General features: G+C 71.2%; 232 protein-coding genes, 3 tRNA genes, 1 other RNA gene, 15 pseudogenes and 1 riboswitch (2 of these 252 only partly in view). Of the genes and pseudogenes, 157 read left to right on the top strand and 94 right to left on the bottom strand.

What is annotated here, in order from left to right; translation table 11 throughout:
• Positions 1 to 1295 carry the 3' portion of a sensor domain-containing protein gene (locus tag H0S67_RS17860; RefSeq protein WP_180934130.1) on the top strand. The gene continues 394 nt to the left of window position 1, outside the view, so the window shows 1295 of its 1689 coding nt (coding positions 395–1689); its start codon lies beyond the left edge, outside the window; the stop codon is at positions 1293 to 1295.
• Here H0S67_RS17860 and H0S67_RS17855 read toward each other — a convergent pair.
• Positions 1277 to 3751 carry a sensor domain-containing protein gene (locus H0S67_RS17855; protein ID WP_180934129.1) on the bottom strand — a complete coding sequence of 825 codons (2475 nt, stop codon included), beginning with the start codon at positions 3749 to 3751 and terminating at the stop codon, positions 1277 to 1279. The two genes, H0S67_RS17860 and H0S67_RS17855, sit on opposite strands and share 19 nt — an antisense overlap.
• Positions 3752 to 3906: 155 nt before the next feature.
• Here H0S67_RS17855 and H0S67_RS17850 point away from each other — a divergent pair, with 155 nt between their 5' ends.
• Entirely contained in the window at positions 3907 to 4698 is a 792-nt protein-coding gene (locus H0S67_RS17850; RefSeq protein WP_180934128.1) for a GGDEF domain-containing protein, read from the top strand.
• On the opposite strand, the gene H0S67_RS17845 is transcribed toward H0S67_RS17850, so the two are convergent.
• The gene (locus tag H0S67_RS17845; protein ID WP_180934127.1) at positions 4677 to 6227 is read right to left on the bottom strand and encodes an EAL domain-containing protein; all 1551 of its coding nucleotides are present in this window, start codon (positions 6225 to 6227) and stop codon (positions 4677 to 4679) included. The genes H0S67_RS17850 and H0S67_RS17845 overlap by 22 nt on opposite strands.
• Before the next feature lie 206 nt (positions 6228 to 6433).
• Between H0S67_RS17845 and H0S67_RS17840 the strand changes: the two genes are divergently transcribed.
• Positions 6434 to 7861: a serine/threonine-protein kinase gene (locus H0S67_RS17840; RefSeq protein WP_180934126.1), complete on the top strand. Its 1428-nt coding sequence runs from the start codon at positions 6434 to 6436 to the stop codon at positions 7859 to 7861.
• Here H0S67_RS17840 and H0S67_RS17835 read toward each other — a convergent pair whose 3' ends face one another.
• On the bottom strand, positions 7862 to 8944 hold the full coding sequence (locus H0S67_RS17835; RefSeq protein ID WP_180934125.1) for an RsbRD N-terminal domain-containing protein: 1083 nt from the start codon (positions 8942 to 8944) through the stop codon (positions 7862 to 7864). It lies immediately after the preceding gene.
• An 89-nt stretch (positions 8945 to 9033) separates the two neighbouring features.
• On the opposite strand from H0S67_RS17835, the pseudogene H0S67_RS26890 reads away from it, so the two are divergent.
• A pseudogene (locus H0S67_RS26890) lies at positions 9034 to 9165 on the top strand (FAD-binding protein); the annotation flags it as partial.
• Between the two features lie 212 nt (positions 9166 to 9377).
• Entirely contained in the window at positions 9378 to 10700 is a 1323-nt protein-coding gene (locus H0S67_RS17830; RefSeq protein ID WP_246354853.1) for an FAD-binding dehydrogenase, read from the top strand.
• A gap of 15 nt (positions 10701 to 10715) precedes the next feature.
• Here H0S67_RS17830 and H0S67_RS17825 read toward each other — a convergent pair whose 3' ends face one another.
• Positions 10716 to 11042 (bottom strand): DMT family transporter, encoded by a 327-nt coding sequence (locus H0S67_RS17825; RefSeq protein ID WP_180936992.1) that lies wholly within the window; start codon positions 11040 to 11042, stop codon positions 10716 to 10718.
• 75 nt (positions 11043 to 11117) lie between these two features.
• Between H0S67_RS17825 and H0S67_RS17820 the strand changes: the two genes are divergently transcribed.
• Complete coding sequence (locus H0S67_RS17820; RefSeq protein WP_180934124.1) at positions 11118 to 11672, top strand: TetR/AcrR family transcriptional regulator; 555 nt, start codon at positions 11118 to 11120, stop codon at positions 11670 to 11672.
• A 3-nt stretch (positions 11673 to 11675) separates the two neighbouring features.
• On the opposite strand, the gene H0S67_RS17815 is transcribed toward H0S67_RS17820, so the two are convergent.
• From H0S67_RS17815 to H0S67_RS17805, 3 genes are read right to left on the bottom strand one after another with little or no spacing between them, the layout of a single operon-like run.
• The gene (locus tag H0S67_RS17815; RefSeq protein WP_180934123.1) at positions 11676 to 12656 is read right to left on the bottom strand and encodes an NAD(P)-dependent alcohol dehydrogenase; all 981 of its coding nucleotides are present in this window, start codon (positions 12654 to 12656) and stop codon (positions 11676 to 11678) included.
• Positions 12657 to 12694: 38 nt separating this feature from the next.
• Complete coding sequence (gene argF, locus H0S67_RS17810; protein WP_180934122.1) at positions 12695 to 13696, bottom strand: ornithine carbamoyltransferase; 1002 nt, start codon at positions 13694 to 13696, stop codon at positions 12695 to 12697.
• Between the two features lies 1 nt (position 13697).
• Positions 13698 to 14921, bottom strand: coding sequence for an arginine deiminase (locus H0S67_RS17805; RefSeq protein ID WP_180934121.1), 1224 nt, complete (start codon positions 14919 to 14921; stop codon positions 13698 to 13700).
• Positions 14922 to 15027: 106 nt separating this feature from the next.
• Between H0S67_RS17805 and H0S67_RS17800 the strand changes: the two genes are divergently transcribed.
• A complete protein-coding gene (locus H0S67_RS17800) occupies positions 15028 to 16557 on the top strand; it encodes a YfcC family protein (RefSeq protein WP_180934120.1) in 1530 nt (509 codons plus the stop codon).
• A gap of 3 nt (positions 16558 to 16560) precedes the next feature.
• On the opposite strand, the gene H0S67_RS17795 is transcribed toward H0S67_RS17800, so the two are convergent.
• The gene (locus H0S67_RS17795) at positions 16561 to 16926 is read right to left on the bottom strand and encodes a YidH family protein (protein WP_180934119.1); all 366 of its coding nucleotides are present in this window, start codon (positions 16924 to 16926) and stop codon (positions 16561 to 16563) included.
• Positions 16927 to 16959: 33 nt separating this feature from the next.
• Between H0S67_RS17795 and H0S67_RS17790 the strand changes: the two genes are divergently transcribed.
• From H0S67_RS17790 to H0S67_RS17760, 8 genes and pseudogenes are all read left to right on the top strand, one after another.
• On the top strand, positions 16960 to 17766 hold the full coding sequence (locus H0S67_RS17790) for a thioesterase family protein (protein ID WP_180934118.1): 807 nt from the start codon (positions 16960 to 16962) through the stop codon (positions 17764 to 17766).
• Positions 17759 to 18157, top strand: coding sequence for a (deoxy)nucleoside triphosphate pyrophosphohydrolase (locus H0S67_RS17785; RefSeq protein WP_246354852.1), 399 nt, complete (start codon positions 17759 to 17761; stop codon positions 18155 to 18157). The genes H0S67_RS17790 and H0S67_RS17785 overlap by 8 nt, the downstream gene beginning before the upstream one ends.
• Positions 18157 to 18456 (top strand): hypothetical protein, encoded by a 300-nt coding sequence (locus tag H0S67_RS17780; RefSeq protein WP_180934117.1) that lies wholly within the window; start codon positions 18157 to 18159, stop codon positions 18454 to 18456. Before H0S67_RS17785 ends, H0S67_RS17780 begins: the two co-directional genes overlap by 1 nt.
• A 10-nt stretch (positions 18457 to 18466) precedes the next feature.
• Positions 18467 to 19366, top strand: coding sequence for an N-acetyl-1-D-myo-inositol-2-amino-2-deoxy-alpha-D-glucopyranoside deacetylase (gene mshB / locus H0S67_RS17775; protein ID WP_180934116.1), 900 nt, complete (start codon positions 18467 to 18469; stop codon positions 19364 to 19366).
• Entirely contained in the window at positions 19366 to 19746 is a 381-nt protein-coding gene (locus tag H0S67_RS17770) for a hypothetical protein (protein WP_180934115.1), read from the top strand. Before mshB ends, H0S67_RS17770 begins: the two co-directional genes overlap by 1 nt.
• Positions 19715 to 20317: pseudogene (locus tag H0S67_RS28395) on the top strand (peptidoglycan binding domain-containing protein); the annotation flags it as partial. The gene H0S67_RS17770 and the pseudogene H0S67_RS28395, both read left to right, overlap by 32 nt.
• A gap of 659 nt (positions 20318 to 20976) precedes the next feature.
• Positions 20977 to 21081: pseudogene (locus tag H0S67_RS28390) on the top strand (VanW family protein); the annotation flags it as partial.
• An 87-nt stretch (positions 21082 to 21168) separates the two neighbouring features.
• A complete protein-coding gene (locus H0S67_RS17760) occupies positions 21169 to 21405 on the top strand; it encodes a hypothetical protein (RefSeq protein ID WP_180934113.1) in 237 nt (78 codons plus the stop codon).
• Here the strand turns inward: H0S67_RS17760 and H0S67_RS17755 are convergent.
• On the bottom strand, positions 21372 to 22532 hold the full coding sequence (locus H0S67_RS17755; RefSeq protein ID WP_180934112.1) for a sulfite oxidase: 1161 nt from the start codon (positions 22530 to 22532) through the stop codon (positions 21372 to 21374). The two genes, H0S67_RS17760 and H0S67_RS17755, sit on opposite strands and share 34 nt — an antisense overlap.
• 26 nt (positions 22533 to 22558) lie before the next feature.
• Positions 22559 to 23875 carry an aspartate--tRNA(Asn) ligase gene (aspS, locus tag H0S67_RS17750; RefSeq protein ID WP_180934111.1) on the bottom strand — a complete coding sequence of 439 codons (1317 nt, stop codon included), beginning with the start codon at positions 23873 to 23875 and terminating at the stop codon, positions 22559 to 22561.
• Between aspS and H0S67_RS27550 the strand changes: the two are divergent.
• Positions 23874 to 25114 (top strand): annotated as a pseudogene (locus tag H0S67_RS27550) (DUF389 domain-containing protein). The gene aspS and the pseudogene H0S67_RS27550 overlap by 2 nt on opposite strands.
• Here the strand turns inward: H0S67_RS27550 and H0S67_RS17740 are convergent.
• Complete coding sequence (locus H0S67_RS17740) at positions 25090 to 26031, bottom strand: GNAT family N-acetyltransferase (RefSeq protein WP_180934110.1); 942 nt, start codon at positions 26029 to 26031, stop codon at positions 25090 to 25092. The pseudogene H0S67_RS27550 and the gene H0S67_RS17740 sit on opposite strands and share 25 nt — an antisense overlap.
• Positions 26032 to 26097: 66 nt before the next feature.
• On the opposite strand from H0S67_RS17740, the pseudogene fdxA reads away from it, so the two are divergent.
• Positions 26098 to 26423, top strand: a pseudogene (gene fdxA / locus H0S67_RS17735) (ferredoxin).
• A gap of 104 nt (positions 26424 to 26527) precedes the next feature.
• A complete protein-coding gene (locus H0S67_RS27545) occupies positions 26528 to 27232 on the top strand; it encodes an aminotransferase class I/II-fold pyridoxal phosphate-dependent enzyme (protein WP_343050166.1) in 705 nt (234 codons plus the stop codon).
• A 388-nt stretch (positions 27233 to 27620) separates the two neighbouring features.
• Here H0S67_RS27545 and H0S67_RS17725 read toward each other — a convergent pair whose 3' ends face one another.
• The 5 genes from H0S67_RS17725 to dapD are packed head-to-tail and all read right to left on the bottom strand — an operon-like array spanning position 27621 to position 31172.
• Positions 27621 to 28766 (bottom strand): hypothetical protein, encoded by a 1146-nt coding sequence (locus H0S67_RS17725; RefSeq protein WP_180934109.1) that lies wholly within the window; start codon positions 28764 to 28766, stop codon positions 27621 to 27623.
• Entirely contained in the window at positions 28766 to 29218 is a 453-nt protein-coding gene (locus tag H0S67_RS17720; RefSeq protein WP_180934108.1) for a helix-turn-helix domain-containing protein, read from the bottom strand. The genes H0S67_RS17725 and H0S67_RS17720 overlap by 1 nt, the downstream gene beginning before the upstream one ends.
• Positions 29219 to 29232: 14 nt before the next feature.
• On the bottom strand, positions 29233 to 29529 hold the full coding sequence (locus tag H0S67_RS23810) for a VldE C-terminal domain-containing protein (protein WP_219635320.1): 297 nt from the start codon (positions 29527 to 29529) through the stop codon (positions 29233 to 29235).
• Positions 29526 to 30218, bottom strand: coding sequence for a hypothetical protein (locus tag H0S67_RS25800; protein ID WP_219635319.1), 693 nt, complete (start codon positions 30216 to 30218; stop codon positions 29526 to 29528). Before H0S67_RS25800 ends, H0S67_RS23810 begins: the two co-directional genes overlap by 4 nt.
• A gap of 3 nt (positions 30219 to 30221) precedes the next feature.
• A complete protein-coding gene (gene dapD, locus H0S67_RS17710; RefSeq protein WP_246354851.1) occupies positions 30222 to 31172 on the bottom strand; it encodes a 2,3,4,5-tetrahydropyridine-2,6-dicarboxylate N-succinyltransferase in 951 nt (316 codons plus the stop codon).
• Between the two features lie 280 nt (positions 31173 to 31452).
• Between dapD and ileS the strand changes: the two genes are divergently transcribed.
• Entirely contained in the window at positions 31453 to 34713 is a 3261-nt protein-coding gene (ileS, locus tag H0S67_RS17705) for an isoleucine--tRNA ligase (RefSeq protein ID WP_180934106.1), read from the top strand.
• Positions 34714 to 34725: 12 nt separating this feature from the next.
• On the opposite strand, the gene H0S67_RS17700 is transcribed toward ileS, so the two are convergent.
• Positions 34726 to 35379, bottom strand: coding sequence for a calcium-binding protein (locus H0S67_RS17700; protein WP_180934105.1), 654 nt, complete (start codon positions 35377 to 35379; stop codon positions 34726 to 34728).
• A 148-nt stretch (positions 35380 to 35527) separates the two neighbouring features.
• On the opposite strand from H0S67_RS17700, the pseudogene dapE reads away from it, so the two are divergent.
• The 8 genes and pseudogenes from dapE (at position 35528) to H0S67_RS17670 (ending at position 38713) form a co-directional block, all read left to right on the top strand.
• Positions 35528 to 36615 (top strand): annotated as a pseudogene (gene dapE, locus H0S67_RS17695) (succinyl-diaminopimelate desuccinylase).
• Positions 36612 to 37346, top strand: a complete 735-nt coding sequence (locus H0S67_RS17690) for an LOG family protein (RefSeq protein WP_219635318.1) — start codon at positions 36612 to 36614, stop codon at positions 37344 to 37346. The pseudogene dapE and the gene H0S67_RS17690 overlap by 4 nt, the downstream one beginning before the upstream one ends.
• Entirely contained in the window at positions 37343 to 37636 is a 294-nt protein-coding gene (locus tag H0S67_RS17685; protein ID WP_180934103.1) for a DivIVA domain-containing protein, read from the top strand. Before H0S67_RS17690 ends, H0S67_RS17685 begins: the two co-directional genes overlap by 4 nt.
• Before the next feature lie 15 nt (positions 37637 to 37651).
• The gene (locus H0S67_RS25795) at positions 37652 to 37921 is read left to right on the top strand and encodes a hypothetical protein (RefSeq protein ID WP_246354850.1); all 270 of its coding nucleotides are present in this window, start codon (positions 37652 to 37654) and stop codon (positions 37919 to 37921) included.
• Entirely contained in the window at positions 37906 to 38076 is a 171-nt protein-coding gene (locus H0S67_RS25790) for a hypothetical protein (RefSeq protein WP_246354849.1), read from the top strand. Before H0S67_RS25795 ends, H0S67_RS25790 begins: the two co-directional genes overlap by 16 nt.
• Positions 38077 to 38101: 25 nt before the next feature.
• A complete protein-coding gene (locus tag H0S67_RS17675; protein WP_180934102.1) occupies positions 38102 to 38458 on the top strand; it encodes a M14 family zinc carboxypeptidase in 357 nt (118 codons plus the stop codon).
• Positions 38434 to 38499 (top strand): annotated as a pseudogene (locus tag H0S67_RS28385) (hypothetical protein); the annotation flags it as partial. The gene H0S67_RS17675 and the pseudogene H0S67_RS28385, both read left to right, overlap by 25 nt.
• 76 nt (positions 38500 to 38575) lie before the next feature.
• The gene (locus H0S67_RS17670; RefSeq protein ID WP_180934101.1) at positions 38576 to 38713 is read left to right on the top strand and encodes a hypothetical protein; all 138 of its coding nucleotides are present in this window, start codon (positions 38576 to 38578) and stop codon (positions 38711 to 38713) included.
• Positions 38714 to 38847: 134 nt separating this feature from the next.
• Here H0S67_RS17670 and H0S67_RS17665 read toward each other — a convergent pair whose 3' ends face one another.
• Together H0S67_RS17665 and H0S67_RS17660 are read right to left on the bottom strand one after the other, a co-directional pair.
• Positions 38848 to 39657, bottom strand: a complete 810-nt coding sequence (locus tag H0S67_RS17665; protein ID WP_180934100.1) for an enoyl-CoA hydratase/isomerase family protein — start codon at positions 39655 to 39657, stop codon at positions 38848 to 38850.
• Positions 39658 to 39686: 29 nt separating this feature from the next.
• Positions 39687 to 40463, bottom strand: coding sequence for a PaaX family transcriptional regulator (locus tag H0S67_RS17660; RefSeq protein WP_180934099.1), 777 nt, complete (start codon positions 40461 to 40463; stop codon positions 39687 to 39689).
• A 165-nt stretch (positions 40464 to 40628) separates the two neighbouring features.
• Between H0S67_RS17660 and H0S67_RS17655 the strand changes: the two genes are divergently transcribed.
• The 3 genes from H0S67_RS17655 to H0S67_RS17645 are packed head-to-tail and all read left to right on the top strand — an operon-like array spanning position 40629 to position 42700.
• Entirely contained in the window at positions 40629 to 40796 is a 168-nt protein-coding gene (locus tag H0S67_RS17655) for a DUF3117 domain-containing protein (RefSeq protein ID WP_082574674.1), read from the top strand.
• A gap of 15 nt (positions 40797 to 40811) precedes the next feature.
• Positions 40812 to 42365 carry a leucyl aminopeptidase family protein gene (locus tag H0S67_RS17650; protein WP_180934098.1) on the top strand — a complete coding sequence of 518 codons (1554 nt, stop codon included), beginning with the start codon at positions 40812 to 40814 and terminating at the stop codon, positions 42363 to 42365.
• On the top strand, positions 42362 to 42700 hold the full coding sequence (locus H0S67_RS17645) for a hypothetical protein (protein WP_180934097.1): 339 nt from the start codon (positions 42362 to 42364) through the stop codon (positions 42698 to 42700). Before H0S67_RS17650 ends, H0S67_RS17645 begins: the two co-directional genes overlap by 4 nt.
• A gap of 10 nt (positions 42701 to 42710) precedes the next feature.
• Here the strand turns inward: H0S67_RS17645 and H0S67_RS17640 are convergent, their stop codons facing one another.
• Positions 42711 to 43349, bottom strand: a complete 639-nt coding sequence (locus tag H0S67_RS17640; RefSeq protein ID WP_425489943.1) for an O-methyltransferase — start codon at positions 43347 to 43349, stop codon at positions 42711 to 42713.
• Positions 43350 to 43631: 282 nt separating this feature from the next.
• On the opposite strand from H0S67_RS17640, the gene sigE reads away from it, so the two are divergent.
• Genes sigE through H0S67_RS17625 form a run of 3 tightly spaced genes read left to right on the top strand, consistent with a single transcriptional unit; the run spans position 43632 to position 46128 of the window.
• Positions 43632 to 44243, top strand: coding sequence for an RNA polymerase sigma factor SigE (gene sigE, locus H0S67_RS17635; protein ID WP_246354848.1), 612 nt, complete (start codon positions 43632 to 43634; stop codon positions 44241 to 44243).
• A 20-nt stretch (positions 44244 to 44263) separates the two neighbouring features.
• A complete protein-coding gene (locus tag H0S67_RS23805; RefSeq protein WP_219635317.1) occupies positions 44264 to 44731 on the top strand; it encodes an anti-sigma factor in 468 nt (155 codons plus the stop codon).
• A 35-nt stretch (positions 44732 to 44766) separates the two neighbouring features.
• Complete coding sequence (locus H0S67_RS17625; protein WP_180934095.1) at positions 44767 to 46128, top strand: S1C family serine protease; 1362 nt, start codon at positions 44767 to 44769, stop codon at positions 46126 to 46128.
• On the opposite strand, the gene H0S67_RS17620 is transcribed toward H0S67_RS17625, so the two are convergent.
• Entirely contained in the window at positions 46129 to 46368 is a 240-nt protein-coding gene (locus tag H0S67_RS17620; protein WP_180934094.1) for a helix-turn-helix domain-containing protein, read from the bottom strand.
• A 98-nt stretch (positions 46369 to 46466) separates the two neighbouring features.
• On the opposite strand from H0S67_RS17620, the gene H0S67_RS17615 reads away from it, so the two are divergent.
• The gene (locus H0S67_RS17615; RefSeq protein ID WP_180934093.1) at positions 46467 to 47120 is read left to right on the top strand and encodes a CpaB family protein; all 654 of its coding nucleotides are present in this window, start codon (positions 46467 to 46469) and stop codon (positions 47118 to 47120) included.
• Here the strand turns inward: H0S67_RS17615 and H0S67_RS17610 are convergent.
• On the bottom strand, positions 47098 to 47520 hold the full coding sequence (locus H0S67_RS17610) for a hypothetical protein (RefSeq protein WP_180934092.1): 423 nt from the start codon (positions 47518 to 47520) through the stop codon (positions 47098 to 47100). The two genes, H0S67_RS17615 and H0S67_RS17610, sit on opposite strands and share 23 nt — an antisense overlap.
• A gap of 14 nt (positions 47521 to 47534) precedes the next feature.
• Here H0S67_RS17610 and H0S67_RS17605 point away from each other — a divergent pair, with 14 nt between their 5' ends.
• On the top strand, positions 47535 to 48389 hold the full coding sequence (locus H0S67_RS17605; protein ID WP_180934091.1) for a CpaE/TadZ family protein: 855 nt from the start codon (positions 47535 to 47537) through the stop codon (positions 48387 to 48389).
• Here H0S67_RS17605 and H0S67_RS25785 read toward each other — a convergent pair.
• Genes H0S67_RS25785 through H0S67_RS17595 form a run of 4 tightly spaced genes read right to left on the bottom strand, consistent with a single transcriptional unit; the run spans position 48352 to position 50051 of the window.
• A complete protein-coding gene (locus H0S67_RS25785; RefSeq protein ID WP_246354847.1) occupies positions 48352 to 48912 on the bottom strand; it encodes a hypothetical protein in 561 nt (186 codons plus the stop codon). The genes H0S67_RS17605 and H0S67_RS25785 overlap by 38 nt on opposite strands.
• Complete coding sequence (locus H0S67_RS25780; RefSeq protein WP_246354846.1) at positions 48858 to 49169, bottom strand: hypothetical protein; 312 nt, start codon at positions 49167 to 49169, stop codon at positions 48858 to 48860. The genes H0S67_RS25785 and H0S67_RS25780 overlap by 55 nt, the downstream gene beginning before the upstream one ends.
• Positions 49097 to 49678: a hypothetical protein gene (locus H0S67_RS25775; RefSeq protein ID WP_246354845.1), complete on the bottom strand. Its 582-nt coding sequence runs from the start codon at positions 49676 to 49678 to the stop codon at positions 49097 to 49099. Before H0S67_RS25775 ends, H0S67_RS25780 begins: the two co-directional genes overlap by 73 nt.
• Before the next feature lies 1 nt (position 49679).
• The gene (locus H0S67_RS17595) at positions 49680 to 50051 is read right to left on the bottom strand and encodes a hypothetical protein (protein ID WP_180934090.1); all 372 of its coding nucleotides are present in this window, start codon (positions 50049 to 50051) and stop codon (positions 49680 to 49682) included.
• Between the two features lie 135 nt (positions 50052 to 50186).
• Between H0S67_RS17595 and H0S67_RS26885 the strand changes: the two are divergent.
• From H0S67_RS26885 to pruA, 5 genes and pseudogenes are all read left to right on the top strand, one after another.
• Positions 50187 to 50465, top strand: a pseudogene (locus H0S67_RS26885) (wax ester/triacylglycerol synthase domain-containing protein); the annotation flags it as partial.
• Between the two features lie 76 nt (positions 50466 to 50541).
• A pseudogene (locus H0S67_RS26880) lies at positions 50542 to 50934 on the top strand (wax ester/triacylglycerol synthase domain-containing protein); the annotation flags it as partial.
• A 460-nt stretch (positions 50935 to 51394) separates the two neighbouring features.
• Positions 51395 to 51661 carry a WS/DGAT domain-containing protein gene (locus H0S67_RS25765; RefSeq protein ID WP_246355406.1) on the top strand — a complete coding sequence of 89 codons (267 nt, stop codon included), beginning with the start codon at positions 51395 to 51397 and terminating at the stop codon, positions 51659 to 51661.
• Entirely contained in the window at positions 51658 to 52014 is a 357-nt protein-coding gene (locus H0S67_RS28380) for a DUF6912 family protein (protein ID WP_425489942.1), read from the top strand. Before H0S67_RS25765 ends, H0S67_RS28380 begins: the two co-directional genes overlap by 4 nt.
• A gap of 140 nt (positions 52015 to 52154) precedes the next feature.
• Positions 52155 to 53738 carry an L-glutamate gamma-semialdehyde dehydrogenase gene (pruA, locus tag H0S67_RS17580; RefSeq protein ID WP_343050512.1) on the top strand — a complete coding sequence of 528 codons (1584 nt, stop codon included), beginning with the start codon at positions 52155 to 52157 and terminating at the stop codon, positions 53736 to 53738.
• A gap of 67 nt (positions 53739 to 53805) precedes the next feature.
• On the opposite strand, the gene H0S67_RS17575 is transcribed toward pruA, so the two are convergent.
• A complete protein-coding gene (locus H0S67_RS17575) occupies positions 53806 to 54879 on the bottom strand; it encodes an alkene reductase (RefSeq protein WP_180934089.1) in 1074 nt (357 codons plus the stop codon).
• Between the two features lie 122 nt (positions 54880 to 55001).
• Between H0S67_RS17575 and H0S67_RS17570 the strand changes: the two genes are divergently transcribed.
• Entirely contained in the window at positions 55002 to 55172 is a 171-nt protein-coding gene (locus H0S67_RS17570; protein WP_180934088.1) for a hypothetical protein, read from the top strand.
• Here the strand turns inward: H0S67_RS17570 and H0S67_RS17565 are convergent.
• Entirely contained in the window at positions 55157 to 55639 is a 483-nt protein-coding gene (locus H0S67_RS17565; protein WP_180934087.1) for a DUF2505 domain-containing protein, read from the bottom strand. The genes H0S67_RS17570 and H0S67_RS17565 overlap by 16 nt on opposite strands.
• Positions 55640 to 55682: 43 nt before the next feature.
• Between H0S67_RS17565 and H0S67_RS17560 the strand changes: the two genes are divergently transcribed.
• From H0S67_RS17560 to H0S67_RS17525, 9 genes are all read left to right on the top strand, one after another.
• Positions 55683 to 56486 (top strand): tryptophan 2,3-dioxygenase, encoded by an 804-nt coding sequence (locus H0S67_RS17560; RefSeq protein ID WP_180934086.1) that lies wholly within the window; start codon positions 55683 to 55685, stop codon positions 56484 to 56486.
• A 55-nt stretch (positions 56487 to 56541) separates the two neighbouring features.
• On the top strand, positions 56542 to 61437 hold the full coding sequence (locus H0S67_RS17555; protein WP_180934085.1) for an NAD-glutamate dehydrogenase: 4896 nt from the start codon (positions 56542 to 56544) through the stop codon (positions 61435 to 61437).
• A gap of 83 nt (positions 61438 to 61520) precedes the next feature.
• Entirely contained in the window at positions 61521 to 62081 is a 561-nt protein-coding gene (locus H0S67_RS17550; RefSeq protein WP_246354844.1) for a SigE family RNA polymerase sigma factor, read from the top strand.
• Positions 62078 to 63142: a hypothetical protein gene (locus tag H0S67_RS17545; RefSeq protein ID WP_180934084.1), complete on the top strand. Its 1065-nt coding sequence runs from the start codon at positions 62078 to 62080 to the stop codon at positions 63140 to 63142. Before H0S67_RS17550 ends, H0S67_RS17545 begins: the two co-directional genes overlap by 4 nt.
• A 57-nt stretch (positions 63143 to 63199) precedes the next feature.
• Positions 63200 to 64411 (top strand): ABC transporter ATP-binding protein, encoded by a 1212-nt coding sequence (locus H0S67_RS17540; RefSeq protein WP_246354843.1) that lies wholly within the window; start codon positions 63200 to 63202, stop codon positions 64409 to 64411.
• Positions 64324 to 64983 (top strand): ATP-binding cassette domain-containing protein, encoded by a 660-nt coding sequence (locus tag H0S67_RS25760; protein WP_246354842.1) that lies wholly within the window; start codon positions 64324 to 64326, stop codon positions 64981 to 64983. The genes H0S67_RS17540 and H0S67_RS25760 overlap by 88 nt, the downstream gene beginning before the upstream one ends.
• Positions 64980 to 66809 (top strand): ABC transporter ATP-binding protein, encoded by a 1830-nt coding sequence (locus H0S67_RS17535; protein WP_180934083.1) that lies wholly within the window; start codon positions 64980 to 64982, stop codon positions 66807 to 66809. Before H0S67_RS25760 ends, H0S67_RS17535 begins: the two co-directional genes overlap by 4 nt.
• A gap of 16 nt (positions 66810 to 66825) precedes the next feature.
• On the top strand, positions 66826 to 68217 hold the full coding sequence (locus tag H0S67_RS17530) for an amidase (protein ID WP_180934082.1): 1392 nt from the start codon (positions 66826 to 66828) through the stop codon (positions 68215 to 68217).
• A gap of 1 nt (position 68218) precedes the next feature.
• Positions 68219 to 69112 carry an SDR family NAD(P)-dependent oxidoreductase gene (locus tag H0S67_RS17525; RefSeq protein WP_180934081.1) on the top strand — a complete coding sequence of 298 codons (894 nt, stop codon included), beginning with the start codon at positions 68219 to 68221 and terminating at the stop codon, positions 69110 to 69112.
• Here the strand turns inward: H0S67_RS17525 and ku are convergent.
• Positions 69084 to 70871, bottom strand: a complete 1788-nt coding sequence (gene ku, locus H0S67_RS25755) for a non-homologous end joining protein Ku (protein WP_180934080.1) — start codon at positions 70869 to 70871, stop codon at positions 69084 to 69086. The two genes, H0S67_RS17525 and ku, sit on opposite strands and share 29 nt — an antisense overlap.
• Before the next feature lie 52 nt (positions 70872 to 70923).
• Between ku and ligD (H0S67_RS17515) the strand changes: the two genes are divergently transcribed.
• The 6 genes from ligD (H0S67_RS17515) to H0S67_RS17490 all read left to right on the top strand — a co-directional run bounded on the left by ligD (H0S67_RS17515) (position 70924) and on the right by H0S67_RS17490 (position 76323).
• The gene (gene ligD, locus H0S67_RS17515) at positions 70924 to 71850 is read left to right on the top strand and encodes a non-homologous end-joining DNA ligase (RefSeq protein WP_180934079.1); all 927 of its coding nucleotides are present in this window, start codon (positions 70924 to 70926) and stop codon (positions 71848 to 71850) included.
• Positions 71851 to 71898: 48 nt separating this feature from the next.
• On the top strand, positions 71899 to 72600 hold the full coding sequence (locus tag H0S67_RS17510; protein WP_180934078.1) for a L,D-transpeptidase family protein: 702 nt from the start codon (positions 71899 to 71901) through the stop codon (positions 72598 to 72600).
• Positions 72597 to 73523, top strand: coding sequence for a non-homologous end-joining DNA ligase (gene ligD, locus H0S67_RS17505; protein WP_180934077.1), 927 nt, complete (start codon positions 72597 to 72599; stop codon positions 73521 to 73523). Before H0S67_RS17510 ends, ligD (H0S67_RS17505) begins: the two co-directional genes overlap by 4 nt.
• A 304-nt stretch (positions 73524 to 73827) precedes the next feature.
• Positions 73828 to 74352, top strand: coding sequence for a S26 family signal peptidase (locus tag H0S67_RS17500; protein ID WP_180934076.1), 525 nt, complete (start codon positions 73828 to 73830; stop codon positions 74350 to 74352).
• A 68-nt stretch (positions 74353 to 74420) separates the two neighbouring features.
• Positions 74421 to 75119 carry a response regulator transcription factor gene (locus H0S67_RS17495; RefSeq protein ID WP_246354841.1) on the top strand — a complete coding sequence of 233 codons (699 nt, stop codon included), beginning with the start codon at positions 74421 to 74423 and terminating at the stop codon, positions 75117 to 75119.
• On the top strand, positions 75112 to 76323 hold the full coding sequence (locus H0S67_RS17490; RefSeq protein WP_180934074.1) for a histidine kinase dimerization/phospho-acceptor domain-containing protein: 1212 nt from the start codon (positions 75112 to 75114) through the stop codon (positions 76321 to 76323). Before H0S67_RS17495 ends, H0S67_RS17490 begins: the two co-directional genes overlap by 8 nt.
• A 10-nt stretch (positions 76324 to 76333) precedes the next feature.
• On the opposite strand, the gene H0S67_RS17485 is transcribed toward H0S67_RS17490, so the two are convergent.
• The 3 genes from H0S67_RS17485 to H0S67_RS17475 form a co-directional block, all read right to left on the bottom strand.
• Positions 76334 to 77809 (bottom strand): exopolysaccharide biosynthesis polyprenyl glycosylphosphotransferase, encoded by a 1476-nt coding sequence (locus H0S67_RS17485; RefSeq protein WP_180934073.1) that lies wholly within the window; start codon positions 77807 to 77809, stop codon positions 76334 to 76336.
• Positions 77810 to 77964: 155 nt separating this feature from the next.
• Entirely contained in the window at positions 77965 to 78648 is a 684-nt protein-coding gene (locus H0S67_RS17480) for a response regulator transcription factor (RefSeq protein ID WP_180934072.1), read from the bottom strand.
• Entirely contained in the window at positions 78645 to 80021 is a 1377-nt protein-coding gene (locus tag H0S67_RS17475; protein WP_180934071.1) for a sensor histidine kinase, read from the bottom strand. Before H0S67_RS17475 ends, H0S67_RS17480 begins: the two co-directional genes overlap by 4 nt.
• Before the next feature lie 620 nt (positions 80022 to 80641).
• Here H0S67_RS17475 and H0S67_RS17470 point away from each other — a divergent pair.
• Both H0S67_RS17470 and H0S67_RS17465 read left to right on the top strand, forming a co-directional pair.
• A complete protein-coding gene (locus H0S67_RS17470; RefSeq protein WP_180934070.1) occupies positions 80642 to 81355 on the top strand; it encodes a helix-turn-helix transcriptional regulator in 714 nt (237 codons plus the stop codon).
• 37 nt (positions 81356 to 81392) lie between these two features.
• Positions 81393 to 82190, top strand: coding sequence for an HAD-IIA family hydrolase (locus H0S67_RS17465; RefSeq protein WP_180934069.1), 798 nt, complete (start codon positions 81393 to 81395; stop codon positions 82188 to 82190).
• Between the two features lie 17 nt (positions 82191 to 82207).
• Here H0S67_RS17465 and H0S67_RS17460 read toward each other — a convergent pair whose 3' ends face one another.
• The gene (locus H0S67_RS17460; RefSeq protein ID WP_246354840.1) at positions 82208 to 83287 is read right to left on the bottom strand and encodes an AGE family epimerase/isomerase; all 1080 of its coding nucleotides are present in this window, start codon (positions 83285 to 83287) and stop codon (positions 82208 to 82210) included.
• Between the two features lie 298 nt (positions 83288 to 83585).
• Here H0S67_RS17460 and H0S67_RS17455 point away from each other — a divergent pair, with 298 nt between their 5' ends.
• Complete coding sequence (locus H0S67_RS17455) at positions 83586 to 84995, top strand: cytochrome P450 (protein ID WP_180934068.1); 1410 nt, start codon at positions 83586 to 83588, stop codon at positions 84993 to 84995.
• Between the two features lie 29 nt (positions 84996 to 85024).
• Here the strand turns inward: H0S67_RS17455 and H0S67_RS17450 are convergent, their stop codons facing one another.
• The gene (locus tag H0S67_RS17450; RefSeq protein ID WP_180934067.1) at positions 85025 to 85681 is read right to left on the bottom strand and encodes a maleylpyruvate isomerase N-terminal domain-containing protein; all 657 of its coding nucleotides are present in this window, start codon (positions 85679 to 85681) and stop codon (positions 85025 to 85027) included.
• Between the two features lie 224 nt (positions 85682 to 85905).
• On the opposite strand from H0S67_RS17450, the gene H0S67_RS17445 reads away from it, so the two are divergent.
• From H0S67_RS17445 to H0S67_RS17420, 6 genes are all read left to right on the top strand, one after another.
• Positions 85906 to 86268 (top strand): hypothetical protein, encoded by a 363-nt coding sequence (locus H0S67_RS17445; protein WP_180934066.1) that lies wholly within the window; start codon positions 85906 to 85908, stop codon positions 86266 to 86268.
• Positions 86269 to 86477: 209 nt separating this feature from the next.
• Positions 86478 to 86720, top strand: coding sequence for a hypothetical protein (locus tag H0S67_RS25750; protein WP_246354839.1), 243 nt, complete (start codon positions 86478 to 86480; stop codon positions 86718 to 86720).
• 792 nt (positions 86721 to 87512) lie between these two features.
• Positions 87513 to 87731, top strand: a complete 219-nt coding sequence (locus H0S67_RS17435; RefSeq protein ID WP_180934065.1) for a hypothetical protein — start codon at positions 87513 to 87515, stop codon at positions 87729 to 87731.
• Positions 87732 to 87850: 119 nt separating this feature from the next.
• Positions 87851 to 88126, top strand: a complete 276-nt coding sequence (locus H0S67_RS17430; protein WP_180934064.1) for a hypothetical protein — start codon at positions 87851 to 87853, stop codon at positions 88124 to 88126.
• Between the two features lie 649 nt (positions 88127 to 88775).
• On the top strand, positions 88776 to 89798 hold the full coding sequence (locus H0S67_RS17425) for an RNA polymerase subunit sigma-70 (RefSeq protein ID WP_246354838.1): 1023 nt from the start codon (positions 88776 to 88778) through the stop codon (positions 89796 to 89798).
• A gap of 137 nt (positions 89799 to 89935) precedes the next feature.
• The gene (locus H0S67_RS17420) at positions 89936 to 90397 is read left to right on the top strand and encodes an RraA family protein (RefSeq protein WP_219635316.1); all 462 of its coding nucleotides are present in this window, start codon (positions 89936 to 89938) and stop codon (positions 90395 to 90397) included.
• A gap of 102 nt (positions 90398 to 90499) precedes the next feature.
• Here the strand turns inward: H0S67_RS17420 and H0S67_RS17415 are convergent, their stop codons facing one another.
• Complete coding sequence (locus H0S67_RS17415) at positions 90500 to 90739, bottom strand: hypothetical protein (protein ID WP_180934063.1); 240 nt, start codon at positions 90737 to 90739, stop codon at positions 90500 to 90502.
• A 376-nt stretch (positions 90740 to 91115) separates the two neighbouring features.
• On the opposite strand from H0S67_RS17415, the gene H0S67_RS17410 reads away from it, so the two are divergent.
• The gene (locus tag H0S67_RS17410) at positions 91116 to 91445 is read left to right on the top strand and encodes a hypothetical protein (RefSeq protein WP_180934062.1); all 330 of its coding nucleotides are present in this window, start codon (positions 91116 to 91118) and stop codon (positions 91443 to 91445) included.
• Between the two features lie 199 nt (positions 91446 to 91644).
• On the opposite strand, the gene H0S67_RS17405 is transcribed toward H0S67_RS17410, so the two are convergent.
• Positions 91645 to 91830: a hypothetical protein gene (locus H0S67_RS17405; RefSeq protein WP_180934061.1), complete on the bottom strand. Its 186-nt coding sequence runs from the start codon at positions 91828 to 91830 to the stop codon at positions 91645 to 91647.
• A gap of 104 nt (positions 91831 to 91934) precedes the next feature.
• The gene (locus H0S67_RS17400) at positions 91935 to 93416 is read right to left on the bottom strand and encodes a hypothetical protein (protein WP_180934060.1); all 1482 of its coding nucleotides are present in this window, start codon (positions 93414 to 93416) and stop codon (positions 91935 to 91937) included.
• 106 nt (positions 93417 to 93522) lie between these two features.
• On the opposite strand from H0S67_RS17400, the gene H0S67_RS17395 reads away from it, so the two are divergent.
• From H0S67_RS17395 to H0S67_RS17385, 3 genes are all read left to right on the top strand, one after another.
• Positions 93523 to 94797, top strand: coding sequence for an MFS transporter (locus tag H0S67_RS17395; protein WP_180934059.1), 1275 nt, complete (start codon positions 93523 to 93525; stop codon positions 94795 to 94797).
• A 100-nt stretch (positions 94798 to 94897) separates the two neighbouring features.
• Complete coding sequence (locus tag H0S67_RS17390; protein WP_180934058.1) at positions 94898 to 97402, top strand: MMPL family transporter; 2505 nt, start codon at positions 94898 to 94900, stop codon at positions 97400 to 97402.
• 43 nt (positions 97403 to 97445) lie between these two features.
• Positions 97446 to 98270: a DUF4185 domain-containing protein gene (locus tag H0S67_RS17385; protein WP_180934057.1), complete on the top strand. Its 825-nt coding sequence runs from the start codon at positions 97446 to 97448 to the stop codon at positions 98268 to 98270.
• A 3-nt stretch (positions 98271 to 98273) separates the two neighbouring features.
• Here the strand turns inward: H0S67_RS17385 and H0S67_RS17380 are convergent, their stop codons facing one another.
• The 3 genes from H0S67_RS17380 to H0S67_RS17370 form a co-directional block, all read right to left on the bottom strand.
• A complete protein-coding gene (locus tag H0S67_RS17380) occupies positions 98274 to 98861 on the bottom strand; it encodes a DivIVA domain-containing protein (protein ID WP_180934056.1) in 588 nt (195 codons plus the stop codon).
• Positions 98862 to 98877: 16 nt separating this feature from the next.
• The gene (locus H0S67_RS17375) at positions 98878 to 99279 is read right to left on the bottom strand and encodes a group I truncated hemoglobin (protein ID WP_281368881.1); all 402 of its coding nucleotides are present in this window, start codon (positions 99277 to 99279) and stop codon (positions 98878 to 98880) included.
• Between the two features lie 102 nt (positions 99280 to 99381).
• Complete coding sequence (locus H0S67_RS17370) at positions 99382 to 99906, bottom strand: 2'-5' RNA ligase family protein (protein WP_180934054.1); 525 nt, start codon at positions 99904 to 99906, stop codon at positions 99382 to 99384.
• Between the two features lie 155 nt (positions 99907 to 100061).
• Here H0S67_RS17370 and H0S67_RS17365 point away from each other — a divergent pair, with 155 nt between their 5' ends.
• The 7 genes from H0S67_RS17365 to H0S67_RS17335 all read left to right on the top strand — a co-directional run bounded on the left by H0S67_RS17365 (position 100062) and on the right by H0S67_RS17335 (position 105623).
• Positions 100062 to 100403 (top strand): hypothetical protein, encoded by a 342-nt coding sequence (locus H0S67_RS17365; RefSeq protein ID WP_180934053.1) that lies wholly within the window; start codon positions 100062 to 100064, stop codon positions 100401 to 100403.
• The gene (locus H0S67_RS17360) at positions 100360 to 101805 is read left to right on the top strand and encodes a recombinase family protein (protein WP_180934052.1); all 1446 of its coding nucleotides are present in this window, start codon (positions 100360 to 100362) and stop codon (positions 101803 to 101805) included. Before H0S67_RS17365 ends, H0S67_RS17360 begins: the two co-directional genes overlap by 44 nt.
• Positions 101806 to 101969: 164 nt before the next feature.
• A complete protein-coding gene (locus tag H0S67_RS17355) occupies positions 101970 to 102146 on the top strand; it encodes a hypothetical protein (protein WP_180934051.1) in 177 nt (58 codons plus the stop codon).
• On the top strand, positions 102143 to 104320 hold the full coding sequence (locus H0S67_RS17350; RefSeq protein ID WP_180934050.1) for a bifunctional DNA primase/polymerase: 2178 nt from the start codon (positions 102143 to 102145) through the stop codon (positions 104318 to 104320). The genes H0S67_RS17355 and H0S67_RS17350 overlap by 4 nt, the downstream gene beginning before the upstream one ends.
• Positions 104321 to 104489: 169 nt before the next feature.
• A complete protein-coding gene (locus H0S67_RS17345) occupies positions 104490 to 104789 on the top strand; it encodes a hypothetical protein (RefSeq protein ID WP_180934049.1) in 300 nt (99 codons plus the stop codon).
• Positions 104790 to 104846: 57 nt separating this feature from the next.
• On the top strand, positions 104847 to 105059 hold the full coding sequence (locus H0S67_RS17340; RefSeq protein WP_180934048.1) for a hypothetical protein: 213 nt from the start codon (positions 104847 to 104849) through the stop codon (positions 105057 to 105059).
• 126 nt (positions 105060 to 105185) lie between these two features.
• Positions 105186 to 105623, top strand: coding sequence for a hypothetical protein (locus tag H0S67_RS17335; RefSeq protein WP_180934047.1), 438 nt, complete (start codon positions 105186 to 105188; stop codon positions 105621 to 105623).
• Between the two features lie 1461 nt (positions 105624 to 107084).
• Here H0S67_RS17335 and H0S67_RS17330 read toward each other — a convergent pair.
• The gene (locus tag H0S67_RS17330; protein WP_180934046.1) at positions 107085 to 108809 is read right to left on the bottom strand and encodes a hypothetical protein; all 1725 of its coding nucleotides are present in this window, start codon (positions 108807 to 108809) and stop codon (positions 107085 to 107087) included.
• Positions 108806 to 109036 (bottom strand): hypothetical protein, encoded by a 231-nt coding sequence (locus tag H0S67_RS17325; protein ID WP_180934045.1) that lies wholly within the window; start codon positions 109034 to 109036, stop codon positions 108806 to 108808. The genes H0S67_RS17330 and H0S67_RS17325 overlap by 4 nt, the downstream gene beginning before the upstream one ends.
• Positions 109037 to 109893: 857 nt before the next feature.
• On the opposite strand from H0S67_RS17325, the gene H0S67_RS17320 reads away from it, so the two are divergent.
• Positions 109894 to 110514, top strand: coding sequence for a sacsin N-terminal ATP-binding-like domain-containing protein (locus H0S67_RS17320; protein WP_180934044.1), 621 nt, complete (start codon positions 109894 to 109896; stop codon positions 110512 to 110514).
• A gap of 308 nt (positions 110515 to 110822) precedes the next feature.
• Positions 110823 to 111242: a hypothetical protein gene (locus H0S67_RS17315; RefSeq protein WP_180934043.1), complete on the top strand. Its 420-nt coding sequence runs from the start codon at positions 110823 to 110825 to the stop codon at positions 111240 to 111242.
• Between the two features lie 1087 nt (positions 111243 to 112329).
• On the opposite strand, the gene H0S67_RS26875 is transcribed toward H0S67_RS17315, so the two are convergent.
• Entirely contained in the window at positions 112330 to 112458 is a 129-nt protein-coding gene (locus H0S67_RS26875; RefSeq protein WP_281368880.1) for a hypothetical protein, read from the bottom strand.
• Positions 112459 to 113052: 594 nt separating this feature from the next.
• Here H0S67_RS26875 and H0S67_RS17310 point away from each other — a divergent pair.
• Positions 113053 to 115080, top strand: a complete 2028-nt coding sequence (locus H0S67_RS17310) for a protein NO VEIN domain-containing protein (protein WP_180934042.1) — start codon at positions 113053 to 113055, stop codon at positions 115078 to 115080.
• Positions 115081 to 115321: 241 nt separating this feature from the next.
• Positions 115322 to 116896, top strand: a complete 1575-nt coding sequence (locus tag H0S67_RS17305; RefSeq protein ID WP_180934041.1) for a ParB N-terminal domain-containing protein — start codon at positions 115322 to 115324, stop codon at positions 116894 to 116896.
• Between the two features lie 834 nt (positions 116897 to 117730).
• On the opposite strand, the gene H0S67_RS28375 is transcribed toward H0S67_RS17305, so the two are convergent.
• Both H0S67_RS28375 and H0S67_RS17300 read right to left on the bottom strand, forming a co-directional pair.
• The gene (locus tag H0S67_RS28375) at positions 117731 to 117958 is read right to left on the bottom strand and encodes a zinc finger domain-containing protein (RefSeq protein WP_425489831.1); all 228 of its coding nucleotides are present in this window, start codon (positions 117956 to 117958) and stop codon (positions 117731 to 117733) included.
• Positions 117955 to 118305, bottom strand: a complete 351-nt coding sequence (locus H0S67_RS17300) for a hypothetical protein (RefSeq protein WP_180934040.1) — start codon at positions 118303 to 118305, stop codon at positions 117955 to 117957. Before H0S67_RS17300 ends, H0S67_RS28375 begins: the two co-directional genes overlap by 4 nt.
• A gap of 170 nt (positions 118306 to 118475) precedes the next feature.
• Between H0S67_RS17300 and H0S67_RS17295 the strand changes: the two genes are divergently transcribed.
• The 3 genes from H0S67_RS17295 (at position 118476) to H0S67_RS17290 (ending at position 120767) form a co-directional block, all read left to right on the top strand.
• Positions 118476 to 119186 (top strand): GIY-YIG nuclease family protein, encoded by a 711-nt coding sequence (locus H0S67_RS17295; RefSeq protein WP_180934039.1) that lies wholly within the window; start codon positions 118476 to 118478, stop codon positions 119184 to 119186.
• A complete protein-coding gene (locus tag H0S67_RS28595) occupies positions 119183 to 119302 on the top strand; it encodes a GIY-YIG nuclease family protein (RefSeq protein ID WP_484549372.1) in 120 nt (39 codons plus the stop codon). Before H0S67_RS17295 ends, H0S67_RS28595 begins: the two co-directional genes overlap by 4 nt.
• Before the next feature lie 403 nt (positions 119303 to 119705).
• Positions 119706 to 120767: a lipase family protein gene (locus tag H0S67_RS17290; protein ID WP_180934038.1), complete on the top strand. Its 1062-nt coding sequence runs from the start codon at positions 119706 to 119708 to the stop codon at positions 120765 to 120767.
• A 727-nt stretch (positions 120768 to 121494) separates the two neighbouring features.
• Here the strand turns inward: H0S67_RS17290 and H0S67_RS17285 are convergent.
• Positions 121495 to 122769 (bottom strand): site-specific integrase, encoded by a 1275-nt coding sequence (locus H0S67_RS17285; RefSeq protein ID WP_180934037.1) that lies wholly within the window; start codon positions 122767 to 122769, stop codon positions 121495 to 121497.
• Between the two features lie 88 nt (positions 122770 to 122857).
• On the bottom strand, positions 122858 to 124303 hold the full coding sequence (locus H0S67_RS17280; protein WP_180934036.1) for a site-specific integrase: 1446 nt from the start codon (positions 124301 to 124303) through the stop codon (positions 122858 to 122860).
• Between the two features lie 310 nt (positions 124304 to 124613).
• Between H0S67_RS17280 and dcm the strand changes: the two genes are divergently transcribed.
• Both dcm and H0S67_RS28370 read left to right on the top strand, forming a co-directional pair.
• Entirely contained in the window at positions 124614 to 125012 is a 399-nt protein-coding gene (gene dcm / locus H0S67_RS17275) for a DNA (cytosine-5-)-methyltransferase (protein WP_180934035.1), read from the top strand.
• Positions 125013 to 125683: 671 nt separating this feature from the next.
• A pseudogene (locus tag H0S67_RS28370) lies at positions 125684 to 125779 on the top strand (hypothetical protein); the annotation flags it as partial.
• A gap of 210 nt (positions 125780 to 125989) precedes the next feature.
• On the opposite strand, the gene H0S67_RS25745 reads toward H0S67_RS28370, so the two are convergent.
• Entirely contained in the window at positions 125990 to 127216 is a 1227-nt protein-coding gene (locus H0S67_RS25745; RefSeq protein WP_180934034.1) for a hypothetical protein, read from the bottom strand.
• Positions 127217 to 127530: 314 nt separating this feature from the next.
• Positions 127531 to 127962 (bottom strand): hypothetical protein, encoded by a 432-nt coding sequence (locus H0S67_RS17260; RefSeq protein WP_180934033.1) that lies wholly within the window; start codon positions 127960 to 127962, stop codon positions 127531 to 127533.
• Positions 127963 to 128037: 75 nt separating this feature from the next.
• Here H0S67_RS17260 and H0S67_RS17255 point away from each other — a divergent pair, with 75 nt between their 5' ends.
• A complete protein-coding gene (locus H0S67_RS17255; RefSeq protein ID WP_180934032.1) occupies positions 128038 to 128460 on the top strand; it encodes a very short patch repair endonuclease in 423 nt (140 codons plus the stop codon).
• A 160-nt stretch (positions 128461 to 128620) separates the two neighbouring features.
• Here the strand turns inward: H0S67_RS17255 and H0S67_RS17250 are convergent, their stop codons facing one another.
• Positions 128621 to 129046, bottom strand: coding sequence for an HNH endonuclease (locus tag H0S67_RS17250; protein WP_180934031.1), 426 nt, complete (start codon positions 129044 to 129046; stop codon positions 128621 to 128623).
• Between the two features lie 1076 nt (positions 129047 to 130122).
• Here H0S67_RS17250 and H0S67_RS17245 point away from each other — a divergent pair.
• Complete coding sequence (locus tag H0S67_RS17245; protein ID WP_180934030.1) at positions 130123 to 130482, top strand: hypothetical protein; 360 nt, start codon at positions 130123 to 130125, stop codon at positions 130480 to 130482.
• Here the strand turns inward: H0S67_RS17245 and H0S67_RS17240 are convergent.
• The 6 genes and pseudogenes from H0S67_RS17240 to H0S67_RS17220 form a co-directional block, all read right to left on the bottom strand.
• Entirely contained in the window at positions 130395 to 130925 is a 531-nt protein-coding gene (locus H0S67_RS17240) for a PDDEXK family nuclease (protein WP_246354837.1), read from the bottom strand. The genes H0S67_RS17245 and H0S67_RS17240 overlap by 88 nt on opposite strands.
• A gap of 37 nt (positions 130926 to 130962) precedes the next feature.
• A complete protein-coding gene (locus H0S67_RS17235; protein ID WP_180934029.1) occupies positions 130963 to 131628 on the bottom strand; it encodes a hypothetical protein in 666 nt (221 codons plus the stop codon).
• 212 nt (positions 131629 to 131840) lie between these two features.
• Positions 131841 to 132632, bottom strand: a complete 792-nt coding sequence (locus H0S67_RS17230; protein ID WP_343050159.1) for a DNA cytosine methyltransferase — start codon at positions 132630 to 132632, stop codon at positions 131841 to 131843.
• Positions 132633 to 132703: 71 nt separating this feature from the next.
• Positions 132704 to 133018, bottom strand: a pseudogene (locus H0S67_RS27540) (DNA cytosine methyltransferase); the annotation flags it as partial.
• Between the two features lie 78 nt (positions 133019 to 133096).
• Positions 133097 to 134350 carry an SIR2 family NAD-dependent protein deacylase gene (locus H0S67_RS17225; RefSeq protein WP_180934028.1) on the bottom strand — a complete coding sequence of 418 codons (1254 nt, stop codon included), beginning with the start codon at positions 134348 to 134350 and terminating at the stop codon, positions 133097 to 133099.
• Positions 134351 to 134767: 417 nt separating this feature from the next.
• On the bottom strand, positions 134768 to 134914 hold the full coding sequence (locus H0S67_RS17220; RefSeq protein WP_180934027.1) for a hypothetical protein: 147 nt from the start codon (positions 134912 to 134914) through the stop codon (positions 134768 to 134770).
• A 20-nt stretch (positions 134915 to 134934) separates the two neighbouring features.
• On the opposite strand from H0S67_RS17220, the gene H0S67_RS17215 reads away from it, so the two are divergent.
• The 9 genes from H0S67_RS17215 to prfB all read left to right on the top strand — a co-directional run bounded on the left by H0S67_RS17215 (position 134935) and on the right by prfB (position 140974).
• Positions 134935 to 135948 carry a TadA family conjugal transfer-associated ATPase gene (locus tag H0S67_RS17215; RefSeq protein ID WP_343050511.1) on the top strand — a complete coding sequence of 338 codons (1014 nt, stop codon included), beginning with the start codon at positions 134935 to 134937 and terminating at the stop codon, positions 135946 to 135948.
• Positions 135948 to 136802, top strand: coding sequence for a type II secretion system F family protein (locus H0S67_RS17210; RefSeq protein ID WP_180934026.1), 855 nt, complete (start codon positions 135948 to 135950; stop codon positions 136800 to 136802). Before H0S67_RS17215 ends, H0S67_RS17210 begins: the two co-directional genes overlap by 1 nt.
• Positions 136799 to 137740, top strand: a complete 942-nt coding sequence (locus tag H0S67_RS17205; protein ID WP_180934025.1) for a type II secretion system F family protein — start codon at positions 136799 to 136801, stop codon at positions 137738 to 137740. The genes H0S67_RS17210 and H0S67_RS17205 overlap by 4 nt, the downstream gene beginning before the upstream one ends.
• A 28-nt stretch (positions 137741 to 137768) precedes the next feature.
• Positions 137769 to 137975 carry a hypothetical protein gene (locus H0S67_RS17200; RefSeq protein ID WP_180934024.1) on the top strand — a complete coding sequence of 69 codons (207 nt, stop codon included), beginning with the start codon at positions 137769 to 137771 and terminating at the stop codon, positions 137973 to 137975.
• Between the two features lie 62 nt (positions 137976 to 138037).
• The gene (locus H0S67_RS17195) at positions 138038 to 138388 is read left to right on the top strand and encodes a TadE family protein (RefSeq protein ID WP_246354835.1); all 351 of its coding nucleotides are present in this window, start codon (positions 138038 to 138040) and stop codon (positions 138386 to 138388) included.
• A complete protein-coding gene (locus H0S67_RS17190; protein WP_180934022.1) occupies positions 138385 to 138840 on the top strand; it encodes a hypothetical protein in 456 nt (151 codons plus the stop codon). Before H0S67_RS17195 ends, H0S67_RS17190 begins: the two co-directional genes overlap by 4 nt.
• Positions 138837 to 139298: a Tad domain-containing protein gene (locus H0S67_RS17185; protein ID WP_246354834.1), complete on the top strand. Its 462-nt coding sequence runs from the start codon at positions 138837 to 138839 to the stop codon at positions 139296 to 139298. Before H0S67_RS17190 ends, H0S67_RS17185 begins: the two co-directional genes overlap by 4 nt.
• A 41-nt stretch (positions 139299 to 139339) precedes the next feature.
• The gene (locus H0S67_RS17180; protein ID WP_180934021.1) at positions 139340 to 139801 is read left to right on the top strand and encodes a CAP domain-containing protein; all 462 of its coding nucleotides are present in this window, start codon (positions 139340 to 139342) and stop codon (positions 139799 to 139801) included.
• 54 nt (positions 139802 to 139855) lie between these two features.
• On the top strand, positions 139856 to 140974 hold the full coding sequence (gene prfB, locus H0S67_RS17175) for a peptide chain release factor 2 (protein WP_180934020.1): 1119 nt from the start codon (positions 139856 to 139858) through the stop codon (positions 140972 to 140974).
• 13 nt (positions 140975 to 140987) lie between these two features.
• Here prfB and H0S67_RS17170 read toward each other — a convergent pair whose 3' ends face one another.
• The 3 genes from H0S67_RS17170 to H0S67_RS17160 form a co-directional block, all read right to left on the bottom strand.
• The gene (locus H0S67_RS17170) at positions 140988 to 142235 is read right to left on the bottom strand and encodes a hypothetical protein (RefSeq protein WP_180934019.1); all 1248 of its coding nucleotides are present in this window, start codon (positions 142233 to 142235) and stop codon (positions 140988 to 140990) included.
• Between the two features lie 164 nt (positions 142236 to 142399).
• The gene (locus tag H0S67_RS17165) at positions 142400 to 143410 is read right to left on the bottom strand and encodes a calcium-binding protein (protein WP_180934018.1); all 1011 of its coding nucleotides are present in this window, start codon (positions 143408 to 143410) and stop codon (positions 142400 to 142402) included.
• 30 nt (positions 143411 to 143440) lie between these two features.
• Entirely contained in the window at positions 143441 to 144061 is a 621-nt protein-coding gene (locus H0S67_RS17160) for a hypothetical protein (protein ID WP_180934017.1), read from the bottom strand.
• Positions 144062 to 144146: 85 nt separating this feature from the next.
• Here H0S67_RS17160 and ftsE point away from each other — a divergent pair, with 85 nt between their 5' ends.
• The 7 genes from ftsE to ssrA all read left to right on the top strand — a co-directional run bounded on the left by ftsE (position 144147) and on the right by ssrA (position 150149).
• Positions 144147 to 144836 (top strand): cell division ATP-binding protein FtsE, encoded by a 690-nt coding sequence (gene ftsE / locus H0S67_RS17155; RefSeq protein WP_180934016.1) that lies wholly within the window; start codon positions 144147 to 144149, stop codon positions 144834 to 144836.
• Positions 144837 to 144879: 43 nt separating this feature from the next.
• The gene (ftsX, locus tag H0S67_RS17150) at positions 144880 to 145791 is read left to right on the top strand and encodes a permease-like cell division protein FtsX (protein WP_180934015.1); all 912 of its coding nucleotides are present in this window, start codon (positions 144880 to 144882) and stop codon (positions 145789 to 145791) included.
• 112 nt (positions 145792 to 145903) lie between these two features.
• Entirely contained in the window at positions 145904 to 147103 is a 1200-nt protein-coding gene (locus H0S67_RS17145; protein ID WP_180934014.1) for a M23 family metallopeptidase, read from the top strand.
• Positions 147104 to 147167: 64 nt separating this feature from the next.
• On the top strand, positions 147168 to 147644 hold the full coding sequence (gene smpB, locus H0S67_RS17140; protein ID WP_180934013.1) for an SsrA-binding protein SmpB: 477 nt from the start codon (positions 147168 to 147170) through the stop codon (positions 147642 to 147644).
• Positions 147641 to 148516: an amidohydrolase family protein gene (locus H0S67_RS17135; protein WP_180934012.1), complete on the top strand. Its 876-nt coding sequence runs from the start codon at positions 147641 to 147643 to the stop codon at positions 148514 to 148516. The genes smpB and H0S67_RS17135 overlap by 4 nt, the downstream gene beginning before the upstream one ends.
• Positions 148517 to 148665: 149 nt before the next feature.
• Entirely contained in the window at positions 148666 to 149724 is a 1059-nt protein-coding gene (locus H0S67_RS17130; RefSeq protein ID WP_180934011.1) for a hypothetical protein, read from the top strand.
• Between the two features lie 54 nt (positions 149725 to 149778).
• Positions 149779 to 150149: a transfer-messenger RNA gene (ssrA, locus tag H0S67_RS17125) on the top strand.
• Between the two features lie 77 nt (positions 150150 to 150226).
• Here the strand turns inward: ssrA and H0S67_RS17120 are convergent.
• The 3 genes from H0S67_RS17120 to H0S67_RS17110 are packed head-to-tail and all read right to left on the bottom strand — an operon-like array spanning position 150227 to position 152345.
• A complete protein-coding gene (locus H0S67_RS17120; protein WP_180934010.1) occupies positions 150227 to 150625 on the bottom strand; it encodes a sensor histidine kinase in 399 nt (132 codons plus the stop codon).
• Positions 150526 to 151662: a histidine kinase dimerization/phospho-acceptor domain-containing protein gene (locus tag H0S67_RS17115; RefSeq protein WP_180934009.1), complete on the bottom strand. Its 1137-nt coding sequence runs from the start codon at positions 151660 to 151662 to the stop codon at positions 150526 to 150528. Before H0S67_RS17115 ends, H0S67_RS17120 begins: the two co-directional genes overlap by 100 nt.
• A 2-nt stretch (positions 151663 to 151664) precedes the next feature.
• Positions 151665 to 152345 (bottom strand): response regulator transcription factor, encoded by a 681-nt coding sequence (locus H0S67_RS17110; protein WP_180934008.1) that lies wholly within the window; start codon positions 152343 to 152345, stop codon positions 151665 to 151667.
• A gap of 293 nt (positions 152346 to 152638) precedes the next feature.
• Between H0S67_RS17110 and H0S67_RS25740 the strand changes: the two genes are divergently transcribed.
• The 6 genes and pseudogenes from H0S67_RS25740 to H0S67_RS17085 all read left to right on the top strand — a co-directional run bounded on the left by H0S67_RS25740 (position 152639) and on the right by H0S67_RS17085 (position 156164).
• Positions 152639 to 152920, top strand: coding sequence for a hypothetical protein (locus H0S67_RS25740; protein WP_180934007.1), 282 nt, complete (start codon positions 152639 to 152641; stop codon positions 152918 to 152920).
• A 38-nt stretch (positions 152921 to 152958) separates the two neighbouring features.
• Positions 152959 to 153270, top strand: a pseudogene (locus H0S67_RS28365) (FAD:protein FMN transferase); the annotation flags it as partial.
• A gap of 193 nt (positions 153271 to 153463) precedes the next feature.
• Positions 153464 to 153958 (top strand): FAD:protein FMN transferase, encoded by a 495-nt coding sequence (locus H0S67_RS23780; RefSeq protein ID WP_219635315.1) that lies wholly within the window; start codon positions 153464 to 153466, stop codon positions 153956 to 153958.
• Positions 153959 to 154374: 416 nt separating this feature from the next.
• Positions 154375 to 154656, top strand: coding sequence for a hypothetical protein (locus H0S67_RS17095; protein WP_180934006.1), 282 nt, complete (start codon positions 154375 to 154377; stop codon positions 154654 to 154656).
• A gap of 27 nt (positions 154657 to 154683) precedes the next feature.
• Positions 154684 to 155955, top strand: a complete 1272-nt coding sequence (locus H0S67_RS17090; RefSeq protein ID WP_425489830.1) for an NADH-ubiquinone oxidoreductase-F iron-sulfur binding region domain-containing protein — start codon at positions 154684 to 154686, stop codon at positions 155953 to 155955.
• The gene (locus tag H0S67_RS17085; protein ID WP_180934004.1) at positions 155955 to 156164 is read left to right on the top strand and encodes a ferredoxin; all 210 of its coding nucleotides are present in this window, start codon (positions 155955 to 155957) and stop codon (positions 156162 to 156164) included. The genes H0S67_RS17090 and H0S67_RS17085 overlap by 1 nt, the downstream gene beginning before the upstream one ends.
• Positions 156165 to 156202: 38 nt before the next feature.
• Here H0S67_RS17085 and H0S67_RS17080 read toward each other — a convergent pair whose 3' ends face one another.
• Genes H0S67_RS17080 through H0S67_RS17070 form a run of 3 tightly spaced genes read right to left on the bottom strand, consistent with a single transcriptional unit; the run spans position 156203 to position 157592 of the window.
• On the bottom strand, positions 156203 to 156445 hold the full coding sequence (locus tag H0S67_RS17080; RefSeq protein WP_180934003.1) for a hypothetical protein: 243 nt from the start codon (positions 156443 to 156445) through the stop codon (positions 156203 to 156205).
• 5 nt (positions 156446 to 156450) lie between these two features.
• Entirely contained in the window at positions 156451 to 157359 is a 909-nt protein-coding gene (locus tag H0S67_RS17075; protein ID WP_180934002.1) for a lytic transglycosylase domain-containing protein, read from the bottom strand.
• A complete protein-coding gene (locus H0S67_RS17070; RefSeq protein ID WP_180934001.1) occupies positions 157329 to 157592 on the bottom strand; it encodes a hypothetical protein in 264 nt (87 codons plus the stop codon). Before H0S67_RS17070 ends, H0S67_RS17075 begins: the two co-directional genes overlap by 31 nt.
• Before the next feature lie 168 nt (positions 157593 to 157760).
• On the opposite strand from H0S67_RS17070, the gene H0S67_RS17065 reads away from it, so the two are divergent.
• Positions 157761 to 158048 (top strand): DUF1905 domain-containing protein, encoded by a 288-nt coding sequence (locus H0S67_RS17065; protein WP_180934000.1) that lies wholly within the window; start codon positions 157761 to 157763, stop codon positions 158046 to 158048.
• Position 158049: 1 nt separating this feature from the next.
• Positions 158050 to 159165 carry a DNA glycosylase AlkZ-like family protein gene (locus H0S67_RS17060; RefSeq protein WP_180933999.1) on the top strand — a complete coding sequence of 372 codons (1116 nt, stop codon included), beginning with the start codon at positions 158050 to 158052 and terminating at the stop codon, positions 159163 to 159165.
• 32 nt (positions 159166 to 159197) lie between these two features.
• On the opposite strand, the gene H0S67_RS17055 is transcribed toward H0S67_RS17060, so the two are convergent.
• From H0S67_RS17055 to H0S67_RS17045, 4 genes are read right to left on the bottom strand one after another with little or no spacing between them, the layout of a single operon-like run.
• Complete coding sequence (locus H0S67_RS17055; RefSeq protein ID WP_180933998.1) at positions 159198 to 159668, bottom strand: hypothetical protein; 471 nt, start codon at positions 159666 to 159668, stop codon at positions 159198 to 159200.
• Between the two features lie 17 nt (positions 159669 to 159685).
• Complete coding sequence (locus tag H0S67_RS17050; protein ID WP_180933997.1) at positions 159686 to 160537, bottom strand: universal stress protein; 852 nt, start codon at positions 160535 to 160537, stop codon at positions 159686 to 159688.
• A gap of 6 nt (positions 160538 to 160543) precedes the next feature.
• Positions 160544 to 160873, bottom strand: a complete 330-nt coding sequence (locus tag H0S67_RS25735) for a hypothetical protein (protein WP_246354833.1) — start codon at positions 160871 to 160873, stop codon at positions 160544 to 160546.
• Positions 160861 to 162207, bottom strand: a complete 1347-nt coding sequence (locus H0S67_RS17045) for an APC family permease (RefSeq protein ID WP_246354832.1) — start codon at positions 162205 to 162207, stop codon at positions 160861 to 160863. Before H0S67_RS17045 ends, H0S67_RS25735 begins: the two co-directional genes overlap by 13 nt.
• Positions 162208 to 162369: 162 nt before the next feature.
• On the opposite strand from H0S67_RS17045, the gene H0S67_RS17040 reads away from it, so the two are divergent.
• The 5 genes from H0S67_RS17040 to H0S67_RS17020 all read left to right on the top strand — a co-directional run bounded on the left by H0S67_RS17040 (position 162370) and on the right by H0S67_RS17020 (position 166259).
• Positions 162370 to 162963: a DUF1269 domain-containing protein gene (locus H0S67_RS17040; protein WP_219635314.1), complete on the top strand. Its 594-nt coding sequence runs from the start codon at positions 162370 to 162372 to the stop codon at positions 162961 to 162963.
• A 37-nt stretch (positions 162964 to 163000) separates the two neighbouring features.
• Positions 163001 to 163426 carry an HIT family protein gene (locus H0S67_RS17035; protein WP_180933996.1) on the top strand — a complete coding sequence of 142 codons (426 nt, stop codon included), beginning with the start codon at positions 163001 to 163003 and terminating at the stop codon, positions 163424 to 163426.
• Between the two features lie 79 nt (positions 163427 to 163505).
• The gene (locus tag H0S67_RS17030; protein ID WP_180933995.1) at positions 163506 to 164273 is read left to right on the top strand and encodes an SDR family NAD(P)-dependent oxidoreductase; all 768 of its coding nucleotides are present in this window, start codon (positions 163506 to 163508) and stop codon (positions 164271 to 164273) included.
• 169 nt (positions 164274 to 164442) lie between these two features.
• A riboswitch (cyclic di-AMP (ydaO/yuaA leader) is annotated at positions 164443 to 164603 on the top strand.
• Between the two features lie 2 nt (positions 164604 to 164605).
• Entirely contained in the window at positions 164606 to 165127 is a 522-nt protein-coding gene (locus tag H0S67_RS17025; protein ID WP_180933994.1) for a C40 family peptidase, read from the top strand.
• A gap of 115 nt (positions 165128 to 165242) precedes the next feature.
• Positions 165243 to 166259, top strand: a complete 1017-nt coding sequence (locus tag H0S67_RS17020; RefSeq protein ID WP_180933993.1) for a DUF3048 domain-containing protein — start codon at positions 165243 to 165245, stop codon at positions 166257 to 166259.
• A gap of 18 nt (positions 166260 to 166277) precedes the next feature.
• Here H0S67_RS17020 and H0S67_RS17015 read toward each other — a convergent pair whose 3' ends face one another.
• On the bottom strand, positions 166278 to 166853 hold the full coding sequence (locus H0S67_RS17015) for a TetR/AcrR family transcriptional regulator (RefSeq protein WP_180933992.1): 576 nt from the start codon (positions 166851 to 166853) through the stop codon (positions 166278 to 166280).
• A gap of 234 nt (positions 166854 to 167087) precedes the next feature.
• Here H0S67_RS17015 and H0S67_RS17010 point away from each other — a divergent pair, with 234 nt between their 5' ends.
• The 5 genes from H0S67_RS17010 to H0S67_RS16990 all read left to right on the top strand — a co-directional run bounded on the left by H0S67_RS17010 (position 167088) and on the right by H0S67_RS16990 (position 171023).
• Entirely contained in the window at positions 167088 to 167612 is a 525-nt protein-coding gene (locus H0S67_RS17010; RefSeq protein ID WP_180933991.1) for a hypothetical protein, read from the top strand.
• Between the two features lie 88 nt (positions 167613 to 167700).
• Complete coding sequence (locus H0S67_RS17005; protein ID WP_180933990.1) at positions 167701 to 168258, top strand: YqgE/AlgH family protein; 558 nt, start codon at positions 167701 to 167703, stop codon at positions 168256 to 168258.
• A gap of 27 nt (positions 168259 to 168285) precedes the next feature.
• Complete coding sequence (locus H0S67_RS17000; RefSeq protein ID WP_180933989.1) at positions 168286 to 168549, top strand: DUF3039 domain-containing protein; 264 nt, start codon at positions 168286 to 168288, stop codon at positions 168547 to 168549.
• Positions 168546 to 170351, top strand: coding sequence for a DEAD/DEAH box helicase (locus H0S67_RS16995; protein ID WP_180933988.1), 1806 nt, complete (start codon positions 168546 to 168548; stop codon positions 170349 to 170351). The genes H0S67_RS17000 and H0S67_RS16995 overlap by 4 nt, the downstream gene beginning before the upstream one ends.
• A gap of 30 nt (positions 170352 to 170381) precedes the next feature.
• Positions 170382 to 171023 (top strand): IclR family transcriptional regulator, encoded by a 642-nt coding sequence (locus tag H0S67_RS16990; protein ID WP_180933987.1) that lies wholly within the window; start codon positions 170382 to 170384, stop codon positions 171021 to 171023.
• A gap of 3 nt (positions 171024 to 171026) precedes the next feature.
• Here H0S67_RS16990 and H0S67_RS16985 read toward each other — a convergent pair whose 3' ends face one another.
• The gene (locus tag H0S67_RS16985; RefSeq protein WP_219635313.1) at positions 171027 to 171500 is read right to left on the bottom strand and encodes an Lrp/AsnC family transcriptional regulator; all 474 of its coding nucleotides are present in this window, start codon (positions 171498 to 171500) and stop codon (positions 171027 to 171029) included.
• Positions 171501 to 171580: 80 nt separating this feature from the next.
• Between H0S67_RS16985 and hppD the strand changes: the two genes are divergently transcribed.
• Positions 171581 to 172807 carry a 4-hydroxyphenylpyruvate dioxygenase gene (gene hppD, locus H0S67_RS16980; protein ID WP_180933986.1) on the top strand — a complete coding sequence of 409 codons (1227 nt, stop codon included), beginning with the start codon at positions 171581 to 171583 and terminating at the stop codon, positions 172805 to 172807.
• Between the two features lie 84 nt (positions 172808 to 172891).
• Here the strand turns inward: hppD and H0S67_RS16975 are convergent, their stop codons facing one another.
• Positions 172892 to 174133, bottom strand: a complete 1242-nt coding sequence (locus tag H0S67_RS16975; RefSeq protein WP_246354831.1) for an MFS transporter — start codon at positions 174131 to 174133, stop codon at positions 172892 to 172894.
• A complete protein-coding gene (locus H0S67_RS16970; RefSeq protein WP_246354830.1) occupies positions 174130 to 174576 on the bottom strand; it encodes a MarR family winged helix-turn-helix transcriptional regulator in 447 nt (148 codons plus the stop codon). The genes H0S67_RS16975 and H0S67_RS16970 overlap by 4 nt, the downstream gene beginning before the upstream one ends.
• Before the next feature lie 95 nt (positions 174577 to 174671).
• On the opposite strand from H0S67_RS16970, the gene H0S67_RS16965 reads away from it, so the two are divergent.
• The 4 genes from H0S67_RS16965 to H0S67_RS16955 all read left to right on the top strand — a co-directional run bounded on the left by H0S67_RS16965 (position 174672) and on the right by H0S67_RS16955 (position 178379).
• Positions 174672 to 175205, top strand: coding sequence for a DUF1697 domain-containing protein (locus tag H0S67_RS16965; RefSeq protein WP_180933985.1), 534 nt, complete (start codon positions 174672 to 174674; stop codon positions 175203 to 175205).
• 112 nt (positions 175206 to 175317) lie between these two features.
• A complete protein-coding gene (locus H0S67_RS25730; RefSeq protein WP_246354829.1) occupies positions 175318 to 176037 on the top strand; it encodes a metallophosphoesterase family protein in 720 nt (239 codons plus the stop codon).
• Positions 175986 to 177170: a bifunctional metallophosphatase/5'-nucleotidase gene (locus H0S67_RS27535; RefSeq protein ID WP_343050510.1), complete on the top strand. Its 1185-nt coding sequence runs from the start codon at positions 175986 to 175988 to the stop codon at positions 177168 to 177170. The genes H0S67_RS25730 and H0S67_RS27535 overlap by 52 nt, the downstream gene beginning before the upstream one ends.
• A 195-nt stretch (positions 177171 to 177365) precedes the next feature.
• Positions 177366 to 178379 (top strand): type IV toxin-antitoxin system AbiEi family antitoxin domain-containing protein, encoded by a 1014-nt coding sequence (locus H0S67_RS16955; RefSeq protein WP_180933984.1) that lies wholly within the window; start codon positions 177366 to 177368, stop codon positions 178377 to 178379.
• Positions 178380 to 178470: 91 nt separating this feature from the next.
• Here the strand turns inward: H0S67_RS16955 and H0S67_RS26870 are convergent, their stop codons facing one another.
• From H0S67_RS26870 to H0S67_RS16940, 4 genes are all read right to left on the bottom strand, one after another.
• Complete coding sequence (locus H0S67_RS26870) at positions 178471 to 178923, bottom strand: enoyl-CoA hydratase-related protein (protein WP_281368879.1); 453 nt, start codon at positions 178921 to 178923, stop codon at positions 178471 to 178473.
• Entirely contained in the window at positions 178836 to 179240 is a 405-nt protein-coding gene (locus H0S67_RS26865) for an enoyl-CoA hydratase/isomerase family protein (RefSeq protein ID WP_281368878.1), read from the bottom strand. Before H0S67_RS26865 ends, H0S67_RS26870 begins: the two co-directional genes overlap by 88 nt.
• Complete coding sequence (locus H0S67_RS16945; protein ID WP_180933983.1) at positions 179233 to 179808, bottom strand: isochorismatase family protein; 576 nt, start codon at positions 179806 to 179808, stop codon at positions 179233 to 179235. Before H0S67_RS16945 ends, H0S67_RS26865 begins: the two co-directional genes overlap by 8 nt.
• Before the next feature lie 84 nt (positions 179809 to 179892).
• Complete coding sequence (locus tag H0S67_RS16940; protein ID WP_246355399.1) at positions 179893 to 181137, bottom strand: nicotinate phosphoribosyltransferase; 1245 nt, start codon at positions 181135 to 181137, stop codon at positions 179893 to 179895.
• A gap of 123 nt (positions 181138 to 181260) precedes the next feature.
• On the opposite strand from H0S67_RS16940, the gene clpS reads away from it, so the two are divergent.
• The 9 genes from clpS (at position 181261) to H0S67_RS16895 (ending at position 187369) form a co-directional block, all read left to right on the top strand.
• A complete protein-coding gene (clpS, locus tag H0S67_RS16935) occupies positions 181261 to 181557 on the top strand; it encodes an ATP-dependent Clp protease adapter ClpS (protein WP_180933981.1) in 297 nt (98 codons plus the stop codon).
• Positions 181554 to 182141 carry a DUF2017 domain-containing protein gene (locus tag H0S67_RS16930; protein ID WP_180933980.1) on the top strand — a complete coding sequence of 196 codons (588 nt, stop codon included), beginning with the start codon at positions 181554 to 181556 and terminating at the stop codon, positions 182139 to 182141. Before clpS ends, H0S67_RS16930 begins: the two co-directional genes overlap by 4 nt.
• A gap of 57 nt (positions 182142 to 182198) precedes the next feature.
• Positions 182199 to 182627 (top strand): M67 family metallopeptidase, encoded by a 429-nt coding sequence (locus H0S67_RS16925; RefSeq protein ID WP_246354828.1) that lies wholly within the window; start codon positions 182199 to 182201, stop codon positions 182625 to 182627.
• A 19-nt stretch (positions 182628 to 182646) separates the two neighbouring features.
• Complete coding sequence (locus H0S67_RS16920) at positions 182647 to 182925, top strand: MoaD/ThiS family protein (protein ID WP_180933978.1); 279 nt, start codon at positions 182647 to 182649, stop codon at positions 182923 to 182925.
• Positions 182926 to 182993: 68 nt separating this feature from the next.
• Positions 182994 to 183560, top strand: a complete 567-nt coding sequence (locus H0S67_RS16915; protein WP_180933977.1) for an NYN domain-containing protein — start codon at positions 182994 to 182996, stop codon at positions 183558 to 183560.
• Between the two features lie 76 nt (positions 183561 to 183636).
• The gene (locus H0S67_RS16910; protein WP_180933976.1) at positions 183637 to 184584 is read left to right on the top strand and encodes a PLP-dependent cysteine synthase family protein; all 948 of its coding nucleotides are present in this window, start codon (positions 183637 to 183639) and stop codon (positions 184582 to 184584) included.
• 91 nt (positions 184585 to 184675) lie between these two features.
• Positions 184676 to 185653 (top strand): ribose-phosphate diphosphokinase, encoded by a 978-nt coding sequence (locus tag H0S67_RS16905; RefSeq protein WP_180933975.1) that lies wholly within the window; start codon positions 184676 to 184678, stop codon positions 185651 to 185653.
• Positions 185654 to 185765: 112 nt separating this feature from the next.
• A complete protein-coding gene (gene murI / locus H0S67_RS16900; RefSeq protein WP_246354827.1) occupies positions 185766 to 186605 on the top strand; it encodes a glutamate racemase in 840 nt (279 codons plus the stop codon).
• Positions 186602 to 187369: an MBL fold metallo-hydrolase gene (locus H0S67_RS16895; RefSeq protein WP_180933974.1), complete on the top strand. Its 768-nt coding sequence runs from the start codon at positions 186602 to 186604 to the stop codon at positions 187367 to 187369. The genes murI and H0S67_RS16895 overlap by 4 nt, the downstream gene beginning before the upstream one ends.
• Positions 187370 to 187378: 9 nt before the next feature.
• Here the strand turns inward: H0S67_RS16895 and H0S67_RS16890 are convergent, their stop codons facing one another.
• Positions 187379 to 188044: a response regulator gene (locus H0S67_RS16890; protein WP_219635312.1), complete on the bottom strand. Its 666-nt coding sequence runs from the start codon at positions 188042 to 188044 to the stop codon at positions 187379 to 187381.
• Positions 188041 to 189204 (bottom strand): sensor histidine kinase, encoded by a 1164-nt coding sequence (locus tag H0S67_RS16885; protein ID WP_180933972.1) that lies wholly within the window; start codon positions 189202 to 189204, stop codon positions 188041 to 188043. The genes H0S67_RS16890 and H0S67_RS16885 overlap by 4 nt, the downstream gene beginning before the upstream one ends.
• 131 nt (positions 189205 to 189335) lie before the next feature.
• On the opposite strand from H0S67_RS16885, the gene H0S67_RS16880 reads away from it, so the two are divergent.
• From H0S67_RS16880 to rdgB, 4 genes are all read left to right on the top strand, one after another.
• Positions 189336 to 190250 carry an ABC transporter ATP-binding protein gene (locus H0S67_RS16880; RefSeq protein WP_180933971.1) on the top strand — a complete coding sequence of 305 codons (915 nt, stop codon included), beginning with the start codon at positions 189336 to 189338 and terminating at the stop codon, positions 190248 to 190250.
• Positions 190247 to 191059 (top strand): ABC transporter permease subunit, encoded by an 813-nt coding sequence (locus H0S67_RS16875; protein ID WP_180933970.1) that lies wholly within the window; start codon positions 190247 to 190249, stop codon positions 191057 to 191059. The genes H0S67_RS16880 and H0S67_RS16875 overlap by 4 nt, the downstream gene beginning before the upstream one ends.
• A gap of 110 nt (positions 191060 to 191169) precedes the next feature.
• Complete coding sequence (gene rph, locus H0S67_RS16870) at positions 191170 to 191892, top strand: ribonuclease PH (protein ID WP_180933969.1); 723 nt, start codon at positions 191170 to 191172, stop codon at positions 191890 to 191892.
• Entirely contained in the window at positions 191889 to 192515 is a 627-nt protein-coding gene (gene rdgB / locus H0S67_RS16865; protein WP_180933968.1) for an RdgB/HAM1 family non-canonical purine NTP pyrophosphatase, read from the top strand. Before rph ends, rdgB begins: the two co-directional genes overlap by 4 nt.
• Before the next feature lie 4 nt (positions 192516 to 192519).
• Here rdgB and H0S67_RS16860 read toward each other — a convergent pair whose 3' ends face one another.
• The 3 genes from H0S67_RS16860 to bcp all read right to left on the bottom strand — a co-directional run bounded on the left by H0S67_RS16860 (position 192520) and on the right by bcp (position 193725).
• On the bottom strand, positions 192520 to 193110 hold the full coding sequence (locus H0S67_RS16860; protein WP_180933967.1) for a TMEM175 family protein: 591 nt from the start codon (positions 193108 to 193110) through the stop codon (positions 192520 to 192522).
• Between the two features lie 60 nt (positions 193111 to 193170).
• Positions 193171 to 193244, bottom strand: a tRNA-Leu gene (locus H0S67_RS16855).
• A gap of 7 nt (positions 193245 to 193251) precedes the next feature.
• Positions 193252 to 193725: a thioredoxin-dependent thiol peroxidase gene (bcp, locus tag H0S67_RS16850; RefSeq protein WP_180933966.1), complete on the bottom strand. Its 474-nt coding sequence runs from the start codon at positions 193723 to 193725 to the stop codon at positions 193252 to 193254.
• A 58-nt stretch (positions 193726 to 193783) separates the two neighbouring features.
• Here bcp and H0S67_RS16845 point away from each other — a divergent pair, with 58 nt between their 5' ends.
• The 3 genes from H0S67_RS16845 to H0S67_RS16835 are packed head-to-tail and all read left to right on the top strand — an operon-like array spanning position 193784 to position 196850.
• Positions 193784 to 194032, top strand: a complete 249-nt coding sequence (locus H0S67_RS16845; protein WP_246354826.1) for a DUF3618 domain-containing protein — start codon at positions 193784 to 193786, stop codon at positions 194030 to 194032.
• Positions 194033 to 194084: 52 nt separating this feature from the next.
• Complete coding sequence (locus tag H0S67_RS16840) at positions 194085 to 194399, top strand: GroES family chaperonin (protein ID WP_180933965.1); 315 nt, start codon at positions 194085 to 194087, stop codon at positions 194397 to 194399.
• A gap of 48 nt (positions 194400 to 194447) precedes the next feature.
• A complete protein-coding gene (locus H0S67_RS16835) occupies positions 194448 to 196850 on the top strand; it encodes a penicillin acylase family protein (RefSeq protein ID WP_180933964.1) in 2403 nt (800 codons plus the stop codon).
• A gap of 6 nt (positions 196851 to 196856) precedes the next feature.
• Here H0S67_RS16835 and H0S67_RS16830 read toward each other — a convergent pair whose 3' ends face one another.
• A complete protein-coding gene (locus H0S67_RS16830) occupies positions 196857 to 197396 on the bottom strand; it encodes a DUF5994 family protein (protein WP_180933963.1) in 540 nt (179 codons plus the stop codon).
• Positions 197397 to 197526: 130 nt separating this feature from the next.
• On the opposite strand from H0S67_RS16830, the gene H0S67_RS16825 reads away from it, so the two are divergent.
• From H0S67_RS16825 to H0S67_RS16800, 7 genes and pseudogenes are all read left to right on the top strand, one after another.
• Complete coding sequence (locus H0S67_RS16825) at positions 197527 to 197976, top strand: SRPBCC family protein (RefSeq protein ID WP_180933962.1); 450 nt, start codon at positions 197527 to 197529, stop codon at positions 197974 to 197976.
• Between the two features lie 9 nt (positions 197977 to 197985).
• Positions 197986 to 199578: a phytoene desaturase family protein gene (locus tag H0S67_RS26860; RefSeq protein ID WP_180933961.1), complete on the top strand. Its 1593-nt coding sequence runs from the start codon at positions 197986 to 197988 to the stop codon at positions 199576 to 199578.
• Between the two features lie 57 nt (positions 199579 to 199635).
• Positions 199636 to 200796 (top strand): YihY/virulence factor BrkB family protein, encoded by a 1161-nt coding sequence (locus tag H0S67_RS16815; RefSeq protein ID WP_180933960.1) that lies wholly within the window; start codon positions 199636 to 199638, stop codon positions 200794 to 200796.
• Positions 200793 to 201233: an FAD-dependent oxidoreductase gene (locus H0S67_RS28360; RefSeq protein ID WP_425489828.1), complete on the top strand. Its 441-nt coding sequence runs from the start codon at positions 200793 to 200795 to the stop codon at positions 201231 to 201233. The genes H0S67_RS16815 and H0S67_RS28360 overlap by 4 nt, the downstream gene beginning before the upstream one ends.
• A gap of 1 nt (position 201234) precedes the next feature.
• Entirely contained in the window at positions 201235 to 202284 is a 1050-nt protein-coding gene (locus H0S67_RS16810; protein ID WP_425489941.1) for an FAD-dependent oxidoreductase, read from the top strand.
• Positions 202285 to 202401: 117 nt separating this feature from the next.
• Positions 202402 to 203791, top strand: a pseudogene (gndA, locus tag H0S67_RS16805) (NADP-dependent phosphogluconate dehydrogenase).
• Positions 203792 to 204457: an RsmD family RNA methyltransferase gene (locus tag H0S67_RS16800; RefSeq protein ID WP_246354825.1), complete on the top strand. Its 666-nt coding sequence runs from the start codon at positions 203792 to 203794 to the stop codon at positions 204455 to 204457.
• Here the strand turns inward: H0S67_RS16800 and H0S67_RS16795 are convergent.
• From H0S67_RS16795 to H0S67_RS16770, 6 genes are all read right to left on the bottom strand, one after another.
• The gene (locus tag H0S67_RS16795; RefSeq protein WP_180933959.1) at positions 204454 to 204657 is read right to left on the bottom strand and encodes a CDGSH iron-sulfur domain-containing protein; all 204 of its coding nucleotides are present in this window, start codon (positions 204655 to 204657) and stop codon (positions 204454 to 204456) included. The two genes, H0S67_RS16800 and H0S67_RS16795, sit on opposite strands and share 4 nt — an antisense overlap.
• Positions 204654 to 205607, bottom strand: coding sequence for an iron-containing redox enzyme family protein (locus H0S67_RS16790; protein WP_180933958.1), 954 nt, complete (start codon positions 205605 to 205607; stop codon positions 204654 to 204656). The genes H0S67_RS16795 and H0S67_RS16790 overlap by 4 nt, the downstream gene beginning before the upstream one ends.
• Before the next feature lie 164 nt (positions 205608 to 205771).
• On the bottom strand, positions 205772 to 208009 hold the full coding sequence (locus H0S67_RS16785) for a PAS domain S-box protein (protein ID WP_180933957.1): 2238 nt from the start codon (positions 208007 to 208009) through the stop codon (positions 205772 to 205774).
• A gap of 165 nt (positions 208010 to 208174) precedes the next feature.
• A complete protein-coding gene (locus H0S67_RS16780) occupies positions 208175 to 208828 on the bottom strand; it encodes a hypothetical protein (protein WP_180933956.1) in 654 nt (217 codons plus the stop codon).
• Positions 208829 to 209041: 213 nt separating this feature from the next.
• Positions 209042 to 209117: transfer RNA gene (locus H0S67_RS16775), tRNA-Lys, on the bottom strand.
• A 61-nt stretch (positions 209118 to 209178) separates the two neighbouring features.
• Positions 209179 to 210750 (bottom strand): phytoene desaturase family protein, encoded by a 1572-nt coding sequence (locus H0S67_RS16770; RefSeq protein WP_180933955.1) that lies wholly within the window; start codon positions 210748 to 210750, stop codon positions 209179 to 209181.
• Positions 210751 to 210893: 143 nt separating this feature from the next.
• Between H0S67_RS16770 and H0S67_RS16765 the strand changes: the two genes are divergently transcribed.
• The 4 genes from H0S67_RS16765 to H0S67_RS25710 all read left to right on the top strand — a co-directional run bounded on the left by H0S67_RS16765 (position 210894) and on the right by H0S67_RS25710 (position 216739).
• Positions 210894 to 212915, top strand: a complete 2022-nt coding sequence (locus H0S67_RS16765) for an ATP-binding protein (protein WP_180933954.1) — start codon at positions 210894 to 210896, stop codon at positions 212913 to 212915.
• 83 nt (positions 212916 to 212998) lie between these two features.
• Positions 212999 to 213943, top strand: a complete 945-nt coding sequence (locus H0S67_RS16760) for a pirin family protein (RefSeq protein WP_180933953.1) — start codon at positions 212999 to 213001, stop codon at positions 213941 to 213943.
• A 40-nt stretch (positions 213944 to 213983) separates the two neighbouring features.
• Positions 213984 to 215495, top strand: coding sequence for a DEAD/DEAH box helicase family protein (locus H0S67_RS25715; protein WP_246354824.1), 1512 nt, complete (start codon positions 213984 to 213986; stop codon positions 215493 to 215495).
• Positions 215492 to 216739, top strand: a complete 1248-nt coding sequence (locus H0S67_RS25710) for a hypothetical protein (RefSeq protein ID WP_246354823.1) — start codon at positions 215492 to 215494, stop codon at positions 216737 to 216739. The genes H0S67_RS25715 and H0S67_RS25710 overlap by 4 nt, the downstream gene beginning before the upstream one ends.
• A gap of 12 nt (positions 216740 to 216751) precedes the next feature.
• On the opposite strand, the gene H0S67_RS16750 is transcribed toward H0S67_RS25710, so the two are convergent.
• From H0S67_RS16750 to orn, 4 genes and pseudogenes are all read right to left on the bottom strand, one after another.
• Positions 216752 to 217336, bottom strand: a complete 585-nt coding sequence (locus H0S67_RS16750) for a GNAT family N-acetyltransferase (RefSeq protein WP_246354822.1) — start codon at positions 217334 to 217336, stop codon at positions 216752 to 216754.
• A 92-nt stretch (positions 217337 to 217428) separates the two neighbouring features.
• Positions 217429 to 217635: pseudogene (locus H0S67_RS25705) on the bottom strand (MarR family transcriptional regulator); the annotation flags it as partial.
• A gap of 90 nt (positions 217636 to 217725) precedes the next feature.
• Positions 217726 to 217801: transfer RNA gene (locus tag H0S67_RS16745), tRNA-His, on the bottom strand.
• 41 nt (positions 217802 to 217842) lie between these two features.
• Positions 217843 to 218456 (bottom strand): annotated as a pseudogene (gene orn / locus H0S67_RS16740) (oligoribonuclease).
• Positions 218457 to 218560: 104 nt separating this feature from the next.
• On the opposite strand from orn, the gene H0S67_RS16735 reads away from it, so the two are divergent.
• Genes H0S67_RS16735 through H0S67_RS16720 form a run of 4 tightly spaced genes read left to right on the top strand, consistent with a single transcriptional unit; the run spans position 218561 to position 221117 of the window.
• The gene (locus H0S67_RS16735; RefSeq protein WP_180933952.1) at positions 218561 to 219058 is read left to right on the top strand and encodes a MauE/DoxX family redox-associated membrane protein; all 498 of its coding nucleotides are present in this window, start codon (positions 218561 to 218563) and stop codon (positions 219056 to 219058) included.
• Positions 219036 to 219764: a DsbA family protein gene (locus H0S67_RS16730; protein WP_180933951.1), complete on the top strand. Its 729-nt coding sequence runs from the start codon at positions 219036 to 219038 to the stop codon at positions 219762 to 219764. The genes H0S67_RS16735 and H0S67_RS16730 overlap by 23 nt, the downstream gene beginning before the upstream one ends.
• Positions 219765 to 219802: 38 nt before the next feature.
• Complete coding sequence (locus H0S67_RS16725) at positions 219803 to 220066, top strand: transcriptional regulator (RefSeq protein WP_180933950.1); 264 nt, start codon at positions 219803 to 219805, stop codon at positions 220064 to 220066.
• Between the two features lie 13 nt (positions 220067 to 220079).
• Positions 220080 to 221117, top strand: coding sequence for an adenosine deaminase (locus H0S67_RS16720; protein ID WP_180933949.1), 1038 nt, complete (start codon positions 220080 to 220082; stop codon positions 221115 to 221117).
• Positions 221118 to 221256: 139 nt separating this feature from the next.
• Here H0S67_RS16720 and H0S67_RS16715 read toward each other — a convergent pair whose 3' ends face one another.
• On the bottom strand, positions 221257 to 221375 hold the 3' end of the coding sequence (locus H0S67_RS16715) for a glycosyltransferase family 2 protein (protein ID WP_180933948.1). The gene runs 604 nt beyond the window's last position; the window shows 119 of its 723 coding nt (coding positions 605–723); its start codon lies beyond the right edge, outside the window; the stop codon is at positions 221257 to 221259.

Below are 221375 nucleotides of genomic sequence, written 5' to 3'. Positions count from 1 at the left end.
CGCTGGAGGCCGCACGGGCCAACGTCGAGCAGACCCCGAGCCCGGGGGCCGGTTTCTACGAGGCGCTCGGTCGCCGCACCTGGGACACCGCCCTCGTGCTCGACGCCGATCTCGGGGTCGTCTACGTCGCGCCGTCGGTGGTCAAGCTGCTCGGCTACGAGCCGGCCGAAGCCGTGCGCGTCGCGAGCTGGGAGCACGTGCACCCGGCCGACGCACCGCGGGTCGCGGATGCCCTGGAGCGGGTGCTGGCCCAGCCGTGGCGCACCGAGCGGTTCGTGCTGCGCCTGCGTCATCACGACGGCCGGTGGTGCTGGCTGGAGGAGACGATCACCAACTGCCTCGAGGACCCCGACATCCGGGGCCTGGTCGCCCACCTGCGCGACATCAGCGAGCAGGTCAGGACCGAGGAGGCGCTGCAGCTCTCCGAGGCGCTGCACCGGGCGCTGGTGGAGACCGCTCAGGAGGGCATCCTGGCGATGGCTCCCGACGGCACGACCTCGTTCGCCAACGAGCGCATGGCCCAGATCCTCGGCATCCCGCTCGCCTCCCTGTACGGCGCGGAGACGCTCGCCCTGCTCGGCCTGACCCGGTGGGAGTCAGACACCGGCCGCTTCGAGACGGCGTACACGCACCCCGACGGGCGCGACCGCATCCTCGAAGTGAACCGCTGCCCGCTGACCAGCACGACCCCGGAGCCGCTCGGGTCGCTGGTGACGGTGTCCGACGTGACCGAGGCCCGCCTCGTCGAGCTCACGCTGCGGCGCCAGGCGCTGCACGACTCGCTGACCGGGCTGCCCAACCGCTACCTCTTCCTGGACCGCCTCGAGACGGCCGCCGCGCGCCACGTGCGCACGCGGGGCCGCGGCACCGCGGTGCTGTACCTCGACCTCGACCACTTCAAGCCCATCAACGACGGGCACGGGCACCAGGTCGGCGACGAGCTGCTCCAGGAGGTCGCGGGGCGGCTGGCGGCGGCGGTCCGCGCCACGGACACCGTCGGCCGGCTCGGAGGCGACGAGTTCGCCATCGTCTGCGAGGACACCGACGAGCAGGGCGCCGTGCTGATCGCCGCCAAGATCCTCGGCGAGCTCCGGCGGCCGATCGCGCAGGGCAGCGGGGAGCACCACATCGGCGTCAGCATCGGGATCGCGGTCTCACCGCCCCACGACTTCGAGGACCTCGTACGCCGTGCCGACGGCGCGATGTACCGCGCCAAGAACCTCGGCGGCGGCCGGATCGCGGTGGCCCGGCCCGAGGACGTCCCCGGGCCCGAGGATCACGCGCTGACGTCGTAGGTCCGGCTCAGGGCTCCGGACCGGTGCGCCTCGGCCGGGTGGACGGCCGGGCTCCAGAGCCAGCCCTGGGCCGCGTCGCAACCGAGCCCCCGCAGCAGCTCCGCGTCGGCCGCCTTCTCGACGCCCTCGGCCACGACGGTGACGCCGACCGCCCGGGCCAGCTCGATGATCGAGGCCGCGATGGCCCGCGCGCTCGCGTCGTCGGTGAGCTCGGCGACGAAGCTGCGGTCGATCTTGAGCACCGTCAGGGGCAGGTCGCGCAGGTAGGCCAGCGAGCTGTGGCCGGTGCCGAAGTCGTCGACCGCCACCCCGAAGCCGCGCTGGCGCAGCCGGGTGAGCAGGGCGACGGCGTACGTCGCGTCGGTCATGATCGCGCTCTCGGTGACCTCGATCAGGACGTCGGCGGGGGTCAGCCCGGCGGCCTCGACGTTCCAGGTGATCCAGTCCTCGAGGCCGGGGTCGCTCAGGGTCCGGGCCGAGACGTTGACCGCGACGTAGGCGTCCGCTGGCATGGCCGCGGCCCGGCGCAGGGCCGTGGTGTCGTGGGCTGCGAGGCGCAGCGCCCAGCGGTCGAGGCGGGCCGCGAGGCCCACGTCCTCGGCGACCGCCACGAAGCGGTCCGGCGGCACCGGCCCGTGCAGCCGGTGCGTCCACCTGGCCAGCGCCTCCGCGCCGAGCACCTGGCCGGTCGCGAGGTCGATCACCGGCTGGTAGTGCAGCTCGAGCTCGTTGGCGAGCAGCGCCCGGCGCAGGTCGCTGCCGAGCTCGAAGCGCTCCTCCGCCTGGGCTGCGAGGGCGGCGTCGAAGACCCGGATGCGGCTCCGGCCGGCGACCTTCGCGGCGTACATGGCGGTGTCGGCGTGGCTCAGCAGTGCGTCCGCAGACTCCGAGGACGAGAGGGCGACGCCGATCGAGGCCGAGAGCATGGCCTCGCCGCCGGCCACCTGGAAGGGCTGGTCGAGCGACTGCAGCAGGTCGAGGGCCACCGCGCGGGCGTCGTGCTCGTCGACGTCCTCGCAGACGACGAGGAACTCGTCACCGCCGAAGCGGGCCACGGTGTCGGCCGCCCGGGCGCTGGACCGCAGCCTTGCCGCGACCCCGATCAGCAGCTCGTCCCCGGCGGCGTGCCCGCGGGCGTCGTTGATGATCTTGAAGCGGTCGAGGTCGACGAACATGACCGCCGTGCCCCGGGTCTGCAGCGTCAGGGCGTGCTGGAGCCGGTCCAGCAGCAGGGCCCGGTTGGGCAGGCCGGTGAGGGTGTCGTGGAGAGCCGCTCGGCGCAGCTCGTCCTCGAGCCGCCGCGCGTCGGTGATGTCGGAGACCATCGCCAGCGACCCGTCGATCGCGCCGTCGGCGTCGTCGAGGGGCGACTCCGACACCGACAGGATCCGCTCCCGGCCGTCGGGGTGGTCGTAGGTCACCTCGTAGCGCTCCGAGGTGCCGGGGCCACCGGTGCCGGTCCGGGTCCGGGTGACCCGCCGCTGGCCGGAGTGGAGCACGTCGATCAGCGAGCGGCCCAGGACCTGTCCCTCGGTCAGGCCGAGGATCTCGACCATCCGGGAGTTGACGTAGACGCTGCGGCCGTCGGGGGCGGTGACCCAGAGCCCCTCCTCGGCGTTGTCCGCGATGGCCCGGTAGCGGGACTCCGAGGCGCGCAGGGCGGCCTCGGCGCGGACCCGGTCGGTGATGTCGCGGAGGTTGCACACGATGCCGCCGACGGCGGTGTCGAGCAGGTTGCTCGCGGTCTCCTCCATCCAGTGCCAGACACCCGCGGCGTCGCGCACCCGGAGCGTGATCGTCTCCGCACCACCGTGGGCGACGACCCGGGCGAACATCGCCAGCGTCTCGGGGACGTCGTCCTCGTGGACGAAGTCGGCGCCGGGGGAGTAGATGACGTCCTCGGTCGCATAGCCGAGCATGCCGGTCAGCGCCGGCGAGGCGTAGAGCAGCCGCCCCTCGGCGTCGGTCACGATCGCCAGGTCGGAGGCCCGCTGTGCCAGGGCGAGGAAGAAGTCCTCCTGCTGCTGGCGGCGCCGCTCGAGGCCGCGCAGGCTGCTCAGGTCCTGGACGAACGCCGCTGCCCCCAGCGGCCGGCCGTCCTCGTCACGCAGCAGGGCAGCGTCGACGAGCACGGGCACCGGCCTGCCGGCCGGGCCGCACAGGATGCGCTCGGTCTGGAGGCTGTCGATCTCGCCGCGCAGCAGGGCGGCGAGGTGGGCGTCGGCATCGCCGCTGTCGGACCGGTGGTTCAGGCTCCGGACCGGCATCCCGACCAGCTCGGAGCCGGGACGGTCGACGAGCCGGCAGTACGCGTCGTTCACCTCGGTGAGCACGCCGTCGAGGTCGCAGAACGACTGCGGCATCGACGTCTGGTCGAAGCGCCTGCGGAAGCGGGTGGGGTCGGTCTCGAGCGGGCGCGCGTCGTCGGTCCCGAGCCCCGCCTCGTCCGGCGTCATGGCGTGCCTCCTTCACCGGTGCTCCGAGCGGCTCCGGCGAGTGCTCGGACTCTACCCGCGGGGAGCCGCGACCATGCCCGGAACGCGCATATCTCGGCGCGGGTCACCCGCGGGCTGTCACAGTGGTGGTCACCATGAGCGGGGAGAGGGAGCGCATGTCCGACGGCGTGGGGGGCGACGCCGTCGCGCTGGCAGCTGCCCGGGCGCTGCTGCGCGTGGACACCCGTGCGGAGGCGGCCGCCGTGCTGCACGCCGCGGTCCGCGACCTCGGCGGCCGGGTCGTCGAGGCCGACTCGGGTGGTGTCACCGCACTGCCGACCGACGTCTCGCTGGGCGTCGGCGAGCCCTGCGTGGTGCAGCCGGCCGACCCGTCCGAGGCGACCCTGCTGCGGCTGCGCCGCCAGCTCCCGCCCCTGCTGGACGACGCCCAGGCGGCCGCCACCCGGTGCGACCGTTACCTGCGGCAGGCGACCCGGGCCCGGACCGACGCCCTCACGGGCCTCGCGGGCCGGGGTGAGATCGACTCGCGGCTGGACCAGGCGACCTCCGACGACGTCGTGTGCCTGATGGACCTCGACGGCTTCAAGGCCGTCAACGACACGCGCGGGCACGCCGCCGGCGACCTGGCGCTGCGTCGTTTCGGCGAGCTGCTGCGGGCGAGTGTCCGCGACGTCGACTTCGTCGGGAGGTACGGCGGGGACGAGTTCCTGCTGGTCTTCGCCGGCACCCCGCTCGCGATCGCGGAGCAGCGGATGGGCGAGCTCGTGCAGACCTGGGCGACCGACGGCCCCGGGGTGGGCGTCTCGATCGGGGTGGCGCAGGTGGACCACCGCGGCTCGGTCGCCGCCACGGCCGCCGCGGACCGGGCGCTCTACCGGGCCAAGCGGGCCGGGGGAGGCGGGGTGCGCGTGGCCACGCCGGACGACTACGAGGCGCCGCAGTCCTGAACCGACCCGACCCGGTCGAGCGGCAGCGCCCGGCTCCACAGGTGGCCCTGCGCGCTGGCGCAGCCGAGCCGCCGGAGCAGCGCCAGCTGGCTCTCGGTCTCGACGCCCTCGGCCACCGTCTCGAGGCCGAGCCGACGGGCCAGGTCGATGATCGACTCGGTGATGAGGAGGTCCTCCCCGTCGGTGACGATGTCGGCGATGAACGAGCGGTCGATCTTGACCTGCGTGACCGGGAGCTCGCGCAGGAAGCTCAGCGAGGAGTAGCCGGTCCCGAAGTCGTCCAGCGCCACCCCGGCGCCCAGGGCCCGCAGCCCCTCCAGCGACCGGCGGGCCGTCGCGACGTCCTGCATCAGCGCCGTCTCGGTGATCTCGAGGACCAGGGCGTGCGCGGGCAGGCCCTCGGTGAGCAGCACGTCGTGCACCGTGCCGACCAGGTCCGGGTCGGCCAGCGTCCGCGCCGAGAGGTTGACCGAGACTCGTGCGTCCCGGGGGATCCGGCCCTCGGCGCGAGCGGCGGTGGTGTCGCGGCAGGCGCGGGTCAGCACCCAGCGGTCCAGCTCCGGGACGAAGCCGGCGTGCTCGGCCACCGGCACGAACACGCCCGGCGGGACGTCGCCACGCGCCGGGTGGTGCCAGCGGGCGAGCGCCTCGAAACCGGTCAGTCGGCTTCCGGCGACGTCGACGATCGGCTGGTAGTGCACGTCGAGCAGGCCCCGGGCGAGCGCCTCGCGCAGGTCGTCGGCCAGGGAGAGCCGGTCGCGCGAAAGCTCGGTCTCGAGCTCGCGCCGGTCGCTGATGTGGCGGGCGACGACCGAGGCGCCCGTGAGGGCGCCGGCGCCGTCGTGGACCGGGCAGACCGTGATCGAGACGTCGACCGTCCGCCCGTCCTTGGCCCGGCGCACCGTCTCGAGCCCCCGTACGGACTCACCACGGACCAGCACGGCCACGATGGGGGCGTACTCGTCGCGGCCGGGCGGGTGCAGGATGCTCACGTGCCGTCCGCTGACCTCCTCGGCGGTGTAGCCGTAGAGCTGCTGGGCCCCCCGGTTCCACGACGTGATCAGGCCGCCGCTGTCGGTGGAGAAGACCGCGTCGGGGGTCGCGTCGACGATGGCGGAGAGCAGCCGGGCCGACTCCTCGACCCGCCGCAGCTCACCGGCGAGCCGGAAGTGCCGGAGGGTGCGCAGCACGGCGCGGCGTGCGTTGGCCGACGCGAGGTTCCCGTGCACCAGGACGTCGTCGGCCAGGGCCAGGCCGGGGTGCTCGAGGTCGTGGTGCTCGGCGAGCGCCAGCAGGGCGGCGTCGGGCGCGTGGTCTCGCAGCTGGTCCCAGGTCTTCTCGGCGTCCGCCCCCGGGAGGTCGAGGTCGACGACGACGCAGTCGAAGGCGCGCGTGGTCAGCACGTCGAGCGCCGAGCGCAGGCTCGGCGCTCGTTGCAGCGTCCACGAGCCGGGCGACTCGTCGGACGCCTCGGTCAGCGCGCTGATCTTCCCGAGACCGGCGTCCACCAGCAGCACTGATGTCGGCACGGCGGAAGAGCGCTGAACGGCGCCGTTCAGCAAGATCCCTCCACCCTCCAAGTGTGGGGCACAGTCTGCCGGGTCGTCCGGGGCCGTGTGCGGGTTTTGGGTGAGTTGGTCGCCCGGCGCGTCTACCGTCACAGAGCAAGGGACGCGTGGACCCGGCCGTGTCGGGTAACGGACACGGTGGGGCCACCAACGTCGAGAGGAGCCGCATGCCACCGGAGGTCATCGCCGGCCGCTACCGCGTCGAGCGCGAAGTCGGGCGCGGCGGGATGGGGAGCGTCTGGCTGTGCCGCGACGAGCTCCTCGGCCGCGTCGTGGCGGTCAAGCGGGTCGGTGCCCTGCCGGGCGAGTCGACCCCCGACCTGGCCCGGGCGATGCGCGAGGCGCGGTCCTCGGCCGCCCTCAACCACCCCCACGTCGTGGCGGTCTACGACGCGGTCGAGGAAGACGGCCATCTCTGGCTGGTGATGGAGTACGTCCCCGGTCGCACCCTCGCGGAGATCATGGCTGCGGAGGGCCCGCTGGCCCCCGAGCGCGTGGCGTGGATCGGTGCCCAGGTGGCCGACGGGCTCGCGGCCGCCCACCGCCGCGGAACCGTGCACCGCGACGTCAAGCCGGCCAACATCCTGGTCACCGACGACGACCACGCCAAGATCTCCGACTTCGGCATCGCCCACACCCGTGGCGACGCCCAGCTGACCGCCTCGGGGCTCGTCTCGGGGACCCCGGCGTACCTCTCCCCGGAGGTGGTCCGCGGTGACGAGGCGACGCCGGCCGCCGACGTCTGGGGGCTCGGGGCGACGCTCTACAGCGCCGTCGAGGGCAACCCGCCGTACCCTCCGCAGGCCAACACCCTGGCGACCCTCACGATGATCGCGTCCCAGCGACCGCCCGCACCCGTGCGCGCCGGCATCCTGGCCGAGCCGCTCGGTCGGATGCTGGACCCGGATCCGGAGTCGCGCTGGAGCATGGCCGATGCGGAGCACGCGTTGCGACGCCTGCACCAGCGGCACGCCGAGGTGGGCACCCGCGAGGAGACCCGGACCCCGACGCGCCCGGCCGTGGCGACCCCGGCGCCGGGACCGTCCCGGGGGCGGCGCAGGCGGCCGCTGCTCGTGGCCCTCGTCGTGGCGCTGCTCGTGCTCGTCGCCGGCGTCGGCTACCTGTGGTGGAGCTCCACGGCCGACCAGCCGTCCGCGAGCCCCGGGCCGTCGTCGCACGGCACGCCGAGCAGGAGTCCGCGGTCGACCCCCTCGTCGGGCTCGCCGACGCCGACACCCTCGTCGACGCCGACGACGTCGTCGCCGTCGACCGGGGTCCAGACCCCCGTGAACGGCGGTCCGGCGGGGTTCGTGAGCGGCTACTACTCGCTGCTGCCCGCCAACACCCCGCGGGCGTGGTCGATGCTGTCCAGCGACTACCAGAGGCAGGTCGGCGGCTACGACAAGTACAAGGGCTTCTGGGACACCATCCGGGCGGTCCGCGTGACCGGGACCAGCCCGGCCGGCCCGCACGCGGTGGACGTGTCCCTGACCTACACCAGGAGCGACGGGAGCACGGCCAGCGAGGTGCGTCGCCTCTTCCTCGAGGGCACCGGGGGTGACTACCTCGTCACCGGCGACCAGGTCGTCGGCTGATCACCCTGCCGGTCGGACCGTGGCCGCGACCTCCAGCACGAAGCGGTCCCAGGGACGGCGCGGATCCCGGCCGGTGAGGTGCACCAGGCGCCGGAGCCGGTGGCGCATCGTCTGCGGGTGCACGTCGAGCAGCTCCGCCGCCGCCGTCGCCGAGCCGGAGGCCTGGAAGGCCTCGAGCCCGGCGAGGAGGTGGGCCTGGTCCCGCACGCGGCTCAGCACCAGCGTGGCCAGGCGCACCGGGTCGGCGTCGCGGTGGGCGGCGAGCAGCGCCACCACCTGCGCGTCGGCCTCGTCGAGGACCGCCCGGTCGGCGAAGGCGCGGCCGGGGGCTGTCGTGGCCGCCAGCTCGGCGAGGCGGTGCGCGCGGGGGACGTCGCCGGGGTCGGTGGCCTCGACCAGGCAGCCCGGTCCGGCCCCGGTGGACCCGGCAGGGGCCAGCACCGCGACGGTCGTGCCGTCCCGCTCGCGGGCGAGGACGGCCTCCTCCGGCGCCACCGCCGCCGCGGTGACGAGCACTCGCGGCCGGGCCGGCAGGGTGACGTCGAGCTCGCGGCAGCGGTCCTGCAGCGCGGTGCGGGTCGCCTGGCGCCCGCTGAGCAGGTCGTCGAGCAGGTCGCCCAGCGCGCGCTCACGGTCCCCGCTGACCCGCTCGGTGGCCGCCGAGTGACCGGCGTACAGCGCCTCGGACAGGGTGTCGATGCTGGCCATCCACAGCCGCGCCAGCGCGAGCGCGTCGTCCACCGTGAGCCGGTCACCGCCGAGCTCGGCCACGAGGTCGGTGATGCGGGTGCCGGCGACCCGGTAGGCGCGCAGGATGACCGGCAGCGGCCGGCCGTCGAGCGCCCGGGCGGCGCCGATGCCCCGGAACCGCTGCACGTCGGCCGGGGCCAGCTCGCCGCCCTCGACCCAGAGCTCGAGGATGCGGGAGGTGGCCCACGCCGCGATCGCGGAGACCTCCTCGACCTGCGCCGGCGAGAGGGTGCGGTAGGCCGGGATCTGCTCGCGGATCGTGGCCACCACGTCGGGCACCACCCGGTCGAGGTCGTCCCGGACCAGCTGGTGGACCCGCTGCCGTTCGCGCATCCGGACATTGTCATCACCTGACAACCCCGGCGCTACCAGGGTGAGCGAATGTCTTGACCGGGACACGGCCCGGTCAAGACGATGCCGACATGGAGCCGCACACCCCTGGGGACACCGATGTCATCGTCGTGGGCGCCGGCCTGGCCGGCCTGACCGCCGCCGCCGAGGTCGCCGACGCCGGGCGGCGGGCGGTGCTCGTCGACCAGGAGGGCGAGCAGTCCCTCGGTGGCCAGGCGTTCTGGAGCCTGGGCGGACTCTTCCTCGTCAACAGCCCCGAGCAGCGTCGGATGGACATCAAGGACTCCCACGAGCTCGCCCTCCAGGACTGGATGGGCAGCGCGCAGTTCGACCGCGAGGAGGACCACTGGCCGCGGCAGTGGGCCGAGGCGTACGTCGACTTCGCGGGGGCGAGAAGCGCTCCTGGCTGCGGGCGATGGGGCACCGGGTGTTCCCGGTCGTCGGCTGGGCCGAGCGGGGCGACGGCCGCGCCGAGGGGCACGGCAACTCGGTGCCGCGCTTCCACATCACGTGGGGGACCGGCCCGGGAGTCGTGGCGCCGTTCGAGCGTCGGGTGCGCGAGCACGTGGACGCCGGCCGGATCCGGTTCGCCTTCCGCCACCGGGTCGACGAGCTCGTCCTCGAGGGCGGCGCGGTCGTCGGCGTGCGCGGGGCGACCCTGGAGCCGAGCGGCGTCGACCGGGGCCGGCCGAGCAGCCGCGTCGAGACCGGCGACTTCGAGCTCCGCGGCCAGGCCGTGATCGTCACCAGCGGCGGGATCGGCGGCAACCACGACCTGGTCCGCAGGTCCTGGCCCGAGCGGCTCGGCACCCCGCCGGCCACCATGGTCTCCGGCGTGCCCGCCCACGTGGACGGGCGGATGCTCGGCATCAGCGAGGCCGCCGGGGCACGGATCATCAACCCGGACCGGATGTGGCACTACGTCGAGGGCCTGCGCAACTGGGACCCGATCTGGGACAACCACGGGATCCGGATCCTGCCCGGTCCGTCCTCGCTGTGGCTGGACGCGACCGGCAAGCGCCTGCCCGCGCCGTACTTCCCGGGCTTCGACACCCTCGGCACCCTGCGGCACCTGCGTACGACGGGCCACGACTACTCGTGGTTCGTGCTCACCCAGAAGATCATCGAGAAGGAGTTCGCGCTGTCGGGCTCCGAGCAGAACCCCGACCTGACCGGCAAGGACGTCAAGCTGCTGCTCTCGCGGGTGAAGGCGGGCGCGCCGGGGCCGGTCGAGGCGTTCAAGCGGCACGGTGCCGACTTCGTCGTGGCCGACACCCTGGCCGAGCTGGTCGCGGGGATGAACCGCGTGGGGGAGCCCGGCCTGATCGAGGAGGCCCCGCTGCGGCGGCTGATCGAGCAGCGGGACCGGGAGCTGGACAACACCTACTCCAAGGACGCCCAGGTCACCGCGATCCGCGGTGCCCGCAACTACCGCGGGGACAAGCTGATCCGGGTCGCCACCCCGCACCGGCTGCTCGACCCCAAGGCCGGACCGCTGATCGCCGTGCGCCTCAACATCCTGACCCGCAAGACCCTCGGTGGCCTGGAGACCGACCTGTCCGGGCGCTGCCTGACGGCGGGCGGCGACCCCCTTCCCGGCCTGTACGCCGCCGGCGAGGTCAACGGCTTCGGCGGCGGGGGGATGCACGGCTACAACGCGCTCGAGGGCACGTTCCTCGGCGGCTGCCTCTTCTCGGGGCGTACGGCGGGACGGGCTGCGGCCGCGGCCTGCCTGTGAGGTGGGCTCGCGCGCTCAGTGCGCGTGGGCCAGGTTCAGCCCGATCACGCCGAGCACGATCAGGGCCAGGGACGACGCCTTGAGCCAGCCCATCGACTCGCCGAGGAAGAAGTAGCCGACTGCCGCCACGACCGCGGTGCCCACGCCGGCCCACACGGCGTACGCGACCGAGACGGGCAGGGTGCGGACCACGACCGCGAGCAGCCAGATCGACGCGGCGTAGCCGGCCAGGACGAGCGCGCTCCAGCCGAGCTGGGTGAACCCCTGCGCCCTGGGGAGCAGGGCGGTCGCACCCACCTCGATCCCGATCGCCGTCATCAGCAACATCACTGCGCCGTACATCTCGAACACGCCCTCACGTCGGTCATGTAGCACTCGCTACACCTGCGCAAATGTAGCACTCGCTACGCTTGATCCGTGAACCGTCGTGAGGAGCTGCTGGACCAGGTCACCGACCACGTGCTGGAGCACGGGCTGATCGGTCTGACCCTGCGTCCGGTGGCGGCCGCGATCGGCACCAGCGACCGGATGCTCATCTACCACTTCGACAGCCGCGACGCGCTGGTCTCCGAGGTGGTCGCCCGGGCGACCGAGCGGGCGATGGCGGTGGTGAAGGGCCTACCCGCCGCGAGGGACGTCCGGGCTGCCGTCAACCAGCTCTGGGCGGCGTACCTGGGCGAGCCGCTCAACGGGTGCCTGGACATCTACTGCCAGGCCGCTGCCACCGGGCTGATCGGCCACGAGCCCTACCTCAGCGACGCTCGCGAGAGCAACCAGCGCTGGGGTGCCACGCTGTGCGACTACTTCATCCGCAGCGGCGCGCCGCCCGCCCGGGTGGACCGCATCGTGACCCTCGTGGACTCGGCGCTCTACGGGTTCCACCTCGACCTCACCACCGACCGGCCCGAGGAGCTCGCGCGCGGGGTCGACGACCTCGCCCGGGCGGCCCAGACCATCGCCGGGGACGACTGATCGTCAGTCACCGGAGACGGTGACCACGATCTTGCCGCGCGCCTGCCCGGCATCGAGGCGGGCGATCGCCCGGGCGGTCTCCTCGAACGGGTACGGCCCGTCGACGACCGAGCGCAGCTGTCCGGCGTCGGCGAGCTCGCCGAGGGTCTCGAGGTCGCGGCCGTTCTCGCGGGCGACGTACATGGCCAGCCGGTGGTGCACGAAGGGGGAGAGGGCGGTGGCGCCGAGCTGCCGGTGCATGCCGCCGGTCCACCGTCCGCCGGACTCGCCGCCGACGAACACCAGGGTCCCGCGGGGGGTGAGCAGCCGCCGGAGCGTCGCGACCGGTCGGTTGCCGGCGATGTCGAGCACCAGGTCCCAGCGGCGCCCGTCCGCCCCGGGCTCGGTCCGCGTGTAGTCGATGACGTCGTCCGCGCCGAGGGACCGGACCAGGTCGGCCTTGGCCCCGCTGCAGACCGCGTCGACGCGGCCGGCGCCCAGGGCTCGCGCCAGCTGGACGGCGTACGTGCCGACCCCTCCGGAGGCGCCGATCACCAGCACGGACTGGCCGGCCTTGATCCGGCCGATGTCGCGCAGCCCCTGCAGGGCGGTCGGTGCCGACACGGGCACGGCGGCCGCCTGCGCGAAGTCCAGGCTGGCCGGCTTCCGGGCGAGCCTGGCCACCGGGACCACGGCGAGCTCGGCCAGGGCTCCGGCCGCGGTGCCGTAGACCTCATCGCCGGGGGCGAACCCCGTGACCCCCTCGCCGACGGCCTCGACGACGCCGGCGAGGGCCCGGCCGGGGACGTGCTTCCGTGGAGCGCGCAGCCCGGTGCCGAGCCGCACCGCCAGGGGCAGCCCGGTCATCAGGTGCCGTGTGCCGAGGTCGATGCTCGCCGCCCGCACCCGGACGAGCACCTCGTCCTTGCCGGGCTCGGGGGCGGGGGTGTCCCGGAGCGTGAGGGTGTCCTCGCCGCCGTACCGGTCCTGCCAGATCGTCTTCATGTCCCCCGCCTCCGGGTCAGGTCATCAGTCCCTCCGGCTCAGTCGCCGAGGGTCGCCACCATCACGGCCTTGATCGTGTGCACCCGGTTCTCGGCCTGGTCGAAGACGATCGAGGCCGGGCCCTCGAACACCTCGTCGGTCACCTCGAGCGCGCCCAGCCCGGTCTTCGCGAAGATCTCCTCGCCGACGGCCGTGTGTCGGTCGTGGAAGGCCGGCAGGCAGTGCATGAACTTCACGGCCGGGTTGCCGGTCAGACCCAGCACCTCGGCGTTGACCTGGTACGGGCGCAGCAGCTCGATGCGCTCGTCCCCCACCGCGGCCGGCTCGCCCATCGACACCCAGACGTCGGTGTAGACGAAGTCGACGCCCTCGACCCCCGACGCGACGTCCTCGGTCTGCACGAACCGCGCGCCGGTGCCCTGCGCGATCGCGGCCGCCTGCTTGGCGACGTCGTCGGTCGGCCACAGCGAGTGCGGCGCGACGATGCGTACGTCCATCCCCATCATCGCGCCGGTGACCAGCAGCGAGTTGCCGACGTTGTTGCGGGCGTCGCCGAGGTAGGCGAAGGAGATCTCCCCGTCGGGCTTGTCGGAGTGCTCCCGCATGGTGAGCATGTCGCAGAGCGTCTGGGTCGGGTGCCACTCGTCGGTCAGCCCGTTCCACACCGGCACCCCGGCGTACGCCGCGAGCGTCTCGACGTTCGTCTGGGCCGAGCCGCGGTACTCGATGGCGTCGTACATCCGCCCCAGCACCCGCGCGGTGTCCTTCATCGACTCCTTGTGCCCGATGTGCGCGCCGGACGGGTCGAGGTAGGTCACGTGCGCGCCCTGGTCGAAGGCCGCCACCTCGAAGGCGCAGCGGGTGCGGGTCGAGGCCTTCTCGAAGATCAGCGCGATGGTCTTGCCGGTCAGCCGGGGCCGCTCCGAGCCGGTGTACTTCGCGCGCTTGAGCTCCTCGGCCAGCCCCAGCAGGAAGGTCCACTCCTGCGGGGTGAAGTCGAGCTCCTTGACGAAGCTGCGGTTGCGCAGGTTGAAGGCCATCTCAGAGGCCCTCGCGCTCGATCGGGCACGTCATGCAGCGTGGGCCGCCCCGGCCCCGCCCCAGCTCGTTGCCCTGGATGGTGATGACCTCCACGCCGTTCTTGCGCAGGTGGGTGTTGGTGGTGACGTTGCGCTCGTAGGCCACGACCACGCCGGGACGCACCGTCAGCACGTTGCACCCGTCGTCCCACTGCTCGCGCTCGGCCGACTTCACGTCCTGGGTGGCCGTCAGCACCCGGATCGAGTCGAGGCCGAGGGCCGCCGCGATCGCCTGGTGCATCTGCTCGGCCGGGTGGACGGTCACCTTGAGCTCCTTCTCGGTGTCGCCAGGCTCGATCGTGTACGACGGCAGCAGCCCGAGCCCGGCGTACTTGGTGAACGTCTCGCCGTCGACCATCGTCATGACGGTGTCGAGGTGCATGAACGCGCGGCGCTGGGGGAGCGCGAGGGCGACGATGCGGCTGGCGGCGCCCTGGGCGAAGAGGCTCTTGGCGAGCCGCTCGACCCCCTGGGGCGTCGTCCGCTCGCTCATCCCGACCAGCACCGCGCCGCGGCCGATGACCAGCATGTCGCCGCCCTCGGCCGTGGCCGGGCCGCTCGCCGATCCCGGCGTCCAGACCTCGAAGCCGCCGTCAGCGAAGAGCGGGTGCCAGCGGTAGATCGCCTCGTAGTGGATGGTCTCGCGCATCCGCGCCTTCATCCGCATCGAGTTGATCGCAACGCCGCCGTAGATCCAGGCGGAGGTGTCCCGGGTGAAGAGGTGGTTGGGCAGCGGGGGCAGGAAGAGGTCGTCGAGGTCGAGCGCCTGCACGACCACCGACCGCGGCTCCTCGGTGTACTCGAGCAGCTCGCGCTTGGTCATCCCGCCGATCAGGTGGCGCACCAGGGTCTCGTCGTCGAAGGCCGCGAAGGTGTTGTGCAGCGCGTCCGTGGCCATCGGCCCGTAGAGGCGTTCGTCGAACGAGCTGTCCAGGATCTGGCGGCGGGCCTCGGGGATCGCCACGGTCTCGCGCAGCAGCTCGTCGAGCAGGTGCACCTTCACCCCGACGTCGCGCAGGGTCTCGGCGAAGGCGTCGTGCTCCTGCTTCGCGTGCTTGACCCACAGCACGTCGTCGAAGAGGTAGGCGTCCTTGTTGGTGGGCGTGAGCCGCTTCAGCTCGAGGTCGGGGCGGTGCAGGATCGCCTGCCGCAGCCGGCCGACCTCGGAGTCCACGTGGAGGGTCATGCTCCACTGTGGCGTGGCCCGCGGGCGCGGGCCGAGGGCACAAGGTCATGCGGGCCGCAGACCTTGGCCCGGGTCGGCGACGGGCCCCGAGTGGTTGGGTTTGCCCATGGCCATCCAGGATCAGGCGGTGCCGAAGCCCGCCCCGGAGCGGAAGCAGCGCCGCTTCACCTTCCCCAGCGCCTTCACGGTCCTCTTCGGGGTCACGGTCCTGGTCTGGGTGCTCGCCTTCGTCGTCCCCACCGGGCGCTACCGGGTCAGCGACAAGACCGGCGGCCCGCTGCCCGGGAGCTACCACCATGTCGACGCGGGGCTCTCGTTCACCGACCGGCTGATGGAGCTGTTCCTGGCGCCGGTCAACGGCCTGTACGGCGTGAAGTCGGCCGCCACCGGGTTCATCGGCCCCTACGAGTCGGGCGAGCTGTTCGGCGCCGCCGGTGTGTTCTTCTTCGTGATCGCGATCGGCATCTTCATCACCATGTCGATGAGCACCGGCGCGATCGACAACGGCATCGCCCACGTGGCCAAGCGCTTCAGCGGACGCGGCGCGATGGTCATCGTCATGCTGATGCTGCTCTTCTCGATCGGCGGCACCACCGAGGGGATGGCCGAGGAGACGCTGGGGTTCTACGCCCTCGTGGTGCCGCTGATGCTCAGCCTCGGCTACGACCGGATGGTCGCCGCGGGCACGATCCTGATCGGCGCCGGGATCGGGGTGCTCGCCTCCACCGTGAACCCGTTCGCGACCGGCGTCGCCTCCGACGCCGCGGGCATCTCGATCGGCGACGGCATCGGCTACCGCTTCCTGATGTACGTCGTGCTGGTGCCGGTGGGCATGTGGTTCGTGCTGCGCTACGCGCGGAAGGTCAAGGCCGACCCCGCCCGCTCGCTGGTGGGTGCCCAGGAGGGTGACGCGGAGATCGCCGCGGCCGGTATGGGGGAGCTCTCCCCGATCACCGGGCGCCAGAAGGCGGTCCTGGCCGTGGTGGCGTTCACGTTCGCGTTCATGATCTTCACCATCGTCCCGTGGGCGCAGGTGATCGAGGGGCCGGACGCCGCGAGCTACACCTGGCAGTTCGACTGGTACTTCCCCGAGCTCGGCGCGCTCTTCGTCGTGATGTCGATCGTGGTCGGGCTGATCGGCGGCCTGGGGGAGAAGGGGCTGACCGACACCCTGGTCCGCGGCGCCGGCGACTTCATCGGCGTCGGCCTGATCATCGTGCTGGCCCGCGGGATCACCGTGATCATGAACAACTCGGTGATCACCGACACGGTGCTGCACTCCATGGAGAACGCCGTCAACAACACCTCGGCCGGTGTCTTCGGTGCGCTGATGTTCCTGATCAACCTGCCGCTGGCGTTCCTGGTGCCGTCGACCTCCGGCCACGCGGCCCTGGCGATGCCGATCCTGGCGCCCCTGGCCGACTTCGCCGGGGTGTCCCGGGCGATGGTCGTGACGGCGTACCAGTCCGCCTCGGGGGTCATCAACCTGATCACGCCCACCTCGGCGGTGGTCATGGGTGGCCTGGCCCTGGCCAAGGTCCGCTACGACCTGTACCTGCGGTTCATCGCACCCCTGATCGTGATCCTGCTGGTCGCCTGCACGGCGTTCTCGGCGGTCGGGGCGGCGCTGTCCTGACCGCTAGCCCGGGCTGGCCGCGAGCGCCACGGCGAGCAGCACGGCGACCAGGACGACGGCGACGGTCACCCACAGGCCGAGCCCGAAGGACGGCAGTGGCGCGCGCTCGCGCATCGCCCGCTCCACCCGCGCCCAGCGCAGGTAGGAGAGCGCGCACATCAACCCTGCGAAGAGCACGAGCACGACCACCACGGCCGTGCGCAGCAGCTCCGAGCTCGGCACGCCCAGCGAGTGCAGCGCCACCGCGCCGGCCAGCACCGCCAGCGCGGTGCGGACCCAGGCCAGGAAGGTGCGCTCGTTGGCCAGGCTGAAGCGCGGGTCCGGCTCCTCGCCCGCGCCGTAGACCCATCGAGGGTGACGCTCGGTCATGGGCACATCGTGCCCCACCCGTAGGGTCGGCGCATGGGTCACGAGTTCGACAGCCAGATCGAGGTCGAGGGGAAGGGTGAGGGCGTCTTCTCCGCGGACCTCTCCGCCGGCTGGGTGGTGGGCGGCGGTGTCAACGGCGGCTACCTCCTCGCCGTCATGGGCAACGCGCTGCGGGCCAGCCTGCCGGGCAAGCCGGACCCCCTCGCGGTCAGCGCCCACTACCTCTCGGCGTCGGTGCCCGGCCCGGCGACCGTGGCCGTGGACGTACGCCGCGACGGTGGCAGCGTCGCGACCGCGGCGGCCGACCTCCGCCAGGGCGAGGCGACCCGGATCACCGCCCTCGCGACGTACGGCGACCTCGGCCGGCTCGGCGACGACGTGCGGACCACCGCCGAGGAGCCCGACATGCCGCCACCGGACGAGTGCGTGCCCAACACCATGGCGCCGCCGGAGGTGCGGGCGATCGCCCCGCTGATGGACCGCTTCGACATGCGCTTCCACCCCGACCACGTCGGGTGGGCGGTCGGCCGGCCGAGCGGGAACGGCGTGCTGAGCGCGTGGTTCCGACTGGCCGACGGGCGCGACCCGGACCCGATCTCGCTGCTGATGGTCGTCGACGCGCTGCCCCCGGTGACCTTCGAGCTCGGGATGCCCGGCTGGGCACCGACCCTCGAGCTGACCGCGCACGTGCGGGCCCGTCCGGCGCCGGGCTGGCTCAAGGTCCGCCACGAGACCCGCAACATGGCCGGCGGCATGTTCGAGGAGGACTGCGAGGTGTGGGACTCCACCGGCCGGCTCGTCGCCCAGAGCCGCCAGCTCGCTCGGCAGCCCCGTGGCTGACGCCGTGCGGGTGCGGAGCGTCGTCGGAGCGGCGGTCGTGCGCGACGGGCGGGTGCTCACCGCGCGGCGCACGCGTCCGGCCACCGCGGCGGGGCGTTGGGAGTTCCCCGGCGGCAAGGTCGAGGACTCGGAGTCGCCCGAGGCCGCGCTGGTCCGGGAGATCCGCGAGGAGCTGGGCTGCTCGGTCGTCGTGGAGCGGTGGCTCGGGGGCACGGTCGCGATCGGCGCCACGCACGAGCTGACCGTGGCGGTGGTCCGGATCGTCGAGGGCGAGCCGGTCCCGCACGAGCACGACGCCGTGCGCTGGCTCGGCGCGGACGAGCTCGACACCGTCGACTGGCTCGACCCCGACCGGCCGTTCCTCCCCGAGGTCCGCGGGATACTGGCCTGATGCGCGGCATCTTCTTCGACGAGGACGACGCCCGGTTCGTCGTGGACCGGCTGGTCGCCGACGGCTTCGACGCCACCGTGGTGCGAGAGCGCCTGGCCGGCGAGGACGACGACGAGGACCAGCCCTGGGCGGTCCTGACCGACGCCCCCTCGGTCGTGCTCGAGCTGCTGGTCGACCGCTACGACGGGTGGCTGGACGAGGGCCACGAGCCGGCGCCGGGGGAGCCGGGCGGGCCGGCCGCGCCGCCGCTCGACCTGCCCACCGGCCCGACCCGGATCAAGCGACCGGACGCTCACTAGGATCGACGTCATGACCGCTGACCAGCGCCTGCTGCTCGTCCACGCCCATCCCGACGACGAGTCGATCAACCAGGGCGCGACCATGGCGAAGTACGTCGCCGAGGGGCGCGGCGTCACCCTGGTGACCTGCACCGCGGGCGAGCTCGGCGAGATCCTCGTGCCCGAGCTCGAGCACCTGAGCCCCGACGAGCTGGCCGAGCACCGCCGCGGCGAGCTCGAGGCCGCGATGAAGGAGCTCGGGGTCACCGACCACCGCTTCCTCGGCGGGTTCGGCACCTACCGCGACTCCGGCATGAAGTGGCACGAGGACGGCCACGCGGTGGCCGCCGACGACGTGCACGAGAACGCCTTCTGGCACGCCGACCTCACCGAGGCCGCCACCCGCCTTGTCGAGGTCATCCGCGAGGTCCGGCCGCAGGTGCTGGTGACCTACGACCAGTTCGGCGGCTACGGCCACCCCGACCACATCCAGGCCCACCGGGTCGCGATGTACGCCGCCCAGCTCGCCGCGGTGCCGTCGTACCGCCCCGAGCTGGGGGAGGCGTGGGACGTCGCCAAGATCTACTGGGGCGCGATGGCCGAGAGCCGCATGCGTGCCGGGCTGCGACTGCTGCGCGAGTCCGGCGACACCACCACCTTCGAGGGCATGGACCCCGACGGGCCGATGCCGTTCTTCGTGGTCGCCGACAAGGACCTCACGGCCGCGGTCGACGCGCAGGACGACGTCGAGAAGAAGATGAACGCGATGCGTGCGCACGCCACCCAGATCACCACCGACGGACCGTTCTTCGCGCTGTCCAATAACGTGGGCAGCACCGCCTGGGGCATCGAGTACTTCCGCATCGCCAAGGGCACGCCGGGGCCCGTCGGCGAGGACGGGCTCGAGACAGACCTCTTCGCCGGGCTCTGATGCGCACCCTGGCCCGCGCGGCGACGGCCCTGGCGCTGCTCGTCGTCGGGGCGGGGACGGCGCTGGCCACCGTCGCGGTGCACGAGCTCGCGTGGGGGCTGCCGCTGGCCGTGGCGGCCACGGTCGCGGCGCTGGTCGCGCTTCCGCCCGGCTGGTGGTCGCGCCTGCCGTTCGCCCTCGGCTGGACCGGCTTCGTCGGCTGGGTGGTCGACCCGCGGCCGGAGGGGGACTACGCGATCAGCTCGGACTGGCGCGGCTACCTGGTGGTGGGAATGGCGCTGGTGCTGCTCGTGATCGGCATCGCGACGCTGCCGCGGCCACGCCCGCGAACCTCGGCGGGACCGGCGCGTGAGCCCGGAACGGCCCCGGCGCGTCCCTAGAATCGGGCCCGTGAGCGAGCGGGAGAGGGCCGGTGGACGGGTCGTCGTGGTCCTCGTCCTGGTGCTGGCGATCCTGCTCGGCGGTGGCTACGCCGCGGCCTACTACGCCGCCGGCGACAAGCTGCCCAGGGGCACCACCGTCGGCGGGGTCGACGTCGGCGACCGCACCGCGGCGAGGGCGGCGTGGGTGCTGCGCCAGGGGCTGCGGGACCGCGCGCACCGGCCGATCACGGTCACGGTCGGTGGCCGCACCGAGCGGGTCACCCCGCGCGAGGCGGGGCTTGCCGTCGACTACCGCGCCTCGGTCGACCGGGCGGTGCAGCAGCAGAGCTGGCGGCTCTCGAGCATGTGGGACCACTACGCCGGGGGTGAGCAGCTCGACCCCGTGGTCACGGTGGACGAGGTCCGGATGGACGCCCTGGTCGCGCGCCTCGACGCGGAGGACGGCACGCCGCCCCGCGACGGTGCCATCGCCTTCCACCGCGACGGCCCCCGGATCAGGGCTCCTCGGCTCGGAGAGCAGCTCGATGCCGCCGAGACCGGCGCGGCCCTGGAGTCGGCGTACCTCCAGGACGACCCGCGCGCGGACCTGACCCTGCACCAGGTGGACCCGGACATCGACGCCGGTGACCTCGCGAAGGCGATGACCGACTTCGCCAACCCGGCCATGTCCGGCTCCGTGCGGCTGCTCTTCGGCAGGACCCCCGTGAGGCTGCAGCCGAGCGACTACGCCCCGGCGATCGCCCTGCGGGCCAAGCACGGCACGCTCGTGCCGCACCTCTACGAGTCCGTGCTCCGCAGGCTCGTCGGCGACGCCGTCGCGGCCGACGGCGCGCCGGTGGACGCCACCGTCGCCCTGGTCGACGGCAGGCCGCAGGTGGTGCCGGCGCAGCGCGGGGTCACCTACCACCAGGCCGACGTCGACGACGCCTTCCTCAGGCTGATCACCCGCGACCTCGGGAAGCGGTCGTTGACGGTCCGGTCCAGGGTCGCCGATGCCCGGTTCACCACCCGCGACGCCCGCAGGCTGCAGATCCGGGACAAGGTGTCGAGCTTCACGACCTACATCCCGTCAACCGCCCGCCGCGACACCGACCTCGCTCGCGCCGCCGAGGCCGTCGACGGCACGGTGCTGAAGCCGGGGGAGACCTTCTCGCTCGACGGCACGGTCGGGAGCGGACCAGCACCGACGACGGTGCCTCGCAGCTGGCGACGCCGCTCTTCAACGCGATGTTCTTCGCCGGGCTCGAGGACGTCGAGCACACGGCGCACTCGTCGTACGTCGACGGCTACCCGGTCGGCCGGGACGCCACCGCGGTCCGGGGCTCGGTGGACCTGCGCTTCCGCAACGACACGCCGTACGGCGTCCTCGTACACGCCCACGTCACGCCCAGCACGCCGTCGCAGCAGGGCGCCGTCACCGTGAGCATGTGGTCGACCAAGCGCTGGGACATCACCTCCAGCACCTCCGACCGCTACCGGCTCCGACCGCCGCGGACGCTCACCCTCACCACCGGCGACTGCCGGCCCAGCACCGGCCACGAGGGCTTCGACGTCGACGTCACCCGGCACTTCCGCAGGCCCGGCCGGACCGTCCTCGACCACGACGAGGTGTTCCACACCCGCTACCTGCCGACGGACACGGTCGTCTGCCGGTAGCTACAGGGTCGTGCCCTCCACGGTGCGCTCCGGCGCACCTGGGCCACACGACCGCTGCCGTGGACGGTCACCGGGCGACGCACCACCGCGGCGAACAGGTAGCCGTCGTCGTTCAGTGCCGCCTCGGCCGGCTGACGACGTCCGCGGCTGTCGGTGGCGCGGCTGAGCAGCACGTGCTCGCCGGCCCGGTCCGGGGTCCAGGGGTGCTCCCACTCGACCCAGCTCGACGGCTCGTTGGAGCCGGTCAGCGTCGCCTCGTCCCAGGTCTCGCCGCCGTCCGTGCTGACCTCGACCACGCTGATCGTCGACTCGCCCGACCAGGCGCGCCCGCGCAGCACGGTCATCCGTCCGGCCTCGAGCCGGCCGGCCACGTCGACGGTGCTCTTGGGCGGCATCCGGTCCAGCACGGCGCCGGAGCCGGACCAGCCCTCGCCGTGCATGCGGTACCACCGGGTGTTCCACGGCGAGTCGACCACGCTGGTGGTGACCCGCAGCTCGCCGAGCCACTTGATGCTCGCGATGCCGACCCAGCCCGGGACGACCAGCCGGACCGGGAAGCCGTGGTCGGCGGGCAGCGGCTCGTCGTTCATCGCCCACGCGATCAGGGTGTCGTCGAGCGCCTTGGCCAGCGGCAGCGGACGGCGCACGCGACCGTGGTCGACGCCGTCCTCCACGTAGGGCTCGTCGAGCCCGACCGGCATCACCTGGACGGCGTCGGGCCGCAGGCCGGCGTGGCGCAGCACGGTCGACAGCGGCACGCCGGTCCAGCGAGCCACGCCGATCGCCCCGAGACCCCACTGGGTCCCGGGACGGTGGCTGCCCTGCTGGTCGGCGAAGAGCCGACGACCGTTGCCGGTGCACTCCAGGGCCCGTTCGTAGGTGGTGCTGGTGAACGCCTGCAGGTCGGCCAGCGAGTAGGCCCGGTCGGCGAGCACGCCGTCGCCCGAGACCAGGAGCCGCCAGGTGGCCACGTCGATCTCGGGCGCGCTGGTGTGGTTGCGCACGAAGAAACGGTCGGTCGGGGTCAGGTGGGGGACATCGGCGTCCCACCGGCTCTCGACGTCCGTGCCGTGGTGCACGAACCAGTCACCGCCGTCGACAGGACGGCCCAAGGAGTCACGCAGCATGTTGTAACCATACGAATAAACTGGAGTTAGGCGAATTGGCGCGCCGTCTGACGCCTCCAGCATGCACCGTCAGGGGCCAGGCGGTTGAGGTCGCGCGGAAAGAGCGTCACCTCGCGGATGTTGGCCGCCTGCACCAGCCGGGCGGTCCAGCGCTCCAGCCCGATCGCGAAGCCCCCGTGCGGTGGCATGCCGTGCTCGAAGGCCTGGAGGTACGACGCGTACGCCGCGGGGTCCTCGCCCCGAGCGCGGATCGCCTCGTCGTACGACGTGGGCCGGTGCAGGCGCTGGCCGCCGGTGACCAGCTCGAGCCCCCGGAAGAGCAGGTCGAAGCTGTTGGACCAGCGCGCGTCGTCGGGCTGCGCGTGCGTGTAGAACGGCCGCTTGGCCATCGGGTAGCCCTCGACCGCGACGAAGTCGCTGCCGTGCTCGGCGAGCGCCCAGGCGCCCAGCGCCCGCTCGTGCTCGGGGGCGAGGTCGGGCTCGTCCTCGGGCGCCCCCACCAGCGCGAGCGCGTCGCGGAAGTGGATGACCGGGATCTCCTCGGGCACCACCGGCACCTCGGCGCCGGAGAGCTCGACGGCGTGTGGCGCGCGCTCGTGGACCGCCGACACCATGCCGGCCAGCACGTCACGCAGCACCCGCAGCACGTCGCGGTGGTCGTCGATGAAGCCGAGCTCGGCGTCGAGGGAGACGTACTCCGCCAGGTGTCGGACCGTGTCGTGCGGCTCGGCGCGGAAGACCGGACCCACCTCGTAGACGCGCTCGAAGACGCCCACCATCTGCTGCTTGTAGAACTGCGGGCTCTGGGCGAGGTAGGCCGGGCGGCCGAAGTAGTCGACCTCGAAGACGTTGGCGCCGGACTCGGTCGCCGAGGCCACGAACTTGGGCGTGTGGATCTCGGTGAAGCCGGCGCGGTCCAGGGTGTCGCGGAAGCCGCTCAGCGACGCGGCGGCCAGCTCCCACTTCACCCGCTGGGCCGGGTGCCGCCAGGTGACGGGGGCGTGGTCGAGCAACGTGGGGAGCGAGGCGTTCATGGCCGGGCGCCACAGCTCGACCGGTGGGGTCGCGGCCGGCTCCGTGAGCGCGGTGATCACCGGCTCGGTCACCTCGATGCCGCCCGGGGCCTGGGGGTTCGCCGTGGCGATCCCCGTGACCTCGACCGTGGTCTCCTCGGGCGGGACCTGCTGCCCGTCCTTGACGACCACCTGGGCCAGGCCGGTCCGGTCCCGCAGGACCAGGAAGGTCAGCGCCGCGAGCTCGCGGCGACGGTGGACCCAGCCCTGCAGCCGGACGGTCTGTCCGGGGGTGGCGTGGGGGAGCTCGGTGCTCAGGGTTCGTCTCATGGTCTTCACCTCCAGTAGCTGTGGCAGCCCTGGAGGTGTGGGCGGGGGCAAGATCGCGGTGCCACCACACCTTCGCCGACGGCTCTGCCAGGCAGAGGTTCGGCCTCTCGTCGGTACGCCGTACGCGCGGGTCCCGCTTCCCTGCCGGACAGGGCGAGGGTTGTCAGGCCTCACGGGATCCAGCCAGATCGTAGGACCGGGGCGACCCGGAGGGAAATCGGAATCGCCGTACGCTGTCGCCGTGCTCGTCCACTTCCGCCTCACCGTGCCCGACGACCTCTCGGACCGGGTCCGCGACCTGCTCGTCGAGGGGGAGTGCATCACCAACGTCACCGTGGAGAGCGGGATCTGCGTCGACCCCGAGGGCGACCTCATCGAGTGCGACGTCGCGCGCGAGAAGGCGGGCACCGTCCTGCACCAGCTCAACGAGCTCGGGCTCGACGACCGCGGCGGCATCGTCATCACCTCGCCGCTCTCGACGCCGTTCGCCGAGGCGTCCCGCCTCGAAGCGCTGGCGCCCGGTCATCCCGACGACGCCGTGATCTGGGAGTCGGTCGAGGCCAAGGCCGACGACGGCGCCCAGCCCACGGTCTCGTACCTCGTCTTCCTGGTGCTGGCCGTCATCCTTGCCGCCATCGCCGTCGTGACCGACTCCGCGATCCTCGTCGTCGGGGCGATGGTCGTGGGCCCGGAGTTCAGCGCGGTGGCGGCGGTGTCGGTCGGGATCGTGTTCGCCCGGTGGGGCCTGGTCGGGCGGAGCCTGCAGCTGCTCGTGCTCAGCTTCGCCTTCGCGGTGGCGGTGGTGGCGGTGCTCGCCTGGCTGGTCGGCCTGACCAGTGCGCTGGACGGGGAGATGCTCACCCAGCCGCGGCCGAACACCGGCTTCATCTGGCACCCCGACATGTGGTCCTTCATCGTGGCGCTGGTCGCCGGGCGGCGGGCGTCCTGGCGCTGGCGATCGAGAAGACCGCCACCATGGTCGGCGTCTTCATCAGCGTCACCACCGTGCCGGCCGCCGGCAACCTCGCCCTCGGGATCGGCCTGTGGCAGCCCTCGGAGATCCTCGGGTCGCTCGAGCAGCTCGGCGTCAACATCGCCGGCATGGTCGTGGCCGGCGTCGTCGTCCTCGCGGTGATGCGGACCAGCTGGACCTGGGTCACCACCCAGTCCGAACGCCTCTTCGGCCGGCGTGCGCCGCGACGCGTCTTCCAGCCTCAGCGGGAGACCGGCTCCAGGTAGCGGCAGGTGTGGTGGGGCGAGAAGCCCAGCCCCTCGTAGAGCGCCAGCGCCGGCTCGTTGTCGACCTCGACGTGCAGCCAGGCGGTGGTCGCACCGCGCTCGCCGCCCCAGTCCAGAAGCTCGGCGACCACCGCGGTGCCCAGCCCCCGGCGGCGCATGGCCTCGTCGACGGCCAGCCCGTGGAGGCCGAGCCAGTCGCCGTCGAGGGTCGCCCGGCCGGCCGCGGCGCCGTCCCCCACCTCGACCAGGACCCGGTCGCCCTCCTCGACCACCCGAGCCTCGCCCGCGCTGCGGGCCGAGCGGCCGGCCGAGCGGGAGGCGGACCGGGCGGCGCGCAGGGCCCGGGCCAGGGAGGCGATGAGGAAGTGGGCGTCGCCGCCCGGGACCGGGGTCCAGCCCACGGCCGACAGCGCCTCGTCGATCGCAGAGCCGCGCTCCACCTGGGCGAGCACGCGCCGGCCGCGGCCCTCGTAGAACGCCTCGATCCGGCCCACCGCCGCGTCCAGGTCGACGCCGGGGTCGCCCATGGCCAGGCAGGAGTTGGCCCGCTTGAGCAGCCGGCCCACCGGCGCCGGGTCGGTGCGCAGCACCCACTCGCCGAGGGGCTCGGTCTCGAGGCCGGCCCAGAGCGTGAGCGCGTGCTGCTCGGCCGCCCGCGCACCGACCCGGTGGCGCACCGAGGGGCGTGGTGGCACCGGCTTGCCGGACACGATGTCCGCGAGCCGGATCTCCACCGGGTCGCCGGACTCCGGGGCGATCACGCACCGGCCGTCGCCCCAGGCCGTGCAGATCCCGAGCACGTCGGTCATCGCCGGACCACCCGACGGGCCGGTCTCGCCCGGCAGGATCCGGCGTACGACGACCCGGCTGCCGACCACGTGCGGGCCCAAGCGGTGGGCTTCTGGGGAGGCTGGCACGTCGGGATACTAGGCTGTCTCTCGTCCGAACAGTTGTGCTGTCCCGTGCTCCCTCAGGAGGATCTGGTGACCTACGTCATCGCCCAGCCGTGCGTCGATCTCAAGGACCGGGCGTGCGTCGACGAATGTCCTGTCGACTGCATCTACGAGGGCAAGCGGATGCTCTACATCCACCCGACGAGTGCGTCGACTGCGGCGCCTGCGAGCCGGTCTGCCCGGTCGAGGCGATCTTCTACGAGGACGACACCCCGGAGGAGTGGAAGGAGTACTACACGGCGAACGTGGGCTTCTTCGACGACCTCGGCTCTCCCGGTGGCGCGGCCAAGATGGGTGAGATCGACAAGGACCACCCGTTCGTCGCGGCCCTGCCGCCGCAGAACCAGGACTCCTGAGCCCGCGGCCGAGCCGGCCGAAGGTCTCGAGCCGGCTCCCCGACTTTCCTTGGGACCACCTCACGGCTCACGCGGCGACCGCCCGGGCACACCCGGGCGGCGTCGTGGACCTGTCGGTCGGCACCCCGGTCGACCCGACGCCCGCGGTCGTGCAGCACGCGCTGTGCGAGGCCGCGGACTCGCCGGGCTACCCGACCACGATCGGCCGGGTGGACACGCGTCAGGCCTGCCTCGACTGGCTCTCGCGCCGCCACGGCGTGGTCGGCCTCGGCCTCGACGCGGTGCTGCCGGTCGTCGGCTCCAAGGAGCTGATCGCCTCGCTGGCCGGGCACCTCGGCATCGGGTCCGGAGACCTGGTCGCCTACCCGGAGCTCGCCTACCCGACGTACGAGGTCGGTGCGGTGCTCGCCGGTGCGCGCGCCGTCGCGACCGACTCGCTGACCTCACTCGGCCCGGAGACGCCGGCGCTGCTGTGGCTGAACTCGCCGTCGAACCCGACCGGCCGGGTGCTGCCGCCCGCCCACCTGCGCAAGGTCGTGGACTGGTGCCGTGAGCGCGGCACGATCCTGTCTCCGACGAGTGCTACATCGAGTGCGCCTGGGACGAGGACCCGGTCTCGGTGCTGCACCCGTCGATCTCCGGCGGGTCGACCGAGGGATCCTGACGGTCCACTCGCTCTCGAAGCGGTCCAACCTCGCCGGCTACCGGTGCGCCTTCGTCGCGGGCGACCCCGCGCGTGGTCGGCGAGCTGCTCGCGGTGCGCAAGAACCTCGGGCTGCAGATGCCCGCGCCCCAGCAGGCCGCGATGATCGCCGCGTTGGACGACGACGCCCACGTGCTGGAGCAGCACGCCCGCTACGCCGCGCGGCGGGCCCGGCTGCGCGAGGCCCTCGAGTCCGCGGGGTTCCGCATCGACCACTCCGAGGCCTCGCTCTACCTGTGGGCGTCGCGGCAGACCCGGAGGGCGACGAGGACTGCTGGGACACCGTCTCCTGGCTGGCCGACGCGGCATCCTCGCCGCCCCGGGCACCTTCTACGGTGCGGCGGGTGCGCACCACGTGCGGATCGCCTTCACCGCCACCGACGAGCGGATCGACGCCGCCGTGGAGCGCCTGGCCGGCTGAGCCCGCCGTTGCGCTGGTGCTGTTGCGACCAGACGCCGCGGTGCAACAACGCGGTCGGTGTCGGCGGGCTCGCCTACCATCCTGCATGGTCACGGTCCCCCGTACGTTGGGGCCGGGCCAAGCGGAGCAGGCTGCCTCGTTCGGGGGGACAGGCAGCCGCTCCGCGGCCACCGCCCTCAGCGTCGATGCGTGGCCCCGTCTCCACCCACCACCCGGCGCCACCCCGCGTCGACGCCGGCAGTGCCGGGTCCGCGGCGAGCCCGGACAGTCGCGGATCGCCGGTCAGGCCCAGGCAGTGGAGGGTGCGGCGCACGGTGATCTCGTCCCCTGCAAGCCCGCGGTCGAGCGTGGGCTGCGGCAGCGGCCGGGTCCCATGGCTGAAGAAGGTCAGCACGTGCTGGAGGTCGATCGCACTCTCGGACGCCAGAAGCGGCCGCACCCCGGCCGGCACCTCGCCGGTGTGGCAGAACGCCGCGACGCGCAGCCCCGCGGCCACACCGACGTCGAGCGGCCCGGTCGGCGGCTCGAGCAGGACGCGGACGAGGGCGTCGGCGAAGGGCGAGAAGGCGAGCAGGCTCGTCGCGTGGGACATGCGGACGCCGCGGGGGTCGAACATCGCCTCGAAGAGCAACCGGGCGAGGAGGGGCTCCTCCGGGTGCCCTGTCGCCCCGGCCGCTGCCCGGGCGAGTGACTCGGCCAGCAGGTAGTGGCGGTTCTGCCGGCTGCGGGTCCACACGGTGGGTCCGGGCGGGGCCGCCGTCTCCTGCGGGCAGGCCTCCCGGGCACGCGCCTGGAGCTGAGGCGGGAGGGCGGCCCACAGCTGCGCCAGCACCGCCCTGCGCGCCGGCTCGCCGTCGGCCTCGTGCCACGCCAGCTCGAGGTGGGGCAGCAGGGCGGTCCACTCCTCGAGCCCGAGGCCGCCGCGGACGAGCATCGCCTGGAGCCCGTACGACGCGCCCCGGGCGAGGTAGGTCGACTCGTGCCGAAGCAGGGTCGCCATCCAGTCCAGCAACGAGGGGGTGGGCCGCTCGGCCAGCACGACGAGCAGGTCCCAGGTGTTCTGGGCGTGCGGGGCGAGGACGAGCCCGCGCACCACCTCGTCGACGAGGTCGCCGTACGCGCTGCAGCGCAGCATCGCCAGTGACTCCAGCCTCGTGAAGCGGGCCAGGCCCGTGGAGCGCGCGAGCTCGAGCGAGAGCCGGCGTACCTGGGGCTCCATCAGGGTCCTGGGCAGGCCGACGCCCGTGCCGGAGTGCTGCCGGCGAGCTCGAGCCAGGCGCCCCCGGTCGGGCTCGCGACGTCGATCGCCTCGAAGGCCAGGCTGAAGCGCTCCAGGCTCGGGGGCGCGGGTCTCGCGACGACCTCCGGGGCGTAGGGAAAGGTGCGGCACATCAGGTCCACCGGTGCCCGCAGGGCGCCGTCGGACAACCCCAAGGCACGCTCGTAGCCGTCCAACGCCGCCGGGGACCGCTGCCCCTCGCTCTCGATCCGGCTCAGCGTCGCCGCCGACAGGGGGGCGCCCTGCCCCTTCAGGGCGGCCGACATCTCGCGCAGCGACAGGCCCGCCACGCTGCGGTGGGTGCGCATCATCCAACCGATCCGTGCGGCCACGTCGATGCGTGAGGCGGCGATGGGGGTCCGGTCGTCGACCGTCTCCGAGACTCGTGGCACCGGCACATCATCCGTCACCGGCGCCGAGCGCGTGGGGGACTAGGGGAAGACGTCGACGTGCACGTGGTCACGGTGCTCGAGCACCGCCGGGTCGCCGGAGGTCTCCGGCGGGTCGTAGTGCGCCAGCCGCTGGTCGACTCGGAGCCCGAGCGCCAGATCCGGCCGTCGAAGATGACGGTCTGGATCGAGAGCCGGTCGGCCTGCGCGACGAGGTACTGGGCGATCGCCCAGCCCCTGATCTTGTTGGCCGGGGTGATCGGGCGCTCGAAGATGTCGATGGCGCGCCCGTCGTAGTGGGCCGAGCCCTTCATGTGCCCGCTGGAGACGCCGCCGGGGCGAACCCGCCCAGCGACTGGTGGCCGAAGACGGTCTCGACCTCGCGGCGGACGGAGTCGGCGCGGTGCGTCAGGCCGAGGTCGTTGAGCTTGGCCCGCCCCTTCGGCACGTCACCGCGCACGACACAGGTGAACGCGTGCGGAGAGTTGCCCGTGAGCGCGGAGGCGAGGACCCGCGCGTCGGCCTCGTGGTCGGCGTACGCCTCGGGATAGCCGGAGTGCTGGACCTCCTGGGCCGCAGCGGTGATCCGCATCGTGTCGTAGCCGTCGACCTTGGCGAGCGCGTCGTAGAACGCGTTGATCGAGTAGTAGGGGTTGAGGATCTGCTGCCGGGTGCCCCACCCCTGCGACGGTCGCTGCTGGAAGAGGCCCAGCGAGTCCCGGTCGCCCTGCTCGAGGTTGTAGAGCTTGGACTCCTGGTACGCCGTGGCGAGGGCGATCGACGCGGCCCGCGCGGGCATGCCCCGCTGCACGGAGACCGCCACGATCAGGGCGGCGTTCTCACCCTGCTCGGGGCTCAGCGAGACGCTGTGCCCGTCGACCGTCGCGGTGCAGCCGTCCGGGGTGAACAGCGGTGTCACGTGGTGCAGCACCGCGTAGCCGGTGGCCACGACGACCCCCAGCACCGCCACCCCGACCAGCGCCGAGGCGGTCCTCCTGCGCATGGGCTAGTTGGCGTGGAGAGCGGCGTTGAGCTCGACGCCCTCGCTCTTCCACGGCACTGCCTCGATGGCGCCGGTCACCGAGTTGCGGCGGAACAGCACGTTGCTGGTCCCGGAGAGGTCGAGGGCCTTGACGACCTTGGGCTTGCCGTCCATGTCGGCGACGGTCACCTTGGTGCCGGCGGTGACGTAGCAGCCCGCCTCCACCACGCAGTCGTCGCCGAGCGAGATGCCCAGGCCGGCGTTGGCGCCGAGCAGGCAGCGCTCGCCGATCGAGATGACCTGCTTGCCGCCTCCGGAGAGGGTGCCCATGATCGAGGCGCCGCCGCCCACGTCGGAGCCGTCACCGACCACGACGCCGGCCGAGATGCGGCCCTCGACCATCGAGGCGCCGAGGGTGCCGGCGTTGTAGTTGACGAATCCCTCGTGCATGACGGTGGTCCCCTCCGCCAGGTGGGCGCCGAGCCGGACCCGGTCCGCGTCGGCGATGCGCACCCCGGTGGGGAGGACGTAGTCGACCAGGCGCGGGAACTTGTCCACCCCGAAGACGGTCACGTGGTGGCCGGCGCCGCGCAGCCGCGCGCGCGTGGCCTCGAAGCCCTCGACCGCGCAGGGGCCGGCGGAGGTCCACACCACGTTGGTGAGCAGGCCGAAGACCCCGTCCATGCTGATCGAGTGGGGGATCGCGAGGCGGCTCGAGAGGAGGTGCAGGCGCAGCCACACGTCCTCGGTCGACGTCGGGGGCGCCTGGAGGTCCGTGACCTCGACCAGGCGCACCTCGCGGGTCACCCGGCGAACGTCGTCGTCGCCCGCGAGCGCGGTCAGCTCCTCCGGCGCCGCTGCGTCGCCCGGCCTCTCGCCCGTGGCGGGCGCGGGGAACCACACGTCGAGCACGGTGCCGGCGGCGTCGAGGGTCGCGAGGCCGTAGCCCCAGGCCTTGGTCGGTGTCGCAGTCACGGGAGTACAGCCTAGGTGCCCCCGGCCCGGAACTGACTGGCACCCACCGCGGACCGGGCCGTACGCTGTGACCACAGGCGTTCGAGCCGTCATCAGCGGCGAGCCTCCGGAAGAACGGCCCGCGCGGGCTCAGTAGAACCGGACGGGTAGGCCCGTCACAGCCGTGAACGAGCGGTCGAGCCCACGGTTCGGCAAGCGAGGTGGTACCGCGGACCCCGATAGGGGAGTCGTCCTCGTGGCAGCAGCCCGAGATGCACGACGACCCGCAGGAGAGCCACCGATGACCTACCCCAAGGTCTCCACCGCCGCCGACGGCCCCCACAGCACTGCCGTCCCCTCCTCTCCGAAGTTCCCGGAGATCGAGGAGCGGGTGCTGGAGTACTGGAAGAAGGACGACACCTTCCAGGCCAGCATCGACGCGCGCGACCCGGGTGAGGACGGCTCGAACGAGTTCGTCTTCTACGACGGCCCGCCCTTCGCCAACGGCCTCCCGCACTACGGCCACCTGCTCACCGGCTACGTCAAGGACCTGATCCCGCGCTACCAGACCATGCGCGGCAAGAGGGTCGAGCGGCGCTTCGGCTGGGACACCCACGGGCTGCCGGCCGAGCTCGAGGCGATGCGCCTCAACGGCATCAAGACGACCGACGAGATCCTCGAGCTCGGCATCGAGGAGTTCAACAAGGCGTGCCGCGAGTCGGTGATGAAGTACACCGGCGAGTGGCGCGAGTACGTCACCCGCCAGGCGCGCTGGGTCGACTTCGACAACGACTACCGGACCATGAACCCCGACTACATGGAGTCGGTGATCTGGGCCTTCAAGCAGCTCTTCGACAAGGGCCTGGTCTACGAGGGCTTCCGGGTCCTGCCCTACTGCTGGAACGACGAGACCCCGCTGTCCAACCACGAGCTGCGGATGGACGACGACGTCTACCAGATGGTCAAGGACCCGGCCGTCACCGTCGGCTACCGGCTCGAGACCGGTGAGCTGGCCCTCGTCTGGACGACCACGCCCTGGACGCTGCCGTCCAACCTCGCCGTCATGGTCGGCGAGGACATCGACTACGTCGTGGTGGAGTCGGACTTCACCGGCGTGACCGAGCGCTACGTGATCGCCGAGGCCCGCCTGGAGTCCTACTCCCGCGAGCTGCGCAACGAGGACGTCGAGGACGTCGACCAGCAGGTCGTGCAGCGGCTCAAGGGCAGCGACCTGGTCGGCCGCCGCTACACCCCGCCGTTCTCCTACTACCTGGGCCACGAGAACGCCTTCCGCGTGGTGCCCGCCAACGACGCGGTCACGACGACGGACGGCACGGGCCTGGTCCACACCGCCGGCGCGTTCGGTGAGGTCGACAAGGAGGTCACCGACCGCGAGGGCATCGAGGCGGTGATGCCGGTCGGCAAGGACGGCCGGTTCACCTTCCCGGTCACCGACTACGAGGGCATGCTCGTCTTCGACGCCAACCTGCACGTCATCGACCACCTCAAGGCCTCCACCCGCGGCACCGGGGAGGCCGGCGCGGTCACCGACGGCACCGTGCTGCTGCGCCGCGAGAGCTACGAGCACTCCTACCCGCACTGCTGGCGCTGCCGCGAGCCCCTCATCTACAAGGGCGTCTCGTCGTGGTTCGTCGAGGTCACCGCCGTGAAGCAGCGGATGCTCGAGCTCAACGAGCAGATCCGCTGGGTGCCCGACCACATCAAGCACGGCCAGTTCGGCAAGTGGCTGGAGAACGCCCGCGACTGGTCGATCACCCGCAACCGGTTCTGGGGCTCGCCGGTGCCGGTGTGGAAGAGCGACGACCCGACGTACCCCCGCATCGACGTCTACGGCTCCTTCGAGGAGATGGAGCGCGACTTCGGCACGCTGCCGCGCGACAAGGAGGGCAACCCCGACCTGCACCGGCCGTACGTCGACGAGCTGGTCCGGCCCAACCCCGACGACCCGACGGGGCAGTCGATGATGCGCCGGGTCCCGGACGTGCTCGACGTGTGGTTCGACTCCGGCTCGATGAGCTTCGCGCAGGTGCACGTGCCGTTCGAGAACGCCGAGTGGTTCACGCACCACTTCCCGGCGGACTTCATCGTCGAGTACATCGGCCAGACCCGCGGCTGGTTCTACACGCTGCACATCCTGGCCAGCGCGATCTTCGACAAGCCGGCGTTCGAGACCTGCCTGAGCCACGGCATCGTGCTCGGCTCCGACGGCAACAAGATGTCGAAGTCGTTGCGCAACTATCCCGACGTGCGCGAGGTCTTCGACCGCGACGGCGCCGACGCCATGCGCTGGTTCCTGATGTCCTCGCCGATCCTGCGCGGCGGCAACCTGGTGGTCACCGAGCAGGGCATCCGCGACTCGGTGCGGCAGGTGCTGATCCCGCTGTGGAACAGCTGGTACTTCTTCCAGCTCTACGCCAACGCGGCCAACGGCGGTGCGGGTCACGACGCGCAGTGGTCGACGTCGTCGACCGACCCGCTGGACCGCTACCTGCTGGCGAAGTGCCGTCAGTACGTCGAGGCGATGACCCACCAGCTCGACAACTACGAGGTGGCGAACGCGTGCGACTCGACGCGGTCGTTCCTCGACGTGCTCACCAACTGGTACATCCGCCGCTCGCGGGACCGGTTCTGGGGTGACAGCGCCGACGCCTTCGACACGCTCTACACGGTGCTCGAGGTCGTCTGCCGGGTGACCGCGCCCCTGATGCCGCTGGCGACCGAGGAGGTCTGGCGCGGCCTGACCGGCGGCCGCTCGGTGCACCTGGCCGACTGGCCGGCCGCCGGGGACCTCCCCGGTGACGACGCGCTGGTCGAGGCCATGGACCAGGTGCGCGACGTCTGCTCGGCCACGTCCGCGCTGCGCAAGGCCGGCAGCCTGCGCAACCGGCTGCCCCTGTCGACGCTCACGGTGGTCGTCTCCGACGCCGCTGCGCTGGAGGGCTTCGAGTCGATCGTGGCCGACGAGGTGAACGTGAAGGCGGTGCGGCTGCTCGACGCGGACGCGCCCGAGGCGGCGTCGTACGGCGTCTCGCAGAAGCTGACCGTCAACGCCCGCGCGGCCGGACCCCGGCTGGGCCGCGACGTGCAGACGGCGATCAAGGGCTCCAAGTCCGGCGACTGGTCGCTTGAGCCGGACGGCACCGTGATCGCCGGTGGCCTCGCGCTCGAGGAGGGGGAGTACACCCTCGAGACCGTGGCCGGGTCGGCCGACGGCGGCTCCGCGACCGGCATGCTGCCGCGCGGTGGCTTCGTCGTGCTCGACACCACGGTGACGCCCGAGCTGGCCGCCGAGGGGCTCGCCCGCGACCTGGTCCGCGCCGTCCAGCAGGCCCGCCGCGACGCCGGCCTCGACGTCTCGGACCGGATCGCCCTGACCATCGGTGGTTCCGGGACGGTGCAGTCGGCGGCCCGGACCCACGAGGCGCTGATCACGGGCGAGACCCTCGCGACGTCGTACGCCGTCAAGGACGCCGACGGCGAGGGCACCCCCGTGACTGTCGGGGACAACGAGAAGGCGACCGTCCTGGTGGCGCGGGCCTGAGCGCAGGACCGCTCAGCGGTTGACCACGGAGACGTGCTCGCAGTGGCGCAGCCTGTCCAGCGGGTCGCGCCGGCCGTCGTAGGTGACCTGGTCACCCACGGCGGCCCGGTTGCGACCGCAGTCGATCAGGTCGCGGGCGTTGTCGTCGTAGGTGATGACGGTGTCGGCGCCGCGCCCGGCCACCACCCGGTCCTCGCCGCCCTTGAGCAGGATGGTGTCGTCGCCGGGGCCGGTGACGAGCAGGTCGGTGTCGGCCGGGCCGGCGTTCTTGTCGCTGAGGTCGAAGTCGCCGACGATGTCGGGGGCGCCGTCGCCGTGGATCTCGTCGTCGCCGTAGCCCCCCGCCAGCTCGTCGCTGTGCCGTCCGCCGGACAGCAGGTCCTGACCGCGTCCCCCGACGAGGAGGTCCGCGCCGGCGCCGCCGAGCACGTTGTCCGCGCCGGTGCCGCCGAAGAGCCGGTCGGAGCCGATCTGGCCGCGGAGGAAGTCGTCCCCGCCGAGACCGTGCTCCACGTCGTCACCGCCACGTCCGGCGATCTTGTCGGCCGCCGCGGTCCCGGTCAGGACGTCCGGCCCCGGTGTCCCGATGACCGTGTCGGCCGCGGCCGGCGAGGCGGCGGCGAGGAGCAGGAGGCAGGCGGTGGCCAGCTGTGTGATCGTGTGCATGGGGTCGTCCTCGAGAGTTCGGTCCCCGTGGCCACCAACCTTGGCGTCGGGGACCGGGCGCGGTCAAGAGCGATCGGCGCACACCTTCGCGGGAGCACTGCCCGGGGAAGTCCACGCCGACTCGGCAGGGGCTGGTTGACTAGGCGCCATGCCACGCCTGGACCTCGCCGCCGACGCCGTCTCCCTCACCGAACAGCTGGTGGACATCCAGTCGGTCAGCCACCACGAGCAGGAGATCGCCGACGCCGTGGAGGAGGCGTTGCGGACCCTCGGCCACCTCGAGGTCACCCGCCGCGGCCACACCGTGGTCGCGCGCACCGACCTCGGGCGCGGTGAGCGGGTCGTCATCGCCGGCCACCTCGACACGGTCCCGGTCAACGACAACTGGCCGTCGCGCCGCGAGGCGCGTCCGGACGGCGACCTGCTGCACGGCCTCGGCACCTGCGACATGAAGGGCGGGGACGCCGTCATGCTGCGCCTCGCCGCGCACCTGCCCGAGCCCAACCGCGACGTCACCTTCATCTTCTACGAGGCCGAGGAGGTCGACGCGCAGTACAACGCCTCACCAAGCTCTCCGCGAGTGACCCCGAGCTCATGGAGGGCGACTTCGCGATCCTCATGGAGCCCTCGAACGCCGGCGTGGAGGCCGGCTGCCAGGGCACCCTGCGCGTCGACGTCCGCACCACCGGCGAGCGCGCCCACACCGCCCGCAGCTGGCAGGGCGACAACGCGATCCACCGGGCCGGCGGCGTCCTCGCCCGGCTCCAGGCCTACGAGGCGCGCAAGCCGGTCATCGACGGGCTGGAGTACCACGAGGGCCTCAACGCGGTCTTCGTCCGCGGCGGCGTCGCCGGCAACGTGGTGCCCGACGAGTGCGTGGTCGAGGTCAACTTCCGCTTCGCACCCGACCGCAGCGAGGCCGAGGCCGAGGCGTTCGTCCGCGAGTTCTTCGAGGGGTACGACGTGACGGTCACCGACAGCGCCCCCGGGGCACTGCCGGGCCTGCAGGTGCCGGCGGCGAAGGCGTTCCTCGAGGCCGTCGGCGGCCCCGACGGCACCGTGAACCCCAAGTTCGGCTGGACCGACGTGGCCCGGTTCACGGGTCTCGGCGTCCCGGCGGTCAACTTCGGCCCGGGGGACCCGTTGTACGCCCACAAGCAGGACGAGCAGGTGCCGGTCGAGCACATCGAGCGCTGCGAGCGGCTGCTCCGCGCGTGGCTGGGGGCGGACTCGTGACCGAGAGGTTCGCGGGGCCGATCCTCAAGCGTCGCCGGCAGGCCCAGGAGACCAGCACGACCGACCAGCGGCTGCTCGACAGCCGCGGCCCCAGCGACTGGGTGCACCAGGACCCGTGGCGCGTCATGCGGATCCAGGCCGAGTTCGTCGAGGGCTTCGGCGCCCTCGCCGAGCTGGGGCCCGCGATCGCCGTCTTCGGGTCCGCGCGGACCACGCCCGACCACCCGACGTACGAGCTCGCCGAGGAGACCGGGCGCAAGCTGGTCGGGGCCGGCTTCGCGGTGATCACCGGTGGTGGTCCGGGAGCGATGGAGGCCGCCAACAAGGGAGCCAGCGAGGCCGGCGGCGTCAGCGTCGGCCTGGGGATCGAGCTGCCCTTCGAGTCCGGCCTGAACTCCTGGGTCGACAAGGGCATCAACTTCCGTTACTTCTTCGCCCGCAAGACGATGTTCGTGAAGTACTCCCAGGGATTCATCGTGCTGCCCGGCGGCATCGGCACGCTCGACGAGCTCTTCGAGGCGCTCACGCTGGCCCAGACCCGCAAGGTCACCCGGTTCCCGATCGTCCTGGTCGGTGTCGACTACTGGCAGGGCCTGCTGGCCTGGCTGCGCGACACCGTCCTCGCCGACGGCAAGGTCTCCCAGGCCGACCTGGACATGCTGACGCTCACCGACGACGTCGACGAGGCCGTGGCGATGATGGTCGCGGCGCGCAACGGGGACCGCCGATGACGTGGTTCTTCGCCATCCTGATCGTGCTGGCGATGGGCGGCGTCGCGGTGGTCGCCGCCGGCAGGGGAGCGCCGCTGGCCGAGGAGTACGACGACCGGCCCGACTCCGCGGTCCCCGGCGACGGGCCGCTGGGACCCGATGACCTGCGCCGCGTGCGGTTCTCGATCGCCGTGCGTGGCTACCGCATGTCCGAGGTCGACGCGCTGCTCGACCGCCTCGCTCGTCAGCTCGAGTCCGGCAATGAACGCGGGGTGGACCCGGAGGGTCGTGGCGGCGAACCCACGGCGTAGGGCACACTTCCGAGCGTGTCGACCCAGGTGATCGTCTACATCCTGACCGTTCTCGCGGCCGTGGTCATAGTCCTGACCCGCCTGCGCCTCGGCAAGGACCACGGCGGAGCAGGCCGCTTCCAGGTCGGGCGCCGCCTGCTCGACGTGCACACCACGGCAGGGGTGGGTGCCCTGGTCGTGTGGGTGTTGTCCTCGTCGCGGACGAGGGCACTCCGCTGGGCAGCCCCACCACCGGCATCGTCGCGCTGGCCCTGTGGTGGATCGTCGTCGTGGCAGGGTTGCTGATCCTGGTGCGGTGGCTGCCGAGCCACGGACGGCACGCGTCCGGCGCGGCCGAGGACACCTGGTCGGAGGGCCCGGGGCTCTCGGTGCTCGCCCACGTCGGCATGTTCGTCGGGGTCTGCGTGTTCACCTGGGCCTACCTGACGTCCACGGTCTGACCCCTTGGTGTGTGATGCTGGGGTGATGCTCCGACGTCTCGGTATCGCCACCGCCGGCCTCGCCCTGCTCGCCGCCTCCTCGCCCGGCCTGCCCTCGTCGGCCCAGGCCGCTCCTGCGCAACGGAGCGCGGTCATCGGCACCCGCGTGCTCGGCAAGTCCGTGGAGGGCCGCAAGATCGTGGCCTGGCACCTCGGCGAGCCGGGCAAGCCCAAGGTGGTCCTCATGTCCGCCATGCACGGCGACGAGCGGGCGCCGCGGCAGATCCTGCAGGCCTGCGCGACGGCGCGCCGATCCACGGGATCAACCTGTGGGTGGTGCCGACCTACAACCCCGACGGGGCTGCCGCCGGCACCCGCAAGAACGCGCACGGTGTCGACCTGAACCGCAACTTCCCCTACAAGTGGGTGGACCTCGACGGCAACTACGAGTCCGGGCGCAAGCCCGCCTCCGAGCCCGAGACCCGGGCGATGATGAGGTCCTCAGCGACGTCCGGCCCAGGTGGATCCTCAGCTTCCACCAGCCCTGCACGGCGTCGACACCGACACCAAGCGCCCGACGTTCGCGCGCAAGGTGGCTCGCCACCTCGACCTCCCCGCCAAGAAGTTCAGCTGCGGAGCGTCTGCCACGGCACCATGACGATGTGGTTCAACCACAAGTTCGCCGGCACCGCACTCACCGTCGAGTACGGCGCCACCCCGCCGCGCCGGCTGATGCGGGTGCGGGCGCCCCGACAGGTCCTGTCGATCTGGGGTGCCCGGCGTGCTGACCGCTCAGCGGCCCTCGAAGGTCGGCTTCTCCTTCGCCACGAACGCCGCCACCGCGGCGGCGTGGTCGGCAGTCGCGCCGGTCTTCGTCATCATCGAGCTCTCGAAGGCCAGGGACTCCTCGAAGGAGTGGCCGGCGGAGTACGCCACCGACTGGCGCATCGCGCCCAGGGCCACCGTGGGCCCGGCCGCGAGGCGCTCGGCGAGGGCGCGGACCTCGGTGGTCAGGTCGGCGGCCGGCACGACGCGGGTGGCGAGACCGAGCTGGTCGGCCTCCTCGGCCTCGAGGGTGCGGGGGAAGTACAGCAGCTCGAGGGCCTTGGCGCGGCCGACCAGCTGCTGGAGGTGGTAGCTCGCCCCGGTGTCGCAGGAGAGCGCCACGTTGGCGAAGGCGAGGTTGAAGCCGGCGGTGTCGGCGAGGATCCGCAGGTCGCACGCGAAGGCCAGGCTCGCCCCGGCGCCGGCCGCCACGCCGTTGACGGCCGCGATGACCGGCTTGGCCATGCCGGCCAGGGCGGTCACGATCGGGTTGTAGTGCTCGTCGACGGTCCGGAAGAGCGAGTCGCTCGACTCGCTGCGCAGGATCGAGATGTGCTCCTTGAGGTCCTGCCCGGTGCAGAACGCGCGACCGGTGCCGGTCAGCACGACGCAGCGGGCGGCCGGGTCGTCCGCGACCTGCCGCACCGTGTCGAGCAGCATCACCTTGGTCGCGACGTCGAGGCTGTTCATCGCGTCGGGGCGGTTGAGCGTGATCGTGGCGACCCCGTCGGAGAGGTCGAGGAGCACCGGCCGGTCGGCGGAGGGGGAGTCGGTCATGGCACGCAGTCTGCCGGATCGCCGAACCGTCAGGAGCCCAGGCAGGTCGCCACGAAGCGGTCGGCGCCCGGCTTGAGCCGGTCGGCCTCGGCTGCGAAGAGCTCCGCGGACGCCCGGCCGGGCCAGTCGCGCGGGAGCAGGCTGTCGGGCAGCCCGGGGTCGGCGAAGAGGAACTTGCGCCACTCGTGGACCAGGTGGAAGCGGGCCGCGAACGCCCCCTTGTCGTCCTCGTCGTGGGAGGCCAGCTGCCGGGCGACCAGGTCGCCCGCGGTGGCCAGCCAGTCGTCGTACGCCGCCCGCAGCGAGCCGAGGTCCCAGGCCTCGATCGGCGGCGGGTCGAACTCGACGGCGCGGGCGGTGCGGGCGCGGGCGCCGGCCCGGTCGAGGACGAAGCGCAGCTCGGTCCGCTCGTAGGGGCTGACCCAGACGTGGTCGGTGAGCTCGGCGTAGCCCACGAACGCCAGGTCGGCCCGCAGCCGGGTGCGCGCGCTGCGGTCGTCGGGCGGGGTGACGACGACGAGGTGCCAGGACCCGTCCCAGCTCGGGTCGGTGCGCCGGTAGATCCGGTCCGCGGCCTGGTCGAGGCGGCGGGTGGCGCGCTCGGTCGCGCGGTAGCCGCGTCCTCCCGCCAGCTGGACCGGCTCGAGCCAGCCCTGCATGACCATCCGCGAGATCGCCGTGCGGACCGCCGGTGCCGCGATGCCCACCGGGTCCAGCATGCGCACCAGGGAGGCCACCGGCGCCTGGTTGTCCCGGGCGCGCAGGTGGTCGCCGTACACGTCGAAGAGTGCCGAGCGGGCGTGCATGCACGGAGTCTGCCAGTCGGTCCGGTCGCCGTTGCGGAAGCTGGTCCACACAACCTGTACGGGCCTGTGGTCCGGGTCACGGCTTCGATAGGGGATAATGGTCGAGCACGCGTGCGGGGTCGCTCGGACCTCGCCTGCTCTGAGACAACAGGAAGAGGTGCGCGGATGGCGGCGATGAAGCCGCGGACGGGCGACGGTCCGCTGGAGGTCACCAAGGAGGGTCGCGGCATTGTCATGCGCGTCCCGCTCGAAGGCGGTGGCCGCCTCGTTGTCGAGCTGAACGCCGAGGAGGCCGGCGCGCTCGGCGATGCCCTCAAGGACGTCGTCGGCTGAGGCCGGCTCCAGCCCGTGAGTACGCCTGACACCCTGACCACCCTTCCCGCGCAGGTATCCCCGCCGGAGTTCGCGCTCAGTGCACTCCCGCCGCACGCCATCCTCGGAGCCGAGGTGCTGGCGCTGCCGGTGCTGCCCGGCGAGGGTGCGGACGGCGTCCTCCTGGGACCGGGCGCCGACCAGGTCGCCGAGGAGCTCGGCACCGACCTGCTCGCGCTGCTCGAGATGTGCTCGGCCACCGGCAAGGCGGGCGAGGTCACCTCGCTCCCGGTGCCGCTGGGGGGCGAGCACAACAAGGCGCTGCGCTGGGTCCTGCTGGTGGGCGTCGGTCAGCAGCGTCCCCTCGACCTGCGCCGTGCCGGTGCGGCCCTGGCGCGGGCCACCCGCGACCGGGCCAGCGTCGCCACGTCGATCCCGGCCGTGGCCGGCGCGGACGGCCTCGAGGCCTTCGTGGTGGGCGCGATGCTGGGCTCGTTCGGCTTCCACTGGCGCGCCGGACCGCCGGAGCACGTGCCGGTCGGACGGATCGTTCTCGCCGGCCTGCCCGACGCCGACGACCGCAACGCCGAGCTGCGCCGCGCCGTCGCCGTGGGTGGCGCCGGCTGGCGTGCCCGGATGCTCGCGACCGTGCCGTCGAACCTCAAGAACCCCCACTGGCTGGCCGAGCAGGCGCGCGAGCTGGCTGGCGAGTGCGCTCTCGACGTCGCGGTGTGGGACGAGGAGCAGCTGGCAGAGCAGGGCTTCGGGGGCATCGCCGCCGTCGGCCAGGCCTCGGCCACCCCGCCGCGGCTGATCCGTCTCGACTACACGCCCGACAAGGCCACCCGGAAGACGCCGACCGTCGTCCTGGTCGGCAAGGGCATCACCTTCGACACCGGCGGTCTGTCGATCAAGCCGGGCGAGGCCATGGTCAACATGAAGCGCGACATGACCGGCGGCGCCGTGGTCATCGCGGTGATGGGTGCCCTCCGCGAGGTCGGCTGCCCGGTGCGGGTCGTCGGCCTGGTCGCCGCCGCGGAGAACGCCGTGAGCGGCAACGCCCTGAGGCCCGGCGACGTGGTCCGCCACTACGGCGGGCGCACCAGCGAGGTGACCAACACCGACGCCGAGGGCCGGCTCGTGCTGGCTGACGCGCTGGCGTACGCCGTGGACAAGATCGACCCGGCCGTCCTGGTCGACGTGGCCACCCTGACCGGCGCGATGAAGGTGGCGCTCGGCCAGAACGTGGGCGGCTTCTTCGCCAACCACGACGGCCTGGCCGCCGCCGTCTCGGAGGCCGGCGAGGCCGCGGGCGAGCCGCTGTGGCGCTTCCCGCTCGCCGACGTCTACGAGGACAAGCTGCGCTCGAGCGTGGCCGACGCCGACAACGCGCCCGGTGGCCCCGGCGCGGTGACCGCGGCGCTGTTCCTGCAGCACTTCGTCGGCGACCTCCCCTGGGCTCACCTCGACATCGCGTCCGTGGGTGACGCGCCCGCCGACCTGCACGAGTGGACCACCGGGCCGACCGGCTTCGGGGCCCGCGTGCTGCTGCGCTGGCTCGGCGACGACCCGCTGGAGGCCCTGGCGTGAAGGGGCTGACCGTCCGCTGGTCGCTCGCGGACGCGCCCGAAGGCGTCGAGCAGGAGCTGGCGTCGTACGTCGAGGGCACCTCGCACGCGAAGTTCACCGGCATGGCCGGGCTGAGGTTCAAGACCTGGCGGATGCGTCCGGGGGAGTGGTTCGAGGGCTGCTACGTCTTCGCCACCGACGAGGCCCGGGCCGAGTTCCAGCAGGGCTTCACGGCCGGTGCCGCGGACGCCCCGGGCTCGAAGATCGTCGGCAGCGCGCCGATCCTGATCGAGGAGTGCGACGTCGTGGCGGTCGCCGAGGGCTGGGAAGGCTTCCGGGCGGAAGCCCGCTCCTGACCCGAGGGGGTCACCCCTCGGGCGACCACTCCTTCTTGGCGACCAGCAGCCCGTCGCCCACCGGGAGCATCGCCGACACGAGGTCGTCGTGCTCGGCGATCGTGCGGCCGAGGTCGCGGATGGCGACGGTCTCCTCGTCGCGCTGGGCGGGGTCGGCGACCCGGTCGTGCCACAGGGCGTTGTCGAAGGCCACCACGCCGCCGGGGCGCAGCAGGCGCAGCGCCTCCTTGAGGTAGGCGGCGTACTCGCGCTTGTCGCCGTCGCAGAAGACCAGGTCGTAGTGCCCGTCGGTGAGCCGCGGCAGCACGTCGAGGGCGGCCCCCGAGATCGTGCGCGCCCGCTGGGCGGGGATGCCGGCGTCGGAGAACGACTGGCGGGCCAGCCGCTGGTGCTCGGCCTCGATGTCGACGGTGGTCAGCACGCCGTCGGCGCGCATCCCGCGCAGCAGCCAGAGGCCGGAGACGCCCGTGCCGGTGCCGATCTCCACGACCGCCCGCGCGTCGAGCACGGCCGCCAGGAAGCGCAGGGCGGCCCCACCGCCGGAGCCGATCGGGACCACTCCGACCTCCTCGGCGCGGGCCCGGGCCGAGGCCAGCGCCTCGTCCTCGGTGACGAACCCCTCGGCGTAGGACCAACTCGCGGGCTTGATCGGGGTGGTGATGATGGCCTCCTGATTCGGACGCCGTCCCCGGACGAGGGACGGCGTGGGCGAGCGGGCACCACCGTATCGTGAACGGCGGGCCTCGCCCGGGAACACGGGCGGACCACGGGTCGTTCACCTGACGAGGGCCCGTCAGGGTTCTCAGCAGGCGAGGACGCCGCTCACAGCGTCCTCTCAGTCAGGTTTCCTACGGTGGGGAAGGTCAGGACGCGGTTCTTGATGGGACACGTCGGATCGAGGGCGCGCTGGTCGCGCGACAAGGAGAGCCCGGTGGACGCTGAGGTCGACAAGGAGCGCGGCGACGACCCCCAGGAGGGCGTGCCCACCTGGGACGAGATCGTCGAGCGGCACTCCGACCGGGTCTACCGCTTGGCCTACCGCCTCACCGGCAACCGCCCCGACGCCGAGGACCTGACCCAGGAGGTCTTCGTCCGCGTCTTCCGCTCGCTCTCGACGTACACGCCCGGCACCTTCGAGGGCTGGCTGCACCGGATCACCACCAACCTCTTCCTCGACCAGGCACGCCGCAAGCAGCGGATCCGCTTCGACGCCCTCTCCGACGAGCGGGCCGACCGGCTCACCAGCGCCTCGCCGAGCCCCGACATCGCCTACGCCGAGCAGACCTTCGACGACGACATCGAGCGCGCGCTGGCCACCCTGCCGCCCGACTTCCGCGCGGCTGTCGTCCTCTGCGACGTCGAGGGGCTCTCCTACGAGGAGATCTCCGAGATCCTCGACGCAAAGCTGGGCACCGTGCGTTCCCGCATCCACCGCGGTCGGGCGATGCTGCGCTCCGCGCTGGCCCACCGTGCCCCGGGTGAGGGCCGCGCCCGCTACTCCGGGCCGGCCCCGATGTTCTCCGGCCAGGGGTGGTCCACGTGATCGGTCACCTCGGCTCGCGCGTGAGTGCGCTGCTCGACGGCCAGCTGGCCCCGGACGAGACCGAGCGGGCGTGGGCGCACGTCCACACCTGCCACGCCTGCCGCGACCTGGTCGAGCGGGAGGGCTGGGTCAAGACCCGGCTCGCTGGCCTCTCCTTCGGCGGCGCCTCCGCTCCCGACCACCTCAAGGGCTCGCTGCTCGGGGGGCCCGCCGCGGTGACGCCGGGCGAGGCCTACCTGGCGCTGCACCACGAGCAGCACACCTCGCGCCGCAACACCGGCCTGGTCGCGATCGGCGGCGGTGCCGTGGGCGCTGCGGTGATGGGCGTCCTGGCCCTGGGCATCGCCCCCGCGGACGCCCCCACCATGGACCGGCCCGCGCCCGCCCACCTGGTCGTGCCCACCGACGGTCCGCGGGCGACGGCCCCGACGGTCGGTCCCAGGGTCGACCCGGTGGCGAGCCCGAGCCGCCGCGCCTCCGCCCACTGAGACCCTGATTTCGGGGCAGGGGTCAAGATAGGCACGTGAACGACGACGAGGGCCGCGTGGACGACGACGCCACCGGAGAGCCGGACCGCCCGGGTGACCGGGCGGACACCGAGGCCACCGCGCCGCTGTCCTTCGGCAGGCCACCCGCGCCGCCGGCACCTCCCGGGCCGCCCTCACCGTCGTGGGTCCCGCCCACCACCCAGCCGCCGCCCGGTCGATGGACCGGCTACCCGCCGCCGCCCGGCACCCAGCCGATGCCGGCCGCCCCGGCACGGCACGTCGCGCCCACCGGCCGCGTGCCCGGCTGGGTGTGGCCGGCCGTGACGGTCCTCGCGCTGGTCATCGGCCTGCTCGGCGGTGGCCTCGGCAGCGTCGTCTACGAGGGCCTGACCAGCAACGACAACCCCGGGGCCGTGAGCAACGGCCTCGACGGCGTCGACACGGTCTCCCTGCCGCCCCTGACCAAGGCCGACGGGTCGGTCGAGGCGGTCGCGCAGGAGCTCCTTCCCAGCACCGTCCAGATCTCCGCCGAGTACAACGGACAGAAGGGCGGCGCGACCGGCTCCGGCTTCGTCCTGGACCGGCAGGGGCACGTCATCACCAACAACCACGTGGTCGCGGAGGCGGCCTCCGACGACGGTCCCATCGAGATCGTCGACCAGGACGGCGACCGCTACGAGGCGACCCTGGTCGGGCGCAGCCCCGTCTACGACCTCGCCGTCCTCTACGCCCCCGGCGTGAAGTCGCTGAAGCCGGCCTCCCTCGGAGCGTCCCAGGCGCTGCGGGTCGGTGAGGGTGTCGTGGCCTTCGGCTCGCCGCTCGGGCTCAGCTCGACGGTCACCGCGGGCATCGTCAGCGCCCTGCACCGCCCGGTCACCACGGGTGACTCGGCCAACGACTCGTCGTACATCAACGCGGTCCAGACCGACGCGGCGATCAACCCCGGCAACTCCGGCGGACCGCTGGTCAACCTGCGTGCCCAGGTGGTGGGCGTCAACTCCGCCATCGCCACGACCGGCGGCAGCAGCGCCGGTGGCGAGGCCGGCAACATCGGGGTCGGGTTCGCGATCCCGATCGAGCAGGTCAAGATCACCGCCGACCAGATCCTGCGCACCGGCGAGGCGAGGTACCCCGTGATCGGGGCCAAGGTCCAGACCGGTCAGGACAACGGGACGGGAGCCGAGATCAGCGAGGTGGTCGACGGCACCCCGGCGGACAAGAGCGGCCTGCAGAAGGGGGACGTCGTCACCGCGGTGAACGGCCAGCGGGTCAGCGACGGCATCGCGCTCATCGTGGCGATCCGGGCCCACCAGCCCGGGGAGACGCTGACCTTCACCGTCGACCGCGGCGGCAGCCAGCGCACGATCCGGATCACCCTGGACTCCGAGGTCGGCTGATCACTCGGGGCGCTGGTCGGCCTCGACGTAGGGGTGCTCGTCGACGAAGGTCCGCGTCTCGGCGTACATCCGCTGGATGAACTCCTCGAGCTGGGCCGACTCCACCCGCCACTGGCCGCGGCCCCCGATCTTGATCGCGGGCAGGTCGCCCCGGCGCACGAGGGCGTAGACCTGCGCGCTGGAGGTGTTGAGGACCTCCGCCACGTCGGCGAGGGTGAGGAAGCGGGGCGTGCCGGACATGCGGACATCGTCCCACTTCGGTCGCCGGGCGCCGCGCTGGACGCGGCGACTGTGGAGAACCGGGTGACCGCGGGGCTCGCGGGCGGCATCATGGGCGCGTGGTCACTGATCTCGGGGCGTCCACCGCGGCGCCGACCCCGCCCGCGACGCGGGCCGCGACGCCCGGCTGGCGTGATCCCAGGCTGTGGGTGGGGGTGCTCATCGTCGCCGTCTCGGTGGTGGCCGGTGCCCGGCTCCTCAGCGCGGCGGACGACACGGTGCCCGTGTGGTCGGTGGCCGGCGACATGGGCGCGGGCGACGAGGTCCACCCGGAGGACCTGGTGGCCACGCGCGTGCGGTTCGCCGACGCGGGCGACCTCGCCGGCTACTTCACCGCCGACGACGAGCTGCCCGCCGACCTCGTCCTGACCCGCGGTGTCGGTGCCGGCGAGCTCCTTCCCCGGGCCGCGGTCGGTTCCGCCGGGCAGAGCCGGACCCTGCAGGTCCCCGTGGCCGTCGACGCCGAGCAGGTCCCGGGGTCGGTGCAGGCCGGGTCCGTGGTGGACGTCTACCTGGTGTCGCAGCCGGGTGGGAAGGGCGGGCCGGCGCTGTCCGCCGTCACCGTCGTGGACGCACCGCCCCTCGAGGAGAGCTTCGCCGCGACCGGCAAGCGCCAGCTGGTGCTGGCGGTCGAGGAGCAGGACGCCACGCGGTTCTTCCGGCTCCTCGGCTCCCTGGAGAGCCCCGTGATCACCGTCGTACGACGGGGCTGAGCCGATGGTCGTCGTGCTGATCGTCGCTGCCGGCGCGGCCTGGGAGTCGCGGGCCGTGCAGCTCCTGGACGGGCACCCCGCGATCGTGGTGCTGAAGCGCTGCGTGGACGTCGACGACCTGCTGGCCGCGGCCAGCGCCGGCCAGGCGGGAGTGGCGGTGCTCGGTCTCGACGCACCCGGGCTCGACCTCACCGCGACCGAGCACCTGCGTCGTCACGGGGTGCGCCCGGTCGCGGTCGTGCCGTCCGGCGCGTCCCCCGAGGCCGCACGGCTCCGCGCGTCGCGGATCGGCCTGCCGGTGCTCGTCGACGAGTCGGAGCTGGACTCCCTGCCCGCTGCCGTGGTCGCCCAGCCCGACGAACCCGTCGCGCCCGGGGGCCCGGTGAGCTCGACCAGCCACACGCGGCGGAGCCGGTGGCCGGGGGACGGGTCATCGCCGTCTGGGGTCCCGGCGGCGCACCGGGACGCACCACCCTGGCCACCGGCCTGGCCGCCGAGCTGGCCCGGCGGCGGCTGCGGACGCTCCTGGTCGACGCCGACCCCTACGGGGGTGCCGTGGCCCAGCAGCTCGGGGTGCTCGACGAGGTGTCCGGCCTGCTCGCGGCGGCCCGGCTGGCCGCCTCGGGCCAGCTGGGGGAGCGCTTCGCCACGGTGCAGCGCGGCATCGACGGCCACCTGTCCGTCATCACCGGGCTGCCGCGGCCCGACCGCTGGACCGAGATCCGGGCCGGCGCCCTCGAGCACACCCTGGAGACCGCGCGTGAGCACGGGCAGGTCGTCGTGGACACCGGGTTCAGCCTCGAGGATGACCCCGGCTCCGACTTCGGGTCCCGTCCCGGCCGCAACCAGATGACGCTGGCCGCGCTGGAGGTGGCGGACGAGGTGGTGGTGGTCGGCAACGCCGACCCGGTCGGCCTCTCCCGGCTGGCCCGCGGCCTGGTCGACCTGCGCGACGTCATCGGCGTCGCTCCGCTACGGGTGGTCGTCAACCGGATGCGCCCGACGCTGGGCTGGTCGGAGAAGGACATCGCCGGCATGGTCGAGGGCTTCGCGCGGGTGTCCGGGCTCCACTTCCTCCCCGACGACCGGGCCACGGTGGACCGCGCCCTGGTGGCCGGCCGCACCCTGACCGAGGTCGGCGACTCGCCCCTGGCGCGGGGGATCGCCGGGCTCGTGGACGAGCTCGCGCCGGGGACGGCCGCGGCGCCGGCGGCCGGGGGCCGGGTCCGGCTCAGGCAGCGAACAGCAGGTAGAGCCCGCCCACGGTGAAGGCGACCATGGCGAAGAGCAGCGGCAGCTGACCGGTGAGCTGGTGCCGCCGCGGCAGGATCTTCATGGCCCGGTCGTGGGCCGCGATCACGCCCACCACGTGCCCGGCGATGACCGCGATGACCTTGGTGTTCGCCAGCAGGGTCGGGTGGTAGGAGAGCCAGTAGCTCACGGTCAGGTTGCCGGTGCCGAGGATGTTGCTGCCGTTGCTGAGCGGGTCGCTGGCCAGGATCAGCGTCGCCTGGCCCACCTCCACGAGGTAGCTCAGGTAGTGGGCCACGACGTACCCGACGATGATCGGCACCACGGAGTGCGCGAACTGGTTCGGCAGGTCGCTGCGGCGTGCGTCGTCGACGACCCCGGTCAGCATGCAGCCACCGGCGAAGATCAGGCCGACCGCGACGCAGAACCCGAGCAGCGCCAGGTTGTTGAGCAGGAACGTCGACACGTTCGCGTCCTGCACGAAGGTCACCCACCGCGTGGAGTCCTTGAACGAGTCGAAGGCGGTGCTGCCGAAGAGCACCGAGACGACGGCGACCAGGCCGGCCCGGACCGGGACGGTGTCGAGGTTCGCCAGGGGCTGCGGACGACCAGGGCGTCACCGCGCCGGCCCCACACCGAGAGCCTGGCGACGAGGCTGGAGTAGACCTCGAAGGGGTCCGCCCGGGCGTAGAAGGTGCTGCCGAAGAGCGCTCCGCCGAGCAGCATCAGCGCGACGTAGATCGCGCACCACAGCCGGACCGGTCCGAGCTCGGTGGAGTAGGGGTAGACGAGCTCCATCCACACGAACGCGAACAGGCCGGCAGCCGCGGGCCAGTGACCCAGGCGCTCGGGTAGTCGTAGAGCCCGCGGTCCGGGTCGCTGCCCGAGACCTTGGCGAAGGCGAGGTTGATGGTCCGCACCGGGCTGATCGCCTTCCAGACCGGGCCCAGCAGGAGCGAGAGCGGCACCAGGCCGACCCACCACCACACGTAGAAGATGCCGAAGATCGGGTTGGTCAGCAGGTCCTTGCCGAGGACGGCGGCGACGGCGGAGTAGACGAGCAGCACCATGCCGACCACGCGCAGGGCGGCCCGGAAGGCGGTCGAGTCGACCAGCCGGGCCAGGAGGGCCGGTGCGAGGCGTCCGCTGGTGGCCTCGTCGTACCGCGGGGAGCGCCAGGCGACGGCGAGGACGGTGAAGGAGACGACCAGCGCCGCAACCCCGCCGGCGATCGCCAGCTCGGGCGAGATCGGCAGGTCCCTGGCCCCGCCGATGCCGTGCGCCAGCGAGATACCGTCAGGCGACACCTCAGCGGACTTCGAGCTGGACGATGGTCTTCTCGAGGGCGTGCGACTCGACCTCGACGATGCCGGGCTGCTGGATCGGCTTGAGGTCGAGCGTGCTCTGGCCCTTGTCGTAGGCGAGCTCCTGCTCCGGGGAGGAGTGGACGTGGATCTCGCCGGGCGCGTCCGCGGTGACCTTGAGCTCGATCGGCTGGCCCACGCCGACCTCGACCCGGTCGCCGTTGGGGGTGACCGAGTCGCCGTTGAAGGTGACGTCGATGACCTTGGGCTGGTCGGGGGAGGAGTCCGAGGGGGACGAGGAGTCACTGCCGCCGCAGGCGGCGGTCGTGACCAGCAGGCAGGACAGGACAGCAAGCGTCGCCAGGATCCGGCGCATGAGGTGAGATCCTTACTTGTCGGTAGCCAGTCGTGGGACGTGCCCCGACCGGGGCGTCACCTCTGAAAGAATCCCACGTTGAGCAAACCGGTCGGCCCCCACCCCGGGGGTGCCGACGCGACGAAAGGGCAGCAGATGAGGGAGCGGCTCCGGCCGCGGGACCTGGCCTTCCTGGCCGCCGAGTCCCCGTCGACGCCCATGCACAACGCCACGGTGGAGATCTTCGACCCGGGCGACTCGGGCTTCGACCACGAACGGCTGCTGGCGCTGATCGAGGACCGGATCTCGTTCGTGCCGCGCTACCGCCAGCGCCTGCAGGCAGTGCCCGGACGGCTGGCCAACCCCGTGTGGGTCGACGACGAGCACTTCGACCTGCACTACCACGTACGCCGCTCCGCGCTGCCGCGACCGGGCAGCCTCGACCAGCTCCGCGAGCTGGTCGCGCGGATCGTGTCGCGGCCACTCGACCGCAGCGCCGCCCCTCTGGGAGATGTACTTCGTGGAGGGCCTCGCCGACGGGCAGGTGGCGCTGCTCTCGAAGTCCCACCACGTGCTGGTCGACGGCGTCGACACGGTCGACCTCGGCCAGGTCCTGCTCGACGTCAGCGAGAAGCCGAAGGTGCTCGGCGGGGACGAGTGGCGCTCCTCGCGTGCCGCGACCCCCACGTCGCTCCTGCTCAGCGCGGTGCGCGACTCGGTCGCCGACCCCGCAACCGTGGTCGACACGGTCCGCAGCCGCACCGACTCGGTGCTGCGCGGCGCGGACGGCGCGTTCCGGCGCACGTCCCGCGTCGTCAACGGGCTCGCCGGCCGGGACCCGGAGCGGGAGACGCCGATCAACGGACCGCTCTCCCAGCAGCGTCGCGTGGTCACGGTGCGCACCGACCTCGCCGACTACCGCACGGTGCGCAAGGCGCACGGCGGCACCATCAACGACGTCGTGCTGGCCACCGTCACGGGGGCGCTGCGGGCCTGGCTGATGGCCCGCTCGGAGTCGCTGCGCGGCCTGCGCCAGATCCGGGCGGTGGTGCCGATCTCGGTCATCGACGAGGAGCTCGAGGCCACCTCGCTGGGCAGCCAGATCGCCGCCCACTTCGTCGACCTGCCGGTGGGCGAGGCGAGCCCGGTGGTGCGGCTGCACCAGGTGTCGTACTCCTTCCTGGCCCACAAGGAGACGGGCCGCGGCGTGGCGGCCAACCGTCTGGCGGGGATCGCGGGCTTCGCACCCACCACCTTCCACGCCATCGGGTCGCGGGTCGCCGCCCTCGAGACGCGCCGGGGCTTCCAGCTCAGCGTCAAACGTGCCCGGGCCGCAGTCGCCGCTCTACGCCGCCGGCGCCCGGATGGTCGGCACCTACCCGGTCCCGCCGCTGCTGCCCGGCCAGGGGCTCGCGATCGGCGTCACGTCGTACGACGGGGGCGTCTACTTCGGCGTCACCGCCGACCGGGACCTGCTGCCCGACGCCGACCTCTTCGGGCAGTGCCTGCGCGAGTCGCTCGACGAGCTGGTCGACACTGCGTCGGGGGTCCGGCCCCGCGCCCCCCGCGGCCGCAAGCGGGGGGCGCGCAGCAGCCAGAAGTCCTCGACGACGGCGGTGACCGAGCCGTGAGCGTGCGCGTCTACGTCCCGGTCACCTCCCCGCTGCTCGCGACCCTGGTCGCCGAGGGTCGGTTGCCGGGACCCCTACGTGCCCACGCGGTCACGGAAGCCCTGCGCGACGGCTGGCCCGAGGCCGACGAGGAGTCGTGGGAGTACGCCGCGCTGATGGCCGCCGCGGCGGACTCCGCGGCCCTGCGGCAGGCCGGGGACGTCCCGCGGCGCTACGTCGTCGCGGCCGACGTGCCGGCGGCCGATCCGGTGCCCGGCGAGGACCCCCCTGGTCGACGTCGCAGCGGACGTGGTGTGGAAGAACGTCGCAGCCGCCCACGTCGACACCGACGACGACGCGGACGAGGACGATGACCTCGCGTGGTTCGCGACCCAGGAGATCCGGCACCTGCTCTGATTGGGACCAGCCGCGTTTGGGGGCGGCCGGTCGGTGGTGAGAGCATCGCGAGCATGGACGCCATCACTTCCCACCGGCTCCCACCAACGAGCCGAACCTGACGTACGCGCCGGGCAGCCCCGAACGGGACGCCCTGGTCGCGGAGATCGAGAACCTGCAGGGCACTCAGCACGACCTCCGGGCCCACATCGGTGGCACCTGGCGCGCCGCCGGTGGGGACGAGATCCAGGTCGTCCAGCCGCACGACCACCAGCACGTCCTGGGCGTGCTGCGGAACTCGACGACCACCGACGCCAAGGACGCCGTGCAGGCGGCCACCGACGCGGCTCCGGAGTGGCGTGGGTTGGCCTTCGACGAGCGCTGCGCGATCCTGCTCAAGGCCGCCGACCTGCTCGCCGGCCCCTGGCGCCAGCGGATCAACGCCGCCACGATGCTCGGCCAGTCGAAGACGGCCTTCCAGGCCGAGATCGACAGTGCCTGCGAGCTCATCGACTTCTGGCGCTTCAACGTCCACTACGCCAAGCAGATCCTCACCGACCAGCCGATCGCGAACAGCCCCGGCATCTGGAACCGCACCGACCACCGGCCGCTCGAGGGCTTCGTCTACGCGATCACGCCGTTCAACTTCACCGCGATCGCCGGCAACCTGCCCACCGCGCCGGCACTGATGGGCAACACGGTCGTCTGGAAGCCCTCGCCCACCCAGCAGCTCGCCGCGCACCTGACGATGCAGCTGCTCGAGGAGGCCGGGATGCCCCCGGGCGTCATCAACATGCTGCCGGGTGACGGGCTGGCCGTCTCGGAGGTCGCGCTCGCGCACCCGGACCTCGCCGGCATCCACTTCACCGGCTCCACGCCCACCTTCCAGCACCTGTGGCGCACGGTCGGGGAGAACATCACCTCCTACCGCTCCTACCCGCGCATCGTCGGCGAGACCGGCGGCAAGGACTTCGTCGTCGCCCACCCCTCGGCCGACCCCGAGGTGCTGACGACCGCGCTGATCCGCGGCGCCTTCGAGTTCCAGGGGCAGAAGTGCTCGGCCGCGTCCCGGGCGTACGTCGCCCGCTCGGTGTGGGACAAGATCAAGGACCGCCTGGTCTCCGAGACCGAGGCGATCGCCATGGGCGACGTGCGGGACTTCTCGAACTTCATGGGCGCCGTCATCGACGGGCGTGCGTTCGCCAAGCACAAGGCCGCGATCACCCGGGCGCAGGAGTCCTCGACCCTCGACGTGATCGCCGGCGGGACGGTGGACGACTCCGAGGGCTACTTCGTGCGGCCCACGATCGTCGAGACCAGCGACCCGACCGACGAGATGTTCAAGACCGAGTACTTCGGCCCGATCCTGGTCGTGCACGTCTACGACGACGCCGACTTCGAGAAGGTCGTGGGGCAGATGGAGTCGTTCGCGCCGTACGCGCTGACCGGCGCGATCATCGCCCAGGACCGCTCGGCGATCGCCTGGGCGCGCAAGGAGCTGCGGTTCGCGGCCGGCAACTTCTACATCAACGACAAGCCGACCGGTGCCGTCGTCGGCCAGCAGCCCTTCGGCGGCGGCCGGGCCAGCGGCACCAACGACAAGGCGGGTGCCGCGGTCAACCTGCTGCGCTGGACCTCGCCGCGCTCCATCAAGGAGACGTTCGTCCCGCCGAAGGACTACCGCTACCCCTACATGGGCTGAGCGCCCGACGGGTGAGACGAAGCAGGGCGGTGACCGACACGGTCACCGCCCTGCTGTCGTCCTCGGGTCAGTCGTCGAGGGCCGGGTAGTCCGTGTAACCCTCGGCGCCGCCGCCGTAGAAGGTGTCGGCGTCCGGCTCGTTCAGCTCCGCGCCGGTCTCCCAGCGGCGGGGCAGGTCGGGGTTGGCCAGGAAGAGCCGTCCGACGGCCACCGCGTCGGCCAGGTCGTCGTCGAGGATCGTCTGGGCCTGCTCACGGGTGGTGAGGCGGGCGAACCCGTCGTTGAGCACCACGATGCCGCCGAAGTCCTTGCGCAGCCGCTGGGTCAGCTCGGCACGGGGGTCGGCGAGGATCGACAGGTAGGCCAGGCCGAGCGGGGCGATGCCGTCGATCAGGGCGGAGTACGTCGCCTCCACGTCCGCCGGGTCGTCCTCGGTCGCCCCCTGGATGTTGTGCGCGGGGGAGATCCGGATGCCGACCCGCTCCGGGCCGATCGCCTCGGCGACCGCGCGGGTGACCTCGATGGCGAAGCGCGCCCGGGCGGCGGGGGAGCCGCCGTACTCGTCCTCGCGCTGGTTGGGGCCCGGCGCGAGGAACTGGTGGATCAGGTAGCCGTTCGCGGCGTGCACCTCGACGCCGTCGAGCCCGGCCTCGACCGCGTTGCGGGCGGCCTGGACGTACTCCTCGACCACCGCGGGGATCTCGTCGAGCCCCAGCGCGCGGGGGACGGGGTGGGGCTTCATGCCGTCCGCGGTGAACATCTCGTTGGGGGCGGCCAGCGCGCTGGGCGCGACGGTCTCGAGCCCGTGCTTGTTGTCGGGGTGGGAGACCCGGCCGGCGTGCATGAGCTGGGCCACGATCCGCCCGCCGCGCTCATGGACGGCGTCGGCCACGCGGCGCCATCCCGCGACCTGCTCGGGGCTGTGCAGCCCGGGGGTGTTGAGGTAGCCCTGGCCCACGGCGCTCGGCTGGGTGCCCTCGGTGATGATCAGCCCGGCCGACGCGCGCTGCGCGTAGTAGTCCACGGCCAGGTCGCCCGGAACGCCCCCGGCGTCGGCCCGGTTGCGCGTCAGCGGCGCCATCACCAGGCGGTTCGGGAAGGTCCAGGTCTTGACGGTCAGGCTGTCGAAAAGGTCAGGCATGGGGCAGCAGGCTCCTCGTTCGTCCGGAAATCGTTGAACACTGCATCAACGGGACACCACGGGCGTGCCATTCCGGGACACCGCGGTGAGGAGTCTCACCCGGGTGAGGGACAATCGAGGCGATGACCCCTCCCGTCCTGCCCCTCCACATGGGCGCGCTGCACCCCTACGAGCAGGTGCTCGTCCTGGTGCTGGCGTTCGGCCCGTTCCTGCTCCTCGGCGCCGTCATCGCCGTACGCCGCCGGCAGGACCGCCGCGAGGACGCGGCCGCGCAGGGTCAGCGGGACAGGTAGTCGCGCCCGACCTTGTTCTCGGCCTTGAGCGCCTTCAGCAGCAGGTCGGAGATCAGGCCCTCGATCTTGCCGCCCACCAGCGGGATGCCCACCTTGATGTCGAGGTTGACCGCGTGGATGGTGGGGCCGCCGGAGTCGTCGAGGCGTCCGGTGCCACTCATCTCGCCGGGCTTGCCGGGGATGACCACGTGGATGCGGCTCGCGTCCATCGACGCCCAGGTCTCGCGCTGGACGATGTTGATCTCCTCGCCCACGAACTTCTGCGCGAACGACGGGATGCCGTGGGCCGACTGGACCTGGTCGATCACGACCTCCATCCCGCCCCCGGCGCGCTCCACGGTGACCGTGCGTCGCAGCACGCGCTGGTAGTCGCAGACCTCCTCGCGAAAGGCGGGATCGGCCAGCATGGCCGCGACCGCGTCGGCCGGGGCGTCGTACACGAGATCGTGGGAGAGTCGCTTCACCATGCCCGACATCATGGCCCACCCGTGGGGACTAACGTGCATGCCCATGGATGAAACGTTCGTCTCGTTCGGCGAGCAGGGTGCGCAGCTGACCTACGGCAGCTACCTGCGGCTGCCCCAGCTCCTCGACGCCCAGCACCTCGAGTCCGACCCACCCGCCCACGACGAGCTGCTCTTCATCACCATCCACCAGGTCTACGAGCTGTGGTTCAAGCAGCTGCTGCACGAGGTCGAGGCCGCCCGCGACGCGATGGCGGCCGGCGAGGCCGGCGGTCGGCTGTGGTGGGCCCAGCACCTGCTCGCGCGGGTCCACGTGATCGAGCGGGTGCTCGTCCAGCAGGTCGACGTGCTCGAGACGATGACCCCGCAGGACTTCCTGGAGTTCCGCCAGCGGCTCGCGCCCGCCAGCGGCTTCCAGTCGGTGCAGTTCCGCGAGCTGGAGTTCCTCTCGGGGGCCAAGGACGAGTCCTACGTCCGGCGCTTCCGCGGCCTGACCGAGGCCGAGCAGGAGCGGCTCGCGGCGCGGCTGGCCGAGCCCTCGCTGTGGGACGCCTTCCTCGACGTGCTCCGGTCGTTCGGCCTGCCCGCGGGGACCGACGAGGAGGTCTCGGCCTCGCTGCGCACGGCCGCCCACGACCGCTCGACGTACGCCGTGGTGTGGGCGCTCGCCGAGGCACTGCTCCAGCACGACGAGCTGGCCGCCAGCTGGCGCGCACGGCACGTCGTGATGGTCGAGCGGATGATCGGCAGCAAGTCCGGCACCGGCGGCTCCAGCGGCGCGGGCTACCTCCGGTCGCGCATCCCGCTGCGTTACTTCCCGCTGCTGTGGGACCTGCGCTCGGAGCTCTGAGGAAACGCCGCCCCCCGTGTTGGCGAGGTCACAGCCCGAGTCCTAGGGTCGGAGTGTGTCAACGACGACGCTGGATCACGACAAGTCCGAACTGCTGGGCAAGGCCATCGACCTGGCCCTCGCCCGCAAGGGGGCCGGCGGCCCACCCCACGACCGGATCTCGGCCCTGCTGAAGGCCTACTACCGGCACGTCGCCCCCGAGGACGTGTGCGAGCGCGGCGACGTCGACGTGTACGGCGCCCTCGCCTCGCACTGGAAGCTCGCGGACAACCGGCCGCAGGGCACCGCCCAGGTGCGCGTCTTCACCCCGACCCTCGCCGAGCACGGCTGGTCGGCCGGCGGGCACTCGGTGGTCGAGGTCGTCATCGACGACATGCCGTTCCTCGTGGACTCGCTCACCATGGAGCTCTCGCGCCAGCTGCGTGACGTGCACCTGGTGATCCACCCCCAGTTCGACGTCGTCCGCGACATCACCGGCGCCCTGCAGAGCGTGGCCCCCGTCGCCGACGGCTCGCTCGAGCCGCCCGGCGAGGCCGTCCGCGAGTCGTGGATGCACATCGAGATCGACCGGATCCGCGAGGGCGACGACACCGCGGCCATCGAGGACGACGTGCAGCGCGTGCTGCGCGACGTCCGCGAGTCCGTCGAGGACTGGGACAAGATGCACGCCCAGGTCCTCGAGATCGTGGGCGAGCTCGCCACCAACCCGCCACCGCTGCCCGACGAGGAGATCCGCCAGGGGCGCGAGCTGCTCGAGTGGCTCGCGGCCGACCACTTCACCTTCCTCGGCTACCGGGAGTACCGGCTCGAGCGCCAGGGCGACGACGAGCTGCTGCGCGCCGTCCCGGGCACCGGCTTCGGCATCCTCCGGGCCGACCAGGACATGTCGGCGTCGTTCGGCAAGCTGCCGGCGATGGTCAAGGCCAAGGCGCGCGAGAAGACCCTGCTCGTGCTGGCCAAGGCGAACTCCCGGGCCACCGTGCACCGCCCGGCGTACCTCGACTACGTCGGCGTGAAGACGTTCGACGAGAACGGCGAGGTCGTGGGCGAGCGCCGCTTCCTCGGGCTCTACTCGAGCGCCGCCTACACCGAGTCGCTGATGCGCATCCCGCTGCTGCGGGAGAAGGCAACCGCCGTGCTCAAGCGCAACGGGTTCGACCCGCGCAGCCACGCCGGCAAGGCGCTCATGGACACCCTCGAGACCTACCCGCGCGACGAGCTCTTCCACACCACCGTCGACGAGCTCGCGCCGATGGTCGAGGCCGCGATGCACGCCCGTGAGCGACGCCAGGTGCGGATGTTCATCCGCCGCGACACCTACGGCCGCTACGTCTCGGTCCTCGTCTACCTGCCCCGCGACCGCTACAACACCAGCGTCCGCGAGAAGTTCTCGCAGATCCTCAAGGACCACCTCGGCGGCGAGTCGGTCGAGTTCAACGTCAGCGTCAACGAGTCGACGACGGCACGCGTGCACTTCGTCGTGCACCCGCCGAAGGGCGGCACCATCGCCGAGGTCGAGACCGACGACCTCGAGCACCGCCTGACCGACGCCTCCCGCTCCTGGCGTGACGACTTCACCGCCGCGGTGATCGCGGAGTACGGCGAGGAGGCCGGTGCCCGCCTGGGACGCCGCTACCTCGACTCCTTCCCCGAGGCGTACAAGGAGGACTTCGCGGCCCGCACCGCCGCGGTCGACCTGGGCCGGCTGGAGGCGCTGCCGACGGACGAGCCGGGGCTCGACCTCTCCCTCTACGAACAGCTCGACGCCGGCCGCGGCGAGGCCCGGCTGAAGGTCTTCCGGGTGGGACCGCCGCTGTCGCTGTCGGAGATCCTGCCGATGCTCAGCTCGATGGGCGTCGAGGTGGTCGACGAGCGCCCCTACGAGCTCGAGGGCCTCGGCCGGCCGACGTACATCTACGAGTTCGGCCTCCGCTACGGCCGTGCCCTGCCGGCGCACGCCCGCGAGCTGTTCCAGGACGCGCTGCGCGCGGTGTGGGACGGCTACAACGAGATCGACGGCTTCAACGCGCTCGTCCTGCGTGCGGGCCTGACCTGGCGCCAGGCGACCGTGCTGCGGGCGTACGCGAAGTACATGCGCCAGGGGAACTCGCCGTTCGCGCTGGACTACATCGAGGACGCGCTGCGCAACAACGTCGACATCACCCGGCTGCTGGTGCAGCTCTTCGAGGCGAGGTTCGACCCCGGCCACAACGGCCTGGGCTCCGACGCCGAGGCGCGCACCGCGCGGGTCGAGGCGATCGAGGAGAAGATCACCCGGGCGCTCAACGACGTCGCCAGCCTCGACCACGACCGGATCCTGCGCTCCTACCTCACCCACGTCCGGGCGACCCTGCGGACCAACTATTTCCAGCCGCTGGACGACCACGACGGTGGCGGGGTCCGCTCCTACATGTCGTTCAAGCTCGAGCCGTCGGCGATCCCGGACCTGCCGGAGCCCCGGCCGCGCTTCGAGATCTTCGTCTACTCGCCCCGGGTCGAGGGCGTCCACCTGCGCTTCGGCGCCGTCGCCCGTGGTGGCCTGCGCTGGTCCGACCGCCGCGACGACTTCCGCACCGAGGTGCTGGGCCTGGTCAAGGCGCAGATGGTCAAGAACACCGTGATCGTGCCCGTGGGCGCCAAGGGCGGCTTCTTCTGCAAGCAGCTGCCAGACCCGTCGGACCGCGACGCGTGGCTGGCCGAGGGGATCGCCTGCTACAAGACCTTCATCTGCGGCCTGCTCGACATCACCGACAACCTCGTCGACGGCGAGACCGTGCCGCCGCGTGCCGTGGTTCGCCACGACGGCGACGACTCCTACCTGGTGGTCGCCGCCGACAAGGGCACCGCGACGTTCTCCGACATCGCCAACGGGGTGGCCCACGACTACGGCTTCTGGCTCGGCGACGCCTTCGCCAGCGGCGGCTCGGTGGGCTACGACCACAAGGCGATGGGCATCACCGCGCGCGGTGCCTGGGTCTCGGTCCAGCGCCACTTCCGTGAACGGGGCATCGACTGCCAGTCCGAGGACTTCACCGCCGTCGGCATCGGCGACATGTCCGGTGACGTGTTCGGCAACGGGATGCTCTGCTCGGAGCACACCCGCCTGGTCGCGGCGTTCGACCACCGCGACATCTTCCTCGACCCCACGCCCGACGCCGCGGCGTCGTACGCCGAGCGCCGGCGGATCTTCGACCTGCCCCGCTCCAGCTGGCAGGACTACGACCGCTCCCTGATCTCGGCCGGTGGCGGCGTCTTCTCCCGCGCGCTGAAGTCGATCAAGATCGGGCCCGAGGTGCGCGCCGCTCTCGGGCTCGAGGGCGACGTCACGGCGATGACGCCGGCGGAGCTGATGAAGGCGATCCTCAAGGCGCCCGTCGACCTGCTCTGGAACGGCGGCATCGGCACCTACGTCAAGGCGGTCGAGGAGAGCCACGCCGACGCCGGCGACAAGGCCAACGACGCGATCCGCATCGACGGCCGCGAGCTGCGGGCCAGGTGCGTGGGCGAGGGCGGCAACCTGGGCTTCACCCAGCTCGGTCGCATCGAGTACGCCCTGGTCGGGGCCGAGCGGCGCGGTGGCCGGATGAACACCGACTTCATCGACAACTCCGCAGGCGTGGACACCTCCGACCACGAGGTGAACATCAAGATCCTGCTCGACCGCGTCGTCAAGGACGGCGACCTGACCGAGAAGCAGCGCAACAAGCTGCTCGCCGACATGACCGAGGAGGTCGGCCAGCTGGTCCTGCGCGACAACTACGAGCAGAACCTCGCGCTGGCCAACGCCGCCAACCACGCCCCGTCGCTGCTGCACGTGCACGAGGACTGGATGCGCCGGCTGGAGCGCGAGGGCGTGCTCAACCGCGAGCTGGAGGGGCTGCCGACCACCCGGCAGGTACGCCGCCGCCTCGAGCGCGGCGAGGGCCTCACCATGCCGGAGCTCTCGGTGCTGCTCGCCTGGACCAAGATCGTGCTGGCCGACCAGCTCCTGGCCTCCGACCTGCCCGACGACCCCTACCTGGCCATCGACCTGCGCGCCTACTTCCCGACGCTGATGCGCGAGCAGTTCGAGGAGCAGGTCGGCGACCACCCGCTGCGTCGCGAGATCATCGTGACCCAGGTCGTCAACGACCTGGTCAACGGCGCCGGCATGACCTTCTGGCCGCGGCTCGAGGGCGAGACGGGTGCCACCCCGGCAGAGCTGACGCGCGCCAACTTCGTGGCCCGCGAGATCTTCGCCTCGCTGCCGCTGCGCAAGGAGCTGATGACCTACGACAACGTGCTCGACGCCGGCGTCCAGACCCGGATGCGGCTCGAGATGCGCACGCTGGTGGAGCGCGCGTCGCGCTGGCTGGTCTCCAACCGGCGCCCGCCGCTGGACAGCCAGGGCACGGTGGACTTCTTCGCAGGGCCGGTGCAGCGGGTGATGGAGCAGCTGCCGGACCTGATGACCGGCCGCGAGCAGTCGGCCTACCACGCCCGTCGGGACCGGCTGGTCGACGCCGGCGTCCCGGAGGAGCTGGCGACCCGGGTGGCCGTGCTGCCGCCGGCCTACGTGCTGCTGGGGCTGGTCGAGATCGCCGAGCGCGAGGGGCTCGACCCCGCCGAGGTCGCCCGGGTGCACTTCGCCCTGGGCGAGCGGCTGGGCCTGCCGGCGCTGGTCCAGCGGATCCTGGCGCTGCCGCGCGAGGACCGCTGGCAGACCATGGCCCGGGCCGCGCTGCGCGACGACCTGCACGCCGTCCACTCCCAGCTCACCGCCCAGGTGCTGCGCACGACCTCGCCCGAGGACTCCGCCCCTGCCCGGATCGCGGTGTGGGAGGACCAGGACAGCGTGGTCGTGCCGCGGGCAGCCGCGACCCTGGAGGAGATCTGCGCCGACGACTCGGCCGACCTGGCCCGCCTCTCGGTCGGGCTGCGGGTGGTGCGGGGGCTGCTCGCCGGCGGCTAGGGACGGCGGCTCTGCCGGTCAGCCGGGCAAACCGGTCCGCCGCTCGGCACAACCTCGCGGACCGCTCGGTGCGTCTTCTGGTCATGGACGCCACGACATCACCTGCCGGTGGCCTGACGGATCTCATGGGGGAGGGCTGGTTGCCGAGCGAGGACGACTTCGCCGAGTTCTTCGCCGCGACCTGGCCGCGGATGTTCCGCACGGCGCTGGCCCTGGTCGGTGACGCCGCGGCAGCCGAGGACGTGCTGCAGTCGGCCTACGCCAGGGCCTTCGCCTCGTGGCGGAGGATCGCCTCGGCGAACCATCCCGAGGCCTACGTGCGCCGCATGGTCGTCAACGAGATCATCTCCAGCCGCCGCCACGGGTGGTGGCGGCGCGAGCGGCCGCACGAGAGCGTCGAGCCCGCTGCGACAGTGGAGTCCCCCGAGCACCGGGTCGTCGCCCATGGTGCGCTGTGGCCCGCGGTCCAGCAGCTGCCCCTGCGTCAGCGCGCGGTGATCGTGCTGCGCTACTACGAGGACCTCTCGGAGCGCGAGATCGCCGCGGTGCTCGGCTGCAGCCCCGGGACCGTGAAGTCACAGGCCGCCGCGGCTCTCGCGAACCTACGCCGCCACGGAGTGCTCCAGGAAGGAGCGGACGCATGACCAGCACCGACCTCCGCCGGGACCTCGAGAACGAGCTCGCCGCTGTCGTGCCCCCGCCCGGCGACCTCGACCGCGCGGTCCGCGAAGGGCGCCGGATCCGGCGTCGGCGACGCACCGTCGGGACGGTGGCCGCGACGGTCGCGGTCGCAGTCGTCGCCGGCGTGACCTCGCAGCTCACCCACGGGTCCACGGCACGGGACCCGCGCCCGGTCGCCCCGGTCGGCCGGCTCGGCCGGCTCGACTTCTCCGAGGGCCTGCGGGCGTACGCCGCCCCCGGGGGCGAGATCCACCTCGGTGGACAGCAGTTCCCCGCCTCGCGGCTGCAGTACCTCGACACCGACGCGACCGCGACGCCCTTCGGCGTGCTGTTCTACGACGCCGGCGTCCCGCGGCTGCTCGAGGAGTCGGGGAAGGTGGCCGACCTCGAGCCCGGTGCGGAGACCACCTCGGCGCACTTCACCTCGAAGGTCGACTCGCAGGCGCCCCTGGTGGCCTATGCGGCGGTCCGGGACGGACAGCCGGTCGTGACCGTGCGCAACCTCGCGACCGACGACGTGGTCGCCCGGCGCGACATCAGCCGGGACACCGTGATCGACGGGCTGGACGGCGGTGTGGTGTTCCTCCGCACCCCGGACGGGACGACGACCTGGGACAGCCGCTCGGGCGACGTGCAGCAGCTCGCCGGTGCGCGAACCCGGGTGGCCGACGTCCGCAACGGGGTGGTCCTCTACTCCGGTCCGCGGCCCGACGGCGCCGCGGCCGCGTCGTACCGCCTCGTGGACGGTGCGATCGACGCGCAGCTCACCTACGACGGCAAGTACGTCCTCTACTGGTCCAGCACGCTGGAGCCGACCGGTGGCGGCAGCCCGGTCGTGCTCGACCAGGGCGGGACGTCCGGCTGGTGGGCCGTCGACACCGACGGCTCGATCCTGACGGCGGTGCCGGGGAAGGGGTCGACGAGCACGGTCTACGACTGCGAGGTGCCCTCCGGTCAGTGCACGGAGCTCGGTCCGCTGTCGACGTCGCACGGGGATCCGATGTTCATCGGGGTCGACATGTAGCCAGCGGCGCGAATATCGGTCGCCGGGTGTCGGTGGGTCCGCCTAGGGTTGATGACGATGTCAACCATCCCTGTCTCGGACCCTCCCGCCGGCGTCCACTCGCTCTGGCGACTGCGGGGCTACCTCCGCCCGCACGCCCTGTCGCTGACCGTCATGGCCGTGGCGGCCGTCGCCGGGGTCGGCCTCACGATCGCGATCCCACTGGTCACCAAGGCGCTGATCGACGGCCCGATCACCGACCGCGAGATCGGCGCGGTGCTGCCGCTGGGCCTGCTGGCCCTCGGGCTGGGCGTGCTCGAGGCGGTGCTGATCTGGGTGCGGCGCTGGGTGCAGTCCAACGCGGTGCTCGGCCTCGAGACAGCGATGAGGCACGACCTCTACGAGCGGCTGCAGCAGCTGCCGATGAGCTTCCACACCAAGTGGCAGTCCGGGCAGCTGCTCTCGCGGGCCACCACGGACCTGTCGGCGATCCGCCGGTTCAGCGGCTTCGGACTGCTGTTCCTGGTGATCAACGTCCTCCAGGTCACCGTCGTGACCGGGGTCCTCCTCAACATGTACTGGCCGCTCGGGCTGGTCGTGGCCGCGGCCGCGGCACCGATCGTGTGGCTCTCGATGCGTTTCGAGAAGGCCTACGTCGTCGTCTCGCGTCGCGTGCAGGACGAGCAGGGCGACCTCGCGACCCGCGCCGAGGAGGGTGCGGTCGGCATCCGGGTCATCAAGTCCTTCGGACGCAGTGACCACGTCTCGGCCCAGTACGACGCCGCGGCCCGCACCCTGCACGCGACGAGCATGGACAAGGTCCGGCTGTCGGCGAAGTTCTGGACCTTCCTCGAGGTCATCCCCAACCTCGCCGTCGTGGTGGTCCTGCTGCTCGGCGCCATCGGCGTGGGCCACGGGGAGCTCACGCCCGGGGAGCTGGTCGCGTTCATCACGCTGATGCTCTCGCTGGTCTGGCCGGTGTCCTCGCTGGGCGTGATCCTGGCGATGGGCCAGGAGGCCATGACGGCGGCCGCGCGCATCCTCGAGATCTTCGACACCGAGCCCGACATCGTGTCGGGCACGACCGTCGTCGAGCGGCCTCGGGGCCACCTGCGCCTCGAGCACGTCGACTTCGCGTTCCCCGACGCCCCCGACGAGCTGGTGCTGCGTGACGTCAACCTCGACGTCGCGCCGGGGAGACGGTGGCGCTGGTCGGCGCGACCGGGTCCGGGAAGACGATCCTCACCGGACTGGTCCCACGCCTGTACGACGTCACCGCCGGACGGGTGACCATCGACGGGGTCGACGTCCGCGACATGAGCCTGGCCCACCTGCGCTCGCTCGTGGCCACGGCCTTCGAGGAGCCGACGCTCTTCTCCATGAGCGCCCGGGAGAACCTCACGCTCGGTCGCGCCGACGCCGACGAGGACCAGATCCGCTCCGCGATCGAGGTCAGCCAGGCCGGCTTCGTCCACGACCTGCCCTGGGGCCTGGACACCCGTGTGGGTGAGCAGGGGATGGCCCTCTCCGGCGGCCAGCGGCAGCGCCTGGCGCTCGCGCGCGCCGTGCTCGCCGAGCCGCGGGTGCTCGTCCTCGACGACACCCTCTCGGCGCTGGACGTCCACACCGAGCGGCTCGTCGAGGAGGCGCTGCGCCGCGTCCTGGCCGACACCACCGGCCTCGTCGTCGCCCACCGGGCGTCCACCGTGCTGCTCGCCGACCGCGTGGCGCTGCTCCAGGACGGCACCATCACCCACGTCGGCGACCACCGGGTGCTGCTCGACACCGTGCCGGCCTACCGCGAGCTGCTCTCTGCCGAGATGGAGGCAGAGATGGGGGCGGGAGTGGGGGCCGACGCATGACCACCGAGACCCAGCAGTGGCGTGGCGTCGCCGCCGACGACCTCACCGAGGAGCTCACCGTCGAGACCTCGGCCCGCCTGGCCGACCGCTCGCGGCGGCTGCTCCGGGACCTGCTCGCGCCGTACCGGCGGGCGATCCAGCTGCTCGTGGCGATCGTCGTGGTGGAGAACGCCGCGCGCCTGTCGATCCCCTACCTCGTCAAGGAGGGCATCGACACCGGCATCCCGCCCATCCAGAGCAGCGGCGACACCGGCCCGCTGCTCTGGATCGTCGGCCTGGTCCTCGTCGCGACCATCACCCAGGCCGTGGCGCGCAACCTGTTCCTGGTCCGCTCCGGTCACATCGGGCAGGACATCCTCTTCGAGATCCGGCGCGGGGTCTTCCGCCACTTCCAGGACCTGAGCCCGTCCTTCCACGACCGCTACACCTCCGGCCGCGTCATCTCCCGGCAGACCTCTGACGTCGACGCGATCTACGAGATGCTCGAGACCGGCTTCGACGGCCTCGTCACCGCGGCGCTGACCCTGGCCGGCACCACCGTGCTGCTGCTGTTCCTCGACGTGAAGCTGGGCCTCGTCGCGCTGCTGTGCGGGCCGTTCCTGGCCCTGCTGACCAACTGGTTCCGCAAGGAGTCGGCGAAGAGCTATCGGGTCACCCGCGAGAAGGTCGCGCTGGTGATCGTCCACTTCGTCGAGTCGATGGGCGGCATCCGCGCGGTCCAGGCGTTCCGGCGCGAGCCCCGCAACCAGGAGATCTTCGACGACGTCAACGACCAGTACCGCGCGGCCAACCTGACCGCCTTCCGGCTGGTCGCGTGGTTCATGCCGGGGATCCGCCTGATCGGCAACGTGACCATCGGAGTCGTCCTGCTCTACGGCGGCTACCGGGCCTACAACGGCGACGTGACGGTCGGCGTGCTGGCGGCCTTCCTGCTCTACCTGCGCCAGTTCTTCGAGCCGATGATGGAGATCTCCCAGTTCTACAACACCTTCCAGTCGGCCTCGGCCGCCCTGGAGAAGCTCTCCGGGGTCCTGGAGGAGGAGCCGACGGTCCCCGAGCCGCGCGACCCCGTCCCGCTGCCGGCGCCGCTCGGCGAGCTGCGCTTCGAGCACGTCCGGTTCTCCTACGTCGACGACGTGCCGGTGCTGCCCGACCTCGACCTGACCGTGCCCGCCGGGCAGACCGTCGCGCTGGTCGGCACGACCGGCGCGGGCAAGACGACGCTGGCCAAGCTGGCCACCCGGTTCTACGACCCGGTGCACGGGCGCGTGCTGCTCGACGGCGTCGACGTCCGCGACCTGACGTCGGCGACGCTGCGGGACGCGGTGGTCATGGTCACCCAGGAGAACTACCTGTTCTCCGGAAGCGTCGCCGACAACATCCGCTTCGGCCGTCCGGACGCGTCGATGGCCGAGGTCGAGGAGGCGGCCCGGGCGCTGGGCGCGCACGACTTCATCAGCGCGCTGCCCCAGGGCTACGACACCGACGTCGCCAACCGGGGCGGCCGGCTCAGCGCCGGGCAGCGCCAGCTGGTGGCGTTCGCACGGGCGTTCCTCGCCGACCCTGCCGTGCTCATCCTCGACGAGGCCACCTCCTCGCTCGACGTCCCCTCCGAGCGCCTGGTCCAGCGCGCGCTGCGCACGGTCCTGGCCGGCCGGACGGCCGTCATCATCGCCCACCGGCTCTCCACCGTGGAGATCGCCGACCGGGTGCTGGTCATGGAGCACGGGCGCATCGTGGAGGACGGCACGCCCGCCGAGCTGGTCGCGGGTGGCGAGGGTCGTTTCTCCGACCTCCACCAGGCTTGGCTGGACTCCCTGGCCTGAGGGCTACGCTCCGCGCATGACAGATCTGAGCCTGGCCGGCGTGGCCGAGACCGTCCGTCGTACGTCCGCGGGGGAGGTGAGCGCCGGCGTCCTCGTGGACGCGGCGCTCGACCGGATCGCCGCGCTGGACCCAGGGCTGAACGCCTTCTCCGTCGTGCTGGCCGACGAGGCCCGGGCCGAGGCTGCGGCGCGCGACGAGCACCTGGCCGCCGGTGGCGAGGCGGGTCCGCTGCACGGGGTGCCGATCGCGATCAAGGAGGAGATCGACGTCGCCGGCACGGTGACGACCTTCGGCGGCGAGGCGAACGTGACGCCGGTCGCGGCCGACGCCGAGATCGTGCGGCGGCTGCGCGAGGCCGGCGCGGTCGTCGTCGGCAAGACGACGATGCCGGAGTTCGGGGCGTTCCCCTACACCGAGTCGACGTCGCGCGGGATCACCCGCAACCCCTGGGACCGCACCCGCACGCCGGGCGGCTCCAGCGGCGGCACCGCGGCGGCGGTGGCGAGCGGGATGGTCCCGGTGGGGATCGGCGGCGACGGCGGCGGCTCGATCCGCATCCCCAGCGCCTGCTGCGGGCTCTTCGGCCTCAAGCCCCAGCGCGGCCGCGTCACGACCGCTCCGCACCCGCACCTGTGGTGGGCACTCGGCACCGCCGGCCCGCTCACCAGCACCGTCATGGACAGCGCGCTGGTCTACGACGTGATCCGCGGCAACGTCGACGGCGACCTCTACCGGGCGGGCGGCACCGACTCCTTCGTGGAGGCGGCCGGTCGCGAGCCGGGCCGGCTGCGGATCGGCTGGACGACCAGGGCCGTGACCCGCGGCGTCCGTCCCGACCCCGTGCACGTCCGGGCGGTCGAGGACACCGCGCGACTCCTCGGCGAGCTGGGGCACCACGTGCGCGAGGTCGACCCCTGCTACCCCGACCCCACGGCGGCCTTCGTCCCGCAGTTCTTCGCCGGCATCAGGTCCGAGGCCGAGCAGGTCGAGCACTACGACCGGCTCGAGCGCCGCACCCGGGAGACCTGCCGGCTGGGCGCCTGGGTGACCCCGCGGGTCCGCGACTTCGCACTGCGCGAGACCGAGCGGGTCTCGGCGAAGGCCAACCGGGTCTTCGACTCCGTCGACGTGCTGCTCACCCCGGCCATCGCACACCGGCCGCCGCGGGTCGGCAGGCTCGACGGGGTCGGCACCGTCCGGGCGTCCCTGCGCGCGATGCCGGCGATCGCGTACGCCGCGCTGTGGAACGTGGCCGGCAACCCCGCCGCGGCCGTGCCGTGCGGCACCGGTCCCGACGGCCTGCCGGTCAGCGTGCAGCTGGTGGGGCGCACCGACGACGAGGCCACGCTGTTCTCGCTCTCCGCCCAGCTCGAGACGGCTCGTCCCTGGCCCCTGCTGGCGGGCTGAGATGACGTTGCTGCTCCAGACGCCGCGAGCCCGGGTGCGCCGCCTGGTGCGGCGGCTCACCGGCGACACCAGCAGTCCGCTCGCGGGGAGGACGGTGCTCGTCACCGGCGCCTCGTCCGGCATCGGCGAGGCCACGGCGATCGCCGTGGCCCGGCGGGGAGCCACGGTGCTGCTGGTCGCCCGTCGCGCCGACGAGCTCGCGCGGGTCAGGGCCGCGGTGGAGGCCGGCGGTGGCCGGGCTGCGGCGTACGCCTGCGACCTGACGGACGGCGCCGCCGTCGACGCGCTGGTGAGACAGGTGCTGGCCGAGCACGCGGCGGTCGACTACCTCGTCAACAACGCCGGCCGCTCCATCCGGCGCTCGCTCCACCTGAGCTACGACCGCTTCCACGACTTCGAGCGCACGATGGCGGTCAACTACTTCGGGCCGGTGCGCCTCACCATGGGCCTGCTGCCCGCGATGCGTGCGCAGCGCTTCGGCCACGTCGTCAACGTCGTCACCTGGGGCGTGCAGATGAAGGCGCCGAAGTTCGCGGCGTACATCGCCTCCAAGGCCGCGCTCGACACCTGGAGCAGGGTCGCCTCCCGCGAGACCTACCGCGACGAGGTGACGTTCACGAACATGCGGTTCGCCCTGGTCCGCACCCCGATGGTCGCGCCGACGGAGGCCTACGCCGGCCGCCGCGCGCTCACGCCGGAGCAGGCCGCCGCGAAGGTGGTGCGGGCGCTGGAGGACCGGCCGGTCACCGTCAACACCGCCGCCGGCACCGCGGGGGAGATCCTGAACCTGGTCGCTCCGCGGCTCAGCGACGCGCTCTTCAGCCGGTTCGACCGGGCCTGGCCGGACTCGCAGGCAGCGCTGCCGGTCAGCCGCGGTTCGGACCCATCACGCTGAACTGCACCCCCGCGGGGTCGAGCATCAGCGCGATCCGTCCGTACGGCGTGTCGTCGACGGGCTGCACCAGGCTCGCGCCCGCGGCCAGCGCCTTCTCGACCGTGGCGTCGGTGTCGTCCACCTGCAGGTAGAACTGCCACCGGGACGGCTGGTCGCCGAGGAACCCGGTGGCGTCCATGATCCCGGCGCGCGCGTCCTCGTCCTTGCCGAGCGTCGAGTAGCGGAACTCGTCGGTGTCGCTCATCGTGTGCGGGCTCCACCCGAAGACGTCGGTGTAGAAGCCGACCGAGGTCGGGTAGTCCTTGCTGAGGGTCTCGAACCACGCCGGCGCACCGACCTGGGCGCGGGTCATGAAGCCGGGAAAGGTCCCCGGCTGCCAGGCGCCGACCGCGGCACCGGCGGGGTCGACCAGGACGGCCATCTGCCCGAGGTCCGCCACCGCCATCGGCCCGGCGACCACCTCGGCGCCGGCGGCCCGGGCCTTCGTGACGGTCGCCGCCACGTCGTCGGTCTCCAGGTAGACGGTCCACGCGCTGGGCCCGCCCATGGACCCGTCGTTGGGCATCATCCCCGCGATCGGCTGGTCTCCGTGGAAGAACATCCGGTAGCCGCCGAACTCCTCGCTGGCCTCACCGGCCGTCCAGCCGAACAGCTCGCCGTAGAACGCGGCAGCCGCGTCCGTGTCGGGAGTGAAGAGCTCGATCCAGCAGGGCTCTCCGGGGGTCGGGTCGTCATCGCAGCCTCCTGTGGCTCGTCGTCGTGCGAGTGCAGACCGTCCGACGGGCGCGGACTCATCGCTGCCGGTCAGCTGGCCTTCTTGGTGGTCTTCTTCGCCGGGGTCTTCTTGGCAGGTCTTCTGGGCAGCCGTCTTCCTGGCGGCGGTCTTCTTCGCCGGGGCCTTCTTCGCGGCCGTCTTCTTCGCGGCGGTCTTCTTGGCCGGGGCCTTCGTCGTCGACGCCTCGTCGTCGTCGGCTGCGCCGGTCTCGCCCCGAGCCGACTTCGCGGCGTCCACCGAGCGCTGCAGCGCCGCGAGCAGGTCGACCACCTCGCCGGAGGACTTCGTGGAGGCCGCGGTCCGCTTGACCTCCCCGCCCTCGATCTTGGTCTTCACCAGCGACTCGACGGCCTCGGCGTAGTCGTCCTCGAACTCCGCGGGGTCGAAGTCGCCGGCCAGGGTCTCGACCAGCATGTTGGCCATCGACACCTCGGTGTCCTTGACGTCGCCCGCCTCGATCGAGAAGTCGGGGGTGCGGATCTCGTCGGGCCACATCATGGTCTGCAGCACGATCACGTCGTCGCGCACCCGCAGCACCGCCACCGTCGTCCGCTGTCGCAGCGCGACGGTCACCACCGCCATCCGGTCGGCGTCCTTGAGCGCCTGCCGGAGCAGGGCGTACGGCTTCGCGCCGGACTTCTCCGGCTCGAGGTAGTAGGACTTCTCGAACAGCATCGGGTCGATCTGGTCGCTCGGGACGAACTTCTCCACCGCGATCTCTCGCGACGACGTCGACGGCAGCTCGGCCAGGTCGTCGTCGGTGAGGATGACCATCTCGCCGTCCTCGGTCTCGTAGCCCTTGGCGATGTCGGCGTAGGCCACCTCCTCGCCGTCGACCGAGCACACGCGCTGGTACTTGATCCGGCCACCGTCCTTGGCGTGGACCTGCCGGAACGACACGTCGTGCGACTCGGTCGCCGAGTACAGCTTCACCGGGACGCTGACGAGCCCGAAGGACACCGCGCCCTTCCAGATCGCACGCATGCTGCTCCTCCCGTCGACGGACCTCCGTCCCAGTATCGGTCAGGATGGCCCCATGCGTCCCATGCTCGCCACCCCCGGTCGTCACGTGCCGACCGGTCCGGAGTGGTCCCACGAGGTGAAGTGGGACGGCGTCCGCATCCTCGCCGACGTCACCGACGGGCCCGACGGCCGCTTCTACAGCCGCAACGGCAACAACGTCTCGGCGGCCTGGCCCGACCTGGTCCCCTCACCGCTGGGCGAGCGGGACCTGCTGGTGGACGGCGAGATCATCGCGCTCAACGAGGACGGCCTGCCGGACTTCCGGGTGGTCCAGGAGCGGATGCACGTCCGCAAGCACGTCCAGGCCCTGCGCCTGGCCGAGCGCGTGCCGGCGACGTACATGGTCTTCGACCTGCTCCGCCTCGACGGTCGCGACCTCTCGGCGCGACCGCTCGCCGAGCGGCGCGAGCTGTTGACCGGACTCGGCATCGACTCCGGGTGGCAGGTCCCCGCGGCCTACGACGACGGGCCGATGCTCTTCGACGCGACCCGGCAGCAGGGGCTCGAGGGCATCGTCAGCAAACGGCTGACCTCGCGCTACACGTTCGGCCAGCGCAGCCCGCACTGGCTGAAGTTCGCCCATCGCCAGCGGCTGTCGTACGTCGTCGGCGGCTGGCGCCCGCAGGAGGGCACCACCAGCCGGCTCGCGGCCCTGCTGGTGGGGGAGCCGACCGCCGACGGGCTTCTCTACCGGGGCCGCGTCGGCAGCGGGATCGCCGGCCGGACGAGTGCGATGCTCGCCGAGCTGCTGGCTCCGCTGGCCCGGTCCGACAGCCCCTTCGCCGACGAGGTCCCGCGCGTCGACGCCCTCGGCACGCACTGGGTGGAGCCGGTGGTGGTCGTCGACGTCGACACCCACCACACGTCCCGGCACCAGCGGCTGCGCCAGCCGTCCTACCAGGGCGTCCGGTCGGACCTGGCGCCTGACGACCTGGGGTGACGGCCCGCCCACTGACGTGGCCGCGCCTGACGTCGTACGTTGTTCCCCGTGTCGAAGCTCGCTGCCCTGCTGGCCACCGCCCTGCTGATCGTCCTCGTCCCCGCTGCCTCCCCGTCCCTGGCGTCCGGGAGCCAGGTGCACCTCGACGGAGTGACGGTGCAGCTGCGGCCCGGCACCCGCCAGGTGGTCACGGTCAACCACACCAGCGGCTACCACGCCCGGGTGACGTTCTGGGTGAAGCGGAACGGCGACTGGGTCCGGCGCCTGCGCGCCACCGATGGCCGGATCGGGTACGGCGGGCTGGTGGTCGCGGACCAGCGGCGGCAGGGCACCGGGACGACGCCGCTCGGCACGTTCGGCCTCCCGTCGGCCTTCGGGACGCACACCCGCCAGGACGGATGGAGCCTGGACTACCGGAAGATCCGCCGCGGCGACTTCTGGGTCGAGGACAACAGGTCGCAGTTCTACAACCGCTACCGCAACAAGAGCCAGGGCGGGTTCCGGTGGCGGCTGCCGGCGAGCGACCCGAACAGCTCGGAGCGGCTGACCGACTACCCGGTGCAGTACGAGTACTCCATCGTCACCGGCTTCAACTCCCACCAGGTCCGGCACCGAGGCGCCGGGATCTTCCTGCACGTGAACGGATCCGGCGCGACGGCCGGCTGCGTCAGCGCCCCGCGCCCCTTCCTGCGCGGCCTGATGGCGCGGCTCGACGCCGACCGGGTGCCGGTCATCGCGATCGGGCGATGAGCCCGGCCGAGGCAGCGGAGGTCCTCGTCGACGTCGAGGGCCGCACGCTGCGGATCAGCAACCTCGACAAGGTGCTCTACCCGCGCACCGGGACCACCAAGGGCGAGGTGCTCAACTACTACGCGAGGATCGCGCCCACGATGCTTCCGCACCTCGCGGACCGGGCCGTGACCCGGATCCGCTGGCCGCACGGGGTGGAGGGGGCGAGCTTCTTCGAGAAGAACGTCCCGGCGGGGACGCCCTCCTGGGTGCGCACCGTGACCGTGCCGACCACCGGCTCCCGGGCCGCGCGGTCGGCACGCGACGGGGGAGCGGACACCCTCACCTTCCCGGTCGTCGACGACCTGGCGACCCTCACCTGGCTGGTGAACCTCGCCGCGCTCGAGCTGCACGTCCACCAGTGGACCGTGGGTCGCAACGGTCGGCCACGCAACGCCGACCGGCTCGTGGTCGACCTCGACCCGGGCGAGCCGGCGGGCCTGCACGAGTGCTGCACGGTCGCACTGCTGGTGCGCGACAAGCTCGCCGAGCGAGGCCTGGGTGCGAAGCCCGTCACCAGCGGCAGCAAGGGCCTGCACCTGTACGCCGACCTGCCGCGCCGGATGCCGTCCGACGACTCCACGGCGCTGGCCAGGGAGGTGGCCGAGGAGCTGCAGGGCGAGCACCCGAAGCTGGTGACGGCGACCATGACCAAGGCCCGGCGGTCCGGCAAGGTCTTCCTGGACTGGTCGCAGAACGCCGGGTCGAAGACCACCATCTCGCCGTACTCCCTGCGCGGCCGCGACCGCCCGTTCGTGGCCACTCCCGTCTCCTGGGACGAGGTCGAGGCCGGGGCGGACGACCCCCTCGGCATCGAGCAGTTCCGCTACGACGAGGTGCTCGCCCGGGTCGAGGACCTCGGAGACCTGTTCACGGTCGGGTGACCCGACCCCGCGGTTGTTACCGAATCGTGGAGATGATGTGGACCGGCTGTGCATCTGTCGTGGCGCCCCGGGCCCTAACGTTGTGCCCCAGCAGGGCCTGGACAGAGTTTCGTGAACAGCCGGTCGTCGTGCCCCGGGGGGGAGCGCGGTCGACCGGCGCACCATCGGGGGATGGACGTCCGGAGGCAGCCGGGAGGGAGTGCCTCCGGAGCCGTCCGCCATGGGGAGGTGTGCCCGCCCCGGCGCCGGGGGGCGCCGGGCGGGCAACCCGCCCCGTCACTGCTTTCTCGGGAAAGAGGCTCGGATGGAGATCGTCGTCTCCCCCTCGCAGCCGGCCCCCTCGGGGTGGAGCCGGATCCTCGTCGTGCTCGGTGTCTTCATGCCGGTCACGGTGCTGGCCCTGCTCCCGATCTGTCTCGGCCTCGAGCGCTACGTCGTGACCAACGACGACATGGCGCCGGCCATCGGCCGGGGCGCGGTCGTGCTGGAGCGGAAGGTGCCCGCCAGCGACCTCCGCGCCGGTGACGTGATCACCTTCCGGCCCCCGTCCGAGGCCGGTGTCGAGGGCCGTGTCACTCGCCGCATCGTGTCCATCGACGGCGACCGCGCCCACACCCGCGCCGACGCGCGACCCGCTCCCGATCCGTGGACGCTCCCGCTGGACCGTCCCACCGAGCAGCGCGTCGTGACCGCGCTGCCCTACGTCGGCTACGTCTACCTCGCCCTCGTCGACTCGAGCCGGGCCTTCGCGCAGGGAGCCCTCGCGATCGGCGCGCTGGCACTCGTGCTCGCGCTGCTGGTGGGACGCAGGCGGGTGGCGCGGGCATGACGATCCCGGTCGGCGGCTCGGGTGGCTTTGCCCGCGTCCCGGGGGTCGCGGGCCCTATGCTCCCTCCCATGGCACAACGGGTCCTGGTGGTCGAGGACGAGGAGGACATCGCATTTCCCCTCGTGCGCACCCTCGAGAGAGAGGGCTACGAGGTGTCCTGGGTCGACACCGGGCAGCGGGCCCTGGACGCGCTGGCAGCCGACCCCGTCGAGGTCGTGATCCTCGACCTCGGGCTTCCGGACGTCGACGGGCTGGAGGTCTGCCGGCAGGCCCGAGACGCGGGCTACGCCGGGGCGATCATGATCGTCACCGCCCGCGCGGGCGAGCTGGACCGGGTCGTGGGCCTGGACTACGGCGCCGACGACTACCTGGCCAAGCCGTTCGGCCTGGCCGAGCTTCAGGCGCGCGTCCGCGCCCTGCTGCGACGTACCGCCTCCACCAACGGCATCGCCATGGCGGAGGACACCGACCCCGGGCTGCGCATCGACGTCCCCGCGCGCCGGGTCTACGTCGGGGAGGACGAGGTCTCGCTGACCGGCAAGGAGTTCGAGGTCCTCAACATCCTCGCCGCCAACCGCGACAAGGTCGTGTCGCGCGACCGCCTGATGGCCGACGTGTGGGACGAGAACTGGTACGGCTCGACCAAGACGCTCGACGTCACGATCGGCCGGCTGCGTCAGAAGCTGGAAGGCGTCGGTGTGACCGAGCGGGTCGTGGCTGTCCGGGGGGTGGGTTTCCGCCTCGAGGGCGGCCAGCCCGATGCGTAACCGCCTCACCCTCTCTTTCATCGTCCTCTCGGTCCTGCTCCTCCTCGGTGCCGGAGTCGTGCGTGCCTTCGTGCTGCGCGACCTGATCCGCGAGCAGGAGAGCGCCCATCTCCAGCAGCAGGCGGCGCTGGTCGCCCAGATCGTGACGACGCAGCAGGGCGACGGTGGCGCGGTCGACCGCGGCTTGCTCGAAGGGTTGGTGGCGTCGGACGGCCGCCTCGCGTACGCACCCCGGGACGGTGCCCCGGTGGTCGTGCACGGCAAGGACTACCAGGGCGCCGACGGGGCGGCCGGTGACCTGGCCGCGAGCCAGACAGTCGAGGGCGGCACGGTCACGGTCAGCCAGTCGCCCGAGGTGGTCCGGGACATCCTGGGGCGCGACGTCGGCTCGGTGCTGGTGCTGTTCCTGATGATCGCGGTCGTGGCGGGCACCATCGGGTACGCCGTCTCCCGGGCGCTCTCGGCGCCGTTCCAGCAGCTCGCCGTGGCGGCGGCCGCGCTGGGTCGCGGTCGCTTCGACCTCGACCTGCCACGGACCCGCATCCCCGAGGCCCGGGCGATCTCCCAGGCGCTCGCGACCAGCGCGGCCCAGCTGGAGGACCGGCTGCGGCGTGAGCGCGACTTCGCCGAGCACGCCTCCCACGTCTTGCGCACCCCCCTCACCGGGCTGCGGCTGGAGCTCGAGGAGCTCACCCTCCGCGACGACGTGCCCGAGGACGTGCAGGCGACCGCGGTGCGCGGGCTCGCCGGAGTCGACGAGATGAACGCGGTGGCCGGCGAGCTGGTCGCGCTCTCGCGCAGCGGCACCCTGGTCGAGGGGGCCGAGCAGCCCCTGGTCGACCTCTCCACGCAGCTGGCCCAGCGCTGGGCCGACCGGTTGGCCGCTCGCGACCGGACTCTTTCGGCGTCGGTCGAGGGCGACCTCTCGCTCACCTACACCCCCGGCCCGATCGAGCACGTGCTCGACCTCGTCCTGGCGCACGTGGTGCGCCGTGGCACCGGGCCGGTGCGCATCGTCTTCCAGGGCCAGGACGCCGGGCACCTCCGCGTCAAGGTGTCCTCGCAGGGCTCGATGTACGGCGCCCCGGTCGACGACACCGCCAGCCGGCTGGACCAGGCACGTTCGGCCGTGGAGGCCCTCGGCGGCCGGATCCTCGGTGAGGACCCCTCGAGCGGCCTCGAGGTGCTGCTGCCCCGTCGCTGAGCGGGGGTGGTCAGTACGCCCCGCGCTGGCCCAGGACGGCGCGCACGGTGCGGACCAGGATGGACAGGTCCAGCCTCAGCGACCAGTTGTCGACGTAGCTCTGGTCGAGCCGGACCGACTCCTCCCAGGAGAGGTCCGAGCGTCCCGAGACCTGCCACAGGCCGGTGAGCCCGGGCTTGACCACGAGCCGCCGGCGCTCGGAGTGGTCGTAGGCGGCCACCTCGTGCGGCAGCGCGGGGCGCGGCCCGATCAGCGACATGTGGCCGAGCACGATGTTGACCAGCTGCGGCAGCTCGTCGAGCGAGGAGCGGCGCAGGAAGCGACCCACTCGGGTGACGCGGGGGTCGACCTTGATCTTGAACAGGTTCCCGTCGACCTCGTTCTGCGCGAGGAGCTGCTCCCGGCGCTGCTCGGCGTCGGCGGTCATGGTGCGCAGCTTCAGCATGGGGAACAGGCGATCCCCCTTGCCGACGCGGCTCTGACGGAAGATCGCAGGGCCGGCCGAGTCGAGACGGACCGCGAGCATGAGCACGCCCAGGAGCGGCGCGAGCGCCAGGAGCGCCACGGTGGCGGCTGCCCGCTCCCACAGCTCCTTGACCACCCGGCCGGGACCCTGGAGCCGTGCCGGGTGCACGCTGACCATCGGCAGCCCCCCGGCGTCCAGCACGCCGGTGCGGCCGGTCGAGATGAGGTTCAGCGCAGGGGCGAAGAGGAGGCCCGTCCCTGCGGCCTCGAGGTCCCACCCGATGCGTCGGACGGTGACGGGGTCCAGGTGGGAGCACGGGAGGACGACGACCGTGTTGGCGCCGGTGAAGCCGACCAGGGCCTCGAGGTTCTCGAGCTGCGCAGCGACCGGGAGCCCGGCCGGGAGCTCGGCGGTGTCGGCGTCCTCGTCGTCGAGCAGGCATGCCCCGCAGATGGTGAGGTCCCGGCCGCGGCTCCGGGCGAGATCCTCCATCAGCTGACGCGTCCCGCCCGCGTGTCCGACCACCACCGCCCGGCGGTTGCGTCCGGGGAAGGCGAGCCCGCGGTAACGCGCCCACGCGTCCAGGACGCGTCGGTTCAGACGGGATCCGAGCACTCCGATGGTGGCGACGACGGCCAGCGAGTCCGGGCCGACGGGCCTCCCCGCCAGCTGGTTGAGGCACCAGCCGATGACCCCGAGGATCAGGGCGATGCGCAGCAGCGGCTCCGGCCGCCTCCGGGGAACGAGGGCGTACCACCCGGTGATCGTCATGAGGGTCACCCACACGGCCGGCAGGGCGGTGAGCACCCCGAAGTCCCCGGGAGTCTCCACCAGGAGCCGCCAGCCGAGCATGGCCGTGGCGACGGCGAGTGCGTCACCGAACATCAGCGTCGCCGTGAGCACGTGACTGTGGCGCGGCTCCGGCAGCGGCAGGTGGCGCACGAGCTCCGGTGATCTCGGGCGTCGTTCGAACGGAGCGCCCGGCGTGACGCCGAGTGCTGCCTTGTCCACGATGCTCATGGACGGCCTGTGCGCGTCCCGATCGTGAGCATGCGACTGGTCATGGGTACCCCTCCCTGGACGGCCCCCCCGAGGTCCCGGGCCAGTGCATTCAACCTAGGTAGAGCGGGGGAAGGGGTCATGCCGCATATTCGGCATCTGTTACCCGGAGGGGGTCACGCGTCGGAGGGGCGCCACCCTGCCTCGTGCGCCAGGCCGACCGCGGCGAGCTGCGAGGAGACCTCCAGCTTGGCGAGGATCGACTTGACCTGGGTGCGCACCGTGGCCTCGGAGACCACGTTGAGCCGGGCGATCTCGCGGACCTGGTGGCCCTGCATCAGCTGGCGCAGCACCTCGCGCTCACGAGGTGTCAGGTCCTCGAGCCGTCGCCGGGCCTCGTGGTTCTCCACCCGGTTCTGGTGCCACTCGGCGATCAGCTCCTCGCGGGCCACCCGGTCCATGACCGGGAAGCCGTCGTTGAGCCGGCGCACGGTGGCGAGGATGTCGTTGAGCGGCGAGGTCTTCGTCAGCACCGTGCGCGCGCCGTACCGCAGGCACTCGCCCCAGCGGGTGCGCTCGACGGAACCCGTGACCACCACGACCGCGATGCCGGCCTTGGTGAGCGGCTCGATGAGCCGGACGCCGTTGCCGTGCGGGCCGAGGTCGAGGTCGAGCAGCACGATGCGTGGCTGGGCGCGCAGCACCGCAGCCAGGACCGCGCCCAGCGAGCTGGGACGGTCGGGCAGAGGCACCCGGCGGACCTGGTAGCCCTCCATCCCCAGGGCGATCTCCAGCGACTCGGCGAAGAGAAGGTGGTCCTCGACCAGGGCGACCCTGGTGGTTCCGCGTGGATTTCTCATGACAGTCCCGGAGGGCTGCCGGGAATGGTGAGAACGAAGGTCGCGCCCCCCGGGCGACCGGTGCTCTCGAGAGTGAGGTTGCCGGCCTGTTCCAGCATCAGCCGCTTGGCCAGCTGGAGACCGATGCCCTGACCGGGTGACTTCGCGCTTCGCGTTCCCCAGGCGAAGAGCGAGTCGTGGAGCTCGGCGGGTACTCCGGGCCCGTCGTCGCAGACGCGGACCTCGACGGTGCTGCCGTAGCGCTCCGCGGAGATGGTGACCCGAGCACCGGGCGCGTGGCGCGCGACGTTGCTCAGCAGGATGTGCACGACCTCGGCGACGTCGTCGGGCCGGCCCTGCGCCCGCAGGCCCGAGGGCCGGAAGGACACGTCAGTGCCCAGCGTCCGCTGGCTCTCGACGAGCGGCAGCAGCACGTCGTCGAGGTAGAGGTCCGAGACCGGCTGCTGACCGCGGCGGGCCAGCATCCGCTCGAGCCTGGCCATCTCGGTCTCGAGCAGGCTCTCCAGCCTCCGGCGCTGGGCGCGGTTCGGCCCGCCGTTGCGGACGAGCAGGCGCGAAGCCTGCGCGACGCCGGCGACGGTGGCGTTCAGCTCGTGGAGCTTCTCCTGCCCGTGCCGCGCGCTGACCTCGGCGCTGGCGGCCCGGTGCGCGAGGTTGACGAGGCGGCGCGCGTTGTCGTTGATGGTCTCGCGCAGCATCGTGGCGGCGGCGCTGCCCAGGGCGACCGTGCCCACGACAGCCACCGCCACGGCCAGCGGCGAGGGCAGCCCCGAGGACGATCCGGCGTGGTCCCGGCCGGTGCTGAGCACGCGGGCGGAGACCATGCAGACGAGGAAGACCACGGTGCGCAGCCGCGCCCAGCCCGGCAGCGTCGCCATGCGGACGATCGCTGCGACGATGCCCGCGGAGGCGACCACGACCATGCCGACGACGGCGAGGTCGGCGACCCCGGTCAGGCGCAGCGTCGGGTCGATGCCGGTGCCGATGAGGACGAAGCGGGCGGCCCCGAAGAGGGCGCCGAGCAGCAGGCCGGTCGTGAGCGGGTTCCCGGCAGGCAACGACGTGCCTCGCGCGGCGAGCACGACCAGGGCGAGGACCACGAGCGTGCTGGGCAGCTGGGTGACGCCCATGACGAACCCGTACCGGCCCTCGGGCGCCCCCTCCACGGCCAGCAGGGCGAAGGGCACGTGCTGGGCCGCGATGAACGCGAGCGTCATCGCCAGCCAGCCGATGGTGGCGCGCCGGCTGATCCGCCAGTCGTACATCAGCACGACGGCGCTGGCGAGCACGGAGACCTGGACCAGGAGCAGGCTCATGGTGCCGGCGACCGACACCCGGTCGGCGGCGGTGTGCTGGACCGCGAGCACCAGCACGTAGGGGTGGAGCAGGACGGCGGCGAGCAGCGCCGAGCCGCGCCAGGTCCATGCTCCCGTCCTGGGCAGGACCCAAGGGATACGGCGCAGCAGCGCCCAGCAATGTGTCAGGACCCGCGTGCCTGGGCCCCCCGCCCGTACGCCTGCCGCCTCCCGAGCAACATGCCTCACGTCCGGCGGTCGCGATGCGATCGTGATTCCCGCCATGACCCACACGCTACGGTGCGCTTTCAGCGTCCGTCCCCCGTTTTGACGACCGATACCGCAATTTGAGGAACGGTTGCGTGTCGCTTGAGAAACCGGTTCCGCTCACCCCCAACGGCCCACCAGTCGTGCCGCGGGCGACGGCTCGGGACCGTCGCTCCACCATTCCGAGAGACACGGCCGGTGAGCCGCCTCAATCGAGTGGGGGGACTCGACTCCTCAACTGTCCGTCGCGGCGCGAGATCAGGCATCCCCAAAAGTGGGGCAGTAGCCCAAGGAGGTCGCAGCGGGTCGGCGGCAGCCCGCCAGCATGAGGTATTCGTCGGACAAGGGGAGACCTGTGGTACCACCAACAACGTTCGGCAGCTCCCGTCACAGAGCTGCTGCCATGCCGGGACGGCCATGTGGGGCTCGGGATGATGGTCTCCTCGAGCGCGGGGCCTGAGCCTCGCCGGACTCCCGTAGGCCTCTTCGCGGACCAGTACCTCGTCGGCCAGGCAGTCCGTACCGCACTGTCGACCAGGGGCTTCCCGGTCGCCAACTACCGCTGGCCGGCCGGTCCGCGCCAGGTCCGGGAGGCCGCGCACCACCTCGTCCAGATCGAGGCCGTCGTCGGGGTCCTGCTGTGCGACCTCGACCGCTCCGAGCGGCTGTCCGAGGTGGCCGAGCTGGTGGGTGCCGCCGGCTCGGTGAGGTGGCTGCTTCTCACCAACGCACCCGAGAGCCCGCGCTGGGGGGCGGTCCTGATCCGGGGTGTGATCGCGGTGCTGCCGACCTCGACTGGTCTGGACGACCTGGTCGTCGCCGTGTCCGCCGCCGCGGCGGGTGGCTCGGTCATGGACGAGACGGTCCGTCGCCGGCTGGTCCGCGAGTGGCGGCTGGTGGAGGACGAGGAACGCCGCCTGGTGGCGCGCATGGAGTCGCTGACCGCGCGCGAGATGAACGTGCTCTCCCTGCTGTACGACGGGCGGTCGGTGCGTGGCATCGCCGAGCTGGCCGGGGTCTCCGAGGCCACCGTCCGCAGCCAGGTCAAGGCCGTGCTGCGCAAGCTCGAGGTGAACTCGCAGCTGGCTGCCGTGGCCGCCTACCGGCGCGCCAAGGACGTGTCCCGGGCGCCGCGCAAGGTCTGATCGGTCTCCGGGTCGGCGTCTCCACCACAATGGGGACATGACGCAGACCCGCGAGGTGCTCACCTGGCTCACCGACATGGACGGCGTGCTCGTCCACGAGGACGTCCCGATCCCTGGTGCGCAGGAGTTCATCGAGGCCCTCAAGGAGTCGGGGCTGCGCTTCCTGGTGCTGACCAACAACTCGATCTTCACCCCGCGGGACCTGCGTGCCCGGCTGCTGGGCAGCGGCATCGACGTGCCGGAGGAGGCGATCTGGACCTCCGCCCTGGCCACCGCCCAGTTCCTCGCCGAGCAGCGGCCGCACGGCACGGCGTACGTCGTGGGGGAGGCGGGGCTGACCACGGCCCTGCACGACATCGGCTACGTGATGACCGACCGGGAGCCGGACTACGTGGTGCTGGGGGAGACCCGGACCTACTCCTTCGAGGCGATCACCCGGGCGATCCGCTTGATCGAGGGCGGTGCGCGGTTCATCGCCACCAACCCCGACCCGAGTGGGCCCAGCGTGCACGGCACGCTGCCGGCGACCGGGTCGGTGGCTGCGCTGATCTCCACGGCGACCGGGCGCAGCCCCTACTTCATCGGCAAGCCCAACCCGCTGATGATGCGCAGCGCGCTCAACCAGCTGGACGCCCACTCGGAGACGACCGTGATGGTCGGGGACCGGATGGACACCGACATCATCAGCGGCCTCGAGGCGGGCCTGAGGACCGTGCTGGTGACGACCGGGTCGACCCGGCCCGAGCAGGTGGAGACCTTCCCCTACCGCCCGACCCGGGTCGTCGACTCGATCAAGGACCTCGTCGGGCTCGTCGGCGTCGACCCGACCGACTGACCCGACGAGCGAGCTGCCTACCCGAGCAGGCCGTCGCGCAGCGCGCCCGCGAACGCGGGCGTCAGCGGCAGCCGCGGCACCAGGGTCGCCTGGAAGGCGTGGTAGGTGTCCGGCTTGCCGTTCCACACCACGCCACTGGGGCGGTTCTGCGGGTCGAGCTCGTGCCGCCAGGAGCCCAGCTCGTGGTCGATGAACACCTCGGCGAGGTGGTCCCACCAGGTGGCGTACCACGCGGCGTACGACGGGTCGCCGGTCGCCGCGTGCAGGGCGGCGGCGGTCGCCGTCGCCTCGGCCGCGACCCAGTGCATCCGCTCCCGTACGACGGGGGCGCCCTCCCAGTCGACGGTGTAGACGAACCCGTCGGCACCGTCGGCCGCCCAGCCCTCGCGGACCGAGGCCTCGAAGAGGGCCACGGCGTGGTCCAGCATCCAGTCGGGGGCGTCGGCGCCGAGCGCGGCCCGCAGGTGCAGGGCCAGGCGAGCCCACTCCAGCCAGTGCCCGATCGTGGCGCCGTAGGGCCGGAACGGGTGGGCCGGGGTGTCGACGTTGTAGTCCAGCAGCGGGGTCCACTGCTCGTCGAAGTGCTCCGGCAGCCGCCAGTCGTGAGCCGGGCCCAGGTCGTGCACGACGCGGGTCAGGATCCGCAGCGCCCGGTCCAGCAGGCTGCGGTCGCCGGTGGCGTCGGCCGCGGCGAGGAAGGCCTCCACGGTGTGCATGTTGGCGTTGACCCCCCGGTAGGGGTCGAGGGTCGAGAAGGTCTCGTCCCACTCCTCGACGACCATGCCGTGCTCCTCGTCCCAGAAGCGGGTGAGCAGGACCTCGAGCGCCTCGCCCAGCAGCTCCGCGGCGCCCGGACGGCCGGCACAGGTCGCGCTCGCGGCCGCGAGCACCACGAACGCGTGCGGGTAGGCGCTCTTCTCGCGGCCGGTCGGACCGTCGGCGTCGACCGCGGCGTACCAGCCGCCGTTGGTCGCGTCCCGGAACCGACCGGCCAGCGCCGCCACCCCGTGGTCCGCCAGCGGACCGCACCCGGGCCGTCCCATCAGGTGGCCGAGGGAGAACACGTGCGTCATCCGACACGTGATCCAGAGCTCCACGGGTCGGTCGAGCGCGGGGCGGCCCGAGGTGTCGAGCCAGGCGAACCCGCCACCGGGGTGGCGGGAGCGCGGCTGAACTCCAGAAGACGGTCACCCTCGGCCTCCAGCCAGCGTGCGTGGGCGGGGGTCCCGAGCCACGAGGTGGGGTGCGTCATCAGCGGTGCTCCGTCGTCGGTCGGGTGCGGAGTCACACTCCACCTGAACCGGTTTGGTGACGGGTGTCAAGAACGCTGATCGAGCGCTGGCGTACGTTCGGCCCGGGAGCCTCGGAACGAGATTGATCTGCGAAGGAGCGCCGATGCGCAACGACTGGTCCGGGCAGGAGCTGCCGCACGCCGCTGGGCGCAAGAGGTTCGTCGGCGACGTCGCGGGGCTCGCCCCGGAGTCCGCGCTGCAGACGATCATGGCCCGCAACGCCGGGCTGGGACCGATCTTCGAGCAGCAGATCTTCCGGCAGAAGTTCGTGTTCGCGACGTCGGGGGAGCTGTGTGCCGAGCTGTGCGACGAGTCCCGCTTCGTCAAGGCGCTGCCCCCGGCACTGGTCGCGCTCCGCGACTTCGCCGGCGACGGGCTGTTCACGGCGTACAACGACGAGCCGACCTGGCAGCTGGCTCACGACCTGCTCATGCCGGCCTTCACCAAGGCGGCCATGCAGCGCTACCACGGCGTGATGCTGGCCGCGGTCCGTGAGCTCTTCGAGGTGCTGCCCGCGGACGGTCAGCCGTTCGACGTGGCCTCGCACATGACCAAGCTGACGATGGAGACCATCGCCAGGACCGCCTTCAGCCATGACTTCGGGTCCTTCAGCCGGCCCGAACCGCACCCGTTCGTCCCGGCGATGGTGACGGCGCTCGAGACCGGACGGCGGATGGGGGCGCTGTCGAGCCTGCCGGGGTCGTGGCTGGTGCGGCGCCGGCTGCGTCGGCGCAACGCCGGGCACCAGAGCTACATCGACTCCATGCTCGACGAGCTGATCGCCGAGCGGCGAGCGGCGCCTGGCGACGAGCAGGACCTGCTGGGGATCATGCTCGAGCAGGGGCATCCCGAGACCGGGGAGAAGCTCAGCGACCGCGCCATCCGCTACCAGATCCTCACCTTCCTGGTGGCCGGCCACGAGACGACCTCGGGGGCCTTGTCGTTCGCGCTGTACTACCTCGCGCGGGACCCGGAGGTGCTCGCCCGCGCGCAGGCGGAGACCGACGCGATCCTCGGCGCCGACCCCGACGCGGAGCCGACCTTCGAGCAGGTGCCGCGCTTCCGCTACGTGCGCCGCGTGCTCGACGAGGCGCTGCGGCTCTGGCCGACCGCCCCCGGCTTCGCCCGCAGCCCGCGGGAGACCACGACCCTGGCGGGCTACACGATGCGGCCGCAGGACTGGGCGCTGGTGCTGATGCCGATGGTGCACCGCGACCCGGCCGTGTGGGGTGAGGACGCGGACGAGTTCGACCCGGACCGGTTCCTCCCCGAGCGGAGCCGGGGCCGGCTCAAGCACGTCTACAAGCCGTTCGGCACCGGTGAGCGGGCCTGCATCGGCCGGCAGTTCGCGCTGCACGAAGCGGTGCTCGTGCTCGCGCGGATCCTGCACCGCTTCGACCTCGCCGGCGACCCGTCGTACGACCTGGCCGTGACGGAGCGCCTCACGCTGATCCCGCGCGGCTTCGAGCTGAGCGTGCGGCCGCGGGTGCCGGCGCCACTCGCCTCTGCCTGATCGCTGAAGGCCGGGTCGAGTTCCGTGCGTCAGAGCGAGACTGGATACGGAGGCTCGAGTCGTGTCGAAGGCGGACACGGCATGCGTCCAAGCCCGATGAGAACCGCCGACCGGTCATCGAGTTCGGATGGCAGTTCCGAGCTCGCGACGGCCTCCACCGTCATGCGGCTCCATGCGAGCCCGGTCGGGGAGTCCCCGTCGATGCCCAGGTCGAGCTGATGGACGGCCAGTTCGACCACCCAGGTCGCCAGGAAGTCGCCACTCGCCATCCGCTTTCCTTGGAACTCGACGACGCCCTCGGACATCGAGCGGACCGCGTTGACGGCGCTGGTCGCCACATCCTTCATATGTGCCACGGCGCCGGTGGGACGTGCGTAGGCGCTGGCAACGCGCCTGAGCCAGAGGATGTGCGAAACCGGGTCGTCATTCCTGGTGTCAGGGTGCGTTGCCCAGTACGAAGCCGCGTCGTGATCAGGTGCGTCGTCGGTACGGCAGGTCGTTCCGATCGCCATCTCCTGCAGCCCCATCCGCACGTGGACGACAACGTCGAGCAGGCTCCACCCGTGACAGCGTGATGGTGCGAGGAGCTGCAGGTCATCCTGTGCGCTGACAGCCGTCATGAAGTCGTCCAGCTGCTGGCCGAAGCACTCGACCGCTTCCTGGTGACGAAACGTCAGCTCCTGCACGACGTCGAAGCCTATGCCGCACGCCCTGTCAGCGGCAGTTGCGGATGAGCCTGTAGATCAGAGACCAGGTGAGCGCACGCCGAGGATTCTTGCGGAACCGTGTGGGAGCGGCTTCCCAAGGAGTGCTGTCACGACAGCCGAAGTCAGCGATCCCGCGCCGAGGCGAGAGCGGACGTCCAGGGGCGGCGAACGACTCGTCCTGTCGTGCACCGATCATGAACCTCATGGAGGAGCAGCAGGCGCCGCAGTCGGCCGAGGGTGAGGCGAAGGTCATCACGCTCTGCGGCTCGACCAAGTTCGAGGCTGAGTTCGCGGAGGTCAACCAGCGACTCACGATGGAAGGTTTCGTCGTGATCAGCCTCGGGATGTTCAGCCTTCCCGATCTGCCGGACTACGACTGGTCAGTCGACAGCTCGGACCTGAAGGGGCGGCTCGGCGGCGTGCACTTCCAGAAGATTCGCATGGCTGACGAGGTGTACATCGTGGATCCGGGCGGCTACGTGGGTGAGTCGACCCGACGGGAGATCGCCTACGCGGAGTCGCTCGGCAAGCCCGTTCGGTATCTGAGTCGCGAGCGCCTGGCCTGAGCTCGCGGCCCTGTCGGCAGCGGTCTGCGACCGGGTGCTGCCGCTGGTTGCGGCCTGCCCCGAACGCCGCGATCTCATCCACGGCGATCTCTTGCACGGCAACGTCCTGGTGAGCCGGACTGTCGCCGGGTCGAGGCGGTGCTTTCCTGGAAGCGGTCGCTACGCGGTGACTTCCTCTGCGACGCCGCCTGGTGCAGTGTCTGGGGCCCGTGTTCTACCCCGGGATCGCGGCCATCGACCCGCTGTCCGGACTGCTCCGGGACCCAGCCCTACGAGCCGACCGGAGCGCGCTCGTCGACGCCGCCGTACGCCACCACTGCTACGAGCTTCACATCGGCATCACCCATCTGAGGTGGTGCGTACGGACCTGGAACCAGGAACATCTCACCGCAACGGCGGAGCTCCTCGCCGAAGTGCTCGAACGCGGTCCCCTGCCCTCGATCGGCGTCTGAGCTGACAACCGCCGACCTCGCGCTGATAGGCACGTCGATGCGCGCCATCAACACAGCAGGTCCGGACGTTGGTGGGTCAGCGTTTCGGTACCGTCCGCGGGGTGGACCCTGTTACGCGTGGCCGGATCGGCGGATCGTCGGCGGCGGGCAATCTTCGCCTTCTCGACGAGCGCGATTGGGAGTGGCGGCGGCGCGGTCCCACCCCACAGGCGGTGCGTGAGTTCGGCGTTCGCGAGGACGCACTGCGGCGTCTGCCCGGTGGGGCCGGCCATGTGTGGACCGACGGGCGGCTGGTTCTGAAGCCGGTGGGCTGCGTCCCCGAGCATGCCTGGGTCTGCGAGGTGTTCGCGACGTGGGTCAGCGACGAGGTGCGGGTTCCCGAACCGATTGCTCCCAAGGATGGAGCCGACCCCCGTTGGTCGATCGAGGGCTGGGGCGCTCACGTGTTCGCGCCAGGTCGAGACGCCGACCTGGTCCGAGAACTGCCCCTGGTCAAGCACGCCAGCGACGCATTCCACCACGCTGTGGAACACCTGCCACGCCCCGCTTTCCTGGACACCCGCGACGATCCGTGGGCGTTCGGGGACCGGCTCGCGTGGGAGGACGCCGAACCCGAGGGCGACGCCCCGACGCTCGAAGTGATCCGACGACTCCAGGACTCACTCCGTCCCGTGGGAAGTCGGAGTCAAGTGATCCACGGCGACATCCTGCCGAACGTCCTCGTGAAGACCGGGGCCCGCCGGCCGTCATCGACTGGCCGCCGTACTTCCGGCCGGTCGCACCGCCAACGCGGTGGCCATCACCGATGCGGTGACCTTCCGCGACGCGCCTCTCGCCCTGCTCGACGCATGGGAAACGGGCGAGGAATGGAACCAGCTGCTGATCCGTGCCTTGTTGTACCGACTCGGCCCAACGGGCGTCTTCGCTGTCAGGAATCGGTTGATGGGCAGCCTCGTCCGGCACGTGGAACGGGTACGCCCTGTTGTTGACGCAATCTTGTCGCGTTGCTGAGCGGGCGCCCACCCACATCGCTCGGGCGTTCGACATCATCGCCCTCGAGCTCAACGAACGTCCTCGACAGACCCTCGGATTCAAGTCACCCCGTCCAGCTTCGCCACATACTTCGAGGCATGCACGTACACCTGAGCCGGGCCATGGCCCGCGTCCTCAACGACCTTGAGGTCACTGGTGCACCTATTCCTCGGATCGAGGAGTCCGATTGGCAGGACTACGAGTCGGCGGAATCTGCGTACCTCTGGAGTGAGGACAACTCGGGAATGGGTGTTTGGGTCGACACCAGCGTTTCTGACGCGGAGCAGGTCGCCATGCTTGCTGACCAGGTGCAGGAGTGGGCCGTCGAGGCACTGGCGCACGGGGCGACCGACGAACTGGCCTCAGTGTCCTGACCATCCGCACAACCACCCGATGGCCGCGAAGACGCAACGTGGCACGGCCATGTGGATGTGCCCCAAGTCGCGTCGACGAGTTGGCGACATCGGGCAGCTCGGGCCGACTTCCTGAGGCGGTGGCGCCCAGTGGCGTCCAGCTGAGGCTCACTCGGGCTGATCGACGTGAATGATGTATCATCGCCGTAGAGACGTCCCCGAACGGTTTGACCAGTTCCAGCGGGGGACCCTCGTTGCCCAGGAGATCGGCGCCCAAGACCCGGGCCCGGAACGCCCGAACCGCGGTTCGCCAATCGGCGGGTGTGCGTCGGCGTGCCGGAGTGGTGCGGGGCTGGGAGGCGCGGGCCTCGCGCGCCTGACGGGCGAGTCGTGCCTGCTCTGCGGCGGCGAGCATCTCGGTGCGCCGCGCGGTGGCCAGAGCCTCGCTCAGGTGTGAGTTGTACATGGCGGTCTCCTCGGCAGAGTGCTCGCGGACCTCGTGTCGCACCCGTCAGCCTGCTGGCCGACCGGGTCCCCCGACATCCGTGCCCACCACGGCTCCCGGCTCGCGAGTCGGTAGTGGATACACCGCGGCACCGGGAAACTGGGCGCCCGTGAGCCGCCCAGTTCGCCCCTCGGGCGGTGTATATACCGGTGGGAGCATCACGTGATGGAGAAAGAAGGGCGCAGAATGGTGACAGCCGATCTGCTCTCACGGGCGCGGGCAGGGGATGGCGAGGCGTTCCGGGAGCTGGCCGAGTCCCACCGGCGGGAACTGCAGGTGTACTGCTACCGGATGCTCGGATCCATCGCCGACGCCGAGGACGCCGTCCAGGAGACGATGCTGGCCGCCTGGCAGGGCATCGGCGGGTTCACCGAGCAACGCGCCTCGCTGCGTACCTGGCTGTACAAGATCGCCACCAACCGGTGCCTCAACGCGCGCCGCGCAGCGCGGCGGCGCCCGGTCCGGGAGTGGGATGTGTCGCGGTTCGAAGCGCCCGTGCCGACCCCGCGCGACGAGCCCATCTGGCTGCAGCCGTTCCCTGACGCCCTCCTCGACGTGCCGCCCGGGCCGGAGGCCCGCTTCGAGCAAATCGAAGCCATCTCACTGGCCTTCGTGACCGCCCTGCAGTTGCTGCCGCCATTCCAGGTGGCCGTCCTCATCTTGCGCGACGTCCTCGGATTCCACGCCAACGAGGTGGCCGACATGCTGGAGGTGACCGTCCAATCGGCCAACAGCGCCCTCAAACGAGCCCGCGCCAGCCTGCAGCGCCGGCAGCCAGCCACCGGCCACCAGCCGCCGCCGACCGCAGGCTCGCCCGCCGAGGACGCGATCGTGGCCAAGTTCGCCCGCGCGTGGGAGTCGGCCGATCTCGACGCGCTGGTGGCCCTGCTGACCGACGACGTCTTCATCGCGATGCCTCCGGAGCCATTCGGATACGAGGGCCGAGACCTCGTGACCCGCTACTGCACCCGCCAGTTCGCCGCCGCCGGCCGCACGTACGCCCTCGTTCCGACCCGAGCCAACGGCCAGCCCGCGTTCGGGTTGTACCTGCGCGGTCCGGCCGGCATCCGCCACGCGGCCGCGTTCTACGTGCTCACCCTCGCCGGCGACCAGATCTGCGGCATGACCCGCTTCGAGGCCAGCGTGCTGCCGTGGTTCGGGCTACCGCGCTCACTCCCGGGGCGGTAGATCTGGGGTGACCGCAGATCGCGGGTGCGCTCCATCGGTCAAGGCGGTGGCTGCGTCTGTGGACAGCGTCTGGGAGTGTGACCGGAAGCGAGCGCGGAGGGCAGGGCTGCTGGTCGTCGACAACGGCGGACGGGAAGATGAGGCGTGCGTCGGCGAGCTGGTCGTGCTGGAGGCACAAGCGGCAGGGGGTCGGCGCGGTGATGGTGTGGGGACGGCATCGTGATACGCCGGAACTGACCCAGATCGCCCTGCCGGTATTCAGCTACGGCCGCTACCCGGCCGGCCCTGTTCGCCTCGATGAGCAGGAACCATCCGCGCTGGTCAGTGCACGGTTCGGGGCATGCCTGGTCACCCGCGACGACATCGTGTTCGGCGACGACGACGGCGTGGTGTTCGTCGCGGCCAGCCAGGCTGGGGAGGTCCTGGCCGCAGCCCGGCAGATCGGCGAGGTCGAGCGTGATCAGGCCCGTAAGATCCAGGCGGGTCAGACCCTGCGCCAGCAGACAGCCTTCAGTGAATACCTGGCGCGGCGGGCAGCCGAACCGTCCTACACCTTCCGGCGGCACCTGCGGCGGATCGGCGGTGCCATCGAGGAGTAGGCGGCCATGACGGCCAGCAGCCACCGGCGACTCGCCCGGACTGCGGCCGGGCATCACGGGCTATTCGGCACGACCGCGCAGAGCACGGCAGACGAGTGCGATCTACTCGAACGGCAGCGTCTCGTCGGCCCGCCGGGAGGTCTCATCATCCAGTCGGGCGAGGGCAGCGAGCAAGCCAAGCGTCACGAGGGCAGCGGCCCCGAACAGTACCTTCACGAGCGTCACGACCGCATGGTCTGCGGATGACGTTGCCGCACGGTCCAGCACAGCTCCCACGATGACAAGGTAGGCAGTAATGATGGCGGCGAGCACCGTTGTGAACGCCAAACCGCGCTTGCTCATAGGGCTCGCTCCTCAGAAGATGACATCGGTGACGAATCAAGGGGTTTCGGCAGATCCCATCATCGGCGGAGTGGTGCGCGACTCGCTGCGGATCCGCGCAATTGTGGGCCCGGCCATCCGCACAATCGGCGAAACCGCACACTCGGCGGCAGATGCGGGTGCCGCTGCTTAGTGCCCGGCCTACTCGGTCTACTCGAGTACTAGCCGTCGAACGACAGATCGTCAGTGACCGTTGACGGCGCGTTTGGCCGGTGCCACTGTGACCGGCAACGGGTACCTTCCGGCCTCCTCGCGACCTGTCACTCGGGGGCGATTGCCTGTCCGGTCCGCGTGGTCACCCGCGCAATGACAGGCGTCAACGGGTTGAGGAGGAACGATGACGAAGAGGGCGGTAGTACCACTGTTGCTGGTCCTTGGCGTATGCCTTGGGACCGTTTCATCAGCGCATGCGGCTGTTCCACCGGGGGTCGAGCGGAATGGCTTCGTCTTCGGGCCAGCCACATGCAGCGATGGCGTCACACGGACGTTCCTGCATCGCAGGGGCGCGTCAACGTGGTCGACCGACGACGGATCGCAATGGAAGCTGCTGCTGCTCACCGTCGGAGGAGTCACGCTTTTCGACACCGGGAACTCGTTCGGGCTGGACGCGGTGGTTGACTGTGCGGTCGGCGACGAGGTGAGCACGATCGGTCTGGTGCGGGACTAGTCCAGGAGATCATCACGCCGCCGCGTTCGTAGAGCGCTCGAGTCGGCTTTCGACCCACAACGGTCAGCTGCGTCAGCGGGGGGTTAAACCGCCGCCACATCGACGCCCAATATTTTCGGGTGAACTCACGGGTCGTGCCTCGATCGTCTCCTGCCCGATGCAAAGGCGAACGGCGTTCCGGTCATGCTGGCCTTCGGTGCTAGCCAAAGATGTGTATGTCCCAGTCCTCCAGGAAATTCATCAGGTGCAGAGTCGACAGCAATGCCGAGATCAGCGCCGCCGCCGTCAGGCCTACCGTCAACCCCACAGCGAACTCCTCGTCAGTCCGCCCAGTCGCGTCAGCTGCCACTCCGATCGCCCGTCCAACTGCGCTCTTCTTCACCATGCCGAACCTCCTGACCAAGCAACCGTCCTCTCACCGGGCCAGCATGTCGTCACCCTGAGCGGACGATCACCCAGTGAAGGTGGAGCCGCGTCCGAGGCGAGGCCTCAGGCGGCGGTGTGCTCCCGATGGCGCCACCACAAACGCGCGAGTGTGCGGTCGAGCGGATCATTGCTGGTGAGGTCGTCGGCGTCCGGCCCTGAGATCGGATGGGTGCCGCGATGATCGACCACGCGCCACAGTCCGTGGGGTGTACGCCACAGCCATGCCGTGGTGCCGATCTGCGCGACCCGGTAGCCGAGGTGGGTCTTCGTCCGGTGAGTGGTGCGCGTGAGGGGAGCGGCGTTGTGGTCGCCGGTCTGACCAGGTGGACCCGTGGTCTCGTAGGGCGTGGGGTGGTCGAGGTCGACCTTGCCGCGCAGTCCGGGGACCCGGTTGGCGTACGGGGCGGCCTCCGCGGGGCTGCGGAGCCGGACCCGGTGCCGGATGGCCTCGGGGTGCTCGTAGGCATCGACGGCGTGCTGCTCGGCGAGGTCGAGCAGAGGGTGGACCTGTACGCGGGTGTGAGCGAGGAGGGCGGTGAGTTGTTCGAGCAGCAGCGGCCCGATGCCCTCGACCCGCGCGACTCCCGGGGTGCCGTCGAGCGTTGCCTGGTGGAGGTGGAGGTAGAGCTGGGCGGTCGGGGCGAGCCGGGACAGGTCGGCCTTGCGGAACAGTGCCAACGCCCGCTCGGAGATCGCCGTGGAGCGTGACTCCTCGACCCCGCTGCCCTCGGCCTCCTCGGAGGGCTCCGACTGCTGAGCGGTCTCGAGCAGCAGCTGGAGCAGCTCGGCGGGGCGGGCGAGCCAGCCGAAGGCGACGGAGCGGAGCTCGTCGCGGGTGAGGTCGTCACCCGGGGCCTCGGGCCGCAGGTCGGCGCGGGTGCCGAGGATGTCGGCGACCCGGTCGACCGTCGCGTCGATCCACACCGCGTCGCCTGCCTCGATCCGGGCGATGACCGTGCGCAGTCCGTGCTCGTCGGTGCGGGACAGGCCGACGAATCGGCGGCGTCGCTCGGCCTCGACCTTCTCGGTGTGCGCCTGCTGGTCGGCCTCGATGATCGCGGCCTCCGCGATCGCCAGGACCCGGCCGGCGGGCAGGGTGCCGATGACCGATGCGACCGTCGCGTCGACGGTGGCGATCGCCTCGAGGGAGAGCTCGCGGCTCTTGGCTGCCACCCGCCGCGCCACGAACGCGTCGGCCTGCAGGGCCTCGACCCGCGCCCAGGTGCGGGGGAGGCGGTGCTGGAGGTCGAGCACGTCGGCGACGGTCGACCTGGCGGCGCGGGCGCTCACCTGACGGGCGACGCCGAGCTCGAGGAAGCACAGCTCGCGGACCCTGGGCGTGCCCTCGCCGCCGACGCGGATCAGCTTGTCGCCGAACACCTGCCCGCGGATGTAGCCCGGGTCCTCCCTCGGGTCGGTGGAGTGCAGGGCGGCCCAGTGTGCCGCGATGAGCAGGTCGTCGAGCTCGACCATCCTCCGCCGCTCGACCAGCATCCCGGCCAGCGCGAGCGTCTGCTCCGCGTCGAGATCGGTGGGCGAGTCCATACCCGATTGTATCGAACACCAGTTCGAATATGCAAGAGTTTTCGACCGTGCTGTCAACCCTCGCGGGCAGGTGTGACGCGCGACAACCGTGGGTACGGGCCACGACATGGCTCTCGGGACACCCAGCGGCCACGCGCCGCTCACCTCTGATCAACGCAACGCGTTCGTGGCCGCGCTCCTCGGCTGGACGATGGACGCCTTCGACTACTTCATCGTGGTCCTGGTCTACGCCGACATCGCCGTGGACTTCGACGTCTCCAAGGAGAAGGTCGCGTTCCTGACCACGGCGACGCTGCTGATGCGGCCGGTGGGGGCGCTGCTCTTCGGGCTGTGGGCAGACCGGGTCGGCCGCCGGATCCCCCTGATCGTCGACGTGCTCTTCTACTCGACGGTCGGCTTCCTGTGCGCGTTCGCCCCGAACCTCACCGTGCTGGTGGTGCTCCGCTTCCTCTATGGCATCGGCATGGGCGGGGAGTGGGGTCTCGGCGCGGCGCTGGCCATGGAGAAGATCCCGCGCGAACGCCGCGGCTTCTTCTCCGGGCTGCTGCAGGAGGGCTACTCCTTCGGCTACCTGCTCGCCGCCGTGTCCTTCCTCGTCATCAGCGACGGGCTCGGCCTCTCCTGGCGCTGGCTCTTCGCGCTCTCGATCGTCCCGGCGCTGATCAGCCTGCTGATCCGGACCAGGGTGGAGGAGTCGGGCGCCTGGCGGGAGACCCGCGAGCAGATGCGGGTGACCCGGACCAGCGTCAAGGACGTCTTCCTCGACGCGGCCGTCGTACGCCGCTTCGTCTACCTGATCGTGCTGATGACCGCGTTCAACTGGATGAGCCACGGCACGCAGGACGTCTACCCGACGTTCCTGAAGGCCACCGACCAGGGTGGCGCCGGACTCTCGGAGTCGACCGCGCTGCTCATCGCCGTCATCTACAACTGCGGGGCGATCCTCGGCGGCCTGGTCTTCGGGACCCTGTCGGAGCGGCACGGACGCCGTCACACCATCGCCTTCTGCGCGCTGCTGGGTCTGCCCATCGTGCCGTTGTTCGCCTACTCGTCGTCGGCGGCGATGCTCTGCCTCGGGGCGTTCCTGATGCAGGTGATGGTCCAGGGCGCCTGGGGTGTCATCCCAGCGCACCTGACCGAGATGTCGCCCGACGCCATCCGCGGCTTCTACCCCGGCGTGACCTACCAGCTCGGCAACGTCTTCGCCGCGCTCAACCTGCCGATCCAGGAGCACCTGGCCGCTTCGCACGGCTACCCGTTCGCCCTGACGGTCACGATCGTGCCGGTGCTGGTCGTGGTGGCCACGGTCGTGCTGCTCGGCAAGGAGGCCAAGGGCGTGGAGTTCGGCCGGGCGCCGGTGGAGGCACGCTCCACCGGTTGAGGCCCCATTTTGGGCATGCATCCGGACTCGTCGGGCCCTTACGTTGACGGATGGTGCCCTCTCGGCCACCCCCGGGCCGGGAGGGCACCCCGGAGGTCCGATGAACGCCCTACTGGAACGACTCGGTCGGTTCGTCACCCGGCACCGGTGGTGGGTGGTCGGTGTGTGGCTCGTGCTGCTCGTGGGTCTGACGCTCACCAACCGGGCTGTCGGAGGCAGCTTCGTCAACAACTACAACGTGCCGGGGAGCCAGTCCTCGAGCGGGCTGAACGTGCTGCGCAGCGACTTCAGCTCGGCCAGCGGCTACTCCGGCCAGATCGTCTTCCACGCCGAGAAGGGCAAGATCAGCGACCAGGCCAACGCGGTGGCCGAGACGATGAAGAACGTCGGGGCGCTGCCGCACGTCATCAAGGCGACGGACCCGTTGCAGGTCCCCGGCACCCCCGCGGTCTCCAAGGACGGCACCATCGCGTTCGGCACCGTGTCGTGGGACGTCGTGCCGGCGTCGCTGGACAAGGCCTACCTGGACTCGCTGAACACGGCGGTGCAGCCGGCCGAGTCCGCCGGGCTGGTCGTCGACTACGGCGGGAACGCCGGGCAGATCGGGCAGGAGCCGCAGGACCGGCGTTCCGAGACCCTGGGTCTGGTCTCCGCGCTGATCCTGCTGCTGATCATGTTCATCTCCATCGTCGCGGCGCTGATCCCGCTGGTGGGCGCGATCTTCAGCGTCGGGACCGGGCTGGCGCTTGTCGGGCTGGTCGCGGCCGGGCCGCAGCTGCCCACCACCGCGCCGACCGTGGCCACGCTGCTGGGCCTCGGGGTGGCGGTGGACTACGGGCTGTTCCTCGTCGCCCGACACCGTGAACAGCTGGACCACGGCATGGGGATCGACGAGTCCATCGCGCGAGCCGAGTCGACGTCGGGCGCCGCGGTGGTGATCGCCGGCAGCACCGTCGTGGTCGCGATCCTGGGCCTCTACGTCTCCGGCGTGCCGTTCGTCGGGGCGATGGGCGCCGCCGCCGCGATCGTCGTCGCGGTCACGATGCTCAGCGCGCTGACCCTGGTGCCGTCGTTCCTCGCGATCGCGCGGCAGCGGGTGCGCAAGCGCACGGAGCGGTCGAAGGTGCTGGACGCGCACGACATCGAGCGGGTCGATGCCGCGCACGAGGCCAGCCCCTTCGCCCGCTGGGGCCGTCGGGTCAGCCGTCAGCCCTGGCCCTGGGCGATCGGCAGCGTGGTGGTGCTGCTGGTCCTCACGATCCCGCTGCTCTCGCTCCGGCTGGGCCAGCTCGACCCGGGCACGGACCCGACGTCGGACAGCGACCGCCGGGCCTACGACCTGATCAGCCAGGGCTTCGGCGAGGGCCAGAACGGTCCGATCACGGTGGTGCTCGAGCTGCCGAAGCAGTCCCAGAGCCAGACCCAGAAGCTCCTCGACAGCGCCAGCTCCACCCTGGCGAAGACCTCCGACGTGGCCTCGGTGGCGCAGCCGTCGGTCAACGACGCCGGGACCGTGGCCGTGATCAACGTCGTGCCGAAGACCTCACCCCAGGCCCAGAAGACCACCGACCTCGTCAACACCTTGCGCGACTCGGTGCTGCCGACGTTGGGTGCGAGCTCGACCTACCTCGTGGGCACCACCGCGGGCAACGTGGACTTCACCGAGCGGATCGGCTCGCGGATGATCTGGCTGATCCTGGCTGTCGTGCTGCTCTCGCTGGTGCTGCTCACGATCGCGTTCCGGTCCCTCGTGATCTCGGTCAAGGCCGCGATCCTCAACCTGCTGTCGGTCGGCGCGGCGTACAGCGTCGTGGTGGCCGTGTTCCAGTGGGGCTGGGGCTCCGGCCTGCTCGGCATCGACCAGCACCTCCCGATCCCGGCGTACGTGCCGATGCTGATGTTCGCCATCGTGTTCGGCCTGTCCATGGACTACGAGGTGTTCCTGCTCTCCCGGGTCCGGGAGGCCTGGCACAAGACCGGCGACGCCCACCGGGCCGTCGCCATCGGGATCGGCAGCACCGCGCGCGTCATCACCTCCGCCGCGGCGATCATGGTGGTGGTGTTCTCCAGCTTCGTCCTGAACACCAATCCCGCGGTCAAGATGCTCGCGGTCGGGATGGCGGTGGCCGTGCTCATCGACGCCAGCGTCGTGCGGATGGTGCTGGTGCCGGCGCTGATGTCGATCCTGGGCGCGCACGCGTGGTGGCTGCCGCGGTGGCTGGACCGGGTCATCCCGGACCTCGAGCTCGAGGGTCCCATCGAGGCTCCCGAGGCGAGTCGGCCGACCGGACCGAGGCCGAGCCACCGGTGCCCGCGCCGCGACCGTGATCCCGCGGGCCCGCCGGGCCGGCGTTCTCGTGGCGGCCCTGGCGCTGCTGGTCGGGTGCACGGGGTCCGGCCGGGAGGAGCCGGGGCCGGTCCCGCACGGGTCCGCGCGGATGCGCCTCGTGCCCGGCTGCCCGCCCCCGCCCGCTCACCCGCAGCGCCCCACCGTCGCCCAGGTCAACAAGATCGGCACCGCGATCGACCTGCCCGCGTGGCAGGCAGGCGACATCGGCGCCAGCGGCCGCCTCAGCGACGGACGTCTGGTCTGGCTGTTCGGTGACACGACACGCCCCACGCTGAACCCGCCGATCGTCGCCAACTCGATGCTGGTCACCTCCGGGCGGTGCGTCTCCCAGCTGCTCGGTCCCGACAAGGGGCCGGTCGTCCCGGACGTGTCGCAGAACGTCGTCCGCTGGCCGATGTCGGTCGCCGTCGGTCGACAACACGGGCACGACGTGGTGCTGGTGCTCTGCTCCCGCATCGACCGGGGGAACAGCGGCTCCTTCGGCTTCACGTTCCTCGGCACGAGTGCCGCCGTGTTCGACGTCCGGGCCGGGCAGGCGCCCCAGCTGGACAAGGTCGTCGACATCACGCCGAGCTCACGCAAGAAGACGCAGGTCAACTGGGGTGCGGCCGCCACGGTGCACGGCGACTGGATCTACGTGTACGGGACTCGGCTGACGGGGCGCGCGTACGACTTCGGCCGGGAGCTGTACCTCGCCCGCACCCCGGTGGCAGACCCCGGCAACCGGAAGCGCTGGCAGGTCTGGGACGGGTCGGGCTGGGCGTCGAAGCCGTCGCGGGCGGTCGCGGTGCTCCCCAGCAGGGGCGGCGTCTCGCAGACCCTGTCCGTGGACAGCATCGGGGACCGGTGGGTCGCGGTCTCCAAGCGGGACGGCGACATCAGCGACTTCGTCTACAAGTGGACGGCTCCCGACCCGTGGGGGCCGTGGACGCCGACCAAGGAGCTGAAGGCGCCCGGTGGCTTCGACACCGGCAAGCGGGAGTACGCACCGCTGGCCCATCCCGAGGTCCGGCTGAAGTCGGGGGACCTGCTCGTCTCGATCTCGCGCAACACCACCGACCTGCAGCGCCTGTTCAAGAACCCCGAGGTCGGCCGGCCGGAGTTCGTGCAGCTGCCGCGGTGAGGGTCACCGGTCCCGGTCGACGGGGCGACCTCGAACGCGCCAGACCTGGTCGTAGATGCTGGCCTGCTCGCTCTCGCTGCGGCCGCGGTCCCACTTGCCGGTGAGCACGTCCACGACCGAGCGCAGCTCGGCAGGGGTCATCCGGTCGGGGGTGCGGGCGTCCGGGACCTCGGCGGTGACCGAGGTGGCGAACTTCCTGGGTCGCGGCCTGCTGCCCGCCCGGGCCGCCTCCTCGGCCGCCCGGTAGGCGCTCTGCAGGATGTCGCGCTGCTGGCTCCGGGCCGTCTTGAGCAGGTCGCGGGCGTGCAGGACCGCCTGCTCGACGACCTCGTCCGCCACCTGCTGGGCCTGACCGATCACGGCCTCGGTCTGGGGAGCGACCTCGGCGGCCTGCTCGGCCTGCTCGCGGAGGCGGCGGGTCTCCGCCCGGAGCTCGTCGATCTCGCGGCGCCGGCGGTCGAGCTCGGTGTCCATCGCCTCCACCTGGTCGGCCAGGATCTCGAGGTAGTCGCGGACCTCGTCCTCGTCGAGCCCGCGCATCCGGTGGCCGAAGACCTCGCTGCGGATGGCGGCCGGCGTCTGGCGCTTCACCACTGCCTCCGGGCGGTCACCAGGCACCGACGGTCACGACGTCTCGCTCCATGGCGGCCAGGGCAGCGCCCACCCGGCCGATGATCGCCGGCTTGGCGCCGATCTCGACCAGCGTCTGCACGACGTACGACGTCACCTTGCGGTAGGCGTCGCGCCCGATGCGCCGGGGACGGTGCGCCCGCTCGAGGGTCCGGTCGTCGACGCACTGGGGCCCGCCGAGCGCCTGCGAGACGAGCAGGGACTGGTGGCGCCTGAGCTGCTTGGTGTCGGTGGCTCCCAGGAGGTCCACGAGCTGGTGGTCCTCCTGGAGCAGCTGGCAGAGACGGTCCACGAGAGCTTCTACCGCTTCCTCTCCGCCGATGAGCTCGTAATCCGACGCATCGTCCAACTGATTCTCGGTGGGCACAGGGACCCTCATCCTCCCAACGCCCCCGCTGAGACCCGGGACTTTCTACCAACGTCCCGCCGATGCCCGCAACCCCACTTACCCCGAATGTCCCACGAAGAATGCGTGTGTCTGCTATGGGAGACACGGAAGCGGCCAGACGCGCCCCGTCCCGGTGTCGATCAGGGCCGCCCGGTCGACGGTGAGGTCCACCGGAAGGGCGTCGGAGACCGTGGTGGAGACGGTGGCCAGGTCCGCCCCGTGGGCCCGGGTCGCGAGCGACACGTGCGGCACCCACCGGCCGGGAAGGTAGTGGTGGTGCAGGTCGGCGCCGGTCGCGGCCAGCGCCGCGGTCACCCGCTCCTGTCGGCGGGTCACCTCTGCGGTGACGGCCGCCGCGAGCGCGGCCCGGCCGCGGGGGAACGTCACCATGCCCTGGCAGGCCAGCGTGAACGATCCGCCCTCCCCGAGCCCGGCCAGTGCCTCGGTGACCCGGTCCAGCTCCCACGAGCGCAGCACGGCGTACGACAGGTGCGGGTGGTGGTGCCGGTGGGTGTGGGTCTCGAGGGTGCGCACGCCGTGCTCCTCGAGACGGCTCCACAGGGCGCGCACCAGCCGGTCCGACGCGGGGTCGAAGAGCAGGCAGACGGCGAGGGCCATGGCACCAGCGTCGCGGAGCCGCGGCGGCCGTCGGTGCTTTTCGCGCCCCTGCGGGCAGATTTCTTTGCCTTGTCCACAGATTCGTGAGTGACCCTCGCGGGTAGGACGCCGTTGTCCCTAGGGTCGGGACAGCCACACTCGGGACGGGGGTCACGATGGCGACGACGGCGGCCGACGCGCACGGCGAGCTGGTGGAGCTGCTCGACCAGCACGTGCGCGAGCTCGTGCGCCGCGAGGGCGTGGACCCCCAGCGCGACGCCCCCGTCGTACGCCGCATCGCCGAGAGCGTGGTGCGCGACCACGACGAGCGGAGCCTGACCGGGGCCGTCGCGCCGGTGCCGGACGTCGACGCGGTCGTCGGCGAGCTGGTGGCGCGGGTCTCCGGCTTCGGCCCGCTCCAGCCGTTCCTCGACGACCCGGCCGTGGAGGGGACCTGTCAAGTAGTATTGGCACATGAAGCACGTTGCTCTGTACTGCCGACTCAGCCCCCGGCCTGACGGCTCTTACGAGGGCGTCGACCTACAGGAGAAGTGGGGGCGGGCGTATGCCGCCAAGGCGTGGCCCGGCGAGCCCATCGAGGTGTTCACTGACCGCGGCCTCTCGGCCGCCAAGGATGACGTGGTCCGACCTGCCTACGAGCGGATGCGCGAGTGGGTGCGCGACGGCCGCATCGCGCACGTCTGGGCCGTGGAGCAGTCACGTCTTGAGCGGCGCGAGGCCCCCTGGTTCCAGCTCGCGGCCGAGTTCGATGCCGCCGGCATCGAGGAGCTGCACACCAACCGGGACGGCGTCGTACGGGTGACCGACGACATCGCCGGAATCAAGGCCGTTTTGAATGCCGGGGAGATTCGGAAGCTCCGTCGTCGGGTGAACGACCGACTCGCCGAGGTTGCCGACGCGGGCCGTCCGAGCGGCGGCGTGACGTTCGGGTACGAGCGGGATATCGACGAGACCGGCGGCAAGACACTGACCATCGTCCCCGACCAGGCCGACGTGCTCCGCGAGGCCGCCGACCGCGTCCTGGCCGGCTGGTCGCTGACCTCGGCCGCCGCCGACCTCACCGCGCGCGGCATCGCCGGGGCCAACGGGCGGCCCATCACCTACGGCACGTTGAAGCGGATGCTCACGAACCCGACCGTTGCCGGCCATCGGGTGTTCAAGGGCCAGATCCACCGCCGCGGCGTGTGGACACCGATCCTCGATGAGCCGACCTGGCTGGCGCTCCGCGAGCGGCTGTCCGGCTCCCGGAGCGTGCGCACGGCCAACGGCGGCGACTACGCCGTGCCGGCCACCCAAGCCCGCACCCGGCGCCGCTACCTGCTGACCGGCGGACTCGCCGTCTGTGGCGTGTGTGGCGGGCCGCTGGGCGCCCAGCGCCGCACGAGGGCAGGGGGGCAGCCGTTTGCGCTCTACTTCTGCCGCGTGGGCTCGTGTGTCGGAGTCGACGCCGACGCGCTGGAGCAGCGCGTGGCTGATCTGCTCCTCGACGCCCTCGACCGTCCCGAGTTCCTGGCCGCCGTCTCGGCCGACGAGGACGCCGACCGGCGCCAGGAGCTGACCCGCGCTCTGCACACCCTCGACACCGGCCAGCGGGCCGACCTCGCGCGCCGCTGGGGCGCCGGACGGCTGACCGACGCCGAGTGGGACGCTGCGCGTGACGCACTCGACGCCCGAGAGCGCGAGCTGCGCGCCGAACTGGCCGAGTTGCCGGTCGAGGTCGCTCGGGTCGACATCGGAGACGTGCGCGAGGCCTGGCCGGCGATGACCCTCGGCGAGCGTCGGGAACTGGTCGAGCTGTTCGTTGGGACGGTGCGCGTCGACCGGGCGCCGCGGCGGGGGCTCAACCGCGTCGACATCGAGGCGCGCGTGCCGTTGACCAATATCGTCTGGCGTGCCTGAGCCCCACGTCTAGCAGTCGGGGCGTACGGTGGTCTCGACCCGGCGCCCCTCATTGGGGGCGAACCCAACGCACATCTGGCGAAGGGACGGAGCGGAGAAGGCCGGCCGGGCAGGCAGCAGAATCCGCGCCCCGTCGATGAGTTTCTCATTGACGGAGGCCCTGAATGGGCACACCCAACCAAGCGGCGCACGCCCGCGCTGTCGCCCAGCACAACGCCGCCCTCCGGGCGATCGACGACCCGGCCAAGCTGGCCCGCGCGGCGCGCATCGTGCGCGTCGCGATCGAGCGCCGCCGGCTCACCCTCGCCGACGTGACGCCGGATCAGCAGAAGGCCTCGTGAACCGCCGCATGATCCCGCCGCGGGTCACTCCACTGACTGCCGCCGCCGGCCACTGGAGCATCACCCGCATCGAGGCGGCCCTGGAGCAGCTGCGCTGCCAGGACTGCGACTCGACGGTGGACGTCCTCGCCGACACGATCGTCCGCGGCTTCGTCATCACGCACTCTCGGGGGTGCCCGTGGCTCAAGTCTGGCCGCAACCGGGGACGTGGTCGTGTGAGCGCGGCCGAGCAGCACCAGCTCGACCGCCGCGATGCCGTCGTGCAGGCCGCCTATGACTACGTGCGCCGTGGCTTCGTCGTCGTGCCTTGCGTGGACAAGCGCCCTCGCGGACGGAAGGGCGGCGGCTGGGTCGAGCTGCGCGACGGGCAGGACGTCCACGAGCACTACAGCCAGCACCCCGACGACAATGTGGGCATCCGGACCGGGGCCGAGTCCGGGCTGCTGGCGATCGACGTAGACCTGCCCGGACAGGCGACGTGGGGCGGCCTCGTCGGCCAGCACCTCGCGGAGATGCCGCCAACGCGCGTTGTCGGCACCGGCTCGGGCGGCCGCCACCTCGTCTACCGCTACCCAGCTGATCGGGCAATCGGCTGCTCGCCCTTGGCCCCGGGCATCGATGTGCGCGCCGAGGGCGGCATGATCGTGGCCCCGCCCTCGGTGTCGTCCCGCGGCCCGTACGAGGTCCTGGTCAACCGGCCCGCGGCAGAGATGCCGGATTGGCTGCTGGCGATGCTGAAGCCCCCGCGTGCGACCGAGTCGGGGCCCATCGCCGAGGGCGAACCGATCGACGCCTCAACCCTGCCCGGGTTCGTTCTCGAGCTGCTGGCTGAGCACCCCGGCGACGGGGAGCGTCACCGGCACTTCTTCAAGCTGGTCGCCGCGTGCCGGCGGGCCGGGTTGAGCCAGGGCCAGACGGTGACGCTCGTCGGCCCGTGGTGCAAGGCCGTCGGAAAGTTCGTCGGGCGTGAGGCCCAGCAGGTCGCCGACGTCTGGGGCAAGGTTGAGGACGAGGAACAGCGGGCCGAGGAGTGGCTCCCTGGGCTCACCGGTGGCCCTGTGGGCCCGGCGCAGAACTCGGACGTAGATTCACCCGTGGCAGCTGCCCCGGCGAGCCCTGAGGGTCGTTCACTGGTCGTCACCAAGGCCTCGGACGTGCGGCCGCGCCGGGTGCTGTGGCTGTGGCAGGACCGGCTCGCCCTCGGCACCCTCGCGCTGCTGGCCGGGCGCGAGGGCATCGGCAAGTCGACGGTCGCCTACCAGCTCGCTGCCGACGTCACCCGGGGAATGCTCCCGGGCGAGCGGCACGGTCAGCCCTCGGGCGTCATCGTCGCGGCCACGGAGGACTCGAGGGAGCACACGATCGTGCCGCGCCTGCTGGCCGCGGGGGCCGACCTAGACCGCGTCCTGTTCGTGGAGGTCATGACGGCCGGGGTCCACGGCGAGCTCAGCCTGCCGCGCGACACCCCTCAGCTCGAGCTCCTGGTCCGCGAGCACGACGTCGCGCTGATCCTGCTCGACCCCCTCATGAGCCGGCTGGACTCGCGGACCGACACCCATCGTGACTCCGAGGTCCGGCGCGACCTTGAGCCGCTGTGCGCCATCGCCGACCGGGCCGGGGCCACGGTCATCGGGCTCATCCACGTAAACAAGGGCACGAGCACCGACCCGCTGACGATGGTGATGGGCTCGCGCGCCTTCACGGCGGTGTCCCGGGCGGTCCTGTTCTGCGCCGTCGACCCCGACAACGAGGAGTCCCGGCTGCTCGGTCAGGCGAAGAACAACCTGGGCCGGACCGACCTGCCGACGCTGACCTTCACCATCGAGGCCGTTGAGGTGGCCGACGACGACGGCCCGGTCATGGGCTCGCGGGTCGTGTGGACCGGCTCGACCACTAGGCCGCTCCGGGAGGCGATCGAGGGCGCCGCCGAGGGCAGCGAGGTTCGGTCGGCGACCGCCGAGGCCGCGGACTGGCTCGAGGACCACCTGAAGCTCAACGGGGGAACGGATACCTCGGCCAACGTCAAGGCTGAGGGCAGAAAAGCCGGCCACAGCGACCGCTCGCTCCGTGCGGCGCGGGTGAAGCTCGGGCTGGTCGTCACGTCCGAGGGGTTCCCTCGCACCTCGTACTGGTCGCTCCCGGGCAGCCTGCCCGAGCCCGAGGACAAGTCGTGATCGCCCAGTCGCGATCGCTGCCTAGGGGAGAGGAATCAATGAACACGACTGAACACGACTGGGGTTCGGCGAACACGACGGGGGTCCAGTTGCGATCAGTCGTGGTCATCCCTGAAACCCCGCGAGACGTGGGCACGACTGAGGTCCACCCCAACCAGAAGGAGATCCGATGCACCAGGCCGACAACCCCATCGACTACGCCCACGGGCTGCTCAACGAGGTGACCCGGCACGAGCAGGAGCTGGACGAGCTCGCCGACCGGGCCACCCTCGCGCTGCGCTACCTCGACCCCGTGAACGTGGAGGCGCACCGGCCGGCCGCGCTGATGCTGGTCCGGGTCGTCGAGCGCGTCGAGGGCAAGGACTCGGTCGAGCACCAATGGGCCCGCAAGCTGATGACCGACCCGCCCGTCGTCTGTCCGCCGAGGCGATGGGCCTGCACGATCACGACACCCCGCATGTGGACCTGACCACCGAGCAGCGCGCCGCGCTCGGACTCTGACCGACCGAACGGAGAGACACCAGCGATGCAGAAGCCCACGACCCAGCTGACGCGCCTCGACGCCCGCTACATCCTCGCCACGGCCAAGGACGACAACGGCTGGCCCGAGTGGTGGGTGGTCGATACCCACGCCGAAGACACCTACGGCTGTGCCTGCGCCGACTGCGCCCGCCACGACCACCTCGCCCCCCTGGACCGGCTGACTCAGGAGCAGCGGGACGCGCTCGGCCTGCTCTGACCCGCGCCACCCCCACCCTCACCCCGGCTCGCTCGAGACGCCGACTACCGCCGGGTTTTTTGGACGGCGGAAGCTCGCGGCCACGGCTCTGGCCGCCCATCCCTCCCCGAGCACAAGGAGGTCACCGTGAAGCAACCCCGCGACGTGACGTGCGACGAGTGCGGCCGCGGCTTCGAGGCCGTGTCGCCCCGTGCTCGCTTCTGCTCGCCCCGGTGCCGGAAAGCGTCGAGCCGTCGGCCGTCCAACCTCGGCCGGCACCGAGCCGTCACCCATGCCCCCGAGTCGGCCCCTCAGGCCGCGGGAGCCCTGGTCGCTGCCACCGCAGTAGAGCTCACCCAGCTGGGGCAGCTCGACTCGGTGTGCGGGCGTGCGGCTCTCGCCCTGGCGTACCGGATCGAGTCGCCGATCGAGACCGGGTCCGCGGCCGCTTCGATGACGGTCCAGCTCTCCCGGCTGATGGGCGAGGCAAGGACGGCAGCCACGCCCAGCCGACGTGACGCGATCGACCAACTCACGGAATCGATCGGCGCCAAGGTCATGCGATTCCCCAACCCCCGAAATTGAAGGGCACTGCTCATGATCGACGACCCCTGCACCTACTGCCCCCGCTCAAGAGACCCCGGAGCCTCGCCACGCTTACCGAGGTACGCCTGATAAGCCCGAGCAACTTGGCGTATTCCGGCCGTGCTTCGCGACGAGGGCCCGGTGGTCCGGCTCAGCGACTCCAAGTGGCCGACCTGCGGGACGCCGTGGCACGACGAGTCACCTACCACGTCCAGTCAGTATGTGACCCCGCGAGTTGGCGACTCTGAGACCGAGCGGTCCTGAAACCCCTACGCTCGCGGGGTGACAGTGACAGGGACCTGCGCGGCCACTGGCCTAGATCTGGCCTCGGTCGCAGTGACACGTCAGGAACGCGAATGTGCTGAGTTGATCGAGGCGATGCTTGCCGACCCCGAGTGGTTGCTTCCAATCGTGGCTGCGCAACCTCAGTATCGAGGGACCTACTACGCGCTCACAGCAGCGGCCCTGCTTGAGGATCTCTGGTTCGACGCCATGGCCAACTGGGCGGCGCGCACGGATCCCGCACTGGTATTGGAGAAGACGCGACGGGGGGTGCCAGGCGCTGCAGGCGACTACGTCTTGGGCGCGCAGGCGTTCAGCCACAAGAGTGGCAATGGGCCACAGACCACCGGTGTCCACTGGGATGCGCTTGTGGCAGCACAGAAGGGGTCCGGCCTGTGGACCTCTCTGGTGCCCGTCATCTATGTGGGGTCCGGGTACGGGAATCTCACGGGCGAGTGGGTTCCCCAATCGGGCAGCCCCACCGGCAGGACGAACTGTCGTTCCGTGTGGCCGCGCCCTCAATCGACTCCACCTCGAGGACGAGTACCAGCGCTCGTCGAGTGGAGCAAGGCTGGGCATGGCCGCATGCTTGCAGTTTGGACTGACTGGCCCTCGTTCGAGCAGGTGTGGGCTGTGGTCGCCAAGGCAGTGTCAGCAGGAACCCCGGCCAGCGAGATAGAGCTTCTCTGGGTCTCAAGCAGGGGCGGCCCCGTCCAGGGCGACCAGGGTGCGCTGCACTGGAACGGTCGACCTGGAGTCTTCTTGTTTCCGCAAGCCCTACTTCAGAACGTCCCCACCTCCAGCAACAATCGTGCAACGACGATCGAGAGAGGCACGGTCCTTGAGTTGATGAAGTCGTCGATAGCACTAGGCCTGTGGTCACCGCTTCCGATGTGGCATGCCGCATTCGCGCCACCTCGCCCGCCGGATCTCTACTTGGCGCAACGGGAGGAGTTCGATCGCCGGTTCTCACCGGCGACTCGGGCGTGAGGCCGAGGCGAACTGGACGTTGGCGATCAGCTTCTTCCGGAAGTGGATCTGGCGCCCGGCGCCTCGCTTGAAACCGCCATCAGCGTGGTCGAGGAGCAGCACAACAACCTCATCAGCATGTGCGCCCCCTGTCGTGCCGACCCAGAGGCCGACCGCCGAAGTGGCTGCCCCTGGGTCGAACCGATGACGTCAGCTCGCGGCAGGGGTCCCAATGGAGGCGGGAGTGGACTGCCGAAGGCTGCCCACGTGGCGCTTCACCTCGCGCAGTGTGTGGTAGCGGTCAGCCATGAAGGCGCCCGTTAGCGCCACCGGGCTCAGGCCCTCGTTGAAGGTCTGAGCTGTCCAGCTCGACCCGTTCTCCAGCTGGCGGAGCCCCGAGACCGCCTCGAGCATCTTCTGGGTGATCCACTCCTGGGTCTGAGTCTCGATCACTTCGGCCTTGGTCTCGTCGCCCTCAGGGTTTGCCCACTCGTTGACGGCCTCGACGATTGCCGTGTAGCCGCGGAACTGCTTGTTGAGGATGAGGAGCGGGCCGTCGCTCCGTCCTCGCCGGCCAGAGCAGCTGCACGGTCGTGGAGACCCCGGACGTCGCCACCGACGAGGGCGTAGCTCGACGCCTCCTCCTCGGTCCGCCAGACCGGCTCCAGCTCTAGGGAGGTAGACGAGGTCGGCTGACTCGCCGGCGTCGCTGAGCTGGCTAAGCAGTGACCCGATACCCCGAGCGCCACTGCTCTTGCGTGTCGTGGAGCTTGGCGACGACGAGGTCGAGGTTCCGTTCGACTTGGTGCCGGTCGTGCCACCGCTGACGGTGGGGCCGGTGGCCTTCACGCTGCCATCCGCACGGCGACGAGCGCGAACGGGCCGTAGCAAGGACATGACGTCCTTCAGGCGCTCCTTGATCCGCTTGTTGCGGTCGGGGTCCTCGATCTGCATTCGCTCCTGTTCCTCCGCCATGACCTCTCGGATCTCCGGGGGCATGGAGGAGCGGAACTGCTCGGCCCAAGTCACCCAGGCCTCGTGCTCGAAGACCGGCTTCCCGCCGACCAGCACATGAGCGCGGGCGAAGTCCGAGGTGACGGTGTCCCCCAAGGGCTCGACGACGAAGCCGACGCGGTTCTTGCCGAGCAGCACCCCGAAGCGGGCGAAGTACGCGTTGGCCAGGCTGCTCGTGCGCCAGTCGTGTACCTCGTTCTGGTACAAGATGCCGATCGAACCACCGCTGAAGGTGCGGGTGGAGACGTCCGACCCGGGGCCGGTCGGGAGGACCCACCAGTGCACGTTGGCGGCCGGCTGCCCCGCGGCGTGGTCGCCCGCCACAGTCACGGTCCCGGAGTAGTGGTCGCCGAGCTTCCTGCTGGCGTCATCCCACACCGCGGCGGTGCCGTTGACCCGCGACAGGTTGAACGACCGGCCCTTGCCCTTCGTGCGCTCGACAGCCTCTTCACGGCTTGTCGGCCAGTCCTCGACCTCCCCCGTGGGAACGCGAACGAGCATCTCGATGCCCTCGTCCTCGAAGCGGAAGAAGCGCTGGTTGAGGTACTTAAACAGCCAGCCGCGGGGGTTGCCCGCCGGCACGAAGGTGTTTTCGCCCGCAGCGTTGCCGAGGAATGTGACCACGGTCCCCGAGCCCGAACCGAGGATGAAGTCCGGGAAGAACTCCATGGGCACGGAGACGATCTCCTCGCCGCCGTCGCCGAGCGGGATGAGGCCGTACTGCTTGGTCTGCTTGTTCCAGCCGACCTGAACCATGCTGGCCTCCCCCGCCTTCAGCGACCGGATGAGGAGGCCCTCCTTGTGGCGGGTCGGACCGCTGATCTTGAGGCCCATGCCCTGATTGCCGGTGAGGGACTGATTCTGGTTCGCACCACGAACGGCCAGGGTCGTCGTGTAGACGCCGAGTTCGTGGCGCGTCATGCCGTCCCCGTTGTCGGCGCAGGAGAGGTACCAGGCGGGGGCTCGGTCTCGCTGAGGATGGCCCAGTCGACGTCGTACTCGACGCGGCCCTTGGGGCCGCCGCGGGATGCGAGGCGCCGGGCGATGGCCTCGGCGCTGTTCTTGGCCGCCTCGCGGTATTCCTGGTTCGGCAGCAGCTCAGCCGCCAACTTGTCTGCGATGAAGTCAGCGTTGTCTACATGGAACATGTTGAGTTCTCTCTCGAGGGCGGCTCGGCGTGAGCCGGTGTCGGGTTCACCTGCGCGCGCCGGGGCGAGAGGAGGACCGAGGTCGTGCTCCGTTGCCAGAAGTTGCAGTGCGACGAAGGTACGCGGCCTAGATAGTTCTGGCTAGAGGGACTCGCAGGAGAATGCGAACAAGTTTTCGACGTGTCGAAGCTTGGCTCGCAGGCCGACTGCACGGCCGGGATCGGGGGCAAGGCGAGCGGCCTGGTCGCCCACGTCTTCCGGGTGTTACCAGGGCATTCGGGTAGCCATCGCGCGGAGGCCGTCGGCGACGGTCGTGGCAAGCGCGTTACTGAACCGCTGCGCCCAGTTCTTCTTGTCGACCTGGTTGCAGTCCTTGCCGTCCTCGGACAGCGTCAGCGACGTACACCCGCTTCATCGAGGGCCCACTTCAGAGGCGGGCTCTTAGATGGTTCTTTCGACGTCGGCGGCACCCCTCGAACCTAGGAGAACTACCATCCAAACGTCCCGTCGGCGCGCTGGCCATGGAACCCGACGGCGCCACGTTCAGAGCCGGTCAGTGACCCACCTCAGGATGTACTCCATCATGCGAGCTTCGCTTCGGCGGCCAACCCCGAAACGTCATCGATCTTGTCAGTGACGTTTCAGCCCCAGCCCGCTGCTCAATGCCTCGGCGATCGCCCGGCTCTGAGCGGCAGTCGGCGCATGCACTGCCTGCGAGTAGCCCTCGCCGAGCAGTCCACCAGTTTCCTGCGACGTCGCCGGTTGCTTCACAACGACGTGTACGATGGCTGAAATCATCGTAGCCTCGCGCTGTGGGTGCTCGTCGAGATGTGATGCCTGGCCCTAGGCGAGGGACAGTGCTACCGAAGCCTGAGTTCCAGCGGCTTATCGACAAGAAGGCCGCTTGGCCGGTCAAGCAGTTCCTCTATGGGCGAGAGAACGGCGAACGGCCCACCCTTCAAGTAAAGCGGTTCATCGAGGGGATCATTTCCGCCGACTACCACGGCCGGACGCTCATCGAGCTGATCCAGAACGCGCACGACGCCCACGACAAGGACTCGGAGAACGGGCGGATCCACATCCTCCTCGACGAGACCGAGGGCGAGTTCGGAACGTTGTATGTCGCCAACGGCGGCAATCCGGTCTCCACGCGAAACTTCAACGCGATGGTGGATGTCGCGCTGAGCGACAAGCCGCCGAACGAGGGCATCGGCAACAAGGGCGTGGGCTTCAAAAGCGTGCTTCAGTTCAGTGACCGCCCTGAGGTCTACAGCAAGTCCGACAACGATTCGTCGGAGTTCGACGGGTTCACGTTCCGGTTCGGGCAGCCGGAGGACTTCGCCAGGTTGGCTGAGCCTCTGGCCGCGGTGGACGCCGACGAGCTTGCCGAGAACATCTCGACACTCACCCTGACCTTCCCGCTCGAGGGGTGCCACCTCGCGCAGCCCAACTGGGCGCGGACGCGTTCTGCACCGTGATCCGGCTCCCCTTGAAGTCCCCGCGTGCGATCGAAGACGCGCGCGGTGAGCTAGCGGCCGTGTCCGGTAGCGACGTGCCCATGCACCTCTTCCTGGACCGAATAGAAACCATCGACATCCAGACCATCAACACCGCCACCGACGCCTCGGACGCGCCCCCGGGGCCGTTGACCCCTCGGTCGAGTGCCTCGACAGGTCTCGGCGGGTGAGCATGACCCGGCTCCAGGATGGCTCCGAGTTCGTCGTTGCCCGCCGTACCGTGCCGGAGCAGAAGGTGCTGGCCGCCATCGCCGCCACCCGCGAGGCGGGTGCGCATCTTCCCGGTTGGGAGGCGTGGGGGCGACGCCGAGGTGGTGCTAGCGCTCACCTCGGGTGACCCGCTGGAGTCGCCTCGGCTCTACAACTTCCTGCCGATGGGCGAGCAGGTGGGCTGCCCGCTCCCGGCGTATCTGCAGGCGCCGTTCTTCTCGAGCCTGGATCGGCGCTCGCTGAACGAGGCGTACCCGATCAATGAGATGTTCCTCAACGAAGCGGCGCTGCTCGCGACCGACCTGCTGCTGGCAGCGACCGAAGGCGGATCGACCTTCCGGACGGGACACTGGTCGATCTCGCCTGCTGGTCAGGGAACCACCTGTCGAGATTGCGGGCTGCCACGTCCGTCCGACAGCGACCGCTCGAGAGGTTGCCGATGCTGCCTTCACTGGTCCCGGGGAGCCGCATCTCGATAGTGCAGGGATCACACTGGGAGTCGGAGGGTACGGTGTTCGGACCGGCCCGGCTCGATCCGGAGCAACTGGGCTCGCTCGTCGATCCTGACCTGGGTGCGGTGCGGCTGGCGCGCGTCACGGCCCTCGTCCGGGCACTTGGTCACCTGGAGACCTGGCACCCCACCGGCGCGACGCTGGTGGGCTTCGCAGAGACGTGCGCCCGCAGCCTGTACGGGGCCGACGCCGGACCCGAGGTCTGGGCCGACTTCTACGACAGCTGGCGACCGCGATCCCTCGCAACACTCCGGTGGCCGGTGCTCGGATCGTCGTCAGTGAGGATCGGTTGCTCGCGGCCAACGGCGCACCCGGTCAGCCCACCGGTTTCTTCCCACCGAGACGCAACGCCGCAGAGGCGCGGATGCAACCACCGCACGCCGTGGCCGGCCGTCTGGCCTACGTGCGTGGCGACATTCCCTGCGGCTCGAGGACCAGAGCCACCGCCCCGGCCGCGAGTGGCTCGGGGGCTCCGTCGCGGACTTCGGGTCCGAGGACATTCTCAAGGTCGTTGCCGAGGTGATGTGTGAACCGGACCTCACCGATGACGCGCTCGGCCAGTCCCTGCTCTATGCCCTAGACGTCTGGCGGAACGCACGATCCCCTCTGGGCGAGGATGCGTTTCCGAGCACCGCGTTCCGTGTCCCGACCGCGTCGGGGTGGATCCCCGCTGACGAGGCCTTCTTCGGCCGCGGCTGGGCCGGCGAGGACGAGTGGCTCGATGACCTCTGGTGCTGCTGCTCGACGGAACCGAGGACGTTGAGGACCTGCAGGACCTGGCCCGGACGATCGTTCTCAGGCCTGAGGCTTGGCTCGGCGACGGGTCGCAACGCGACGCGATGCGGGAGTTCCTGGAGCGTGCGGGCGTCAGGCACGGCCTGTGGCCGTCGAGGTCTCGCCTGCGCCGTGGAAGCCGACAGGGGCGGCGCTCAAACGACCCCGCCAGCATCGATCCTTCAACTCTGCCGGAATGGGTGCCCAGCGAGATCCGCCAGGCGTGGCTGCAAACTGCCGCGACGCAGTCGCGGAAAAGGGCGAGCTACCTCTACGTGGACTACCCGCTCACCCAAATCACCAGCTGCCGGGGCAGCTCGCCTGGAGCACGCTCCCGGCTCACGCCCGCGAGCTCTACGGCGAGCTGCTGCTCGCCGGCCTCGATCGGTGGGACGCCGACGACCTCCATGCGCGGTTCTTCCGGCGTGAGAGCCACGACGCGAGCACATGGCCGTCGTTCGTCACGGCCTTCCTGGCATCCAAAGCCTGGTTCCCACAGCGTGAGCCGAGCGATCGCGGGAGAGTGACCCTCGTCGAGGTTGCTGAAGCTTGGTGGGTCAGCGAGGAACTGCCCTCCTACCTGCCGGCGGCTGCGACCCATCTGCGACGCTCGATCGGGTCCACGGCCGTCGAACGGCTGCGCACACTCGGGCTCCGCCATTGGGATGCGCCGGATTCCGCCGCGGACCGGATCGACTATCTCGCCGCGCTCATCGCTGCAGAGGGGGCTTGGATTCGCGGGACCCGGGCCGACTACGAGCGGAGCTGGGAGGCGTTATCTCTCGAACAGGGACGTGGACGCATCCGCACGCCGTCCCGTGGGTGTCCTCGGTCGAGCGAGCGGGGCCGTCGAGCTCACCGAGCTGTCCGAGGACGGCGAGCCGGTCTACTACGCGGTACCCGACCTTCCCCAAGCGGCGCTGCTCGCCTACTTGCCGCTGCCGAGGCTCGGCTTCACGATCGACGTCTGTCCCGACGGGTCGGAGACTTTCTCGCAGGCTCCGTGTCGGCAAGGTTCCGGTCCGTCGCGAACGCCGAGATCGAGGTCGTCCATCCAGACCCCACGACGACGGGGCCGGTGCTCGACGTCGTCGGTGACTGGCTGGAAACCGTCGTCCACCTGGTGCTGTCCCACCAGCAGGGAGTCGCGAGAAGGACGTCCCGGCAGCTCGAGCAGGCGGCCCACCGTTTGAGAGCGACGAGACTTGCCCTGGTCGACACATTCTCGACAAGGGTCGACGGCCACGAGGTGGAGGACTCGCGTAGACAGGCGGCGTGCTTCGTCGAGGGGGAGGACGGGATGGGAGTCGTGCTCGTTCGAGGCCGCTCCGAGGAAGGGAGGATCAAGCTCGCCGAGCTCGCCGCGGAAGGCATCGGACAGGCTATCGGCGCGCCCGACGCATTCAGGGACCTCCGACTTGCGCTGATCGACCTGCAGGCCGCGGTGCGTGGGGGCACTCCCTCCAACGCGGACGTGGCCGAGGCTCTGCGACTGCCCCTCTTCGAGGTGGAGCTCGCCAGCGTAGAGCGCAGCGCCCTACGCCCCGACCTTTCCCTCCTGGTGACCGTGCTCGCGACCATCGTCCCGGAGTTGGCCGAGGAGCTGCGCGGCAGTGGCGTCAGCGACGATCGACTGGACCTCGAGCCCTGGCTCGACGAGCGTCTCGTAGACGCGCCCACCGATGCCAAGACCCTGCTCTCCTATGCGGATAGCGGCCGGGTTTGGGGGCCCATCGAGGACGGGCTGGTTTCGCTGCGGGCCGCCAACGACGGACTCCGGCTGCTCGGCCTGGAGCCCATCTCCAACGCCGACGCGCACATCCGCCGATTCAGCGCGTTCGTGGCCGGTCAGCGTGCCTTCCTCCGAAACCAGTTGCGAGACAGGTTTGTCGAGCGCGTGGCTAGTGATCCCGAGTTGCTGTCGGTTTACGCGGAGCTGACCGACTTCCCCGGATTGGCCCCGGACTGGAGCTGGTCCGAGGAGTTCTGGCAGGTGCCGAGGGAGTCGATGACCACGCGCGCGGAGGAGTGGCTGCTTGAAGTCGCCGGACCACCGGATCCGCACGACCTCCCGCCGGTGGACGAGCTTCGCGGCCGACGCCACGTCACAAGTTCCCTCACCACGGCTCGCGACTCCGTGATCACCTGGTGCGACATCAACGGGATCATGACTCCTGCGGCCATCGACGTGGCAGTCGTGACAGCCCAGATCCGCGCGAGCGGCTTCCTCGACTTCGGTGAGCGGACGTCGGAGGACATCGTCGGCTGGCTGTACGGGCACGGGTTGTGGCCCCAGTCAATGCCCCGCACGCTCGGGCAACGCGACCTCGGTATCACACCGGAGGACCTCAAACGCGCACGGGATCGCAAGCGGCAGGAGGCCGAGGACGAGAAGAGGCGAGCTGCCGCCATCACCTACGGCGATCAGACCTTCACCGGGGAGCCCGACGATCTCCTTCAACTGGATCAAGCGATCGCCGCCCACGTGGCCGCCGTCGATCTCGGACAATCGCCCGCCCTGTCCCTTCTCAACGAGCTGCCCCTACGACCGTCCCGTGGCCGAACTAGCGGGGGGGCGAAGAAGCCCGCTCGCGCCACACCGGTCCCGCAGGAGAAGACCCAGAGCATCGGGCTCGCTGGTGAGTTGTTCGCCGGCCACTGGATCGAGTCGAACTTCGGTTTGCCCCGGGAAGAGACATGGTGCTCCGGCTATCGGAACGACATCGTGGGCGACGGTCTCGGCAGCGACTCGTTGGGATACGACTTCACGGTGCTCGCGGGCGACGTCACCTATCTCATCGAGGTCAAAGCCACCACTGGAAACGATCTGGCGTTCAGCCTTCCCGAGTCCGAGATAAAGAGGGCTGTCGACCTCGAGCCACACGAGCGGTACACGATTCTTTTTGTCGCGAACGTCCTCGACGACGATCTACGCCGCTATCTCTGGCTGCCCAACCCCCTCGGTCCGGATGCCAGGTTGTTCCGCGTGGACGGGCGTCAGATGCAGTTCCGGTTCGACATTGCTGACTGATCACCCGATGGCCGCCGTCGGCGGACGCGATGACGAGAACTACAGGCCCTGGCGAGGTCGTGCTGTCCACCGACCGCGAGCGGATCCTGGTCCTCGGCATGCCCGTCTGGAACACGTTTTGACTCCCGAGTCCCCGGAACCATGACGCCTCGCCCCGCAGTTCTCTAGTGTGCCTACTACGTCTCGGCTGCAGGAGGACAGGGCATTGGTCAAGGTAAGCGCGCTTCGGACAGAGCACTCGGTGGGCACAAAGAAGTACCCCATATTCATTGGCTTCTTGCGCGCCGGCCAACTCGACAGCATCGCCGAGGCACCGCAGTTCCAGTTGAAGACTCCACATGAGGTCATTGCGGGTAACGTCACGTCTTCACCGGTTGCCGACTGGCAGCGGCCACTCGACTCTGACCGCGTAGGTGAGATCGCCCGGATCTTTAAGAGTGCCGACGAGATCATGCCAAACGCTGTCCTCCTGGCGCTTCACGATCCCAAGGGCATCACGATTCAATACGAGACCGGGGATCTCTGGACACTTGATATCAGGACAAATAGCGGTAAACCTATTTGGATTCTTGATGGTCAGCACCGCATCGCGGGACTAACGGCCGCCAAGTCCACGGACAAGGTTCCGTTCGTGCTGCTCGCTAGCCACGGGGCCTCCGCCATCTACTCTGAATCAACCTTCGCGAAGATCTTCGCGCAGGTCACCACGACCGCGGAAGGCCTTCATCCGTTGCACGATGAGTGGCTTACCTTCGCATTCAGACTGGGAAAGTACGACGCCTCATCACCGCTCAAGGGTGCGGCCAACAAGCAACAGGCCGACGCCATGGAGGCCACCGTCGCGTTGTGTCATGAAAGGTTCTTGGATCCGGCCAAGACGTTGACGAATCCATTCTTTGATCGCGTCGCATTTAACCCGGGTGGTGTGAAGCGTTCGCACAAGGTCGTCAAGACTGGTCCAGCCCAGGGTGGGTTTGAGTTCGACGCCATCGAGTTCCAAGATCTCATAAAGAGCAGTTACTACGCGCACAAGTCGCTCCCGGCCGGCGCGCTCACCCCAAAGCAGGTCGCCAGAGAGCTGGGGCTGGCGTACGACGCCCTAGTCGCTTGCCACGCGAACTCAGCCCGGTCGAGCAGCGTCCTTCTTAACAGCGGCGGCGGCGCAGGGCATCGCCCACTTCAGGAGGGCTTCGTACACGGAGCGTTGCGATTTCTGGCAGCCCATGGTGTTCCGAAGGACTGGGCCGCCGAGCTCAAGGCACGCGCTTTCGACACGACTGACTGGGACGCAACGACCTGGTCCAGCGCTGCGCGTGGCGGTAGTGAGGGGAACCTCAACAAGAAACTCGCGTTCTCAGTCTTCGGGCGCCTTCTCGAAGGCACGCTTGCGGACCTCTTTCTTCCTACTGCCTCCGTTCCAAACGATCTGGATCTTTGGGACTACTTCAAGGGTGATGTCGGCTTTGGCTTCGAAGTGCGAGGTCGGCGCATATCTCCGAAGGGCACGCGGGTCCGGTTCAGTGCGAAGGTCGACCCATTCCGGACCATCGATGATTCTAAGAAGTCGACAAAACTCGATCTTGGCGTGCTGCGCGCGGTCTCTGTGGGTGCGACAACGCCGAACGTCATGAATGTCGCAGTGGCAGACGTTTCTCGCCCGCACGACAAGAACTGGAAATGGGCAACGTTGAAGTCGAAGCGAGGGTTGGATCTCAGTCCGAACATCCTGCATTCTCCGGCGATTGAGCTCCAGTTCCTGCTTACATTCTATGGAGGCGAGTCGGTCGAGCGAACCCTGAAGATTCAGACGGCGTAGTTGGCCCATGCTGGACAGTTCAAGCCTCTCCATTCGGCAGGGTGGCGTTGTCGAGTACCTAGCGGCCCTCGAATCCGCTTCTCACCTCTCTTGGGGGGAGTTGTCCAAGCGCCCGTCTCTGCCCGCCCGGTTCGTACTGTGTCATCCAGCTTGGTTGCATTCAGAGGCGCTGCAGCCCGGAATCGGCCTTCACCCATTCGGGGGAAGAGGGCAGGGAACGGTGTGCCAGTCTGACGTGGTTTGGGGATACAAGTGCCCTCTCACCGAGGAGTCGATCGAGTCCGACCACTTCTTTCCCAGAGCCCTAGGGGGGCCTGCGATCGGGACAAACCAAGTCTGGCTCTGCCGGACCCATAACCAGTGGAAGGGATCCGACCTCATGCACTATCCGTGGGAACGGGGAGCGCCCGAGTGGCTCGACCGGCAGATTGAGCGCATGCGCGTCCTAATCGATCCCGCGCTCCCGATCTCCAGGTGACCTGCCGGCCCTGCAGCGCCACGTCGATCAGCGCGGCCAAGCCGCCCTCAAGTTGAGCCGCGCTGAGGACTTCGCCCGAGGTCGTCGGACTATTGCCGTGCGTCCGGTGGCGGGTGATCTCACGAGGTGGTGAAGAAGTCGCGGACACGAGAAGTGGCCCGACCATAGCCGGGCCACTTCCAAGTGTTCCTAGTCCGCGGTCATGCCTTCGTCCAGGGTTACTGCTCTGGCTCCGAGGTCCGCCCTGCCGAGCCATGCCGGAACATGCCACGCCGTGCCGAGGAACCGCTTCGGTGTACCGGTGCCACATGGCGTGGCGGTCCCACGCGCGCGCAATAAATGCCCGGCCCAGGGCCTCACGGACAGACGTCTTGGTCCGGCCCACTGTGCTCCGACTGGTGCCGAAGGCAGTAGCGGCACAGAGGGTCGCTCTCGGTCTCGTTCGCAGCGAACCGGTCCCCGTGGTAGTTCGACGACGTGCGTCCGCTGCTGGTCACGCACATCTCGCCCACGCCGGCCCCGCAGTGCGGACAGGCGACCGACCTGGCGTTCTCGCCGTCGAGGCCCCAGCGCCAGTCGCTCATGAGCCGTTCTCCGGGCTCGGGGAGTCTTCGGTTGACTCCTCAGCGCCAGCCTCACCACCCTCCACCTCGAGTTCGTCGCTGTCCGTCGCCTCGACGAAGTCGCCGGTCAGTTGGGCCTTCGCACGGTTCGCCTCGGCCTCGTGCGCATCGCCTCGTTTCGAGTACTGCTTGACGACCGCCACGGCGGCGATCGTGGCGGCGATCCCAGCCGCGAAGCCCTTAGGCATCGCCTTCCAGGCTGCCGCCTTCTCGATGCTCTCGATCAGCTTCTCCACTCCACCGGCATCCTTGGCCTTGACCACGATGTCCTGGTACGCGCCCAGGTTCCCCACGTTGTTCCTCCTCATCCGAGCGTTGAGGCCAGGCGCACGCCGGTTGCCTCAAGTGCTGATCACACTACGAGACACCTGAAGCGAAACAGTCACAACGATGGCGGTGGCCCAGGGTTCTGCGACTTCGCGCCCTGGTCTCCGCCGCACGATGCAATCCGCGCGCTCGCGTAAGTAGTCTCGCCGGAATGGAGCCCATCCCGCTCGCCCCGCTGCTCGGCGCCGACCTCGACCCGGCTACGTGCAAGCTCCACTGCGCGGTCTGGAACGGCGAGGAGCACCCGATCGACGTCCTGAGCAACGACCCCGAGGGCTGGCAAGGCTGGAACAGTTACCGGAGCAACAACAACGACTTCAACCGCCAGTTCATCTTCTCGCTCGCCCAGGACCGGCACGACCTGACGCTGTGGCTCTTCGGAGGCATCTGGGAGGTGCTGGAGCGCGGGCCTGAGCAGTACGCGCGGTCATACAAGGTCGCCCTGCGGGAGGACCTGATGGGTCCGTACATCCGCCGCCTCTACGTTCGCCTGGCCCTGGGCAGCCGTCAGCGCCGCCGCAAGATGGAGTCCATCCTCGACGAGATGACCGTCTCGTCCATCCTCGAAGAGCCGTTTGTCGGCGACCCGTTCCCGGGCCACGACAAGATCAACCACACGCTCGCCGACCTCCAACTGGTGGTGAACCAGAACCGGCCCGACTGGCGGATCGCGCTGGAGCAGATGAAGGGCGTCTACGTCATCCACGACCAGGTCACGGGCGCACGGTACGTGGGCTCCGCCTACGGGGACACTGGAATCTGGTCGCGGTGGAGTTACTACGCCAAGACCCTCCACGCGGGGAACAAGGGGCTCATCGAGCTCTTGGAAGAGAAGGGCGAGGAGTACTACCGCACAACATGAAGTTCGCGCTCCTGGAGTTCTGGTCGATGCGCACCGACGACGGCCACGTGATCGACCGAGAGTCCTACTGGAAGGAAGTCCTGCACGCCCGCTCGCTGGGGCACAACAAGAACTGACCGCCCTGGTGCCTACGCATCGTACGCGCGCGCAATTAATGCGCCGCGTGATTGCCCCAGATCTAGAGCGCGCGTTCATCGGATGCGTGCGTGCACGTGAGTGAGGACCTCCAGCCGAGGCACCGGGGTGACGGGTCGGTAACCCGTCTCCGCCCGATTCGTTGTCCGAGACAGACCTCCTGGAGAAGGGACCTTCCATGCGTGTCCGATCCCTCGCGCTGGCCACTCTCGCCACGGTCGTGGGCGCGACCGCAGCCGTACCCCTGATCGCCTTCGCCCCGGCGGACGGGGCAGGCGCCCAGGCACCTGGGCTGGTGCGGCCGGGAAGGACCCGTTCTACCGGTACGACGGAGCGACGCCGCTGCGGGAGGTCGAGCCGGGGACGCCGCTGAAGACGCGGAAGGTGACGCTGGGGGCGGACACCAACCAGACGCCGCTGCCGGCCGAGCAGATCCTCTACCGCACCACCGACACCACTGGCCGTGCGGTCGCGACCGTGACCACGGTGATCCAGCCCGCGACCGGGACGGCGCAGCCGCGGGTGGCGGCGTACCTGAGCTTCTACGACGCGCTGTCGGCCAAGTGCGACCCGTCGTACACGCTGCGCGGCGGCAATCCCGCGGCGGAGAACCAGCAGCTCACCGACCTCGAGCAGGGCACGGTCCGGAGCCTGAGCGAGCAGGGCTACATCGTCACCGTGCCGGACTTCGAGGGCGAGGGCCTGCACTGGGTCGCCGGGCGCGAGTCCGGGAGGAGCGCGCTCGACGGGATCACCGCGACGCTCAAGGCGCTGAAGCTGGGCCGGGGCGCGCCCGTCGGGATGATGGGCTACTCCGGCGGCTCGATCGCCGCGGACTGGGCCAGCGAGCTCCAGCCGCACCACGCGCCGAAGATGAACCTGGTCGGCACCGCCATGGGCGGGGTGCCGGTGAACATGCGGAACAACCTCCCCTACATCGATGGGACCCCCGAGTGGTCCGACGTGATCCCGGGCGCGATTGTCGGGATCAGCCGGGCGCACCGGCTCGACCTGCGGCCGTACCTCTCGAAGTGGGGCCGGATGGTGGTGCGGACCGAGTCACACCAGTGCATCGGGGAGATGTCCGGGGAGTTCCCGAACCTCACGATCAAGCACCTGATGAGGAAGCGGTACGAGGACGTCCTGCACGTGCCGGTCTTCCGCCGGATCATGAACGGCCTGCGCATGGGGACGGTCAAGGGCCACCCGAGCGCCCCGATGTTCATGGTCGCCGGCAACTCCGACGGCAAGGGCGACGGCGTGATGGTGGCCGCCGACCAGGCGAAGCTGGCCGCGGAGTACTGCGGCCAGGGTGTGCCGGTGCAGTACCAGGAGCTGCAGGGCGCCGACCACAGCGACGCCGGGCTGGCGTTCATCGACGCGGCCGAGACGTGGCTGTCCTCGCGGTTCGCGGGGACACCGGCACCGAGCACCTGCGCGCCGTAGGGCCACCCCGCCCGGTCTGGACGACCGATCCCCAACGTTGGGGGAGCACCCACGACTCGGGTGAGGCTGTCCCGCGGACGCCCTAGCGTCCGGGCAGGACAGAGGGGACGGCGATGTCGGTGGGAGCGAACGGCGGCGGTGCGTCGTACGAAGCGGGCCGGACCCGCGTCTAAGTCTCGCAGGCGGATGACCGGTTCTTCCACACACCCATGTCCGGTGCGACCTGCTGGTCCGCCGCGGCCGGAGCGTGGTGTCGTGGTGCCTGGCGCGGGACGCGCACCTGAGCTGCCTGCATCCGTGCCCCGCGTGCGCCCGGGCACTGTCCATGCTGGGTCGGGAGCCCGACCTCGACTTCTGACCCAGTGCACCTGCGCCGGTTGGTCCGCATCGGGGGAGATGACGCGTGGGCCTCGAGGCCGGCTCGAATGCGGCGGCAACGGTGCTTGATGTGACTCACCGCGGACGATCGGATCAACGACGGCCCTGATGCAACCAGCCAACCGTCCGCCGACAGTGGCGTGCGCCGCATCCTGGGCGACGTCGGCCACCTCCTGGGCGGCGGGGCCGCCGACCACTTTGCAGCCGGATCGAACACCGACGAAACGGGCTGTCGGAGCGACTCCGAGAGCTCGTCTAGGGGGCGGCGGCTTTAGCGGCTCCGTCGGGACCGGTCCCCGATTAACCATCTGCTGTTGCCGTCCAGCACGATCCTTGAGGTTATGGGCGGTCATAGTCCGAGTTGGGCTGCAACGTTCTTCCTTAGAAGCTGCTCCCGCCGCTCATGACGAGCCAGGCTGCTCAGTGCCGTGAAGTCGGCTTGCGCCGCAATCCAGTGAGTCGGGTGGCCCTCGCGGAGGGATGTCCGGACGTACCCGGCCCGTAGGCTGATGAAGGTGTACTTGCCCCGCAGGTTCGCGCGTGCGCAGCCGAGAGCGACGGCTCTGCTCAGCTCATGCCGCGACAGCCGGTGTTCGGTCACCACCTTGCCGCGCACCTCGAAGAACGCCGGTCGCTCCGGGCCGGTCAATCCCGACTCCCGGAGGACGTCGATCCACGCCAGCCAGGCGTCCACCGGGCAGAACTCGGCGCGACCGCCAGTAGCCAGCACTGCTACGTTGCGTCGCCCGGCCGCGGTCACGAGCAGGCCTCCAGGCTTGACAACAACGTCGCCCTGATTGAGGTGCATCGCCTCATGGACGCGCAGTGCTGCCCCGTAGCCCAGAAGCAGCAGCGCCCGGTCGCGTACCTGCGAGGGGGTGGGCGCTCGGGCCTTCCCGATCGCCTTCAGTAACGCGTCCGCGTCGAGTGGTGCTCTGAGCCAGGTGCCGACGGTCGGAGAAGGCAGGAGGGTCAACCACTGCCGTATTCGCTCGATGCCCCACGACGCGCCCGATCCGCCGAAGACCAGTCCCGTCGATCCCGCTGCTAGGCGCGCTTCCTGGAGGAGAGCAACCGGGCAGATGCGAGGGTCGTGGGCGCGTTGCACCACAATCGGTTCGCCGGGTGTGATGCCGGCGCGCCGGTTGTGGCGCGGGGGCGGTGTGAGCACCATCCGGCTCGGCTCGATCCGTACGTCGGTCCATCGAAGCTGGGCGAGGGCGGTGGCCGACAGTGTCGTGGCGTTGGTGAGTGCCATCGCGGCTGCCCGGAGACACTGCTCAGCCGACGGTTCAGTCAACGCGTGGACGACCACTTGGAGGAGCTCGCGATGCAGGGGGTCAGCCTGCGGTTGCACCGGACCCAGCTCCGCGGACCGGTGAATGCCGCGCAGCAGGCGGACGAGGTCGGGCCGTTGCGACAGGGGTGGGCGTCCCTCGAGGCGTTCGATGAGGTCGAGCGCGGCGAGGCGCCTCCGGATTGAGCGGCCGGTCGCCCCGGACTCGACCAGCCAGGTGAGGTACAGGGCAACGGTCTCCCCGCCGGCGGGCAGGCCCAAGCGATTCTGTAGCTGGCGGAGGCCTTCGGCTTCGCGGCGGGCGAGCTCGAGGCGGCGCTGGCTCACGACTGACTCGACAACCCCGCGGGCGTCCCGGCGCTGCGCCCTTTCGACCTCAGTGTCGACCATGGCCTGCGGTCCAGTTCAGCCGGCGTTACAGGCCGACGCGGGCCGCCGGGTTGCGGCGGAACGGGTCATCGTGGCGGATGTACATAGCAAGCGTGTCGAGGGTGGCGTGCCGGCTCTGCCGGGCGATGGCTTCCAGTGGTATCTCAAGGTCCGCGGCGGTGCTGATGAAGCCGGCCCTCAGGCTGCGCCCACCCCAGTGGCCTTCGATGCCCGCCTGGCTCGCGCGAAGCCGGACCACGCGGGTCAGGGCCTCTGCTGTGAGTGGCCTGGTGCCGAGTCGTCCGGCTCGTCCGACCGTGCAGAAGACGGGCTGCTCACGGAGCACGCCGGCCGGGTCGCCTGCCTCGGAGTTGCCTGAGGGATTGCGCGCGTCGCCGGTGCTAGAGGGATCCGTTCGCCCTGCGTTGAGCTGCAACAGGCAGCGGTCTCGCCAGCGCTGCATGGCCGTCACCGGGCAGGTCAACTCACTGCGGCCGCGGGGAATCCCCACCTCGCATCCTCGGCCAGCGAGATCTGTTTTCGACCGGCGGAGCGTCACGACCAGACCCTCGCTCGACACGGCGACGTCGTCCCACACAAGTCCGGTGAGCTCGTTGCGGCGGAAGGCGCCAGCGAAACCGACCAAGATCAACGCGGTGTCGCGAAGCACCATGCTCGGCGATCCGTCCAGAAGGAGGATCGCCGCCTCCGTGCTTGCTCTCTCTCCTCCGGCACCGAGCGAGGTGAGTCGCGACTTCCGCACCTGGAAGACGCCCTTGGGGCTGAGGGCGTCACACCCCGATCGGGCCGTCGTGGGCGCCGGGGTGAACACCGGCCAGGTTCCGTCGTGGGCTGGGCCGCGAGTGTGAGCTTCGAGTGCCCGGAGTGCGGCGATGGAGACATCACCCAAGGAGTGCCCGGCCCGGACCTCGACGTGATGCGACGGGCGGCCTGGTCTTGGCGAGCGAACGTGGATGCGTAGCGCGTGACGGCTCAGGTGGATGTCATCCCAGCTCAGCCTCGAGATCTCACCGTCGCCGAGACCCAGTGCATGCAAGCACAGCAGCGCTCTGTCTCGGAGCGTGCGGAAGTCCGTGGTCTCGACCTCGAGCGCCTTACAGATCGCACGCACACCGTCGATGCGCAGGGCGGACATCTGGGGCGCTGCCGCCCGGTGCGGCAGCTGGCGGCTCAATCCACGGAGGAACATACCCATAGCCGGATGCTGACCCGGCGGCGGTAGACCGGCCTCCAGATGCACCCGGTTGATGGCAGCCATCCATCCACGAAGCGTGCTAAGCGCGAAGCCCCCGTCCTGGGTCGCGGCCGACAGATACAGCATCACCGTCTCGCCACTGGCCGGTAGCGAGACAAGGTCATGCGCCCGACACCAGCCCTCGAACAAGCGCCAGCGACGGACGTAAGCCGTCCTGGTGTCCTCAGTCACCGAGGCGGCGTAGAGACCTGCGGTCCGCTCAAGCAGAACGGTCAACTCGTCAACTGTGCCAGGTTCGGTGTCTCCCGACTGAGACGGCTCGGGAGTCCCCCGGCCCGCTCGTAGAAAGGCGCGAAGGCGTGCGCGTTGGAGGCGCTCGCTGACAGCCCTGCTCGGCTGAGCTGATACCGGGGATGGACGACCGTCACCCGTCGTCATTCCGTCAGGATGAGCTCTCTGGGATCCTTGCGGCAACCGGTCCACAGGAAAGTACTCGGCGATGATCGGCGTGTCGTCGAACACTAGCTCGACGACACGCCGGACCCTTGGCCGAAACGGGGCGCTCAGTGCCGTAAGCTACAGCGTTATGGCCGACACTCCTCCATTCCGCTTTATTGACCTGTTTGCTGGCGTCGGGGGATTCCACGCCGCGCTCAAGTCTTACGGCGGCGAGTGCGTGTACTCGGTCGAGATCGACAAGTCGGCCGCCGAGGTTTACCGAAGGAACTGGGGCCGCGATCCGCTCGGCGACGTCACCAAGGACGCCGACGAGGACCTCATGAAGATCCCGGCACACGAGATCCTGGCCGCCGGGTTCCCTTGCCAGCCGTTCTCGAAGTCAGGCGCCCAGCGCGGCATGGAGGAGACGCGGGGCACGCTCTACTGGAACATCCTTCAGATCATCGAGAGGCGCAAGCCCAAGGTCGTGCTGCTTGAGAACGTTCGCATCTGGCGGGACCGCGCCACCTCCACGAGTGGGAGGTGATTATCGAGACCCTTCGCGATGAGGGCTACCGGTGTCGGACACCCCAGCCATCTTCTCGCCGCACCTTCTGCCGCCGAGCGTGGCGGCCGTCCCCAAGTCCGCGAGCGCGTGTTCATCACGGCGACGCACAACCCCGCCGGCATCGGCGACGATGCCGACGTCGCGCCGGTCGCGTATCCGACGGGTGGCATAGATGGGTTCGACCCGAAGCAGGAGTGGCACCTGAGGACCTCCTCGACGACAGCCACAACATCCCGGGTTGCAACCTGACCGGCGCGGAGCGCGTCTGGATCGACGCCTGGGACGATTTTGTTCAGTCTTGGTACGAGCACACCGACGGCCGCCGTCCCCCGGCTTTCCGATCTGGGCAGACGCGTGGCGGGACTTCGCCCAGGTCGTCAAAGCTTTCGGGTTCGTGCCCGGTTACCGCGACCTGATGGAGCGCGACGGCGAGTTGCCAAGTGGAAGGCGGGGCACCTCGCCAAGAACTACGACCTGTACGCGCGGCACCGCGACTGGATCGATCCGTGGGCCAAGAAGTGGGGCGTCTACACCGAGAAGTTCCCGCCGTCGCGCCGCAAGCTCGAATGGCAGGCCCAGGACACCCCGCGACTTTGGGACAACCGTGATGCACTTCCGCCGTCAGGCATCCGGCCAAGCGCCCGACCTACCTGCCGGCGCTGGTCGCGATCACGCAGACTTCGATCGTCGGCCCGCGCGAGCGGAGGCTGTCCCCGCGCGAGACTGCAAGGCTGCAGGGTCTGCCCGATTGGTACGACTTCGGAGACCAGCGTCCCGCGGCCACCTATAAGCAGATGGGCAAACGGCGTAAAACGTCGGCGCGGTCTGGCACATCCTGCGGGAGCACGTGCGCCGCGACGAGGACGTGCTCAAGCGCACCGCCGCTGGTCGACGAATCCTCGAGGCCGTTTGGAAGGCGCCGCTGTCGCCAGATCCGGTGCTGGAGGCGATGGGCCCTACGCCCTAGTGGGAGCCACGATCGACTTCGTGTAGATCAGGAAGTTGTCGATGTCCTTCTTCTTGATCATGACCTTGCCCTTGCGGGGCGTGACGCCGTCGGCCTGCTTGAAGTCCTTCTGGAAGTCCCCGAGCACGATGCCGATGTTCGCCTGGTTGACCTCGAGGATCTTCACGCGGACGAACCGCACCGCCTCCTTGAACCTCCCGGCGTAAGAGAGCGGGTCGTACACCTGGCTCCGCCCGACGTGCCCAGCCGACCGGCGCCAGTCGTTCCATGCGATCGTGGACACGTCGTCGTTGTCGCGCCCATGCCAGGTCTGATGCTCGTAGATGACGTACCAGAAGCGGCCGGTCTCCTCTAGGCAGCGGAAGAAGTCGGCCGCGTCGTTGCCCGGTGAGTCACTGATGGCGATGTTCGAGGCCTTCAGGTCGCCGTAGTGCTCGAGCACGCCCTTGTTGAGGAGGCGCAGGTCGTAGTCGAACTCGCCCCTGCGCTTGTCCTTCTGGACCACTACGAGATCACCGAGCCCGTGCTGATTGATGTAGCGGCTCAGCCGGAACTCGACGTAGAACCCCGCCCACTCGGTCTGGAACTTGTCCGGCCAGTTAGCGACGTGCATCTCCTGCACCGCAGTCAGGCCGTCGATCCTCGCACCGTTCAAGAACTCATCGCTGAATCGGTCGAACACCTCGATGTGCGGGTTCTTCTCCTCGAAGCCCGCTAGCAGGTACGTCGCGAACTGGTCGGCCCGCACGCTGGTGAGCCGATTGCCGTTCTTGTCCTCGCGGGCGAACTGCCCGAGCGTCTGAGCTTGGAACAGGTCGTTCGTGGAGACGTGCGCGGCCGAGTTGTTGGCCTTGCGCTTGACATAGGTGGTGGGGTCGAAGTCGACGAAGATCGTCGTCTCGCCGTAGTGGTAGACGCCGACGAACCGCACCGTGAGCCCGTCGACTTCCCCCCGCCACCAGACATCGAGCCAGTCGCGCGGGATCTGGATCCGCTTCTTGAAAGCCTCCCACGGTCGACCGAGGTGCGTGACCTGCTTGGTCAGGATGACCTGGTCCTTGAAGCGCACTACCCGGTGATCGGCATAGTCCTCGATCTGCGTGCCCGGCAGGGCATCAATCAGCAACTCGCGCTTCCGGCTCGGTGACAGCGTGGTGTCGACGTCCTGGACAAAGGAGCCATCAGGCCCGATCTGGTCGACGATCTCGGATCCCATGGCGTAATAGGTACCAGCCGGGCTCGACGCTGGGAGCCGATCCGCACAGATGGCAGGCTTGAGGGTGTGAGCGGCCACGAGTCGTGCGTGCCACGCGGCGGAGTTCCGGCTACCGCGTCGGTACTCGTCCGCTGGTGAGTCAGGAACACGGAGGCGTGAGACTCGGTTGGACTCTGCCCCACCCCCGAGTTGACCGATCAGATTGGCATGCTGGCCGGCGATGACCAGGACCTACCAATCGTGGGCATCAAGCCCCTGCGCGCGGTGATGCGAGCGAACCGCGACACGCGCGACGATTACCTCGCACCCCTGGATCAGTGGGCGAGCAGCGGCCGCAGCGCCTCTCGCATGGCCTGGATTCCCTCGAGCGTGACCGTCGAACCACCGCCGGACATGGACCCGCGCGAGTCGTACGCGGGAGACCAGCGGTGTCCCGCTCGGTGAACGATGCGCTCGCAGACTTCCGGCATCGATCCGCTTGCAACCCCGGCCTGGCGGGCAGCCTCGGCGAACACGGTGCTCGGAAGGCTGGAACCGAGTGAGACCGTCATCCGCCGCATCTCAAGGATGTCGCAGATGTCGTTGAGGACATCCTGCTTCGTCTCGCCGCCGCCGCTGAACCCGCCGTTGCCGCCACTGCGACGAGGCGGCGCGCTGATGGTTGTCAGCCGCTCACGGGCGCGCGCCATCCGGCAGAGTTCGCAGCGGTTGCTCGGATTGCCGTGCCAGCACTGGTCCACAGTCACGGGCCAATCGGATCATCTGATGTCCCTCCGCGCAGGCCTTTGGTCGAACCGGCGCTGGGTGCCATAGTCGGGACCATGCCGTTGTCTTACGAGTCGTGGGCATCGACCCCTGCGGCTCGCGCGGTGATGCAGGCAAACCGACGGCGGGACACGACGCCGGAGATGGCGGTGCGACGACTGGTTCATGCGGCCGGGCTCCGCTACAGAGTCGACGCCCGGCCGCTGCCGGACCTGAACCGGCGCGCAGACCTGGTCTTTACGCGCGCGAAGGTCGCTGCGTTCGTCGACGGCTGTTATTGGCACGGATGTCCTGAGCACGGCACGGTCGCGAGGACGAACGTGACGTACTGGTCGACAAAGATCGCTCGGAACAAGGAGCGGGACGCGGACACCGATCGCCTTCTGGCGGGTCGCGGCTGGCGAGTCGTACGGGTCTGGGAGCACGAATCGCCGACGGCGGCGGCCGCCCGGATTATCGAGGTAGTTCGGAGCGCCTAACTAGTGGGTGCTGCGGGCGAGGCGACGGTGCTGAAACGGTCTTCCGCTCCGTGCCGTCAATTGCTGATGGCCGCGGGTCATATGTGCGTCCCGGATCCTCAAGGTCGAAGACGCCGATGGCGTGCCCCGAGGCGGAACCGACGGTCGCGCTCAGTGAATCTCATCCAAGGGATGCGCCCTTTCGTCGATTGCATGATTCGCAGAGCAGTTGCAGATTCCTTGTCGTGTTCGCTCCACCCAACGAGATTGGGATGATGTGGTCGAACTCAAGATTCTGGTTCGAATCGCATTCGACGCATCGACCACCGTCGCGTTGCCAAACGGCAATCTTCACGTCTCGCGGTATCGGCTGGCGCTTTGCTTTGGCGTCGAGTTCGCGGCTCATCGCCGCCACTGCATGTGCCTTGGCGAGTCGAAGCCGCCTCGTGTTCTGTGCCTCATGAATGAGGGCGGCAACGTCATCTGTGGTCAGGTCTTGGTCAGTTGTGACGTAGAGGGCATCCTCAAACATCCACCATCGCCGACCGGCCTTGCTGGACTGGTGCACCATGACCGGCTCGTTCTTCGAGCGGTCGGCAAGGTCCATCTGGATGTAGAGATACTCGTCTCCCTTTCGGTCGGCAAGTTTCTCGGGATCGTGGCCGCGACAACGTCCTCAGATCGCGGGATGTCGGACGCAAATAACTCTTGCAGCTTGGGAAGGGTATAACCGCGGCCGCCGCTGCCTCGTAGTTCGTTCGGCCACGGGACAGGCGGAGGTCCAGCGCTGAACCCCTCCTTGTAGTGCTCCCTCAACGCACTCTGAATCTCGCGACGAGTGTGCCAATTCACGCCCTCTACTCGCTGAAGCAATCCCGCCATGAGAGGGATTATCGCGAGGCTAGACGCCTCGGGCGGCGATTTAGCCGCACTGCTCAAGACCCACCGTCGCCCGGCACCGAAGCCCCACCGACGCGCCAGCCGCCGGCCGTGTCGGATAACAGCGATTCCATGACACGGTTCAGGCGGCGCCGGCGACTGAGCGGGCCGTCTCGTCCAGCTTGGCAGGAGAGCTTGCCCAGGTGGGCGCCTGACGGCGGGCGAACGCGCCGGCGTTCGGGGTCTGCTGGCACGAGAGCCGGTCCCGCACTTGGCCAGCTACGTTCCGCGTCCAGGCTGGGGTCGGCGTGGTTGTCGCCGACCTGGTCGACATGACCCCGGTCGGCGCGGGCACCAAGGCGCTGGGTACCTCGGGCGGCGCTGCCACGTCGTTGATCGGGGTCGCCAACCTGCCGCCGCACGCGCACACGATCAACCACGACCACGGCAACGGCTCGCTCGGCATCAACTACACAAGCACGACGTCGACCGGCGGCACAGCCCTCCGCGTCACGGACCTGGCCAACAAGACCGGCTCCGGCGGCTCTCCGCGACGGTCTACTCCGGCAAGCCGGATTCGCCGGAGCAACTCCGCACCCACAGGGCCAATGTCATGGAGGAGCGCATCGAGGCGCTGGAGGCCGCGCTCGCGACCGCCCAGGCGGCCATCGCCGGCCTCTCCGCCCGTGTCTGCGCCCTCGAAGAGCGGTCGTGATCTGCACGGAACCTGATGACTCATCATGACTCTTCACGTCTCGTGATGAGCCGTGTACTCTGGTCACGTCCACCGGAGGAGGTGATTTCATGGACGAGAAGCAGACGGCGGAGGTTCTCCGCATCATCGGCAGGGCCGCGATCGAGCTGGCCGACGTCATCGAAGGCACGGCAATGCAGTCCGCGTCGTCGGGCGTCGCGAGTTCGGGACCGGTCATGCCGGAACTGCCGGCGTACGAGGCGAAGCGGGTGAAGTACCTGCAGGCCTACGTCGATGCCGGCGGCACGCTCACGCTGGCCCAGGTGCGCGTGGCGGCCAAGAAGGCCGGCATGGGGAACCCGGGCGCGGTCACGAGCAAGGGCTACGTCGAGAAGACCGGCCCGGACACCCGGGCCATCACGGCGAAGGGCAAGGCCTGGCTCGAGAAGCGCACCGGCAAGGCCGCGTAGGACGGCACAAGCGAGGGCGGGAGCAATGCAGTAGCTCCCGCCCTCGGCTGCATTCTATGACCGCGTCCGGCCCCCGCCCCGGACGACGTGCTCAACCCGGTCGGCCACCTCGGCCGGGTCCTCGTGCTCCCAGGCCCGGATGACAGTCCAGCCGGCGTCTGCAAGACGCCGATCGGTGTCGCGGTCGCGCGCAACGTTCGCGTCCAGCTTCGCGACCCACCAGTCTGTGTTCGACTCGGCGTCGTGGCGTGCACCGGGCACCGGTGCCACCAGCAACCGTCCACGAAAACGGCGACGCGGGGCCCGACGAACGCGTGGTCGCAGCGGCGGCGAACGCCCTGCACCGGGAGCTTGTAGTCGACCCGGTACCGGAGCCCCCTCGCAAGGAGCAGGTGCCGGACGGCCAGCTCCGGCTTCGTCCCCGTCCGCTCCTGGCGCTGCATCCGCGCCAGCGCCGCGTCGGACGGGGCGGCCGGCCCGTCAGATCCGGGAGAAGGCGGAGTCGTACTCATTCGCCATCCGGCGCAGCATCGTCTCGTAGTGGAAAATGTCGCCGGGCTTCGGCGCCGGGTGCGCGGTGTGGACCGTCACGGACGCGACGTTGTCGTTCCTGACGTCGAGCGCGACGATGCCCAGGCCGTCGTACCCGACCGCGCTGGTGCTCGTCCGCCGGGGCAGGTCACCGACCATGTTCACGATGCTCTCGGCCGCCCTCGGCTGGCCGTGCTTGCTGATGTCGGTCCGCATGGCGGGGTCGAAGAACTTGTTCCGGTCGGGGCTGACGAACTCGTGCGCCACGTTGACTGTGACCATGCCGATCGACAGGGCGTTGTTCGAGGCCCCGTGCACGATCTGGTGAGACGAGTTCAGCTCGTCGTATAGGCGCGGCACGGACGCCGAGTGCTTGGTCATGCAGGCCTTTGCCTCGAGCGCCACCAAGACGGCGCCGACCTCCGCCTCGAGCATCACGGGGAGTTTGCCCAATTCGGCGGCCTGAGCGGGCGTCAGCCTCACCTTGTATTCGGCGGCGAGTTGAAGAAGGTTCCTGCCGCGCCACGGGGTCTGGGGGCGGCACACCACCAGGTCGAGATTCTTCTTCTTCCTGTGGACGTAGTCCACCATCGGGTGGTTGACGCCGAAGAACACCTTGCCGTCCCTCACGTGCTCTCGCAGGAGGGCCGACTCGCGGAGCAGGTCGAAGAGGACTCCCCAGCAGCTCACCTTGGAGTGACGGTCCGACCTCGAGTGGTACTGCCAGAGGGCCTTGGACTTGCCTGTCTCCTGGGGCGTGCTCATCGAGCGCGCCATGATCTCCGGGGCATCCACGACGGAGACCTTAGGCGATCAGCAGCCTGGGGTCAGAGCATTCCCGCCCACTCGACGTGGCGCTTCACCGCGAGCAGGAAGTCCTCATCGAACCGTAGCTTGGCACGTTGGGTCCTGGAGAGGAACCCGGACGCCGCCCGGAGGGAGAGCGGGGTGAGCCCCTCGGGGTCGAGCAGGTCGGACAAGTGGGTGTACGGCTGGCGCTCAGGCCACATCGAGACGTGCGACTTCCAGCGCTCGCCGTTGCCGCCCCACGCCGCGGCCGGCCATCGGTCGGACTCGCGCATGAGCGTCGCCTCCGAGGCGTCGTACTCGCCGGGGCTGGCCAGCCGCCGGCCAAGCCACTCGGCAACCCCGGTGGTCACGGCGTTGCCGACCAGCTTCCAGCGCGTGCCGAGCACCCGCCTGGCCGTGGGGGCCTCGACCGCGGCGGTCCACCCGCGCTCGAACCCCTGGAGCGCCTCGGCGTCCTCGATGGACGGGTAGACGAGTTGGCGGCCGACCTCGGCGTCGCGGATCCACACCCCCGGCTGCGAGGGGATGCCGATGGTCGACCCGCCCTTGAGCGTGGGGACGCCGTCGGGCGCCCAGCCGAGCCCCCGAAGGCCCTCGGTCCAGTAGAAGCCGGTCATGTCGTCGCGGTAGTAGTCGGCCTCCGGCTCGCCCGCATCGTCCGCGAGCAGGACGTCCCGCGGGTCCTCGGTCTTGCTGGCCGCCAGTAGCACGCGCTGCCGGCGCTGCGGCACTCCGGTGAAGCGCGAGTCGACGACGCGGTACGCCCAGCGGAACCCGCGGGCCTCCAGCTGCTCCACCAGGAAGTGCATCGCGCGGCCGCCGTCGAGCGGAGCATGTTGCGGACGTTCTCGAGCACAAGCCAGGTCGGGTCGTGGTCGTCGAGCAGACGGAACACGTGGGCGACGAGCCCGGAGGCCTTGCCGGTGATCCCGGCCATGCGCCCGGCCTGCGACAGGTCAGTGCAGGGGAAACCGGCTGTGATGACCCCGACCTCGGCCGGCAACTCGCGCAGGTCCTGCACGTCGGGCTCGATCTTCAGCCCCGGGAGCCGGTGCTCGAGGACGGTCTTGGCGGGCTCCCAGACCTCGCAGAGCACCGAGGCCTCGTGCCCTGCGCGGGCTAGGCCGACCTCAAGTCCTCCGATGCCGGCGAACAGCCCGGCGACCTTGTAGCTTCGGGCGGTCGGCTCAGTCACGGGAGGATTTTGACACGGCGCGCCGACACGATCGCGGACGCGGGGCCGGTGCGCCGCGTACGTCACACGGATGCTCCGTCACGCCTTCCCGTAGACCAGCCAGTCGTACAAACACACGGCCTTGCACCACTGCGTCTGGTCGAGGGCGTGGCCGTCGACCAGAAGTTCCTGCTTGTGCTCGGCCAGGAAGGTCCGCAGGGCTTCGGGGTCCTGCTTGTCCTCGGGCAGACGCGCCACGTACATGACGACGTCACCGGGATCGTTCTGCGCCACGAGACCCGCGAAGTCGCCTGCCGCCTGCGCGGCCGCATCCGCTCGCCTCTTGTACCCCGGCGGCGGCTGGAAAGCGTCTACGCCTCGCGCGACTCGCTGGACGATTCGCTCGTTGAGAACCGAGGGGTCCTTGATGGTTCCGTCATCGTTCAGGTGTCCCGCCTCGCGCAGGTACTTGTACACCGGGGCGGTGTGGTGGCTTGGAATCGTCGGGAGCGCCTCCTCGACGACGCGCGAGGCGGCGAGGCCGCTGTTGTTCACGACGTCGTTCAGCAGGTCGAACCTGGTCTTGCCCTTGTAGGACTCGGTCACCTTCGAGATGGCTCCGACGCCCAGGACGATGTCGACCTCGTCAAGGTCCGCGCCTGGGTCGAGGTCAGCAACGAAGAGCCGGCCCTGTGGGTCCTGGTCCCGCACCAGCTCGTAGACGTGCTCCTTGAGGTGGCGGAGGTACCGGGCCGGGAATCGCCGCTCAAGCTCCCCGAGGGCCGAGAACACCTCGACGAAGTCGCGCACGCGCACGTGCTGGACCGGGATGCTGAACCCGCCGTCGACCGGGATCACCGTGCCGGTCAGTTGCGGGTGCTCGTCGGCCGCAGGGTCCCACTCCACGAAGATCAGCCGGTTCTGGAGGTCACCGACACGATCGCGAGTCAGCGCCGTGGCGATGGAGCGGAGGATCTCGAGGACGTTTTCGTCGGACAGCGAGTACCCCAGGAACACGATCGGCCGCTCGACGAAGATCGTCAGTAGCTTCGCGGCCAGGTACGGCTTGCGCTCGGTGAACCGCTCGTAGTCGGCGGCCGTCAGGATTAGAGAGTCAGGGTCGTTGTGGTCGCCGTGGACCTTGTAGATCTCGCCGACCCCCTGGATGTCGGAGAAGAGCAGATCCTCCTCGCCGACGAACACCTCGTAGTCCGGGAAGAGGTGCTCCAGCAGCGGGTCGTAGTTCGTGGTGATGATGCCGTCCACGACGGCGTCGCGGAGCAGGCACATCTCGGCGACCAGCGCCTCGTCGTCAGTGAGGTCGCCCAATCTGTCCCCGAAGTAGCTCGCCACCTCGGCCTTAAGCGCGGAGTCGCGCGTCGAGAGCTTCCTCCCCTCGAACTTCTCCTTGGTGGCCGCGAACTCGTCCGTCGTCCACCACCGCTCGTGCAGCGCCTCCGCGATCAGCGTCGCGACCCTGGCGGGATCACCGGCGGCCGTCGCGGCGCGTAGTAGTCGTAGTCGCCGCCGACGACGTCGGCGAACATGCGCAGCAGGCCCTCCCAGCCGGGAGTTCCAAGGTACCTTCTCGGGAGGCCAGAGCCGACGAAGAGGAACGGCGCCGGCCCGACCTGCTTCAGATGGGCAACCAGTTGTTCGCGAAGCACTGGGCCATCATCCCCGACGGGATCCCCGACGCACCTGAGGCGCGACGTGGCACCCGAGATCGCTGCCTGACCACTTCAGTACCAGCTGTCGAACCGCGCGGAGTCAATATCTGCTAGGCCTTTCTGCCTGCGTGCCGCCTGCGACGAGCACCTTGAGCCCGGCGCGGACGGACGCCTCGAGGAAGGCGGCGGCGCGGGCGGTCAGGCTGCCGAGCTCGACGAGGTCGTGCAGGCGGGCGGCGCGGAGCATGTGGGCCCCCGCAGCGATTAATCGTTAATACTCAACATGCTCTGGCAGTCGAGGAGGTCTGGATCAACGACCCCAGCCGGGTCTTCGTGGCGCGCAACGGACGCCACGAGCTGACCAACCTGATGCTGAGCACCGCGCAGGTGCAGGAGCTCGTCGAGCGGATGCTCAAGTCCAGCGGCCGCCGCATCGACATCAGCCAGCCCTTCGTCGACGCGATGCTGCCGCAGGGGCACCGGCTGCACGTCGTCCTCGAGGGCATCAGTCGCGGCTTCTCGGCGGTCAACATCCGCAAGTTCGTGCTCCGGGCGGCGCGGCTCCACGACCTGGTCGAGCTCGGCAGCCTGACGCCGCCGGCCGCGGCGTTCCTCGAGGCCTCCGTGCGGGCCGGCCTCAACGTCCTGGTCGCCGGCGGTACGCAAGCAGGCAAGACCACCATGCTCAACTGCCTGGCGGCGGCCATCCCGGGCGGCGAGCGCGTGATCTCGGCGGAGGAGGTCTTCGAGCTGCGCTTCCCGCACCCGGACTGGGTGCCGCTGCAGACCCGCCAGTCCGGCCTCGAGGGCACCGGCGAGATCCGGCTGCGCGACCTGGTCAAGGAGAGCCTGCGAATGCGCCCGAGCCGGATCATCGTCGGCGAGGTGCGCTCCGAGGAGTGCCTCGACCTGCTCCTGGCCCTCAACGCCGGGCTGCCCGGGATGTGCACCATCCATGCCAACAGCGCCCGTGAGGCCCTGGTCAAGATGTGCACGCTGCCGCTGCTGGCGGGTGAGAACATCTCGGCCCGGTTCGTGGTCCCGACGGTGGCCTCGTCGGTCGACCTGGTGGTCCACCTCGGGATCGACCACCACGGCGTACGCCGCGTCAACGAGATCGTGGGCGTGCCGGGGCGGGCGGAGGCCGACGTCATCGAGACCGAGCCGATCTTCCGCCGCGTCGGCGGCGAGCTGCGGTGGGCCAACGGGATGCCGCCCCGCCCGGAGCTCTACGAGCGGGTCGGGATCGACGTGCACCGGATCCTGAACGGAGCCGGCTGATGGGGGCGCTGGTCGGGCTCGGTGTCGGCATCGGGCTGATGCTGGTCTGGTCGGCGTTCTTCCTGCCCGCAGGCCCGCGGGCAGGGCGGCGTACGCCGGGGCGAGCGACCGAGCTGCTGGCCCGGGCCGGCCTCGGGCACGTGTCGACGACCGGCTTCGTGCTGCTGTGCCTGAGCCTCGGCTTCGTGGTGGCGGTGGCGATCCAGGTCGTGTCGCGCACGCCGCCGGTCGCGGTCGCGTTCGGCCTGATGGGAACGTGGCTGCCGGTGGGCGTCGTCTCGTCGCGGGCCCGCCGGCGGCAGCGCGAGTTCGCGGAGGTCTGGCCTGAGGCGGTCGACAACCTCGCGTCGGCGGTGCGGGCCGGCATGTCGCTGCCGGACGCGCTCGCCGCGCTGGGCGCCCGCGGTCCCGAGCCGCTGCGGGAGGCCTTCGACGAGTTCGCGCTCGACTACCAGGTCACCGGTCGCTTCGGGGAGAGCCTGGACCGGCTCAAGGCCCGGCTGGCCGACCCGGTGGGGGACCGCGTCGTCGAGGGGTTGCGCATCGCCCGCGAAGTGGGTGGGGGAGAGCTGGGCCGGCTGCTGCGCAACCTCTCGGGCTACCTGCGCGACGAGGCCCGCACCCGCTCCGAGATGGAGTCGCGCCAGGCGTGGACGATCAACGGCGCGCGGCTGGCGGTCGCGTCACCGTGGCTGGTCCTGCTCTTCATGTCGTTCCAGTCCGAGGTGATCCACCGCTACTCCTCGCCCGGCGGCGTCGCCGTCCTCGTCTTCGGCGCTGCTGCGTGCCTGGTGTCCTACCGGCTGATGATGCGCATCGGCCGGCTCCCGACCGAGCGGCGGATCCTGTCGTGACCCCGGCCGGTTGGGGCGCGGTCCTCGGGGCGGTCCTCGCCGCCGGGTTGCTCCTGGTCGCGAGCCGCGTGCTGGCCCTGCGCCGCACCCAGATCGCCGTCCGCGTGCTGCCCTACGTCCGCGACCTGCCCCAGGTGGGCCGCACCCCCGGGCTCCGGGTGGTCTCGTCGTCGCCGACGTCGGCGGCGGCCGGCGTCTTCGGACCGGTGCTCCGCTCGGCGGCCGACACGGTCGAGCGGGTGCTGGGCGGTGCCACGTCCGTGCGTCGGCGGCTCGAGCGTGCCGACCTGGACAAGACCGTCCACGAGTTCCGCATCGAGCAGGTGCTGTGGGGCGTGGCGGCGTTCGCGGTCGCGGCGGCGTACGGCGTCCTCCGCGCGCTCACCGACCCCGGTGCGGCGGTGTCCTCGCTGATCCTCTGCCTGATCGCGTTCGTCGTCGGTGTGCTCGCCCGCGACACCCACCTGTCCAACCAGGTCAAGCAGCGCGAGCGCCGGATCCTGGCCGAGTTCCCGACGGTGGCCGAGCTGCTGGCCCTCGCCGTCGCCGCGGGGGAGAGCCCGGTGGCGGCCCTGGACCGCGTGGTGAGCCGCAGCGGCGGGGCCCTCTCGTCCGATCTCGCGCGGGTGCTCGCGGCGGTGCGCACGGGCGAGCCGGTCGGCGCGGCGTTCGACCGGCTGGCCTCGGTCACCGGCCTGCCGCTGGTGGCCCGCTTCGCGCAGGGCATCGCGGTGGCCGTCGAGCGCGGCACCCCGCTCGCCGAGGTGCTGCACGCGCAGGCCGCCGACGTGAGGGAGGCGGGCCGCCGCGAGCTGATCGAGGTCGCGGCCCGCAAGGAGGTCTTCATGATGGTGCCCGTCGTGTTCCTGGTCCTCCCCGTGACCGTGCTCTTCGCCTTCTGGCCGGGCGTCATCGGCCTCCACCTGACCACTCCCTGACCCCGGCATCCCGGAAAGGACCGACCCGATGGAACACCTCACGCTGGCCGCGACCCGGCTGCTCCTCATCCTGACCACGCACCGGTCTCGCGACGACCGCGACGACCGCGGGGACGTCCCCGGGTGGGTGCTCATCACGGTCATGACCGCCGGACTGGTGATGGTCATCTGGGGCATTGCCAAGGCGGAGCTCGGCTCGATGCTCCGCGACGCGTTGGCCTCCGTGCACAACTAGCGCAGGCACCGGCCGTCGTGATGCGCGCTCGCCGGGCACGCAGTCAGCAGGGGTCCGCGGTCGTGGACTTCGTGCTGGTGCTGGTCGTGCTCGTCCCGCTCTTCCTCGGCATCCTCCAGGTGGGGCTGGTGCTCTACGTCCGCAACACGCTCGCCGCGGCCGCGTCGGAGGGCGCCCGCTACGCCGCCACCCAGGACCGCGACCTCGCCGACGGGGGCGCACGCACCCGCGAGCAGATCGACCGGGCCGTGTCGGGCCGGTTCGCCCAGGACGTGGAGGTGCGCCCCGTTGTCGTCGACGGCGCCCCCGGCGTCGAGGTCGTCGTGCACGCACGCGTGCCGGCGCTCGGGATCGGCGGCCCGGCGGTCGAGCTCGAGGTCTCGGGTCACGCCGTCGAGGAGGACCCGCAGTGAGCGCCCGCCGGCCGGGACGGGCGAGGGACCAGCGCGGCAGTGCCCTGGTCGAGCTCACCTGGCTCGGGATCCTGCTGATGGTCCCGATGCTGTGGATCGTGCTGTCCGTCTTCGAGGTCCAGCGCGGCGCCTTCGCCGTCAGCGCCGCGGCGCGGGCCGCCGGCCGCGCCTACGCCCTGGCGCCGACCGACGCCCAGGGTCGCGCCCGCGCCGAGGCGGCCGCCCGGCAGGCCCTGGCCGACCAGGGGCTCGACACCGCGCCGCTCGCGGTCGACGTGACCTGTCGGCCCTACCCGCACGACTGCCACAACGGCACGTCGGTGATCACCGTCAGCATCCACTCGCGGGTCGACCTGCCGCTGCTGCCCAGCATGTTCGGTGGCGACGCCCCGAGCTTCGCCCTCGACGCCAGCCACACCGTGCCGATCGGCCAGTTCCAGGAGGTCCGGTGAGGGACCCGGCGGACGGCGGCCGGGCCGACGAGGGCCAGGCCACGGTGATGATCGTCGGTTTCGCGATCGTGCTGGCGATGCTGGTGGCGCTGGTCGTCGACGCGTCCGCGGCGTACCTCCAGCGCCAGGGGCTCGACACCCTCGCCGACGGGGCAGCGCTCCGCGGCGCCGACCTCGGCGCCACGGGGGAGGAGACCTACACCCACGGCGTCCCCGCCGACGACCTCGCCCTCACGCCGGAGGCGGTGCGTGCTGCCGTGCAGTCCTACCTCAGCGACGTGGGGGCCTACGCCAGCTACCCCGGGCTCAGCTTCGACGTCGCCGTGGACGGCACCCAGCACCGGGTCACCGTGACGGTCCGGGCACCCCTCGACCTGCCCCTCACCGTCCCCGGCTCGCCGGGACGGGCCTCGGTCGGCTCGACCGGGTCGGCGGTCGTGCAGGTCGATCCTCGCTAGACTCCCGAGTCCTCGGAACTCGGACCAGGGAGCAGCCCCCCATGCGCCCACACGCGGCTCTGGCCGTCACCATCACCGCCCTGACCACGCTCGCGCTCGCACCCGCCGTGCCCGCGCAGGCCGCGACGCCCGCCGGCACCTACGCCCACGACGCCTTCGTCGCCACCAATCACCAGCGGCTCCGGCACGACCGGGTGAAGCTCACCCGCAGCGACTGCCTCCAGGGCTTCGCCCGGATGCAGGCCAGGCGGATGGCCCACAAGCAGGAGATCTACCACCAGGACCTCCAGAAGATCCTCGACACCTGCCACCTCAACCTGGTGGGGGAGAACGTCGCCGCCGGCTTCACCTCCGGCCGGTCCGTCGTCGACGACGGGTGGATGAAGTCGAAGGACCACCGTGCCAACATCCTGGAGCGGCGCTACCGCGGGATGGCGATCGCCGCGCGCAAGGGCGACGACGGTCGGTGGTACGTCTCGCAGGTCTTCGGCCGCCACTCCTGAGCCGCGTCGCTGCCGTTTCGGGCGGCCGCCCCCGTGAAGGTAGGCTCGCTCCTTGTGGCAGGCCCCGACTTCGACACCGAGATCAAGCAGCTCCAGACGACCATGCGCACCATCGAGCAGGTGCTGGACGTCGACGCGATGCGCAAGGAGATCGCCGACCTCGGGGAGCAGGTGGCCGCACCCGACCTGTGGGACGACCAGGACAACGCCACCCGCGTGACCGGCCGCCTCTCCGCCCTCCAGGGTGAGGTCGACCGCTTCGCCGCCCTCAGCTCCCGGATCGAGGACCTCGGCATCATGGTCGAGCTCGGTCAGGAGGAGGGCGACGCCGACGCGATCGCCGACGCCGAGAAGGAGCTCGAACGGATCAAGAAGGCCGTCGAGGCCCTCGAGGTCCGCACCCTGCTCTCCGGCGAGTACGACGCCCGCGAGGCGCTGGTGACCATCCGCTCCGGTGCCGGTGGCGTCGACGCCGCCGACTTCGCCGAGATGCTGATGCGGATGTACACGCGCTGGGCCGAGCAGCACAAGTACCCCGTCGAGGTCTTCGACACCTCGTACGCCGAGGAGGCGGGCCTGAAGTCGGCCACCTTCGCGGTGCACGCGCCGTACGCCTACGGCACCCTCTCCGTCGAGGCCGGCACCCACCGCCTGGTCCGGATCAGCCCCTTTGACAACCAGGGCCGCCGCCAGACCAGCTTCGCCGCGGTCGAGGTGGTGCCGGTGCTGGAGCAGACCGACGAGATCGACGTCCCCGACGAGGAGATCCGCGTCGACGTCTACCGCTCCGGCGGCCCCGGCGGACAGTCGGTCAACACCACCGACTCCGCGGTGCGCCTGACCCACATCCCCACCGGCGTGGTCGTCAGCTGCCAGAACGAGAAGAGCCAGCTGCAGAACAAGGCGAGCGCGATGGTCGTGCTCAAGGCCAAGCTGCTCGCGCTGAAGAAGGCCGAGGAGAAGGCCCAGCTCGACGAGATGCGCGGCGACGTCCAGGCGTCGTGGGGCGACCAGATGCGCAACTACGTGCTGAACCCCTACCAGATCGTCAAGGACCTGCGCACCGGCTACGAGGTCGGCAACCCGGCGGCCGTGTTCGACGGCGACCTCGACGGCTTCCTCGAGGCCGGGATCCGCTGGCGCCGCGGCGCCGAGAAGGCCGCCGCGAACTGACGTCGTCGCGGGCTCAGCCCGAGCAGCCGCTCTGGCTGATCCGGTAGGAGCCGACGCTCGCGTAGCCGTCGTAGCCGCTCAGCGCGCCGCCGTGGCCGACCCCGGTGACGGCGACGTAGTAGCTGCCTGCCGGGACCTGGGCGGCCACCGTGGCCGACATGCCCTGGGCCCGGTCGCGGTCGAGGTTGTTCGACGGCGGGTTGGCGCCGGCGACGAGCGAGCCGTCGGCCCGGAGCACCGAGACCCGGATGTCGAGGTCCGGTGACACCGGCGCGGGTCTCGCCGAGACGGTCACGCTGCCGGCGCACGTTCCGAGGGCATAGACGTCGACGTCCGCGTTGTCGGTGATGTACGCCCGCCCGGCGGGCAGCGGCCCGGCCCCGTCCGGCGTGCTCCCCGCCTCGTCCGCCCTCAGCGGCGCGCCATTGGCGGCGATCAGCGCCAGGTCGTCCTGCTGGTTGTTCGCACCCGCGTAGCCACCGCGGCTCCACTGGGTGACCGCCCGGTCGAAGCCGACTCCCATGATCGGTGCCCAGTTGCGGTGCCCCTGGTAGTAGCCGTCGGTCGCCGTGCCGTCGTGGAGCAGGCCGAAGTTGTGGCCGACCTCGTGGCTGATCGTCTCGCCGATGTCCTTGGGGTCGTTGAAGAGCATCTTCGGGAAGACCCAGGCCGGCTGGTAGAAGTCGTGGGCGCTCGTCAGGTCGAAGACGTCGAAGAAGGCGCTGCCCGAGCACAGGTCGGGGCACACCACGCGCATCGCCGCGTTGCTGGAGCTGACCAGCACCCGGGTGCCGTACGTCGGGTCGTCGGGCCCGCTGCGGGTCAGGGCGTCCGGACCCGGGTCGGAGGTGGTGACGTCGACGTCGAAGGGGGCGTAGTCCTCGGCGACCCGCTGCCAGATGTTCTGGATGTCGGCGAGCTCGGCGTCCGAGCGCGGGTCCTGCGGGTCGAGCACCCAGCCCCGGTAGTCGCCCGCCGCGAGCCCGATGTCCGGGCCGTTCCACGCAGTGTCGGCGACGGTCGCGCCGTCGAAGTCGAGGAAGATCGTGTGCTGCGACCCGGGCAGGCTGTGCAGCGCGAAGGTCTGGCTGAGCGGGAACGCTGCCTTGGTCGCTGTCGCCCGTCGGGCCGTGGTGCCTCCGTCGGCGGCCGGGCCGGCCGGGTCCCGGAAGAGGACCCGGCCGGGGCCCGCGGTGGTCGCTCCTGCGTCCGGCGAGGCTCCCGCCGGCACCGCCCCGATGGCGGACAGAAACGCGCCCACCAGGACCACCCCGAGGACTCCCGCGCCCGGACGTCTCCACCGGGCGCTCTGTGCTCGACCCATCGGGGTCCTCCCTCCACCTCGCTCTCAGGGTCGGGAGCGAGGGGAGGGCCGGCCCCCCGATCAGGGGCCGGGTGACCAGATCTGGGTAGGGAGGCGGCCGCTCAGCAGCGCAGGCGCGTCTCCGCCGTGCACGTGTCGCGGCCACCGCCGCCGTCCGCGCGGTCGGTGCCGTCCCCGCCGTCGAGGGTGTCGTCGCCGCCCCGGCCGACGAGCCGGTCGTTCCCGGCGCCGCCGAGCAGCCGGTTGACGCCGTCGGTGCCGCGCAGGACGTCGTCGTACGCAGTGCCGACGACGTCCTCGACGCCGAGCACGGTGAACTGCCCGGCCACCGGGCTGCTGGCCGCACCGGTGGCCAGGTCGACGGTCATGGGCTGGGTGTCGAACCACGCGCCGAACCGGTCGCGCCCGTCCTCGCCGTCGACCCGCGGGGTGGAGAGGTTGGCCTGGAGCACGTCGGCGCCTCGGCCGCCCAGGAGCTGCGGTGACCCGAGGACCGACTCGAGGAAGTCCGCGCCCGAGCCGCCGAGCGCCATCGCGGTGTCCTGGACCTTCAGGTGGTCGCGTCCGGGCCCGCCGTCGACGCGCGAGCCGTCCATCGCCTGGGCCCAGTCGTTGCCCCGGCCGAGGTAGATCCGATCGGTCCCGTCGTCGCCCTGGAAGGTGTCGTCGCCCCGCGTCCCGATGAACAGGTCGTCGCCGGGAGTGCCGTAGAACCCCTCCATCGCGGTGAAGGCGTCCCCGTCGTTCCTGCGCTCGTGCCCTTCGCCGACCTGCAGGTGCAGCCCGGAGCCGTCGAAGGCGAGGCTGTCGGACCCGGCGCCGCCGCCGTACCAGTCGCGGCCCGGCCCGTCGGTGAAGTAGTCGTCACCCGGCCCGCCGCAGACGACGTCGTCGCCGCCGGGGTCCGTGAACGTGTCGTCGCCTCCGCCGAGCACGACGACGTCGTCACCCGTGGTGCCGGTGACCTGGTTGTCCCCGTCGCCGTAGACCATCGTCGCCGCCCGGCCGTGGCAGGTGGCCACCGTCCCGGCCTGCGCGATGCCCTGGGGCACCGTCGCGACGCCTGCCAGCAACAACACCCCCGCCGACCACGCCGTGATGCCTCGCCTCATGCTGCCTCCCCCGTTCGATCCTTCTCTTGGTCAGCTCGCTGCCGCCGTGGCCACCGCGGCGCACCAGCGGTTGGCGCGCGTGGACAGGTCCGCGGGCTCCTTCCGCCCGGGCGCGCTCAGCGTGCAGCTCAGCCAGGCGTCCCCGAAGAGGCCACGGTAGGCCCGCTCGACGCCGTCGGGGGTGCGGCACCGGGTCGCCGCCGACGGCCTGCCGAAGTCGGGGCCCGGGACCCGCACGCAGTGGGCGCCGAGCGGGGAGCGCAGCAGGTCACCGGCGCGGGCGCGGGTGATAGGGGGTGCGAACACCCAGGCGCTGGCGACGGCGCCGTCGGCGGACCGCCACGTGCAGCCGTACTCGTGGGCCACGTCCTTGACGTCCGTGGCGAGCCGGGCCGGGTCGCCGTTGTCGTAGGAGGTCGAGCGCTTCGGTGCCCCGCCCAGCGCCGCGGTCACCGCGTCCGGCGAGACCACCGGGCAGAAAGCCTCGCGACGCACCACCAGATCGGTGGTCGAGAGGGACTGCAGCGGGGTGGGGGGCGCGGAGGACGGCGTCGGCTTCGGGCTCGAGGAGTTGTCGTCGTTGCAGGCTCCCAGCAGGAGCAACGGCGTCGCCATGGCCACGGCGAGCAGCGAACGTCGTACGGCGGGCACGGAAACAACATACGGCGTGAGCCGGGCCACGCCCGCCGACGGGGCGTCCCGGGGCTCTCAGGGTTCTCGACTACCCTCGCTCTACGTGATTCGTTTCGAGAAGGTCACCAAGACCTACGCCGGCATGGGCCACCCTGCCCTCGACCAGGTGTCGGTCGATGTGGACAAGGGCGAGTTCGTCTTCCTCGTGGGGGCCTCGGGCTCCGGCAAGTCCACGTTCCTGCGCCTCATCCTGCGCGAGTACCGCGCCTCGTCCGGCCGCATCTACGTGGCCGGCAAGGAGATCAACCGGCTGGCGGGCTGGAAGGTGCCGCGGCTGCGCCGTTCGATCGGCACGGTCTTCCAGGACTTCCGGCTGCTGCCGAACAAGACGGTCAGCGAGAACGTCGCCTTCGCGCTGCAGGTGATCGGGCGGTCGCGCTCGGAGATCGCCACCCTGGTCCCGGAGACCCTCGAGCTGGTCGGCCTGGAGGGCAAGGGCGACCGGATGCCCGACGAGCTCTCCGGTGGTGAGCAGCAGCGGGTCGCGATCGCGCGCGCCTTCGTCAACCGGCCGATGATCCTCATCGCCGACGAGCCCACCGGAAACCTCGACCCGACCACGTCGGTCGGGATCATGAAGCTCCTCGACCGGATCAACCGCACGGGCACGACCGTCCTGATGGCCACGCACGACGCCGGAATCGTCGACCAGATGCGCAAGCGGGTGATCGAGCTCGACGACGGCCGGGTCATCCGTGACCAGGCGCAGGGCGTCTACGGCTTCCAGCACTGATCCCCGTCCCACCACCTGCCCCCGAAGAGAGCCTCTACTCCTCATGCAGCTGCGTTACGTCTTCTCCGAGCTCGGCCAGGGTCTGCGCCGCAACCTCACCATGCACGTGGCGGTGGTGCTGACCCTGTTCGTCTCCCTCACCCTGGTCGGACTCGGGGTGCTCCTGAACCAGCAGGCCGACAAGGCCGCCAGCTACTGGGGCAGCCAGCTCCAGATCACCGTCTGGCTCTGCAAGGAGAAGGACGACAACCCGGCCTGCACCGGTGAGGTCACCGACGCCCAGAAGCAGGCGATCGAGAAGGTCACGAAGGACAACCCGGAGGTCGCGGACTACCACTTCGAGTCCAAGGAGCAGGCCTTCGAGAAGGTCAAGGAGCTGCTCGGGCCCGACAAGTTCCAGGGCCCCAACCCGGCGGCGACCGCGGCCGACATGCCGCAGTCGTTGTGGATCACGCTCAAGGACCCTGATCAGTACAAGGGCATCACCAGCGCGGTCGTCGGGCTCGACGGCGTCTCGGGCATCCGCGACGCCCGCCAGACCCTGAAACCGCTCTACGGGTCGATCAACGCACTCCAGTGGGGCGCCCTCGGGACCGCCGCGTTCCTCGTCATCGCCGCGCTGCTGCTGGTCGCCAACACCATCCGCCTTGCCGCCTTCGCGCGACGGCGGGAGATCGGGATCATGCGGCTGGTCGGCGCCTCGACGGTCTACATCGCGCTGCCGTTCCTGCTCGAGGCGTTGGTCACCGCGCTCATCGGCGTGACGCTCGCCGCAGGGGGGCTCGGCGCCTTCATGTACTTCGGCGTGCACCAACGGATCGAGGGCAAGCTGAACTTCATCCCGTGGGTCGGAGGGTCCGAGTATGTCGTCGCGGTGATCGCCATCGCGATCCTCGGGCCGATCCTCACGCTGCTCCCGACACTCGTGCTGACACGCAAATACCTCAAAGTCTGACCCGCGGGGTTAACGTCACACTGTTCACTTCCATCACAACGAAGGCAGAACGGTGCGCTCCTTCCCCCGTGCCGCGCCCCGTCGCCTCGCAGCAGCCGCACTGGCTGGCGCGGTGGCGATCGGAGTGCTCACCGCCCCCCTGGCCAACGCCGACGACCTGAAGAGCAAGCAGAAGCACGTCCAGGGCCAGATCCACTCGGCCACGCACGACCTCGACGAGTCCAGCTCGAGGCTGCGACGGGCGACGGTCGCGCTCGACCAGGCCCAGTCGCAGCTCGCCGCGGCCCGGCGCGAGCTCGACGCGGCGCGGAGCAAGCACGACGCCGCCCAGCTGCGGGACCGGGAGATGAGGGCGAAGCTGGCCGCGGCCGAGCAGCGGCTGACCAACGCAGAGTCCGCCCTCGCGACCGGGCAGCAGGCCGTCGACGACCAGCGCACCCAGGTCGCCGACACGATCACCTCGATCTACGAGGAGGGTGACCCGCAGTTGCTGGCGATCTCCTCGATCCTCGACGCCCAGAGCCCGGCCGACCTCACCCGCCGGATCGAGGCCCGCGACGTCATCGTCAGCCGCCAGACCCGCTCCTACGACGACCTGCACGCGGCCGAGGTGCTGCTCCAGGTCCACCAGCAGGAGGTCCAGGCGGCCAAGGACGAGGTCGCGGTCCAGCGCCGCGCCGCGGCCGAGCACCTCGTCGTGATGCGCAAGCTGCTCGAGCAGACCCACGCGGCCAAGGACAAGGTCCGGACGATGGTGGCCTCGCGCCAGCACGCCCGTGAGGTCGCGAGCCGGGCCCACGCCCGCGACCGCGCCCAGCTGGCTCGCCTGCACCAGCAGGAGAACCGGATCAAGCAGCAGATCCTCGCCGCGGCCCGCCGCGCCGCTGCGCGGCACGGCGGCTACCACGGGCCCTCGGGCGGGCTGCTCATGCACCCGGTCACCGGTCCGGTCACCTCGCCGTTCGGCTGGCGGATCCACCCGATCTACCACTACTGGGGCCTGCACGACGGCACCGACTTCGGCGCCGCCTGCCACCAGCCCCTGTACGCCGTGGCGAACGGCACCGTGATGTCGGAGTACTACTCCTCGGTCTGGGGCAACCGCCTCTACCTGAACCTCGGCATGATCAACGGCAAGAACGTCACGGTCATCTACAACCACCTCTCCGGCTACCGGGCCCACACCGGCAACCACGTCAGCCGCGGCCAGGTCGTCGGCTGGGTCGGCACCACTGGCTGGTCCACGGGCTGCCACCTGCACTTCACCGTCATGGTCAACGGCACCCCCGTCGACCCGATGAACTGGTTCTGAGTCGACTTCCAGGCCGACGGGACGCGCCCGACAACCCGGTTGCCGTGCCTGAAAGAATGACCGGATGCCGAAGGAACAGGGGCGCAAGCTCATCGCGCAGAACAAGAAGGCGCGGCACGACTACCACATCGAGGACACCTACGAGGCCGGCCTGGTCCTCATGGGCACCGAGGTGAAGTCGTTGCGCGCCGGTCGCGCCTCCCTGGTCGACGGCTTCGTCGACATCGACGGCCACGAGGCGTGGCTGCACGGCGTGCACATCCCGGAGTACTCCCAGGGCACCTGGACCAACCACGCCGCGCGCCGCAAGCGCAAGCTCCTGCTCAACCGCGCCGAGATCGACAAGATCGAGCGCCGGGTCAACGAGAAGGGCCTGACGATCGTGCCGCTGTCGCTCTACTTCCTCGACGGGCGTGCCAAGGTCGAGATCGCCCTCGCCCGTGGCAAGAAGACGTGGGACAAACGGCACTCGCTCGCCGAGCGCCAGGCCAACCGCGAGAAGGAGCAGGCACTGGGCCGCCGGCTCAAGGGGATGGATTGATCGACGAGGACGTCCCGGGCTGGTGGGCAGCGCTCGGGCTGCCCGGGCTCTTCGACGTCCACATCCACTTCCTGCCCGAGAACGTCCAGCGCAAGGTCTACGAGCAGTTCGACCGGGCGGGCCCCAAGATCGGGCGGGAGTGGCCGATCCGCTACCGCGGCAGCCACGAGGAGCGGGTCGAGCACCTCAGGGCGATGGGGGTGCGCCGATTCTCGGCCCTGCCCTACGCCCACCGTCCCGGGATCGCGTCGTACCTCAACGACTGGGCGCGCTCCTTCGCCGAGCAGGTGCCCGAGTGCCTGTGGTCGGCGACCTTCTACCCCGAGCCCGAGGCCCCGGCGTACGTCGACAAGCTCGTCGCCGACGGCGTCGAGGTGTTCAAGGTGCACGTGCAGGTGGGGGAGTTCCACCTCGACACGCCCGAGCTGGACGCCGTCTGGGGCACCCTGCAGGACGCCGGCACGCCCGTGGTGATCCATGCCGGCTCCGGACCCGTCGGCAACGCCTTCACCGGGCCCGATCCGTTGCGCAGGGTGCTGGAGAGGTTCCCGGGACTCACGGTGGTGGTCGCACACCTGGGGGCGCCGGAGTACGCCGAGTTCCTGGCGCTCGCGGAGGCCTACGAGCGCACCTTCCTCGACACCACGATGGTGTTCACCGACTTCTTCGACGCCGAGGCGGCCTACCCGCGCGAGCTGCTGCCCCGACTGGTCGACCTGCAGCACAAGGTGCTGCTCGGCAGTGACTTCCCGACCATCCCGTACCCCTATGCACACCAGCTCGAGGGGCTCCAGCGGCTGGGCCTGGGCGAGGACTGGCTGCGCGCGGTCTGCTGGGAGAACGGCACCCGCCTCTTCGGTGGAGCCACCTGAAGGCCCCGAACGCCTAGGGACCTTAGGCCCTGCCCCATGTTGGGTACGCCCGGTGAACTGTGGGCCATGCACTCCTCGTTCCCTTCTGATGCGCGCCCCGGCGTGCTCGGGGTGGGTCGAGCCGAGTGAGCCTTTCGACCAGACACCCCGTGGTCACCAGGACGGAGGCCCCGGCGCTGGCACCGACGGTGCTCAGGTGGACGGCGCTCTGCGCCGTTGCCGAGGCCGTGGGCATGACAGCGGCTGCCGGGGCGGCGCGAGCCGGTCAGGCCGTCGTCGACCGTCCCGGCGCCCTGGGGAGTGCCGGGCTGGCGCTGGTGATCGTGGTCCTCGGTGGGCTGGTCGAAGGTTTTTCCCTGGGGTCGGCGCAGGCATGGGGTCTGGGCCGCTGGCTGTCCTCGCTGCAGAGGGGACGCTACGTGCTCGCGACCGTGCTGGTCGCCGGCCTGGGGTGGGCGGGTGCATCAGCGCCCGCCGTCCTGTCGGGGGACACGGGGGACGGTGGCGGGAGCTCCCCGCCACTTCCGCTGGTGCTCATCGGCGCCGCGGGTCTGGGACTGGTGATGGGCTCCGTGCTGGGGTCCGCACAGGCGGTCGCCCTACGCGGCGCGACCTCCCACCCGTGGCGCTGGGTGGGCGCCAATGCGGTGGCCTGGCCACCGGCCATGTGTCTGATCTTCCTGGGCGCTTCGCTGCCCGGAGCGGACTGGCCGGTGGCCTGGCTGCTGCTCGACGGTGCGGTGTCCGGTGCCGTGGCCGGGGCGGTGCTCGGCCTGATCACGGGCTGGTTCCTGCCCTCGCTGACCGGTGCCCCACCGGCGAACCGTGTCGTGCTCGGCCTGCTGGGCTCTCCGTGGCGCGGTCACCTGGACCGCAGCCTCCTCGGCCTCTCGGTGCGGGGCCGCTCCAGCGGACGCACCTACCGCTTCCCCGTGCAGTACGCCGTCGACAGCCTCGGGCTGGTCGTCGTACCCGGGCACGCGGAGCGGAAGACCTGGTGGACCAACCTGCGCGAGCCGGCCACGCCGGTCGCCGTGCTGTGGACCGGCGACTGGGTGCCGGGCGCCGCGGCGCTGCTGTCGCCGGGCGACCCGGGCTACGCGGTCGCGCGCTCGACGTACCACCGCCGCTGGCCCCGTGCGCAGCTGCCGCCGGGCCAGGTCGTGGTGCGGATCCGGTACGCCGGACCACCCGACGGGAATCCCTGATGCCGCTCGCTGGTTGAGTCGGATAGCCTGTGCATGCAGGTTGACAACTCAAGAGGGGCTGATCGGTTTCGACTTGGGACGTTAGTTCCAGGGGAAGCGGGTCGAGAAGCCAGCGTCATCTCGTAAACGATCGCTGGAAACCAATAACTGCCAACGCTAAGCGCAGTTCCTTCGCTCTCGCCGCCTGAGCGGTGATCGAAGCGCACACCCGGGTATCTGTCTCCGGCCCGGTGCTGTGCGTCATCTAGGAGACTTGCTGCTCAACTCCTGTCAGGAGGGTTGAGCGGGACTTTTTCCTGACTGAGCCTGTCGGGGACGTGTTCGTGCGAGCCCCGGGGCCGAGAAAAGCGACATCACGGACTGCACCCGGAGAAGACCTGGTTCGACGCTCGAGGACGCGGGTTCGATTCCCGCCAGCTCCACTCACTCACTCAAACAAGAGCCAGCCCTCTTGAACACGAAAGCCGCCCCGACACCCGTCGGGGCGGCTTTCGTTGCGTCGTCAACGCTCCTCCGCCCGGGACCGGCTCGTCGTGGCACAGGTGGCCGTCCCGGTGTGGCCTGAGGGGGAGCGGTCGACCGCCCCCGGCAGCACCAGTGCCACCAGGGCGCCTCCGCCGGGACGGTTGCGTGCTTCCGCCCGCCCGCCGTGCGCGTGGGCGATGGCGCTCACGATGGCCAGCCCCAGCCCGGCGCCTCCGTCGCGGCGAGCGCGACTGGAGTCCGGGCGCGCGAAGCGCTCGAAGGCGTGGGGCAGGAACTGCTCGGGGAACCCGGGGCCGGAGTCCGACACCTCGACCGTCAGGTCCTGGCCGACCGCCCTGGCGGAGATCGTGATCGACGTACCCGAGGGAGCGAACCGCAGGGCGTTGTCGACCAGGTTGTCGACCGCCTCGCCCACGCGGTCGGGGTCCACGCGCGCTGCCAGGCCCGGCGGCGCGTCGACCTGGCACCCGAGGCCGGCCGCTCGCGCGCGGGTGGCCGCGTGGTCCACGCAGCGGGCGAGGAGCTGCCCGATGTCGGCCCGTTCCAGGCGTGCGGGCACCCTGTCCTCGTCGCTCCTGGCGAGAGGAAGAGGAGCTGGTCGGTGAGGCGCGTCAGCCGCGCGGCCTCCTCACCTGCTCGCACGACGGCCGCCGCCAGCTCGTCGCGGCTCCTGCCGGGCCGGCCGGCCAGCTCCAGCTCGCCGCGCAGCACGGCGAACGGTGTCCGGAGCTCGTGGCTGGCGTCCGCGACCAGCGCCCGCTGCCGCGCGAGCGCCCCCTGCAGCCGGCTCAGCAGCAACAGGTTCATCGTCGTCGCGAGTGCGGCGATCTCGTCCCTAGTGTGCGGCACGCGTACGCCGGTCGCCGCGTCCCGTTCGGAGAGCCCAGCGACCTCGCGTCGCATCCGCTCGACGGGCGACAGGGCGGCGCGAGCCAGGCCGTAGGCGCCGACCCCAGCGCCGACGACGAGGACGCCGCCCGCGATGAGCAGCTCGCGGATGACATGGCTCAGCGTGCTGTCGAGCGCCTCGAGCGAGACGTCCGCGACCGCGACCCAGCCCGGATGGTTCTTCAGCGGCGCGGCCAGCAGCCGCTCCCGCTCGCCCTCGACGGAGCTGGTTCGCAACACCCGGCCCAGCCGCGCCTGGCGGAGCTCGCTCGGGCTGAGCAGCGGAGCCGCCCCCGCGTCCGCGCTGCCTCCACGGACCCGCCCGCCCGGGTCGATCAGCTGGACGACGTACTCACCCGGCACCGGCGCCCCACCCGTGGTCGGCGCCGCCGAGCCCGGCCGCGGCAGGTAGTGGCCGGCCTTGGCGAGCTGGGCAGCGAGCTGGGAGTCGATGGTCCCCTGCTGGGAGGAGGCGAGCTCGCTCACGAAGAGCCAACTCCCCAGGCCGTACACGATCGCAGAGGCGATCGCGAAGACCACGGCGAGCCTGAGCCGGATCGACATCGCTATCCGTCCTCCTCGTCGCGCAGCCGGTAGCCCATGCCCCGCACGGTCTGGAGGTCGCTGCGCCCGAACGGGGCGTCGACCTTGCGGCGCAGGTAGTTGACGTACTGGTCGACGACGTTCGACGTGCCGTCGTAGGCGAAGTCCCACACGTCCTCGAGGATCTGGGACCGGCTGAGCACGACGCCCGGGTGGCGGAGGAAGAGGTCGAGCAGGGCGAACTCCTTGGGGGAGAGCTCGAGCTCCGTGCTCCCGCGCCACGCCCGCTTGGTCGCCGGATCCAGCTTCAGGTCGCCGACCTCGAGGACCACCGGGCGGCGGTGGTCCTCACGCCGCGTGAGCGCCCGCAGCCGGGCGGCCAGCTCCATCAGGCTGAACGGCTTGACCAGGTAGTCGTCCGCACCCGCGTCCAGGCCCCGGACCCGGTCGCCGACCTGGTCGCGGGCCGTGAGCATCAGCACCGGCACCCAGACATCTGCCTCTCGAAGCCGGCGGCACAGCTCGAAGCCGTCGAATCCCGGGAGCATGACGTCCAGCACGATCGCGGCGTACGGGTTCTCCGTGGCCATCCACAATCCCTCGGGACCGTCCCCGCAGAGGTCCACGGCGTGCCCCTCCTCCTCGAGGGCCCGCTTGACGAGTGTCGCCATGCGCACCTCGTCCTCGATCACGAGCACCCGCATACCAGCGAGGCTACGCAGCGGGGCCGGGATCGAGCAGTGCCGGAAGACCGGCAGATGTGAGGCCTCACATCGTTCTCTCACGGTCGGCTCACGCTCGCGGGCGCACGCTGAGAGAGCCGGAACCGCTCCGGCCAGCAACCCGTCCGGAAGGGGAGACCCCGATGAACAACGAACGTGATCCCCGCAGCGCTCAGGCGCGACTGCCGGGAGCCCCGGAACCTGCCCCGTCGGGCGGCTGGGTGCCGCTGCCGGCACGGGAAGCCCGGGCCGAGGGCCTCCGCCGGGTTCGGCGGATGTCCAACTGGACGGCGGCCGCGCTGGTCGTCGGCACCGGTGCCGCGGCCATCGCCCTGGCCCACAACGCCGTTCCCGTCACGCCCCCGACGTTCCCGGGCAGCACGGTGTCCAGCACCACCCCGACAGGCACGTTGGCAACGCACGGCGCGCACGGACCGCACGTGGGTCACACCGTCGCCACCACCAGCGCCTCCGGAGTGACGACGACCACGACCCAGCTCCCGAACGGCAAGACCGTGGTCACCCACAGTGGGCACCCCACCTACCACGACAACTGACAGGTGATCTCGATGCCTGCACCCAGCCTGACCGCCGCGTGGCGGCCCGTCGACACCGTGTGACGACACTGTCGCCGTCGCCGAACGCGCTGCCATCGGCACCACCGCCCGCGTGGCCGTGTGGCCGCCGGAAACCTGCCCGCGCGCTCGCCGCCACGGACCGGGTCCTCGACGACCTGGACCGCCAGGCCAGCCGGTTCCGGGAGGATTCCCAGATCTCCTGGCTCCACCGGCGCAACGGCGGTCTGTTCCTGCTGAGCGACGGGCTCGCCGAGGCGGTCCGCGTCGCGCTGGCCGCCGCGCGATGGACCGGGGGACTGGTGGACCCCACCGTCGGCGACGCCCTGATCTCCCTCGGCTACGACCGTGACTTCGCGGCCATCGACGCAGCCGGGCCTGAGCCTGCCGGGCCACCGGCCCCGGTGCCCGGGTGGCAGAGCGTCTGGCTCGAGGCCCGATGCTCCGTCTGCCGGCCGGGGTGCGCCTCGACCTGGGTGCCACCGCCAAGGCCCTGGGGTCCCGATCGCGCGCGTCAGGGCGGCGATGGCGGCCACTGCACGGCGCGGCGGCGTACTGGTCAGCCTCGGTGGCGACCTGGCCGTCGACGGGGAGCCGCCGATCGACGGCTGGCCGATCCTGGTGGCCGACGAGCCGGATCCCGGCGCGTCGGCCCGGACCCAGTCGGTCCGGCTGCTCGGGGGAGCGGTGGCGACCTCGTCGATCACCTGCCGCCAGTGGCGGCGCGCGGGCCGGGTGGTGCACCACATCGTCGATCCCCGGACCGGACTGCCCGCGGACGGCCCCTGGCGGACGGTGAGCGCGGCCGGGGCGACGTGTGCAGACGCCAACGCCGCCGCCACGGCCGCGATCGTCGCCGGCCACCAGGCGGAGGAGTGGCTGGCCCGGGCCCGCGTGCCGGCGCGGCTGGTCTCCCGCGACGGGGAGGTGCGCCACGTGGGCGGCTGGCCGGACGCCGACGGCTGCCCCGTCACGGTCCGACCGCACAGCCATGTGTACGACGGGGCCTCTCGACCCTGATGCGAGCCCGCGGCACCCGGCAACCTCGAGAAACAGGCGACGCGAAGGAGCGACCACGATGACAATCGCAACACCGTTGATGGCCGGCGCGGCCGCCGTCACCCGGGTCCCAGGGCAGGTGGTTTCGTCTCGCGTGCCAGCGGGCTGACGCTGCTGTCCTGCTCAGTGCCGTGATGGTGCTCGGCGTGGCGACGCGGCTGGGTTCGGCCCCGCGGGACTGCCGCGTTTCGTCTTCGCCGAGGTGCACAGGACCATCGCCCTGTTCCTCGTCGCGTTCCTCGTGCTCCACGTCGTGACCGCGATCATGGACCCCTTCGTGTCGATCGCTGGGGCGGCCACGGTGGTGCCGTTCCTGTCTGGCTACCGGACCTTCGCGATCGGTCCTCGGCACGCTGGCGGTCGACCTGGGCGGTGCGGTGCTGGTCACGAGCCTGATGCGCCGCCGGCTGGGCTTCGGGGCCTGGCGCGGCGTGCACTGGCTGGCGTACCTGGCGTGGCCGTTCGCGTTCCTGCACTCCCTGAGCGCCGGACCCGACCAGGGCATCTGGTGGGTGGCGCTGATCGAGTGGGCCTGTGTCGCCGCCGTCGTGACGGCGGTGCTGGCACGGCTCCTGGCGGTCATCAGGCACACCGCGCCGCCGTCCCGGCCGTCGGTCGGGTTCGAGCGGCTCACGCCGCGTGAAGAGCGGGGGCGGTGATGGGCACCACGAGCGCTTGGGTCAGCAGTGGAGACCGGCGGGCACACCCTCGGCCGGCCACCTGCCTCGCCTGCTTCCGGTCGACCCGTGGGCCGGTCCGACGAGCCTGGCTGCCCACCTCGACCGGTACGGCAGGCTGCCGGCGATCGGCTCGGGCCGACCGCAGCGCGCCCTCCTCGAGGAGGTGGAGCGAGCGGGTCTCACCGGCCGGGGGGCGGCGCGGGGTTCCCCACCGCGAGGAAGCTGGCGGCGGTGGCGGCAGGACGCCGTGCCCTGGTGGTGGCGAACGGGACCGAGGGCGAACCCGCGAGCGCGAAGGACAAGGTCCTGCTCGCGCAGCAGTCACCGCACCTGGTGCTGGACGGGGCCGTCGTCGCTGCGGAGGTGGTCGGCGCCGACCGCGCGGTCGTCGTCGTGCACCACTCGGTCCGCGAGATCGTGGACGACGCGGCGGCCGAGCGCCGGCGGGCTGGCTCCGACCGGATCCGGATCGAGGTCATGACCGGCGCCGACCGGTTCGTCGGCGGGGAGGCCAGCGCCCTGATCCACTGGATCGAGCGCGGGGTCCCCACACCGACCAGGACACCACCGAGGGCGTCCGAACGAGGGCTCCGCGGGAGGCCCACCCTCGTCCAGAACGTCGAGACCCTGGCACACCTCGCCCTCATCGCCCGCTACGGCGCCGCCTGGTTCCGCGCCGTCGGCACGAGCCGGGAACCGGGTTCGATGCTGGTCACCCTCCTGGGAGGTGTGCACCGACCCCACGTGCACGAGATCGCCATCGGCACCCCGATCCAGCAGGTGCTCGGCCTCGCGGACGGCGTGGTCGCCCCCCTTCAGGCGCTGCTGCTCGGTGGCTACTTCGGCACGTGGGTCCCCGCGGCCGCCGCAGACCTCGCCTTCAGCCGGGCGGCGCTGGCGCCCGTGGGTGCGAGCGTGGGTGCCGGCCTGGTCGCGGCGCTGCCCGACGACGTCTGCGGACTCGCGGAGACAGCGAGGCTCGTGCGCTACCTCGCGGACGAGTCGGCGGGCCAGTGCGGTCCCTGCCTCTTCGGCCTGGACGCGATTGCCGGCGAGCTGCACCGACTCGCTGACGGCAGCGCTACTGACCAGGGCACCCTGCGGCGCTGGCTCGGCCAGGTCGAGGGCCGCGGCGCCTGCAATCTCCCTGACGGCGCCACCAGGCTCGTCCGCAGCGCCCTCACCGTCTTCGGGTCCGAGCTGGAGCAGCACGCGCGGGGCTGGTGCTGTGCGACCCGCACCGCCAGGATCCTGCCCCTCCCACTGCGGACCTCGTGATGGCCACCGGCATGAGGCTGCGGGTCGACCCCATCGCGTGCGAGGGGCGCAGGCTCTGCGCCGAGATCCTCCCCGAGCTGATCACCCTCGACGACTGGGGCTTCCCCATCGTCAGCGACGTCGACGTACCCGTCGACCTGCTCGACGAAGCCCGTGAGGCCATTCGGGTCTGCCCCAAGCTGGCGCTGCGGCTCGAGCAATCCCACTGACACCTGGGGCGTGTCGGACCGGACAGGATCCCGGACCTCTATGGCCGGTAGCTCGTTCCGTTCAGGGTCAGTACGACGGCGGGGCGGGTCGGGTCGGGGCTGGCCAGCACGGTGATCGTGGTGCCGGCCAGGCCGGTGAGCTCGTCGGTGTTGGACTCCACCGCGCCGTCGGCGTCGAAGTCGGCCAGGGCAGGTGCCGCGAGGAAGTCGACGTCACCGACGTCGAGCACCTGGTCGCCGAGGCACCAGCTGGCCAGGTCGGCTCCGCACGCGGTGAGCACTCCGCTCAGCTCGACCGGGTCGGGTCGGGGGAGGGCGGCGGGTCCGGCGTGGGGTCGGGCGTCGGCGGCGGGTCCGGGGTGGGATCCGGGGTGGGGTCCGGGGTGGGTGTCGGCGTCTGTGTCGTCGGGGCAGGCGGATCCGTCGGGTCAGGGGTCGTCGGGTCCGTCGGGTCGGAGGACGGGGTGCCGGAGGACGGCGGGTCCGTCGGGTCGGGGCCCGAGCTGCCCGTCGAGCCGTGGGTCGGCTGGGTCGGCTGGGTCGGGTCCGTGGACTGGTGCCCCACGCGGGTCTGGTGCTGTCCCTTCGACTGCCCCTGCTGGTCCGACCCGCCCTGTCCGCCGGGGGCGGGGGCGGAGGACCGCGTGCTGAGGATGGTCGTGATCGGGCTGGACTGGAGGATTCCGCCGGGCATGGTGAAGTCGCCCTGTCGGTAGGCACGCTCGACCGCGAGGACGCTCGCGACGTAGGCGCTCGAGGGGTTGTAGCGGTAGACCGCCGCCCGGAGCCCGCTGCGGGTGTCCAGGCTGCCCGGAGCCGAGCAGAGGAAGACGGCCGTGGCGAGCGCGGCGTCGTTGATGTCGTTGGGGGAGCGCACCCCGTCGCTGTCGGCGTCGACCCCGACCACCGCCCAGGTCGAGGGGAGGAACTGCATCGGCCCGACCGCGCGGTCCCACACCGGGTCCCCGTCGAGCCGGCCGGCGTCGGTGTCCCGGATCATCGCGAACGGTCCCTTGCCGTCGAGCGCCGGGCCGCGGATCTCGGGCACCGACGTCCCGTCGGTCAGCAGCTGGGCGCCGCCGTACCGACCGTGGTCGGACTCGACCCGGCCGATCGCGGCGAGCAGCGTCCAGGACAGGCCGCAGGACGCGTCGACCTGGTCCATCACGGCGGCGGCCCTCTCATAGGCGAGCATCGCGACCGGGGGATGTCCAGGTGGGCGATTGCCGACGGGGGGAGCTTCGGGGTGCCCTTGGGGTGCCGCACCTGGGCCTCGCCGACCGTGACGGCCGGCACGTGGACGGCCCGGTCGATGACCGCAGAGCTGCCTGCCCCCGACTCGAGCGAGACGGCGCCGGCGAGCGGGTCCGCGGGACCGCTCCGCGCGGCGAGCGCGGAGGCTGCGATGAGGACGACCGTGGCAGCCACGGTCGTCAGGGTGGGGCGTTTCCGTCCGGTCAGGCGCATCGTCCAGCTCAGGGTGAGAGGTGCGGCGGGAGGGGGTCTGCGCTCGACGCTATGTGCAGGGAGGCGATGTCGAATCGCCAATCTTGATGGTCGCCGGTTCCTGGTGCTGAGTCTTCCTATGCTGACCCCGTGGACCTGGAGTTCAGCGGCGAGGTGTGGTTCTGGCGGGGGCCGGCGCCCTACCACTTCGTGACCGTGCCCGAGGACGAGAGCGCAGAGCTCCAGGAGACTGCTGCGCTGGTCACGTACGGGTGGGGGATGATCCCGGTCGCGGCCGGGATCGGGTCGACCGACTGGACGACCTCGTTGTGGCCGAAGAACGGCGGCTACGTGGTGCCGTTGAAGGACAAGGTCCGCCGGGCCGAGGGCATCGAGATCGGCGACGTCGTGACCGTGCGGCTCGTCGTCGAGATCTGACATGGCGGCAGTCCACGAGCTCAGCCGTGCAGACGCGCGGCGCATCGCCGTGCGGGCCCAGCTGCTGACGAAGGAGCGGCCCACCGACCTGGTCGAGACGGTCCGGCAGCTCTCGCTGGTCCAGCTCGAGCCGACCAGCGCGATCGCGCCGAGCGCCGAGCTCGTGCTGTGGAGCCGGCTGGGGCCGCGGTTCGACCCGCAGGAGATGTGGGACGCCGTCGACGAGCAGCGGTTGATCGAGCTGCACCAGACGCTGCGGGCGGCCGACGACATCGCGCTGTTCCGCGCCGAGATGGCCGAGTGGCCCGGCTCCGGGCCGCTGCGCCCGTGGCAATTGGAGGCGCGCGACTGGGTGCGGGCCAACAACGACTGCCGGCGCGAGGTCCTCGAGCGGCTCCGCGCCGACGGGCCGCTGCCCGCCGGCGAGCTCCCCGACACCTGCGTGGTGCCGTGGCGGTCCAGCGGCTGGAACGACAACCGCAACCTCCGGATGATGCTCGACAGGCTCGTCGAGCGGGGTGAGATCGCCGCCGCCGGGGGCAGCGGACGCGACCGCCTCTGGGACCTCGCCTCCCGGATCTACCCCGACGAGCCGGTGCCACCGGTGGAGGAGGCGCGCCGGCTCCGCGCCGAGCGCCGCCTGCGATCCCTGGGCATCGCCCGTGCGAAGTGCACCAAGCTCCCTCTCGAGCCCGTCGATGTCGGCGAGGTCGGCGAGCCCGCCGTGGTGGAGGGCGTGCGCGGGCAGTGGCGGGTCGACCCCGACCAGCTCGACGGGCTGGGCCAGCCCTTCGCCGGCCGAGCGGCGCTGCTCTCGCCGTTCGACCGACTCCTCGCCGACCGCAAGCGGCTCGACGAGCTCTTCGAGTTCGACTACGTCCTGGAGATGTACAAGCCTGCCGGGCAGCGCGTCTGGGGCTACTACGCCCTCCCGATCCTGTACGGCGACCGGCTGGTCGGGAAGCTCGACGCCCGGGCGGACCGCGTGGCCGGGGTGCTCCGGGTCGCGGCGGTCCACCGGGACGTGCCGTTCGGCAAGGCGATGGAAGCGGCCGTCGTCCGCGAGATCGGCGACCTGGCCCGCTGGCTCGACCTGGAGCTCGAGCTGCCCTGCTGACGCGTGCCCACGACCAACGTGGGACCCGGGGCTCAGTGCAGCAGCGACTTGAACACGATCATCACCACGCCGAACGTCGCGGCGACACCGGTGGACACCAAGCGTTCGCCGGTCGTCAACCGGCCCTCGCGGCCCATCTCCCAGCCGGCGATCCCGAGCAGCACCGTGCTGCAGCACAGCGCGGCGAGCACCGCCGCCTGGACGCCGACGCCCAGGACGCTGAGCGCGGCGAGCACGACGAGCGGCAGGGCAGAGGCAGTGATCATCTCCCAGCCGTGGCCGAGCTCGTGCCGCACCTCCGGCCACCTGGGCTTGTGCCCCGCGTGGATCCGCTGCGCCATCAGGCGGGCGTAGCGCTCGGCACCCCAGTAGATGACCAGCGTCACGAGCACCGCCAGGTCCACCTTGACGCCCGACTCCGCGTGCGAGGACGCCATCACGGCCGCGCTCACGATCACGCCGTAGATGGCGGCCGCCGTGCCCTCCTCCGTGTCCTCCCGCATCCCCCTGGGCGCCACGTCTATCGGGCGATCACGACCGGGCAGCGGGCGTGGTGCAGGACGTTCTGGCTCACCGAGCCCAGCAGCAGGGAGCGGAACGCGCCCCGACCGCGCGACCCGACCACCACGAGCGCCGCCTGCTCGGAGGCGTCGCACAGCACCCGCGAGGTGGAGCCGGCCACGATCTCGCGGGTCACGTCGACGGACGGGTGCTTGCGCACGTCCTCGGCGAGGGCCTCCTCGATGACGGGTTCGGCGTTGCCCAGCTCGCGGGCGTACCTGTCGCCGACGAACCTGCTGGCATACGGCGGGCCGGGGGAGAGCGTGTGGAGCACGTGGAGCGCCGTCAGCGGCAGCGACTCGCGCTCGGCGTGCTCGAAGGCGAACTCCAGCGCCGGCTTGCACTCCTCGGAGCCGTCGACCCCCACGACCACGCTCTTCGCGTCGGGGTTCGACTGCTCGCGCACGACGATGACGGTGCAGGGGGCGTGGGCGGCGACGTGCTGGGTCACCGACCCGATCATGGCGCCTGAGATCCGTCCGTGCCCCCGGCTGCCGAGGACGATCACCGACGTGGGGTCCGCGGCGACGATCAGGGCAGGGGCCGGTCCGGCATCGACGATGTCGAGGGCGTCGTCGTCGAGGGCGACGGCGGCGACCGCAGCGCGGGCGTCGGCGGTGACCTCCGCGATGCGGGAGCGCTCCCAGTCCTGGTCGAGCTCGGTGACCTGCCGCAGCCGCATGTCACCCGTGGCCAGCAGGACCCGCACCGACGCACCGGTCGACCGGGCGTACCCGGTGCCCCAGGCGAGGGCACGCTTGGCGTCCGGCGAGCCGTCGTACCCCACGAGCACCGATCCGGGCTGAGACATCGCAGGTCACCGACCTTCCGTGTGTTCCGGGGCCGCCAGGCCCTCCTCCTCGGGGAGGACGACCTCGCTGATCATCTCCTCGATCTGCTCGGCCGGCAGTCCCACCTGCATCGCCCAGAAGTAGATGATCATGCTGAACACCGCGACCACGAGCATGTCCCACCACAGGTGGAGCCAGCCCCCGGGTCCGAAGGTGCTGACGTAGACGATGATCCCCATGCCGATGAGGTAGGGCGGCAGCCACACCGCCGAGCGCCAGTTCAGCACCGGCGGCTTGTCGTTGAGGTGGAAGATCCGGCTGATGGCCAGGATGGCGTAGCCGATCAGGATCGCCACTCCGAGCTTCCAGTCGGTGGTCCAGCCGACCACAGGATGATCAGGTTGGCCACGAAGAACGCGAACGGCGACAGCACGCCGGCCCACGGCAGCCGGTAGGGCCGCTCGGCGTCGGGGAGGCGGCGCCGGAAGACACCCAGGGACAGCGGGGCCCCGGCGTACATCAGGACGCTCGCGCTGGTGATCAGCCCGACCAGGGACTGCCAGCTCGGGAACGGCAGGAAGCAGATGCAGCCGGTGATGAACGCCGCGATCAGGCCGACCCACGGCACTGCGCGGGTGTTGGTCCACTCGAACATGGTCGGGACGTAACCGTTGCGGCTCAGCCCGTAGGAGACCCGGGAGCTGCCGGTCGTGTAGATCAGGCCGGTGCCGGCCGGCGAGATGATCGCGTCGGCGTACAGGATCGCGGCCAGCCAGCCGAGGCTGATCAAGGTCGCCACCTCCGCGAACGGGCCGGTGAAGACCGTGTAGTACGCCGAGCTGGCGGTGGAGGACCAGGTCGGGCCGATCGCGCTGGAGGGCAGCGCGAGGAGGAAGGCCACTTGCAGTAGGACGTAGATGGTGATGCCCAGCACGATCGAGCCGATGATCGCGAACGGGATGTCTCGGCGGGGGTTCTTCGCCTCGCCGGCCAGCTGGTCGGCCTGCTCGAAGCCGAGGTAGCTGAAGATGATACCGCTGGTGGAGACCGCGGCGAGGATGCCGTGCGCCCCGCCGGGGTTGAAGCCATTGGCGGCGGTGAAGTTCGACGTGTTGAAGCTGGTCACCGCAAAGACGAAGATCGTGAGCAGCGGGATGGCGACCTTCCACCAGGTGGCCGCGCTGTTGGCGGCCGCCAGCCTGCGGATGCCGAGGAAGTTGATCGAGGTCAGCAGCGCCATCAGGATCACCGCCACGACGAGCCCGGTCGTGGTCAGCACGCCGGTCTTGGGATCCAGCCAGCTGTGCGCGAATGAGTAGTGCTGGCTGTAGGTGATCATCGCCGACACCTCGATCGGCGCGACCGTCGCGGCCTGCAGCCATGAGAACCACCCGAACGACGCGCCGGCGAAGCCGCCGAAGGCGTAGTGGGGGAAACGCGCCGTACCGCCGGAGACGGGGTACATGCCGCCCAGCTCGGCGTGCACCAGGGCCAGGACCATGATGACCACACCTGCGATCAGCCAGGAGATGATCGCCGCGGGCCCGGCGACGATCAGTGCCTCCTTCGGCGTGAACAGCCAGCCGGACCCGATGATGGACCCCATCGACGCCCAGGTCAGGCCGACCAGCCCGACCTCGCGTTTGAGGGACGTCGTGTGTCGCGCCGGAGCGCCTGCTGGAGCTGCCATACCGGGACCTCCCTCGTGGTGGAGAGGTCTGGCCAGACACTGGTCAGACGCGTCCATGGTACGGCGTTTGGGGCTGGTGGGACCCCCCGGAAATTGATGACCCGTGGGGCCCGTGGTCTTCATCCCCAGCGGGCGATGCCACTGGTGCGGGACGCGACGAGCATGGTCCGCGACACGAACGTCTCCCAGGAGGAACAGATGGCCAAGCAGGAGAAGGACACCCTGTACGTGATCGCCGCGGCGTACGACGACGTGGATGCCGCGGTCGCGGACTACGAGGCGGTCAAGGCGCTCTACCGTGAGGTGAAGGCATCGCACGACTTCGACGCCGCCGTCATCTCGAAGGATGAGGACGGCAAGGTCCACATCGTCAAGAAGCACGAGCAGCCGACCCGGCACGGCGCCGCGAAGGGCCTCGGCTGGGGCCTCGCCGCAGGCGTGGCAGCCGCGTTGTTCCCGCCCGTTGCGATCGGGATTGCCACCGCCGGGGCTGGGGGCGCCGCGATCGGTGCGGTCGTCGGCCACGCCACTGGCGGCATGTCCCGCGGGGACCTCAAGGACCTGGGGGAGACCCTCGACGCCGGACAGGCAGGCCTGATCGCGGTCTACGAGACCAACATGGCCGACCAGATCGCCGCCAACATCAAGGCCACCAACCGGATGATCACCAAGGCGACCGACCTCGCGGCCGACCAGCTCGCCGCGGACATGAAGGCTGCCGAGAAGGCCGACAAGGAGGCAGCGGCCTCCGCCTGACACGGCGCGCCGTCCTCGCCGGCGCTAGCCTGCGCCCGTGAACGACTGCGTCTTCTGCTCGATCGTGGCGGGGGAGGTCGCGGCCGACGTGGTGCTCGACACCGACCAGGTCATGGCCTTCCTCGACCGGCGGCCGCTCTTCAAGGGCCACGTGCTCCTGGTACCGCGGGAGCACGTGGTGACCCTGCCCGACCTGCCCGCCGCGCTCCGTGACCCGTTCCTCGCGGCCGCCCAGCGGGTCGCCGCCGCGATGGTCGACGGCCTCGGCGCCCGGGGATCCTTCGTGGCCATGAACAACACTGTCAGCCAGTCGGTGCCCCACCTGCACCTCCACGTCGTGCCGCGCACCAAGGGCGACGGGCTGCGCGGCTTCTTCTGGCCGCGGCACAAGTACGCCGACGACGCGGAGCAGTCGGCGTACGCCGCGCGGCTGCGGGCCGCGCTCGACCACCCCGGTTCCTGACCCACGCGACGTCCTAGGGTGTGGTCTCGGCATGCTCGACCACCGAGAGCACCTCGCACACCGAGATCAGGGAGTCATCATGGGCCGTTTTGACGGGCGCGTCGCTGTCGTCACCGGAGCCGCTCGCGGCATCGGGTTCGGGACCGCCACGCGGTTCGCCGAGGAGGGTGCGTCGATCGCGATCATCGACCTCGACGAGACGGCGGCCGCCGAGGCGGCCGGCAGGCTCCCGCTCGCCGATGGTGCGAAGGCGGTCGGCATCGGCTGCGACGTCAGCAACGGCGAGTCCGTCGACGCGGCGGTCGCCCGGGTGGTCGACGAGCTCGGTGGCATCCACATCCTCGTCAACAACGCCGGGATCACCCGCGACAACCTGCTCTTCAAGATGACCGAGGACGACTGGGACCTGGTCATGAACGTCCACCTCAAGGGTGCGTTCCTGATGACCAAGGCCGCCCAGAAGCACTTCGTGGAGCAGAAGTACGGCAAGATCCTCAACCTCTCCAGCGTCTCCGCGCTCGGCAACCGGGGCCAGGCCAACTACTCCGCGGCCAAGATGGGTGTGCAGGGCTTCACCCGCACCCTCGGCATCGAGCTCGGCCCGTTCGGCATCAACGCCAACGCCATCGCCCCCGGCTTCATCGCCACCGAGATGACCGACGCGACGGCCGCCCGCCTGAAGATGGACGTCGAGGAGTTCCGCCGGCTCAACGCCGAGGCCAACCCGGTCCGTCGGGTCGGCTTCCCGGAGGACATCGCCGCCGCGGCCGCGTTCCTGTGCAGCGACGAGGCGTCGTACATCACCGGGCAGACGCTGTACGTCGACGGCGGCGCAAAGCTGGGTTGACGAAAAGCCGTGTTGACGACCGGATCCGTGTGACCTCGGTCGCTCCACGGCCGAATCCCTCCCCCAGACGGGGGAGGGACGGTGGATAGGGCTCGCCCATCTGCCTAGGTTTCTCGGGTCGCGTTCGCGACCGAGCCCGGGTACGCCGAATCCTGCCCACCCGGGCTCGTCCCCCGAGATGCTGAGGGCAGGAGTGGGGGACCCACAGGTTCCACCGCCGCACCTCGCGTGCGGCTCGGGGTGAAGCCGGCGCCCACTCGGGCGGGCCCGGCGGAGGACTTTCCACCTCCAACCCGACAGCTCACCTCACAGGCGTGGGAAAGGCCCGTTCCATGTCTGCACGCCTGCGCGCCCTCGTCGCGCTGCCCGCTCTCCTCCTGAGCCTCTTCACCGCCGTCGTGGCGACCGGTGTCTCCACGGCCCCCGCGGCCGACGCCGCCACGAAGCACCACTCCGCCCACCACGCCAAGGCGCCGTCGCGGAACGCCAAGATCGTGCACGCCCGCAACATCGCCCTGCACCAGCTCGGCGACCCCTACGTCTACGGCGCCGCCGGCCCGAAGGCCTTCGACTGCTCCGGGCTGGTGTTCTACAGCTACCGCCACGCGGGCTTCTCGGTGCCGCGCACGTCCAGCGAGCAGGCGGCGCACGCCCGGCACATCCCGAAGAGCCACCTGCGCACCGGCGACTTCATGTTCTTCACCGACGGTGGCGGCGTCTACCACGTCGGCATCTTCCTGCGCTGGCAGCACGGCCACGCCCTGATGCTCCATTCGCCGCGTCCCGGCCAGCACGTGCAGCGCGCCGTCCCGTGGACGAGCAGCTGGTTCGCCGGGACCCTGCGCGGCATGTGACGCTGGTCCGGCTGCTACGTTTCCGGACTGTCCGGGCGGGCGCGCCTGCTTTCGGCGGGCGCGTCTTCCCTTCACACTTGAAGTCGACCTTTTCACTAGACGAACGGAGCCCACTGTGCGCCGTGCCCCCCTGCCCGCCGTCATGTTGATCGCCGCGAGCCTGGTGCTCGCCGGTTGTGGTGGCGGCGACGACGGAGCATCCACCGGGGACAGCTCGCCGGCCTCGCAGAAGGTCGCCGGCGGCTCGACCCTGGACTCGACGTGGCCGCTCACCGGCCTGCCGGTGTCGGGAGACCAGAGTGCGTCCCAGGGCCACCCGGTCCTGGTCGCCAAGATGGACAACACCGAGGCCAGCTCGCCCCAGATCGGCCTCTCCAAGGCCGACATGGTGGTCGAGGAGCTGGTCGAGGGCGGTCTGACCCGTCTGGCGGCGTTCTACTACTCGACGATCCCCGGCACGGTCGGCCCGGTGCGCTCCATGCGCGCCAGCGACATCGGCATCGTCTCGCCGGTGAAGGCCGACGTGGTGACCAGCGGTGCCGCGTCCCGCACCATCGCCCGGATCAAGGGCGCGGGCATCAAGTACTTCACCGAGGGGTCCAAGGGCTTCGCGCGCGACAACAGCCGCAGCGCGCCGTACAACCTCTTCGCCAACCTCACCGACGTCGCCTCGACGATCAAGCAGGCCGACGCCCGGCCCGCGGACTACCTGCCGTGGGGCAGCGAGAAGGACATGCCCAAGGGGCAGCCGGCGAAGAGCATCGCCGCGACGTTCTCCGGTGGCCACACCACCAACTGGACCTACTCGGGCAAGGGCTACGTCAACCAGAACACCTACGCCGCCGACGGTGACGAGTTCCCCGCCGACACGGTCCTGGTGCTGCGAGTCCAGGTCGGCGACGCCGGCTACCTCGACCCGGCCGGCAACCCGGTGCCCGAGACCAAGTTCACCGGCACGGGCCCGGCGATGCTGTTCCACGACGGTCGCCTGGTGAAGGGCATGTGGAAGAAGAGCACCCTCGGCTCGCCGCTGAGCCTGTCGACGAAGGCCGGCAAGCTGACCGTGCCCGCCGGCCACACCTGGATCGAGCTGGTCCCGGCCAACGGCGGCAACGTCACCTACAAGAAGTAGTCACTCGCCCCACGCCGGTCACTCGCCGGCCGGCAGCTCCACGCCGGCGTCGGCGAGTGCCTGGAAGCCCGCGAGGATGAACCCGATCGCCGTCTCGACCCTGGTCGCGGCGGCGATCGGGTCTTCTGCGCTCGAGACCGACTCGCCGGCGGTGGACATCGCGCCGAAGAAGATCCGGGCGAACGTCTGGAGCATCGCCTCGTCGAGCTCCCAGGGGCCCGCGCTCAGCACCGCCCGCACGATCTCCAGGACGTTGGCGAACGTCGAGCGCTCCTCCTGCTCGCGGTAGCGCTCGTAGCCGAGGACCGAGGGTCCCTCCTGGATCACGATCCGGCGGTAGCCGGGCTCCTGGACCACGCCGAGGAACGCGCGCAGCCCGGCACGCGCCTTCTCCCACGGGTCCTGGTGACCCCGCAGCGACTTCTGGATCCGCTTCGAGGCGTCGGCCTCCACCCGCTCGAAGACGGCCTCGAAGAGCGCCTGCTTGCCGCTGAAGTGGTGGTAGAGCGCGCCCTTGGTCACCTGGGCGCCCGCCACGATCGCGTCGAGCGAGGTCGAGGCGTAGCCGTTGGTCGTGAAGAGCTCCTCGGCCACGTCGACGAGCGCGCGCTTGGTGGACGCGGAGTACTGCTGGCGCCGGCTGGCCCCCGGGACGCCGGGCCTTGGACACGAGCTTGGAGACCGAGGACTTGCTCACTCGCGAAGTGTAGGGACCGCGGGCCCTGCCGGGTGACTGGCATCACCGCGCGGCGCTTTGCATACCGTCGGTACGTCGCCGTACTCTGGGTACGTACTCACGGTATGTGAGCGACAGAGAAGGAGCCCCCCATGACCTGGACGTCCTTTCACCGCCGCGGAGAGATCCTCCGCACCGTCACCGCCACCGCCGACCGTCGTCGCGACGGCGTCCTCCCGATGGACGTCGAGGGCGTGGCCGAGACCTTCGGCGACGAGCTGTCGTTGCTCGCCGCCCTCCAGCTGCGCTGGCACACCCGACTGTCGGGCCGCATCGAGCGCGAGCTGATGAACCAGCCGATGGACCTCGAGGCGGCCGTCATCGCCGCCTGGCAGGGCACCGCCGAGGAGCTGCCCGGCATTCGGGCGATCATCGACCGCTACCGCGCCGAGCCCCTCGACGACGCGATGGCGACGGCCATGGTCAAGTCGGCCGCCAAGGAGCACATCCTGCTGGCCGTGATGGCCGGCCGGGTCAGCGCGCACGACGCGACCGCCGCCCGCATCGGCGAGGCGATCGAGGCGTCGGCGCGCGCGTCGTTCCGGCCGGTCCGTCGCCACGCGGACCCCGGCACCCCCAGCCTGCTCGGCAAGATCAGGGCCGCGCTCGCCGCCTGACCGACCGCGCGGGTCGCCCGTTCCGAGGGCGACCCGCCCGGCGGTCGAAGGTGGTGCCACCCGCCGTCCGGTGGGTGATGATGGAGCCATGACCGAGGTGCGGGCGGGCATGCTGCTGGTGGCCACGCCTGCCCTGCTCGACCCGAACTTCGTCGACACCGTCGTGCTGCTGCTCGACGTCGACGAGAACGGCGCCCTCGGGGTCGTGCTGAACCGGCCCTCGGTGGTGCCGGTCGCCGACGTGCTGGCCGACTGGGGCGAGGTCGTCGCCGAGCCCGAGGTGCTCTTCCACGGGGGGCCCGTGAGCACCGAGGGCGCCTTGGCGGTGGCGCTGCTCCGGGCCGAGGACGACGTCCCGGTCGGCTTCCGCGAGGTCTCGGGCCAGCTCGGCCTGGTCGACCTCGACACGCCGGTCGAGCTGCTCGACGGCAGCCTGCAGGGGATGCGGATCTTCGCCGGGTACGCCGGTTGGGGGGCCGACCAGCTGCACGGAGAAATCGCCGAGGGCAGCTGGTACGTCGTACCCTCGCAGCCGCTTGACGTGTTCCGCCTCGACCCGAGCGAGCTGTGGCGCGACGTCCTGCGTCGCCAGCCCGGCGAGCTGGCGTGGCACTCCACACGTCCGGCCGACCCGGACCTGAACTGACACCTTCCTGAACTAGAGTGGGGCCCTGTGACCACCATCGGATTCTCGACAGAGACAGACGTCCGAGAGGACCGACGTACCGTCCCGACCGATGAGGGGGACCACGAGCGGTTCTCGCACTTCGTCGACAAGGACAAGCTGACCGAGGCCATGGTCATGGGCACCCCCGTCGTCGCCCTGTGCGGCAAGGTGTGGGTCCCCAGCCGGGCTCCGGAGAAGTACCCGGTCTGCCCGGAGTGCAAGGAGATCTGGGAGTCCATCAACGACGACTCGGGCGAGGGTGACGAGTGACGGGACGGCCCGACGCCGACGACCCTGCCCAGCTCGACCTCAGCCCCGCACTTCCTCCCGCCTACCCCGACCGCGCGGCCTGGGGCACGGCGCCGTCGCTGCGAGCCTGGCAGGCGGCGGCGATGTCGAAGTACTTCACCGAGTCGCCGCGCGACTTCCTGGCGGTGGCGACCCCGGGCGCCGGCAAGACGACGTTCGCGCTGTCGGTGGCGGCCGAGCTGCTCGGGCGCCGGGTGGTCGACCGCATCACGATCGTGGCGCCGACCGAGCACCTCAAGGTCCAGTGGGCCGAGGCGGCCGCGCGCGCCGGCATCCCGATCGACCCGACGTACGCCGCGGGCAAGGGCAAGACGTCGGGCGACTACGTCGGCATCGCGGTCACGTACGCCGGGGTCGCGGTCAACCCGCTCGCGATGCGGATCCGCACGGAGCGGTTCAAGACGCTGGTGATCCTCGACGAGGTGCACCACGCGGGCGACGCGCTTTCGTGGGGCGAGGGGGTGCGCGAGTCGTTCGAGCCCGCCACCCGCAGGCTCGCGCTGACCGGCACGCCGTTCCGCTCCGACGTGAACCCGATCCCGTTCGTGACCTACGCGCCGGGCGACGACGGCATCCCGCGCTCGGTCGCGGACTACGCCTACGGCTACGCCCACGCGCTGGCTGACCACGTCGTGCGTCCGGTGCTGTTCATGGCCTACTCGGGCGAGATGCAGTGGCGCACCCGGGCCGGCGACGAGATCGCGGCCCGGCTCGGTGAGCCGCTGACCAAGGACATGACCGCGCAGGCGCTCCGGACCGCGCTGGACCCCACCGGCTCGTGGATGCCCTCGGTGCTCGCGGCGGCCGACAAGCGGCTCTCGGAGGTACGCCGCCACGTCCCCGACGCCGGCGGGCTGGTCATCGCCAGCGACCAGGACTCCGCACGGGCCTACGCCAAGCTGCTGCGCGCGATCAGCGGCGAGGCGCCCACGGTGGTGCTGTCGGACGAGAAGGCCGGCTCGAAGAAGATCGCGACCTTCACCGAGAGCCTGGACCGCTGGATGGTGGCAGTCCGGATGGTCTCGGAGGGCGTGGACGTGCCGCGGCTCGCGGTCGGCGTCTACGCCACGACGTACTCCACGCCGCTGTTCTTCGCCCAGGCGGTCGGCCGCTTCGTGCGGGCCCGCAAGCGCGGGGAGACGGCCTCGGTGTTCCTGCCGTCCGTGCCGACCCTGCTGGGCCACGCCTCGGAGATGGAGGTCCAGCGCGACCACGTGCTGGGCAAGAAGATCACCGACGAGGGCGACATCTTCGCCGCCGAGGACGCGCTGATGGCCCAGGCGAACGCCTCCGAGGCCGCCTCGTCGGAGCTGGAGTTCTCCTTCGAGGCGCTCGGCTCGCAGGCGACGTTCGACCGGGTTCTCTACGACGGCGGCGAGTTCGGGCACTCCGGCGAGGTGCACGTCGGGTCGGAGGAGGAGATGGACTTCCTCGGCATCCCCGGCCTGCTCGAGCCCGACCAGGTGCGCGAGCTGCTGCACTCGCGGCAGAGCGAGCGGGCGCGCAAGCAGAAGCGCACCGCCGGGGCCGGCGAGCCCGACACCGTCGCCCAGCTGTCGACCCACGAGCAGCTCGCCGTGCTCCGGCGCGAGCTCAACGGTCTGGTCGCCGCCTGGCACCACCGCACCGGGCAGGCGCACGGCATCACCCACGCCGCGCTGCGCAAGGAGTGCGGCGGACCGGCGGCGGCGGTGGCGACCGCCGACCAGCTGCACGCGCGGATCGACCGACTCCGGGAGTGGGCGGCCCGGAAGTCCTCCTGACTCCGGCCGCCCGCGCCCTAGACTCGGTCCATGCCGGCCGAGACCTCACAGACGCTCGACCGCGGACTCCGCGTGCTCGACCTCCTGGCCGCGTCGCCGGGCGGTCTCACCGTCACGGAGCTGGCCGGCCGGCTCGAGGTCAACCGCACCGTGGTCTACCGCTTGGTGAGCACGCTGGAGCAGCACGCCCTGCTCCGCAAGGACGGCCACGGTCGCCTGCACGTGGGGCTGGGCGTCCTCCATCTCGCCTCGGCCGTCCAGCCGGTGCTGCGCGACCTGGCCGTGCCGGTCCTGCGGGCGCTGGCCGAGCGGGTCGGCTGCACCGCGCACCTGACGGTCGCCGACGGTGAGGAGGCCCTGGCGCTGGCCGTGGTCGAGCCGTCGTGGACCGACTTCCACGTCAGCTACCGGGTCGGGTCCCGGCACCCGCTGAGCCAGGGCGCCGCGGGCAAGGCGATCCTCCTGGGCCGTGCCGCGCGGGCGGAGGCGGCGCCGTTCGAGGTGACCGAGGGCGAGCTGCAGGCAGGTGCCCGCGGGGTGGCGGCGCCGGTGCGCGGGGTCGACGGCCTCGAGGCCAGCGTCGGCATCGTGACGCTCGGCGAGCTGGACGTGGCCTCGATCGGACCGCTGGTGGCGGCCGCCGCGGCCGAGGTCGCCGGCCGCCTGTCCTGAGCCCTAGGTCCCCGCGCCGCGTGCCAGTGGCAGCACCCGGTACGGCACCTGGGTGGCGAGGGTGATGACCGTCGAGCTCCGCACGATCGCCGGGTCCTTGAGGACCAGGTCGATGACCCGCTGGAGGTCGGTGTTGGAGCGCGCGACCACGCGCGCCCACATGTCGCCGGCACCGGTGATCGTGTGCGCCTCGAGCACCTCGGGGATCGCCGCGAGGTGCCGGCCGACGGTGTCGTGGCCGCCGTGGTCGCTGGTGTCCTGGCGGATCTCGAGGGTGAGGAACGCCGTCACCGGATAGCCGAGCGCCTCGGGGGAGAGCTCGGGACCCCACCCGGTGATCACGCCCCGCTCGACCAGCCGGTCGAGCCGGGCCTGGACGGTTCCCCTCGCGACCGAGAGCCGGCGCGACGCCTCGAGCACCCCGATCCGGGGGTCCTGCGCGAAGAGGTCGATCAATCTGCGGTCGAGATCGTCCATGGCTGGCCTCCGACTGGACAAGTTGCGCACCGGTTCGTCGTACTGTTGCACACTCTGTCCGCGATCTGCAGGCTGTGCTCATGACGTCCACCCAGGAGACCAAGTCCACCGGCGGTGCCCTCACCGTCGACGAGCTCAAGGCCGACCTGACGCTCGACCAGCTGCAGCAGCTGGTCGGCCTGGTCGAGTACGACGAGGACGGCGACGTGTTCCCGGTGACCGGCTGGGACTCGATCGTGTTCGTCGTCGGCAACGCGACCCAGACCGCGCACTACTACCAGTCGGCGTGGGGCATGCAGCTCGAGGCCTACTCCGGCCCCGAGAACGGCAACCGCGACCACAAGTCCTTCGTGCTGCGGTCGGGCTCGATCCGCTTCGTGATCAACGGCGCCGTCGACCCGGACAGCCCGCTGGTCGAGCACCACCGCAAGCACGGCGACGGCGTCGTCGACATCGCCCTCGAGGTGCCCGACGTCGACAAGTGCATCGCGCAGGCGCGCCGGGCCGGCGCCACGGTCGTCCGCGAGCCCGAGGACGTCACCGACGAGCACGGCACCATCCGGATCGCCGCCATCGCGACGTACGGCGAGACCCGGCACACGCTGGTCGACCGGTCCCGCTACGACGGCCCGTACCTGCCGGGCTACGTCGCGGCCGAGAGCACGTGGGTCAAGCGCGACGGCGAGCCGAAGCGGCTCTTCCAGGCGCTCGACCACATCGTCGGCAACGTCGAGCTCGGCCACATGGACGAGTGGGTCGGGTTCTACAACAAGGTGATGGGCTTCGTGAACATGGCGGAGTTCATCGGCGACGACATCGCGACCGACTACTCGGCGCTGATGTCGAAAGTGGTCGCCAACGGCAACCACCGGGTGAAGTTCCCGCTCAACGAGCCGGCGATCGCGAAGAAGAAGTCGCAGATCGACGAGTACCTCGAGTTCTACCGCGGCGCCGGGGCCCAGCACCTCGCGCTCGCCACGGGCGACATCCTCGCCACCGTCGACGCCCTGCGCGCCAACGGCGTGGAGTTCCTCGACACCCCGGACTCCTACTACGAGGACCCCGAGCTGCGCTCGCGCATCGGCCAGGTGCGGGTGCCGATCGAGGAGCTGCAGAAGCGCAAGATCCTCGTCGACCGCGACGAGGACGGCTACCTGCTGCAGATCTTCACCAAGCCCCTCGGCGACCGCCCGACCGTCTTCTTCGAACTGATCGAGCGGCACGGCTCGCTCGGCTTCGGGAAGGGCAACTTCAAGGCCCTCTTCGAGGCGATCGAGCGCGAGCAGGACAAGCGCGGGAACCTCTGACGATCACATGTAACGCGGTGTCCACGGCACCTGGGCGGGGTTGCAACCCCGCGCCAGCTTCGTGGACACCGCGTTACATGTTCCTCAGCTGATGTCGCCGACCAGTTCCGCCTCGGCCTCGTCCCGGCTGTGGGCGGCGGGCAGCTCCTCGCCGCGCAGGAAGCGCGAGCCCCCGGCGAGGACGGCCACCGCGATCGCGACCGCCACGGCGCCCATCCAGAACGGCGCGTGGATGCTGATGTTCTCCCCGAGCTTGCCCGCGGCGTACGGCGCGACCGCGCCGCCGGAGAACCGGACGAAGGAGTACGCCGCCGAGGCGACCGGGCGCTCCACCGGAGCGGCGCCCATCACGGTCTCGGTGATGACGGTGTTGTTGATGCCCAGGAAGGCGCCGGCCACGATCACGCCCACCACCAGCACCGGCCGGTGCTCGGTCCAGATCGCCATCGCGGCGAGGTCGACGGCGAAGAGCGTGAGCGCGAGCAGCATCGTCGGCACCGAGCCGATCGCGCGCTGCAGCATCGGCGCGACCCACACGGACGTGATGGCGAGCAGCAGGCCCCAGCCGAAGAAGATCAGGCCGACCTGGTGCGCGGTCATGTCCAGCGGGAACGGCGTGAAGGCCAGCAGGGTGAAGAAGCCGACGTTGTAGAACAGCGCGGTGACGGCCACCGTCAGCAGGCCCGGGTAGCGCAGGGCCCTGAACGGGTCGGCCAGCGACGTACGCCGTCCCACGGCGGGGGTGCGGGGGAGCAGGAACGACGTGGCGACCAGCGCGATCAGCATCAGGACCGAGACGCCGAAGAACGGCGCCCGCCACGAGATCGAGCCGAGCTCGCCGCCGACCAGGGGGCCGGCCGCGATGCCGAGCCCGAGGGCGGCCTCGAAGAGGATGATCGCCCGCGCCGTCGAGCCGCGCGCGGAGACCACGATCGTCGACAGGGCGGTCGCGATGAAGAGCGCGTTGCCGAGACCCCAGCCCGCGCGGAAGCCGACGATGCCGCTGATGGTGCTCGAGGAGCCGGCCAGCGCGGAGAAGACGATGATCAGCACGAGCCCGGTCAGCAGGGTCTTCTTGGCGCCGATGCGCGAGGAGACCACGCCGGTGATGAGCATCGCGACGCCCATCACGGCCATGTAGCTGGTGAAGAGCAGCGAGACCTGGCTCGGCGTCGCGTCGAGCTGGTCGGCGATCGGCTTGAGGATCGGGTCGACCAGACCGATGCCCATGAAGGCGATCACGCACGCGAAGGCCACGGCCCAGACCGCGCGGGGTTGGTCGAAGAACGAGCCGGTCTGCTCGCTGGTGCTGCTGTGGGAGGTCACAGGGTGCCTTTCTCGGTGTCGGGTCCGGTGCCGAGGACGTCGCGGAGCACGGCGACGGCCGTGGCCACGTCCTGGGCGGTGTGTTCGTGGTGGGCCGCGATGCGGGTGGCGACCAGCTCGCCGTTCATCCGGCGGACGCGGTTGAGCTCTCGGCGGCCGGTGTCGGTCAGGGTGACCACGCTGCCGCGGGCGTCGGCGGGGTTCGGCCGCTTCTCGACCCACCCCTTGCCCGCCAGGCCGGTCACCGTGCCGGACATCGTCGGTTGCGACGAGCGGTCGGCCGCGGCCAGGGCGGTGATGCCGAGCGGTCCGTGCTCGTCGAGCAGCGACAGGATCCGGAAGCCGGCGGGCAGCTCGTTGGCCCGGCGTACGGCGCGCACGAGGCGGGCGGCGTACACGACCAGGTCGCTGCTGAGCTCCTGGAGGTCGTCGTCGGTGGTCACGAGGTGCACGTTACATCGGAAACCTATGCATGTGAACGTGATGCCGCCCACGCGTCGGGCAGCGGGCGGTCGGTGGCGTGCGGCATGATCGCGGCGTGGCGACGTACATCGCGTTCCTGCGGGCGATCAACCTCGGGGCCAAGCGCAAGTTCCCCAAGGATGCGATCAAGGCTGCCGTCGAGGCCGCCGGCGGCACCGAGGTGGAGACCTACATCAACACCGGCAACGTCCGGCTCGACTCCACCAGGCGATCGCGGGTCCGGCTCGAGGCCGAGCTGGAGAAGGCCTTCCTCGCCGACCGGGGCTTCGAGGTGCCGACGATCGCCTTCACCCCGGCCGAGCTGAGGGAGATCGCCGAGGACGCGAAGCGGTTCGCCGACGGGCACGAGGGGCGGCACTACGTCTCGCTGCTCAAGGAGGCGCCGTCGGCGGCGGACGTGAAGCTGGTCGAGGCGGCCGGGACCGCCGGCGAGGTGGCGCGGGTCGGCGGGCGCGCCGTACACCTCCTGCTCGGGGCGGCCTACCACGAGGCGACGCTGACGAACGCCGTGATCGAGAAGCACCTCGGGATCGCCACCAACCGCAACCTCACGGTGATCCGGACGCTGGCCGAACGCTGGGGTGCCTGACCGCCGGCGGTGTGAACATCGGGTGACGGCTCCGGCGTGCCCTTGACGGCGAACGGGTCGGAAAAGGTACAACTGTCCGGCTCACCCGTCGATCTCCCGGAGGATCTCCCGCATGTCCCAGCCCTCACCCACGCGCCGCACTGTCCTGACCGGCACCGCCGCGCTCGCTGCTGCCGGCTACGTCGCGTCACCCGCGCTCGCCGACACCAGCAACACCGAGGCCGCCCTCGCGCGCGGCAAGAAGCGGGTACGGCTCACCGTGCTCGGCACCACCGACCTGCACGGCAACGTCTTCAACTGGGACTACTACAAGAACGCCGCGTTCTCGAACAAGGCCGGCGACGAGATCGGGGTCGCCAAGGTCGCCACCCTGATCAAGGGCGTGCGCAAGGACCGCAAGGGCGAGCCGATCCTCACCCTCGACGCGGGTGACACGATCCAGGGCACGCCGCTGGCCTACTACTACGCCAAGGTCGAGCCGATCACCGGCGGGACCACGCACCCGATGGCCAACGCGATGAACCTGGTCGGGTACGACGCCGCGGCGCTCGGCAACCATGAGTTCAACTACGGCATCGACACCCTGCGCGCCTTCGAGTCACAGCTGAACTTCCCGCTGCTCGGTGCCAACGCGGTCGACCGGCCACCAAGCGGCCGGTGTTCCCGCCGTACATCATCCGGAAGTTCTCCGTCGGCGACGGCCGCACGCTCAAGGTCGGCGTGCTGGGGCTCACCAACCCCGGCATCGCGATCTGGGACAAGGCGAACGTCGAGGGAAAGATGGAGTTCCCGGGGCTGGTCGAGCAGGCGAAGAAGTACGTGCCGATCCTGAAGGAGAAGGGCTGCGACCTGGTCGTGGTCTCGGCCCACTCCGGCGCCGACACCTCCTCGTCGTACGGCGACGCGCTGCCGTACCCGGAGAACGCCGCCTCGCTGGTCGCCGCGCAGGTGCCGCACGTCGACGCGATCCTGGTCGGCCACGCCCACAAGGAGATCGACCAGCGCTTCGTCCGCAACGAGAAGACGGGCCAGCAGGTGCTGATCTGCGAGCCGTACTACTGGGGCATGCGCCTGGCCGTCATGGACTTCGTGGTCCAGGAGGTCTACGGCAAGTACGGCAAGCAGAAGTGGGTGCTGGTCGCCTCCGGGTCGCAGCTGCTCAACTCCAACACCGCCGCCGAGGACCCTAAGGTGGCGGCCGCGGTCCGCGACCAGCACGACAAGGTCGTCGACTACGTCAACTCCGTGATCGGCACCTCGACCACGGCGATGTCGGCGGCGCGCGCAGTCGTCGAGGACGTGCCGATCATCGACTTCGTCAACTACGTGCAGGCCGACGCGGTCAAGAAGGACCTGACGGGTGCCGACGCGGCCCTGCCGGTGCTGTCGATCGCCGCGCCGTTCAACCGCCAGGCGTCGTTCCCCCAGGGCGACGTCACCCTCCGCGACGTGGCCGGGCTCTACATCTACGACAACACGCTGCTCGGGGTGAAGGTCACCGGCAAGGACGTCAAGGACTACCTGGAGTACTCCGCCCGCTACTTCAAGGCGTGCACCAAGACCACCGCCACCATGGACGAGCTGACCAACGCGGTCACGCCCACGGCTCCCAACGGCACGCCGGACTACAACTACGACGCCGTCGCCGGCCTCGACGCACCGCTGACCTACGACATCGACCTGGCCCAGCCGGTCGGCTCGCGGATCGTGAACCTGGCGTACGACGGCGTCCCCGTCACCGACGCCCAGGAGTTCGCGATGGCGGTCAACAACTACCGCCAGTCCGGCGGCGGCGGCTTCCCGGCCGTCTCCACCGCCCCGGTCGTCTACAACCGACAGAACGAGATCCGCCAGCTCCTGATCGACTGGGTCCGCACCAAGCCCGACCACACCATCGACCCGACCCAGTTCGCGTCCGTGGACTGGCGGCTGGTGTCGAACGGGCAGCCGATCACGGTCTCGTAGTCGTCGCGGCCCCCGCCGCTTGTAACGCGGTGTCCACGTCACACCTGCGGTGCTGCAGCACCGCGCCAGTGACGCGGACACCGCGTTACATATTTCGCGCCACTGACTGCGCACAGATTCGTGAGGGGGAGGTTGATTCCACAGGTATGACGCCGGGGCGGCCGCGTCGTGCTGTTGGAGGCCGAGCCTTCGGGCATGCATCCTCGTGTCGTCGCCGCCTTCGCCCACCACGACAACCTGCTCACCCGGCGCCAGGCCCTCAGCCACGGGATCACCGTCCCTGAGATCGACCGGTGGGTGCGCGTGGGCGATTGGGTCGACGTACGCCGAGGTGTCTATGCCCTGGGAGAGTTCTGGGACGGGCTCGACGAGCGAACGGGTCGGCCTCTGTACCTCGCAAGGGCTGCCAGCGCCGCAATGCGCAAGCCCCATCTGATGAGCCATCATTCGGCCGGGCTCGAGCACGGGCTCGACCTGCTGTTGCCGGAGCCTCAGCTGGTCCACGTCACGCGGCCCGGCGTCTGTGGCAGCAGGACCGAGCACGGCGTCAAGCACCACCAGGCGCCCTATCGCCCCGAGCAGGTGGTCGAGGTGAACGGACGTCGGGTCCTCGACCTGGCGCGCACCGCGGTCGACATCGCGCGCGAGGAGGGACTGGGGCCGGGCCTGGTCGCCGCGGACGCGGTGCTGCGCGCGGGGGTCGAACGTCGCCGGCTCGTGGAGGCGGCCGAGGCGATGCGGAGCTGGCCGCACGTCACCCGTGTGCGGGACGTGATCGACCTGGCCGATCCGGGGGCAGAGAACCCCTTCGAGTCAATGGGTCGGCTGCTGGTCAGTGAGCTCGGACTGGGGAGACCGCAGACCCAGTTCGGGCTGACAGACGGCCGGCGTGCGGTGTGGTGCGACCTCCGGGTCGGCCGGCACATCTTCGAGATGGACGGACAGCTCAAGTACCGCCCCGAGGCCGAGGGTGGGGTGGCCGTCATCGCCCCCGAACGCGTCCTGTGGGAGGAGAAGCAGCGACAGGACTTCATCTGCGGCTTCAAGCTGGGTGTCTCACGGATCGTCTGGGCCGACCTCTGGGGCCGGGCAAGGGTGCGAGCCCGGGAACGCTTGATGCGGGAGTATCTCGACACCGTGGCACGCTTCGGAGACTCCATCGCCGACCTGGAGCCGTACATCCTGCGGGGGCCGCGTCGCCGGCGTTGAGACTTCATGTAACGCGGTGTCCACATCTCTCCTGCGGTGCCGCAACGCCGCACCAGAGACGTGGACACCGCGTTACATGGGGATGGCGCGCTCACTCCCCGCCGAACACCGGCTTCCGCTTCTCCGAGAACGCCCGCATCCCCTCGGCCACGTCGGACGTGCGGAGGAGGACGGTCTGGCCGTGGCGCTCGCGCTCGAGGGCGGCGTCGAGGTGGGGGAGCGTGGCGGCGTTGACGGCCTTCTTGCTCGCGGCGAGGGCGAGCGGGGGGCCGGCGGCGAGGCGACGGACCAGGGTGTCGACGAGGGAGGGGAAGGCGCCGTCGGGGGCGAGGTGGGTGACCAGCCCGGCGTCGTACGCCTCGCGCGCGGTCAGCGGCTCGGCGAGCAGCGCCATCCGCATCGCGCGGGCCCGGCCGATCGACGCGGCCACGGTCGCGGTCGCGCCGCCGTCGGGCATCAGGCCGATCCGGGCGAACGCCAGCAGGAAGCTCGCCGACTCGGCCGCCACCACGATGTCGGCGGCCAGCGCGGCCGAGCAGCCCACCCGGCGGCGACCCCGTTGACGGCGGCCACGACGGGCTTGTCGAGGCGGGTGATGGCGCGGATGATCCGGTTGGCTCGGTCGAGCGCCGAGACGTCGAAGTGCTCGTGGGCGTCGGCACCCGAGATGTCCGCGCCGGTGCTGAACGCCGGGCCGGTGCCGGTCAGCACCACCACGCGTACGTCGTCGCGCGCCGTCGCGTCCTCGACCAGCGACGCCAGCTCGTCGGCCATCGACGCACTCAGCGCGTTGAAGACGTGCGGCCGGTTCAGGGTCAGCCACAGCACGCCCTCCTCGGCGCGGACCTCCAGGTCAGCCAACGGTGACGCCCGCGTCGCGCATGGCCACCAGGGCCGCCTCCGTCGTCTCGGGGGCGACGCCGGCGCAGAGCCGGGGGAGCAGGCGGGTCTGGAACCCGTTCGCGACGGCGTCCAGGGCGGTCGACCGCACGCAGTAGTCGGTCGCGAGGCCGCACACGTCCACGTGGGTCACCTCGTGCCGGCGGAGCCAGTCGGCGAGCCCCACGCCGCCGGTGGTCTGCCCCTCGAACCCGGAGTACGCCGCGGCGTGGTCGCCCTTGAGGAAGATCGCGTCGAACGGCTGCGGATCGAGGTTGGGGTGGAACGCCTCGCCGTCGGTGCCGACCCTGCAGTGCACCGGCCACGACTCGGCGTAGTCCGGGTCCTTCGACCAGTGCCCGCCGGGGTCGACGTGGTGGTCCTTGGTGGCCACGACGTGGGCGTAGTCGGGAGCCTTCGGGTCCTTCGTGACCCAGTGGTGCAGGATCTCGGCGATGTCGTGCGCGACCTGCGCGCCACCCTCGACCGGCAGGGAACCGCCCTCGCAGAAGTCGTTCTGCACGTCGACCACGATCAGCGCACGCTTCATGGCACGAGACTAGCGAGGCGGTACGCCGTCGCGCAGGCACCGGGCCTCGGGCGGGCCGGGCGCGGGCGCGGGGACGAGGCGGCCTCAGCCGCCCATGTGCACGGTCTCGATGACCGGCTCGCCGCGCGACATCTGCTGCGCCGCGATCGGCAGCTCCGCCCGCGACCGCGCGTGCCGGGCCCGTGCCTCGTCGAGCGGCTCCCGGCCCACCACGACCCCGTCCCGCACCAGCGGCACGAGCAGCGACCGGTCGTCCCCGTCGTCGACCGGCGGGGTGCCGATCCCGATCACCTCGGCCTCGGCGACGCCCTGGGCGTTGCGGCGGCGCAGGGCGAACTTGCGACCGCCGATCGAAATCTTGTCCTGGCTCTTCTTGGCCACCGACACCATCTCCCCGCCCTCCCCCTCGCGCGCCACGAGCTTGTAGACGAAGCCGCACGTCGGGTGGCCCGACCCGGTCACCAGCTCGGTGCCCACGCCGTACCCGTCGACCGGGGCGGCCTTGAGCGAGGCGATCGCGAACTCGTCGAGGTCGCTGGTGACGATGATCCGGGTGCCGGTCGCGCCGAGGGAGTCGAGCTGGGCGCGGACCCGGTGCGCCAGGCTCCCCAGGTCGCCGGAGTCGAGCCGCACCGCGCCGAGGTCGGGACCGGCCACCTCAACGCCCATCCGGACCGCCTCGGCGATGTCGTAGGTGTCGACCAGCAGCGTGGTGCCCTTGCCCAGCGAGTCGACCTGCGCCCGGAAGGCCTCCTCCTCGGAGTCGTGGAGCAGGGTGAAGCTGTGGGCGCTGGTGCCGGCGGTCGGCACGCCGTACCGCTGACGGGCCGCCAGGTTGGAGCTGGTCGCGAAGCCGGCGAGGTACGCCGCGCGGGCGGCCGCGACCGCCGCCTCCTCGTGGGTGCGGCGCGACCCCATCTCGATGCACGGCCGGTCACCGGCTGCCATCGTCATCCGCGAGGCCGCCGAGGCGATCGCCGAGTCGTGGTTGTAGATCGACAGCAGCAGCGTCTCGAGCAGCACGGCCTCCGCGAAGGGCGCCTCGACGGTCAGCAGGGGCGAGTAGGGGAAGTAGGCCTCGCCCTCGGCGTAGCCCGAGATGTCGCCGGTGAAGCGGTACGACGCCAGCCAGTCCAGCGTCGGCCGGTCCACCACGTCCTCGAGGACGGCGAGGGCCTCGTCGTCGAAGCGGAAGTGCTCCAGGGCGTCGAGGGCCCGACCCACGCCGGCCACGACGCCGTACCGACGTCCCTCGGGCAACCGGCGGGGGAAGAGCTCGAAGACCGAGCGGCGGTGTGCCGTCCCCGCCGCGAGGGCCGCCTGGAGCATCGTGAGCTCGTAGTGGTCGGTCAGCAGGGCAGTCGTTCGTGCGGCGTGCGCGGTCACGTCGACCAGCGTAGGGCCCGGGCGTCGGAGGTCGGCCGAGGCCGCAGCTTGTGCCACGATGGCACCGTGTCCGCCGCCAGTCCGGTCGAGGTCGAGCCGACCACCACTCCCGACGAGATCACCGTCCCGGCCGTGCCGTGGGTGACGATCGTCTGGAACGACCCTGTGAACCTCATGTCCTACGTCACCTACGTCTTCCAGAAGTACTTCGGCTACTCGAAGAAGAAGTCCGAGAAGCTGATGATGGAGGTGCACGAGGACGGCAAGTCGGTCGTCAGCACCGGCAGCCGCGAGGAGATGGAGCGAGACGTGCAGGCCATGCACGAGTACGGCCTGTGGGCCACGCTGGAGCGGTCGGAATGAGCGGCGGTTTCGCCCGGCACCGGCGCAGCGGGCAGGTCATCGCCAACTTCACCGGCTTCGAGGCCGACCTGCTCAGGTCGCTGGCCTCCCAGCTGGTCGAGCTGCTGCGCAACGAGGCCGCCGTGCCCCGCGACACGGCCGACCCCTTCGAGGCGCTGATGGACTTCTCGGGTCCGACCGTGGAGCCGGAGGACCCGGTCCTCGCCCGGCTCTTCCCGACGGCCTACCCGGGCGACGAGGAGTCCTCCTCGGAGTTCCGACGGTTCACCGAGGGAACGCTGCGCGACGGCAAGGCCAAGGCGGCCTGCACCGTCATCGACGGGCTCGAGGAGGCCGGGCTGCCGCCCGAGCTCACCGAGGACGGCCTGATGATCGACGTCGAGCTCGACGAGCCGACCGCGGAGACGTGGCTGCGCTCGTTCACCGACCTGCGCCTGGCGCTGGCCACCAGGCTCGAGGTCGAGGAGGGCGACGAGGACTTCTGGCACGCGCTGCCCGACGAGGACCCCCGCGCGCAGGCGCACGACATCTACGAGTGGGTGGGCTACCTCCAGGAGACCCTGGTCGACGCGCTGTCCGGCTGATCGTCTTGCATGGTGGGCCCCGTCGAGCCGTGCGCGAGGGCCAAATACGCTGGACCGGTGCTGACCATCGACCAGGCGACGTACGACGCGATCGTCGCCCACGCGAAGCGCGACCACCCCGACGAGGCCTGCGGCATCGTGGCCGGTCCGGAGGGCAGTGACCGCCCCGAGCGGGTCGTGGAGATGGTCAACGCGGCGGGCAGCCCGACGTTCTACGAGTTCGACTCCACCGAGCTGCTCGAGCTGTACAAGGAGATGTGGGACAACGACGAGGAACCCGTCGTGATCTACCACTCGCACACGGCCACCGAGGCCTACCCGAGCCGCACCGACATCGGCCTCGCCAGCGAGCCCGGCGCGCACTACGTGTTGGTGAGCACACGCGAGCAGGGGAATAACGACGGCCCTGTGGAGTTCAGGTCCTACAGAATCATCGACGGCGAGGTGACCGAGGAAGAGGTCACCGTGGTGCCCGAGCTGAGCTGAGACTTCAAGGAGTGAATCGATGGCCATCGAGGTCCGGATCCCGACGATCCTGCGCACCTACACCGGCGGCGAGAAGGCCGTCACGGGTGACGGCGCGGTCCTGAGCGCGCTGATCGACGACCTGGAGGCCAACCACCCCGGTCTCAAGGAGCGCCTCATCGAGGACGGCGACCTGCGTCGCTTCGTCAACGTCTACGTCAACGACGAGGACGTCCGCTTCATCGGCGGCCTCGAGGCCGAGGTGAGCGACGGCGACCAGGTCGTCGTGTTGCCCGCGGTCGCGGGCGGAGCAGCCTGAGCGGGCACAGCCCTCCCCTCGCAGCCGGTCGCCGGACGGTTCCCGTCCGGCGACCGTAGAGTTTCGGGATGGACTCGTCCCGAACCGGCCGTCGCACCTTCGTCCTCGTCGACGGGGAGAACATCGACGCCACCCTGGGGTCCTCGGTCCTGAACCGGCGCCCCGCCCCCGAGGAGCGGCCCCGCTGGGAGCGGGTCACGGCGTACGCCGAGTCCGTGTGGGGCCAGCCCGTCACCGGGCTCTTCTTCCTCAACGCCTCCAACGGGCAGCTGCCCACGACGTTCGTCCAGGCGCTGCTGGCGATGAACTACCGACCCGTCCCGCTGTCCGGCCGGGCCGACCAGAAGGTCGTGGACATCGGTCTCCAGCGCACCCTGGACGCGCTGGTCGACCACGACGCCGACGTGCTCCTGTGCAGCCACGACGGCGACTTCGTGCCCCAGATGCAGGCCCTGCTCGGCGGCGACCGCCGGGTCGGCGTGATCGCGCTCCGTGAGTTCGCCAACACGCAGTTCACCGCGATGGGGCTGCAGATCCACGACCTCGAGGACGACGTCCGCGCCTTCAACGCGCCGCTGCCCCGGGTGCGGGTCATCTCGCTCGACGAGTTCGACCCCGAGCTGTTCCTGCGCTGAGCACCGCCCGTCGAGGCCCGTCTCGCCGTCCCCTGGCGCGGCGGGCGGGCGACGCCCGCGATGGCATGCTGGACGCATGCGCTACGACAACCTGCTCGCCTCGGTCGGCAACACCCCGCTGGTCGGGCTGCCGCGGCTCTCGCCGACCCCCGAGGTGCGGCTGTGGGCGAAGCTGGAGGACCGCAACCCGACCGGCTCGATCAAGGACCGTCCGGCCCTGAAGATGATCGAGCAGGCCGAGAAGGACGGCACCCTGCGCCCCGGGTGCACGATCCTCGAGCCGACGTCGGGCAACACCGGGATCTCGCTGGCGATGGCAGCCAAGCTGAAGGGCTACCGGATCGTCTGCGTGATGCCCGAGAACACCTCCGAGGAGCGGCGCCAGCTGCTGCGCATGTGGGGCGCCGAGATCGTCTCCTCGCCCGCCGCCGGCGGCTCCAACGAGGCGGTGCGGGTGGCCAAGAAGATCTCCGAGGAGCACCCCGACTGGGTGATGCTCTACCAGTACGGCAACCCCGCGAACTCGCTCGCCCACGAGGAGGGCACCGCGCCCGAGATCCTCGCCGACCTGCCGTCGGTGACGCACTTCGTCGCCGGGCTGGGCACCACCGGCACGCTGATGGGGGCGAGCCGCTTCTTCCGCAGGGCCAAGCCCGAGGTGCGGATCGTGGCCGCCGAGCCGAGGTACGGCGAGCTGGTCTACGGGCTGCGCAACCTCGACGAGGGCTTCGTCCCGGAGCTCTACGACGCCGACCTGATCGACGCCCGCTTCTCGGTCGGCCCGCGCGACGCCGTACGCCGGGTCCGCGAGCTGCTCGAGCTCGAGGGCATCTTCGCCGGGGTCTCCACCGGCGCGATCCTGCACGCCGCGCTGGGCCAGGCGGCCAAGGCGGTCAAGGCGGGGGAGCCCGCCGACATCGCGTTCGTGGTGTGCGACGGCGGCTGGAAGTACCTCAGCACCGGCGCCTACGAGGGCACCGTCGACGACGCCGAGGACCGGCTCGAGGGCCAGCTCTGGGCCTAGGGCGCGCACCGGAAATCGGAAACGCTGGTCGTGCCCGGGACACGGCCGTAGGGTGAGCGCGAGCCTGTCGCTCCCCACCTTGGAGTCCTCCGTGCGCGAGATCGTCGTCTTCAGTGGCAGTGCCCACCGCTCCCTCGCCTCGGCCATCTGTGCGGCGCTCGGCGTGGAGCTGTCCGCGGTCGAGATGACCCGCTTCAGCAACGACTGCCTGCAGGCCCAGCTGCAGGCCAACTGCCGCCAGCGCGACGTCTACATCGTCCAGCCGCTGGTGCCGCCGACCCAGGAGCACCTGATGGAGCTGCTGCTCATGGTCGACGCGGCCCGTGGCGCGTCGGCGGCGCAGATCACGGCGGTCATCCCGTACTACTCCTACGCGCGCTCGGACAAGAAGGACGCCTCCCGGATCTCCATCGGCGGTCGGCTGGTGGCCGACATGCTGGTCACGGCCGGGGTGGACCGGGTGCTGACCATGACGCTGCACGCGCCCCAGGTGCACGGGTTCTTCTCGGTGCCGGTGGACCACCTGACCGCGCTGGGCGTGCTCGCGGACCACTTCCTGGGTCAGGACCTGTCCGGGTCGGTGGTCGTCTCGCCCGACTTCGGCAACGCGAAGACCGCCACCCAGTTCGCCCGGCTCCTCGGCCTCACGGTGGCCGCCGGCAGCAAGAAGCGCCTGGCCGACGACCGGGTGGTGATCGACGCGATCGTGGGCGACGTGGCCGGCAGGAAGGCGATCGTCCTCGACGACGAGATCGCGACCGGCGGCTCCATCGTGGAGCTGCTCGACCGGCTCGCCGAGCAGGGCTGCACCGAGGCGGCCGTCGCGTGCACCCACGGGCTCTTCGTCGGCAAGGCGCTCGAGCGGCTGCGCGAGCACCCGATGATCACCGAGGTCGTGACGACCGACACGGTCCCGCCCCCGAGCGAGTGGCCCGGGCTGAAGGTCCGGTCGGTGGCCGACCTCTTCGCCCAGGCCATCGAGCGCGTGCACGCAGGAGAGTCGGTGAGCAGCCTCTTCGACGGCGTCGACCCGTCCCTGGGCCCGCCCCAGCCGCGCCTCTTCGACTAGCTGCTCCGACCAGCCCGGCACGCCCCGGCCCGGGTCGCGTGACGGCCGTCTCCGGTGACGTCGGTCGCGATGATCTCCCACCAGGGGCCGACTCCATCTAGCCTTGGCTCTTGTGTCGACCCTGCCCCCGGATGTGTGCAGCCCCGAGACCCGTGATGCGCCCATCGGCATCTTCGACTCCGGCTTCGGGGGCCTGACGGTCGCCCGCTCGGTCATCGACCAGCTGCCGCACGAGTCGATCGTCTACGTGGGCGACACCGCGCGGCAGCCCTACGGTGCGAAGCCGATCGGGGAGGTCCGCGAGTACGCCCTCGAGTGCCTCGACCACCTCGTCGAGCGGGGCGTCAAGGCGCTCGTCATCGCCTGCAACTCCGCCAGCGCGGCGATGCTCCGCGACGCCCGGGAGCGGTACGACGTCCCCGTGGTCGAGGTGATCCTGCCGGCCACCCGGCGGGCCGTCGCCGCGAGCCGGACCGGCCGGATCGGCGTGATCTGCACCCGGGCCACTGCGGAGTCGCTGGCCTACGAGGACGCCTTCGCCGCGGCCCCCCACGTCGAGCTGGTCACCCAGGCGTGCCCCCGGTTCGTCGACTTCGTCGAGCGTGGCATCACTGGCGGTGACGAGCTGATCGCGGTCGCGCACGAGTACCTCGACCCGCTGGTCTCCCGCAGCATCGACACCCTGATCCTCGGGTGTACGCACTACCCGCTGCTCACCGGCGTGATCTCCTACGTCATGGGCGACAACGTGACGCTGGTCAGCAGCGCCGAGGAGTCCGCGAAGGACGTCTACAAGATGCTGGTCCGCACCGGCCTGATGCGCGAGGGCGGGGACCCGTCCTACGACTTCGTCACGACCGGCTCGCCCGCGGAGTTCGAGACGATCGGCCGCCGGTTCCTCGGCGCCGAGATGATGGCGGCCTCCCAGTTCGCCGGCGGGCGGCTCCGATGAGGCTGACCATCGTCGGCTGCTCGGGCTCCTACCCGGGACCGGACTCGCCGGCCAGCTGCTACCTCCTCGAGGCCGAGCACGACGACGGGACGGGCAGCCGCACCTGGCGGGTCCTGGTCGACCTCGGCAGCGGGGCCCTCGGCGCCCTGCACCGCTACGCCGACCCGCTGTCCATCGACGCGGTCCTGCTCAGCCACCTGCACGCCGACCACTGCCTGGACCTGTCCGGCTACTACGTGCTGCGCAAGTACCACCCGCAGGGGCCGCAGCCGCGGATCCCGGTGTGGGGCCCGGTCGGGACCGCCGACCGGATGGCCCGTGCCTACGACCTGCCCACCGACCCCGGCATGCACGGCGAGTTCGACTTCCGGGAGTGGGCGGGGCCGGTCCAGGTCGGCCCGTTCGCGGTCGAGCCGGTGCCCGTCGACCACCCCGTGCCGGCGTTCGGCCTCCGCGTCTCGGCCGGCGGCGTCACGCTGGGCTACAGCGGCGACACGGGGCCCTGCCCGGGACTCGACGCCGTCGCCAAGGACGCCGACCTGCTGCTGGCCGAGGCGTCCTTCCGGTCCATCGACGACAACCCGCCGCAGCTGCACCTCACCGGCATCGAGTGCGGGGAGGCGGCCACCCGCGGGCACGCCAGGCGGCTGCTCCTCACCCACGTGCCGCCGTGGCACGACCCGCAGGTCGCCCTCGCCGAGGCCCGGACGGCGTACGACGGCCCGGTCTCGCTCGCGCGGGCCGGCGACGTCCTCGAGCTCTGACCGGGTCGGTCAGACCAGCCCGGCGTCGTGCACGCACATCGCGATCTGCACCCGGTTGGTGACCTCGAGCTTGTCGAAGAGCCGGGAGACGTGGGCCTTCACCGTGGGCACCGACAGGTAGAGCTCCGCGGCGATCTCGGCGTTGCTCAGCCCCCGGCCGACCGCGAGGGCGACGTCGCGCTCCCGGTAGGTGAGCGGGGCCAGCCGGCGCTCGGCCTCGGCGACCCGGTCGGCGGCACCCGTGTCGGCGTGGTCGCTGCGCAGCCTGCGGAGCAGGGTGCGGGTCGCGGACGGCGACAGCATCGGCTCGCCGTCGGCGACCTTGCGGATGGCCTCGAGGATCTGGGGCGGGGGCGTGTCCTTGAGCAGGAAGCCGTCGGCCCCGGCGGCGAGCGCGCCCACGACGTGGTCGTCGGCGTCGAAGGTGGTCAGCACGATGACCCGGGGTGGATCGGGCTGCTGGTGCAGCTCGCGGGTGGCCTCGAGGCCGTTGAGCCGGGGCATCCGGACGTCCATCAGGACAACGTCGGGCCGCAGGTCGGCGACGGCCTCGACCCCCTCGCGCCCGTCGCTCGCCTCGCCCACCACCTCGACGTCCTGCTGGCCGCCGAGCATCAGGGTGAGTGCGGACCGGACCAGGGGATCGTCGTCGACGATGAGGACCCGAGTGCTCACGACGCCCACGGTATCCACCCGTGGAGCACGAACGCGGAGCCGTCGCGGCGGTGCTCGAGCCGGCCGCCCCGCAGGTGCGCGCGCTCCGCGAGCCCGATCAGGCCCAGCCCGGCACCCGGGGTGCGGCTGGCGCCGAACCCGAGCGGGTTGCGCAGCAGGACGTCGATCCCGTCGTCCGGCGAGCCGCTGACCCGGATGGTCAGCAGCGCGCCGGGGGCGTGCTTGCGGGCGTTGGTCATGCCCTCCTGCACGATCCGGTAGATGGTGCGCCCCACCACGTGGGGCACCGCCGTCGGGTCGGCGTCGAGACGGTCGTCGTACTCCACGTGCAGCCCCGAGCGTCGCGCCTCCTCCACCAGCACCGGCACGTCGTCGTACGTCGGCTGGGGCGCGTCGAGCGGCTCCCCGGTGACCTCGTCGCGCAGCACGCCGAGGACGCCGCGGAGGTCGGTGAGCGCCTCGTGCGCCTTCTCCTGGATCACCGCGGCGCTGGCGCGCATCTGGTCCGCGGGCAGGTCGTCGCGGAAGGCGAGCGCTCCGGCGTGCATGGAGATCTGCGAGATCCGGTGGGCCAGGACGTCGTGCATCTCGCGTGCGATCCGGGCGCGCTCGTTGCTGCGGGCGCTCGCGACCCGCAGCTCCTGCTCGGCCTCGGCCCGCTCGGCTCGGTGCTTGAGGGTCCAGATGAGCTCGCGGCGGGAGCCGATGTACATGCCCCAGCCGAGCACGCCCGCGGTGAACACCAGGTTGACGGTCACGTTCAGCCACGCCGGCTGGCTGCCGTCGGCGGGCTGGACGTGGATGACCGCCTGGCCGGCGGCCAGGTTCACCAGCCCCACGACCGCGACCTGCCACAGCCGCCGGCGCGTGGCGACCGACACGGCGGCGAGCACCGCGGGCCCGGCGGCGATGCCCGAGACCGCGCTCAGGGCGCCGGTGACCACGGCGATCGTCACCGGCCAGCGGCGGCGGTAGAAGACGAGGACGAAGGCGGCCACGCCGCACGTCACGTCGAGCCACAGCAGGCCCGGGCGGTGGACCTGGCGGGCGACCATCGGGCCCCAGGCGACCGCGACCACGGCGAGCATGCCGAGCACGCGCCAGGCCTGGCGCCACGGCGTCAGCTCGGGCTGGTAGAGCTCGGGGCTCGGTCGTTCCACGTCCGACAGGCTAGGCCGACGGGAGACGTGCGCGCAGGCGCCCGGGGTCCAGGGAGCCCCCTACTTTGGTCTGCCCGGTCCGATGCCAGGGTCCGATGCGGCGGATCCCGACGTGCGACAGGCTGTCCGCCATGATCAAGGTCGAAGGACTCACCAAGACGTACGGCGGCTTCACGGCCGTCGACGACGTGGACTTCGTCTGCCAGCCCGGCACGGTGACCGGGTTCCTGGGGCCGAACGGGGCCGGCAAGACGACGACGATGCGGATCATGGTCGGCCTGACGCCGGCCACCCGCGGCCAGGTCACCATCGGTGGTCTGCACTACAAGGACATCCCCAACCCCGGCCGGCACGTCGGCGTCCTGCTGGACGCCTCGGCACAGCACGCCGGGCGGACCGGGCGTGAGGTGCTCACCCTGGGGGCACGCACCATGGGGCTGCCGGACAGCCGCGTGGACGAGATGCTCGCACTGGTCTCCCTGGACGAGAAGGAGTCCCGCCGCCGGGTCCGCAACTACTCGCTCGGCATGCGGCAGCGGCTCGGCATCGCGCACGCGCTGCTCGGTGACCCGTCGGTGCTGATCCTCGACGAGCCCGCCAACGGGCTCGACCCCGCCGGCATCCGCTGGATGCGCGGGCTGCTCAAGGGGTACGCCGAGCGGGGCGGCACCGTGCTGCTCTCGAGCCACCTGCTGCACGAGGTCGAGATCATCGCCGACGAGATGATCCTGATCGGGCGCGGCAAGATCGTGGCCCAGGGTGACAAGAAGTCGCTCATCGCCGGGGCCGGCACGGCCGCCACGTTCGTCACGGCGCTCGACAACGAGGGGCTGGCGGCGGGGCTGAAGGACAAGGGCATCGCCGTCTCGGCCGCGGGTGAGGGCCTGCGGGTGGAGACCGAGACCGTGGAGGTCGGCCGCGTCGCCGCGGACCGGGGCATCGTCCTCATCGACCTGCGCCCGGCCGAGGGCGGCCTCGAGGACCTGTTCCTCTCGCTCACCGCCGACACCCAGCGCGACGCCGTCACCGAAGGAGCACAGGCATGACCAGCCAGACCCTGGGCCAGCCGGCCCTCCCGGCCCTCGACGTCTCGGGCACCTCGGCGATCCCGTTCTCCCGCCTCGTGCGGGTCGAGCTCCGCAAGATGGCCGACACCCGGGCCGGGCGGTGGCTGCTCATCTCCATCGCCGCCGTGACCGCGCTGGTGCTGGTGATCCAGCTCTGGGTCGTCGTGGCCCAGGACCTCGTGGTGAACTTCACCGACTTCATGATCGCGATGAACACGCCGATGGGAATCCTGCTGCCCGTGCTCGGCATCATGTCGATCACCAGCGAGTGGAGCCAGCGCACCGCGATGGTGAGCTTCTCCCTCGAGCCGTCGCGGATGCGACTGGTGGCGGCCAAGTTCGTGAGCACGCTGCTCATCGCGCTGGCGGCGGTCGTCGTCGGCCTGGTCCTCGCGGTGGTGGCGAACCTCCTCTACGGCGCCCTGACCGGCAACACCGTGGTGTGGGGGCTGACCGCGGTCCGGGTGCTGAGCTACTTCCTGCTGCACGTGTTCGGCATGGCCACCGGCTTCGCCTTCGGCATGCTGTTCCTCAACACGGCCGCCGGCATCGTCGTGTACTTCGTGTACTCGTTCGTGCTGCCCGGCCTCTTCCAGCTCGGTGCCTCGCTGCTGGGCTGGTTCGCCGACCTGCAGCCGTGGATCGACTTCAACGCGGCCCAGAACCCTCTCGTCCAGGGCGACGCCTCGGGCTCGGACTGGGCCCACCTCGCGGTCTCGGGCCTGCTCTGGCTGGTGCTGCCGTTGGTGGTCGGCACCTGGCGGGTGCTGCGCGCCGAGGTCAAGTAGCACCGCACCTCCGAACTCGGGCGGGCCCGACTCTCACGGGGGTGAGTGGGCCCGCCCGGTCCCATGTCCGGGGTCTGGGGCGGTCGGCGTACCCGGCTAGGGTGCCGGTCATGACCACACGAGCCGACGGCCGCGCCGACGACGAGCTGCGCCCGATCACGATCACCCGCAACTGGCTGGACCACGCCGCCGGCTCGGTGCTGGTGGAGTTCGGCAGGACCCGCGTGCTGTGCGCGGCGTCGGCCACCGAAGGGGTGCCGCGCTGGCGCAAGGGGTCCGGCCTGGGCTGGGTCACCGCGGAGTACGCCATGCTGCCCGCCTCGACCAACACCCGCTCGGACCGTGAGTCGGTCAAGGGCCGCATCGGGGGCCGGACCCACGAGATCAGCCGCCTGATCGGCCGGTCGCTGCGCGCCGTCATCGACTACAAGGCGCTGGGGGAGAACACCATCGTCCTCGACTGCGACGTGCTCCAGGCCGACGGCGGCACGCGCACCGCCGCGATCACCGGCGCGTACGTCGCCCTCGCCGACGCCGTGACCCACCTGCGGGCGGCCGGTGCGCTCGCGGGTGAGCCGCTGACCGGGTCCGTGGCGGCCGTGAGCGTAGGCATCATCGACGGCGTACCCCGTCTCGACCTGCCCTACGAGGAGGACGTCCGCGCCGAGACCGACATGAACGTGGTGATGACCGGCGACGGCAAGTTCGTGGAGGTCCAGGGCACCGCCGAGGGCGTGGCCTTCGACCGGGCCGAGCTGGACGCCCTCCTCGCCCTCGCCGAGAAGGGCTGCGCCGACCTGACCAGCCTGCAGTCGGAGGCGCTGTCCCGGTGAGCCGCGTCTTCCTCGCCTCGCGCAACTCCAAGAAGATCGAGGAGATGCAGCGGATCCTCCGCGAGCACGCTCCCGACCTCGACGTGCTCGGCATCGACGACGTGGAGCACTACGACGAGCCGGTCGAGGACCAGGCGACGTTCGAGGGCAACGCCCTGCTCAAGGCGCGCGCCGGCTTCGCCGCGACCGGGCTGCCGTCGCTGGCCGACGACAGCGGGCTGTGCGTCGACGCGCTGAACGGCATGCCCGGCGTCCTCTCGGCGCGCTGGTCGGGGACATCCCTGGGCCCGAAGAAGGGGCAGGACGACCGCAACAACGAGCTGCTGCTCCAGCAGCTGTCGGACGTGCCCGACGAGCGCCGTGGCGCCCACTTCGCGTGCGCGGTGGCCTTCGTGCACGCCGGCGGCGAGGAGGTGGTCGAGGGCCGCATGTCCGGCCGCGTGATCCGCGAGCTGCGGGGGAGCGGCGGATTCGGGTACGACGTGCTGTTCGTCGCCGACGAGCACGCCGCCGAGGGGCTGACCTCCGCCGAGCTCGCCCCCACCGAGAAGGACCGGATCTCCCACCGGGGCCGGGCCCTGCGCGAGATCGCTCCCCGGGTCGCGAAGGTCGTCGTCGGCTGAAGGGTCAGTCGGTCAGGCCGTGCTGGGCGACGTACGCCTCCATCCGCCGGTCGGGGACCAGCCAGATGGCGGCGACCGCGGCGTAGAAGACCAGGGCCGGCCAGCCGACGAGGTAAGCCGTCAGGATGCCCGCGAGGTAGATCAGCGGGGACACCTTGCCCTTGAGGTCGCGGCCCACGGCCTCTCGGAGCAGGCCGCCCGGACCCTCGGCCCGGAAGATCGCCTGCACCAGCACGTAGTAGGCGATCGCGGCGGCGAGCAGGTTGACCCCGTAGATCACCAGGGGGGTGCGGGCGAGGTCGGTCTCGTCCATCCAGGCGGTCGTGAAGGGGTAGAGCGAGAGCCAGAACAGCAGGTGCAGGTTGGCCCACAGCACGGTGCCGTCGATGCGGCGGACCAGCTGGAACATGTGGTGGTGGTTGTTCCAGTAGATCCCGATGTAGACGAAGCTCAGCAGGTAGGTCACGAACCCGGTGGCCGAGTCGGCCAGGTCCGACAGCTTCGCCCCCTCGGGGACGTGCAGCTCCAGCACCATGATCGTGATGATGATCGCGAGGACCCCGTCGCTGAACGCCTCGAGCCTGCTGGTGCGCATGGGTCGATGATGTCAGGGTCGCGTGGTTCGCGCTGACCCATGCGACCTGCGGGGGGAGGGTGCGCCCGGAGAGACTCGAACTCTCACTGGTCAGGACCTAAACCTGATGCCTCTACCCATTGGGCTACGGGCGCGCAGGGCTCAGGCCGCGTCGAGCCCCAGGTCCTTGCGCAGCTTGGCGACGTGGCCGGTGGCCTTGACGTTGTACTGCGCGACCTCGATCTTCCCGTCCTCGTCGACGACGAACGTCGAGCGGATGACGCCCTGGACGACCTTGCCGTACATCTTCTTCTCGCCGTACGCCGAGTACGCCGTCATCACCGACCTGTCCGCGTCGGAGAGCAGCGTGATCGTGAGCCCGTCCTTGTCGCGGAACTTCGCCAGCTTCTCCGGCTTGTCGGGGGAGATGCCGAGCACCTCGTAGCCCTGTGCCTTCAGCGAGTCCAGGGAGTCGGTGAAGTCGCAGGCCTGCTTGGTGCAGCCGGGCGTCATCGCGGCGGGGTAGAAGTAGACGATCACCTTGCGACCGCGCAGGTCGGACAGGCTGACCTCCGCACCGGTGTCGTCGGGAAGGGTGAAGTCGGGCGCGGTGTCACCGGGAGAGAGCCGTTCCATGCCCGAAACAGTAGGACACGCGGACGGCCCGTGGGTGACCGGTTGGTAGCCTGCGCAGGTGAGCAACGAGATGTCTTCCCTCGAGCGCGAGATCGAAGAGACGCGCCAGCACCTGGCGACCACGATCGACCAGCTCCTCTACCGCGCGCACCCGAAGACGATCGTCAGCCGCGAGGTGAGCAGCATCAAGGCCCACTACGTCGACGTCCGGACGGGTCAGCCGCGCACCGACAACATCCTCAAGACCGTCGGCGGCGTCGTGGGCGTGATCGCGGTCTTCGTCGTCATCCGCAAGGTCGTCCGCTGACCGCACCGCCGGCCGCGCCACGACCGTCCCAGCAAGTAGCGAGCTTGACCTCATGACTCCCATCAAGATGCTCCATGACCGGATCCTGGTCGAGGTGGACCGTGAGTCCGGCGAGCGTCGTTCCTCCGGCGGCATCGTCATCCCGGCGACCGCGGCCATGGGCGCCCGCCGCCTGGCGTGGTCGAAGGTCGTCGCCGTCGGCCCGCACGCGCGTGCCGTCGAGGTCGGCGACCGGGTGCTCTTCGAGCCCGAGGACAAGGCCGAGGTCGAGGTGAACGGCGAGCTCTACGTCGTGATGCGCGAGCGCGACGTCCACGCGGTCGCCGCGGACCGGCTCGGCGACGAGCCCACCGGCCTGTACCTCTGACAGTTCTGCCGGCCATAACCTCCGCGGGCGGACCCCGTTGGGTAGAACATGTTCTCCCGCCTGACCGCCCTGGTCGCCGCCGCCAGCCTGGTCCCGCTCGGGGCCGTCGTCACCCCGACCGCCGCGCCGAGCGCCGCTGCGCAGTCGGCCCGGCCGGCCCGTGCCGGGCACGCCTACTCCGCCACCATCCGGCGCACAGAGCACGGCATCCCGCACATCACCGCGACCAGCTTCGGCTCGCTGGGCTTCGGCAGCGGGTACGCCGCGGCGCAGACCTCGACCTGCACCCTCGCCGACACCCTGCTGACGGCGAGGGGCGAGCGGTCGCGCTGGTTCGGGCCCAAGGGTCGCTACAACGACCAGGTGACGCTGGACGCGTCGAACCTCCAGGTCGACGCCTTCGTGACCGACCTGCGCAACCGGCACGTGGTGGAGAAGCTGCTGCGTGACCCGGTGGCGGGCCCGGGGAAGCAGGCGCGGGCGATGGTCCGCGGCTACACGGCGGGGCTGAACCGCTACCTCGCGAAGGTCGGGCCGCAGGGCGTCACCGACCCCGCCTGCCACGGTGCCGGCTACCTGCGTGAGAAGGCGACCCCCCTCGACCTCTGGTACGGCGTCTACCTCGCCAACCTGCTCGCCTCCAGCGGCGTCTTCGTCAAGGAGATCGTGGACGCCGCGCCGCCGTCGCCGGGTGACCCCAACCTGCCCAGCCCGCCCGCAGGCGCCGTGGACCGCGACAAGCTGCTCGCGGGCCTCGGCAAGGACCCGAGCACCCCGTTCGGCTCCAACGCCACCGCCGTGGGCGGCGACGCCAGCACGACGGGCAAAGGGATGCTTCTCGGCAACCCGCACTTCCCGTGGCGGGGCCGCTACCGGTTCACCCAGCAGCAGCTCACGATCCCGGGTCGGTACGACGTCGCCGGCGCCTCGCTGATCGGCTCGCCGGTGGTCAACATCGGCTGGAACAAGGACGTGGCGTGGAGCCACACGGTCTCCACGGCCTACCGGTTCACGCCGTACGAGTACCACGCGACCGGCCCCACGTCGTACACCACCGATGCGGGCCCGCAGGACCTCGAGCACCGCCACGTGACGGTGACCGTTCGGAGGAAGGACGGCTCGCTGGGCACGGCCAAGGAGGACCTCTACCGCACCCCGCAGGGCTACGTCATCGACGCGCCGGACCTGCTCATGCCGTGGTCGCCGGCGAGCATCTGGGCGATCCGCGACGCCAACGCCGAGCAGCTGCGCACGATCGACACCTTCCTCGACATGGGCAAGGCGCACGACGTCCGCGACCTGCTGAGGCGGCAGGACGCCGGCGGCGGGATGCCGTGGGTCAACACGACGGCCGCAGACCGCCACGGCGACGTGCTGTACGCCGACCACTCGGTCGTGCCCAACGTGCCCGACGCCCTGGCCCAGCAGTGCATGACGCCGACCGGGCGGGTCCTCGACCAGCTCGCCGGACTGCCCGGATTCGACGGCACCCTCGCCGACTCCTCGTGCGCGTGGGGCACCGACGCCGACGCCGAGCGCCCCGGCATCTTCGGGCCCGGGAACCTGCCGTCGGAGATCCGTCGTGACTGGGTGATGAACGCCAACGACTCCTACTGGCTGCCCAACCCGAAGCAGCCGCTCGAGGGCTACGCCGGGATCATCGGCTGCGAGCGCTGCGAGCGGACGATGCGCACCCGGATGGTCTCCCACTACGTGCTGGACCGGCTGGCGAAGGGCAAGAAGGAGTCGCCCGCCAGCCTGCGCGGCCACGAGCACGAGAACCGGGTGATGGCCGGCGAGGTGATGCGCGCCAACGGGGACCTCGACACCCTGTGCGACGAGACCGGCGAGACCGAGGCCTGCACGGCGCTGCACGACTGGGACGGGCACTCCGACGCGGACTCACGCGGCTACGCCATCTTCGAGGAGTTCATCTCGCGGCTGCCCGACCAGGGCGTGTGGCTGACGCCGTTCGACCCGAACGACCCGCTGAACACCCCGCGCGACCTGAACACCGCCAACCCGCAGCTGGTCCAGGCGATGTCGGACGCGATCGCGGCGCTGCGGGCCAAGCACATCCCGTTCGACGCACGATGGGGCTCGCTGCAGGTGGCCGGCGACCGCGGTGCCCCGCCGATCCCGCTCGGGGGCGGCACGGGCGACGCGGCCGGAAACGCCAACGCGCTCGCCTCGCGCTGGGCCAAGGACAACACCGACCACTACCGGCCGGTGACCTACGGCTCCTCGCACATCCAGGCGATCGCGTTCCTCTCCGGAGGCCGGGTGAGCGCGCGGACGATCCTGACCTACGGACAGTCGGAGAACCCGCGCTCGCCGTGGTCGAGCGACCAGACCCGGCTCTTCGCCGAGAAGAAGTGGGTCCGCTTCGCCTTCACCCCGGCCCAGGTGCGTCGCCACGCCGTCACCACGGAGGTCGTCCGCAGCCGCTGACGCGACTCAACGCTGGGAGGGCGCGACCGGGTCGGGACCCCAGTAGTTGCCGCCGTTGTCGGACCAGATGTCGGCCGGGGCGGTCTGGTCCTCCGCGCTGTTGCGGAGGAGCTCGGCCGCGTCGGCGAGGTTGTCCGGCTCGGAGGCCCGGTGCAGCATCAGGTGGGCGCTCGCCACGTCGGTGCCCGGCGGGACGACGAGCAGCCGGACGACCTGTCGCGAGGCGAGCTTGAGCAGCACCACGTGCGTGTCGTCGCGCGGGAACGAGCCGATCTTGATGCTGCCGCGCGCGGTGCGGACCCGCGTGGCGGCCGCGGCCCAGTCCGGCCGCGAGTAGATCAGGTGGTCGATGCGGCCACGGGGGAAGTGATCGACCAGGTCGGCCACCTCCTGCTGCAGGTCGGAGGAGTGGGGCCACCAGGCGCCGTCCAGCGGACCGTTCCCGAAGGTGTGGGCCAGCTCGAGGCGCAGGGCGCCGTGCTCGGCGGCGTCGTGACGAGCGTCAGTGAGGGTGGGGGTGGGGGTGGATGCTTGCGACGTCGGCATGACGTCCGCCTCTCGGCCCGCCCGGCGTGGGCTCCGGCGGAGCCCGGGGGCAGGTGGTTGCCTCCAGCCTACGGTGACGGCCGCGAGGAGGCGGACGTTCGACCCAGGGTGACGTGGGTACGTTCGGGCCATGAGCCGCAACGTGCGCGTCATCAAGACCACGCCCGACCGGGTCTGGGCGGTGCTGGCCGACGGCTGGCTCTACCCGCTGTGGGTCGTCGGGGCGACCCGGATGCGCGAGGTCGACGACGGGTGGCCCTCCGTCGGCTCCAGGATCCACCACTCGGTGGGCGTCTGGCCGATGGTGCTCGACGACGACACCGAGGTGCTGGAGTGCGAGCCGGAGCGCCGGCTCAAGCTCCGTGCGCGCGGCTGGCCGCCGGGCGAGGCTGACGTCGAGCTCCGGCTGACCGCGGTCTCGGGCGGCACCGAGGTGGAGATGGTCGAGGACATCACCGCGGGCCCCGCGCGGCTGGTCCCGAAGCCGGTCCGCGCTCCGCTGATCACCTGGCGCAACACCGAGAGCCTCCGCCGGCTGGCGTTCCTCGCCGAGCGCCGCGCCGCTCCCGCCGAGGCATGAGCCGCCACCGTGGGGCGTGAGTACGACGCGGTCGTGGTGGGGGCCGGGCCCAACGGGCTCTCGGCCGCCAACCACCTCGCCGACGCCGGCTGGTCAGTCCTCGTCCTCGAGGCCCAGCCCGAGGTCGGGGGCGCGGTGCGCAGCGCCCGGGACGTGCACCCGGACTTCGTGCACGACACCTTCAGCTCGTTCTATCCCCTGGCGGCGGCCTCCCCGGCGCTGCTGGACCTCGACCTCGAGCGGTACGGCGTGGTGTGGCGCCACGCTCCTGCGGTGCTCGGCCACCCCCGGCCCGACGGGTCCTGGGCGTTGTTGCACCGCGACCGTGAGCTGACCGCGTCCCTCCTCGACGAGCAGCACCCCGGCGACGGCGATGCCTGGCTGCGGCTGTGCCTGGAGTGGGACCACGTGGGGGACCGGGTCCTGGGGGCGATGCTCTCGCCGTTCCCACCGGTCCGCGAGGGGATGGGGGTCCTGGCCCGGCTGCCGCGCGTGGGGGGGCTCGAGTTCGTCAAGACCCTGCTCACCCCCGCGGTCGACCTCGGCCGCGGCCGGTTCGGCGGCGAGGGGCCGCGCCTCCTGCTGGCCGGCAACGCCGGCCACGCCGACATCCCGCTCGACGCCCCCGGGTCCGGCCTGATGGGCATCCTGATGAGCATGCTCGGCCAGACCGTCGGCTTCCCGGTGCCCGAGGGCGGTGCCGGCGAGCTCTCCCGGGCGCTGGCCCGACGCTTCGGCGCGCTCGGGGGCGACATCCGCTGCGGGGTCGAGGTCGCCGAGGTCGTCGTACGTGGCGGCCGCGCGGTCGGCGTACGGGCGAAGGACGGCGAGCCGATCGCCGCCCGCCACGCCGTGGTCGCCGATGTCGCGGCGCCGCACCTCTACGGGCGACTGGTGTCCGCCGACGACCTGCCCGAGCGGACGCTGCGCTCGATGCGCAGCTTCCGGATGGGCCCGGGCACGGTGAAGGTCGACTGGGCGCTCGACGGGCCGATCCCGTGGGCGAGCGAGCCCGCGCACGCGCCGGGCACCTTCCACGTCGCGGACTCGGTGGAGCAGATGAGCGTCACGCTCGGCCAGGTCACCGCCGGTTACGTCCCGGCGGCGCCCTTCCTGCTCGCCGGCCAGATGACGACCACGGACCCGACCCGGTCGCCGTCCGGCACCGAGTCGGTGTGGGCCTACACCCACGTCCCCCAGGAGACCATCGGTGACGCGGGGGACGGCAGCGTCCGCGGGGTGTGGGACGAGACGGACTGCCAGCATTTCGCGGACCGGGTCCAGGCCCGGATCGAGCAGCTCGCCCCCGGCTTCGGAGCACGGGTCCTGGCCCGCCGGGTCCTGGGCCCCCGCGAGCTGGAGGCCCGGGACGCCAACCTGATCGGCGGCGCCCTGGACGGAGGCACCGCGCAGCTGCACCAGCAGCTGGTCCTCCGGCCCGTCCCCGGCCTGGGACGGGCGGAGACGCCGGTCCGCGGCCTCTACCTCGGCTCGTCCTCCGCCCATCCGGGTGGCGGGGTCCACGGCGCCGCGGGGCGCAACGCCGCGCGCGCCGCACTGGCTCATGCGCGGGTGCGCCGCCTCACGCTGCGCGGACCGTGACCACCGCTCCGATCCCCGGGTGGTATGACTCACCGCCCGCGCGGGTACGGGTCGGGCATGAGCAGCCCCCGACACCTGGACACTCGCGAGCCCGCCGAGGACCGCCGCCCCGCCGATGACCGCCCGGCCGATGACCGGACGACCGAGGACCGGACGACCGAGGACCGAGCGACCGAGGAGCGCCTGCAGCAGGAGACGCTCGACGACGAGCGTGGGCCGGCCTCCCCGATGAAGCTGTCCAAGCGCTCGTGGTTCTACGTGCTGCGCAAGACGCTGCGCGAGTTCTCCAAGGACGAGTGCACTGACATGGCCGCGGCGCTGACCTACTACGCCGTCCTGGCGATGTTTCCCGCTGCCATCGCCCTGCTGTCGCTGGTCGGGCTGGTCGGGCAGGGTCAGGACTCGGTCGACACGCTGCTGAAGATCCTCAGCGACATCGGAGCCGGCTCCGTGGCCAGTACCCTCAGGCCGACCCTGATCAGCCTGAGCGGCAACGCCGGCGTCGGGTTCGCCTTCGTGCTCGGCCTCCTCGGTGCGCTCTGGTCCGCCTCGGGCTACGTCGGTGCGTTCGGACGCGCCATGAACCGGATGTACGAGATCGGCGAGGGCCGCCCCGTCTGGAAGCTGCGCCCCGCGATGCTGCTGGTCACCGCACTGCTGGTGGTGCTCGCCGCGATCACGCTGGTCAGCCTCGTGGTCTCGGGCCCGGTTGCCACGGCCGTCGGCAACGCCATCGGCGTCGGCTCGCTGGCTGTGACGATCTGGGACATCGCCAAGTGGCCGGTGCTCCTGCTGGTCGTCGCGCTGATCGTGGCGATCCTCTACTGGGCCACCCCCAATGTCCGCCACCCGCGCTTCCGCTGGATCAGCGTCGGCGCCGGCGTCGCGATCGTGGCGTGGGTGCTGCTCTCGGCGGCGTTCGGGCTGTACGTCTCGCAGTTCTCCTCCTACGACAAGACCTACGGCTCGCTGGCCGGCGTCATCGTCTTCCTGCTGTGGCTGTGGATCACCAACCTCGCGCTGCTGTTCGGCGCCGAGCTCGACGCCGAGCTCGAGCGCGGCCGCGAGCTGCTGGCCGGCATCCCGGCGGAGGAGACCATCCAGCTGCCGCCCCGGGACTCGCGAAAGATCCACAAGGCCGAGAAGAAGCAGCGCAAGGACATCGAGAAGGGGCGTGCGATCCGGCTCCACCACGGTCGTGGCGAGGACGGGCAGTGACGCTGACCTCGCTGTGGCGTGACCGGCAAGCCCGGGAGGCGCCGGAGCGCGGTGTCGTCGAGGGCCACTGGGACGTGCTCGTCATCGGGGCCGGCATCACGGGGCTGACCACGGGGCTACTGCTGGCCCGCGCCGGGAAGTCCGTGGCCGTCGTCGAGGCCGGGAGGTCGGCGCCGGGACCACCGGCGGGAGCACCGCCAAGGTCAGCGTGCTCCAGGGCACCCAGCTCTCGCGGCTCGCGCGACGCCAGTCCGAGGCGGCGGTCCAGCAGTACGTCCGCGCGAACACCGAGGCCCAGGCGTGGGTCGACCGGTACTGCGAGGAGCACGGGGTCGCGCTGCAGAAGCGGCCGGCGTACACCCATGCGACCAGCGCGACCGGGGAGCGCGCTGCCCGGCACGAGCTCGCCGTCGCGCGGGGAGCCGGCCTGCCCGTGACCTGGGTGGACACGCCAGAGCTGCCGTTCGAGACCAGGGGAGCGGTGCTGCTCCCCGACCAGACCAGCTCGACCCGATGGAGCTCCTGGGCGCGCTCGCTGCCGACTTCCGGTCGCACGGCGGAACCCTCGTGGAGGGCGCGCGCGTACGCCGCGTCACCGGCCGCGGGCCGGTCATCGTGACGGCCGAGACCGGCACGGCCACGGCGCACACCGTGGTCGTCGCGACCAACATGCCGATCCTCGACCGGGGCGGCTTCTTCGCTCGCGCCAGCGCCGAGCGGTCCTACTGTCTCGCTTTCGCCGGTGCCGAGCCGACCGTCGCGGGGATGTACCTCTCGGCGGACTCTCCCTCCCGTTCCCTGCGAGACGCGCCCGGTCCGGACGGGCCGCTGCTCCTGGTCGGCGGCAACGGGCACGGCACCGGCCGGGCGTCCTCGCCCCGGGCCCGCATCGACGACCTGGTCGCCTGGACCAGGCAGCACTTCCCGGGTGCCGAGCTGACCCACACCTGGTCGGCCCAGGACTACGTGACAAGTCACGCCCTGCCGTTCGTCGGCCCGCTCGTGCCCGGCCGGTCCGACCTCATGGTCGCCGGGGGCTACGCGAAGTGGGGGATGACCAACGGCGTCGCCGCGGCCCTGGCGCTGAGCAGCAGGCTGCTCGACGGCCACACCGAGTGGGCGGCCGTCCTGGACAGCTGGTCGGCGGCGTGGCTGCGCGGCGTACCCCAGGCCGCACTGCTGAACGCCGAGGTCGGTTTCGAGATGACGCGCGGCTGGCTGTCGCCGCTGACGCGCCCCGGAGGCCGCGCGCCGGCCGAGGGCAAGGGCGAGGTGCGCCTCGACCATGTCGGCCTGCCCACCGGCGTCTCCACGGTCGACGGGGTCGTCCGCCGGGTCCCGGCCGTGTGCCCCCACCTCGGCGGGGTGCTGCGCTGGAACGACGCCGAGCACAGCTGGGACTGCCCGCTGCACGGCTCTCGCTTCGACAAGGACGGCGCGCTCCTCGAGGGGCCGGCCACCTGCTCCCTGACGCGGGTGAGGGACTGATCAAACCGGTGGATGTCCCGCACCCGAGCTGGTTGTCGCCAGAGGCCCGAGCCACCGACGAGAGGACCGCGTGTGCCTGAGGAGCTCGCCACCATCGGACTGACCGGGCTGGCGGTGATGGGGCGCAACCTGGCCCGCAACATCGCCAGGCACGGCCACCGCATCGCCGTGCACAACCGGACAGCCTCGAGGACGACCGCGCTGATCGAGGAGTTCGGCTCCGAGGGTGACTTCGTCGGCTCGGAGTCGCTGGCAGGCTTCGTCGCCGCCATCGAGCGGCCGCGGGCGATCATCGTGATGGTCAAGGCCGGGGAGGCGACCGACGCGGTCATCGACGAGCTCGTCCCGCTGCTCGACCAGGGGGACATCGTCGTCGACGCCGGCAACGCGCACTTCGTCGACACCGTGCGCCGCGAGCAGGCACTCGCCGAGCGCGGCCTGCACTTCGTCGGCGCCGGTGTCTCCGGGGGAGGAGGGAGCCCTGCACGGTCCCTCGATCATGGTGGGCGGCTCCGACCTGGCCTACGAACGCCTCGGGCCCATCCTCGAGGGCATCGCCGCGCAGGTCGATGGCACACCCTGTTGCACCCACGTCGGGCCGGGCGGCGCCGGGCACTTCGTCAAGATGGTGCACAACGGCATCGAGTACGCCGACATGCAGCTGATCGCCGAGTCCTACGACCTTCTCCGCAGCGTGGCCGGACTCTCGCCGGAGGAGATCGCCGGGGTCTTCCGGGACTGGAACGACGGGGACCTCGAGTCGTTCCTGATCGAGATCACCGCCGACGTGCTGACGCACACCGACCCCGACGGGACGCCGTTCGTCGACGTCGTACGGGACGCGGCCGAGCAGAAGGGCACCGGACGCTGGACGGTGCAGAGCGCCCTGGACCTGGGAGTGCCGGTCACCGGGATCGCCGAGGCGACGTTCGCGCGCAGCCTGTCGGGGCACACGGAGCAGCGCGCGGCGGCACGTCAGGTGTTCACGACTGATCCCGAGCCGGTGGACCTGGGCGACCGCGCCGCCTTCGTCGACGACGTGCGCGCCGCGCTCTACGCCTCGAAGGTGGTGGCCTATGCGCAGGGCTTCGACCAGATGGCCGCTGGGAGCCGGGAGCACGAGTGGGGCGTCGACCTGGGTGCCATGGCGACCATCTGGCGGGGCGGGTGCATCATCCGCGCCCAGTTCCTCGACCGGATCCGTGAGGCGTACGCCGAGGAGCCGGACCTGACCACGCTGCTGACCGCGGAGTACTTCGCCGGTGCGGTCAACGAGGGGGCCGGTGCGTGGCGGCGCGTGGTGGCCCTCGCGGCCCGGGCCGGGGTCCCGACCCCGGCGTTCTCCTCCTCGCTGGCCTACTTCGACGGCCTGCGACGCGAGCGCCTGCCCGCGGCGCTCATCCAGGTCCTGCGCGACGACTTCGGTGCGCACACCTATCAGCGCGTCGACCGCGAGGGCACCTTCCACACCGACTGGGCGGGCGACCGCTCCGAGAAGGAGATCTGAGTGACCAGCCTGGACGAGCCGCGGCTTCGCGGGGTGCCGCGCACCGCCACCTTCGGTTCCCTGCTCATCGACTTCGACGACCGGGTGCTGGAGCCGCGGGCGTGGACGACCGCCCAGTCCGGGTGGGCTGCCGAGCTGATCCGCAGCGCACCGGACGGGCCGGTCCTGGAGGTCTGTGCGGGCGCCGGCCACATCGGCCTGCTGGCCATCGCCCAGGAGCCGCGGCCGCTGGTGAGCGTCGACCTGGACCCGGTGGCCTGCGACTACACCCGGGCGAATGCCGAGCGGGCCGGACTCGCCGACCTGGTCGAGGTGCGGGAGGGTGCCCTGGACGCCGTGCTCGGTCCGGACGAGCGCTTCGCCGTGATCATCGCCGACCCGCCGTGGGTGCCGCGCGCCCACACGGGTCGCTATCCGGAGGACCCGCTGCTCGCCATCGACGGTGGCGAGGACGGCCTCGACCTCGCGCGCCGATGCTGGGGGCTCGCCGACCGTCACCTGCTCGACGCCGGGACGGCGGTGCTCCAGCTCGGCACCCTGGAGCAGGTCCGCAGGCTCGAGGACGAGACCTGCGGCCGGACCCGTCTGCAGGTGCGGGAGACGCGGTCCTTCGAGCGCGGGGTGCTGGTCGCGCTCGGCGCCGGGCCGGCGGAGGACCAGCTCTAGGGTCGCGCCTGCGGCGGCAGCACCTTGTGGGTCCCGTCGCACCACGGCTGACGAGAGGACTTGCCGCAGCGGCACACGGCGCTCACCGGCCGGGTGGTGCGGTGCGGGCGACCCTGGGCGTCGGTCACCACGTGGTCGCCGCGCAGCAGCAGCGGGCCGCCGGGGCAGATCACGCCGTCCGGGTGGTCGAGGTCGCTCATGCCGCCCACTCCGAGAGCAGCCTGCGAGCGAGGCGGTCCTCGAGGTCCAGGCAGCTCCAGGCCCCGAACCAGACGTCGCCGGCCAGGTGCGGCTCCTCCGCCAGCAGGCCCGCGCAGATGGTGCGCACGGCTAGCTGCTCGTGGACGGCGTCGGCCTCCACGTGCTCGTCGTAGTAGTCGGCCATCTCCTGGGCGAGCCCGAGGCGGGCGATGCCCTGGCTCATCCGTCTCGACGGCAGCGAGCTGGTGACCTCGAACGCCGCCAGGTGGCCCAGTGCCGCGCCTCGGAGCCGGCGGTGCAGCCCGAAGAGCGTCATGGCGTTGTTCTGCTCGAGCACCTCCACGGGCACGTCGTCGACGTACGCGCCGTACTCCGAGCTCAGCCCGCACGCCTCGAGCCCCCGGGCGAAGAGGTGCGCGTGCACCCGGTCGGGGTCGCCGGCGCCGTACTCGTCGTACAGGAGCTCGACGAGCGCGGCCTTGGTCCGCGCCCGCAGCCGGGGGACCGCCCAGGCCGTGCTGTCGGACTCCTTGAGGTGGTAGACCGACCGCAGCCGGAAGAGGTCGAGGACCTGCTCGACGTCGGCCGTGCGCTGGACGTGTGCGGCCAGCGAGGCCCCGTCGTGGCCCTCGACGAACGCGAAGAAGTCCTCGGCGAAGGTCTCGGTGCGGAACCCTGGCCCGGGGGAGGGCCACCGCGACCGCAGCCGCCGCTCGAACCCGTCCTCGAGGCGCCGGCGGAGCGCGAGGAGGTCGGGGTGCCACTCGAGGGCGTCGTCGACGTCCTCGAAGCCGTGGTGGTGCAGCTCGTAGAGGGCCCACAGCGCGATCTGCTCGTCGTCCACGCTCTCGGGCTCGTCGCCGACGACGGCGGCCAGATCGCGGGGCCGCGCCCGGATGGCCTCGAGGAGGCGCTCGCTCAACGAGCCGCGTGCCTTGGGGGTCAGCATGCGTGGGAGGTACCCGACGCCGCGAGGGGTCATGCGCTGACGAGAGGATGAGGGGCGCCGACCGACCCGACGGGGGAACGGGCCGGCCGGCGTTGTCTTCATCCTGCCTCGGGACCGGATCCGGTGCTCGGTGCGGTGGTACCGAATGACCTAGTGCCTGTGCACTACCAGGCGACGGGCGCCGTGCCGGGCAGCCAGGTCGTCACCACCGTGCCGCCGCTCGCGGGCGTGCTGAGCGTGCACCAGCCGCCGGCGATCTCCGCGCGGTCCTGCATGGTGAACAGTCCCCGGTGGCCCGGCGTCTGCCGGACCGGCTCGGCGAGGCCGACCCCGTCGTCGGTGACCGAGACCTCGAGGCCGCCGTCGCGGCCGGTGATGACGACGGTCACGTGATGGGCGTCCGCGTGCTTGCGCGCGTTGTTGAGCATCTCCTTGGCGATCCGGTAGGCGATGGCGCGGACCGCGTCGGGCACCTCGGGCTCCCGCTCGCCGTCGACGCTCCACCGGGTCCCGGTGCCCTCGAAGATCTCCTCCGCCGCCCGCCGCAGGGCCCCGGTCAGCCCGTCGTGCAGGTCGGGTGGCTCGAGGTCGAAGAGGAGCGAGCGCAGGCGCTCGGTCGCGCCGGAGACGCTCGCCTGCAGCGGCTCGAGGGTCTCGAGGAGGTCCGGGGCTCGCTCGCGCAGCCGGCGCGCCATCAACCCGAGCCGGAGGTCGACCGCGGCGAGGGCCTGCACGGGGTCGTCGTGCACGTCGGCGGCGATCCGGGTGCGCTCGGCGTCCTGGGCGTCGACGAGCCTGGACAGCAGTGCCTGCCGTTGCTCGATGAGCTCGCGCAGGCTCTTCTCGGCCGCGAGGCGCTCGGTGATGTCGCGTTGGACCGTGGCCAGCGCGAACGGCTCGCCCGTCTCGACGTCGCGCATCAGGAAGCTGGCGATGGCCACCGGGATGGCCGGGCCGCGGTGGTTGCGCAGGGTGGACTCGCCCTCCCAGTGGCCGTCGGCGACCACGGCGGGCTGCTCGACCTCCAACGAGGCCTTGATGCCCTCGGGGGTCAGGTAGTCGACGATCGTGGTCGTCGTGACGTCGAGGTCCGGGTCGAGGCCGATCAGCTCGCGACCCCCCGGGTTGACGTACTTCAGGGAACCGTCGAGGGCGGCGATCGCGATGAAGTCGGGCGAGGCCTCCACCAGCGCCTTGAACTGCTTGAGGTCGGCGTTCGCCTCGCGGAGCGCGGCCTCGGTCGTGCGCAGCTCGGTGACGTCCTTGGCGATCCACGCGCTCCCGAGGTCGGCGCCGGTCTCGGGATGGGTCAGCCGGAAGGCGTCGAGCTGGCCGACCACGCTGCGGTCCGGGAGGGTCAGGCGCAGGTCCCCCGACCAGCGCCCCTCCGACTCCAGGCCGTGCCGGATGGCTCCGGTGGCGTCGCCCCCCGCGACGGCCGCGGCCACCTGCCAGACGTCGCGGGCGACGGCGTCGAGCCCGTAGCGGATCACCTTGGGATTCACGTACACGACCCGGTCGTCCACGTCGCTGATCGCGACGAGGTTGTCCGAGGCGTCTGCCAGCGCCTCGAACTTGATGAGCTCCTCATGGGCCGCGCGCTGGGCCTCGAGCAGCCGTGCGTTGTCCAGCGAGAGTGCGCACCGTCGGGCGATCTCGGACACGAGGTCGAGGTCCGAGTCCGTGAAGTCACCTCGCTCCGGCGAGCGTGCGACGTCGACGACCCCGAGCAGCAGCCCGCGGGACCGAAGCGGCACCCTCACGTACGTCGTGCCGTCGGGGCCGGCCGCCGGGCGCAGCTCGGTGGCGCGCACGTCCGCGGTGTCGGCCGGGACGTCGCGCTCCAGGAGCTCGGGCACGCCGTCGCGGCACCAGCGGGCCCGGGGCTCGAGCGCACCGCCCGCGTCGAACCGCAGCCACACGGAGCCGGCGTCGGCCACCGGCTCGGCCACCGAACGGGCGACCAGGCGGAGCATCGCCTCCGGGTCGAGGGTCTCCTGGGCCAGGGCAGCGGAGATGTCGGCCAGCAGCGTGGCCCGATGCCGGGCCTCGTGCACCTCGCGCTCGATCCGACGCTGCTCGGTCACGTCCGTGGTCACGCCGAGGACGCCGGTCACCCGGCCCTCGGCGTCGCGGGACGGCTCGTAGTAGATCGCGAGCACCCTGTCCATGAACTCTCGCTCGAGGGTGAGGCTCTCGCCGTCGATCGCCCGGCGCAGCGCCGCGAGGCCGTCGAGGTCATCGGCGTAGACGTCGAACAGGTTCTGGCCGACCAGCTCGCCCGGCTGCACGTGCAGCGGGCTCAGGCCGGTGCCGATCGACAGCGTGCAGCGGCCGGTGGTGTCGAAGCCGAAGATGACCTGGGGGCCGACCGCCGGCCCTGACTCGGGTGTCTGCCCCATCGCTCGAGCCCTCCGGCTCCTCCCATGGTGCGCCCCGGGGGACGCAAAGGTCCCGGCCATCGTAGGCACGTCCCAAGAGCGTCCGCGGGAAACATCTGCGAACACCCTTGAAATGCTCGAAGGCCGGTCCTGGTGGACCGGCCTTCGAGGGTGTCCCGTCCGGGGTCAGCCCTGGGTGCCGGCCGTCGGGGCGACGTACGGGCTCAGCGGCAGGTCCCGCGTCCACGGGGTGAGGTCGAAGGACAGGTCGTCGCCCTTGGGGGCGCGCTCCAGCAGCGCGAAGGAGCGCATGAAGCCGTGGTCCAGGACCCCGTCGAGGCAGGAGAACGGCACCGTCTGGGTGACCGCGTCGGTCTTGGTGTCCGAGGAGGAGGAGGCCGGCTTGCACACGTGCTGCTTGAAGTCGGTGTCGCCGTTGTAGCTGAAGACCCGGACGGTGACCTTGGACGCGCTGGAGATCAGCTCGACGAACGGCGCATTGGGGTCCGACATCTTCTTGTCGGGGGTGATGATCGTGCCGACCAGCTGGTGGAACCGGTCGTTGTTGAGGATCCGGCTCATCGGGTAGGTGATGGTGAGGGTCTCGGCGGTCCGGTCGACGTTGTAGCTGACCTGCTTCATGCCCACGGAGTGCGTGATCCGGTTCGGCAGGTCCCGGCCGGCCTTCATCTCGTGCACGTCGCCGGTCTTGTCGACGGTGGTCACGTCGATGACCGGAGTGGCCTCGTCGTCGGGGCTGACGGTCGCGTAGGCGGCGGCGCCTCCGACGACGGTGGAGGCGGTGACGGCCAGGGCGGCCAGGAGGGTGCGCTTGTGCATGGTGTTCCTCGTGCGAGAAAGTGACGGCGCGGCGGTCGCACGCACCGGTCGAGCGGTCCGTGTCTGGGCTACCGCCCCCCGTGTTCCGCCGGCGGCGAATCCTAAGGCTCAGGAGGGCCCCCGGTCGCATCGGGGTTGCGGCACCGCAAACTGCGGCAAGACCACGTGGAATGACGAAGGCCAGGACGCATGATGCGCCCTGGCCTTCGGTGTTGGTACGGCATCAGGGACTCGAACCCCGAACCCGCTGATTAAGAGTCAGCTGCTCTGCCAATTGAGCTAATGCCGCGTGCGGTGAAGCGAGAGAAACTCTAGCAGCGGCGTGGCGGCAGAGAAAAATCGAGGGTGGTCTACCGCGACGCGAGCACGGCCTGGGCCGCGTTGTGCCCGCCGATCCCGGAGACGGCGCCGCCGCGACGCGATCCCGCGCCGCAGAGCAGCACCGAGTCGGCGTCGGTCTGCACGCCCCACTGCTGCGCGGGGGTCTCCAGGCGGGCACGGTTCGACGCCCACGGCCAGTCGAGGTCCCCGTGGAAGATGTGGCCGCCGGGCATGGCGAGGTCCGCCTCGACGTCCTGCGGGATCTTGGCCTCGATGCACGGCTTGCCGTCGGCGTCCCGCGCGACGCACGACTCGATCGGCTCCACCAGGTGCTCGTCGATCGAGGCGATCGCCCGCGCGACGGCGAGCTCCTTGGTCGCCGCGGGGTCCTGGGCGAACAGCGAGGCCGGGGTGTGCAGGCCGAAGTAGGTGAGGGTGTGCGTCCCCGCGGGGGCGTCGCCGAGGATGGAGGGGTCGGTGAGCGAGTGGCAGTAGACCTCGCCCGGCAGCCGCTCGGGCATCCGGCCCGCGGCGGCGTCGGCGTACGCCGCCTCCAGGTTGCTGTAGTCCTCGGCGACGTGGAGCGTCCCGGCGAAGGCCACGGCCGGGTCCACTCCGGACTTCAGCTGCGGCAGGCGCTCGAGCAGGACGTTGATCTTGAGCTGGGCGCCCTCGGGCTTGCCGTCCGGGTCCGCGCCGTTGCCGAGCAGGATCCCCAGCACCCAGGGCGCGACGTTGGCCAGCACGTGGCGGCCCGACACGGTGTGCGACTTCCCGCCGTCGTGCCAGGTGACCTCGGCCCCGTCGCCGGAGTCGCGGATGGCGCTCACGCCGGCGGAGGTGATGATCTCGGCGCCGGCCTGGACGGCGGACCGGGCCAGGGCGTCGGTCACCGCACCCATGCCGCCGACGGGGATCCGCCACTCGCCGGTGCCGTTGCCCAGCAGGTGGTAGAGGAAGCAGCGGTTCTGCACCAGCGACGGGTCGTGCATCGAGGCGAACGTCCCGATCAGGGCGTCCGTGGCGACGACGCCGCGCACGGTGTCGTCCTGGAAGCGCGACTCGATGGTGGCCCCGAGCGGGGTGGTGACGAAGTCGCGCCAGACCCCGGGGTCGACCTCGCCGCGGATGGCGCGCTCGGTCGGTAGCGGGGAGAGCAGCGTGGGGGCCACGACCTCGGCGAGGCCGGCGACGTCGGCGTAGAACTCGCGCCACGCGTCGTACTCCCCGTCGCCGCCGGTCAGCTCCGCGAACGAGCGCCGCGTGGCCTCGCCCTCAGGACGCTCCACCAGCAGCCCGCGCGGCTTGCCGTCGCGCGTCACCGGCGTGTACGACGCGGTGGGGCGTGACGCCAGCCGGAGGTCGAGGTCGAGGTCCTCGACGAGCTGGGTCGGCATCATCGAGACCAGGTAGGAGTAGCGCGACAGGCGCGCGGGCAGACCCGGGAAAGCCGCCGCCGAGACCGCCGCGCCGCCGGTGTGGTCGAGGCGTTCGAGGACCAGGACCGAGAGCCCTGCGCGGGCGAGGTAGGCCGCGGAGGCCAGGCCGTTGTGCCCGCCACCGACGACGACCACGTCGTATTGCTGCTTCGCCGAAGTCACCCCGTCAACCTAGCCGCCCCTCGGCGACCGCGACCAAAACGGCGTTGCTGCTGACGCAGCCGGACCGTTGGTGTTTGGATCCTGTCCGAGGCACTGCCTCGTGGGCTCGAGCAGGCGGGCCGTCCGGGCGGAGAGGAGTGGACGTGGCGACGTCCTCGCGCGTCGGGGTGACCGTCCTCATGCTCACCACCGCGGTCCTCGGCCTGGCCGCCGTCGACGCGGCCCCGGCCGGAGGGCGGGGGATCGGGATCTGGCCGGTCGGTGCGGCGATCGCCGCCCTGCTGCTCTCCCCACGGCGCCGCGCCCGGCAGCTCGCGGTGCTGACCGCCCTCGTCGCGCTGGCCACGATCTGGGTCGGCGGCCGCCCGCCCACGGTCGCGGCCGGCCTCGCGGTCGGGATCGGCCTCGAGACCTGGGTCGTGTGGTGGATCCTCACCGACCGTCGACCGGGCCGGCCCCGGCTGATGACCAACGCCGACCTGGCCCGCTTCCTGGGCGGCTCCGCGCTGGGGGCCTGCGTGGTCTGGGTCGCGACGTTCGCCACCGCAGCGCTGACCGGCTTCGGCACGCCGTGGCTGACCGCCCTCACCGTCGGTACGGCGCAGCTGTGCTCGCTGCTCACGGTGCTGCCCTTCTTCCTGCAGCTGCGCGGCCATGAGCCGACCGCCGCGATCGTGGAGCGGGTCGTGCAGTGGGTCCTGATCGTGACCGTCAGCCTGCTGGTCTTCCTGCCCCACGACTTCCCGGGCCTGGTGTTCATGGTGCTGCCGGTGCTCGCCTGGGGCGCGCTGCGCGCCGGTCCGTACGAGGCGCTGGCCCAGACCGTGGCGGTCTTCGGCGTCGCCATCCAGCTGACGACGTTCGGCTTCGGCCCGTTCGCCGACGTGCCCGCGACGTACGGGCTGCCGGTCGACACGCGGCCGATCCTGCTGGCGCTCTTCGGCATCGCCTGTGCGCTGGTGGTGGTGCCGATGATGCTGATCGCGGGGGAGCAGCTCGCCAACGCCCGGTTCGCCGCGGCCGAGCGCGACAAGGTGCAGAACATCGTCAACGGCGCCACCGGTGTGGCCATCATCGGGACCGACGAGGCGGGCCGGATCACGCTCTTCAACCCCGGAGCCCAGCGCCTCCTCGGCTACGCACCGGAGGAGGTGATGGGCGAGACGACCCGGCTGTTCCACACCGACCAGGCCGTGAAGGAGAAGGCCCACGAGCTCGGGGTGGGGGACGACTTCACCGAGGTCGCACGGGCACTGGCCGCGCCCCGGCACGCCGGCACCGACATGAGGTTCGTCCGCAAGGACGGCGTGGAGCGCAACCACTCGATGACGCTCAGCCAGCTGGTCGATGACCGGGGACGCGTCACCGGCTACGTCAGCACCTCCGAGGACGTCACCGAGCGCGTGCGGGCCCAGGAGGTGCTGGTCGAGGCGCTGGAGGCCGAGCGCACGGCGGCGGAGCGGCTGCGTGAGATCGACCGGGTCAAGGAGTCCTTCGTCTCCAGCGTCAGCCACGAGCTGCGCACGCCGATCACCAGCATCGTCGGCTACCTCGAGATGCTCGAGGAGGGCGAGTTCGGCGCGGTGAGCCCCGCGCAGGCCGACGCGCTGCGCCGGGTGAGCGCCAACAGCTCCCGACTCCTGCTCCTCATCGACGACCTGCTCACCCTCTCCCGCGTCGAGGACGACGGGCTGGTGCTGGCCAGCCGGGCGCTCGACCTGCGGCTGCTGGTGCAGGAGGGGTACGACGTGGTGTCGCCCGCCTGGGACGGTCGACGCCTCGACGTACGCCTCGAGCTGCCGGACGAGCCGGTCCCGTTCCTCGGCGACCGGGACATGATCGAGCGGGTGGTGGTCAACCTGGTCAGCAACGCGGTCAAGTTCACCCCGGACGGCGGCCGCGTCGCGCTGTGCCTCTCGACCTCGGACGACGGCGCGACGATCGAGGTCAGCGACACCGGCATCGGCATCCCGCCGGAGGAGCGTGGCCGCATCTTCAGCCGGTTCTTCCGCTCCACGACGGCACAGAAGCAGGCGATCCCGGGGAGCGGGCTGGGGCTATCGATCGCCCGGGCGGTGGTCGAGAAGCACGGCGGCCGCATCGAGCTGGAGTCGCACCCCGGCGAGGGCACCACGTTCCGGGTCTGGCTGCCCATCGTCACCTGAGCCCGGACTGAGGCGGAATATCCAATCTTCAACTATCGTTGAGGAGTGGTGCCGATCCCGGCATCGCAGAGGAGGTGGGCCGGATGCCCGCAATCACCGTTCCCGACCTGGCCGTGCTGGACCGCGTGCGGCGTCCCGGTCTCGGCGACCAGCCCCGCCCGGTGTGGCAGGTGACCACGGCGCCACAGGGCTACGAGGGCGAGGGCTTCCCGGTGCGGCGCGCGTTCGCCGGCATCGACCTGGCCCACCTCGACCCGTTCGTGATGATGGACCAGATGGGCGAGGTCGAGTACGCGCCCGGCGAGCCCAAGGGCACCCCCTGGCACCCGCACCGCGGCTTCGAGACCGTCACCTACATCATCGACGGAGTCTTCGACCACCAGGACAGTCACGGTGGCGGGGGCACCATCACCAACGGCGACACCCAGTGGATGACCGCCGGCTCCGGCCTGCTGCACATCGAGGCGCCGCCGGAGTGGCTCGTCGACAAGGGTGGCCTCTTCCACGGCATCCAGCTCTGGGTGAACCTGCCGCGCGACGCCAAGATGAACGCTCCGAAGTACCAGGACCTGCGCTCCGGCGAGGTCGCCCTGCTGACGTCGTACGACGCGGGCTCGCTGGTGCGGGTCATCGCAGGCTCCGTGGACGGCCACGCCGGACCGGGCTCGACGTACACGCCGATGTCGCTGGTGCACGCCACGCTCGAGCCGGGAGCGCGCCTCGACCTGCCGTGGGACGTGGACTTCAACGCGCTGGTCTACGTGCTCAACGGCCACGGCACCGTCGGCGACGGCACGCCCGTGCACACCGGCCAGTCGGCCGTCTTCGGTGCGGGTGACTACCTGACGGTGACGGCCGACGGCAGCCAGGAGAGCCGGTCGCCGAAGCTGGACGTGATCGTGGTCGGCGGCCGGCCGATCCGCGAGCCGCTGGCCTGGGCCGGCCCGTTCGTGATGAACACCAAGGCCGAGGTGCTCAAGGCCTACGAGGACTTCCAGCGCGGCCACTTCGGGCACATCCCCGCCTGATCCTCCGGCCCCCGCGGGCGGCTGTGCGAGGGTGGCGCCCGTGAACGGTCCCGCGCTGCGCCGCCACCAGGCCGAGGCCCTGGCCGCGCTCGACCGGGCCTGGGCGAGCGGGACGACCCGGGCGTGGGTCACCCTGGCGCCCGGCGCCGGAAAGACCCTGGTGGGGCTGCGCACGGCGACCGCCATGCTGGCCGACGGCCGGGTCTCGCGCGTGGTGGCCTTCGGGCCCAACACGGCGATCCAGGGACAGTGGGCCGCGCAGGGGTCCGCCCTGGGGCTGGAGGTCGGGACCGACCGGGTGCTCGACGAGCCGGTGAGCGCGCTGACCTACCAGTCCCTCGCGGTGTTCGACGCCGACGCCGAGGTCGACGACGACGGGCTCGAGGGGTCGTTGCTCGCGCGCCTGCACCCGGGTGGGCGGGCGCTGGTCGAGGAGCTGTCGAGCTGCGGCCCCGTGCTGCTGGTCCTGGACGAGTGCCACCACCTGCTGGAGGTGTGGGGCCGGCTGCTGGCCGAGCTCCTCGACCGCCTGCCCCAGGCGCTGGTCCTGGGCCTCACCGCGACCCCGCCCGCGGCGCTGCCGGCGGACCAGGCGGAGCTGGTCGAGGAGCTCTTCGGGCGCTGCGCGTACGCCGCGTCGATCCCGGCGCTGGTCCGCGAGGGCGACCTGGCGCCGTTCAGCGAGCTGGTGTGGCTCACGACGCCGACGGCGGCCGAGTCCTCGTGGCTGGCGGAGTCGGCGGCCCGCTTCACCGAGCTGCTCACCGACCTGATGGACCCGGAGTTCGGCTCGACGCCGTTCCTGTCGTGGCTCGATGCCCGGTTCACCGACCCCGGAGTGCCCTGGCTGAGCGTGCTGCGCACCGAGCCCGCCCTCGCGCGGGCCGCGCTGCGCGCCCACCACGCCGGCATGCTGGCGCTGCCGCCCGGCGCCCGCCTGGGCGAGGAGCACCGGGTGGCGCCGACCTCGGACGACTGGGTCCTGCTCGTCGACGACTGGCTGACCCGGTGCCTGACGGTCTCGGACGACCCCGCTGACGGCGCGGTCGTCGAGGCGGTCCGGAAGGCGTTGCCGTCGGTGGGCTACGTGCTGACCCGGCGGGGGATCAGGCGGGGGCGCTCGGTGGTCGACCGGGTGCTGGCGAGGTCGGAGTCCAAGACCGTCGCGGCCACTGCGATCGTGTCCCACGAGAGCGCGACGCTCGGGGACCGGTTGCGGATGCTGGTGCTCTGCGACCACGAGCGGGCCTCGGCCTTGCTGCCCGCCGACCTCGACGGGCTGATGGACGCCCAGTCCGGATCGGCCGTCGCGGTGGTGGCGGGCCTGGTCGCCGACCCGGAGACCGCGGACCTCGACCCGATGCTGGTCACCGGGTCGACCGTCGCCGCGTCGGCGACCACCCTGGCGGCGTTCCGTGACTTCGTCGCCGCACGTCCGCGGGCCGCGGAGGCCGACCTCGCCGGACGCCTGGTGGTCGAGCCGGTGCCGGGGCGGACGGGCTCTCGCGCCTCGTCGGTCCGTGGACGAGCCGGGCGTGGGTGCGGCTGGTGACCGACTTCCTGACCAGTGGCGGCACCCGCGTCCTGGTCGGCACCCGCGGCCTGCTCGGCGAGGGCTGGGACGCGCCGGCCGTGACGGGCCTGGTCGACCTGACCGCGGTCACCACGACCACCGCGGTCACCCAGACCCGGGGCAGGGCGCTGCGGGTGGACCCCTCCTGGCGGGAGAAGGTGGCGGTCAACTGGACCGTCGTCTGCGTGGCCGACGACCACCCCCGGGGTGCCAACGACTGGGACCGGCTGGTTCGCAAGCACGCGGGCTACCTCGCCCTCGACCAGACCGGCGAGGTCACCGACGGCGTGGCCCACTGCGACTCGCGGTTCTCCGCGTTCGCGCCACCGAGCACGGCCGACTTCGACGCCCTCAACGCCGAGATGGTGGTGCGCAGCCAGCGGCGCCACGAGACGGCGGAGGCCTGGGCGGTGGGCACGGAGTACGTCGACGCCGCCGTGCCGGCCATCCGGGTGCTCGCCGCGGAGCGGTCGCGGGTCGGGTCGGTCCGAGAGCCCGCCCCGGTGGTCGCCGGCCCGACGTCACTCGTGATCCGGGACGACTCGTTGCTCGCGGACCGTCCCTGGCCGGCCCTGCTCCTCGGCACCGGGTGCCTCTTCGGGGTGGGCGCGCTGGTGGCCGGGCACGCGGCGTTCGTGGGTCTCGCGCTGGTGCTGGTGACGCTCGCCTGGTTCGTGCTCCGCGTGCAACGGGAGGCCCGCGGGATGCGGGTGCTGGCGGCCGCCTCGACCCCACCGTCGGTCGCGCAGGTCGCGTGCGCGGTGGCGGACGCGCTGCATGCAGCGGGCCTCACCTCAGCCGGCTCGAGCGCGGTGGGGCTGCAGGTCGAGCCGGGTGGGGAGTACCGCTGCGTCCTCGGAGGGGTGGGGGAGCAGGAGGCCGCTGCCTTCGCGGTCGCCGTGGACGAGGTCATGGGCCCGCTCGGCACGCCCCGCTACGTCGTGCCCCGCTGGGTCGTGTCCCCGGGCCCGTGGCCGACCAGGGCAGCGCTCGCGGCCGCTTCGGGGCGCGCCCTGGCGACGGCCGAGACCTGGCACGCCGTCCCGACCGTCCTGGGTGCCAACGCGCGCCGGGCCGGCATGTTCGCCACGGCATGGCGGCACTGGGTGGGTGGCGGCGAGGCGGTCTTCACCGGCTCGCCGGAGGGCGCCGGGGTGCTGGCCGCGCAGTCCGGGAGCGACCCGTTCGCGGTCACGACGCTGATGCGCCGTCACTGGGGCTGACCACCGCGTCCGTCAGGCGAGCTCCTTCTCGAACCACGCCTGGGCGTACGGGTTGTCGTTGTAGCGCTCGGTCGGGCGGTAGCCGGCGCGCCCGTACATGCCGATCGCCTCGGTGAGCGTGCCGTTGGTGTCGAGGCGGACCCGCCGGTGACCGAGCCCGGCCGCGCGCTCCTCGAGGTGGCGCAGCAACCGTGAGCCCAGGCCGGCGCCGCGCCAGTCGGGGTGGATCCACATCCGCTTGATCTCTGCCGTGTCGGGGTCGAGCCGCTGCACGCCGCCGCAGCCCACCACCCGCTCCTCGTCGCGCGCTGCAACGAAGACGCCGTGCGGCGGGGCGAAGGCCTCGGCGTCGTGCGTCCAGGCGTCGCCCGGGTCGAAGCCGCCCGGGAACCGCGGTCCAGCTCGTCGAAGTAGGCGCTCACCGCGGCCACGGCCTCGGGGGAGTCGCCCGGGATCGACTCCAGCTCCAGCGTGGCCGCCCGCACGAGCAGCTCGGCCGTGGCCAGCGCCTCGTCGAGACGGGCCCGCTGCGACTCCGAGAGTGGCGCCACCAGGTCGTGGGCCAGCCGCTCGGACCTGTCCTCGAGCGTCTGCCACTCACGACGTCCTCGTGTCGTGAGGGTGGCCAGCCGCCGCCGGCGGTCGCCGGGGTCGGGGACGACCTCGACCAGTCCCTCGTCGGCGAGCTGGCCGAGGAGTCGGCTCAGGTAGCCGGAGTCGAGTCCCAGTCGGCGCCGGAGGCTGAGCACCCCGGCCCCCTCCGACCCGATCTCGTACAGCAGGCGCGCCGGCCCCAGCGGGCGGCCGGAGCCCAGGAACGAATCGTCCAGGGCCCCGACGCGCTGGGTCCACGCGCGGTTGAAGCGGCGCAGGGTGGCGTACGGCGACGTGCTCATCCTCTGACCATAGTCAGACAATTCGCCGCCCGGTAGGGCCCGGAAAATGCGAACAGGCCCCTCCGGCGAACCGGAGGGGCCTGTCCAGGCTGGGGTGAGTAACGGGACTTGAACCCGCGACATCTGCGACCACAACGCAGCGCTCTACCAGCTGAGCTATACCCACCAAGGCAGATCCCGGCAGGGCCGGGATCGGTGAGAAGTGTACTAGCCCTTCGCGCCATTCCCCGCATCGGGCTCGCCACCGGTCAGGCCGGTCAGCGATCCACCGTGGCGAGCCGCGATCGCGCGGGCCGCCTCGGTCTCCGGGCCGGGGGAGGGCACGAAGACCGCCTCCCGGTAGTAGCGCAGCTCCTCGATGCTCTCCTGGATGTCGGCGAGGGCGCGGTGGTTGCCGCGCTTGGCCGGCGCCTGGAAGTACGCACGGGGGAACCACCTGCGCGACAGCTCCTTGATCGAGGAGACGTCGACGATCCGGTAGTGGAGGAACGACTCGAGCTGTGGCATGTCCCGGGAGAGGAACGCGCGGTCGGTCGCGACCGTGTTGCCGGCCAGCGGGGGGCGGCTGTTGTCCGGGCAGTGCTCCTTGATGTAGGCCAGCACCCGCTCCTCGGCCTCCGCCATCGTGATGCCGTGGTCGAGCTCGGAGAGCAGCCCCGAGGTCTCGTGCATGGTGCGCACGAAGTCGTTCATCTGCTCGATGGCTTCGGCGGGGGCTTGATGATCAGGTCGATGCCCTGACCCAGGACGTTGAGGTCGAAGTCGGTCACCAGTGCCGCGACCTCGATGAGGGCGTCGGCCTTCAGGTCGAGCCCGGTCATCTCGCAGTCGATCCAGACGAGTCGTTCGTTCACGAGGGCACCCTACTGCGCGGACGCCCCGGGCTCTCAGGCGTCGTTCAGACCGTCCGCCTAGGGTCGGGGGTGTGAAGGAGTGGTTCGGCCTCGTCGCCCGACTGGTCACCGGCGTCGTGTGGATCGTCGCGGGCGCCGTCAAGCTGCCCGACCCGGCCTCCAGCGTGCAGGCGGTCCGGGCCTACCAGCTGCTGCCGTCGGCGATCGTGCCGACGGTCGGCCAGCTGCTGCCCGTCGTCGAGATCGTGGTGGGCGTGACCCTGGTGCTCGGCATCCTGACGCGCGGGGCTGCGGTCGTCTCGGCCCTGATGTACCTCGCGTTCATCGTCGGCATCGGCTCGGTCTGGGCCCGGGGCCTCACCATCGACTGCGGCTGCTTCGGCGGCGGCGGCTACGACCCGAACGCCGCCTCGCAGTACCCCTGGGAGATCGCGCGTGACGTCGCGCTGCTGCTCCTCTCCGTGTACGTCGTGGTGGTGGGACGCACCCGGCTCGCGCTGGACAACGTCCTCTTCCGTGCCACCCCGCAGCTGAAGGACTCTGAACATGGCGAACAAGTCAGCCCGTGACACGCGCGCCGAGCGAGCGGCTGTCGCCCTCAAGGAGCAGCAGCGGCGGGAGCGGCGCCGCGCCACGCTGATGATCGGGGGCGTCGTCCTCGCCATGCTGGTCATCGTCGCCGGCGGCTTCCTGATCAACCGCGCCCGCGACACCAGCGCCAACGTCTCCGCGGCGCCCGCCGGCAGCGGGAGCTACGGCGTGACCATCGGGAGCAAGAGCGCCCCGAACAGCGTGGTGATCTACGAGGACTTCCTGTGCCCCTACTGCGGGGAGCTGGAGAAGGCCACGCACTCGCAGCTCGCCACGCTCGCCGACCAGGGCAAGGTGTACGTCGAGTACCGGCCGTTCAACCTGCTCCAGACCGACTACTCGGTGGCCGCGGCCTCGGCGTTCAAGGTCGTCCTGGACGCGTCCGGTCCGCAGGTGGCCAAGAAGTTCCACGACCTGCTCTACGCCGACCAGCCTGCCGAGTCCGGCCCGTACCCCGACAGCCAGTGGCTGGTGGACAAGGCCGTCGAGGCCGGGGCCAAGGAGAGCGCCGTGAAGTCGGGCATCGAGAACGAGACCCAGAAGGCCTGGGTCGAGTCGGCCACCAAGTCGGCCACCGATGCCGGCGTCCGGGGCACCCCGACGATCCTGGTCAACGGCAAGGTCTTCCAGGACGGCCGCACGGTCGACGAGCTGGCCCAGAACCTGCTGTCCGCCGTCCAGTGACGCCGCCGCGGGCACAGGCGCGCGCCTAGGCTCGTGGGATGGAGGTGGAGCGGGTCCAGCGGGTGGTGATGTCTGCCCTGCTGCTGACGACCGCGACCATCTTCGCGACCGGGCTCTCCCTGCTCGCCGGCTCGTCCGACCGGGCCGGTGCCGAGCCCGGGCTGCTGGCGATCGGCGGGGTGGTCGGGCTGCTGGCGGTCGCCGGCGTACGCGTCATCAACGGCCTGCGGATCGTGACGCCGTGGCTGCTGGTGGGCCTGCTGCCACCCCTCGTCATTTGGTACTTCGTGATCCACCGCTGACATCATCGGGCGGGTGAGCACCCAGCACCCCCTCGCCGCCTTCGTGGCCGGCCTGCCGAAGGCCGAGCTGCACGTCCACCACGTCGGGTCCGCGTCGGCCCGCATCGTCAGCGAGCTGGCCGCCCGGCACCCGGGCACCGTGCCCAGCGACCCCGACGAGCTGCGCCGCTTCTACGAGTTCCGCGACTTCGCGCACTTCGTCGAGGTCTACCTCGCGGTCGTCGACCTGATCAAGACGCCCGAGGACATCCGCTACCTCACCTACGAGGTGGCCCGCGAGATGGCGACCGGCCAGAACCTCCGGTACGCCGAGCTGACCTGCACGCCCTACACCTCCGTCCAGCCGCACGAGGAGGGCAAGGGAATGGCGATCGAGGCCTACAGCGAGGCCATCGAGGACGCACGGGTGGCCGCGGAGCGCGACTTCGGCCTGGTGCTGCGCTGGATCTACGACATCCCGGGCGAGAGCGGCCTTCCCGCCGCCGACAAGACGCTCGAGTACGCCCTCGAGCACCGCACCGAGGGGCTCATCGGCTTCGGGCTCGGCGGCCCCGAGATCGGCGTACCCAGGCCGCAGTTCCAGCCGCACTTCGACGCCGCCCGTGCCGCCGGGCTGCGCAGCCTGCCGCACGCGGGGGAGACCACCGGCCCGCAGACCGTGTGGGACGCGCTGACCCTGCTCGGCGCCGAGCGGATCGGCCACGGCACCTCCTCGGCGCAGGACCCCGAGCTGCTGGTGCACCTCGCCGAGCGCGGCATCCCGCTCGAGGTGTGTCCGTCGTCCAACATCGCCACCCGTGCGGTGACGACCCTCGACGAGCACCCGATCCGCGCCTTCCGCGACGCCGGGGTCACCATCACGATCAACTCCGACGACCCGCCGATGTTCGGCACCGAGCTGAACCGCGAGTACGAGATCGCCGCCGACCTGCTCGAGCTCGACGAGTCGGGGCTGGCGGACCTGGCGCGGGCGGCCGTGCACGCGTCGTACGCGGACGACGACGTGAAGAAGCAGATCCTCGGGGAGATCGACGAGTACGTCGCCGACTGAGCGCTCCTGGGAAAGCAATGGCCCCGCCAACTCATACCTGGCGGGGCCGTCTCCTTTTGTAGCGGATGGCGGTGCCGGAGCGGGATTCCTCGGGCGCGTGTCGTTTCCCACGTTTGAGAACCTGTGGGACTCCGGTGGCTCAGGAGGCCGACGCCGGGTCATCCAGCCCGTCGAGGTAGTCGGCGAACCCACCGACGAGACGCCCGGACCGGCGCGCCGAGGTGGTCACCCGCGTGGTGTCGGTCGCGCACCACGGCA

Source organism: Nocardioides ungokensis, from assembly GCF_013466985.1.
In the GTDB taxonomy this organism is placed as follows: domain Bacteria; phylum Actinomycetota; class Actinomycetes; order Propionibacteriales; family Nocardioidaceae; genus Nocardioides; species Nocardioides ungokensis.
This window is presented reverse-complemented; position numbering and strand designations above follow the sequence as displayed.

What these genes read in the sequence shown, in the direction of transcription:
- H0S67_RS17470 (WP_180934070.1), top strand. Translation starts at nt 80,642, where the DNA reads ATGATGGTCTCCTCGAGCGCGGGGCCTGAGCCTCGCCGGACTCCCGTA.
- H0S67_RS17655 (WP_082574674.1), top strand. Translation starts at nt 40,629, where the DNA reads ATGGCGGCGATGAAGCCGCGGACGGGCGACGGTCCGCTGGAGGTCACC.
- H0S67_RS17010 (WP_180933991.1), top strand. Translation starts at nt 167,088, where the DNA reads ATGACCTGGACGTCCTTTCACCGCCGCGGAGAGATCCTCCGCACCGTC.
- H0S67_RS16985 (WP_219635313.1), bottom strand. Translation starts at nt 171,500, where the DNA reads ATGGACGATCTCGACCGCAGATTGATCGACCTCTTCGCGCAGGACCCC.
- H0S67_RS17855 (WP_180934129.1), bottom strand. Translation starts at nt 3,751, where the DNA reads ATGACGCCGGACGAGGCGGGGCTCGGGACCGACGACGCGCGCCCGCTC.
- ftsX (WP_180934015.1), top strand. Translation starts at nt 144,880, where the DNA reads ATGCAGCTGCGTTACGTCTTCTCCGAGCTCGGCCAGGGTCTGCGCCGC.
- H0S67_RS17620 (WP_180934094.1), bottom strand. Translation starts at nt 46,368, where the DNA reads ATGTCCGGCACGCCCCGCTTCCTCACCCTCGCCGACGTGGCGGAGGTC.
- H0S67_RS17840 (WP_180934126.1), top strand. Translation starts at nt 6,434, where the DNA reads ATGCCACCGGAGGTCATCGCCGGCCGCTACCGCGTCGAGCGCGAAGTC.
- ku (WP_180934080.1), bottom strand. Translation starts at nt 70,871, where the DNA reads ATGCGTGCGATCTGGAAGGGCGCGGTGTCCTTCGGGCTCGTCAGCGTC.
- H0S67_RS17370 (WP_180934054.1), bottom strand. Translation starts at nt 99,906, where the DNA reads ATGGCCCTCGCCGTCTGCCTGCTCTTCGACCCCGCGTCGGACCGGCTG.
- H0S67_RS17180 (WP_180934021.1), top strand. Translation starts at nt 139,340, where the DNA reads ATGCGCCCACACGCGGCTCTGGCCGTCACCATCACCGCCCTGACCACG.
- H0S67_RS17360 (WP_180934052.1), top strand. Translation starts at nt 100,360, where the DNA reads ATGAAGCACGTTGCTCTGTACTGCCGACTCAGCCCCCGGCCTGACGGC.
- H0S67_RS16945 (WP_180933983.1), bottom strand. Translation starts at nt 179,808, where the DNA reads ATGAAGCGTGCGCTGATCGTGGTCGACGTGCAGAACGACTTCTGCGAG.
- H0S67_RS17770 (WP_180934115.1), top strand. Translation starts at nt 19,366, where the DNA reads ATGCGCACCCTGGCCCGCGCGGCGACGGCCCTGGCGCTGCTCGTCGTC.
- H0S67_RS17755 (WP_180934112.1), bottom strand. Translation starts at nt 22,532, where the DNA reads ATGCTGCGTGACTCCTTGGGCCGTCCTGTCGACGGCGGTGACTGGTTC.
- H0S67_RS17390 (WP_180934058.1), top strand. Translation starts at nt 94,898, where the DNA reads ATGAACGCCCTACTGGAACGACTCGGTCGGTTCGTCACCCGGCACCGG.
- H0S67_RS17250 (WP_180934031.1), bottom strand. Translation starts at nt 129,046, where the DNA reads ATGGACCTTGCCGACCGCTCGAAGAACGAGCCGGTCATGGTGCACCAG.
- H0S67_RS16860 (WP_180933967.1), bottom strand. Translation starts at nt 193,110, where the DNA reads ATGCGCACCAGCAGGCTCGAGGCGTTCAGCGACGGGGTCCTCGCGATC.
- H0S67_RS17400 (WP_180934060.1), bottom strand. Translation starts at nt 93,416, where the DNA reads ATGGACTCGCCCACCGATCTCGACGCGGAGCAGACGCTCGCGCTGGCC.
- H0S67_RS16940 (WP_246355399.1), bottom strand. Translation starts at nt 181,137, where the DNA reads ATGCTCCAGGCGGCCCTCGCGGCGGGGACGGCACACCGCCGCTCGGTC.
- H0S67_RS16825 (WP_180933962.1), top strand. Translation starts at nt 197,527, where the DNA reads ATGAGCCGCAACGTGCGCGTCATCAAGACCACGCCCGACCGGGTCTGG.
- H0S67_RS17455 (WP_180934068.1), top strand. Translation starts at nt 83,586, where the DNA reads ATGCGCAACGACTGGTCCGGGCAGGAGCTGCCGCACGCCGCTGGGCGC.
- H0S67_RS16895 (WP_180933974.1), top strand. Translation starts at nt 186,602, where the DNA reads ATGAGGCTGACCATCGTCGGCTGCTCGGGCTCCTACCCGGGACCGGAC.
- H0S67_RS25765 (WP_246355406.1), top strand. Translation starts at nt 51,395, where the DNA reads ATGGTCGGCACCTACCCGGTCCCGCCGCTGCTGCCCGGCCAGGGGCTC.
- H0S67_RS17480 (WP_180934072.1), bottom strand. Translation starts at nt 78,648, where the DNA reads ATGAGAAATCCACGCGGAACCACCAGGGTCGCCCTGGTCGAGGACCAC.
- H0S67_RS17850 (WP_180934128.1), top strand. Translation starts at nt 3,907, where the DNA reads ATGTCCGACGGCGTGGGGGGCGACGCCGTCGCGCTGGCAGCTGCCCGG.
- H0S67_RS17415 (WP_180934063.1), bottom strand. Translation starts at nt 90,739, where the DNA reads ATGAGCAAGCGCGGTTTGGCGTTCACAACGGTGCTCGCCGCCATCATT.
- H0S67_RS17230 (WP_343050159.1), bottom strand. Translation starts at nt 132,632, where the DNA reads ATGCACTTCCTGGTGGAGCAGCTGGAGGCCCGCGGGTTCCGCTGGGCG.
- H0S67_RS17395 (WP_180934059.1), top strand. Translation starts at nt 93,523, where the DNA reads ATGGCTCTCGGGACACCCAGCGGCCACGCGCCGCTCACCTCTGATCAA.
- H0S67_RS16835 (WP_180933964.1), top strand. Translation starts at nt 194,448, where the DNA reads ATGTTCTCCCGCCTGACCGCCCTGGTCGCCGCCGCCAGCCTGGTCCCG.
- H0S67_RS17375 (WP_281368881.1), bottom strand. Translation starts at nt 99,279, where the DNA reads ATGAGGGTCCCTGTGCCCACCGAGAATCAGTTGGACGATGCGTCGGAT.
- H0S67_RS17365 (WP_180934053.1), top strand. Translation starts at nt 100,062, where the DNA reads ATGGCGACGACGGCGGCCGACGCGCACGGCGAGCTGGTGGAGCTGCTC.
- H0S67_RS17055 (WP_180933998.1), bottom strand. Translation starts at nt 159,668, where the DNA reads ATGCGGGAGGACACGGAGGAGGGCACGGCGGCCGCCATCTACGGCGTG.
- H0S67_RS17560 (WP_180934086.1), top strand. Translation starts at nt 55,683, where the DNA reads ATGGATGAAACGTTCGTCTCGTTCGGCGAGCAGGGTGCGCAGCTGACC.
- H0S67_RS25745 (WP_180934034.1), bottom strand. Translation starts at nt 127,216, where the DNA reads ATGGGATCCGAGATCGTCGACCAGATCGGGCCTGATGGCTCCTTTGTC.
- H0S67_RS17805 (WP_180934121.1), bottom strand. Translation starts at nt 14,921, where the DNA reads ATGACCCTCCACGTGGACTCCGAGGTCGGCCGGCTGCGGCAGGCGATC.
- H0S67_RS17490 (WP_180934074.1), top strand. Translation starts at nt 75,112, where the DNA reads ATGCGTAACCGCCTCACCCTCTCTTTCATCGTCCTCTCGGTCCTGCTC.
- H0S67_RS16990 (WP_180933987.1), top strand. Translation starts at nt 170,382, where the DNA reads ATGCCGGCCGAGACCTCACAGACGCTCGACCGCGGACTCCGCGTGCTC.
- H0S67_RS16785 (WP_180933957.1), bottom strand. Translation starts at nt 208,009, where the DNA reads ATGGGGCAGACACCCGAGTCAGGGCCGGCGGTCGGCCCCCAGGTCATC.
- H0S67_RS16760 (WP_180933953.1), top strand. Translation starts at nt 212,999, where the DNA reads ATGCCCGCAATCACCGTTCCCGACCTGGCCGTGCTGGACCGCGTGCGG.
- aspS (WP_180934111.1), bottom strand. Translation starts at nt 23,875, where the DNA reads ATGAGACGAACCCTGAGCACCGAGCTCCCCCACGCCACCCCCGGACAG.
- H0S67_RS17530 (WP_180934082.1), top strand. Translation starts at nt 66,826, where the DNA reads ATGACAGATCTGAGCCTGGCCGGCGTGGCCGAGACCGTCCGTCGTACG.
- H0S67_RS23780 (WP_219635315.1), top strand. Translation starts at nt 153,464, where the DNA reads ATGGCGGCCACTGCACGGCGCGGCGGCGTACTGGTCAGCCTCGGTGGC.
- H0S67_RS17685 (WP_180934103.1), top strand. Translation starts at nt 37,343, where the DNA reads ATGACGTGGTTCTTCGCCATCCTGATCGTGCTGGCGATGGGCGGCGTC.
- H0S67_RS26875 (WP_281368880.1), bottom strand. Translation starts at nt 112,458, where the DNA reads ATGGAGGTCGTCGGCGTCCCACCGATCGAGGCCGGCGAGCAGCAGCTC.
- H0S67_RS25730 (WP_246354829.1), top strand. Translation starts at nt 175,318, where the DNA reads ATGTCCCAGCCCTCACCCACGCGCCGCACTGTCCTGACCGGCACCGCC.
- H0S67_RS17800 (WP_180934120.1), top strand. Translation starts at nt 15,028, where the DNA reads ATGGCCATCCAGGATCAGGCGGTGCCGAAGCCCGCCCCGGAGCGGAAG.
- ligD (WP_180934079.1), top strand. Translation starts at nt 70,924, where the DNA reads ATGCGTCCCATGCTCGCCACCCCCGGTCGTCACGTGCCGACCGGTCCG.
- H0S67_RS28375 (WP_425489831.1), bottom strand. Translation starts at nt 117,958, where the DNA reads ATGAGCGACTGGCGCTGGGGCCTCGACGGCGAGAACGCCAGGTCGGTC.
- H0S67_RS17345 (WP_180934049.1), top strand. Translation starts at nt 104,490, where the DNA reads ATGCACCAGGCCGACAACCCCATCGACTACGCCCACGGGCTGCTCAAC.
- H0S67_RS17425 (WP_246354838.1), top strand. Translation starts at nt 88,776, where the DNA reads ATGGAGAAAGAAGGGCGCAGAATGGTGACAGCCGATCTGCTCTCACGG.
- H0S67_RS16875 (WP_180933970.1), top strand. Translation starts at nt 190,247, where the DNA reads ATGACCAGCCAGACCCTGGGCCAGCCGGCCCTCCCGGCCCTCGACGTC.
- H0S67_RS17110 (WP_180934008.1), bottom strand. Translation starts at nt 152,345, where the DNA reads ATGCGGGTGCTCGTGATCGAGGACGAGGTGCGCATGGCGACACTCGTC.
- H0S67_RS17405 (WP_180934061.1), bottom strand. Translation starts at nt 91,830, where the DNA reads ATGGTGAAGAAGAGCGCAGTTGGACGGGCGATCGGAGTGGCAGCTGAC.
- H0S67_RS17085 (WP_180934004.1), top strand. Translation starts at nt 155,955, where the DNA reads ATGGCCACCGGCATGAGGCTGCGGGTCGACCCCATCGCGTGCGAGGGG.
- H0S67_RS17040 (WP_219635314.1), top strand. Translation starts at nt 162,370, where the DNA reads ATGGTCCGCGACACGAACGTCTCCCAGGAGGAACAGATGGCCAAGCAG.
- H0S67_RS16780 (WP_180933956.1), bottom strand. Translation starts at nt 208,828, where the DNA reads ATGCACAAGCGCACCCTCCTGGCCGCCCTGGCCGTCACCGCCTCCACC.
- H0S67_RS17210 (WP_180934026.1), top strand. Translation starts at nt 135,948, where the DNA reads ATGGGGGCGCTGGTCGGGCTCGGTGTCGGCATCGGGCTGATGCTGGTC.
- H0S67_RS17465 (WP_180934069.1), top strand. Translation starts at nt 81,393, where the DNA reads ATGACGCAGACCCGCGAGGTGCTCACCTGGCTCACCGACATGGACGGC.
- dcm (WP_180934035.1), top strand. Translation starts at nt 124,614, where the DNA reads ATGGCCGACACTCCTCCATTCCGCTTTATTGACCTGTTTGCTGGCGTC.
- H0S67_RS16955 (WP_180933984.1), top strand. Translation starts at nt 177,366, where the DNA reads ATGCATCCTCGTGTCGTCGCCGCCTTCGCCCACCACGACAACCTGCTC.
- mshB (WP_180934116.1), top strand. Translation starts at nt 18,467, where the DNA reads ATGACCGCTGACCAGCGCCTGCTGCTCGTCCACGCCCATCCCGACGAC.
- rph (WP_180933969.1), top strand. Translation starts at nt 191,170, where the DNA reads ATGACCACACGAGCCGACGGCCGCGCCGACGACGAGCTGCGCCCGATC.
- H0S67_RS17005 (WP_180933990.1), top strand. Translation starts at nt 167,701, where the DNA reads ATGACCGAGGTGCGGGCGGGCATGCTGCTGGTGGCCACGCCTGCCCTG.
- H0S67_RS17355 (WP_180934051.1), top strand. Translation starts at nt 101,970, where the DNA reads ATGGGCACACCCAACCAAGCGGCGCACGCCCGCGCTGTCGCCCAGCAC.
- H0S67_RS17240 (WP_246354837.1), bottom strand. Translation starts at nt 130,925, where the DNA reads ATGCAGCGCCAGGAGCGGACGGGGACGAAGCCGGAGCTGGCCGTCCGG.
- ileS (WP_180934106.1), top strand. Translation starts at nt 31,453, where the DNA reads ATGACCTACCCCAAGGTCTCCACCGCCGCCGACGGCCCCCACAGCACT.
- H0S67_RS17790 (WP_180934118.1), top strand. Translation starts at nt 16,960, where the DNA reads ATGGGTCACGAGTTCGACAGCCAGATCGAGGTCGAGGGGAAGGGTGAG.
- H0S67_RS17485 (WP_180934073.1), bottom strand. Translation starts at nt 77,809, where the DNA reads ATGAGCATCGTGGACAAGGCAGCACTCGGCGTCACGCCGGGCGCTCCG.
- H0S67_RS17595 (WP_180934090.1), bottom strand. Translation starts at nt 50,051, where the DNA reads ATGCGCCGGATCCTGGCGACGCTTGCTGTCCTGTCCTGCCTGCTGGTC.
- H0S67_RS17075 (WP_180934002.1), bottom strand. Translation starts at nt 157,359, where the DNA reads ATGCTCGCCTATGAGAGGGCCGCCGCCGTGATGGACCAGGTCGACGCG.
- bcp (WP_180933966.1), bottom strand. Translation starts at nt 193,725, where the DNA reads ATGGAACGGCTCTCTCCCGGTGACACCGCGCCCGACTTCACCCTTCCC.
- H0S67_RS27535 (WP_343050510.1), top strand. Translation starts at nt 175,986, where the DNA reads ATGGAGTTCCCGGGGCTGGTCGAGCAGGCGAAGAAGTACGTGCCGATC.
- H0S67_RS25800 (WP_219635319.1), bottom strand. Translation starts at nt 30,218, where the DNA reads ATGCGCAGGAGGACCGCCTCGGCGCTGGTCGGGGTGGCGGTGCTGGGG.
- H0S67_RS17050 (WP_180933997.1), bottom strand. Translation starts at nt 160,537, where the DNA reads ATGTCTCAGCCCGGATCGGTGCTCGTGGGGTACGACGGCTCGCCGGAC.
- H0S67_RS17025 (WP_180933994.1), top strand. Translation starts at nt 164,606, where the DNA reads ATGTCTGCACGCCTGCGCGCCCTCGTCGCGCTGCCCGCTCTCCTCCTG.
- H0S67_RS16910 (WP_180933976.1), top strand. Translation starts at nt 183,637, where the DNA reads ATGCGCTACGACAACCTGCTCGCCTCGGTCGGCAACACCCCGCTGGTC.
- H0S67_RS17700 (WP_180934105.1), bottom strand. Translation starts at nt 35,379, where the DNA reads ATGCACACGATCACACAGCTGGCCACCGCCTGCCTCCTGCTCCTCGCC.
- H0S67_RS17255 (WP_180934032.1), top strand. Translation starts at nt 128,038, where the DNA reads ATGCCGTTGTCTTACGAGTCGTGGGCATCGACCCCTGCGGCTCGCGCG.
- H0S67_RS17385 (WP_180934057.1), top strand. Translation starts at nt 97,446, where the DNA reads ATGCTGGTCACCTCCGGGCGGTGCGTCTCCCAGCTGCTCGGTCCCGAC.
- H0S67_RS17565 (WP_180934087.1), bottom strand. Translation starts at nt 55,639, where the DNA reads ATGGTGAAGCGACTCTCCCACGATCTCGTGTACGACGCCCCGGCCGAC.
- H0S67_RS17300 (WP_180934040.1), bottom strand. Translation starts at nt 118,305, where the DNA reads ATGAGGAGGAACAACGTGGGGAACCTGGGCGCGTACCAGGACATCGTG.
- H0S67_RS17295 (WP_180934039.1), top strand. Translation starts at nt 118,476, where the DNA reads ATGGAGCCCATCCCGCTCGCCCCGCTGCTCGGCGCCGACCTCGACCCG.
- H0S67_RS17575 (WP_180934089.1), bottom strand. Translation starts at nt 54,879, where the DNA reads ATGCCTGACCTTTTCGACAGCCTGACCGTCAAGACCTGGACCTTCCCG.
- H0S67_RS16830 (WP_180933963.1), bottom strand. Translation starts at nt 197,396, where the DNA reads ATGCCGACGTCGCAAGCATCCACCCCCACCCCCACCCTCACTGACGCT.
- H0S67_RS17525 (WP_180934081.1), top strand. Translation starts at nt 68,219, where the DNA reads ATGACGTTGCTGCTCCAGACGCCGCGAGCCCGGGTGCGCCGCCTGGTG.
- H0S67_RS17445 (WP_180934066.1), top strand. Translation starts at nt 85,906, where the DNA reads ATGGAGGAGCAGCAGGCGCCGCAGTCGGCCGAGGGTGAGGCGAAGGTC.
- H0S67_RS16725 (WP_180933950.1), top strand. Translation starts at nt 219,803, where the DNA reads ATGGAGGTGGAGCGGGTCCAGCGGGTGGTGATGTCTGCCCTGCTGCTG.
- H0S67_RS17060 (WP_180933999.1), top strand. Translation starts at nt 158,050, where the DNA reads ATGGCGGCAGTCCACGAGCTCAGCCGTGCAGACGCGCGGCGCATCGCC.
- H0S67_RS17430 (WP_180934064.1), top strand. Translation starts at nt 87,851, where the DNA reads ATGCACGTACACCTGAGCCGGGCCATGGCCCGCGTCCTCAACGACCTT.
- H0S67_RS17660 (WP_180934099.1), bottom strand. Translation starts at nt 40,463, where the DNA reads ATGCACGCCCGCTCGGCACTCTTCGACGTGTACGGCGACCACCTGCGC.
- H0S67_RS16930 (WP_180933980.1), top strand. Translation starts at nt 181,554, where the DNA reads ATGAGCGGCGGTTTCGCCCGGCACCGGCGCAGCGGGCAGGTCATCGCC.
- hppD (WP_180933986.1), top strand. Translation starts at nt 171,581, where the DNA reads ATGACGTCCACCCAGGAGACCAAGTCCACCGGCGGTGCCCTCACCGTC.
- H0S67_RS23810 (WP_219635320.1), bottom strand. Translation starts at nt 29,529, where the DNA reads ATGAAGGGCTCGGCCCACTACGACGGGCGCGCCATCGACATCTTCGAG.
- H0S67_RS17725 (WP_180934109.1), bottom strand. Translation starts at nt 28,766, where the DNA reads ATGGAGCCCCAGGTACGCCGGCTCTCGCTCGAGCTCGCGCGCTCCACG.
- H0S67_RS17780 (WP_180934117.1), top strand. Translation starts at nt 18,157, where the DNA reads ATGCGCGGCATCTTCTTCGACGAGGACGACGCCCGGTTCGTCGTGGAC.
- H0S67_RS16795 (WP_180933959.1), bottom strand. Translation starts at nt 204,657, where the DNA reads ATGAGCGACCTCGACCACCCGGACGGCGTGATCTGCCCCGGCGGCCCG.
- H0S67_RS17325 (WP_180934045.1), bottom strand. Translation starts at nt 109,036, where the DNA reads ATGTTCCATGTAGACAACGCTGACTTCATCGCAGACAAGTTGGCGGCT.
- H0S67_RS17675 (WP_180934102.1), top strand. Translation starts at nt 38,102, where the DNA reads ATGCTCCGACGTCTCGGTATCGCCACCGCCGGCCTCGCCCTGCTCGCC.
- H0S67_RS16880 (WP_180933971.1), top strand. Translation starts at nt 189,336, where the DNA reads ATGATCAAGGTCGAAGGACTCACCAAGACGTACGGCGGCTTCACGGCC.
- H0S67_RS17420 (WP_219635316.1), top strand. Translation starts at nt 89,936, where the DNA reads ATGAGGCGTGCGTCGGCGAGCTGGTCGTGCTGGAGGCACAAGCGGCAG.
- H0S67_RS17535 (WP_180934083.1), top strand. Translation starts at nt 64,980, where the DNA reads ATGACCACCGAGACCCAGCAGTGGCGTGGCGTCGCCGCCGACGACCTC.
- H0S67_RS17030 (WP_180933995.1), top strand. Translation starts at nt 163,506, where the DNA reads ATGGGCCGTTTTGACGGGCGCGTCGCTGTCGTCACCGGAGCCGCTCGC.
- H0S67_RS17330 (WP_180934046.1), bottom strand. Translation starts at nt 108,809, where the DNA reads ATGACGCGCCACGAACTCGGCGTCTACACGACGACCCTGGCCGTTCGT.
- H0S67_RS17665 (WP_180934100.1), bottom strand. Translation starts at nt 39,657, where the DNA reads ATGACCGACTCCCCCTCCGCCGACCGGCCGGTGCTCCTCGACCTCTCC.
- H0S67_RS16730 (WP_180933951.1), top strand. Translation starts at nt 219,036, where the DNA reads ATGGCGAACAAGTCAGCCCGTGACACGCGCGCCGAGCGAGCGGCTGTC.
- ligD (WP_180934077.1), top strand. Translation starts at nt 72,597, where the DNA reads ATGAGCCCGGCCGAGGCAGCGGAGGTCCTCGTCGACGTCGAGGGCCGC.
- H0S67_RS16840 (WP_180933965.1), top strand. Translation starts at nt 194,085, where the DNA reads ATGACTCCCATCAAGATGCTCCATGACCGGATCCTGGTCGAGGTGGAC.
- H0S67_RS17570 (WP_180934088.1), top strand. Translation starts at nt 55,002, where the DNA reads ATGACCCCTCCCGTCCTGCCCCTCCACATGGGCGCGCTGCACCCCTAC.
- H0S67_RS28595 (WP_484549372.1), top strand. Translation starts at nt 119,183, where the DNA reads ATGAAGTTCGCGCTCCTGGAGTTCTGGTCGATGCGCACCGACGACGGC.
- H0S67_RS17220 (WP_180934027.1), bottom strand. Translation starts at nt 134,914, where the DNA reads ATGCTCCGCGCCGCCCGCCTGCACGACCTCGTCGAGCTCGGCAGCCTG.
- H0S67_RS17200 (WP_180934024.1), top strand. Translation starts at nt 137,769, where the DNA reads ATGGAACACCTCACGCTGGCCGCGACCCGGCTGCTCCTCATCCTGACC.
- H0S67_RS17045 (WP_246354832.1), bottom strand. Translation starts at nt 162,207, where the DNA reads ATGGCAGCTCCAGCAGGCGCTCCGGCGCGACACACGACGTCCCTCAAA.
- H0S67_RS17795 (WP_180934119.1), bottom strand. Translation starts at nt 16,926, where the DNA reads ATGACCGAGCGTCACCCTCGATGGGTCTACGGCGCGGGCGAGGAGCCG.
- H0S67_RS16920 (WP_180933978.1), top strand. Translation starts at nt 182,647, where the DNA reads ATGGCCATCGAGGTCCGGATCCCGACGATCCTGCGCACCTACACCGGC.
- H0S67_RS17500 (WP_180934076.1), top strand. Translation starts at nt 73,828, where the DNA reads ATGGAGATCGTCGTCTCCCCCTCGCAGCCGGCCCCCTCGGGGTGGAGC.
- argF (WP_180934122.1), bottom strand. Translation starts at nt 13,696, where the DNA reads ATGGCCTTCAACCTGCGCAACCGCAGCTTCGTCAAGGAGCTCGACTTC.
- H0S67_RS17410 (WP_180934062.1), top strand. Translation starts at nt 91,116, where the DNA reads ATGACGAAGAGGGCGGTAGTACCACTGTTGCTGGTCCTTGGCGTATGC.
- H0S67_RS17495 (WP_246354841.1), top strand. Translation starts at nt 74,421, where the DNA reads ATGGCACAACGGGTCCTGGTGGTCGAGGACGAGGAGGACATCGCATTT.
- H0S67_RS16815 (WP_180933960.1), top strand. Translation starts at nt 199,636, where the DNA reads ATGAGCAGCCCCCGACACCTGGACACTCGCGAGCCCGCCGAGGACCGC.
- H0S67_RS17835 (WP_180934125.1), bottom strand. Translation starts at nt 8,944, where the DNA reads ATGCGCGAACGGCAGCGGGTCCACCAGCTGGTCCGGGACGACCTCGAC.
- H0S67_RS17545 (WP_180934084.1), top strand. Translation starts at nt 62,078, where the DNA reads ATGACCAGCACCGACCTCCGCCGGGACCTCGAGAACGAGCTCGCCGCT.
- H0S67_RS17340 (WP_180934048.1), top strand. Translation starts at nt 104,847, where the DNA reads ATGCAGAAGCCCACGACCCAGCTGACGCGCCTCGACGCCCGCTACATC.
- H0S67_RS17245 (WP_180934030.1), top strand. Translation starts at nt 130,123, where the DNA reads ATGGACGAGAAGCAGACGGCGGAGGTTCTCCGCATCATCGGCAGGGCC.
- H0S67_RS17825 (WP_180936992.1), bottom strand. Translation starts at nt 11,042, where the DNA reads ATGTACGGCGCAGTGATGTTGCTGATGACGGCGATCGGGATCGAGGTG.
- H0S67_RS16790 (WP_180933958.1), bottom strand. Translation starts at nt 205,607, where the DNA reads ATGCTGACCCCCAAGGCACGCGGCTCGTTGAGCGAGCGCCTCCTCGAG.
- H0S67_RS17550 (WP_246354844.1), top strand. Translation starts at nt 61,521, where the DNA reads ATGGACGCCACGACATCACCTGCCGGTGGCCTGACGGATCTCATGGGG.
- H0S67_RS25780 (WP_246354846.1), bottom strand. Translation starts at nt 49,169, where the DNA reads ATGGAGCTCGTCTACCCCTACTCCACCGAGCTCGGACCGGTCCGGCTG.
- H0S67_RS17815 (WP_180934123.1), bottom strand. Translation starts at nt 12,656, where the DNA reads ATGAAGACGATCTGGCAGGACCGGTACGGCGGCGAGGACACCCTCACG.
- H0S67_RS17540 (WP_246354843.1), top strand. Translation starts at nt 63,200, where the DNA reads ATGTCAACCATCCCTGTCTCGGACCCTCCCGCCGGCGTCCACTCGCTC.
- H0S67_RS17115 (WP_180934009.1), bottom strand. Translation starts at nt 151,662, where the DNA reads ATGTCGATCCGGCTCAGGCTCGCCGTGGTCTTCGCGATCGCCTCTGCG.
- smpB (WP_180934013.1), top strand. Translation starts at nt 147,168, where the DNA reads ATGCCGAAGGAACAGGGGCGCAAGCTCATCGCGCAGAACAAGAAGGCG.
- H0S67_RS17165 (WP_180934018.1), bottom strand. Translation starts at nt 143,410, where the DNA reads ATGAGGCGAGGCATCACGGCGTGGTCGGCGGGGGTGTTGTTGCTGGCA.
- H0S67_RS25740 (WP_180934007.1), top strand. Translation starts at nt 152,639, where the DNA reads ATGTCCAACTGGACGGCGGCCGCGCTGGTCGTCGGCACCGGTGCCGCG.
- H0S67_RS17830 (WP_246354853.1), top strand. Translation starts at nt 9,378, where the DNA reads ATGGGGCACCGGGTGTTCCCGGTCGTCGGCTGGGCCGAGCGGGGCGAC.
- H0S67_RS16915 (WP_180933977.1), top strand. Translation starts at nt 182,994, where the DNA reads ATGGACTCGTCCCGAACCGGCCGTCGCACCTTCGTCCTCGTCGACGGG.